At 67.6% G+C, this 230686-nt stretch carries 185 protein-coding genes, 1 pseudogene and 1 riboswitch; of the genes and pseudogenes, 86 read left to right on the top strand and 100 right to left on the bottom strand.

The annotated features are described in order from the left end of the window. The first annotated feature begins 286 nt into the window (after positions 1-286). The 3 genes from ACSVDM_RS18005 to ACSVDM_RS17995 all read left to right on the top strand — a co-directional run bounded on the left by ACSVDM_RS18005 (position 287) and on the right by ACSVDM_RS17995 (position 2486). Positions 287-712, top strand: coding sequence for a hypothetical protein (locus ACSVDM_RS18005; RefSeq protein WP_439266360.1), 426 nt, complete (start codon positions 287-289; stop codon positions 710-712). A gap of 178 nt (positions 713-890) precedes the next feature. Beyond that, the gene (gntA, locus tag ACSVDM_RS18000; RefSeq protein WP_439266358.1) at positions 891-1589 is read left to right on the top strand and encodes a guanitoxin biosynthesis heme-dependent pre-guanitoxin N-hydroxylase GntA; all 699 of its coding nucleotides are present in this window, start codon (positions 891-893) and stop codon (positions 1587-1589) included. Between the two features lie 18 nt (positions 1590-1607). Continuing rightward, positions 1608-2486, top strand: a complete 879-nt coding sequence (locus ACSVDM_RS17995; RefSeq protein ID WP_439266356.1) for an ATP-grasp domain-containing protein — start codon at positions 1608-1610, stop codon at positions 2484-2486. Here the strand turns inward: ACSVDM_RS17995 and ACSVDM_RS17990 are convergent. Further along, positions 2476-3366, bottom strand: coding sequence for an ADP-ribosylglycohydrolase family protein (locus tag ACSVDM_RS17990; RefSeq protein ID WP_439266354.1), 891 nt, complete (start codon positions 3364-3366; stop codon positions 2476-2478). The two genes, ACSVDM_RS17995 and ACSVDM_RS17990, sit on opposite strands and share 11 nt — an antisense overlap. 164 nt (positions 3367-3530) lie before the next feature. On the opposite strand from ACSVDM_RS17990, the gene ACSVDM_RS17985 reads away from it, so the two are divergent. Both ACSVDM_RS17985 and ACSVDM_RS17980 read left to right on the top strand, forming a co-directional pair. After that, positions 3531-4862: a hypothetical protein gene (locus tag ACSVDM_RS17985; protein WP_439266352.1), complete on the top strand. Its 1332-nt coding sequence runs from the start codon at positions 3531-3533 to the stop codon at positions 4860-4862. 41 nt (positions 4863-4903) lie between these two features. Beyond that, on the top strand, positions 4904-5731 hold the full coding sequence (locus tag ACSVDM_RS17980; RefSeq protein WP_439266351.1) for an EamA family transporter: 828 nt from the start codon (positions 4904-4906) through the stop codon (positions 5729-5731). Here ACSVDM_RS17980 and ACSVDM_RS17975 read toward each other — a convergent pair. Beyond that, positions 5688-6392 carry a phosphoribosylanthranilate isomerase gene (locus ACSVDM_RS17975; RefSeq protein WP_439266349.1) on the bottom strand — a complete coding sequence of 235 codons (705 nt, stop codon included), beginning with the start codon at positions 6390-6392 and terminating at the stop codon, positions 5688-5690. The two genes, ACSVDM_RS17980 and ACSVDM_RS17975, sit on opposite strands and share 44 nt — an antisense overlap. A 133-nt stretch (positions 6393-6525) precedes the next feature. After that, on the bottom strand, positions 6526-7110 hold the full coding sequence (locus ACSVDM_RS17970; RefSeq protein ID WP_439266347.1) for a hypothetical protein: 585 nt from the start codon (positions 7108-7110) through the stop codon (positions 6526-6528). 765 nt (positions 7111-7875) lie between these two features. On the opposite strand from ACSVDM_RS17970, the gene ACSVDM_RS17965 reads away from it, so the two are divergent. Further along, entirely contained in the window at positions 7876-12699 is a 4824-nt protein-coding gene (locus ACSVDM_RS17965; protein ID WP_439266345.1) for an AAA domain-containing protein, read from the top strand. A 7-nt stretch (positions 12700-12706) separates the two neighbouring features. Here the strand turns inward: ACSVDM_RS17965 and ACSVDM_RS17960 are convergent, their stop codons facing one another. Continuing rightward, complete coding sequence (locus ACSVDM_RS17960; protein ID WP_439266382.1) at positions 12707-14512, bottom strand: DEAD/DEAH box helicase; 1806 nt, start codon at positions 14510-14512, stop codon at positions 12707-12709. Positions 14513-14694: 182 nt separating this feature from the next. Here ACSVDM_RS17960 and ACSVDM_RS17955 point away from each other — a divergent pair, with 182 nt between their 5' ends. Further along, positions 14695-18078: a hypothetical protein gene (locus ACSVDM_RS17955; RefSeq protein WP_439266343.1), complete on the top strand. Its 3384-nt coding sequence runs from the start codon at positions 14695-14697 to the stop codon at positions 18076-18078. Further along, positions 18075-23009 (top strand): DEAD/DEAH box helicase, encoded by a 4935-nt coding sequence (locus tag ACSVDM_RS17950; RefSeq protein ID WP_439266341.1) that lies wholly within the window; start codon positions 18075-18077, stop codon positions 23007-23009. The genes ACSVDM_RS17955 and ACSVDM_RS17950 overlap by 4 nt, the downstream gene beginning before the upstream one ends. Before the next feature lie 39 nt (positions 23010-23048). Here the strand turns inward: ACSVDM_RS17950 and ACSVDM_RS17945 are convergent, their stop codons facing one another. From ACSVDM_RS17945 to ACSVDM_RS17930, 4 genes are read right to left on the bottom strand one after another with little or no spacing between them, the layout of a single operon-like run. After that, a complete protein-coding gene (locus tag ACSVDM_RS17945) occupies positions 23049-25283 on the bottom strand; it encodes a 3'-5' exonuclease (RefSeq protein ID WP_439266339.1) in 2235 nt (744 codons plus the stop codon). Further along, on the bottom strand, positions 25283-26491 hold the full coding sequence (locus ACSVDM_RS17940; protein WP_439266337.1) for an HIRAN domain-containing protein: 1209 nt from the start codon (positions 26489-26491) through the stop codon (positions 25283-25285). Before ACSVDM_RS17940 ends, ACSVDM_RS17945 begins: the two co-directional genes overlap by 1 nt. A gap of 35 nt (positions 26492-26526) precedes the next feature. Further along, positions 26527-28719: a 3'-5' exonuclease gene (locus ACSVDM_RS17935; protein ID WP_439266336.1), complete on the bottom strand. Its 2193-nt coding sequence runs from the start codon at positions 28717-28719 to the stop codon at positions 26527-26529. Continuing rightward, positions 28719-35048: a DEAD/DEAH box helicase gene (locus ACSVDM_RS17930; protein WP_439266335.1), complete on the bottom strand. Its 6330-nt coding sequence runs from the start codon at positions 35046-35048 to the stop codon at positions 28719-28721. Before ACSVDM_RS17930 ends, ACSVDM_RS17935 begins: the two co-directional genes overlap by 1 nt. Positions 35049-35332: 284 nt before the next feature. On the opposite strand from ACSVDM_RS17930, the gene ACSVDM_RS17925 reads away from it, so the two are divergent. From ACSVDM_RS17925 to ACSVDM_RS17875, 11 genes are all read left to right on the top strand, one after another. Continuing rightward, entirely contained in the window at positions 35333-35845 is a 513-nt protein-coding gene (locus ACSVDM_RS17925; protein WP_439266333.1) for a hypothetical protein, read from the top strand. 176 nt (positions 35846-36021) lie between these two features. Continuing rightward, the gene (locus ACSVDM_RS17920) at positions 36022-36399 is read left to right on the top strand and encodes a hypothetical protein (protein WP_439266331.1); all 378 of its coding nucleotides are present in this window, start codon (positions 36022-36024) and stop codon (positions 36397-36399) included. Beyond that, positions 36396-37079 (top strand): helix-turn-helix domain-containing protein, encoded by a 684-nt coding sequence (locus ACSVDM_RS17915; protein ID WP_439266329.1) that lies wholly within the window; start codon positions 36396-36398, stop codon positions 37077-37079. The genes ACSVDM_RS17920 and ACSVDM_RS17915 overlap by 4 nt, the downstream gene beginning before the upstream one ends. Before the next feature lie 27 nt (positions 37080-37106). Next, complete coding sequence (locus ACSVDM_RS17910; RefSeq protein ID WP_439266327.1) at positions 37107-38606, top strand: TIGR02677 family protein; 1500 nt, start codon at positions 37107-37109, stop codon at positions 38604-38606. Further along, complete coding sequence (locus ACSVDM_RS17905; protein ID WP_439266326.1) at positions 38590-39744, top strand: TIGR02678 family protein; 1155 nt, start codon at positions 38590-38592, stop codon at positions 39742-39744. The genes ACSVDM_RS17910 and ACSVDM_RS17905 overlap by 17 nt, the downstream gene beginning before the upstream one ends. A gap of 9 nt (positions 39745-39753) precedes the next feature. Then, on the top strand, positions 39754-43887 hold the full coding sequence (locus tag ACSVDM_RS17900; protein ID WP_439266325.1) for a TIGR02680 family protein: 4134 nt from the start codon (positions 39754-39756) through the stop codon (positions 43885-43887). Further along, the gene (locus ACSVDM_RS17895) at positions 43836-45104 is read left to right on the top strand and encodes a TIGR02679 domain-containing protein (RefSeq protein WP_439266323.1); all 1269 of its coding nucleotides are present in this window, start codon (positions 43836-43838) and stop codon (positions 45102-45104) included. Before ACSVDM_RS17900 ends, ACSVDM_RS17895 begins: the two co-directional genes overlap by 52 nt. A 72-nt stretch (positions 45105-45176) precedes the next feature. Further along, positions 45177-46682 carry a CBS domain-containing protein gene (locus ACSVDM_RS17890; RefSeq protein ID WP_439266322.1) on the top strand — a complete coding sequence of 502 codons (1506 nt, stop codon included), beginning with the start codon at positions 45177-45179 and terminating at the stop codon, positions 46680-46682. Further along, positions 46679-47002, top strand: a complete 324-nt coding sequence (locus ACSVDM_RS17885; RefSeq protein WP_439266320.1) for a type VII secretion target — start codon at positions 46679-46681, stop codon at positions 47000-47002. The genes ACSVDM_RS17890 and ACSVDM_RS17885 overlap by 4 nt, the downstream gene beginning before the upstream one ends. Position 47003: 1 nt before the next feature. After that, positions 47004-48038: a lysozyme gene (locus ACSVDM_RS17880; protein ID WP_439266319.1), complete on the top strand. Its 1035-nt coding sequence runs from the start codon at positions 47004-47006 to the stop codon at positions 48036-48038. Between the two features lie 74 nt (positions 48039-48112). Then, positions 48113-48646: a DUF4232 domain-containing protein gene (locus ACSVDM_RS17875; RefSeq protein ID WP_439266317.1), complete on the top strand. Its 534-nt coding sequence runs from the start codon at positions 48113-48115 to the stop codon at positions 48644-48646. A 12-nt stretch (positions 48647-48658) separates the two neighbouring features. On the opposite strand, the gene ACSVDM_RS17870 is transcribed toward ACSVDM_RS17875, so the two are convergent. The 5 genes from ACSVDM_RS17870 to ACSVDM_RS17850 form a co-directional block, all read right to left on the bottom strand. After that, a complete protein-coding gene (locus tag ACSVDM_RS17870; RefSeq protein WP_439266315.1) occupies positions 48659-49321 on the bottom strand; it encodes a hypothetical protein in 663 nt (220 codons plus the stop codon). A gap of 43 nt (positions 49322-49364) precedes the next feature. After that, positions 49365-51155, bottom strand: coding sequence for a M91 family zinc metallopeptidase (locus ACSVDM_RS17865; RefSeq protein ID WP_439266314.1), 1791 nt, complete (start codon positions 51153-51155; stop codon positions 49365-49367). A gap of 642 nt (positions 51156-51797) precedes the next feature. After that, positions 51798-53078 (bottom strand): hypothetical protein, encoded by a 1281-nt coding sequence (locus ACSVDM_RS17860; RefSeq protein ID WP_439266312.1) that lies wholly within the window; start codon positions 53076-53078, stop codon positions 51798-51800. A 73-nt stretch (positions 53079-53151) separates the two neighbouring features. Next, the gene (locus ACSVDM_RS17855) at positions 53152-57741 is read right to left on the bottom strand and encodes an Eco57I restriction-modification methylase domain-containing protein (protein WP_439266310.1); all 4590 of its coding nucleotides are present in this window, start codon (positions 57739-57741) and stop codon (positions 53152-53154) included. Positions 57742-57743: 2 nt separating this feature from the next. Beyond that, positions 57744-60605, bottom strand: coding sequence for a helicase-related protein (locus ACSVDM_RS17850; protein ID WP_439266308.1), 2862 nt, complete (start codon positions 60603-60605; stop codon positions 57744-57746). 260 nt (positions 60606-60865) lie between these two features. Between ACSVDM_RS17850 and ACSVDM_RS17845 the strand changes: the two genes are divergently transcribed. Further along, positions 60866-61531, top strand: a complete 666-nt coding sequence (locus ACSVDM_RS17845) for a hypothetical protein (RefSeq protein WP_439266306.1) — start codon at positions 60866-60868, stop codon at positions 61529-61531. After that, entirely contained in the window at positions 61528-62934 is a 1407-nt protein-coding gene (locus tag ACSVDM_RS17840; RefSeq protein WP_439266305.1) for a protein kinase domain-containing protein, read from the top strand. Before ACSVDM_RS17845 ends, ACSVDM_RS17840 begins: the two co-directional genes overlap by 4 nt. A gap of 9 nt (positions 62935-62943) precedes the next feature. On the opposite strand, the gene ACSVDM_RS17835 is transcribed toward ACSVDM_RS17840, so the two are convergent. From ACSVDM_RS17835 to ACSVDM_RS17805, 7 genes are all read right to left on the bottom strand, one after another. After that, positions 62944-64584 (bottom strand): 3'-5' exonuclease, encoded by a 1641-nt coding sequence (locus ACSVDM_RS17835; protein WP_439266303.1) that lies wholly within the window; start codon positions 64582-64584, stop codon positions 62944-62946. A gap of 551 nt (positions 64585-65135) precedes the next feature. Beyond that, positions 65136-66638 carry an ATP-dependent nuclease gene (locus tag ACSVDM_RS17830; RefSeq protein WP_439266301.1) on the bottom strand — a complete coding sequence of 501 codons (1503 nt, stop codon included), beginning with the start codon at positions 66636-66638 and terminating at the stop codon, positions 65136-65138. Positions 66639-66778: 140 nt separating this feature from the next. Next, complete coding sequence (locus tag ACSVDM_RS17825; RefSeq protein ID WP_439266299.1) at positions 66779-68614, bottom strand: UvrD-helicase domain-containing protein; 1836 nt, start codon at positions 68612-68614, stop codon at positions 66779-66781. A 228-nt stretch (positions 68615-68842) separates the two neighbouring features. Then, positions 68843-69223, bottom strand: coding sequence for a hypothetical protein (locus ACSVDM_RS17820; RefSeq protein ID WP_181699370.1), 381 nt, complete (start codon positions 69221-69223; stop codon positions 68843-68845). Between the two features lie 159 nt (positions 69224-69382). Then, complete coding sequence (locus tag ACSVDM_RS17815; RefSeq protein WP_439266298.1) at positions 69383-71101, bottom strand: hypothetical protein; 1719 nt, start codon at positions 71099-71101, stop codon at positions 69383-69385. Positions 71102-71258: 157 nt separating this feature from the next. After that, positions 71259-72767 carry a hypothetical protein gene (locus tag ACSVDM_RS17810; RefSeq protein ID WP_439266296.1) on the bottom strand — a complete coding sequence of 503 codons (1509 nt, stop codon included), beginning with the start codon at positions 72765-72767 and terminating at the stop codon, positions 71259-71261. After that, positions 72764-72979 carry a hypothetical protein gene (locus tag ACSVDM_RS17805; RefSeq protein ID WP_439266294.1) on the bottom strand — a complete coding sequence of 72 codons (216 nt, stop codon included), beginning with the start codon at positions 72977-72979 and terminating at the stop codon, positions 72764-72766. The genes ACSVDM_RS17810 and ACSVDM_RS17805 overlap by 4 nt, the downstream gene beginning before the upstream one ends. 535 nt (positions 72980-73514) lie before the next feature. Between ACSVDM_RS17805 and ACSVDM_RS17800 the strand changes: the two genes are divergently transcribed. From ACSVDM_RS17800 to ACSVDM_RS17775, 6 genes are all read left to right on the top strand, one after another. After that, complete coding sequence (locus tag ACSVDM_RS17800) at positions 73515-74051, top strand: hypothetical protein (RefSeq protein ID WP_357152152.1); 537 nt, start codon at positions 73515-73517, stop codon at positions 74049-74051. A gap of 104 nt (positions 74052-74155) precedes the next feature. Next, the gene (locus ACSVDM_RS17795; RefSeq protein ID WP_439266292.1) at positions 74156-74689 is read left to right on the top strand and encodes a hypothetical protein; all 534 of its coding nucleotides are present in this window, start codon (positions 74156-74158) and stop codon (positions 74687-74689) included. A 62-nt stretch (positions 74690-74751) separates the two neighbouring features. Next, positions 74752-75480 carry an SDR family oxidoreductase gene (locus ACSVDM_RS17790; protein WP_439266290.1) on the top strand — a complete coding sequence of 243 codons (729 nt, stop codon included), beginning with the start codon at positions 74752-74754 and terminating at the stop codon, positions 75478-75480. 284 nt (positions 75481-75764) lie between these two features. Continuing rightward, entirely contained in the window at positions 75765-76040 is a 276-nt protein-coding gene (locus tag ACSVDM_RS17785) for a hypothetical protein (protein WP_439266288.1), read from the top strand. A 203-nt stretch (positions 76041-76243) separates the two neighbouring features. Further along, positions 76244-78370: an N-6 DNA methylase gene (locus tag ACSVDM_RS17780; protein ID WP_439266287.1), complete on the top strand. Its 2127-nt coding sequence runs from the start codon at positions 76244-76246 to the stop codon at positions 78368-78370. A 33-nt stretch (positions 78371-78403) separates the two neighbouring features. Further along, positions 78404-78850, top strand: coding sequence for a hypothetical protein (locus ACSVDM_RS17775; RefSeq protein ID WP_439266285.1), 447 nt, complete (start codon positions 78404-78406; stop codon positions 78848-78850). A 35-nt stretch (positions 78851-78885) separates the two neighbouring features. Here ACSVDM_RS17775 and ACSVDM_RS17770 read toward each other — a convergent pair whose 3' ends face one another. The 7 genes and pseudogenes from ACSVDM_RS17770 to ACSVDM_RS17740 form a co-directional block, all read right to left on the bottom strand. Further along, the gene (locus ACSVDM_RS17770) at positions 78886-79197 is read right to left on the bottom strand and encodes a pyrimidine/purine nucleoside phosphorylase (RefSeq protein ID WP_067496065.1); all 312 of its coding nucleotides are present in this window, start codon (positions 79195-79197) and stop codon (positions 78886-78888) included. Positions 79198-79352: 155 nt separating this feature from the next. Beyond that, positions 79353-79514, bottom strand: a pseudogene (locus ACSVDM_RS17765) (HepT-like ribonuclease domain-containing protein); the annotation flags it as partial. Between the two features lie 84 nt (positions 79515-79598). Then, positions 79599-79898 (bottom strand): nucleotidyltransferase family protein, encoded by a 300-nt coding sequence (locus tag ACSVDM_RS17760; RefSeq protein WP_439266283.1) that lies wholly within the window; start codon positions 79896-79898, stop codon positions 79599-79601. Between the two features lie 64 nt (positions 79899-79962). Continuing rightward, positions 79963-80985, bottom strand: a complete 1023-nt coding sequence (lipA, locus tag ACSVDM_RS17755) for a lipoyl synthase (protein WP_181699387.1) — start codon at positions 80983-80985, stop codon at positions 79963-79965. Beyond that, on the bottom strand, positions 80982-81731 hold the full coding sequence (gene lipB / locus ACSVDM_RS17750; protein ID WP_067643319.1) for a lipoyl(octanoyl) transferase LipB: 750 nt from the start codon (positions 81729-81731) through the stop codon (positions 80982-80984). The genes lipA and lipB overlap by 4 nt, the downstream gene beginning before the upstream one ends. Positions 81732-81814: 83 nt before the next feature. Then, positions 81815-83185 carry a cryptochrome/photolyase family protein gene (locus ACSVDM_RS17745; RefSeq protein WP_439266280.1) on the bottom strand — a complete coding sequence of 457 codons (1371 nt, stop codon included), beginning with the start codon at positions 83183-83185 and terminating at the stop codon, positions 81815-81817. Further along, complete coding sequence (locus tag ACSVDM_RS17740) at positions 83182-83778, bottom strand: lipocalin family protein (protein ID WP_439266279.1); 597 nt, start codon at positions 83776-83778, stop codon at positions 83182-83184. Before ACSVDM_RS17740 ends, ACSVDM_RS17745 begins: the two co-directional genes overlap by 4 nt. A 245-nt stretch (positions 83779-84023) precedes the next feature. Here ACSVDM_RS17740 and ACSVDM_RS17735 point away from each other — a divergent pair, with 245 nt between their 5' ends. Next, on the top strand, positions 84024-84917 hold the full coding sequence (locus ACSVDM_RS17735; protein ID WP_439266277.1) for a MerR family transcriptional regulator: 894 nt from the start codon (positions 84024-84026) through the stop codon (positions 84915-84917). A 15-nt stretch (positions 84918-84932) separates the two neighbouring features. Here ACSVDM_RS17735 and ACSVDM_RS17730 read toward each other — a convergent pair whose 3' ends face one another. The 5 genes from ACSVDM_RS17730 to sucB all read right to left on the bottom strand — a co-directional run bounded on the left by ACSVDM_RS17730 (position 84933) and on the right by sucB (position 89728). Continuing rightward, positions 84933-85097, bottom strand: a complete 165-nt coding sequence (locus ACSVDM_RS17730; protein ID WP_439266275.1) for a hypothetical protein — start codon at positions 85095-85097, stop codon at positions 84933-84935. Between the two features lie 29 nt (positions 85098-85126). Further along, positions 85127-86470 carry a TIGR01777 family oxidoreductase gene (locus tag ACSVDM_RS17725; protein ID WP_439266274.1) on the bottom strand — a complete coding sequence of 448 codons (1344 nt, stop codon included), beginning with the start codon at positions 86468-86470 and terminating at the stop codon, positions 85127-85129. A gap of 106 nt (positions 86471-86576) precedes the next feature. After that, the gene (locus ACSVDM_RS17720; protein ID WP_439266272.1) at positions 86577-87083 is read right to left on the bottom strand and encodes a GNAT family N-acetyltransferase; all 507 of its coding nucleotides are present in this window, start codon (positions 87081-87083) and stop codon (positions 86577-86579) included. An 8-nt stretch (positions 87084-87091) separates the two neighbouring features. Then, complete coding sequence (locus ACSVDM_RS17715; protein ID WP_439266270.1) at positions 87092-87988, bottom strand: TIGR01777 family oxidoreductase; 897 nt, start codon at positions 87986-87988, stop codon at positions 87092-87094. Positions 87989-88000: 12 nt separating this feature from the next. After that, the gene (gene sucB, locus ACSVDM_RS17710; protein WP_439266268.1) at positions 88001-89728 is read right to left on the bottom strand and encodes a 2-oxoglutarate dehydrogenase, E2 component, dihydrolipoamide succinyltransferase; all 1728 of its coding nucleotides are present in this window, start codon (positions 89726-89728) and stop codon (positions 88001-88003) included. Positions 89729-89985: 257 nt separating this feature from the next. On the opposite strand from sucB, the gene ACSVDM_RS17705 reads away from it, so the two are divergent. Then, the gene (locus ACSVDM_RS17705) at positions 89986-90336 is read left to right on the top strand and encodes an oxidoreductase (protein ID WP_439266266.1); all 351 of its coding nucleotides are present in this window, start codon (positions 89986-89988) and stop codon (positions 90334-90336) included. Here ACSVDM_RS17705 and ACSVDM_RS17700 read toward each other — a convergent pair whose 3' ends face one another. From ACSVDM_RS17700 to ACSVDM_RS17690, 3 genes are all read right to left on the bottom strand, one after another. After that, complete coding sequence (locus ACSVDM_RS17700) at positions 90337-91848, bottom strand: leucyl aminopeptidase (RefSeq protein WP_439266264.1); 1512 nt, start codon at positions 91846-91848, stop codon at positions 90337-90339. It abuts the gene before it with no gap. Positions 91849-91886: 38 nt separating this feature from the next. Beyond that, the gene (locus tag ACSVDM_RS17695; RefSeq protein WP_439266262.1) at positions 91887-93842 is read right to left on the bottom strand and encodes a GMC family oxidoreductase N-terminal domain-containing protein; all 1956 of its coding nucleotides are present in this window, start codon (positions 93840-93842) and stop codon (positions 91887-91889) included. Between the two features lie 103 nt (positions 93843-93945). Continuing rightward, positions 93946-94362 carry a hypothetical protein gene (locus tag ACSVDM_RS17690; protein WP_439266260.1) on the bottom strand — a complete coding sequence of 139 codons (417 nt, stop codon included), beginning with the start codon at positions 94360-94362 and terminating at the stop codon, positions 93946-93948. Positions 94363-94562: 200 nt separating this feature from the next. Between ACSVDM_RS17690 and msrA the strand changes: the two genes are divergently transcribed. Together msrA and ACSVDM_RS17680 are read left to right on the top strand one after the other, a co-directional pair. Further along, on the top strand, positions 94563-95075 hold the full coding sequence (msrA, locus tag ACSVDM_RS17685; protein WP_067496036.1) for a peptide-methionine (S)-S-oxide reductase MsrA: 513 nt from the start codon (positions 94563-94565) through the stop codon (positions 95073-95075). Positions 95076-95192: 117 nt separating this feature from the next. Further along, on the top strand, positions 95193-96269 hold the full coding sequence (locus tag ACSVDM_RS17680) for a hypothetical protein (RefSeq protein WP_439266258.1): 1077 nt from the start codon (positions 95193-95195) through the stop codon (positions 96267-96269). A gap of 51 nt (positions 96270-96320) precedes the next feature. Here the strand turns inward: ACSVDM_RS17680 and ACSVDM_RS17675 are convergent, their stop codons facing one another. Beyond that, positions 96321-96572, bottom strand: a complete 252-nt coding sequence (locus ACSVDM_RS17675) for a hypothetical protein (RefSeq protein WP_439266256.1) — start codon at positions 96570-96572, stop codon at positions 96321-96323. A 119-nt stretch (positions 96573-96691) separates the two neighbouring features. Between ACSVDM_RS17675 and ACSVDM_RS17670 the strand changes: the two genes are divergently transcribed. After that, on the top strand, positions 96692-97723 hold the full coding sequence (locus ACSVDM_RS17670; protein WP_439266255.1) for a hypothetical protein: 1032 nt from the start codon (positions 96692-96694) through the stop codon (positions 97721-97723). Here the strand turns inward: ACSVDM_RS17670 and ACSVDM_RS17665 are convergent. The 3 genes from ACSVDM_RS17665 to ACSVDM_RS17655 all read right to left on the bottom strand — a co-directional run bounded on the left by ACSVDM_RS17665 (position 97713) and on the right by ACSVDM_RS17655 (position 100271). Next, positions 97713-98357: a nucleotidyltransferase domain-containing protein gene (locus ACSVDM_RS17665; protein WP_439266253.1), complete on the bottom strand. Its 645-nt coding sequence runs from the start codon at positions 98355-98357 to the stop codon at positions 97713-97715. The genes ACSVDM_RS17670 and ACSVDM_RS17665 overlap by 11 nt on opposite strands. 89 nt (positions 98358-98446) lie before the next feature. After that, on the bottom strand, positions 98447-99997 hold the full coding sequence (locus ACSVDM_RS17660; RefSeq protein ID WP_225282211.1) for a bifunctional phosphatase PAP2/diacylglycerol kinase family protein: 1551 nt from the start codon (positions 99995-99997) through the stop codon (positions 98447-98449). Between the two features lie 94 nt (positions 99998-100091). After that, a complete protein-coding gene (locus ACSVDM_RS17655) occupies positions 100092-100271 on the bottom strand; it encodes a hypothetical protein (RefSeq protein ID WP_133734234.1) in 180 nt (59 codons plus the stop codon). Positions 100272-100372: 101 nt separating this feature from the next. Here ACSVDM_RS17655 and gcvT point away from each other — a divergent pair, with 101 nt between their 5' ends. Together gcvT and ACSVDM_RS17645 are read left to right on the top strand one after the other, a co-directional pair. Then, the gene (gene gcvT / locus ACSVDM_RS17650) at positions 100373-101473 is read left to right on the top strand and encodes a glycine cleavage system aminomethyltransferase GcvT (protein ID WP_439266250.1); all 1101 of its coding nucleotides are present in this window, start codon (positions 100373-100375) and stop codon (positions 101471-101473) included. Between the two features lie 26 nt (positions 101474-101499). Beyond that, complete coding sequence (locus ACSVDM_RS17645) at positions 101500-102597, top strand: branched-chain amino acid aminotransferase (RefSeq protein WP_356986108.1); 1098 nt, start codon at positions 101500-101502, stop codon at positions 102595-102597. A 49-nt stretch (positions 102598-102646) separates the two neighbouring features. On the opposite strand, the gene ACSVDM_RS17640 is transcribed toward ACSVDM_RS17645, so the two are convergent. The 5 genes from ACSVDM_RS17640 to ACSVDM_RS17620 all read right to left on the bottom strand — a co-directional run bounded on the left by ACSVDM_RS17640 (position 102647) and on the right by ACSVDM_RS17620 (position 107015). After that, positions 102647-103360: an MBL fold metallo-hydrolase gene (locus ACSVDM_RS17640; protein WP_067643314.1), complete on the bottom strand. Its 714-nt coding sequence runs from the start codon at positions 103358-103360 to the stop codon at positions 102647-102649. Between the two features lie 135 nt (positions 103361-103495). After that, a complete protein-coding gene (locus ACSVDM_RS17635; protein ID WP_439266248.1) occupies positions 103496-104245 on the bottom strand; it encodes an adenosylcobinamide-GDP ribazoletransferase in 750 nt (249 codons plus the stop codon). Positions 104246-104381: 136 nt separating this feature from the next. Beyond that, complete coding sequence (cobT, locus tag ACSVDM_RS17630) at positions 104382-105449, bottom strand: nicotinate-nucleotide--dimethylbenzimidazole phosphoribosyltransferase (RefSeq protein WP_439266246.1); 1068 nt, start codon at positions 105447-105449, stop codon at positions 104382-104384. Positions 105450-105522: 73 nt separating this feature from the next. After that, positions 105523-106053 (bottom strand): bifunctional adenosylcobinamide kinase/adenosylcobinamide-phosphate guanylyltransferase, encoded by a 531-nt coding sequence (locus ACSVDM_RS17625; RefSeq protein ID WP_439266244.1) that lies wholly within the window; start codon positions 106051-106053, stop codon positions 105523-105525. 38 nt (positions 106054-106091) lie between these two features. Next, entirely contained in the window at positions 106092-107015 is a 924-nt protein-coding gene (locus ACSVDM_RS17620) for an alpha/beta hydrolase (RefSeq protein WP_439266242.1), read from the bottom strand. Positions 107016-107233: 218 nt separating this feature from the next. On the opposite strand from ACSVDM_RS17620, the gene ACSVDM_RS17615 reads away from it, so the two are divergent. Next, a complete protein-coding gene (locus ACSVDM_RS17615; protein ID WP_439266241.1) occupies positions 107234-107668 on the top strand; it encodes a MarR family winged helix-turn-helix transcriptional regulator in 435 nt (144 codons plus the stop codon). Between the two features lie 20 nt (positions 107669-107688). Further along, a complete protein-coding gene (locus ACSVDM_RS17610) occupies positions 107689-108138 on the top strand; it encodes a hypothetical protein (protein WP_439266239.1) in 450 nt (149 codons plus the stop codon). Positions 108139-108142: 4 nt separating this feature from the next. Here the strand turns inward: ACSVDM_RS17610 and ACSVDM_RS17605 are convergent, their stop codons facing one another. Then, positions 108143-109105: a helix-turn-helix domain-containing protein gene (locus tag ACSVDM_RS17605; protein WP_439266237.1), complete on the bottom strand. Its 963-nt coding sequence runs from the start codon at positions 109103-109105 to the stop codon at positions 108143-108145. Positions 109106-109190: 85 nt separating this feature from the next. Between ACSVDM_RS17605 and ACSVDM_RS17600 the strand changes: the two genes are divergently transcribed. Further along, a complete protein-coding gene (locus ACSVDM_RS17600; protein ID WP_157104682.1) occupies positions 109191-109358 on the top strand; it encodes a hypothetical protein in 168 nt (55 codons plus the stop codon). A gap of 57 nt (positions 109359-109415) precedes the next feature. Here ACSVDM_RS17600 and ACSVDM_RS17595 read toward each other — a convergent pair whose 3' ends face one another. Next, a complete protein-coding gene (locus tag ACSVDM_RS17595) occupies positions 109416-110075 on the bottom strand; it encodes a DUF3043 domain-containing protein (protein WP_067643304.1) in 660 nt (219 codons plus the stop codon). A gap of 257 nt (positions 110076-110332) precedes the next feature. On the opposite strand from ACSVDM_RS17595, the gene erpA reads away from it, so the two are divergent. Both erpA and ACSVDM_RS17585 read left to right on the top strand, forming a co-directional pair. After that, a complete protein-coding gene (gene erpA, locus ACSVDM_RS17590; protein ID WP_067496006.1) occupies positions 110333-110689 on the top strand; it encodes an iron-sulfur cluster insertion protein ErpA in 357 nt (118 codons plus the stop codon). Between the two features lie 217 nt (positions 110690-110906). Beyond that, entirely contained in the window at positions 110907-111833 is a 927-nt protein-coding gene (locus ACSVDM_RS17585) for a carbohydrate kinase family protein (protein ID WP_210740862.1), read from the top strand. 117 nt (positions 111834-111950) lie between these two features. On the opposite strand, the gene asnB is transcribed toward ACSVDM_RS17585, so the two are convergent. Then, positions 111951-113894 carry an asparagine synthase (glutamine-hydrolyzing) gene (gene asnB, locus ACSVDM_RS17580; RefSeq protein ID WP_439266234.1) on the bottom strand — a complete coding sequence of 648 codons (1944 nt, stop codon included), beginning with the start codon at positions 113892-113894 and terminating at the stop codon, positions 111951-111953. 539 nt (positions 113895-114433) lie between these two features. Here asnB and ctaC point away from each other — a divergent pair. Beyond that, the gene (ctaC, locus tag ACSVDM_RS17575; RefSeq protein ID WP_439266233.1) at positions 114434-115432 is read left to right on the top strand and encodes an aa3-type cytochrome oxidase subunit II; all 999 of its coding nucleotides are present in this window, start codon (positions 114434-114436) and stop codon (positions 115430-115432) included. Between the two features lie 10 nt (positions 115433-115442). Further along, complete coding sequence (locus ACSVDM_RS17570) at positions 115443-115859, top strand: cytochrome c oxidase subunit 4 (RefSeq protein WP_067495990.1); 417 nt, start codon at positions 115443-115445, stop codon at positions 115857-115859. Positions 115860-115927: 68 nt separating this feature from the next. On the opposite strand, the gene ACSVDM_RS17565 is transcribed toward ACSVDM_RS17570, so the two are convergent. The 7 genes from ACSVDM_RS17565 to ACSVDM_RS17535 all read right to left on the bottom strand — a co-directional run bounded on the left by ACSVDM_RS17565 (position 115928) and on the right by ACSVDM_RS17535 (position 127372). Continuing rightward, on the bottom strand, positions 115928-116074 hold the full coding sequence (locus ACSVDM_RS17565; protein ID WP_439266231.1) for a hypothetical protein: 147 nt from the start codon (positions 116072-116074) through the stop codon (positions 115928-115930). A gap of 905 nt (positions 116075-116979) precedes the next feature. Continuing rightward, entirely contained in the window at positions 116980-117732 is a 753-nt protein-coding gene (locus ACSVDM_RS17560; protein ID WP_439266230.1) for a hypothetical protein, read from the bottom strand. A gap of 3 nt (positions 117733-117735) precedes the next feature. After that, the gene (locus ACSVDM_RS17555; protein ID WP_439266228.1) at positions 117736-118947 is read right to left on the bottom strand and encodes a cytochrome P450; all 1212 of its coding nucleotides are present in this window, start codon (positions 118945-118947) and stop codon (positions 117736-117738) included. Then, positions 118944-120401, bottom strand: a complete 1458-nt coding sequence (locus tag ACSVDM_RS17550; protein WP_439266226.1) for an acyl-CoA reductase — start codon at positions 120399-120401, stop codon at positions 118944-118946. The genes ACSVDM_RS17555 and ACSVDM_RS17550 overlap by 4 nt, the downstream gene beginning before the upstream one ends. After that, complete coding sequence (locus ACSVDM_RS17545; protein WP_439266224.1) at positions 120401-121801, bottom strand: hypothetical protein; 1401 nt, start codon at positions 121799-121801, stop codon at positions 120401-120403. The genes ACSVDM_RS17550 and ACSVDM_RS17545 overlap by 1 nt, the downstream gene beginning before the upstream one ends. After that, positions 121798-126735: a type I polyketide synthase gene (locus ACSVDM_RS17540; RefSeq protein ID WP_439266222.1), complete on the bottom strand. Its 4938-nt coding sequence runs from the start codon at positions 126733-126735 to the stop codon at positions 121798-121800. The genes ACSVDM_RS17545 and ACSVDM_RS17540 overlap by 4 nt, the downstream gene beginning before the upstream one ends. 70 nt (positions 126736-126805) lie before the next feature. Beyond that, the gene (locus ACSVDM_RS17535) at positions 126806-127372 is read right to left on the bottom strand and encodes an EF-hand domain-containing protein (RefSeq protein WP_439266220.1); all 567 of its coding nucleotides are present in this window, start codon (positions 127370-127372) and stop codon (positions 126806-126808) included. Between the two features lie 538 nt (positions 127373-127910). On the opposite strand from ACSVDM_RS17535, the gene ACSVDM_RS17530 reads away from it, so the two are divergent. Further along, positions 127911-128948 (top strand): helix-turn-helix transcriptional regulator, encoded by a 1038-nt coding sequence (locus ACSVDM_RS17530; RefSeq protein WP_439266218.1) that lies wholly within the window; start codon positions 127911-127913, stop codon positions 128946-128948. 20 nt (positions 128949-128968) lie between these two features. On the opposite strand, the gene ACSVDM_RS17525 is transcribed toward ACSVDM_RS17530, so the two are convergent. The 14 genes from ACSVDM_RS17525 to ACSVDM_RS17460 form a co-directional block, all read right to left on the bottom strand. Next, positions 128969-130243 carry an FAD-binding protein gene (locus ACSVDM_RS17525; protein WP_067495966.1) on the bottom strand — a complete coding sequence of 425 codons (1275 nt, stop codon included), beginning with the start codon at positions 130241-130243 and terminating at the stop codon, positions 128969-128971. Positions 130244-130294: 51 nt separating this feature from the next. Further along, complete coding sequence (locus tag ACSVDM_RS17520) at positions 130295-131839, bottom strand: alkaline phosphatase D family protein (RefSeq protein ID WP_439266216.1); 1545 nt, start codon at positions 131837-131839, stop codon at positions 130295-130297. Positions 131840-131954: 115 nt separating this feature from the next. After that, the gene (locus ACSVDM_RS17515) at positions 131955-133358 is read right to left on the bottom strand and encodes an ABC1 kinase family protein (protein WP_439266214.1); all 1404 of its coding nucleotides are present in this window, start codon (positions 133356-133358) and stop codon (positions 131955-131957) included. A 379-nt stretch (positions 133359-133737) separates the two neighbouring features. Continuing rightward, positions 133738-134511, bottom strand: coding sequence for a sporulation protein (locus ACSVDM_RS17510; protein ID WP_439266212.1), 774 nt, complete (start codon positions 134509-134511; stop codon positions 133738-133740). A gap of 81 nt (positions 134512-134592) precedes the next feature. Beyond that, positions 134593-135321, bottom strand: a complete 729-nt coding sequence (locus ACSVDM_RS17505) for a lysophospholipid acyltransferase family protein (RefSeq protein ID WP_067495956.1) — start codon at positions 135319-135321, stop codon at positions 134593-134595. Positions 135322-135439: 118 nt separating this feature from the next. Then, complete coding sequence (locus tag ACSVDM_RS17500) at positions 135440-136429, bottom strand: ROK family protein (protein WP_067495953.1); 990 nt, start codon at positions 136427-136429, stop codon at positions 135440-135442. Continuing rightward, positions 136426-137172 (bottom strand): hypothetical protein, encoded by a 747-nt coding sequence (locus tag ACSVDM_RS17495; RefSeq protein ID WP_439266210.1) that lies wholly within the window; start codon positions 137170-137172, stop codon positions 136426-136428. The genes ACSVDM_RS17500 and ACSVDM_RS17495 overlap by 4 nt, the downstream gene beginning before the upstream one ends. Continuing rightward, the gene (locus ACSVDM_RS17490; protein WP_357152205.1) at positions 137169-138413 is read right to left on the bottom strand and encodes an ArsA family ATPase; all 1245 of its coding nucleotides are present in this window, start codon (positions 138411-138413) and stop codon (positions 137169-137171) included. Before ACSVDM_RS17490 ends, ACSVDM_RS17495 begins: the two co-directional genes overlap by 4 nt. Before the next feature lie 26 nt (positions 138414-138439). Further along, positions 138440-138880, bottom strand: a complete 441-nt coding sequence (locus tag ACSVDM_RS17485; RefSeq protein ID WP_067642982.1) for an SRPBCC family protein — start codon at positions 138878-138880, stop codon at positions 138440-138442. 12 nt (positions 138881-138892) lie between these two features. Continuing rightward, on the bottom strand, positions 138893-139282 hold the full coding sequence (locus tag ACSVDM_RS17480) for a polyketide cyclase / dehydrase and lipid transport (RefSeq protein WP_439266208.1): 390 nt from the start codon (positions 139280-139282) through the stop codon (positions 138893-138895). Between the two features lie 43 nt (positions 139283-139325). Beyond that, on the bottom strand, positions 139326-140453 hold the full coding sequence (locus tag ACSVDM_RS17475; protein WP_439266206.1) for a glycosyltransferase family 4 protein: 1128 nt from the start codon (positions 140451-140453) through the stop codon (positions 139326-139328). Positions 140454-140516: 63 nt separating this feature from the next. Then, positions 140517-141506 carry a peptidase MA family metallohydrolase gene (locus ACSVDM_RS17470; RefSeq protein ID WP_439266204.1) on the bottom strand — a complete coding sequence of 330 codons (990 nt, stop codon included), beginning with the start codon at positions 141504-141506 and terminating at the stop codon, positions 140517-140519. 4 nt (positions 141507-141510) lie between these two features. Next, positions 141511-142536: an NlpC/P60 family protein gene (locus tag ACSVDM_RS17465; protein WP_439266203.1), complete on the bottom strand. Its 1026-nt coding sequence runs from the start codon at positions 142534-142536 to the stop codon at positions 141511-141513. 219 nt (positions 142537-142755) lie between these two features. Next, positions 142756-143325: a C40 family peptidase gene (locus ACSVDM_RS17460; protein WP_067497378.1), complete on the bottom strand. Its 570-nt coding sequence runs from the start codon at positions 143323-143325 to the stop codon at positions 142756-142758. Positions 143326-143986: 661 nt separating this feature from the next. Between ACSVDM_RS17460 and ACSVDM_RS17455 the strand changes: the two genes are divergently transcribed. From ACSVDM_RS17455 to ACSVDM_RS17435, 5 genes are all read left to right on the top strand, one after another. Next, positions 143987-145216 (top strand): ATP-binding protein, encoded by a 1230-nt coding sequence (locus ACSVDM_RS17455; protein WP_439266201.1) that lies wholly within the window; start codon positions 143987-143989, stop codon positions 145214-145216. Positions 145217-145226: 10 nt separating this feature from the next. Next, positions 145227-146237: a hypothetical protein gene (locus tag ACSVDM_RS17450; RefSeq protein WP_439266199.1), complete on the top strand. Its 1011-nt coding sequence runs from the start codon at positions 145227-145229 to the stop codon at positions 146235-146237. Between the two features lie 119 nt (positions 146238-146356). Further along, on the top strand, positions 146357-148222 hold the full coding sequence (locus ACSVDM_RS17445) for a DEDD exonuclease domain-containing protein (RefSeq protein WP_439266381.1): 1866 nt from the start codon (positions 146357-146359) through the stop codon (positions 148220-148222). A 184-nt stretch (positions 148223-148406) separates the two neighbouring features. Then, on the top strand, positions 148407-148937 hold the full coding sequence (locus ACSVDM_RS17440; RefSeq protein ID WP_439266197.1) for a hypothetical protein: 531 nt from the start codon (positions 148407-148409) through the stop codon (positions 148935-148937). 4 nt (positions 148938-148941) lie between these two features. Further along, entirely contained in the window at positions 148942-149217 is a 276-nt protein-coding gene (locus ACSVDM_RS17435) for an Lrp/AsnC family transcriptional regulator (RefSeq protein ID WP_067497390.1), read from the top strand. A gap of 5 nt (positions 149218-149222) precedes the next feature. Here the strand turns inward: ACSVDM_RS17435 and trpD are convergent, their stop codons facing one another. Continuing rightward, positions 149223-150332 carry an anthranilate phosphoribosyltransferase gene (trpD, locus tag ACSVDM_RS17430; RefSeq protein WP_439266195.1) on the bottom strand — a complete coding sequence of 370 codons (1110 nt, stop codon included), beginning with the start codon at positions 150330-150332 and terminating at the stop codon, positions 149223-149225. Between the two features lie 77 nt (positions 150333-150409). Then, on the bottom strand, positions 150410-150829 hold the full coding sequence (locus ACSVDM_RS17425; RefSeq protein ID WP_181699190.1) for a hypothetical protein: 420 nt from the start codon (positions 150827-150829) through the stop codon (positions 150410-150412). A 180-nt stretch (positions 150830-151009) separates the two neighbouring features. On the opposite strand from ACSVDM_RS17425, the gene ctaE reads away from it, so the two are divergent. The 4 genes from ctaE (at position 151010) to qcrB (ending at position 155423) form a co-directional block, all read left to right on the top strand. Next, on the top strand, positions 151010-151621 hold the full coding sequence (ctaE, locus tag ACSVDM_RS17420; protein WP_439266192.1) for an aa3-type cytochrome oxidase subunit III: 612 nt from the start codon (positions 151010-151012) through the stop codon (positions 151619-151621). A 58-nt stretch (positions 151622-151679) separates the two neighbouring features. Beyond that, on the top strand, positions 151680-152537 hold the full coding sequence (gene qcrC, locus ACSVDM_RS17415) for a cytochrome bc1 complex diheme cytochrome c subunit (protein ID WP_084457473.1): 858 nt from the start codon (positions 151680-151682) through the stop codon (positions 152535-152537). Between the two features lie 118 nt (positions 152538-152655). Beyond that, positions 152656-153795: a cytochrome bc1 complex Rieske iron-sulfur subunit gene (qcrA, locus tag ACSVDM_RS17410; RefSeq protein ID WP_067497406.1), complete on the top strand. Its 1140-nt coding sequence runs from the start codon at positions 152656-152658 to the stop codon at positions 153793-153795. Further along, complete coding sequence (qcrB, locus tag ACSVDM_RS17405) at positions 153792-155423, top strand: cytochrome bc1 complex cytochrome b subunit (RefSeq protein WP_439266190.1); 1632 nt, start codon at positions 153792-153794, stop codon at positions 155421-155423. The genes qcrA and qcrB overlap by 4 nt, the downstream gene beginning before the upstream one ends. 54 nt (positions 155424-155477) lie before the next feature. Here the strand turns inward: qcrB and ACSVDM_RS17400 are convergent, their stop codons facing one another. After that, positions 155478-155975, bottom strand: a complete 498-nt coding sequence (locus tag ACSVDM_RS17400; RefSeq protein ID WP_067642942.1) for a polyadenylate-specific 3'-exoribonuclease AS — start codon at positions 155973-155975, stop codon at positions 155478-155480. A gap of 194 nt (positions 155976-156169) precedes the next feature. Here ACSVDM_RS17400 and ACSVDM_RS17395 point away from each other — a divergent pair, with 194 nt between their 5' ends. Then, positions 156170-157555, top strand: coding sequence for a class II 3-deoxy-7-phosphoheptulonate synthase (locus ACSVDM_RS17395; protein WP_067497414.1), 1386 nt, complete (start codon positions 156170-156172; stop codon positions 157553-157555). A 101-nt stretch (positions 157556-157656) separates the two neighbouring features. On the opposite strand, the gene pknB is transcribed toward ACSVDM_RS17395, so the two are convergent. Continuing rightward, a complete protein-coding gene (gene pknB, locus ACSVDM_RS17390) occupies positions 157657-159576 on the bottom strand; it encodes a Stk1 family PASTA domain-containing Ser/Thr kinase (protein WP_439266379.1) in 1920 nt (639 codons plus the stop codon). Positions 159577-159703: 127 nt separating this feature from the next. On the opposite strand from pknB, the gene ACSVDM_RS17385 reads away from it, so the two are divergent. Then, complete coding sequence (locus ACSVDM_RS17385) at positions 159704-160072, top strand: Rv2175c family DNA-binding protein (RefSeq protein WP_067497548.1); 369 nt, start codon at positions 159704-159706, stop codon at positions 160070-160072. Between the two features lie 83 nt (positions 160073-160155). Here the strand turns inward: ACSVDM_RS17385 and ACSVDM_RS17380 are convergent, their stop codons facing one another. The 4 genes from ACSVDM_RS17380 to ACSVDM_RS17365 form a co-directional block, all read right to left on the bottom strand. Further along, positions 160156-161202 (bottom strand): phytoene/squalene synthase family protein, encoded by a 1047-nt coding sequence (locus ACSVDM_RS17380; RefSeq protein WP_439266188.1) that lies wholly within the window; start codon positions 161200-161202, stop codon positions 160156-160158. Beyond that, positions 161199-162860, bottom strand: a complete 1662-nt coding sequence (locus tag ACSVDM_RS17375) for an alpha-(1->6)-mannopyranosyltransferase A (RefSeq protein ID WP_067642936.1) — start codon at positions 162858-162860, stop codon at positions 161199-161201. The genes ACSVDM_RS17380 and ACSVDM_RS17375 overlap by 4 nt, the downstream gene beginning before the upstream one ends. 101 nt (positions 162861-162961) lie before the next feature. Then, the gene (crtI, locus tag ACSVDM_RS17370; protein WP_439266186.1) at positions 162962-164548 is read right to left on the bottom strand and encodes a phytoene desaturase family protein; all 1587 of its coding nucleotides are present in this window, start codon (positions 164546-164548) and stop codon (positions 162962-162964) included. A gap of 7 nt (positions 164549-164555) precedes the next feature. Then, complete coding sequence (locus ACSVDM_RS17365) at positions 164556-165710, bottom strand: polyprenyl synthetase family protein (protein ID WP_439266184.1); 1155 nt, start codon at positions 165708-165710, stop codon at positions 164556-164558. Between the two features lie 314 nt (positions 165711-166024). On the opposite strand from ACSVDM_RS17365, the gene ACSVDM_RS17360 reads away from it, so the two are divergent. Next, positions 166025-167026 carry a methylenetetrahydrofolate reductase gene (locus ACSVDM_RS17360; protein WP_370465836.1) on the top strand — a complete coding sequence of 334 codons (1002 nt, stop codon included), beginning with the start codon at positions 166025-166027 and terminating at the stop codon, positions 167024-167026. A gap of 33 nt (positions 167027-167059) precedes the next feature. Here ACSVDM_RS17360 and ACSVDM_RS17355 read toward each other — a convergent pair whose 3' ends face one another. The 10 genes from ACSVDM_RS17355 to ACSVDM_RS17310 form a co-directional block, all read right to left on the bottom strand. Beyond that, positions 167060-167644: a DUF2867 domain-containing protein gene (locus tag ACSVDM_RS17355; RefSeq protein ID WP_439266182.1), complete on the bottom strand. Its 585-nt coding sequence runs from the start codon at positions 167642-167644 to the stop codon at positions 167060-167062. Between the two features lie 98 nt (positions 167645-167742). Further along, positions 167743-168894 carry an LLM class flavin-dependent oxidoreductase gene (locus ACSVDM_RS17350; RefSeq protein ID WP_439266180.1) on the bottom strand — a complete coding sequence of 384 codons (1152 nt, stop codon included), beginning with the start codon at positions 168892-168894 and terminating at the stop codon, positions 167743-167745. Continuing rightward, positions 168891-169700, bottom strand: coding sequence for a DUF1684 domain-containing protein (locus tag ACSVDM_RS17345; protein WP_439266178.1), 810 nt, complete (start codon positions 169698-169700; stop codon positions 168891-168893). The genes ACSVDM_RS17350 and ACSVDM_RS17345 overlap by 4 nt, the downstream gene beginning before the upstream one ends. After that, positions 169697-171064 (bottom strand): NtaA/DmoA family FMN-dependent monooxygenase, encoded by a 1368-nt coding sequence (locus ACSVDM_RS17340; protein WP_439266176.1) that lies wholly within the window; start codon positions 171062-171064, stop codon positions 169697-169699. The genes ACSVDM_RS17345 and ACSVDM_RS17340 overlap by 4 nt, the downstream gene beginning before the upstream one ends. Further along, on the bottom strand, positions 171061-172242 hold the full coding sequence (locus ACSVDM_RS17335) for an LLM class flavin-dependent oxidoreductase (protein ID WP_439266174.1): 1182 nt from the start codon (positions 172240-172242) through the stop codon (positions 171061-171063). The genes ACSVDM_RS17340 and ACSVDM_RS17335 overlap by 4 nt, the downstream gene beginning before the upstream one ends. Continuing rightward, positions 172239-173918: a dipeptide ABC transporter ATP-binding protein gene (locus tag ACSVDM_RS17330; RefSeq protein WP_439266172.1), complete on the bottom strand. Its 1680-nt coding sequence runs from the start codon at positions 173916-173918 to the stop codon at positions 172239-172241. The genes ACSVDM_RS17335 and ACSVDM_RS17330 overlap by 4 nt, the downstream gene beginning before the upstream one ends. Beyond that, a complete protein-coding gene (locus ACSVDM_RS17325) occupies positions 173915-174745 on the bottom strand; it encodes an ABC transporter permease (RefSeq protein WP_439266377.1) in 831 nt (276 codons plus the stop codon). Before ACSVDM_RS17325 ends, ACSVDM_RS17330 begins: the two co-directional genes overlap by 4 nt. Before the next feature lie 360 nt (positions 174746-175105). Further along, the gene (locus tag ACSVDM_RS17320; protein WP_439266376.1) at positions 175106-176149 is read right to left on the bottom strand and encodes an ABC transporter permease; all 1044 of its coding nucleotides are present in this window, start codon (positions 176147-176149) and stop codon (positions 175106-175108) included. 16 nt (positions 176150-176165) lie between these two features. After that, complete coding sequence (locus ACSVDM_RS17315; protein WP_439266171.1) at positions 176166-177788, bottom strand: ABC transporter substrate-binding protein; 1623 nt, start codon at positions 177786-177788, stop codon at positions 176166-176168. Then, positions 177785-178855 carry an LLM class flavin-dependent oxidoreductase gene (locus ACSVDM_RS17310; RefSeq protein WP_439266169.1) on the bottom strand — a complete coding sequence of 357 codons (1071 nt, stop codon included), beginning with the start codon at positions 178853-178855 and terminating at the stop codon, positions 177785-177787. Before ACSVDM_RS17310 ends, ACSVDM_RS17315 begins: the two co-directional genes overlap by 4 nt. A gap of 6 nt (positions 178856-178861) precedes the next feature. After that, positions 178862-178958, bottom strand: a riboswitch (SAM riboswitch). A 259-nt stretch (positions 178959-179217) separates the two neighbouring features. On the opposite strand from ACSVDM_RS17310, the gene ACSVDM_RS17305 reads away from it, so the two are divergent. Next, the gene (locus tag ACSVDM_RS17305; RefSeq protein WP_439266168.1) at positions 179218-179925 is read left to right on the top strand and encodes a hypothetical protein; all 708 of its coding nucleotides are present in this window, start codon (positions 179218-179220) and stop codon (positions 179923-179925) included. Between the two features lie 76 nt (positions 179926-180001). On the opposite strand, the gene ACSVDM_RS17300 is transcribed toward ACSVDM_RS17305, so the two are convergent. The 5 genes from ACSVDM_RS17300 to ACSVDM_RS17280 form a co-directional block, all read right to left on the bottom strand. After that, on the bottom strand, positions 180002-181174 hold the full coding sequence (locus ACSVDM_RS17300; protein ID WP_439266166.1) for a glycosyltransferase: 1173 nt from the start codon (positions 181172-181174) through the stop codon (positions 180002-180004). Position 181175: 1 nt separating this feature from the next. Further along, positions 181176-181919 (bottom strand): LppM family (lipo)protein, encoded by a 744-nt coding sequence (locus ACSVDM_RS17295; protein ID WP_067497557.1) that lies wholly within the window; start codon positions 181917-181919, stop codon positions 181176-181178. A gap of 97 nt (positions 181920-182016) precedes the next feature. Further along, the gene (locus ACSVDM_RS17290) at positions 182017-182841 is read right to left on the bottom strand and encodes a carotenoid biosynthesis protein (RefSeq protein ID WP_439266164.1); all 825 of its coding nucleotides are present in this window, start codon (positions 182839-182841) and stop codon (positions 182017-182019) included. A gap of 163 nt (positions 182842-183004) precedes the next feature. Next, positions 183005-184582, bottom strand: a complete 1578-nt coding sequence (locus ACSVDM_RS17285; protein WP_439266163.1) for a phytoene desaturase family protein — start codon at positions 184580-184582, stop codon at positions 183005-183007. Further along, the gene (locus tag ACSVDM_RS17280) at positions 184579-185214 is read right to left on the bottom strand and encodes a GNAT family N-acetyltransferase (protein ID WP_067642897.1); all 636 of its coding nucleotides are present in this window, start codon (positions 185212-185214) and stop codon (positions 184579-184581) included. Before ACSVDM_RS17280 ends, ACSVDM_RS17285 begins: the two co-directional genes overlap by 4 nt. A gap of 100 nt (positions 185215-185314) precedes the next feature. Here ACSVDM_RS17280 and ACSVDM_RS17275 point away from each other — a divergent pair, with 100 nt between their 5' ends. The 22 genes from ACSVDM_RS17275 to ileS all read left to right on the top strand — a co-directional run bounded on the left by ACSVDM_RS17275 (position 185315) and on the right by ileS (position 210727). Then, positions 185315-185764, top strand: a complete 450-nt coding sequence (locus tag ACSVDM_RS17275) for an SAV_6107 family HEPN domain-containing protein (protein ID WP_067497449.1) — start codon at positions 185315-185317, stop codon at positions 185762-185764. A gap of 125 nt (positions 185765-185889) precedes the next feature. Continuing rightward, a complete protein-coding gene (locus tag ACSVDM_RS17270) occupies positions 185890-186312 on the top strand; it encodes a DUF3040 domain-containing protein (RefSeq protein ID WP_067497452.1) in 423 nt (140 codons plus the stop codon). Positions 186313-186741: 429 nt separating this feature from the next. Further along, entirely contained in the window at positions 186742-187173 is a 432-nt protein-coding gene (gene mraZ, locus ACSVDM_RS17265) for a division/cell wall cluster transcriptional repressor MraZ (protein ID WP_067497455.1), read from the top strand. Positions 187174-187365: 192 nt separating this feature from the next. Continuing rightward, positions 187366-188364 (top strand): 16S rRNA (cytosine(1402)-N(4))-methyltransferase RsmH, encoded by a 999-nt coding sequence (gene rsmH / locus ACSVDM_RS17260; RefSeq protein WP_439266159.1) that lies wholly within the window; start codon positions 187366-187368, stop codon positions 188362-188364. After that, a complete protein-coding gene (locus ACSVDM_RS17255; protein WP_439266157.1) occupies positions 188361-189290 on the top strand; it encodes a hypothetical protein in 930 nt (309 codons plus the stop codon). The genes rsmH and ACSVDM_RS17255 overlap by 4 nt, the downstream gene beginning before the upstream one ends. Continuing rightward, on the top strand, positions 189287-191170 hold the full coding sequence (locus ACSVDM_RS17250) for a peptidoglycan D,D-transpeptidase FtsI family protein (protein WP_439266156.1): 1884 nt from the start codon (positions 189287-189289) through the stop codon (positions 191168-191170). The genes ACSVDM_RS17255 and ACSVDM_RS17250 overlap by 4 nt, the downstream gene beginning before the upstream one ends. Positions 191171-191227: 57 nt before the next feature. Beyond that, complete coding sequence (locus ACSVDM_RS17245; RefSeq protein WP_439266154.1) at positions 191228-192952, top strand: UDP-N-acetylmuramoyl-L-alanyl-D-glutamate--2,6-diaminopimelate ligase; 1725 nt, start codon at positions 191228-191230, stop codon at positions 192950-192952. Next, positions 192949-194448, top strand: a complete 1500-nt coding sequence (locus ACSVDM_RS17240) for a UDP-N-acetylmuramoyl-tripeptide--D-alanyl-D-alanine ligase (protein WP_439266152.1) — start codon at positions 192949-192951, stop codon at positions 194446-194448. The genes ACSVDM_RS17245 and ACSVDM_RS17240 overlap by 4 nt, the downstream gene beginning before the upstream one ends. Then, positions 194445-195521 (top strand): phospho-N-acetylmuramoyl-pentapeptide-transferase, encoded by a 1077-nt coding sequence (gene mraY / locus ACSVDM_RS17235; protein WP_067497468.1) that lies wholly within the window; start codon positions 194445-194447, stop codon positions 195519-195521. Before ACSVDM_RS17240 ends, mraY begins: the two co-directional genes overlap by 4 nt. Positions 195522-195571: 50 nt before the next feature. Next, positions 195572-197008, top strand: coding sequence for a UDP-N-acetylmuramoyl-L-alanine--D-glutamate ligase (gene murD / locus ACSVDM_RS17230; RefSeq protein WP_067642884.1), 1437 nt, complete (start codon positions 195572-195574; stop codon positions 197006-197008). Continuing rightward, positions 197005-198453, top strand: coding sequence for a putative lipid II flippase FtsW (gene ftsW, locus ACSVDM_RS17225; protein WP_439266150.1), 1449 nt, complete (start codon positions 197005-197007; stop codon positions 198451-198453). The genes murD and ftsW overlap by 4 nt, the downstream gene beginning before the upstream one ends. Next, the gene (gene murG, locus ACSVDM_RS17220) at positions 198450-199559 is read left to right on the top strand and encodes an undecaprenyldiphospho-muramoylpentapeptide beta-N-acetylglucosaminyltransferase (protein ID WP_225282263.1); all 1110 of its coding nucleotides are present in this window, start codon (positions 198450-198452) and stop codon (positions 199557-199559) included. Before ftsW ends, murG begins: the two co-directional genes overlap by 4 nt. Positions 199560-199684: 125 nt before the next feature. Beyond that, positions 199685-201127: a UDP-N-acetylmuramate--L-alanine ligase gene (gene murC, locus ACSVDM_RS17215; protein ID WP_439266373.1), complete on the top strand. Its 1443-nt coding sequence runs from the start codon at positions 199685-199687 to the stop codon at positions 201125-201127. A gap of 8 nt (positions 201128-201135) precedes the next feature. Next, positions 201136-201813 (top strand): cell division protein FtsQ/DivIB, encoded by a 678-nt coding sequence (locus ACSVDM_RS17210; protein WP_439266371.1) that lies wholly within the window; start codon positions 201136-201138, stop codon positions 201811-201813. 131 nt (positions 201814-201944) lie between these two features. Continuing rightward, positions 201945-203204, top strand: coding sequence for a cell division protein FtsZ (gene ftsZ / locus ACSVDM_RS17205; RefSeq protein ID WP_067497477.1), 1260 nt, complete (start codon positions 201945-201947; stop codon positions 203202-203204). Between the two features lie 149 nt (positions 203205-203353). Continuing rightward, on the top strand, positions 203354-204085 hold the full coding sequence (gene pgeF / locus ACSVDM_RS17200) for a peptidoglycan editing factor PgeF (protein ID WP_067642878.1): 732 nt from the start codon (positions 203354-203356) through the stop codon (positions 204083-204085). A gap of 34 nt (positions 204086-204119) precedes the next feature. Then, entirely contained in the window at positions 204120-204857 is a 738-nt protein-coding gene (locus tag ACSVDM_RS17195) for a YggS family pyridoxal phosphate-dependent enzyme (RefSeq protein WP_067497483.1), read from the top strand. Positions 204858-204964: 107 nt separating this feature from the next. After that, positions 204965-205720 carry a cell division protein SepF gene (locus tag ACSVDM_RS17190; protein ID WP_067642872.1) on the top strand — a complete coding sequence of 252 codons (756 nt, stop codon included), beginning with the start codon at positions 204965-204967 and terminating at the stop codon, positions 205718-205720. 89 nt (positions 205721-205809) lie between these two features. Next, complete coding sequence (locus ACSVDM_RS17185; RefSeq protein ID WP_067497489.1) at positions 205810-206112, top strand: YggT family protein; 303 nt, start codon at positions 205810-205812, stop codon at positions 206110-206112. Positions 206113-206172: 60 nt separating this feature from the next. Continuing rightward, positions 206173-207036, top strand: coding sequence for a DivIVA-like cell division protein Wag31 (gene wag31, locus ACSVDM_RS17180; RefSeq protein WP_181699249.1), 864 nt, complete (start codon positions 206173-206175; stop codon positions 207034-207036). An 86-nt stretch (positions 207037-207122) separates the two neighbouring features. Next, positions 207123-207323: a hypothetical protein gene (locus ACSVDM_RS17175; RefSeq protein ID WP_439266146.1), complete on the top strand. Its 201-nt coding sequence runs from the start codon at positions 207123-207125 to the stop codon at positions 207321-207323. A 269-nt stretch (positions 207324-207592) separates the two neighbouring features. Continuing rightward, complete coding sequence (ileS, locus tag ACSVDM_RS17170) at positions 207593-210727, top strand: isoleucine--tRNA ligase (protein ID WP_439266144.1); 3135 nt, start codon at positions 207593-207595, stop codon at positions 210725-210727. A gap of 460 nt (positions 210728-211187) precedes the next feature. Here ileS and ACSVDM_RS17165 read toward each other — a convergent pair whose 3' ends face one another. Continuing rightward, positions 211188-212063, bottom strand: a complete 876-nt coding sequence (locus ACSVDM_RS17165; protein WP_067497501.1) for a UTP--glucose-1-phosphate uridylyltransferase — start codon at positions 212061-212063, stop codon at positions 211188-211190. A 169-nt stretch (positions 212064-212232) separates the two neighbouring features. Here ACSVDM_RS17165 and ACSVDM_RS17160 point away from each other — a divergent pair, with 169 nt between their 5' ends. The 3 genes from ACSVDM_RS17160 to ACSVDM_RS17150 all read left to right on the top strand — a co-directional run bounded on the left by ACSVDM_RS17160 (position 212233) and on the right by ACSVDM_RS17150 (position 217379). Beyond that, the gene (locus ACSVDM_RS17160) at positions 212233-213534 is read left to right on the top strand and encodes a DNA polymerase IV (RefSeq protein WP_439266369.1); all 1302 of its coding nucleotides are present in this window, start codon (positions 212233-212235) and stop codon (positions 213532-213534) included. 46 nt (positions 213535-213580) lie between these two features. Beyond that, complete coding sequence (locus ACSVDM_RS17155) at positions 213581-214075, top strand: hypothetical protein (RefSeq protein WP_067642857.1); 495 nt, start codon at positions 213581-213583, stop codon at positions 214073-214075. A gap of 73 nt (positions 214076-214148) precedes the next feature. Continuing rightward, positions 214149-217379 carry an arabinosyltransferase domain-containing protein gene (locus tag ACSVDM_RS17150; RefSeq protein ID WP_439266142.1) on the top strand — a complete coding sequence of 1077 codons (3231 nt, stop codon included), beginning with the start codon at positions 214149-214151 and terminating at the stop codon, positions 217377-217379. Positions 217380-217859: 480 nt separating this feature from the next. Here ACSVDM_RS17150 and ACSVDM_RS17145 read toward each other — a convergent pair whose 3' ends face one another. Then, positions 217860-218792 carry an ADP-ribosylglycohydrolase family protein gene (locus tag ACSVDM_RS17145; RefSeq protein ID WP_439266367.1) on the bottom strand — a complete coding sequence of 311 codons (933 nt, stop codon included), beginning with the start codon at positions 218790-218792 and terminating at the stop codon, positions 217860-217862. Positions 218793-219018: 226 nt separating this feature from the next. Further along, the gene (rarD, locus tag ACSVDM_RS17140; protein ID WP_439266140.1) at positions 219019-219933 is read right to left on the bottom strand and encodes an EamA family transporter RarD; all 915 of its coding nucleotides are present in this window, start codon (positions 219931-219933) and stop codon (positions 219019-219021) included. A 35-nt stretch (positions 219934-219968) separates the two neighbouring features. Here rarD and ACSVDM_RS17135 point away from each other — a divergent pair, with 35 nt between their 5' ends. Both ACSVDM_RS17135 and ACSVDM_RS17130 read left to right on the top strand, forming a co-directional pair. After that, positions 219969-222389: a cation-translocating P-type ATPase gene (locus tag ACSVDM_RS17135; protein WP_439266138.1), complete on the top strand. Its 2421-nt coding sequence runs from the start codon at positions 219969-219971 to the stop codon at positions 222387-222389. A gap of 70 nt (positions 222390-222459) precedes the next feature. Continuing rightward, positions 222460-223278: a PhzF family phenazine biosynthesis protein gene (locus ACSVDM_RS17130; protein WP_439266136.1), complete on the top strand. Its 819-nt coding sequence runs from the start codon at positions 222460-222462 to the stop codon at positions 223276-223278. 106 nt (positions 223279-223384) lie between these two features. Here the strand turns inward: ACSVDM_RS17130 and ACSVDM_RS17125 are convergent, their stop codons facing one another. From ACSVDM_RS17125 to lspA, 3 genes are read right to left on the bottom strand one after another with little or no spacing between them, the layout of a single operon-like run. Then, positions 223385-224158, bottom strand: a complete 774-nt coding sequence (locus ACSVDM_RS17125) for a hypothetical protein (protein ID WP_439266135.1) — start codon at positions 224156-224158, stop codon at positions 223385-223387. Beyond that, complete coding sequence (locus tag ACSVDM_RS17120) at positions 224151-225077, bottom strand: RluA family pseudouridine synthase (RefSeq protein WP_357152229.1); 927 nt, start codon at positions 225075-225077, stop codon at positions 224151-224153. The genes ACSVDM_RS17125 and ACSVDM_RS17120 overlap by 8 nt, the downstream gene beginning before the upstream one ends. Then, positions 225074-225679: a signal peptidase II gene (gene lspA / locus ACSVDM_RS17115; protein WP_084457467.1), complete on the bottom strand. Its 606-nt coding sequence runs from the start codon at positions 225677-225679 to the stop codon at positions 225074-225076. Before lspA ends, ACSVDM_RS17120 begins: the two co-directional genes overlap by 4 nt. 92 nt (positions 225680-225771) lie before the next feature. Between lspA and ACSVDM_RS17110 the strand changes: the two genes are divergently transcribed. Next, complete coding sequence (locus ACSVDM_RS17110; RefSeq protein WP_439266133.1) at positions 225772-226719, top strand: hypothetical protein; 948 nt, start codon at positions 225772-225774, stop codon at positions 226717-226719. Next, positions 226716-227426 carry a hypothetical protein gene (locus tag ACSVDM_RS17105; RefSeq protein ID WP_439266132.1) on the top strand — a complete coding sequence of 237 codons (711 nt, stop codon included), beginning with the start codon at positions 226716-226718 and terminating at the stop codon, positions 227424-227426. Before ACSVDM_RS17110 ends, ACSVDM_RS17105 begins: the two co-directional genes overlap by 4 nt. A 243-nt stretch (positions 227427-227669) precedes the next feature. Here ACSVDM_RS17105 and ACSVDM_RS17100 read toward each other — a convergent pair whose 3' ends face one another. Then, on the bottom strand, positions 227670-228518 hold the full coding sequence (locus ACSVDM_RS17100) for a TIGR03619 family F420-dependent LLM class oxidoreductase (protein ID WP_439266130.1): 849 nt from the start codon (positions 228516-228518) through the stop codon (positions 227670-227672). Between the two features lie 116 nt (positions 228519-228634). Here ACSVDM_RS17100 and ACSVDM_RS17095 point away from each other — a divergent pair, with 116 nt between their 5' ends. Then, positions 228635-229102, top strand: coding sequence for a VOC family protein (locus tag ACSVDM_RS17095; RefSeq protein WP_439266129.1), 468 nt, complete (start codon positions 228635-228637; stop codon positions 229100-229102). Between the two features lie 40 nt (positions 229103-229142). On the opposite strand, the gene ACSVDM_RS17090 is transcribed toward ACSVDM_RS17095, so the two are convergent. After that, positions 229143-229550 carry a ubiquinol-cytochrome c reductase iron-sulfur subunit gene (locus tag ACSVDM_RS17090; RefSeq protein ID WP_439266128.1) on the bottom strand — a complete coding sequence of 136 codons (408 nt, stop codon included), beginning with the start codon at positions 229548-229550 and terminating at the stop codon, positions 229143-229145. A 93-nt stretch (positions 229551-229643) separates the two neighbouring features. On the opposite strand from ACSVDM_RS17090, the gene ACSVDM_RS17085 reads away from it, so the two are divergent. Continuing rightward, positions 229644-229802, top strand: coding sequence for a hypothetical protein (locus ACSVDM_RS17085; protein WP_439266126.1), 159 nt, complete (start codon positions 229644-229646; stop codon positions 229800-229802). 12 nt (positions 229803-229814) lie between these two features. Here the strand turns inward: ACSVDM_RS17085 and ACSVDM_RS17080 are convergent, their stop codons facing one another. Continuing rightward, positions 229815-230435, bottom strand: coding sequence for an LON peptidase substrate-binding domain-containing protein (locus ACSVDM_RS17080; protein ID WP_439266365.1), 621 nt, complete (start codon positions 230433-230435; stop codon positions 229815-229817). Positions 230436-230686 lie beyond the last annotated feature (251 nt).

Here is a 230686-nt window from a genome sequence, read left to right as displayed (position 1 = left end):
CGTGTCGATCGCCAACGCCTTCACATCGGCAACCGGAAACTGCGGCGGCGACACCTCCCAGGTCTTGCGCCCGTCCCGGCTCCGTGCCAGAAACAGTCCCTTACGAGTCCCTATCCCGAGCAACACGTCCATCGCAGACCTCCAGTGGTAACCGCAACGCCGACGCTCGTCACGCTACTCCGGACCACCGACAATCGGAATGTCATTCGGGTGGAAACGGGGGATGGCGAGGCTCGGCATAATATCTCCGGGTCCCGATCTCGACTCAGCGGAGGGGAGTATGAGAATGCGCGAGTTCGTCTATGCCGCAGGGTTATTCGTGGTGGCGACAATGCTGGGATGTGGGCGCTCGATCGAGGGAACTGCGACAGCAACAGACCCCGACGCCACAAATGCAAAGGCTCTCGAGGGCACATGGACCGGTTCTTACACCTGCGCGCAGGGCGCCACCGGCCTCACCTTGACCGTACGATCGCCTGACCGCGCGGAGTTCGAGTTCTATCCGCTGCCGGAAAACCCCACGGTCCCGAACGGCCGCTTCGCCATGCAGTGGCACATCGAGCCGACCCGTTTCGTCTTCCGCCAAACGTCGTGGATCGACAGACCGGGTTCCTACCGGATGGTCGACCGCACGGACAGCACCACAATCCTCACCGGAACAGTGACCGGTGAGGGCTGCACGACCTTCTGGCTGAGCCGCGACCTGACCTGAGCGAACAACGCACCGAGCTCACGGCACCGAGCGGCCGGGTGTGATTTCGAACATGGACATTTCATGGATCCGGCCTTCGAGCGGGGAAAACCGGCATCGGTGACAATTCCCCCGATTCGCGCACCGCGCTGGTCACCTGACAGGATCACGCGCGTACGCACGGAAAGGAACACAGGGGTTGACGACGGACGCGCGAGCTGAGCTGGCGAATTTCCTGCTCGGCGACCGATTCGCCTGTCTGGCGGGTCGCTCCGCCTGGCGTCAGGGCGGAATCACCCATTGCCACTACGACGTGCTCGGCGGCGCCGAAGCAGCTCGGCTGATGGCCGCTGATCTGGCGGAGTTCGTCAGCGCCGCCGACTGGAGCTCACGCAAGTTCACGAGCTTCATCGCCACCTTCGAACAGCCCCGCGGTGTGGACGAGCTCCGCTTCGAAGAGCTCCTGTGGCAGCACCTACAGCTCCTCCACGAGGCCGACTCGGACCGCTTCGCCTGGGCGGAAGGTTGTTCCTCCGATCCCCAGTCCGAAGAATTCAAATACAGCGTCGCCGGCCACAAGTTCTTCGTGATCGGCCTCCACGAAACCCACCGCCGCCTCGGCCGCCGCCCACCCTTCCCCATGCTCGCCTTCAACTCCCACGACCAGTTCGCCCGCATCAAAGCCGACGGCATGTGGGACCGTCTCGCCGACAAGATCCGCAAACAGGACATCATGCTCCAAGGCGACATCAACCCGAACCTGATGGAGTACGAAACGCTTTCCGAGGCCCGCCGCTACTCCGGCCGCCCCAAGCCCCTCGACTGGCAGTGCCCGTTCAGCGCCCGTCCTGCGGCGGAAGAATCCGGCCCGGCCGAGGTCCAGCGCGCCTATATCTGACGGAATAATGTGGCGAGAGTGCCCACCACTCTGCTGTTCTGCTGTGACCCACTGAGCCCGCGAAAGGTCGACGACCCTTTCGCCGAACAAGCGGCCATCGCACGAGCCATCGGTGCGATCGTCGCGCTGCTGGACCATGATGCGCTGCTGGCCGGGCACACCGCCGCAGCCGTCAGCCGCGTGGCCCGCGACAGCGGAGAGCTGTGGTACCGGGGCTGGATGATTCCGTCGCAGCGATATCGTGAGCTGGCCCAAGCGCTTTCATCGCGCGGCTGCAGCCTGGCGGTCGCGCCGGACCAGTACGCCTCAGCTCACGAATTGCCTGGCTGGTATCCCTCATTCGAGGAATTGACGCCGCGAACTGTGTGGTCGCCGTCAGGGCCTGGCGAGATCCCCGATGAATCGGCGCTCGCACAGTTGGTCACGCCACTCGGTGACGGTCCGGGAATCGTCAAGGACTACGTGAAATCCCGAAAACACGAGTGGGACACCGCCTGCTACATCCCCGATCTGCGCGATACCGCCAACCTGAGACGGGTGGTCGAGAATTTCGTCGAACTACAGGGCGAGTTCTTGGCAGGTGGTCTCGTGCTGCGGCAATTCGAAGACTTCACCGATACGGCAGACACCCCCGCATCGGAGGCCCGAGTCTGGTGGCTCGACGGCGAACCCATCCTCATCGGCCCACATCCCGACAACCCGGCAGCCCACGTCGAACCGGACCTGACCGCGATAGCGCCGGCGGTCTCCCGCCTCGGTTGCCGCTTCATCACCACCGACGTCGCTCGTCGCGTCGACGGGGTATGGCGGGTGATCGAAGTCGGCGACGCCCAGGTCAGCGACCTGCCCTCAACCGTCGACCCCACCGCGCTGATCGGCCCGCTCGTCAAACCCTGATCGAGGTGAGCCAGGACGGCAGCGGTTCGCGGGCGTCGAGCCAAGCCTGGGGTACTCCGTTCGCCGTGCCGATTCCGGTATACGCGGCGACGATCCCTCCGGTGATCGCGCAGGTGGTGTCGATGTCGCCGTTCGCTTCGATGCACGCGGCGACAGCAGCCGGGTAGTCGTCCAAATATGTTGCGGCGGACCACAAGGCGAAGGGCACGGTGTCCTGTGCCATCACTCGCGATCCGTTGCCCAGTTCGTGTGCGGCTTCGGCAACAGTGGCGCCGAGCAGCTCACGCGCCCGGTAGATGCCATGCGTCGTCTCGCCCGGCTCGAGACATTCCAGGACGGTGGTGAGGAATCCTGTGGCGGTGGGCTGAGCTTGGATGCGGCGGGCATAAGCGGCCTGCCCGGCCGCGACGGCCACGGCGACCGCCCCCAGCACGCCGTCAGGGTGCATGTGCGTCACCTGGGCCGACCGTACTGCTTCGGTAACAGCTCGTTGCGGATCGTCCCAGTAGTAGGCGCCGAGGGGCGCGATCCGCATAGCCGCACCGTTGCCGCAGGAACCACGTCCTTCGAAGGTGGCTGCGGACGTCTCGCGCCAGGGCGCTCCGTTGCGGATCCGACGAAGCGTCGTGACCGTCGCGTGCTCGTAGTCGCGTTCCGGGGAGAACCGGCGCGCGAACTCCGCAGCCAGTCGATCCTGGTCGACGTGCTGGTGACGCCGCAGTTCGGCGACCAGCACGCACGCCATCTCGGTGTCGTCGGTCCAGTCCCACGCAGCCTGTGGCGGCCTACCCGACCGAAGGTCCGGAAGCGACCTGCCAATGATGAAGAACTGGGCCCCCAGCGCATCGCCGACCGAGAGCCCGTCGAGCGAAGCGAGCATAAGTCCAACACGATCATCGGAAGTACTCGACCGCCATCTCCATCGCATCACCGGATCATCGTGTCAGGAGCCTCGTCCGATCCGGAAGCGGTCTGTTTTGCATCTGTATAAGTGAAAGGACCTGGGGCGAAGCGGCTTCGGTGCAGATCGGTAAGGGGAAAGACATGTCCAATCTCGATGAACGGATGAGGCTGGCGGTCGAATGGTTCGAGCGTTACCAATTCTCCGATGGGGCAGGTGGGGCCGGGTGGGGCTGGATTCACGACGTGCCACCGAATCCGCAGAACACGGCCGAAGTGGTGTGCGCATTGGCTGCGGCGGGGATCCCGGTGCCGCGGGCCGACGAAGTGCTGCACCTGGTGCGCAGGCAACGCATCGTGCCGCCCACGGCAGGCGCGGGTGAATTCACCGGGCCGATCGACATCGCATGGCAGTTGCGAGCGATGCATTGTCTCGGAGTGCCGGACACGGATCCCGATGTGGCCGAATGTATTCGGCGGCTCATCGAGGAACAGGACGCGGAGTCGGGCGGATACCGGATGTCGGGGTCGATCGGTCCGGTGTCGCTCACCGCGACGTCCGCCGTGATGCACGCCCTCGCGCCCTATGCGGCGGCGAACGAAGAGGTCGCCAGGGTCACGCTGCGTGGTGTCACGTTTCTGGCGTTGACGATGCTGTCCGACGACGTCCGCGCCGAACCGCTGTATACCGCTGCGCACATCGTGTTCGTCCTGGCCCGCTCGGAATTCGCGTCGGTCGGCGGCAAACGGGCGAGGCGAGCATCGGAACTGGCGATCGAACGGATCCTCGACTCCCTGGCCGACGGCGTGAATTGCAATGGGGACGAATACTTTCTGCGCGGCGACATCGCACATACATGGCGTCATCTCGGCCTGCACTCGGCGGTAGGTGCCCTGCTCGGCGCGGACGGCAAGTTGATCTTTCATCCGGCGGTTCGTGCCGCACTGACTTCACTGTTCGAATTGCAGGAGATGTCGGTGCGGCTCCCGAGCCGTGGTGGGTTCAGGACGTCGAGCGAGGGTTTCGTCACCGCCTACTCGACGACCTCGGCATTCGAGGCGATGGTGCACGCCCGGGCCGCTGTCGGCGAAACAGCCAATCCCGGAAAGATTTTCGACCTGATCTGCCGAGCGGACGGCGCGCATCACAGCGACGGGCAGGTGCTGGCGAAATGGGGACGGCAGCGGTTGATCATGAACAGCTTTGCCGGCTTCGCGGTCTTCCTTTTGGCCATGACAGCAGGACTGACCATTGTGGCCCATGGTGCGGAGCTGAATGCAAGGTACGAAAACCCGGATTGGCCGGTAAAATTGGCAGCAAGGGCGCTCGTGATCTGGGGGACGACGGTGATCGCGTTCGGCACGCTCACCTGGCTCACCAGCCGTTTTCCCGCGTCGTCGTCGCGGGTGGTTGCGGCGGCCGTCTTCGGCGGGTTCACTGCTGTGGTGCTGCCCATCGTGACCTATGCGATTTGACCGTAGCCCGGTCCTCCTACACTCGAGCGTCGCCGTGGATCATGCTCGCAGCGACGTTGGTGTGGGGTGCCTCGAGCGCCGCGTTGGCAGCCGTTGAAGGTGCCCTGACCTCCTCGGCGCTGGTTGCCGCGGGCGGTGGCGCGACGTTGCTGCTCATCGCGGGAGTTCGTCGTCAAGGTCCGCTGCGAATCCTGATGGAATCGCCGGCTCTCTACCTGCGGCTCGGCGCACTCGAAGCGGCCAACCTCATGCTCTTCGTCGCCGCTCTGAAATGCGGCCCGCTGCCCGTTGTCGTTGCGCTGCATCTGATTGCGCCGTTGCTTTTACTCGCCACCGAGATCGTGCGGGGGAGACGCCTGCTCACGCCACTGGTAGCGCTCGAGTTTCTATTGGTCGGTGCTGCGGTGGCGGTTGCAGTGCCGAGTAGTTCGGCTGAAATCCGGATGGACAGAGCGCTCTTGGGTTGCGTGTTGGCGGTCGGCAGCGCCGTGTGCGTCGCGATGCTCGTCAGCCTCATCGCCCGCGAATCGGCGCAACGGCCAACGATCGCATCAGCGGGTTGGCAACTGGTCGTAGCCGGGTTCCTCGGTGCCGCACTGATATTCACCGATCCGCCCGACCCGCGCACAGCCGGCTCGCTCGTACTCGTCGGCTCGCTGCTGCTAGCCCCGGGATTTGTGCTGTATTGGCGGGGTCTGCGCGGACTAGACGCGACGAAGGCCAGTATCATCGGTCTCAACGAAGCAGTCTTCGCCGCAGTGGTGAGCGCGATCTTCACCAATACACCGATCACTCTCGGCGCGGTGGTCGGCGGCGTGCTCGTCCTCAGTGCTGTTGTGCTGGACGATAAATCGAGGCAGCTTCCCTAGCGGCCTCGACGAACGCGACGCAGGCAGCCTCGGATTTGTCGCCTTCGGCGTCGTCGACTCCGGAGTTGACGTCGACACCGAAAGGTTTGACCGCGTCGATCGCCGCACGAACATTGTCCGGATCGAGCCCACCGGCCAGGACTACCCGCTTGCCCCGATCCTTTTGCGACTCGACGATTTTGTTGCTGATGCGCCAATCATGGGTTTGTCCTGTGCCGCCGAGGCGGTCCGGTGTCCGCGAATCGAGCAGGATCACGTCGCAGTAATCCGCGACTGCCTCCACATCGGCAAACGCGCCTTCATCGAGAACATGCACCGCCCGAATGATCTCGCGGCGTCCGTCGGTGCGCGCATACACCTTTCGCAGATTGTCCGTGCTCACCAAACCGTGAACCTGAATCGCGTCGACGCCTATGCGGTCGGCGAGAGCGAGGATGTCATCGGCGTCCTCGAGATGAGTCACCAGCGCGCGCTTCACCGGCACCGCGAGCTCGGCCACCAGCGCGGACAGCTCCCCAGCCTCCTCCGCGCTGACCTCGTCCTCGCTGAAGGCGGTAACCCCGCAGATGAAGCCCACGGCATCAGGCTTGGCGCGTAGAGCCCGGCGCAGATCGCCTGCTGACCTGATGCCACAGATCTTCACCTGAACGGACTCTGTCATGCCGCCCAGCCTAGTGACGTCGCAGGCTATCCAGCCACCTGGGAGGGCTGAATCTCGGATGCTGTTCGACACTGTCCGTCGATGCTGATTCGACCGCGGCTCGTTGATGAACCAGTGCGGCTGTCAGTGTCGTTCACTGGGCTGTTGGGACCGCGATCCCCGCGAGTAGAAGGGCACGGACAATGGCAGGCCGGTCCGGCGGTTCGTCGCCCGGAGTCTCCGGGCGCAGCACGTCGACCAGCCGATCAGGGGTCAGGGACCGTGTCTCAGCATCGGACAGAATGCCTTCCGCGTCGAGCCTGCCCGCCGACTCCAGCAGACGCGCAGACAGCGCGTCGAGCACTTGCTCCCTCTCGATGAACATGCTCATCCCGCAGCTCAGACCGTCGTCTCGGAGATCCTCGGGATAGGGCGCACGGGCCCAGGCACCATCCTCGAACCAGTAGACGCAACCCAACTCGTACCCGGCGGCCTGCTCGCGCAGTTCATCGAACGGAAGCCAGTCCGGCCCACCCGCCAGCATGTCGATCGGCGGCTTGTGCCACTTCACCCCGCTCGATTCGTCCTCTCCATAGAGCACGAACCGCCCTTCGCCGACCCGCGACATGGCCCACCAGGTGCAACCACCGTCTTCGTAGTGAAGGCCATCGTGATCGACCCACATGCCAGTGCGATAGGTGCTTGCCTCGGCCTCGGTGGTTGCGTCGATCGCGGCCAATAATGCCCACCGAGCCCACAACACATCAGCTGGCGGAATGTTCCCGGGCAGGCCCGGAGTGTGGATTGGCATCATGCACCTTGCAATAGGGTGAAATTCGACGGGCCGCATATTCGACGGCGGCCTTTCGTCAGACGGGCAGCCGGTAACTCGTGAATGCCTCACCGGTCTCCATCGTCGTACCGACAGTCCCGCCCAGCGTCAGCGTAATGAAGCGCAGTAGCTGGCACCGAACAATCCTTGCACGACGGGTGGGTTCGATGACCGCAGGACAGCCGCGGTCCCGCCCTCAATGCTCCCGACCTTCGGATCGCCCATGACCTGCCGAAATCGCCACCGGCTCAGCCTGTCGATTTGTAGCGCCGAGGACCTTCCAGACGATAGCGTTTCAAGGGCTGATGGTCAGGGCGAGGAGTGGCGGTGCGGGGCGTGGTGGACGATGCGGATCTCGTAGATCGCGCGGCGCGGTTGTTCAGGTTCCTCGCTCGAGTGCAGGGCGTGGGGGTGACGAGGGTCCAAGATGCTGCCGACCTCGGCGTGATCGAGTGGCTCGGTGCAATACCGGACCATCCCTCTGTCCGGTTCACGCCGAACAACGCCGACGCCCCATTTCTCTTGCTGGACAAGGTGCGTCGAACTCCGGCTGTCGGCGCACCTGAGGTAGCAGTCCGGGCTTGGTTGGCACCTGGCCGATTGGATGACCCCGATGACGAGCCGTCCTTGCTTCAGCGTCGACTGGACGGTACAGGTACTCGGACGTTGCTGTTGAGCGACCATCCGAACGTTGTGGAGGAGTTCGACGCCTGGCTTGCTCGATGGCGGGAATGGGCGGCTGGGGCGCGCATCGAGGAAGCCGCGCTGCGCCTGTACCGCGCCGTCTACCAGATGTATTCGGACGTGAATGCCTCGGCGGAATCCAAGGAAGCGGTGCTCGCGCTCGGCTGCCTGGTCTGGCGCAGGCCAGGATGGGGAACTGCCCGCCGTCATGTGCTGACCTTGCCGGTCAAGCTGGATTTCGACACCGATTCGGGTCGGTTGACGGTACGGGTGGACCGTGATGGCGGCCGGGCCGCGGTGGAACTCTCCGATTTCCTGGATCCGTCCGAGATCGCTGATCCGGGTCTGCTCCGAACGGCCGAACGTGAGCTCGTCGACGAAGGACTCGAACCGTTCGATCGAGCGACGATCGCCGGACTGATGCGGCGCCTGCTACACAGCCTCGGTCCTTCGTCGAGCTATCGAGACGAGGACGTGCCCGCCACGGCCACTGACGAGCCGGTCGGCTTCTATGCCCCCGCGCTGATCATGCGGTCGCGCGGCAAGCGGGGCCTGACCAGGGTTCTGGATTCGATTTCCGACCGGATCCAGGACCAGCGGGAGGTGCCGAGTGGGATTCGAAATCTGGTCGACCCCGCCTATGCGCCGACCATGGTCAGGTCCGAGGAGAGCGGCGCGATCGTTCGTGACGGGGACGATTGCTTCTTGCCGCTGCCGTTGAACAGCGTGCAGCTCCAGATCCTCGAGCACGTCGATTCGCATGCGCACACGATTGTGCAGGGACCGCCCGGCACGGGCAAGACCCACACCGCCGCCGCGCTGATCACCCACCTGCTCGCCCAGGGCAAACGCGTGCTTGTCACCGCCCACACCGATCGTGCGCTGGAAGAAGTTCGCGGCAAGTTGCGTGAAGAGATGCGTGGGCTGTGCGTCTCGGTGGCCGGTGCGTCACGCGACAATTTCGACGACCTGAAACGTGCCATGGAGCGCATCGCGCAGGAAGCCGACCGCCACAACCCGCATCGTGCCCAGACAACGGTGAAAGCCGCGCAGGCCCGCGTTGCCGACCTGCGCGCTGAGCGGGCGGATATCCGGAAACAACTGCTGCGGCTACGCGAAGTCGAGGTTGTGCAGCACCAGTGCGGTAGATATCGGGGGACGCTCACCGAACTGGTGACGCGCCATCGCGACGAAGCCTCGCGGTTCGACTGGATCAGCGCTCTGGATCCAGTCGAACCCGGCACCGCGCTGCCGGTGTCGGCGGCCGACGTCGCGCAGTGGCGGTCGTTGCTCCTGGATTCCGCGCTCGATGACCCCGAAGCGCGGGCACCGGACCTGATTACCACTCATGATGTCCCGCCGGTCGATCAGATTGCGCTGTGGTCCGAACGACTGCTGCAGGCCGAGGCGCGCGTCAGGTCCTGCTCGGAACAGGGTGCGCCACAGTGGACAGAGCGCATTGCCGCGTTGAATCCGCCGACGCGTGCGGAATTGCTGGCGATGGTACGGCGGCTGGACCGGGAGTTGGGTGACCTCGCGGCGAGTCGAGACGCCTGGGTTCGAGAAGCCTTGGCCGACATCAGTCTTGGGCGCGCCGCCCTGTGGCAGGACCGGGCGATGCGCCTGGCCGGTCTCACCCAGCCGGCGCAGCAGTTGGTCGCACAGGTCGGAATATCGCAAGTGCGCGTGAACGGTGGCGATACCGCTGCCCTGGTGTCGCTCGCCGAAGCTGTTCGCGCGCATATCGAGACGGCTGGTCCGCTCAAGGTCGGTGCGGACGGAATGCCGAAGGCCGGTTTCGCGTTCGGTAAGAGCCGGGTGCTCAAGGATGCGGCGCCGTTGTTCGAGCACGTCCGGGTCGACGGGCGGATCCCGACCACGGCCGAGCAACTCGATGTATTCCTGCGTTTCGAGGAGATCGAACGACTGCTCGGGCAGCTCGACGAGGTGTGGGTGGGAACTCCGGCCATGCCTGTCACCGGGAGTCCGACGATCCGGCTGACATGGCATCGCGAACATGCCGAACAGCTGAGGCGGTTGCTGAGCTGTGGCGCCGAGCTGGCCGAGGCAGGCAGGCAACTGCGCACCTTCGGCCTTCCTGAACCGGACTGGGCCGACGCGAACGCGCGCAAGCCGATCTTCGCGTCGTTCGAGGCCGTCACCGCGATCGACGAAAGACGAGCAGTACAACATCTTTTCGATACGGTGTCGGTCAAGCTGAATGCTGTGCGATTCCAGCCGCACGCGACGGCGAATCTGCAAGAGCTGCATGCCGCGATAGAACGCGGCGATGTCGAAGCCTACCGTCGCGCCTATCAGCGCCTCGGTGAACTGAACACGGTGCGGCGCAGGTTCGTTCATCGGCACGAGCTCGGGGCACGAATGGCATCGTTGCCGCGCCTGCGGGACGCGATCGCGGCAACGGCTTCCGATCCCGCGTGGGACAACCGCCTCGTCGAGATCGAAAATGCCTGGGAATGGGCAGGTTTGGGCCGATGGCTCGCGGCACACGAAGACGATACCGTCAACGAGCTGTTCGGCCGGCTCGACGACATCGAGGCGTCCTTGCGCAACGAGGCATCCGAGCTCGCGGTGACCAAGGCCTGGGACTACGCGGTCGGACCCGAGCGGCTCACCGCGAACACCAGGGTGGATCTGCGTCAGTACGCCCAGCTGGTCCGGCGCCTCGGCAAGGGCACCGGCGCGCACGCGGATCGCCGTCGTGCCGAGATCCGGGAGACCCTGGCTCGTTGCCGCTCCGCGGTACCGGTATGGATCATGCCGATCTACCGGGTGGTCGAGCAGCTCGACATCGAACAGGACATGTTCGACGTCGTTGTTGTCGACGAGGCCTCACAGGCGGGTGTGGAGGCGGTGTTTCTGCAGTACCTCGCACCACGGATCGTGGTGATCGGCGACAACCGTCAGGTTTCGCCGTCCGGTGTGGGCGTGAAGATCGACACCGTGAACGGGCTCGGCGAGCAATTTCTGGCCGACAACCTGCACCGGGCCACGTGGACCGACCCCAAGCGGAGCCTGTTCGACGAGGCCGCGATGCGCTTTCCGTCGCGGCTCACCCTGCTCGAACACCGCCGCTGTGTGCCCGAGATCATCGGCTTCTCGAACAAGATCGCCTACGAAAAAGACGATGTGCGTTTGGTGCCCGTGCGGTTGTACGGTGTCGATCGGTTACCGCCGATCCGGACCGAATACGTCCCCGACGGCGTCAGCACGCCGGGCAATGTGAACGAGATCGAAGCCGATCGGATCGTCGCCCGCATCCTGGAGTGCTTGGCCGATTCGCGATACGACGGGAAGACCTTCGGGGTGATCTCCCTGCTCGGCACCGCGCAGGCGGAAGTCATCTGGAAGAAGATGCTGGTCAAGGTGTCTCCGGAGGAGATCGACCGGCGGCGGCTGCGCTGTGGCGACGCGGCCGACTTCCAGGGCGCCGAACGGGATGTGATGTTCCTGTCGATGGTGAAGTCGGCCGGACCAGAGACCAGGCTGGTGGCCCGAGCCGACGAATCGGCGACCCAGCGGTACAACGTCGCGGTGTCGCGTGCGGCCGATCAGCTGTGGTTGTTCCACTCGGTCACCGCCGAGCAACTGAAGAATCCGGCCGACCTGCGCTACCAACTGCTCGACTACTGCCGAACGATCGAGACCGCGCCGCCGGAGATCACCACCGGGGTTTCGGAGCCAGTCCCCGAGAACAGGCCGGTGGCACCTTTCCGTGCGTTGTTCGAGCAATGCGTTTTCAACCGGATCGTCGGTCGCGGCTACCGGGTGGTCGCACAGTACGACGTCGGCGGACACGCGCTCGACATGGTGATTGTCGGAGGCCATATCCGGGTCGCTGTGCAGTGTGACGGCGACAGGTGGGCGGGGCCGATCGAATACCAGCGGTCGATGGCGTGGCAGCGTGATCTGCAACGGTGTGGTTGGCCCTTCTTCCGAATTCGGCAGTCGCGCTTCGTGTCCGATCCGGAGTCGAGCCTCGAGCCACTGTGGCAACTGCTCGACGAGGTCGGGCTGACGCCGGTGTCGGCCGAGGACTTGGTGCAAGCCGATGCGGCACCGATCGCGTCGGCGGCGAGTGTCGGAACCGCTGAGCCGGTGATACAGCAGCCTGTCGTGGATCCGCTGGACGACTTCGATTGGCGCAAACCGGAACCCGATACCGGGGCTGGCGAAAGCGAGCAGGTCTGTCCAGTCGAGGAGAACGTCGACATCGACGTCCCGATCGAGCCTCCGAACGCCGCCCCCGCACCTTCTGTTGTCACGGAAGAAGCTGGTGAGCAAGAATATTCGGCGTTCAATGGATTGGTGTCACCGCTGTCTGCCGCGTCGCCGATCGAGACGGTCGTGAGTGATCTGCTGCGCGTTGTCGAGGTGGAGGGCCCCGTGACCGCCGGTCGTCTGCGTTCGGTGTTCTTTCGCAACGTGGCGGACGACGACGAGCGAGGTGGCAGGGCAGCGTTGGACCGTGCACTGTCGGTGGCTGTCGAGCGTGGCGAGCTGATCGTGGACGACTTTCTGGAACTACCTCAGCCGCAATGGTTCACCTACCGATCACCGAGCCAACCGGAGGTGCGACGGCGGACGCTGGGAGCCCGTTCCATCGAGGAGGTGCCGCCGCGCGAACTCGCCCGAATCCTGGCCGATGCTGCTGAGACGACCGGTTGGGGCGACCGGCGTGGACTGATGCAGACAGCCGCGAGCGACCTGGGTCAGGCGCAGTTGACCGATCGGGCCATCTCGATGTTCGCCCTGGTGCTTTCGAGCGCGCGTACGGTGCCCGCCGGATGAGGTGAGATCAGAGCAGGCCCGAGGGTGTTCGCCCGCGGAGGAACGCGGCGATCTGGATGAGCCGGTGCGGCGGCACGGTGAGCGTACCGACCCGCGACATCACTGACCGCAATTCGCCCACCGGATCATCGGATCCGGCCGCCCATTGTGCGATCGCCGCTGCGGCCTGCTCACGTGTCGCCCTCGTGCCGCCCACGGCTGCCGACACGAGCAGCAGGTCCTCAGTGGGTTCGCCGAGTGAGCGGTAGGTCAGCAGCCCGGCGTCGGCCGCGGCTTGGACTTCGTCGAGCAGCTCACGAGGATCGGTGACCCCGATCAGGTCGCCTACTTCGTCTCCGGTGGCAACGAATTCGAGTTTGGTCAACTGGTCCAGCAGGTCGGCGTACTCGGGCACCACCTCGGCCATGTCCTCGACAGAGTCATCGTCGTCGGGATCGTGCGTGTCGGCACCTTCGCTGTCTGCGTCGTCGTGCGCCACCAGATGAACCCCGGATGGCGCGGCCGCTCCGACCGCATGGTCTTCTGCCGCGAGGGCAGCTGCCTGACCGGCCCATTCGGTCAGGAACTGCGTCAATCCGACGACATCCGTGCGCACAGTGTTGTCTGCCAGTCGATGGGCAACCGACAGGAAGGAACCATCGACGCCGGCGGCCGGATCTTCGATGGATCCGACCACGTAGGCGATGACGATGACGCGGGGCCGGCCAGCATGGGCAGAAGTCACGACGCGACCCAGCCGCCGGATCATCTCGGTGCGGTCGTGGCTGCGGGCGAGGAACAACCCGAGTTCGGCGTGCGGCACGAGCACCGTTTCGTCGGGCACGCGTTGTTCGACGAGCACCCGCACCGACCGTTCACGCAGGCCGGCCGACAGCGCCGATCGCTGCTGGGGCCGCAGCGCGGGGCCCGAGATGGCGGCGGTAACTCCGGCGGAACTCAGAATCTGTACCACTGTCCCCGCCGCCACCGCTCGGCCGGCGAAAACCACGGTCTGGGTATCGCGGAGTACGTCGATCGGCAGCGAGCGGACGAGGTCCATCTTCGCCCGGCATTCCGCCAGCAATGTCGCCCGGTCGCCGAGCGCTTGCACATAGCGGTTGGCATGGTGGGCCCCGGAGCCACGGCCTTGCCGGAGCTGTTCGACGAAAACGTGGAATTCCTCGGAGCGATCCGGTGCGCCGTAGCTGCCGGTCAATGTGTCGATCTCGCGCTCGACCAGTGATTGTGCCTGATTGAGGCGGGCACGTTCTTTGGGCGTCAGCTCGACACCGACCTGCACGACCGTGACCGGCGCGAGATGGCCGTCCGCGCGGGCACGCGGGTAATCACAGCCGGCGATCACGGAGCCGAAATAGGGGAGAAGCACCGAGTCGACGTTGCGATCCCCGGGCGGGAGGGCATCGGTGAAGCCGAGCCGGTGTGGGAAGCGCTCCGTCAATGCCGTCGGCCAAAAACCCGCGCCGTATCGATGCAGGTCATCGACGATCAGCAGGGCCCTGTGGTGATCGAGGTCGGCGGTGCGCAGGCGCGCCACTGTGTTGGCGGTGAGCACCGCTACGTGCCAGGTTCGGCTCGGCATAGCGAGGCTGCCGATCCGGCACGACGGCATCGTCTCTTCCATCGTTGCGAGCCAGCGTTCACGGGCGGCGTCGTCGGGGACTACGGCAACGACCGGGCTGCCCGCCTCGACCGCTTCCGCCGCGGCTCGCACACCGAGCACGGTCTTGCCCGTACCCGCCACGGCCTCGACGATGCCTCTGCGGCCCTTACGGTTCCACTCGTCGTAGGCAGCCTGTTGCCACGGGCGCAGCACCCTCACACCCTCCTCGCCAGGCCCGAACGGGGCCTCCGCTGACGAGGGTAGCGGCTCGAAATCAGCAGCTTCGGTCTGTGCCCGGAAACTTCCGATCGGTGAGATGATGAGAATCGGTTGATGGAGGTTTGCCAGGCGCCCGAAATGGGTAGCAGGCGCGGTGTGGAGGGGGTGTGGCACGAATGGCCGAGTCGTTCGTGTGGGTCCAGGCCGGCGACGAAGAATTCGCTCGCGCCAGGCAGTTGGAGCGGGTGTCACTGTTCGTCGAGCTCAACTTGGACCACGACGAAATCGTCCGGACCCGCGACCTGTTCGGCCAGCTCATCCGGGATCACCGACGCACCCACGGTCTTGCCCGGTTGATCGACCGGTTTCCCGCGCTCACCCTGACCACCCTGATCGGGCATGCGGGTCTGTCCTATGAGCAGGGGAAATACTGGGAGAGTTTCTGGGCGGAACTGGCGATGGAGCGCGAGCAGGAGTTCGAGAACCTGCTGCGGACCAAGCTCACCTCGCTGCTGCGCAAGTTCAAGCTGCGCGAATTCCCGGAGATCAGCAACCAGCAGTACGTGCAGACCATGGCGGTGCATGCCGGAGTCCCGGTGCACTGCCTCAACGACCTGGTCGACGTCATCGAACAGCACATTTCGCTCGGACGTGAACCGAGTGGTGCTGCCGTGTTCGAGTGGCTCACCCAGCCCGGTCTCGAGTACCGGATGAACCACCTCGATGTTCCCGTCCGCAACTTCCTGCAGTTCGGTGGTGAGGCCGCTGTCGACATCGTCGACCGGATCATCGAGTTCGCCGAATACGCCCGCGAACATCCGGAGGTCGCCAACGACCTCGATCTCGATACCTCGACCACCGGGCTGCCGAGTGTCATGCTCGAAGCGTTGATCGACCGGTTCGAGGAGCGGCCGTTCGGGTCGAGCACTGCCGAGTCCGGTCGGGTCGGTCGATCACGCCGACCGGTGATCGCCTATTCGCGATCCGATGACCAGGTCGTCGTCGAGGTTCCGTTTCCGGACCGGGGCTCCGAATTTCCGTGGTTGGTTTCTTTCGACGGCGACAGCACCGAGGTGTACGCCGAACGAGGTTGGGGCCTGAGTGAAGGCGAGGTGCACCCGCCGACTCGGGTTCGGGTCCCACATCGAGTCCGCGAAGTGGTCCTGCGCCATGACGCCTCCGAGGCGCATCATCGGATTTCCTTGGTGGACAAGGACAATCCGCTCTTGCTGTTCGATCACAACGGCAAACCGATCTCCCGGCATCTCGCCCTGCCGCGTGGCGAGGTGATCGGTGTCCATCCGGCGACCGCGTCGCTGGTCGACGGGCACAGTGGGGCGCCGGTGTCGTTCACAGCCGAAGCTGTCCCCGCGGGCTGGCGCGACTGGCGAGCACGGGTCTACGACCTGGCGGCGGTCGACTCGGTGCGGTTGCGTCGGGATCACCTTCTCGGCCCGGTGCAGCAGGTTCGCCGGGTCGGTGCCGCCCGACTCGATCTAGCCGACCCGGTCGAAGGGGTCTTCACCAGATCGGGCTTGCCGGTGTACAGCGAACGGCCCGCCGTAACGCTGCCCGTCGCAGGCGCCGAGCCGGTTGCCTGGCGCGTGCGGGTGCGCCGGTCGGGGACCACCGACTGGCTGGCCGACGACGAATGGGAATCGGATACCGAACTCACCGAGCTCGACCCGTTCGACGGTCTCGCGCCGGGCCTGCTCGGCATGTTCGACATCGTCATCAGTGGGCCACTGGGGCAAGACATCCGACACAGCATGTTCATGGTGGAAGGGCTCTCGGTCGAGCACGACAGCATCTTCCGCATACCGACCCCGGACGGATTGTCCTCGGCGGCGACCGCGCTCGAGATCGCGCCGCCGTTGGCCCTCGACCGTGCGTTCGTCGAGTTTCCCAGTGCGCAGCGTGATTCGGAGTTTCGGGTATCAGCGGGGCAGACGGTCGAACGCCTGGTCCTTCGTCCGCCACATATCGAGTTCCGGGTCGACGACATCGGCGCCGCCGCCCGCTGGCGCACGGTCGCGCCGGTGCTGACCGTCGACGATCTCACCGAGCACCTGATCGTGGCGGTTCGAGTCCCCGGCGATGTCGAAGTCGACATCGCACTGTCGGATTCGGTGGGCCGGATTCGGCAGACCGAGGAGCCACAGGTCAACCGCGACAATCTCTTCCAGGTGTCGAGCCGGACCTTTGCCGACACCGCGCGCTCGCTGCGCACCGCGACACTGCTGGCCCGGATAGATACCCCGGACGGTCGGACCACTCAGGTCACCGTGGCCCGTGTGCAGCCGCGCCTGCTGTGCTCAGGAATCCGGTTGGACGGCGGTGTGCTGGTGTTCGAGGGCACCGACAGCGACGACCTCGCCGCGTTCGTCTGGCCGGAGACCGCGCCGTGGCGGCCACCGACACAGGTCGAGATCGTCGAGGGAAAGGCGCGCCTGCCCGCCGAATTCGTCGATGCTGGACCGCTGACCGTGCAGGTTTTCGTCGATGATCCATGGGCGGTGATCACCGCCCCGAGCCGCCCTGACGATACGGCGTACCACGTTCCGCAGCACGGCTGGCTGCAGGATTCGGACCCGGCACGCACAGAGCTGGCGAAATTCCTGGCCGGGGCGGGGGATCCGCCCGTCTCGGGCAGTGCGCTCGCCGAGGTGTGGTCCGCTTACGCGAACTGTTACTCCGACAGCTCGCTCAGCCCGCTGGTTCGCGGTGGACTGCTGCGAGTTCTCGCGGCCGATCCTCGAAGCTCACTCGAGGCGTTGGAACGCAGCGCTCTTCCGCAGGCCCAGCTTCCAGCACTGCTGATCCGTACCGGGCTGGTGGACAAGGATTTCAGTTCGTACTTCCGCCTGGGTAAGCACGCCAATCCATGGCTCGGCTGTCTGATCGATATCGCCGACCTTCCGAATGTCGTGTTGCAGTCGGCCGAGGAGAGTGCCGAAGCGCTTGGTGCCGACCTGGCCACGCAGGGCGGTCCAGCCCTGGTCGAGCTGCTGTCGGGGAAATTGCGGGAGGTCTACACCGGCTACTTCGAGCGAAACACCATCGGGATGCACCGCATGGCGCCGGAGCAGATCGCCGCGCTCAGGGACGCGTGTGAGATCGTGCCCGGGGCGTTGCTTGATCCGGATACCCGAAGGGCTGCGATGTTCGAGGCGTTCGCCCGGCGGCTCGACTGGCAGTCCGATCCGGCCTCGCATGCCATGACCACCCACTCGGCTGCGTTGACGACCCCCTTGCGACGGGCCTCGCCGTGGGTATACGACGTGGTCAAAGCGCGCAGTGATGCGCTGACAGGGGTAGACACCAGCGAATTCCCCTGGATGCTGATGTCGATGCAGTCGCTGCTGTTCGCTGTCGTCGCCCGGTTGCGGGCTCGCTCGCTGATGTCGCATCCGGTGTTCACCGCGCCCATGCGGCAGTGCTGGGCCAGGCTGGCCGAATTATGTCCAGGACTGGTCGCTGCCGACCTGCTGATCGCCGATGCGCTCGCGTCCTACGTTTTACACCACGATGTCATCAACAAGATCGGAGACCATCGGTGACCGACAGGCTGGATCCCCTTGCCGCCAGTGCCGACATCGAAGCAGGCTACAAACGCTATCTGAAAACGTTGCTGGCGCCGCGTGATCCGGCGCTGGCGAGCGCGTTCGACCAGGCGGTGGACGAGACCTCGCTGCTCACGAAGGGGCCGATGCTCGAGCTGACGCCCCCGTACGCACCGGGTGCGTCGCTGCGGTCACTGATCTCCGAGGGCGTATTGCACCCCGGCTTCGCAGAGTTCGGCGCAACCATCGAGCTGGACCGGGCGCTGTATGCGCACCAGGAGACAGCCGTTCGCAAGGTGGCGAGTGGCCGCAACCTGGTCGTGAGCACCGGCACTGGTTCGGGTAAGACGGAGAGCTTCCTGCTTCCGATCCTGAACTCTCTCATCGCCGAGAAGTATGCGGGCACACTCGGGCCAGGTGTTCGCGCCTTGCTGCTGTATCCAATGAACGCGCTGGCCAATGACCAGCTCAAACGCTTGCGGGGACTGCTCGCAGCAACCCCGGAGATCACTTTCGGACGCTATACGGGCGAAACCAAACGGCACCGCGCCGCCGCCGAGGCCGGCTACCACGCGATGTTTTCCGGTGCCGAGCGGCTGCCGAACGAGTTGCTCAGCCGAGAGGAGATGCGCGACAGCCCGCCACACATCCTGCTCACCAATTACGCGATGCTGGAGTATCTGCTGCTGCGCCCGCGTGACTTGGAGCTTTTCGATGGAAAGCACCAGGACACTTGGCGATTCATAGCGCTCGACGAGGCTCACGTCTACGACGGCGCGCAGGGATGTGAAGTCGCGCTACTGCTGCGCAGACTCCGGGATCGGGTTGCCGGCGGGCGGTCGCTACAGTGCATCGCCACGTCGGCGTCGTTGTCCGGAACCACGCCCGAAGCCCAGGGGATCGAGGCGACGGCGTTTGCGCAGAAGTTGTTCGACGTCCCGTTCGAGTTCGTGGCCGACGACCCGAGTCGTCAGGATCTGGTGACCGCCACCCGGATGCCCAGCCGTCCACCGGCAACCTGGAAGATCGACGACGACAAGCTGCTGACCCTGGCCGCGCCGGGTGCCGACCTGACCTGGATCGGTACGAAGGTGCCCTCCGGTGACATCGTGGACGCACTGCACAGCGAACGCCGGATGGCCGACCTCGAAAGTTACGCGGCGGCCGGACCCCAAAGCGTCCGTGAGCTCGCCGCGAAGTTGTGGCCGGACGACGCCGAGGCCCCACAGAAGCTCGAAGCCCTCGTCGCACTGGGTTCGAAAATTACCGACGAGACGAAGAAGCCGGTGTTGTCTGCGCGCTACCACCTGTTCGTCCGGGCGACGGAGGGCGCCTTCGTCAGTTTCGACGACAACGGCCCCACTGTCTTGCTCGGCCGTCACGAGGTTGATCCGAATACCGGACGCGCGGTTTTCGAATTCGGTACCTGTCAGCGGTGCGGTGCTGTGCATCTCGCCGGGCAGCGGGAGCTGGTCGACGGCCGCGAGTACTTCCGCCCAGCCAAGGGGGAGAGCAAGGTGAGCTGGTTGGTGGTGACCGACAGCGACACCGGCGACCTCATCGACGAGGATGACGAAACTCTCGACGAGCAGCAGAGCAGCGCCGCAGGCACCGGCACCGGCACGCTGTGCACGGGATGTGGTGCGCGCGGGAGTTGCGCGCCGAAGTGCCCAGGCGGCCGGGTATTGCGGGTCCGGGAGCATCGTGCCGCCGCACGGGTGATGAGCAAGTGCACCGAGTGCGGTGCGCGGTCACGGCAGGTGATCCGGCGGCTGCGGACCGACACGAATGCCGCGCCTGCGGTCATCACGACCGCGCTCTACCAGCATCTTCCGGAAGCTGCGGACGGTACGGCGGATTTCGTCGGCGGCGGGCGGAAACTGTTGATGTTCTCCGACTCGAGGCAGGCAGCGGCCTTCGCCGCTCCCTATCTCGAGCAGACTTATGGCCGGATGCTGGAACGGCGCTACCTCACCGAGGCGCTTGGCCAACCGAAGAATGCCGGTGAGGCCCTGTCACCTGATGACTTGGCTGCTGATGCGAAAGCCATGGCGGTGCGCGCGCAGCACTTCGAGGAACGCGCCACCCGCGCCACGATCATGCGCGCGGTCAACCCCTGGGTGATGGCAGAGCTGATGGCGATGGACCAGCGTCAGTCGCTGGAAGGCCTCGGGCTCATGGCGGTTTCATTGTTCCGGTCCCGAAATGCCGAGATCCCGAAGGGATTCCGCAACCTGGGGCTCAGCGATGACGAAGTATGGGCCTTGCTGAACGAGCTCGTGAAGTCCATCCGGCTGCAGGGCGCGATGAGTCTGCTTCCCGAAGTCGACATCACACTGCCGATCTTCGAGCCTCGTGCCAGCCGGATCCGAATCCGTTCCCGGGATTCGGATCGGGATCGTCGTATCATCAGCTGGCTTCCTGGCGGCAGGCCGGGCACTGCGAACAACCGTATCTTGTTCCTGCGCAAGGTCCTTGCCGAATTGGGCAGGTCGGAACCGGCCGAAAAGGTGCTCGACGCATGCTGGAACTTTCTACTGCAGAACAAGTATCTTCTCGAAGAGAGCGACCGCGTTGCCGGTGTGCTGTACCAGCTGGACCAAGACCAGCTGCGGATCCGTCGTGGTGCCGACTGTGAATGGTTCCAGTGCGGGGCATGCCGCCGGATCACCGTCCACAATGTGCGCGGTCTGTGCCCCCAGGGCAATTGTGACGGGCGGCTCGCGCCCCACGCGATTCCGGACCGCGACGAGGACATCAATCACTATCGGACCGCGTACCGGTCGTTGGCCATGTTGCCGCTGTCGGCGCGTGAGCACACCGCGCAATGGGAGGCCACCGCGGCCGCCGACATCCAACGACGATTCATCTCCGGCGAAGTGAATGTCCTGTCGTGCTCCACGACATTCGAGCTCGGGGTCGATGTCGGCGATCTGCAATCGGTGATGTTGCGCAACATGCCGCCGAAAACGGCGAACTACGTGCAGCGGGCAGGTCGGGCCGGGCGTCGCGCCACGTCGGCCGCACTCGTGGTCACCTACGCCAAGCGCAGTTCACACGATCTGTCGAAGTTCCAGAAGCCGGAGTCGATGATCGCCGGAAAGATGCGAATTCCGTGGATTCCCATCGACAACGACCGAATCGGCCGTAGGCACGCCCATTCTGTCGCGTTGGCCGCCTATTTTCGTGACTGCTATGACAAGGAGGGCCGCGAGTGGGCCACGGCCGGTGAGTTCTTCACGCCGGAGAATGATGAGACCGAGTCGGCGGCCGCTCGAGTACGCCATTTTCTGACTCCTGTCCCCGATGCTGTTCGAAGCTCCCTACGGGCTGCATTGCCTGCCCACGTGCAGCGTGAGATCGGGGTGGAATCCGACGCCTGGGTCGAACATCTGTGTGCCCAACTCGCCGATGCGGAACACGACATCCGCACGGACATCGCGACTTTCGAAGACCTGATCCAACAGGCCATCGACGCGAAGAACCTGGCGCTCGGCAGTCGTCTGCAGAAGACCCTGCACACTGTCCAAGGTCGCCAGCTGCTCGGTTATCTCGCCAACAAGAACGTCCTGCCGAAGTACGGATTTCCCGTCGACACCGTGGAACTGCGCACTACCCATTGCGAAGGTACCGTCGGCGCCAAGCTCGAACTCGCCCGTGACCTCGGGCAGGCGATCTACGACTACGCACCGGGTAACCAGGTGGTCGCGGGCGGCAAGTTGTGGACTTCGCGCGGTCTGCACAAACTGCCGAAACGGGAGCTGGAAACGCTGCAGTACCGCGTATGCAAGGAATGCAATCACTTCGAGTCAGGGCATGTGCTCGACCCGTTGTCGACCTGTCCGAACTGCCGGGCAGAATTCGACGCGACGAAAACCTGTGTTCTGCCGGAGTTCGGCTTCGTCGCCGATCGAAAGCCCGAGGATGTGAAAGCTGAAGCGCCCCAACGAGCATGGTCGGGCGCCAGCTTTGTGGAGACGGTCGGCGAGGGTTCGGAACCGGTTGTCTGGCCATCGAAAGACGATATGCAAGTGTGGGCGCGGTCGGGTACGCGCGCCAAACTCGCTGTGATCGGCGAAGGAGCGGGCAATGGATTCCGGCTGTGTGCTTGGTGCGGCTGGGCCGAGCCGATCAGGTTCGATCGCGCGCCGAGCAAAACACATGAGCGTCCGGCGACCGGTAGTCCGTGTGGTGGACCGCTCGATCAGGTCAACCTGGCCCATCGTTACGAAACCGACGTCGCGGAGTTCACTTTTGCGGACTTCCATTACACAGAGTCGGAAGACAAGTGGTTGTCGGTGCTGTACGCCCTGCTCGAAGGTGCTTCGGAGGCGTTGGAGATCAGCCGCGACGACATCGACGGAACGCTGTCCTGGAGTGCCGACCACCGTCGAAGCATCGTGTTGTTCGACACCGTGCCTGCCGGCGCGGGGGCGTCGAAACAGATTGCCGCGGAACTAGATCGAGTGTTGCGGGTCGCCGCGCAACGGGTCGCCACGTGTGACTGCGGTATCGAGACCTCGTGCTATGGCTGCCTGCGGTCCTACCGCAACGCCAGGTTCCATGATCAGCTGACCAGAGCGGGCGCGCTGGAAGTGTTCCACCAGCTCGGACTGGCACCCGAAGTCACCGATCTGTCGGTCGACAAGGCTCCGGAATCCTGGGACGAGGACCCGCTGTATTCCTCTCAGGCCGTCCGGGACCTCCTCGCGGAGCTGCAGCAGGCCGGTGTTCCCAAGCCCGAGGTCGGGATCGAGGCCGGGCGGGCCTACTGGATGGTCGACATCGTCTGGCCGACGGAGAAGGTGGTTGTCGTCGAGGGCGTGGACGAAGACCGCGATTCCGGCTTGGCGGCCGACGGTTTCCGGGTCGTGCGGGTGGAAGAAGCCGATGTCGACGAGCTGGCGACAATCCTGGTCGGCACGTGAACGCCACGGGGGCAGCGGTTTACGCTGCCCCCGGACCGGCTAGCGATTGAGCAGTTCCGATTGCTGTCCGCTCCAGGTGACGACCAGCTCGTCACGCGCACGACTGGCCGCCACATACAGCAGCGAACGTTCCCGCTGCTGTGCCTCGGCCTGTTCCTCCTCGGGGATTCCGCGCAGCTGTGCCTGTGACGGCACGTGCTCACGATCGACCCCCGCGAGAATGACGCAACGAAATTCCATGCCCTTGGAACGGTGCATCGTGAGTACCTGAACGTGCTCGCCCCCGGCGGGCTCGGCATCGAGCACGGTGGCGTCGACGCCGCGCTCGACCAGTGCACGCACGATCAGGTTCCGTTCGCTCTGACCGCGGGCGAGGACCGCGATGCTTGACGGCGGTACATCGTCGGCGATCCAGTGTTTGATCCGGTCCGCGATCGTCTGCAACTCCTCCATCAACGAACCGCACTCGATCAGCTCCGGGTTCGGGCCGAGCCGTGCACTGGTGTATCCGGCGGTCGACTCCTGGCCTTCTTCGAGATCGCGGTAGTCGGCTCCGGCGAGAATGCTCACCGCGAAATGCAGGTTCTGCGCGGTGGTTCGATAATTGAGCGTGAGCTTGCTCGACCGACCACCGCGGATATTGATGCCGAGCCGGTTCAGCACCACCGGCTGCCCGTAGATGCGCTGATGAGAATCCTCGGCGATGAACAGGTCGTTGGGCCCTTCGGCGACCAGCGCACGCAGCAGCGCCCAATGTGTTGCATGGAGATCCTGTGCTTCGTCGACGATGACGTGGTCGGCCAACGTTTCACCGGTTGTCTGTGCGCGCCACTGCAAATAGGCGGCGGCGACGGCGAGGATCTCAGGGAAGCTGATCCGCCCGCTCGCCCTACCCTGTTTCCTGAACTGTTCGACGATTTTCCACACCGCGACGCGCTGCGGTCGAGTCAATCGCACACCGCGACCGGCGCGGGGAACCTTGAGGTACTCCTCGAGCGCGGTCACTCGATTGCCGAGCACCACACTGATGTATTCGGTGGATAGAAAGCCCGCGTGCAGCAGCCGGGGATCCAGCGAACTGCCCGCGACGGCATCGGACCAACCGATATCCGGGTTGGCACGCACCCCGATCCGGGTTGGAGTTCCAGGACCGAATACTGCGGCGAATGCCGCGTCGAGGTCTTTGCGACGGCTGAGGATCGCCGACGCAAGACTGTCGATGCCTGCCACGTAGACGCCCGGATCTCCTGGCTTCGCCGCGATGGTGATATTCGGGTCCAGGGCCAGCAGGTCGTCCTGCATGGCCTTGGCCAGTGTCTTGTTGTAGGTGGTGACAATGATCCGGGCAGCGGGATTCTGGGCCGCGAAATGCCGCGCACGATGCAGCGCGACCACCGTTTTCCCAGTACCGGCCCCGCCCGAGAGCCGGAACGCACCGCGGTGGTCCTTCTCGACGAACCGGCGCTGATTGGGATGCAGGAAGGTACGCCAAGCCTTGAAATCGCCCTCTTCGATGACACGGCGCAGTTCGTCGTTGTCGTCGACGAGAGTGAATTGCATCTTGGTCGCGGGATGTTCCAGCGCGGCGAGGATCTGCTCGTTCTCGTCGAGAGAGTGGTCGACCGGCTGCTCGGTGAAACCGAGGGCGTCACGGATGTCGTCGACGGCCCGGCCCACAGCCAATTCGAGCACGGCGTTCTGCTGCCAGGCTACGTCGGTGGTCTGCGCGACCGCGAAGACCGTGTCCTGATCCGGGGCGGCAAGCACCTGGGCGGCGAGTTCGGCATCCAGGCCGAGGCGGTCGGTGAGTTCGGTGAGGGTGTAGCCGGCGTTGGCGAGGTATCCAGCCGTTGGTTCGGCCGCGAGCGCTGCCGCCAGCACCCCGCCCGGGTCGGGGATCACAGTCCGCTTCTTACGGTCGGCGTTACCGTCGAGCTGACCGACGATCCCCTCGAGAACGCCGTTGATCGGATTCACCCGCAGTGTGGACTTCTCGGCGAGCTTGTTCGCGACGTCGTGTTTCCACGTGCCGAGGTAGATGTAGGTCGCCTCACCGAACCGGTCGTCGATGCGGAACATGATGGCGCGGTAGTTGAGGTCGACCCGTCCGGTGCGTACCCGCGGGTCGACCGCGCCCTTCAACGGCTCGATGTGCAGGCCGGGTGCGGTGTCGTCCGCGCAGACCTTTTTGAAGTAGTCGTAGACCTTGGCCTTGATCGATCCGTCGAGCTTCGGCATCGACTTCGTGTTCTGAGCCAGCACAACATTGGCCATTACAGCGCCCCTTCGGTCAGCTGGTTGAACTCCTGAGCCGCACCGAAATCGGAGTCGTCGATGCCTATGAGCGCGTCGACGAATTCCTGCCCGATGGCCAGCGGCGCCGATGCTGCGAACGTCTGGTTGGTCAAGGTGACCGGCGGAGCGGTGAGCTGCTCGCGCGCGAGTAGCTGCTGAGCAGTCGCCTGAACCTTTTGCGCGACTTTGGATTGCCAGGCGGTGAGGGGCCTGGCGAATTCGATGGTGACGGTGATCAGCGATTCGGTGCCCGACTCACGCACGGTGATCTTGCTGCCGTTGCCGGTGACACCGGACTGCACTTCGACCGCCGACGCCGACCGCGTGCTCGGAGCAACCGGCCCTGACACTCCACGTGGCGGCACGACGGCTGGTGGCCCGGTGAGCGCATCGCCGGAGAGTTCATGAGCCTTTTGCGCGCGCAAGGACAGCGTGGCCGAAACAGCCGACGCAGTGAGCATCGCCCGGGCGGCGGTGACCCATCCGCGTGCGCCGAAATGGTCGATCGCGGGGAGGTACTTCTCGCTCATGGCAGGGGAGAGCTGCCCGACACGGTCACCGTCGATGCGCACCTCGACCACCCGTTTCGTCGAACGCGCGCTCGCCTGATCCACGGCGACCAGGCTGACGATGACAGGCCGTTCGCCACCATCGGTGTGGAAGCGGGTCAGGACATCGGTGTGCTCGCCGGTCCTGAGTACCTGTACCGCGCTGCCCTCGGGCAGCATTGTGTACGGCACGACCGGTGGGTCGTTGAGCGGAAACATCGTTTCCGGGCTCGCTACGTAGAGATGGACATCGGTGCTGAGCCGTCGTTGCTCGCGCCCGTGATCGTCCCACTCGGAGTACTCACGTGCCCATATCCGGCCCTGCGCGACGGGGATGTACCCGCGGTTCATCAACTCGAGCAACGGACGGTGGTAGCGGATGGCGTCCTCGCGCGGGAGGTAGCCGATCGTCTGGTTCGCGAAGCGAACCGCGACAGCGTTGCGGTCGTACGGGTTGTCCGGTTCCGGTACGAGCTCGACCGTGCGGCGGGTTTCGGTTCCGCGCGGATCGAAGTCGTCGCCGAGCATTCCGAGGAAGTTCGGCAGATACGACTGGATGCCGACGACGTCCTGCGCGGCCCAGCCACGACTGGTCGTCCACAGTGAGTAGGGCTGGCGAGGTGCCGCTGGGGGATTCATCTGTTGCTCCGGGTGTGCAGGTGGTATTCGACGATTCAGGTGTTCGCCAGCAGTTCCGAACGGCGTCCGTTCCATGTCACCACCAGCTGGTCGCGCGCGCGGCTAGCCGCCACATACAGCAGGGACCGCTCCCGTAGCTCGGCCTCGCCCCGTTCCTCTTCCGGTGCTTCGTTCAGCACAGATTTCGCGGGCACGTGCGCGTCGTCGACTCCGGCCAGGATCACCTTGGCGAACTCCATACCCTTCGACCGGTGCATGGTCAGCACCTGCACATGCCCAGGTCCGGCGGGGTTGTCGTCGAGCACCCGGGCTTCGATGCCGCGTTCCCCGAGGGCGCGCACGAACTGGCTCCGGTCGTTCTTTCCCCGGGTGAGCACAGCGATGTTCGAGGGCTCCTCGCCCCCGTCGAGCCACTGCCGAACCCGCCCGGCGACCTGCTCGAGCTCAGCTGCCAGCGAATCACAGGCCAGCAGGATCGGTTCGGGCCCGGTTCGAGCACTGCGATATCCGTGCGTGGACTCCTCGGCCTCTTCGAGGTCGTGATACTCGCCGCCGGAGAGGATGTCGATGGCGAACCGCAAATTCTGTGCCGTCGTACGGTAATTCAACGTGAGCCGCCGTGAGCGGCCGACAATTTTCACCCCGAGCCGACCGAGCACCACCGGTTGCCCGAAGATCCGCTGATGGGAGTCCTCGGCGATGAAAAGGTCGTCCGGCCCCTCCGCGACAAGGGCGCGCAGCATCGCCCAGTGGGTGGCGTGCAGGTCTTGGGCTTCGTCGATGATGACGTGGTCGGCAATGAATTCACCTGCGGCGCTGCGCTGCCGCAGGTATTCGGCCGCCAACGCGAGCACTTCGGGAAAGCTGACGGTTCCATCCATCCGGCTGCGGCGGCGGAACGCCTCCATCAGTTTCCAGACGGCGATGCGCTGCGCACGGTTGAGCCGTACACCACGCCCGGCGCGCGCGACCTTCGCGTACTCGGCGACGGTGGTCACTTTGTTGGCGAGCACCACCGCGGTGTACTCGCTCTCCAGAAAACCGGGCGTTACCAGGCGTGAATTTAGATCTGTCTCAACAGTTCTGGTGATCTCGCGCCAGACCTTGCCGGTATCGGTGCGACGAGGCGGCAGCGACGTCGCGTTCCCGAGAACCGTCGCGGAGATCGGGGCGAGATCGCCTGCCCGTGCCAGTACATCGCTGGCCAGCTTGTCGACACCATCGATGTAGATGCCGACCTCGCCGGGCTTGCTCGCGATCCGCGCGCCCGGATCCAGTGCCTCGAGATCGGCCTGTAGCTGGCGCGCGAGCGTCCGGTTGAAGGTGGTGAGGATGACGCGGGCATTCGGGTTGCGCCGCCAGAGATTGCGCGCGCGGTGCAACGCCACCACGGTCTTGCCGGTTCCCGCGCCACCCGACAGCCGGAATGCGCCGTTGTACCGCTTTTCCGCGTACGCACGTTGTTCGGGATGCAGGAAGGTGCGCCATGCGGCGAAACTGCCGCCCTCGATCACGCGACGCAGTTCCTCGGTGTTGTCACCGATGTAGGCGAACCGGATCTTCGACGCCGGGTGCTCGAGCGCCTGCAGGATCTGCTCGTCCTCGCCGAGGGTCGGGTCGACCGGATTCTCCGTGAGTCGGAGCTTGGCGCGAATCTCGTCGATGCTTGTGCCACAGGCCAATTCGAGGACCGCGTCCCCCTGCCACCCATCGATCTCCGCGGCGATCTCGTTGATCACATGGTCGTCGGAAGCCGCAAGCACTCGTTCGGCGAGTTTCGCGTCCAAGCCGAGGTCGTCGGTGAGCTGGGTGGTGGTGAAGCCGACGTCGGCGAGGTACCCGGGCTTCACGGCCGGTTTCGGCTGCTGGGTCGGCGCAGGTTCTTCGGTGTCGGCGATGATGAGCTCGAGGACGCCGTTGACCGGGTTCACCTTCAGTCCCGCCCGGGGTGCGAGCTCGGCGGCGGTAGCGTCCGGCCACGCACCCATGTAGACGTAGGATCCCTCCCCACCCGCGGGCGCTACGTAGAACAGAATCGCACTGTGCCCCAGGCCGATTCGTCCGAGCCGCACGCGCTCGTCCGTGGCTCCGGGAACTTCCTCGATGAGTGTGGACGCGGCAGGTTCGTCGTCCTGCACGCTGTAGAGGAAATCGTGCGCGCGCCGTTTGATCGCACCTTCGAGCTCGTCCGCGGACCCGCTGGTCTTGGTCATGATGACGTGCGCCATCACATCACCCCGTTCGTTTGCAGTGCTCGGACGAGTTCCGCCGGATCGGCTGGGCAGATCGTCCAGCCTTGTTCGGTCATCGTATTGGCCGCCTCGGGCTCCGCGAGGAGAACTCCGAGGCGGACGTCGGGCCAGCCCATGTCGATCACGTCACCACGGTCGGTCTCCACACCGAGCACCGGCACCGGGACGCCTGCCGCGGCCAGAGCGAGGACGAGTTCGCGTTCGGCATCGGAAACGGTGTCGTCGTAGAGCACCTGCCAGTCGGGCGTGAGCTCGGCGCTGCCTGCGTCCGGTCCCCGCTCCGGGATGGTGGAGTTCGCCTGGAGCAGGGTTCGGGTGGTGATCACGTGGTCGGCAAGTCCGAACCAGTTGGCCAAGCGCAACCACTCCTTCCACGCGCGACCGCCGTCGAGTTCGAGCTTCTCGTCCCGGTCATCGAGCGCGAGCACCGCGTCCAGCGTCTTCATGCCCTTGTTCGTGGCGGCGGTGATGGTCAACGGGCCGTCGCTGTAGGACCAGCAGTTGTACTCGCCGTCCGCCGGAGTCGAAGCGGTCCCGTCGATGAGGTCGAGCGCCCAGCTCGCGATGGCGTCGGCGTCGCCCTGGTGGCGGCCGTTGAGGAGGAACATCAGCGGAAGCCATCGCCCCACTGCTTCCCATGGCTCGCGTTCAGGCTCGAGCATGTACTCGATCAGCTGGGTGACCGGGTCGGCATGCAGCAACTTGAACAGTTTCGGCTTCAAGTTGCCGTGTTTGCGGGTCGGGCCTTCCAGCTTTTCGGTGAACCAGGTCGGCTTTTCCGTCCGCGCGGCTCGAAAGCGCTCGAGATCATCGTGGGAGAACGACCAGACCACCACGCCGCCGGAGCGCAGGATCTCACGTTTGTGGGCGTCGTCGGCCACTCGGTTGTGCTCGGGTGTCGCGTGGTAGCGGCGACCGTCGGCGAACACGGCGATGAGCGGGATATCGGGATCGCTGGTGCGCAGCTGGAAGTCGGGTTGGCTGTTGCCCATCAGCACTTGTGGCTCGAGCTGCCAGGTCCGGATATTGGTGCCGGGCAGTTTGATCGTTGCGGTCGGGCCGTAGGTGCCCGGTTTTTCGGTGACCGTGGCGCCCATGGTGGTGAGCCGCTCGGTGAACGCGCGGTAGAACTCGCGTTCCAACGGCGACTCGGCGCTGCCTTTCGGTACCGGGGTTTCTTCGGTGACCGAGTCCAGCCAGCTTTTCGCGTCCGGCTCGCCGTCGCGGCATGCGAGCAGATCATCGAGCACCTTGGCTGCCGTGATCCGGGAAACCTTGTCGAGTTCCCGTGGCGGTGCGAACGGCAGCAGGCATTTGTGGCAGGCGAGCCGGTCGGTGCAGTCGCAGTTCTTGACCACTGTGCGTGCCGCCGCAAGTACCTCCCACACTTGACGTGGGTTGGCGAAGTCGGCCAGATAGCCGGTGCCACCGGGCACGGTGTCGTGGATGAGCAGGGCCCGCTGGTTCGGGTTGTGGAGGGCGTCGGTGATCGCGGCGACATCGAGATGTTCCGGGGAGCCACCGATCACCTGTCGCAGGCCGAGCAGGATCGCAGCGCTGAGGCTCGGATGGGCGAACGAGTCGTATTCGAGCCAGCTCGGCAGGTGCAGCAGCACAGCCTGGGTGCGTAGTGTCCGAGCCAGCGCGATCTCGCGAACGTGCTTCTCGTCATCGGCTTTGCGATACCGGCACCAGCTGCGGTGCTCATGTGGCTCGTTCCTGCCCGCTACCTTGTCGAGCTGCCCGCAACCGGAACACACGCGGAACAGCGAACCCGTGGTCGTGTTGCCCGCAATGGTTCGCTTGCCGCCCTGCGAGTTTCGCCTGCCCATGTTCAGCCAGCGAATGTCCATGCGCCGCAAGTACTCCGCGCCGAAGTCCTGCTCGGCGACGAACCACCGTTTGGTGACATTGTCGGGGTCGATATCGGCTGCGGCCAAGACCGTGAACGATTCCTTGCGCCGTTCGTCACGGATGTCGTTGATCGCCGCCTCGTCGCGTCGCACCTCGGCGGACACCTTGGCCATCTCTACCACTTGAAGCTGTTGGCTGACGTCCGCGATTGCGCTGGTGTGGCATCGAGGGCACTGATTCGGTGGGGGTGTCGGGTCTGCGGTGTGGGTGATGCCTGCCCAGCCGCAGGACGGGCACAGCCGCCAGATCTGAATCGCGGATTCGCCCGCGCCGAGATCGATCGCGTCGATTTCCACGGCCAGCCCCTGCGCGTAGAAGGTCGCGCCAGGAGCCAGCTCGGTGAGTGCGACCCGAGAGCCGCGCTGGTAACTCGCTGTGTCCTCGGCGTATTGATTGGTGTCGGGATCGATCCAGGTGATGCCGACATCCAGCAGCACCGCGTCGTCGAGCAGCGTGTAGTTGGGCAGCACGCCATAGCGTTCGAGAACGCCGACCCAATGTTCGGTTGTCAGCGCGCTGATCGACTTCGACAACAGACGCAACGTGCCTCGGGCCGTGCGCAAATCACGCTTGTCGTCGTCGGTGGCGGCAGGGGAGTTGGCACGCTGTTCGAAGTCGGGAATGGCCGCGTCCACTGCCGTTCGCCGGTGCCGCAACTCGTTCACATCTCGATTCCAGCGATGCACGGCGTCGCGCAGCAATGCACCGAGTCCGCTGTGCTCGCCGAGCCCGGGCGGGGTCGCCCAGTCGCGGAGGTTCGCTGCGGTTTCCGTCCGGAGCAGATCGCCGAACTGCCCGAGGAATTCGTCGACCAACAGGTCGGCGTCGTCGTCAGCGGTCTCGATGAGGGTGCCCATCCAGGTACCGGAGTCGAAACTCGACAGCACGTTGGTCGCGTTGCCGGGATCTTCGGCTCCCGCACGCCGCGCGAGCCGGTCGATGATGTGCGCGATGTACTGGCGCTGCAGGATTTCCTCCGCGGTGAGGAAGGTTGCCGGGGGACGCACCTCCCCTTGGATCACCGACGTCGGGTCACCGAGTTTCGGCAGGTGCTCGCCGCGTCCGCGGACGAAGGCGAGCGCGAGTGAGTTACCCGTGAGGCGTCCTGCGCGGCCGACTCGCTGGAGATACGACGACACCGTTCGCGGCATGGAGCCCAGCATCACCGTCGACAGGTCGCCGATGTCGATACCCATCTCCAAAGTCGGCGTCGCGACCAGCACGTTCGGTGCGGTGGGATCGCTGGCCGTGGCCTTGAATTTGTTCTCGTACTCGAGCCGTGTCGCAGTGGGAAGCAAGGAGGTGTGTTCACGCGCGACCACCCGCTTCATCTCCGAGTTGTCGTAGAGGTCGCGGTAGAAGTTGTTGTGTTTGGCGGCCCGCGCCAGCCTGCCCGGGCATCGGGTCAACAGGCAGGGAGCACCGTCGAGCTGGTCGACGACGGCCGCGCTGCCCGGCGTGGGCGTCTGGCAGACATCGCAGACGAGCAGGTACCGCATTCCGGTGAGCCCGGCCGGGTCGGGGATACCCACCAGGACCGAGTCGTGCGTCAAAAGATAAGCAGTCAGCGACTTCTCGGTGTTCTCGGTGATCACCACGCGTTCTTCGGCGAACACTTCGAACAGCGCGCGTGCCAGTGATCCACCCTCGATGGGCGAGACGTTCAGGCAGCGCGAAGCCCAGCGGGCGTACCACGAGGCGGAGACGGTGATCGGGTCGAAGCCGTCAGGGATGGTCCGGCCGCCGAGCGCCGGGAAGGCCGGTGCGGGGCGTCCCTTGGGGAACGCGGGCATGCCCTGGCCCTTGGGGCGGCCACCCCACACCCAGCGTCGGTTCGCGTCGCGCTGAACGTATTTCGTCAACCAATCGTGGGCGATCGCGCCACGGGTGCGCATGCGTTCGGCGACACCACGAACCCACTGGGTCACCGCGGCCTCGTCGGGCTCGGAAAAGGCGAGCTGATGTTCTGTTCGCTTCAGCGCGTCGGCGCCCAGCTGCGCAACGCGCCGGGGAGAACCGAGATCCACCTCCGACACCACACTGCCGGTGAGCTCGAGCGTACGACCGAGGCGAGACTGCAGGCCGAACTCGAGGTCGATATCGAATTGCAGGCGCCGGGCAACAGTCCTGGCCGCCTTCCGTCGAGCCTGGGCGGTGCTGTCGGGGTCCCAGAACGGAGCGAACTCGTCACGCTCGACGATGTCGGGCGCGAGGAGGTGATAGCGCCGTCGCGCGTCTTCACCTGCCCGGTCGAGTACCGCATCGCAGAGCTCGGCGAGGGTGAGCATCTGCTCGCCACTCACCTTGTCGCCCAGGGCATTCCGCAGAGTCGAGCGGAGGCTGAGGGTGTGCGACCTGGCCTGGACGAAACCGGCACGGTGGGCGGCGTCTTGGACGCTGTCGGTGAAGACGAGGGCCTTCTTTTCGCCGTCGGCCAGTTTCGCGTCACCGAACAGGTTCGACAGCGCCACCGACAACTGGGTGGCGATCGCGCTGCCGAGGAAGCGGATGCCGTCGTCGGCACCACACGCCGGGCACACGTCCCTACGCGAATTCTCGTCCGCCTCAGGGCCGCTCAGGAACAAGACCGGCAGCACCCGCCCGTCGAGTACCTCATCGCTGTCGGCATCGGGTCGTTCGTCGACGATCTCCCGGTCGTCGACGCGGAACCAGCGCAATCCCTCGACCGGAGTGTCGATTTCGGCCTCGGCGGGCGCGGAGATCAGCGCTCGGAACCGTGGACCACCGGTCGCGTGGTAGCTGCGCACGTCTTCGTCACCGGCATCCAAGGTGTGGCCGGTCGGTCCCAGCCGAACACCCCAGCCCGACCGACCGCAATGCCGGCAGTAGAGCGAGGGATAGTAGTCGACGGTGGTTCCGTCGAGTTTTCCGTCGTCCGGCCAGCGGAACTGCGGGGTCACCGCGGCCGCACGATCGATCCGGGACAGCTCCCGAAGCCACAGGTGCACATCGACATTCAGTGCCGACCGGCCGACCTCGGCGCGCACGTGCGAGAGCGCGGCGAGGAGGTAGCCGACGTAGCGCTCGCGGTTCGCGAGGCCACGGGTGAGGTCGCGTTCGCCGGTCTGGGCGGGCAGAACGGTGGCGGCCAATTTCGCGGTCGAGATGGCGTCGACCGCACTACGCAGGACCCGCGCGAAGGTTCCGTGCCGTTTGATCAGATCGAGCATCTCGGATTCGTCGAGCTTGTGCAGGCTCGCGGTGATCCGCTCGTGGGTGTCGTCGATGTCGGAGGTGTGCCGGAACAGCGTGGCGAGTACCGCCGCCGTGAGTCGCTTGTTCGTCACGGTTTGTGCTGTGGTGCGGTCGAGTTCGGCAAGGGCCTGATCGATCACCGGCTCGACTGGTGAGAATGTGCGATCCAGGTCGCGACGGCGCTGCGCGAGCCAGTCCTCGGTATCGAGCCGCGTTTCGCCGATCAGGGTCTCGGGTGTGAACGTCTCGCCAAAAACGGTTTTCGCGAAGTCGAGCATCGACGTCGGCGAACCTTTGGACCCCAACGTCGCAGACGTGGCCACCGGGGTGATCTTCCCGAGTGGGCGCGCTCGATCCGCGTCCGTTACGGGCGAACCGGCGGTCCAGTGAGATTTGACGGTCAGCCCGAGTCGCCGCAGCAGCATCGCCACATCTGTGCCCTGCGCGCCGTCGTAGGTGTGGAACTCGTCGAGCACCACGTACTGCAGCGAGTCCGCCGACTGGCGCCACATCGCCGCACGATCCGGTCGCAGCAGCATGTGGTCGAGCATCTTGTAGTTGGTGAGCAGGATGTCGGGCGGCGAATCGTGCATGAGGCGGCGATCGGTGATCAAGCCTGCCTCCGACACCATCGTCCGACCGCCGGAGGATTGCTCGCCCGTGTAGAGGCCGGCCGTGATCCCCGACAGCTCGGGATGCTCGGTGATCATCTTCGCCAGCCGCTGCTCCTGGTCGTTGGCCAGGGCATTCATCGGATAGATGATCAGTGCCTTCATTCCCACCACGCCGGCCTTCTTGGCGCGAAGCACGTGGTCGAGGATGGGGATGAGGAACGACTCGGTCTTACCGGACCCGGTGCCGGTGGTGACGAGGGTCGGCAACGGCCGGCGCTGAAACTTCGTCGACAACCGCTCGAAGGTCGCGGCCTGATGCCCGTACGGTTCGAAATACTTCGGCCACCAGTCCAGATGCATGCCCCAGTTGCCGCGAGCTTGCGCGAAGGGCAGCCGCAAACGGACATACGGGCCCTTGAAGAGCCCGTCCTTCGGGTCACCGATGAAGTCGGTCAGCGCGCCCTGAGTGTCCGGATCGGTCAAGGCGAAGGTTGTCGTCAGATAGTCGGTCAACCCTTCCCTCAGCCGTTCGGCCTGCAGAGTCGGAAGCAGGGCCCCCACGTGTTTGCTCCTCATTGTGCGCGACCGGCGTGCGGTTCAGTCGGGTGTCGACCTGTGTTCATCTGGAACTATCGGTTTCGGATGCTAGTTGATTACGGGATCCGGGATTCTCGGATCGCAACCGGCCAGCTGGCTGTCGGTAGTGGACAGCCTCAGCGCCGGCAATCAATCGTAACGTACACCAGCATATGATGTGTTGACAATGTTTTCTGGAAGAATTAGCTTGGTTGCATACCAACTGCAGGTGCCGAACGGGGCCTCTGTGCCTCGAAGGGATCTACTGAATGTCGTTCGACTACAACGATTTCGCCCCACCCCCGCCCGCCGTCTTCGGTCGACAGCAGCTCATCGAATCGTACTTGGACGTGATCCTCGACCTGCGCCGCAGAGGCCTCCCTGGCAAGGATGACCGCCGGGCCCATTTCGAGGGGCTGCAGCGGTTGTTCGAGGTAGACCTCCCTCTCCAGCGCCCAGCTTTTGGTACCCGAAACATGGTGCACCACATGCTGTTCAGGGCTGCGGATTCCTACCATGCAATCACCACGCCGTGGAGTGGGATCCTCGAAGGCGGCCTCATCATCGAGCAGTTCGACAGGGCCGGGATCACCGAGGAAGTCATGTCCGTCAGTCGCGAGATCAGTCGGCTCGCCCAGAACTCGGAGCGCGAACACCACAACCTGATCGCAGTCCTGCTACGTGGGCTCTACGGCGAAAACATCGACCGAACATTCACCCTCGATGAACTTCGTGCCGCCGACATTCCCATCCCGGTCCCTATCCGCTATCTCCCGGACTGACAGCATCTTTCGTGTGTTCGATGCCTGCGTAGCCGACTGCTGGCCCGGTGGGGCTCCTTCGGCTACGGTATCGATCCGGCGGCGGGCTGAAGCGGGGTTCTGCGCCCAGTCACATCTTTGCGTCAAAGTTCACGCGTTATCGGATCGGGGCAGTACACTGCCAAGGAAGTGAAGTTATGTCTTCATTTGAGCTGGAGGTCATATATGAGGGACGCGCGCTGACGGTCTATGGCGTGGTGGTGCACGACCGCGGATGCCTCGCCTCGGCTTGGCTGGCAGGGTTGCCACTGAAGCCGCAGGTTCAATTCCGCGCACGGCTGGACAGGCTGACGGAGGTCGGTTTCCTCCGAAGTCCCGAGGAGATGCGCCAACTGCAATGTGATGGCGAGCCACCAGTCCACGAAATCAAGACGAGATCCGGGCATCGGCTCTATGTGATCCGGTCGAGGCGAGATTGGGTCGCAACTCACGGTGCGGTCAAACCATCGGACCGCGGCGTCTGCGCGCAAGCCGAACGGGCACGGGGGATCTGGAAGGAGGCGCAAGAACAATGACAACGTGGTATCGGCGGACGCCGGAGAGCGAGACGCTGTTCGCGGAGGAGCGTCTGCTGCTCTCGGCTACCGAGATGGTGCACGCGGCACTAGATGTTCGCGGTGTGACCAAGAAGAAGCTGGCAGAAATGCTCGATGTGACACCGACCGAAGTAAGCCAGCGACTGAGCGGTCGGCGCAATCTGACCCTGCGCAGCCTTGCGCGCATGATGCACGTGCTCGGGTACCGCGTTGGGCTCGATTCCGAAACGCTCAGCGAGGAACTCGGGCCCCACGCCCCCGGAACGCGCATCACCCGGCATCTCATGGACCGAGGCGATGCGCCGGAACGAGCATGGTCGCTGTGCTTTCGGGCAGCGATCGGTGCTGAGGGAATCAAAGATCCCACCGATTTCGCTGACCATATCAGCGCACTGTGGTCCAATCTGCAAACGCTCGACCACATCTCATCCGCCCGGTTGGACCATCGCGAAGATCAGATCATGGTCGAACTACAGGTGCGCGCCGACGACCTGCTGCAGGCCTGCACTCGGGGTACAGCGGCCGTACGAACCGCGATCCACAGCGCAGGCGGAGGGACTCCAGGATGGGAGAAGGAGATGGAGCGATTGGTCCGCCAGCTCCGGTTGGATGTCTCCTCCGAGCCCGAATGCATCGATGAAAAGTACGGTCAGAGCTAGTTCGTTCTCATCTGAACAAGGTTCCCCATGACGGACCCAGGTGCCGCCTCGGCACACCTCGACCTCTTCCGCTACCTCGCCGCAGACGAGCGGATGGACTACATCGCCATCATGTCGCGTTTCACGGCGTCGCTTCTGGCAGACATGTCGGCGGCGACTGTGGTCGAACAGCTTGAACACGAAGGCTTCTCGTTGAGCCAGGACACCATCGAGGCGAGGTGTAAGCAGCTCGTGCGATGGGGGAACCTAGTCCCATCGTTGCGAGATGCGCGCGTGAGCACAGTGCAGGATTACCTGCGCGCTCGGTCTCGATACCAGGTGTCGAGTTTGGGTGGACGGGTGCATCGTGGCGCGATCGAGATCATAGAGGCGGCTGACGGTGCACGTGAGGTCGCCCGGGAACTGCTCGGGGAGATCGCTGACTCGTTGTCCGAGGTTGTGCGCCTCCTCGACGTGCCGCGATCAGCGGATCGCGCCGACAAGCTCGCCGGTGTGGTCACGACCATTTTCAACAACCAGCGGCTCTTCACCGCGAGTGTTACGGACTTCTACGCGTACATAGCCGGGGTACTCAGTCGCTTCGACCTACACGGCGACGAGTACGCACAGTTCAAGGGATTGCTCCTTGATTACGTAGACTTGATCACCGCAGATGTGAACCGTCATGCTCCGTTGATAGCGGAACGGCTCGCCACCGTGTCGCGGAGGTTGGACGATTTGCTGTCGGTGCTCGATTCGGTTGCCCGGCTCGAGCTGGGTGATCTCGGGACTGTCGAACGGTCTGGCGGCCGAGACCGTTTGGACTGGGACCAACTGCTCCAGTGGTACACCGGTTCCGGACAGGATTCCGGGCCCGCGCAGCTTCGTGCGGCGGCAGGCCAGGCGCTGGGGCAGCTGCTCGCCAACGCAAAACGCATGCTCCATTCGACCTCGACCGGTTACTCCCGGCGTGCCGATCTGCTGCGGTTGGCGGCTTGGTTCCAGCATGCCGACGACGTGGAAGCGCATCAGCTGTTCGCCGCGACGTTCGGCATGTGGTCGACCAGGCATCTGTCGCTAGGACCCGAGGAACCGGACGCGCGCGTAGGGCCGATGACGTCCTGGCTCGTTGCCGACCCGATTGATGTCCCGGTTTCGTTGCGGGAAAGAGGTTCTCGCGCAGCAAAGGGGCGGTCGGCAAGGGTTCCCGACATCAGTCGCGATCGTGCGATGGTCGAAGCTTCAGTGCGTCAGGAAGCAGAGCGTAACGCGATGGTTGCCGCCGAACTGTCCGCCGCGGGCTACCTGGATGGCGCTCAGTTGTCGCCACAGGCACGGGCGACGCTCCTGGACGAGTTGGCTCGCCTGCTGGCGGCCGACACTGACTCGGTGACAAATCATGACCTCGGAGTGGTTCTGCACGCTGTACCCGGAGGTTCGACGACGATCATCTCGCCCGACGGCTCGCTGTTCGTCGACGGATACCAGCTCAGCTGCCGCCCGGTGGCATCGACATGGGGGGAAGAACTCGATGGTGAGGTCGGATAACTCGCTTGCCACACATCGGCAGGAAGCAGCCGAAGTGCGCGAGGCTGCGCGAATTCTGCTGCGGACACCCATTGTGACCGCGACGCGGGCTCCAGATGCGATGACGTTGATCCGCAAGCACTCCAGCGCATTGCGAAAGCTTTTCGCCGTCAATGTCGGGTATCACCTCGTCGTGGAATCGGGATTCGCCCGGTTGGCGAAGTTGCCGTCCGAACCGCACGCGGCCGAGCGGGTCCTGTCTCGCCGTAACGGGACACCATTCGGTGCTCGCGGCTACTCCCTCATCGCGCTGGCCGCCGGGGCACTGCTCGCCCCTGGTGTGGGGGAGCAGATTCTGCTGTCGACGTTGGTGATTCAGATCCGCACGGACGCGGCACAGCAGTCGATCCCATTGACAGACAGCATCGGAGATCGCCGACAACTGGTAGCGGCTTTGGCTGTCCTACTCGAATGGGGTGTGTTGACCGAGGTGGACGGAACACTGGCGCAGTGGGGCGAATCAGGCGACGAGGCTCTCCTGACGATCTGTCGACCGCTCCTGCCCCACCTGCTCGTGAAATCCATCGGCCCGGGAGCTGTGTACACCGATCTGCTTGCGCCCCACGCCGACGCGCCTCGTCGGTTGCTGCGCCGACGTCTTGTGGAGGAGCCTGTTGTCTTGCGATCCGATCTCGGGCCCGAAGAGCTCGATGTGCTTTCTCGTGAACGGTCCGAACTCACGCGGATGCTCGGCGATGCGTTCGGCCTGGTCTTGGAAGTCCGGGCGGAGGGCGCACTCGCTTATGACGCGAGTGGTTCATTGTCGGATATCGAGTTTCCCGGATCGGGCACTGTCAAGCAGGTTGCGCTGCTGCTGATCGGCGCGTTGCTGGATACTGTCGGCGACGACCAGGTTGTCGAGATGGAGTTCGCGTGGCCGGTGGTCGATTCCATGGTGGGGGATTTACTCCGAGCACACGGGAAGGCGTGGAAGCGTGAGTACGCGGAGGCGCCGAGGACATTGCGCGATGATGTTGTCGCGCTGCTCAAATCGTTGCGGCTGGCCGACACCACGCAGGAGGCTCTGGTTCTGAGTGCCGCTGCCGCGCGCTACCGGCCGCAGCCCAACGCGTCCGGCACCCAGCTGGAATTCGAATGAGGAGGTGCCATGAGCGCAGTGGCGATCAAGCAGTTCGATGACCGGTGGCGGCTCTCGCGGGCCGGGATGGTGAATGTCTGGCATTACATCGACACCGAATTCGTGATGTCGGGCGGGCGGTTGATTCTGCGCGGCAGCAACGGTTCCGGGAAGTCCAGGGCACTGGAGATGCTGTTGCCGTTCCTGCTCGACGCCGACCGTCGGCGGATGGACGCGACCGGGTCACAGAAGGTGAGCCTGGACGAACTTATGCACATCGGCATCGGTTCGCAGACCAACCGGGTCGGCTATCTGTGGTTGGAGCTGTCGCGCCAAGACGAATATCTGACGCTCGGTGCGCATATCAGGTACAGCGCGTCGACTCGACGAAGTGAAGTCCGTTTCTTCACGACGGAACTCCGCGTGGGGCACGATCTGATGCTCATCGGCGCGGACCGTCATCCGTTGCCGAAGGACAAGCTCACCGAGCTCGTCGGGGCACATCGGATCGGTGACGCGGAACATCACCGAGAGTCCGTCCGCACCAGAGTTTTCGGTCTCCGCGGTGACACCGGACGCGACCGCTTCACCGGTCTGATGCAGTTGCTCCACACTCTTCGATCGCCCGATGTCGGCAATCGCATCGACGAGGGAAAACTTCCGCAGATCCTGTCGGACGCGTTACCTCCGCTGAGCGAGCAGATGCTGGACGCGGCAGGCGAACGGCTCGATGATCTGTCCGAAACTCGGCAGGCACAACAGCGGTTGTCGGAAACACTCGAGCATGTGCGTGCCTTCCATCAGGTGTATCAGCGCTACGCGGCGACCACGCTAGGTGCGGGGGCGGTCGTGGTGGAGTCGTCTTTGGCCGCAGTGGAGGCGGCGCAGGGACGATACGCGAAGGCGCAGACTACAGTCAGCGAATTGACTTCGAGCACCAGCAGCGTCGCCGAGTTGATCCGCGAGTACGGCGAAGAGCTGGAAACCCTCGCCGGGGCGATCGAGGTGTTGCGAGAACGGCCGGAATTTGCCGATGCGGAGAAGCTGCAACTACGAGACGAGCGCCTCGCGTTGCTGCGATTCACCGCTGAAACGGCCCTCGGTGCCGCCGAATCTGCCCGCCGGACGGAACAGCAGCTGGCAGACACCGTGGCAGGGCGCATCCGCAAGGTCGGCGCGGCTGTGAGTACGGCCGCCATGCTGCTCGGCACGGTCAAAGACCGGCTGAGCGCGTCGAGACTCGGGCACGGCGACCTGCCGGAAACAATCAGCCATGAGGTCGAGAGCCGACCCGCTGACACCGCGACCATTCAGAACTCGATGGACGGGCCGCCGGTCTCGGTAACCAGGCCGGCGCTCCTCGAAGTCAGGGTGACTCCAGCCGACCTCACCGCGGTGGCCGACGCGACGATGCGGTGCGGGGAGGCGGCGTATCAGCGCGCTCAGGTTGTGGAACGCAGGACGTCTGAAGCACATCGGCTCGATCGGGAACAAATTCGGGTGCTCGACCAAGAGGACCGGGCCGAACAACTGACCGGACTCGCCGAAGAGCGTCGGGCCACGGCGACCGCGGACGCGATTGCACGTGACGACATGGCGATCGACCTGCATGCACGATGGTGTGAGTGGGTCGCGGACGCAGAGACGACGCGCCTGATGCCTGACGTCGAATGGCCGCCGACACTCGCCGCGGTACTCGCTGCCGATGACGAGGCTCTGTGCGGCGAGGCGACCGAGGACGACTCTGTGCTGTCGGATCTCGACGCTGCAGCAGGATTGGCCGCTGGACCAGTGAAGGAAGCGCTCGCTCTGCGCCGCCAGGCGCTGATCAACGAGCAACGAGCCGATGACACTCGACGAGCCGAACTCGTCGACCGCCGAAACGAGCTCGAAGCCGAACGCGATCCAGAACCGTCGTTCGCGCCATGGCATCGTGTCCATTCCGGAACTCCCTTCTGGGCGGCCGTGGATTTCCAGCCACAGGTGACAACGGCCGAACGGGCCGGAATCGAGGCCGCACTGCTGGCATCGGGGTTGCTCACCGGGACAGTCACCGCCGACTCTTCGATTCGCGCCGCCGACGGCGAAATCCTGCTGACGCCGTCCGCGCCGACATCTGGCTCGCCGCTGTCTGCTGTCCTGCGTCCAGATCCCGCGGCTGCCGCGGACGCGAGGTTGATCGACGCGATCCTCGCCCGCATCGGCTGGAACGACCCTGACAGCACAGCGTCTATCAGCCCCGACGGCACCTGGCGAAACGGTGCGCTGACCGGTCGGCACAGCCCGTCGGCAGCCCGGCATATCGGTGCGGCGGCACGAGCAGCCGCACGTGCGGCCGAACTCGAGGCGATCGCCGAACAGCTCGAGATGCTGGAAGCCGCAGCGAGGGATCGCGCCGACTCGATTACTGAGATCAACGATGATCGAACTGCTCTCGCCGCGCACCTGACCACGGCTCCGCGCTCGCGCGCATTGGAGTTGAAGCGCCAGGCCGCCCGCACCTCTGCTGGAGAAGCGACCGATGCCGAGACCGCTGCCGCAAGTCAGCGACAAGCGGCCGCGGCGCTACGTCACGCCTGGAGCGCGGAGTTTCAGAGCCACTGCCGACTGTGCGACAGCGCCGATCTGCCGGTTGCGGCCGAGGCGCTCGCGACGATCAGGCAGCGCTGCGTGGAGGCATTGGAGGCCTGCCGAGATCTGGAACGTGCGATCAAGGATGTTCGCAACGTGAGCGATGAGGTGGGTGATCCTTCGGCGGAGTTCGGCGTCGCCGTACAGATGCGGACCGCTGCCGAGAACGCTGCCGAACAACACCGTCGTGAATGGGTGGCCGAGGCCGCCGAGGTCGCGGCCCGGCATGCCGCACTCGACCTGACTGTCCAAGAGCTGACGGCGGAGCTGGAGCGCAGCACCGCAGCGCACCTACGGACCGAAAGGAAGATGAGCGACCTACGCGCTCGTGAAAAAGACATCGCCACGAAAAAGGCCGTCGCAGAACACGAACGCGACGACGCTTCCGGGGCGGTTGCCCGCTGTCGGGACGACTTGCGCACAGCAGCAGCGGTATTCGATACGCGACTACGACTTCCCGGCCTGGCAGATGCGGCGTCGACCGAACGCGTAGAGCGCATCGGCGACAGTGCGGATTTGGAGCGGGTCCGCCGGGTGGTTCAGGCTGCCCGCGCGACATGGCGGGTGTCGAAACCAGCCGATGTCAACGCGCTGCTCGCCGCGTTGAAGCGGTTCGAAACTGCGGTCAGTGGTCAGCTCGATGTAGCCACGTCGGTGGAGTCGGACGCCTACCTCGTCCAAATCGAGGGTGCTGAAGAGCATCACGACTGCACAGCAGTCCTCGAATACCTCATCGAACGCGATCGGCAAGGTCGAGCTGCACTGTCCGAGCGCGAGCGTCAGGTGTTCACAGAATTCGTTCTCGGTGGTGTCGCCGCCGAGCTCGAGCACCGTGTCGACCAGGCAGACAAGCTGATGAAGGCCATGGATGTCAGCCTGTCGGGGGCGCGGACCAGTTACGGAATCGGTGTTTCGATCGCCTGGTCTCTCGATACCGCCGACCCGGAACTGCAGCGCATCATGAAACTCATCCGCATCGCCGACGACCTGCGAAACCCTGACGACGACAATGAATTGGTCGAGTTGATCCGGCGCCGGGTCGACCTGCTGCACGCCGCGGACTCTTCGGCCGGCTACGCCGCACACCTGCGCACCGCGTTGGACTACCGTGCGTGGCACACCGTGCAGGTGACCATCATCGGACCCGAACAGGGTCAGCGTCGTCAAATATCACGTCGAGCCAAGATCTCACAGGGCGAAACCCGTTTCGTTTCCTATGTTGCCCTCTTCGCTGCCGCCGACGGTTTCCTCTCCGGCTTGCCCGAAAGCGATCGGGCGCTTCGCCTGGTCTTGCTCGACGATGCTTTCGCCAAAGTCGACGAACGCGCGATCGGCGAGTTGATGGGGCTATTGGTTCGCCTCGACATCGATTTCGTGATGACCGGCCACGCGCTGTGGGGCACGGTGCCGCAGGTGCCCGCTCTCGACATCTACGAAATCCGCCGAATCGGGAGTAGTGCGGTGATCCCGACGTGGATCCGATGGAACGGCCAGAACAAGACCTATATGCAGATGGTGCCGTCGAGATCATGATGCCCGCAAGAGCCCGGGAGTACCTGGCCGACCCGGTATTGACCCAGATGTGGCTGAAAATCCGAAAGCGCTTGGAAAGCAACGGGCATCAGGCCGGCGGCACAGTGGCTGTCGAACTCGACGAGGCCGCGGCACGGCATCTGTCCCGTCTCCTCGGAGCACCTGTCCGAGCAGGCAACAGACGATTGCGGCTTGCCGACCTCGACGCTTCTCTGCGCAACAGTGCTGCCGGAAGGGGGCTTGTCCCCGTTGTCGCCGAACTCACCGGTGGGCCGCTTCGGGATCGGCCTTCGGAGCGCATCGAACGGGCCGAAGCGGTGCGCAAACTGTGGGACGACGTAGAAAGGTGCGTCTCGGACAATGGCTTCGGTGCCGCGGAGTGGGCACGGTCCTGGATCGCGTGGTTGCATCGCTCGACCCTGCTCGTTCGAGGTGGCCCGCGTGCCGTCAAGGAGTTCGAGATCGCCGCGCGCGCGCTCTCGATCGTGCTGGTAGACCCCGGGACGAGTCGGATGCTCGGCGAGTTGGCGACCACCGTCGGCGGGTCTTCCCACTCCCTCGATGCCGATCAGGTCGCCGGTCGAATCGCGTTGCGCGGGCTCGGCTTTGCTCTCGGTATCGAGGACCCGCAAACACCGCGCGGCCGGATCGACCTCTGGGAGCAGGTCGGGGTCTCCGCAGACCGAGTCTCCGGCACCGTCCTTGTCTGGGGGTTTCACCCGCCCGGCCGTGATACCTGGTCGCAGATGATGCGGATGCGTGCGGACCTGGGCTTGGTAAGCCATCTGACCTTGGCCGAACTGGCTGTGGCGCCGACGGCGTTGGTTCCCGACGGGGAGATTGTGAGTGGGTGCGAGAATCCGCAGGTCCTCCAACGTATCGCCGAAACCGGAATCAGCCGCCCGGTGGTCTGTTTCAGTGGGAATCCCTCGTCCGCCGGGCGGTTACTCGCGGAGCGCGTCCGGCTCCGCTACCACGGTGACTTCGATTGGGCTGGTGTAGCCATCGCGGGCCGCATGATCGCCGCCGGTGCGGAGCCATGGCGAATGGGTCCGGCGGACTATCTAGCGGCGATCGCCGCGGGAATACCGCGCATACCGTTGAATGGCCGGCCGGTCGCGACACCGTGGCAGCCTGAACTGAGGACGGTGATGGAGCGTACCGAGCAGGCGGTCCACGAGGAATCGGTCTTGGAGGCTCTGATCGCCGACCTGTGAATTCGACAGGTCGGCGGGGCAGTGGTGTGATGGGATGTCGCAGTACGGCGGGCGGACTGGAGGGGAAATACATTGCGGGCGTGGACAGTTCGTGGGGGATGGGACGGACATCGCGAGGAAACGGCCCTGGAGACCGGGGCAGCCATCGCAGGGTGGGCCGAAGTCCGTCACGACTTTTCGGAGCAGAGCACATTCGATGACCTTTGCGCGCTGCTGGATGAGTGCTACCCAGCGGAAAGCCCACGGACGCGGAAGAACTGGGCACACCAGATCTGGCGCTTCCTGCACGAGATCTCGGTGGGGGACTACGTCGTGATGCCCAGGAAGTATCGGGATGTGGTGGCTATCGGCCAGGTGACCGGTGACTACGAGTATCAAGCCGACCAACCTCCGGGATACCGGCACATCCGTCCCGTGAAGTGGCTGAGAACAGTCGAGAGAGCGGCGATTTCAGGAGACCTCCGCGACAGCATGGGCACCTTGCTCACCGTCAGTGAACTGAGCAGGCGCGATGCGGCGGAGCGTGTCAAGATGCTCGCCGAGAACGGCACCGACCCCGGGTACTCCGGGGCGATCGCGGCTCCCGACGATATCGATGCCCTCATTGCGGACGTGGATGCCGCGGGCTCGCGTCAGCTCTCGGTGCGAGACCTTCTCGGGCTCTGGGGATTCGGCCGACGAACAAGCGAAGCTCTCGAAGAAGTGGGTTCCACGTTGCAGCGGCACGGGCTCACTGTTCGGCCCGACTTCACGACCGTGCAGCTCGACAGCATCGTCACCGTGGTCGCGAGCGATCCCGAAGACACCGAGGCAACTTCGCCTGCGAGCGGAAGTGAAGCCGTCGAAGCGACCCCGCAGGACCTCACATGGCGGGTCGGAAACGTGCGCCAGCAGATGGACGTGGTGTCCGTGAAGCGCAGCGATTCGTTGCACCGGGCAATCGAGCTGATGGTGACAAAACGGCTGTCGCAGTTGCCGATTGTCGACGACCACCATCGGTTGCTCGGAGTCATTACCTGGGAAAGTATTGCCCACCGGTCCATCACTGGTGCAGGGGTCGAACTGTGGGACGCGCGGGCAGCTCAATTCCCGCCTGCGGCGCACAGCGAGCAAGAGTTGTTCAGCCGGATGGAGGACATCCGCAAGTTCGGCTTCGTCATCGTCGTCGACTCCGAGAACGTGGTCACCGGCATCGTGACCGCCGCCGACCTCGCCGACGAACTCGAAGCGAGGGTCACTCCGTTCATGGTGCTCGAGGAACTGGAACGCAGACTGCGGCACGCAATATATGGCATGTCACCGGATCTGCTGAAGTCGGTCGGCAAGAAGAAGGCCGAGAAACCCGAAGATCTCACCCTCGGCAACTACTCGTACCTGTTCGAGAATCCCGCCGTATGGAAGTGGCTGGGTTGGCCGTTCGAACAGGCAGGCATCGTCGAACGCCTCCGTGCGGTGGCCAGGTACCGGAACGAAATCGCCCACTGGAACATCGACGCTCCGGAGAACGAGCCGCAGAAGCTGGCTGACGCGAGAGAGCTGCTCGATCTCCTGAAGCTGGTTACCCCGGTGACCCGATGAAGATTACGCCGGACTCTCTCAAAGACGCCGCTCGGGAAATCAACAAGATAGCGGATGAATTCCAGGACTCGACCAAATTTCCTCCGTTGCGGACTGAAGAGCTGCAGAACGCAATGCGCTTCTCGCCGCTGGTGGACGCCGTGAACGGGGCGGACGCGGGCAGCAACACCGCGCAGACTACGCTCCGAAAAAGATATGTTTGGATGAGTCACCTTTTATTTACCACTGCGCGCACGTTCAACGACGTCGATACTGATTTGGCGAATAGTCTCAACAACATGGGAAGCATCAACGTATTCGGTCCCATGGATGGACAGTGACATGGCCGACGTGATATCGGTGACCCCGGCCGAAGTGATGTCGTGGACCATCTCGGAAATAGCAAGCTATAGTCAGCGTGCCGAGGCGGTCGAAAATTCCTTGAACGACATGGCTGATCGTGTACGGCGGAAGATCTACGATCTGGACTGGTCCGGTGCGGCTCGCGAGGCTGCGGCAGCTAGTGCCGACCGGGACTATACGCAGACAAAAAATGTCGCATATGCGTATGGCCGCCTGGCGGACGAGTGCAGCGGGCTACACAAGGATATCGAATATCCGGTCGGACAAGTTTCGACACTTGTGATGGCCTTGATGACCGACGGCTACGCAGTGTCCGAGCAGTGGACAGTTCGAACCAGCAGCGGCAACGAGGACGACCGGAGCCGCAATGATGAACTGACACTCCAGTCGCACGCTAGGAGCATATCGGCTGCTTTCGACACCCGGATTCCAAAAATCAAAGATGCCGCGAGTGATATCGGAATGCTGGCCCCCGCTTTGGCTTCATTGAATATGGAAGTGTCGGACGAGGAGCGGAAGGATATTGCTTCGTCCAAACCTGGTGCTGCAGAAGAGAAACCGTCGCACAACGATGCTTCGGAGTACAGCGTCAGTCCGACCGGCATTTCCTTGGTGAAAAGTCATGAGGGTGTAGAGCTCGAGGCGTATCAGGATACCGGTGGCGTCTGGACCATCGGGTACGGCCATACGGCCGGTGTGCAGCCTGGCGACCAGATCACGCAGGAGCAGGCCGAAAAGTATCTTCAGCAGGACCTGGCGTCGTCCGAAGCTGCGGTGCGAAATCTCGTGAAGGTGCCGATAACTCAAAATCAGTTCGATGCACTCGTGAGTTTTACATACAATGTGGGGCCGGGCGGGCTTGAAAATTCGGACGTGCTGGCGAGACTCAATGCTGGGGATACCGCTGGGGCGCAAGAAGCATTCTCGAAATTCACCTACGACTCACAAGGGAATCAGCAAAACGGGCTGGTGAGACGGCGTCAGGATGAAGCGAATCTCTTCGGCAAGCCGTAGTGTTCCCTCGATCCGGCGATGACATAGGGAGACAGATGCGAGCAGGGACTCTCCGGGCCGTTCGTTCGGTGGTAATGGTTGTGGCTGTCGGAATAGGCAGTGCATGCAGTGCTGCTGATGAAACCGGCGGCGCGCCGACTCACACGCCGACGGTCGCAGCCCCGTCGAATCAGAGCTGTACCAACAGCGCCCTGCACGCACATCTCGCGCCACCACCCGAGAAGGCCAGTCGGCAGGCGACGCAACAGATTCTGCTGACGAATGTTTCTACCGGCCATTGCCTGCTGACTGGTTTCCCCGACGTCAGCCTGATCGGGACGGCCCATCACCCTGATAGGGGCACAACGACCGAGCAGTATCGCTGGCCGCTGCAGCACGTGGCCGGCGAGGCGCCAACTGTGCCAGTGCCACCGAACGGTGAAGTCCGCGTTCCGATCGTGTACCTGGCCCCGCGCGAGGGTTCGGCGAGCCTTACGACGACAACCATCGAATTGACCCTTCCGGGTGCGGCGACACCGGTCGTCATTCCATGGGCGTCGAACGTCTCCCTCCAGGACGCGGCAACGCGCCCTGGTACCTACAGCGGAGCTTTCGAGGGCGTTCGCTGAGGTCAGTCCGCGTCAGGGCAAGCGCCTGGGAGAACTGCACACCACAGTTTCCGGAGTCAGCAGCAATCCGTCGTGCAACATCTCACCGTCGATATCGACCGTGTCGGCTGCGGCGGTGGGGGAAATGCCCAAGCAGAACGATACTGCGTAAGGCGGTCCCGACAGCGCGGCCAAATGCTCTGAAGCAGAAGGACCCTCGGGATGCTGGATGCTCAGCGGCAACGTGACATGGACAGTGTCGCGAAGTGTGGCTCCGGGCGCGATAGACGTCCCGAGCGGGGGAGGCAATGGGACAGATCTGGGGACAACGCAATTCGGCGATCTGTAGACGAAGGCACGCTGACTGATTTCCACGGCACCATCAGTACGGGGGATGACGTAATGTCGCTCGCGGGGCGAGCCGGAACCTATATCCTGTTGAATCCTGTTGACCGCGAAGACAGTGGTTGGGCGCTGATTGACCAGGGAGTAGCGGATCGTCAGCTCGGTGCGCGTGGCCTCGAGATCGACGGTGAACTCGAGTTGGTCGTCCCCCCGCGCAGGCGCAGGCTCGCACCAGTGCGCTTCGGATTCCTTCGTGGACGTCGCCTCGTGCGGTGGTGCCGACGGAATCGAAGTATGGCGTACCACTGAGTCAACCGGACTGTCGGCGCATCCTCCGATGGTCAGCGTCATCGCCCACGCAAGAGCCCCGCACCGACCCATGCGAACCGTCCGGCTACTTCGGCGGCGCATAGTGATCACGGCGCGCGATACCCAGCTCCTCTCGTAGCGCGTTCTCGGTCAACGCGTAGGGATGCTCGTCTTCGTCGGCCAGCTGTTCCGGCGTATCGGGGTTGTTGTCATGGTCGATTGTCAGACCGACCGCAATGCGTTCGCGCTCGAACATGCCTTTTCCGGTCGGTGAGTTCGCGTTCGGACGTTCGCGATCCACGGCGTCGTCTCCGGTATAGACCTCGGTGATCGGCCGCATCGTGCCGTGCGTTTCGTCGTAGGCGTGGGCCGCTTCATGGTAGAGCGTGGTAATCGGCGGATGGTGATCGAACGCAGCGCCTGCGTACTCGGACGAGACCTCGGAAAAGGTAGTTCCGCGCGGGTTGTAAACGATCGTCGAGGCAGAACCGGCCCCGGGCTTGCCATCGGCGCCCAGATCCGCGGCGCGAGGGTCTGTTGCCACGGCCGAGTCCTTTCCCGTTGCGCCTTCGACAATGTTGACGTTGTGCGGTGTTTCGCCGAGACCGGCGAGCATCTGCTGCCCTGTCGGAGACGAACGCATGAACTCCAGGTCTGCTCGAACCCGATCCTGGAATTCAGGAGATCCGGTCACGGTGACGTTGTCCGGGATGTCGGTGAGTACCACATTGACGACCTTGTTGTTGCCACCCTGCCCGGCATCGGACACCGAGTCCTCGCTGACCTGCGCGTAGATGGTGTCGTTGCCGCCTTCGTTGCCGACGGAATCGCCCCCGCCACCGGTGTAGACCTTGTCGTCGCCACCTCCCGACTGCAGCCGGTCGTTGCCGAGACCGCCCGACACCGTGTCGTTTCCGAATCCACCGAAGACAGTGTCATCGCCTGCGGAGCCTTCGAGGTAGTCGTTGCCGTTGCCACCGAACATCGTGTCGTTTCCGTCGCCGCCGTAGACGACGTCGTCGCCGGTGCCGCCGCCCAGTATGTCGTCGCCCCCGGCTCCGTTGATGTAGTCCTTTCCGCCGCCACCTTGGATCTTGTCGTTCCCCGCTCCACCCTCGAGCTTCAATCCGACCTGGGTGCCCGGGTCGACATTGATGGTGTCATTTCCACCCTCAGTGAAGATCGTGATGTTCTGCGCCTGCTGGCCTTCGTATTCGTACTTCTGTCCGTTGACGGTGACGGTGACGACGTGGGTCTGAGGGTCTTCGTGAACCTCGACCTTGTCGTCGCCTTCGCCTGTCTTGATCACCACGGCTTTGTCTGTCGTCACGACGTCGGGTTGTCCTGCAGGAGCGAGGCCACCGCCCAGTTCTGTTGCCGCAGTCTGAAGGGCGCTGGCCGTCAGCTGGTCGCCGGCCTGCGCTTCGGAGACGATGGTCGCCACCGAGGTGACGATTTCCGCTCGCACGGTGGTGCGTCGCGCGCGTTCGGCATCGGTCAGGTCGGTGTCGCGCCCATCGCGCTGCCAGATGTCGCTCACGGAGCCATCCGCGGCGACCTCGAAACCTTCTGTGGCGGCCCAGGTTTCGGCATCGCGTGCGCAGGTTCGCAGTCGATCCATCGTGTCGGCGCGGTCGATCGCCACCTGTCTGAGGGGCTCGACGATTCCGGCGATTCGACTGAGCTCTGTCTTCGATTTCAGCAGACTCTGCTGCGCCGCTTCTTTCGCCGCACCCGTCCAGCCGGCCAGCGCGGACGACCTCGAGATATAGCCTTCGAGATCACGCACCGACGTACAGCGGTGCGACAGTGCGCGCGCCGCACCGACGAGCTTCTCGGAATCCCACGAAACCACGTCCGACCAGCTCAGAGCCATTACGCCTCCCGCTGGCTCGTGAGGGCCGCGGCAGTCGCTCCATCGACGGACTCAGCGCCTCGACAGTCTTGGTGACAGCGTCGGCACAGTCGCTCAATGCGGTCAGCACCGCGGTGCCGACCTTGTCGAATGTAGCCTTGCGATCGTTACCCGAATGCGCAGTTGGCACATTGTTCGTCATCGCTCGAAGAGCGAGCCCCTCGCTCGGATCCCGAGTTGTTGGATTGAAGCAACTTCGATCGAGAAGTTCAGGCCTTCAGCTACCCGGAGGGTCGTTGCTGGCGCGTAGGCCGTTGAGCGTTTGATCTGCTGTGAACATGATCATCGGTAATCGTTGGAGATGAGGTTGGGCCTCTACACCGCCCCGGCGCATGTGATCGAGTAGGCGGACGGAGAGGTACGGCAGGAGTTCGCCGTGACGTACCTCGGGCGGCTTGTCGGTGGCGAAATTGCCGTGAGTAGCGAATCCACCGAAGTTCGGTTTGTCAGCGCAAATGAACTAGTCAGCCTGTCGATGAACCAGAGCGTCCGGCTGAGGATCGAACATTTCAAGGAACGCCGAGCAGAACCGTACCTGGGTTGACAATACCGAGGGCCGTCAGGTGATGATGGCGCAAATGCGGTCAATTTTCTGGTCGGCTGTTAGAGGATAGTCGAGCTAGAGACAATGATTTGCTCGGCGAGTAGGCGCATTAAGGCAACCTCTTGTATCAACTGTTTGTCATGGGAAAATGGAATGAAGCGTGCCTTGGCGCCATCCTTGCTATGCACTAGAGCGTTGCGTGTCTTGTATATTCGCTTTGATAAGGCTAGATAAACAGACGCGCGGTCTGCATGGCTGAGATCGACGATATCTCCGTCGCAGAATCCCACTTTTTCCTGCCGGAAGAAGTTTACAAGCCCTGGCTCGAAGGCTTCCAGGTCGTCAGCAAGGGACTCGATATCGACGTGCCGCTCAAGTGTCAACCTCAGTGCTACTAGCTCGCTAATGACATGCTCGTCATTCCTAACTTGGATGGCACGTGTAACTGTGCGGATGACTTTCTCTACGTCCTTTGTTCGCTTGAAGGAAAATCCAGGGCTAGTTATTTGCTTCTGTAGTTTAGCTACCAGATCTTCATGATACACTGACTCAAACCAGTGCTCCGCTACATGGTAATAGGATAAGTATTCTAGCATCGGGCTTTCGGCGGAGACGCCTAACTGATAGTGATGTACGAGATCTGGAATGTACTCACGTCGTGGGGCATCCATATCTTCGGGATCGGAACGTCGTAGACGGGAGATGCGGGCTGGTCTAACCAGTTCTTCGATATAGCGCTCTTGTGTAATGGCTACATCAAGATTGTAGCCAACGCTAAATAGGAACGCATCGACAAGTCGCTGCCATTTGTCAGCCGGTACGATCGTTTGGGATTCTATACGTAAAGTGCGCAGATTCAGGTATCTCACGAGAACTTCTACGGCGTCGCCGATGGGTTCATCGGGCCGGGACATGCGCTCAATATAGTAGCCAATCGGCACGGCCCCACGTAATCTGCGGAGATCTGTACCTGGTGGTATGTTCAGTAACAGAAATAAAGCGTACGAGGAGGTTGCAGCCCCTATCGTATAGGATCGTCCCCCTTGGGGGTCGGAAACGCACATCCCTCTCCCGTTGCGCAGCACAGCGCGGTTCGCAAATCCTGAATCTCTCCTCAGGAGGACTTCAAAACTTCTGCCTAGTGCCACGGACGTCTCTTCGATGATTCTATAGCCGTTTACGTCTTCTAGGATTTCCGCCAGCTTTTCATGAGTTAGAGAAAGGGTAATCTCGCGACTCGATAATAGAAACTTGTACCCTTCCTCATCTACTTCTACTTTCGACCGAAGCAGTGTAGAGATCAGTGTGACTGCAGTGTCGATGTCAGCGGTGGCTCGCACTAGAATTCCTTAACACGATTGTGAACTGGTTTCATGATCATCTTGTGAGTCGCGCCGTTGGGGTTCAGGAGTCTCAGGAGTCGTGGGTGCGGGCGAGGCGGGTGAAATGTTCGTGGGCGAGGAGCATGTCGCGCTCGCGGTCTACGCCGGCGAACGGCTCGACGTAGGTGATGCCGTCGACTGTCAGGTCTGACGAGGGGAGGGAACCCTTCTTGCGGTATTCGGAGGCTAGTTTGGTGGGGAGTTGGCGGCCGTTGGCGTCGTAGAGGGCTTCGCGTTCGTATTTTTGGAGGACGGGGAATTGCGAGCGGTAGATGGTTAGGAGTTCTACGGCGGTGATGTTGAGCATTACGGCGACGATGGCGTCGATTTCGATTAGGGCTTGGCGGCGGTCCGCTGCGGTCCGATACGGGATGTGGCGGTCCCACTCCGAAGGCAAGATACCGACATTTGGGTCCCTCGGGTAGCCTGGATCTATATCTGGAACCCATGAGTTGGATTGCCATGTGGAACTGTGCAGCTCGTTCCACAAAGGCTGATAAGCGTCAGTGACGCAGTTCAATCTTAGTGCTCTGAGGATGAGGTTTGTCTCAAGGATGTGCCCTCGTATGTGTGGAATCCGAGCCAGAGTTGATGCGTTGATATGGCCATTGGTTGCCACTTTTATCAGGAAATCGCTGACAATTGATGCTGAGATCCCTGCGGCCACGGCGAGGTCATCAGTGGCCATCTTTGCCGAGTATACTGTTAGCACGTGCTGCGGGCCGGGGGGAATGATTGCAGAATGCAGGGTCCGGACCGTTGCGGTATCCGCCATCTCTCGCCATGCCAGCCGGAAATTGACAGTACTTGGCTCGCCGTCCCATTGTGAATAATTGGCCAAGTATTCCTTAATCGGTATCGCGCGTTGATAGTTTGTGCGCGGAATGAAGTTGGAAGAAATCGCTGTGAGATCGATGTCGCTGTAGTCCTGCTGATTCATTGCCCGAGCGTTTACCTGCTTAAACAGTGGATTTGCAACACTTATGTGCGGTCCCTGGTAGATAACATCTTGCCAGTTTGTTGGAGTGCTGGGCCGTGACTCGAAGTATCCATTTTTGCGGTCATTAGTTTCATTCCACCCCGGAGTCCAGCTGAAGTTGGTCGATGCGAGTCGAGGTGCCGCGGCGAGTTTGTCGAGTACGGCCGCGCATGCCTCGTTTACTGGATAGAGCATCCGTGACTCTATTTGCGGCGTTCCGGGCTCATCTATCAACGCTGACCACCGAGACAGGACTGTGTCGTCTACGCGAACGATGCGCTTCGAGTGGGGTCGGGTATCCCAATTGTCATTATTGTCGCGCACGCCAGGTTGGTCGCCCAGCCCGTCGTGAACAAGCGATCTTTCAATGACGCTTGGATGGTATAGCCAACTAGCCTGTAGGAAATTTACGCGCCTTTGCGGTTGGCCATACACATGCACACCGAAGTCGCGCTTGTCGCTGATCTCGCGAAAAATATACATATTATTCTTGAAGGCCCAGTGTCTGCGAAGCATACGGTAGGTGCTGGTGCGCAATGTTCGCGCCTTTACTTCGGTAAAATGACTGTCTGGATGGATTAGGGAAATTATTCCGTGTGGAGACAACGCGCGCGAAGTTTGATCAATGAAGCAGCGGTACAGGTCAGGACGTAGCCCCGTCAGGACGGGGTGAAGTGTGTCAGAGGTGAGAGCTGCGGTTAGGCCTGACTGCGCCGCTCGTTCAACTAGCAGGTTCGATCGGACTTCCATATCGGAAAGCGCCATCTCGAGTCTCTCCCGACGAACCGTCTCAGATAGGGCTCGTTGATCGAGCATCCACCACGGGTCGAACTCGGCAAGGATGCTTGATTCGTCCCAATCCGGTCGCACCCATGGCGGATTACCCACCTGCAAGTCAAATCCGCCGCGTGCGAAGACAGGAGCGAAGTCGATTTCCCAGTGATGGAACCCTTGCGCACGGGCGATCCTGGAAGCGATGTTCAGCCAAGGGAATTCAGCGGCCGCAGTTTCGGCGGACTGGGCTTGGGCGAAGACCCGGTCGTTGTCTTCCGCGATGTCGAGTTCGGACCAGTCTAGGTCGGAAGCGAAGCTGGTTTGGCCGTACTTTTCGAACTTGCCTGCCTTGGCGGCGGTGCCGAGGATCGCTTCGAGGCCACCGACCCATTGGTCCCAGTCCGGTGCCGTGATGTGTCCGGTGACTGGCCACGACCACAGAGAACACCAGGCGTCCATTACGCGGCGCAAGCGCTGGTACGAGCCGTTCTCGTCGTTGAGTACCGCTTCGATCTGTTCGCGGGTGACCGCTGGGACATGGTCGGTGGGCTCACTGCGCCACAGGCGCAGGTCACGGCGGACTTCGGACTCGGCGATGGTAAGGCGGCGGAGGGTGAAGTCCCACAGGGTTTCCACGCGTTGGGCGAGGGAGACCAGGCGTTTGGTGATGTCTTTGGAGGGGGACTTGCGGATTTCGTTGCGCCATAGGCGGAGTTGTTCGCGCTTCTCGGGGGCGTAGGTCTTGGCTTCGGCGGTGTCGACGACGGCGCCCCAGCCTTCGGCGGGGAGGAGGAAGTGGTGGATTCCCGCGCCGATTTCGGTGCCGAGGGGGACGTCCTTCGGGACTGTTTTGAGCCAGGCCTTCTTAGCGAGGTCGCTGGGGGCGTAGACGGCTCGGCGGGCGCCGATCAGGGAGTTTCCTCGGCGGAGGTGGAGGCCGAACCAGGGGGCTTGGAGGCCGGCGACCATGGTGTCGAGCCAGAGGGAGATTTCGGCTAGTTCTACGGCGGTGGCGTTGAGGTCGACGCCGTAGACCTGGTGGAGGGCGATGTGGGCCTTCACCTTTTGGAGTTCGAAGGTGTATTGGTCGGCGTCGATGAGTTCGCCGAGGTCTTCTTGTTTGCGCTTGAGGTATTCGGCGGCGAGTTGGCGGACTGCTTCGATGGCGAAGGCGCCGGAGCCGAGGGCGGGTTCGCAGATGGTGAGGGAGAGGATTTCTTCGGGGGTGGTGCGGTGGTCGTCTTGGTCGAGGAGTTCCTCTAGGGCCTGGGAGACGACGAATTTCGTCAGGACTTCGGGGGTGTAGTACGAGGCTGACTGTTGGCGTTCGCGGCCGGCGAGGCGGAAGACGAAGGTGCCCTTGGGGTGGAGTACGGGCTTGAGTTCGCCGGTGATGGGGTCTTCGGTGCGGACGAAGTCGGATTCGGAGAGGTGGTCGGCGCGGTGAACCGGGACGACCCAGGAGCCCTTTTCGGGGTTGCCGTCCTTGGCTACTTCGTAGAGGTCTTCCTCGGCGAAGAAGCCGGTGTAGGACATCAGGCCTTCGTAAACCGCGCCGAGCTGGTTGATGCCGAGTTCGGCGTAGCTGATGAAGCCGCGGTCACCGCCCTTGCGGGTCTTGCTCTCCTTGGTGAGGAGGAGGTGGGCCAAGACCTGCTGGGTCGCTTCGTTGCCGAGGCCGACTTCGTCGATGAGGGCGGTTGCCTTGGGGGAGAACAGGTCTGCGCGCAGCGGGTTGAACTCGAGACCGGGAGCCGGGTCGTCGGTGACGTTCTCCCGAACGGCAGGCTTGTGGCCCTGGTCGACGAGGTCGAAGAGCTTCTTCAGCGAGTCGTACAGATGTGTGCCGGTGCGGGCGTGGTGGGAGACCAACTCGGTGAGGGTGAGTTCGCGGAGGCGGTCCAGGCCGTAACCCTCCTCGTACTCGGCGGCGCCGGTGGGCAGCACCTGCATCTCCGGCGACGCCTCGGCGTAGAGCAGGAACAGGATTCGGTACAGGAAGCGCAGGGAGTGTTTGGCGAGGTCGTTGCCGTCGATGCCGTCCATCGTGAGGCCCTTGTTGCGGCGGCGGCGCACGACCTCGTTGGCGATGATTTCGATGGACAGGCGGATGCCTTCGCGCAGGTCCTTGGAGACGCCGACGGTGTGTTTCACCGAGTCTTCGAGGACGCTGGTCCACCAGATGTTGCCGTCGGCGTCGGGGCGGAGGGATTGGTGGCCGAAGATGGCTGCGGCGCGGTCGATTTCGCCGCCGCGGGCGTCGTGACGGCGTTCGGCGACGACCAGCAGGTCCATGGCGAGGTAGCGGCCTTCGGCCCAGCGTTCGGCTTCGGCGAGCAGGAGCCAGCGGCCGGCCTGGACGACGATGAAGGCGGGTGGGGTGTTGGAGCGGAAGGCGGCCGACACTGTCTTGGAGGCCGATTCGAGGGGTTTTCCGTCTTCGGTAGCGGTGGTGATCAGGGTGCCGGTGCCGAGGAAGTCTTCGATCGATTCGACGGGGTTTGCTTGCAGGAACAGCACATTGGGGGTGCCTGCGAGTTGGGCGTCGGGAATCAGCAGTTCCGATCCGGCGCGTTCGGCGGTGAAGGGGGTGAGTTCGCCGTCGAAGCCGAAGGCGGCGCGCACCTGGGCGTGCGCCTTCGGGGCGGCTTCGGGGTTCTCTGCCAGAGCGCCCAGGGCGGTGTGCAGTTCACCGGCGCTGGACAGCAGGGAGCTGCGGACTGTTTTGCGGCCCTCTTTGGCCTCGGCGTCCCAGCCTTTGCGCAGCTCCATCACCTTGCCGTGGAACGACTCCTTCACCGAATCGGTGGTGAAGTAGTGCTCGCTGATCCAGTCCTCGCCGACGACGATGGAATCGAAAGAGGCCATGATTACTGGTCCTTGTCTGCGACGATCACCAGCAGCGGACGCACCAGCTGCTGGGTGGGGGCAAGGGATTCGGCGAGGCGTTGTTCCTCGGCGATGCGGCGGGCGTAGGTGTCGACCTTCTTCTTCTGGGTGCCGAACAGTTCGAGTTGTTCGGCGCCGGAATACCAGCGGTCGGCGCGCTGCCGCCACTGCGCGAGGCGCTCGTTGGCGGAGCGTTCCTGGTGGTCGAGGACGAGCTTCATCGACTGAGTGGCCTTGTCGACCGCGATGGGGATCAGCTGCTGGAAACGATCCGGATCGGGGATCGGACCGGGGTTGGCGGTGTTCGGCTTCAAACCGGTCTCGGTGAGGAGGAAATCGAGGCTCTCCAGCGGGCTGGGGATCGCGAAGTTCGGGCGTTCGGGGTCAGGGAACTCGACGGTGGAGAACACTCGGGACACGAGCTGGCCGCGGCGGTTCATCAGGGTGCCCATCAGCACTACGGTGACGGCATCGACCTTGCCGCGGATGGCGAAGATCTGATTGCGGCCGAGCGCCGATAGGGCGCGGTCGCTGGCCCAGTCGAGGATCGGGTGCAGCGGGCCGAGGTAGTGGGCCTCGGGCCAGGTCGTGCCGTTGATGCCTTTGCCCTGGCGGGCGGCGCGCAGCTGGGCATCGCCGACCTGGGTGGAGGTGGCGAGCTTTAGGCGCTTGTCGATCTGGCCCTTGTCGCGATAGTTCTGTGGGAGCTGGGACAGGCGTTGACGCAGGTCCTTGGGCGGGATCAGTTCGGCGATCCCGTGATTGGCGTGCACGGACCAGCCGACCCCACCCTTGGCGGGCTCCGCGTGGGGAACATCCTCGAAGGCGGCGCGCAGTGCCTCGTCGAGGTAGCTCACGTCGTCGGGGTAGAGGCTCTGACGGGGGAGTTCGGGGAACGCCGGGGTGAAGTCGGTGTCGAGCTGGGCGAAGAAGGAATCGAAATCGTCGCCGTCGAGGACATCGTCAATGGTGCGGACCTCGGCGTCGAGTTCGGCCTTGCCCGCGAGCACATCACGGATTGCCGATTCTTCTTCGGTCACACTGTGTTTGCCCATCAGGGACGCCACATCGCCGAGCGTGGTGTGGGCCTGGTTTTCGCGTTCCAGCAGGCGTGACAGGACGCGCAGGTCGCCGGAGAATTCGGGATCGGAGGGCTCGAGGATCAGGGAGGAGATGACCGGCGGGTACTTCTGGCCGTATCGGTCGACGCGGCCGTTGCGCTGTTCGATGCGGATCAGCGACCACGGGATGTCGTAGTGGATCAGGTGGTGGCACTGGGCATGCAGGTTCACGCCCTCCGATGCGACGTCGCCGGTGACGAGAACCCGGATCGGGGAGGTCTCCAGTTTGAAGCTCTCCACGATCTCCTGCTGCTCCACATCCGAGAGACCGCCGTGCAGCATCGCGATACTCTCCCGCTTCAAACCCAGTGCAGCGGGCAGGGATTCGGTCAACCACTTCAAGGTGGCGACCCGTTCGGCGAACACGACGGCGCGCATCGACGACTTCGGCCCGACGCCGATTTCACGCAGACGATCCACCAAAGCGGCTTGCTTGCCGGCGGATTCGGTGAACGCCTTGTCATTGAGGTCTGCGAGGTTGTCCAGCGCGGCCAGCTCGACGCGCTGCTCCGGGGTGCCGTCGCGTAGTTTGTCGCGGCGCTGGTTGATCGACTCGCGCAACGCGGCCGGCGAGGACAGGAAGGCTTTGGCCAGTGTCCAGGGGAACAGGCCTTTGGTCTCGCCGGAGTACGGGCTGCCGTTTTCGGGATGCAACCAGACCTGCGAAAGTTCACGGGCGACAGCGTCTTCGGCGGGTGACGGACTGACGAGCTTGTGTACCGGCTCGGCGCGTTCGGCCCAGTCGCTGCCGACCTCCGCGGCAACCTCGTCGTGGTGACGATGGCGGCGGATCAGCAGGTTCTGCACGTCCTCTTTGGTAAACGAACCGTCGGCGGCGACCGCGGTGGGATCGAGCAGCCGCAACAACTCGGCGAAGGACTCTTCGCGACCGTTGTGCGGGGTCGCCGATGCGAGGATCAGGGCCTCGGTGTTGGGGGCGAGGACACGGGCCAGCTCGTTGTTCTGGGTGCCGACATTGGTGAGGTTGTGCGACTCATCGATGACCACCGCATCCCAATGCTGGCGAGCCAGATGGGCCTTGTAGCGCGGGCTCTTGAGGGTATCGATCGAGATGATCGCCCGCTTGTAATAAGTGAACGGGTTGCGGGTCGCGGGCAGCTTCTGGCGGACCTTCTGGATACCGGTCGAGTCCAACCGCACGAACGGCAGGGCGAAACGGCACCACAGTTCGTGCTGCATCTGCTCGAGCACGTGCTTGGGGGTGACGATCAGGATGCGCTCCCCGCGCCCACGTCGAACTAGCTCGGACAGGATCATGCCGATCTCGAGGGTCTTGCCGAGACCGACCGCGTCGGCGAGCAGGATGCGCGGCCGGATGTGCTGGGGGTCAAGGGCTTTGGCGACCGCTGCGCGCTGGTAGCCGAGGGAATCGGCGAGCATGCGGGTGGAGACGGTGAGGGTTTGGTCGCCGTAGGGGAACGGGGTTTTGCGCAGCAGGGCCTCGAGCCAGAGGCGGGAATCGCGGTAGCCGGACGAGCCGTCGGCGATCACACGCGCTTTCGCCGGATCCAGGACCTCGATGTCGTCGAGACTGTCGTAGAACGTGGCCGTGGTGTCGGCTACGAGCTCCGACAGGCCGCGCACGCGCAGCAGCCAACCGTCGGAGCCCTGCTCGGCGGAGGTCACCAACCACTCCTCGTCGCGCACCACGACGATCGAACCGGGGGCGACGTTGAGCGGGCGAGGCTCGACGGTGGTCATCAGGGGTACTCCTGGTGGGTCGACGGTAGAACGGTCCAATTTAGTACCCATTTGGGAGCAATTCGCCGTTCTGCATGTTTAGGGTCGAGGCTTCTGGGATCTCGCTGGTCACAGCGGTGGTGTTACTTACGGTAGGTGGAAGTGAAAACAATGTCAACCGATAATTCGGTTATCATTCGTGCATTCATCCGGGTGGTGACGCTATCTGCTGCCGTGCCCGGCGCTGCTACCGTTGTGCAACCAGAGGAGGGGAGCGATCGGTGGTAGAAGACTCGGCCAGCGCGCCGACCGAGCCGGGCGACGACTCCTATGTCGTGCTCCGCGCCGATGTCGTTGCATTCTCGGCGCCCCGGATTCCTGTACTCGAGGCCGAGGACCGGGCGCTGCCGACCGTGACCATCGGGGAACTCGTCGGAGCCGGCACGGTGGAAGTACTCGAATCGCCACCCACACTCCTCCCCCTCGGCACCGGGGCTCCGATGCTGAGCGCCAAGGATATTCGGATCGATAGGTCCCCGTCCAAGTCGGCGGACGCCGCAGTTCCCGGCGCGGTGACGACGCGGCCGGGCGACGTGGTCGTGGTGAGCGGTGGCGGTCCGACTGTGGTGCGGGTGTGCACGGTGTCCGCACTGCTCGCACCACGCGTGGTGCTCATCCGTGCGAACTGTGCGGTGGTCGACAGCTGGTTCCTGGCCGGAGTGCTGCAGGCCGCGATCGACAGCGTCACCGGAAAGGTCCCGGATCTGTTCGCCGTGGAGTTTCCGCGGATGCCCCTTGCCGAGCAGCGGCGGGCAGGTGAGGCGGTCGGCCAGCTGATGGAGCTCGAAAACATCTGGCGCCGGCAACGCGCTGCCGTCGAGCAATTGGTTCGGCAGGGCATCGCAGGACTTTCCAGCGGCCGGTTGTCGCCGGGGCCGGTGGCATGACACCACATATCGTCGCCGGGCGGTACGAGCTGATCGAAATCATCGGTCGCGGCGGCATGGGGCAGGTGTACCGAGGTTTCGACCGGCAGCTCAAGCGGCGGATCGCGGTGAAGTTCATCCATCCCGGACTCGCCGAGAGCGAGGAATGGGAACGGCGGTTCGTCCGGGAAGCCGAGCTGATGGCCCAGATGAGTCATCCCGGGATGCCCGCTGTATTCGACGCAGGCATCGACCCCGGGCCGCCGGAGCGGCCGTTCCTGATCATGGAATACATCGACGGGGTCACGCTCGACCACATCCTGGCGTCCCGAGGTCGGCTTTCGGTGGGCGCGGTGGCATCCATCGCCGCACAGACCGCTGCTGTCTTAGCAGAAGCGCACGGGCACAGCATCTTTCATCGGGACCTCAAGCCGTCGAACCTTATGCTCTGCCCCGACGGCACGGTCAAAGTGCTCGACTTCGGTATCGCTATCGCACTCGGCAGCGATCAGCCGAGGCTGACGCGCACCGGATCGGGGATCGGCACTCCCGAGTACATGGCGCCGGAGCAGGTTCGCAACAAAGCTGTTGTGCCACAAACAGATCTATATGCACTCGGCCTGGTGATGTACGAACTGCTCACCGGGCAGCGGGCGATGCTCGGATCCTCGGAAATCGACACGATGATCAATCAGATCAATGCGGAACCGCCTGTGGTGAGCCAGGTTCGTGCTGACGTACCCGAGGAGCTGAGTGTGCTGATCACGAGCATGCTCGCGAAAGACCACACCCACCGTCCGCCGGATGCGACCACGGTGTACACGGTGGTGATGCGGTACGTGGGTGCCGTGGACGGGCTGCACGACAATCCGCAGCCGAACAGCCCGACCCGGTTGTACGCCACCGCGGTCGGGGCATCCGCCTCGACGAGAACGGCAGTGACGCAACATCATCCGTCTTCACGCGTCCCAGTCGCGGCAGACTTCACTCGCGGCGACCTCGAGCGCGCGGTTCGGCAGGCTCGCGATCTCGCCGACGAATCACGCTATGTGCCGGCTATCGGTCAACTGAACACCGTGCTCGGAGTCGCGGTGCCACAGCTGGGCGCAAGAGACGCCGATGTCGTCGATGCTCGGGTTCGGCTGGCCGACTTGTGCATGGAGGCAGCGGATTACAAGCAGGCCATCGCGCACTACAGCGAGTTGATCGACGACCTCACCGCCGAACGGGGGCCGTACGACGACCAGGTGATGTTCTGTCAGCGGCAGATGGCCAATTGTCAGGTACACAATGGGCAGGTGCGCGCAGCACTAACTCGTCTGCGGCGGTTGCACGAACAGCTGGCCGCCTGGCACGGGGACGACGATCCGAGAGTCGGCCAATTGGCTGAGATGATCGCTCAGATTCGCGCGGGTTCTCGGTAATCCGGGACCTCACCCCAGGCGATCACGGTTCGTTCGGTCCCAGATTATGACGAGCTGGTCCCTGGCCCGGGTCGCCGCAACATACAGCAGCGCCTGCTCACGCCGTCGCTCGTCAGCTGAAACCGCCTCGGCCGCAGTGCTTGTCGATGCGGAGCCCAGAGGATTCTCCGGATCGATGCCGACCAGGATCACATGGGTGAATTCGTGGCCCTTCGCACCGTGCATCGTCAACACCGACACAGACGGTTTCGCACCAGAAGGCTCGGCCACCTCGTCGACCGCGATGCCGTGCGAGTGCAGATGTGAGCGGATCCGCTTACCGGCGCCATGCTTTCTGGTGAGCACTGCGACCGATATCGCCGATGTGCTTGTGGACAGCCAGCTTTCGACAGTCGAGGCGACGCGGCCCAATACCGATTCGACGCCTTCTTCGGGCAGGAGCTCGGGTTGCGGGCCGAGCCGCGATGATCGGTATCCCGCGTCCGCTTCCACCGCGCCTTCCAAGTCGTGGAAGGTGGCCTCGGCGAGGAAACGCAGGGCGAAGTCGAGGTTCTGGGCCGTAGTTCGATAGTTCAGCGTGAGGCGACGCGACCGGCCCTTGATCGTCACATTGTGATGGGCGAGTGTAATGCCCTCGCTGTAGACGCGCTGGTGGGGATCTTCGGCGATGAACAGGTCATTCGGGCCTTCGTCCGCCAGGCAACGGAGGAACCGCCAATGAACCGCGTGCAGGTCCTGACCTTCATCGACCAGAACGTGGTCGGCTACGGCCGGAACCTGCGCTTCCGCGTCGCATTGCAAGACCTCGGTGGCTACCGCAGCGACCTCCGGGAACGTGTAACGACCGAGGTTCATGCAGAAATCGCGATGCTCGGCGAAGACCTTCCACAGGTCCTTCTTGTCCCTGCGGCTCAACCGAACGCCCCGGCCGCGCCGGTCGACCGTGGCATAGTCCTCGAACCTGCGCAGCCGCCGTGCCAGAACGACGTTGACGTATTCGCTCTCGAGAAACGACTCGGCCGTCAGATGTTCCGGAAGGCCGTGCGACACCCGGGCGAGAGTGCGCCGCCACACCTCGGTGCCCTTCCATCGTGGCCTGTCGGTTCGGAATCGACTGTGCCCGAGGACATTTTCCGATGCCGTCTGCAGCATGCCCGAGTTCTCGACGACCGCAACGGCCAGACTGTCCACGCTTGCGACATGAATTCCCGGCTCACCCAGCCGCTCCGCGATAGTGATTCCGGGGGCGAGTGTCTCGAGGTTGCTGCGGAGCACGCGGGCCAGCACGCTGTTGAACGTGGTAAGCAGAATCCGCGCGCCGGGGTGACGGTTGGCGAGATTTCTCGCTCGATGCACCAGGATCACCGACTTCCCCGTGCCCGACCCGCCGGTGACCCGAAACGAACCACGAAGGTCCTGTTCGGCGTAACGACGCTGTTCGGGGTGCAGGAACGTGCGCCACGCGGCGATGTCTCCGGTTTCGATCACCCGTTGGAGTTCGGCCGAGTCCTCCGCATAGGTGAATCGCAGCTTCGACGCCGGGTGGGCGAGCGCCGCGATTATCCGGCGGTCTTCGTCGCCCTCCTGCTCGGAGGGGGCGGCGCCGAGCCGGTAGTTCTCCCGAATCCGATCGAGGTCGACGCCGACCATCAGGTCGAGTAGCGCGTTACCCTGCCAGCCGATGGTCGCTGAGATCTGTTCGGCGAACCGGATGAACTCGTCGCGGTCGGTGATGCGATAGGCCTGCTCTGCCACATCGCGATCGATTCCGAGGCGCTCGGCGAGCTCTGACGGACCGACGCCAGGCACCGCGAGCACCGGCCGCCGCGGTCGGACCGAGCCGACCGGTGGTTCGTTCTCGACTGCTGAACGTCCGATGATGCCCTCGAGGACACCGGAGACCGGATTGATACGCAGTACGGCCTGTTCGGCGAACGCGACTGCTTCGGCCGTGCGCCACGTGCCCATGTAGATGTAAGTGGTCTCGCCACGGTCGGGAATCACCTGGAACAGAACGGCGCGGTGCCGCCGGTCGACATAGCCAGTTCGGATGCGGGTGTCCACCGCGCCCGGCACCGTCTGCACCGCCGCACGACCCTGGCCGTCGTCCTGCAGCAGCGCGAGCAGGTCGAACACTCGCCGCCGGATCTGCGGTTCCAGGCGGGGCCGGACAGCTGTCGACGCGAGGACGAGCTGGGCCATTACGCGTGGACCTGCCACGGCAGGACGTCGCTGATCGTGTCGATCAGGGCAGCGATCTGATCGGGGAACTCCTCCGCCCACACCGCCAGGAATGCCTGCGCCACATCGTGTCCCGACAGGAAGTCGAGATCATCCCCGATCTGCTGCCAGATGAGGTGAATGTCGTGGTTGGTCAGGCTGCGCTGCCGGATCACCGAGGTGACGCGCTTCTGGTCGGCCAGCGGCAGGCGCAACGACCTGGTCAGCTTCGCCGCCAGCGCGTCGAGGCGGCCGAAGACATCCATGAAAATCGTGGCTTCCGGGTCGGACGAGCCCGGCAGGATGTGGATGCGCCGCTCGGGATCGGCGTCGTCCGACCTGTCACCGTCGAGGAAGCACACCGCGGGCTGCCGTGTAGTCGGCACCGAATTATGGTGCAGCGTGGTTTGTTTCGCGGTGCCCGCCCCGTTCATCGCATGGATCTGGATCGTGGATATCTCGATGCCGCCGTGCATACGCAGAGCCATGGCGACAAGGCTCACCGCGAACTCGTCCTCGACGAAGATCACCAGACGCGCGTCGACCTGCCCCGTGATCGCACGCAGCGCGCGTACGTCGAGTTTGCCCTGAATAACCGTGTCGCCGAGGGCCGCCCAGATCGCCTCCGGGGGTAGCGGTGCGAGTGCGTCGTTGGAGTGCGTGGTGAAAACCACCTGACACTTCTTACGGCCCGCCACCCCGATCAAGTATTCGACCATTCGCTGGGTCGCGACGGGGTGCAGGCCGTTCTCGATCTCCTCGATGAGAATCAAACTCTGCTCATCGGCAGCTTCGACTTCGGCGATGATACGGATGACGCTGGCCTCCCCCGCACCGAAGTGGAACTCGGAGTATCCGTCGCCACGGGCCGTGACCCCGGAGAACATGCTGAGTTTGTCGGTGGCGTCGAGATAGAGCTGCCGGAATCCGGACAGCGGTTTGCCGAGTACCTTCTCGGCCTCGGCGGCCACCTGCTGAGGAAGCTGGATCTCGCGAAAGGCCTCGTAGGTGCCGCTGATGGCGCGGCGAAGATTCTGCCGTTCGTTGGCGGGCACGGTTCGCTCGACACCGAAGATGAGGACAGCTCGGTCTACTGCCGAACGATTCCACTTCAGCCGCTTGAAGCTAGCGGTCCGAAGGATGGGCGCGCGTTTGTTCAGCGCCCGCTCGATCAGCTGGTATTCGATCGACCAATTTTGCATGCTGTCGTCGTACGTGCCGCTCTTGGCGAAGAACCGGCCCGGCGGTACAGAGCTGTAGGGCAGTGCCGCCGCGCCCAGTACGGTCGACTTGCCGCCGCCGTTCGGACCGACCACGGCGGTCACCGGGAAGTCGAAACTCACCTCGACGTCGACGAAACCGCGCACCCTGGTGAGGGTCAATCGACGCAGATACTGGCGGTAGTTCTCCTTGACCACCTTGGCAGCGAGATCCCGGATCTCTCCGGCTCGGATCTCGCTGCGATATCCGGTGGACGTGTTCATCCCCATGACCCACCCCGATTTCGTATCTCGGCTGAATCCCGCCCGAACCCCATCAAGATCGTATCGTAGCGTACAGAGAAGCGAGAATCGCTCTGCTGCAGAGCTTTTCAGGGAACTTCGACATAGGGGAAATGCGGCGCTCAGTCGGTGAGGTACGCAACCCAGAGGTAGTCACGTGGTCGGCTGACGGCTACCAGCATCTGTCTCGCCAGGAGCTCCGCTCGATCGCGCGCTCCGCCGGTCAGTTGGGTGATATCGCTCGCAGGCTCGTCGGTGATGTGGAATACCGCTGCGAAATCCATGCCCTTCGCGCGATGCACCGTACCCACTTTGACCGGGTCTACCTGGGTCCCGTCGTAACGCTCCAATGAGATCGTCTCGAAACCGGCATTGCGCAACACGCGCTGGGAGCGGTCGACATCGCGGTGTGAGTTGACGATGACGGCGATATCGGAATGCGGTGGCAATCCGGCGTTTCGGATCGCCTCGGGAAGTGCAGTGTTGATGTCTCGTTGCGAGAGCCGCTTCTCGACGACACAACCGTCGGGGAGCGTCGCGTCACTGTCGCGGAGAACGAAGCCGGGGCCGCCGTCGAGGTCGTCGACAGTGTTCCCGGCCTCGACACGCTTCGAATAGCGCAGGATCGCTTCACGGTTGCGATAGTTGGTCCGCAACACACGACCACGACCGCCTGGCAGCGGAATCCCCGCTTCGGACAGTTTCCAACCGCCGGAATACACCTGCTGCTGACCGTCGCCGACCAGCAGCAGCTGAGCATCGGGGCCGCCGCCGAGGATCTGGTGCACCAGCCGCAGCTCCAGCAGCGTGAAGTCTTGAACTTCGTCGACCACTACCAGCGCGTAGTTCTCGGTGTCGTCGAGCGGACGCTCCCGCAGCTCCTGGATGGCGAGTCCGATGACGTCGTTGAAATCATGGACTCCTCGCCCGTCCAGGCCTGCCTGATATGGGAGAAACCAGTTCTCCCACACATATTTACGGCGGCCGCCGTGCAGGCTGATTCCTTCACGTCCGGAACGTTTGATGCCGAGGTATGTCGCCAATTCGGTGATACCGCGACCCTTGATCACCCGGTTCGTTTCGTCCGCCCAGTAACCGAAATCGGTGCCCTCGACCTTCGCGAGGACTGCGCGAGCGTGCTGCCAAGCCTGCGCAAACGACGTGTTCACGGCGCGGTCGTCGAGGTTGAACTCGACCTCTCGACGACGGAGAAAGGCTCTGGCCCAGGCATGTAGACCGATGAACTGCGCGCGATCGGCCGCTTGCGGCGCCAACCGGGTGAAGCCCGACTGGTGGTACGCCGGCAATGTCTTGACGAAGCTGGTGAACAGCAGTCGCCCCGGGTTTCGCTTGGCAAAATGCGCCATGCGGTGCAGTGCCACCACAGACTTGCCGGTACCCGCCGGACCGCTGAATCGGGCAGGACCCGTGAAATTTGTGTGCACCAGACTGAGCTGGTCGGGATCGAGGAAGGTCATCCAGTCGCGGAACGGCCTGGCCAACGCATTGTCGCGGGTATCCGAGTGCAGGTCTGTCTCGTCGAACAGGCCGCCTGTAGTCACCCTCTCCGGCTCGGGGGCGTCGTTCGAGCTGATCCATTTGTGCCAGGTGAGCCGCTCCGCGGCGCTGGTGGCTACCTGGGTGACACGCCGTGGCGACAGTCGTTGTTCAGCTCTGGTGAGAGTTGCCAGAATCGAAGATTCGTCGACGACGAGGGCGGTATCCGGGGCTGGAAACGCCGAAGCTTGCGGCACAAGCAGCACGAGTTCGACGGTGTGCGGTACGAATTGGGCGCTGTCGAAACGTATTCCGGCGAACGCTTCCTCCGCGTGTTTGCGGATTTCTTGTAGGCGTCCGGGCTCGGGCGCGACGTCGGTGAACACCAGGGCGTAGACACCCGTCCGTCCGATCGCGTAAGCCGCAGCACGACTTTCGCGCGGTGCCTCGCGCTCGACCATCAGGTGCCATCCACGCACCGTGAGCAGACCCGAGAGGAACCGGCGCTGCGACGACGTCAGGTGTGGTAGGTCCGCGAGAGTGTGCTCCACCCAGTGGACAAGGCGTTCCCGGCTGATGTTCGGCATGACCCCCCGATCACTTCAATGCGTTGCCCTTCAACATAATTGACTGCTGCCGGCTTCGTGTGGTGAATCGCCGCACATCGGCCGGTGTGATGGTCGCCGGGGTCAGGGGCGGTCGACGTCGGGGAGAATGACCTCGGGCTTGAAGATCACCTTGTAGTGGTAGCGGTCTACCTCGGCGGGCTCGAGCTGTTCTACGAAGTAGCTGACGTTGTCGGACAGGCCGAGGAAGTGCTTTTTGTACTGATCGTCACCGGTCTTGCAGGTGACTTCGAGTTGCTTGTTTTCGTCCTTGATCGAGCACTTGCCCTCTACCGACAGCAGGTACTTGTCGGTGATTCCGTTGAAGAAGACCACGCGGCGGTTGATCTTGAACTGGTCGGATTCCTTGGACAGGTTCTCCGAGACCACGTCGGCATCCGACGAGCAGCCGGTGAGTGTGATGGCGGACAGTGCTGCGATGGCGACGATGAGCGTGGTTTTCATTCCCTACCCCTACCTCGGTGTATCCCCCGGAGAATGACTCCTGGATGACCGATTTTAGCTGGGGGCGGTTGGATTACCAGGCGATATTTGCTGGGGCACAAAGGCGTTGACTCGCCCATCGGCCAGAGAGTGAGGCGCTACCGATCGGCGGGTGAGGGTTCAGCGGTAGCCGATGATGTCGAGGGTGGCGTCGCCGATTTCCTCGTTGTTCTGGCAAACGACCAAGATCGATGCGGGGACAGAGAGGAGTGTCGGCTGAGTCGCTTTGGGGCGGCAGGTGGCCTCGATAGGGACGGCGGTGGGGGAAGCCGGATTTCGGCGGGGCCAGCGCGAAAGCCGTAGTGAGGTGTCGTATTCCAGCGCGATGACCTCCTCGGCGAGGACATGGACAGCACCGCTGTTCGGGCTACTCGGCGACATCTCGGGAACTCGGGTGCGCGAGGTGCCGTCGTAGGTGGTCAGGTCGACATGGCTCTGGCGGGTCGTCGGGTCGAAGAGCCCGACGAGAAGGTCCGATCCGTCGGCGGCTGCGGCGAAGGGTGAACCCGAGGTCCGGAGTGGGGAGGTGGCGAGCTGGTCCGGTTTTTCGACGAGCATGTATGCGGGGTTGTCGGGAGTCCAGAAGTCGATGAGCGTCATGTTCTGTAGCAGCGTCAATGTGGGCTTGTTCGAGGGCGAGGCGGGGTAGTCGCGGTGGCCGATCACACCTCCCGTTGCGGTGTCGATCGCGATAACGCGCCATATCGAGCCGCCGCAGCGGAGCACTCGATAGACGGCATCGGCGGTGACGCGGGTACCGACATCGCTGGAGCGGCAACCGGATTCGGCTACGGGTGTCACCCATCGGCGGGCTGCGGTGCGGGCGTCGTATCCCTTGACAGCTGTGTCGGTTTCCACGATCAAGGTGTCCGACGCGGGGGCCTCGAGGAGGCGCGCTGGGCTGTCGTGGTCGTCCGAGGTGAAATCCGTGTGGTCGTCCGAGGTCCACAGGATCTGGCCCGTGACGGCGTCGAAAGTGATGCGTCGGGTGCCGCTTCGACCCGTCCAGCGGGTCGTAACGATGGCACCGTCGGCGGCCGTGATGGCCGATCCGCGGTCGTATATCAATGTGCGGGTTCCGGATTGGGGTCTGCGCAGGTAGTGCCAGCGTGGTTCGCCGGTTGCGCCGTCGAAGGCCCGGAGGCCGTCGACGCCGATGACGAGGAAACCGGTGCCCGCCGCGATGACTTCACGTCCGGTCGCCTCGGGCCGGTTGTTCAGTGGCGGAAGCTGCAGTCGAAATGCTTCGGTGCCGAATCTGTCGGCTGCCGCCGGCACCGGGGTGGGGGCGGCGGTGCTGTGGTCGACGTTGAGCCTGTCGTCGCCGGCACGCACGGCGACCACGCTCACCGCAGCGGCGATCGCCAGCCCCATCGCCATGGCCGCCGTCGAGGTGCCCCGGCGAAGTGTTCTTGCTACACCCATGTGAAAGGCGAGAGGCAGCACCAGGATCGACCCGATCGCGACCAGTGCGAGCGCGCCGACCGAGGTGGTGAGTTGCTCGAAATACGGCATCTCGGTTCGCAGGGTGGTGTAGCTGCTCGGTAGGTGCTCGTTCCAGGACATCACGCCAAGGAAGCCGAGTACCAGTGCGACGGTTGCGGTGGCGCCGAGTTCCCATCGGTGATGAGTGCTCCACAAGTCGGCCTGTCGTGAGCGGCCGGCGAACCATGCCGCGACGGCGATGGCCAGTACCAGCCCACCGGCCACGGCGGCGGCTCCTGCGACGTGGCCGGCTTGCGCGTACGTGTCCCTCACCGCGACCGGCGCCGTGCCGAATCGGCTGAAGAGGCCGAGAGCAGTTCCGCCGGTCAGGAGGCCGGCACCGACAGCTCCCACCAGCGCTTTGTACCGTGCCGAGCGTCCTAGGTCGCGCGTAAGAGTCGGCAACGACGGGGACGGCCCCGTGCTCACTGCTGTTTCCGTGTCCCCCACGAAACCCCTCCTGACCGGCGCACTGGTGGCAGCTCGGCCTCGTTCAGCATATTCGGCGCGTCTATTGCCCGCCCGACAGCAGGTCGGCGAACTCGTTCTGCCCGCATTCTTTCGCCTGCACCGCGAGCAGCTGCCGCAACCGGACCGGAAGCTCGGTTCGTATCTCGCACAAGCCTTTCCACACCGACGAGTCCGTCGGCGTGAACGTGGCGACGAGGGCTTCGATGTCGCCGAACTCGTCGAGGAGGGTGAGGGACCGTGAGCGGGACGCGACGTCTTGGCGCAGGGCGATCTTCACCAAGGTTGTGGTGCAGTCGGCGGCCGGGGCGGCGGCCATCGCGGCGACGAAGCTGTCGTCGGGAAGGGTGCTGATCGCCGTGGCGAGAGTGTCGTGGGTGGATTCCGGGAGGATGTCGAGCAGCGGAAGGGCTTCGGGCCACAGGTTGTGGGTGGCGGCGGTCGCGACGGCGGTGGTGAGGGTGTCGGGCTGGTGCACGACAGGCAGCGACGCGAAGCGTTGGCGGGCCTCGGGCTCGAGGGCGAGGGCTACGGGGAAGAGGGTTTCCCAGTGGTCGCGGGCCTGTTCGATGAGGGTGGTGAGGACATCGTCGGGTTCGGTGGAGATCCGGGCGGCGACGGGCTGGAGTTGCGTGGGGGCGAGGTGTTCGGCGAGGGGGAGGAGGTCGAGCCAGAGGTTGTGGGTGAGGGCCAGGTCGGCGATCTTCGTGAGGACGGTGGGGTCCTGCATCAGCGGACGGGCGGCCAGTCGTTGCAGGCCGGCGGTTTTCATTCCTGCGGCGACAGGGAGCAGGGTGTCCCACGCGTCGAGGGCGGTGACGGCATTGAGGAGGCCGTCGAGGATTTCGACGTCCTGGGCGGCGACTTCGTCGGCCAGGTGCGAGCGTTGGGTGGGGCCGAGGGTGTCGAGCAGGGCGATGGCCTCGGGCCAGTGGCCCTCGGCGTTGGTGGCGTGGATGAGGCCGGGGAGGCGGTCGGTGATGAGCGACAGGAGGCGGTCGGCGGCGCTGGGGTCTTCGAGGTGGTAGCCGACGTGCAGGAGGTCGATGTCGGCGGCGTGGGGCAGGGCTACGCGCAGGACGTCGTCGGGGACCGAGGTGGCCAGGCGGCCCATGGTGAGATAGTCACGGCGGCTGAGCAGTTCGCGGGCGACGTCGGCGGCCATGCGGTCGGGGATCTCGGCGATCACCTCGGCGGCGCGGCGAGGGTCGAGCGTGACGGCGACGTCGGCGAGGAATGCGGGCGACAGGGCGCTGGCGATGGCGACGGCGCGGGCCGGGTCGACGGAACCGGCGATGGCGGCGGCGAGGACCGGGCCGAACGCGGCTTCGGTGATCTTGGCGGCGAGGGTCGGCGGCACCAATTTGGCTGCGGCGGCGGTCTTTTGCATGCGACGGGCCTCGCGGGCCGAGACCTGGTCACTGATCTGTTCGCGGAAGGCGCGCAGGGCGGACGGGGGGAGCGCGGCGAGGAACTCGAGATCGGCGGCGGGGCGGTCGAGTGCGGCGGACAGGCGGGCGATCTCGGCGGCGGTGTGGTGGGAGGCGGTCATAGTCCGAGCACCTTCTTCACGGCGGGGCGGGCCAGGCGGGGGATGAGGCGCATGCCGGAGTCGAGTGCGTCGTCGAGGGCGGTTTTGCGCTGGTCGAGGGCGGCCTGGACATAGGTGTTCAGGGTGGCGAGCTCGTCGGGCGTGAGGGTGGCGAATTCGGGTGGGGGCGGGGTGCCGAGCGTGGTCGTGAGCTGGTGCAGGGCGTCCGGCACAGGCCGTCTCCATTCGATGCGGTACGGATGTCGGTGCGGGTGACGATACTGGGCAGCGGAACAGATCGGCATTTGTGAAAGATTCGAAAATGATTCGCGCAGTGTGAAATTCGATCGACCATGGCTGGAAGAGGCGGACGGCTCCGGCGGAATGAAAGGCCTGTTGCGCCGGGCGCAAAGGGTGCGGGTCGAGCTGATGCGGACCCAGGCGGTCGGCAAGGCTGGGCGGGGATTGGCCGGGGTCTCCTGATTTCGTCGCGGCACGAAAGAGGTGCAACGGTGAGGTGCCGACAAAGTCCTCCGATCGAGATCACAGCGTGCTGGTTGCGCGATCGTCCGGCATGCGGGATGCTTTTCCGACCGCACGTCATACGTGCGGCGTGACATTTCCGCGACCATTTCGTAATGTAGCGGTGACCTTGTCCTCTACGAGTAGCTGGTGATCGACATCGTGCGTGGTCAACATCGCAAACCGGCGCCGCCGCGTGGGCGCGCTCAGCTTGCCGTGTGGAGTGTCGCTGCGACAGTCCCGGCCATGCTGTGGATGACGATCCGGCCGGGACCTGCGGTCCAGGAGGCTGCCGCGGTCGAACCGCAGACCACCTCGACAGTCGACCCCGATCCGATCGCCGCCGCGGCCGCGTTCGTGGAACCCGAGCCGGCGCCGGTTTCCGCCCTCGACGAGTCGGCGACGCTGTCGCTGATGCATGCCACCACCCCGTGTGACACCGAGTGGAAGGGCGTACAGCCGCACGTGGCGCAGGTGAGCCACCTGCTGCAGAAGATGTTCGGCATCAGCGATATCGGCGGGGCACACGGCCGCTACGACGGTGACCACGGCGCCGGGCTCGCGCTCGACGTGATGACCAGCGGCGGCGTCGGCGACGCGATCGCCGAATTCGTGCTGGCCAACAAGGAGCGCTTCGGCGTCACCTACGTGATCTGGAAGCAGCGCTACAACGACGGCGGCGGTTGGTCGTTCATGGAAGACCGTGGCAGCCCCACCCAGAATCACTATGACCACGTGCACATCTCGTTCGAATCTTCGGGTGCCACGAATATTTCCTGCTGAAATCGGTTGCTACCAGCCGTTTCGCGGATTCCCGTCGCCGTGGAATCGTGCCGTATCGGCCGAACCGGGCGACACGGGCGTGCTGAATCGACCATGATCGATGGATGGCCCCCAACAGCGCGAAATTCTTGTTCAGCAACGGCACCGACGACCGGGTGTCGCTTTTCGACGACGGGCGTGTGAAGGTCTGGTCGACCACTCATCTCTGGTCCGAAATGGGCCGCGAACGGCACAACGCGTTGGGCGAGACGGTACTGCTCGGGATCGGGCGCACACTCGACGTACCTGGACCGGGGGACCGGCGCCAGGCTTGCGATGCCGAATTCGCCCTGACACCCGAGCTCGGGCACACGGTCGCCGCGACCGTGGCGGCCGACAACGGGACGTTCGTACAGTTCTTTCACGACGGGACCATCGCGGTCGGCAACGACGGGCGCGATGTGGCGACGGTGTTCAACGCGGGCCGTGAAGCGACCTCCGAGCGAGGCGTGAACGGGGTCGGCGGGTCGGTGATGGTGACCTTCGGCGGCAGCTACCGGCCGAAGACGGTGCGCCAGAGCGACTACCAGGTCGAGCTCAGCGAAGCGACGGCGCCCCGGCCGAACCGGCTGTACAAGGACGAGTTCCTCGTGAAATAGCCCCGAATCGCCCCTGCGCTCGTACGGTGTAAACGGCAGGGGCAGGCAGAAGGATTCGTGGCATGGGACGGTTGACAGGCAAGGTCGCGGTGATCAGCGGCGGTGCGCGGGGCATGGGTGCCGCGCATGCGCGCCGATTCGTCGACGAAGGCGCGTCGGTGGTGATCGGCGATGTGCTCGACGACGAAGGTGCCGCTCTCGCAGGCGAACTCGGTGTGCGGTATCAGCACCTCGATGTCCGCGAGCCCGAGCAGTGGCAGGCGGTGGTGCGCACGGCGGTCGAGGAGTTCGGCGGGCTGCATGTGCTGGTGAACAACGCCGGGATCGTCAACGGCAACCTGCTCGTCGACTTCGCGCTCGAGGAATGGCAGCGCATCATCGACATCAACCTCACCGGCACCTTCCTCGGGATGCAGGCGGCGGTCCCCGCCATGACCAGCGGTGGGTCGATCGTCAACATCTCCTCGGTGGAGGGGATGCGGGGAAGCCCTGGGCTGCACGGGTACACGGCGACGAAGTTCGCTGTCCGCGGGCTCACCAAGTCGGCGGCGCTGGAACTGGCGTCGCAGGGGATCCGCGTCAACTCGGTTCACCCCGGGCTCATCAGTACCCCGATGACCGAGGGAATCCCGGCCGACTTCCTGCAGATTCCGCTGGCTCGCGCGGCCCAGCCCGACGAGGTGTCGGCGCTGGTCGCCTTCCTGGCCTCCGACGAGTCCTCGTATTCGACAGGCGCGGAGTTCGTGGTCGACGGCGGACTCACCGTCGGCGTGCCGCACAAAAGCTTCTGACGTCGGTGCCGTCGAAGGACGGCTTCAGTCATCTTCTCTCTGGACTTCCCGTGCTCAGTGGGCGCAAAGATGTAGTGGCACTACACACATGACACTACCGTTGCTAGGTGCCCTGCAGAGAACCCGCGAATACCGCCTGGAACTTGGTATATGCTTCGAATTGTGTCCCATCGAGCGCGACAGATGGGTCGAACATCTGACAGGTGACAGATTGTAAGGGCGTTCACGACGGACGTACGGTTGCCCGGTCAGCTCAGTCCGAGACCGAAGCGCAGTGAGGGAACATGCCCACCGATCGCGACCCGTCCACCACAGGCAACCGCCGGCTCGCCGCCACGCGAAGAAGCAATCCGGGACATACGGGGCGCAGACGCCGCAGCGCAGGAGCACAGCCCGTCGGCTCGGTGACAGTACTCAGCATTGTCGATCGGATTGTTGCCGGGGTCGTGGACGGCAGCATGGACTGGCCCAAAACAATGCGGCTGCTCGTGATCGTCGGCGTGGTGTGGGCGCCGGTCACGACCAGCGCCGAACACGTTCTGCGGTTGGTTCTCCGGTGACGACGTTGGCGGCGCGCACCGGGGACGCCGAAGGGCTCGAGCACATCACCATCCGTGAACTCGCCGAGGCGATCGGCGTCCACAGTGCGTCCATCAGCAAGTGGCGAAGTCGGCACGACGACTTTCCGGAGTCCTCGGTAATGGGCAGCGACGGTGAGGTTTTCGCCATCGCGGAGCTGCAGTTCTGGCTCGACAGGCGGATCGTGCCACGCATCGTGCGGCGACCCGGCGAGTCCGCTACGTCCACCTATGGGGACCGGTTTCGCACGTATCTCGAGACTCCCGTCAAGGGGAACGAGAAGAACGATGTGGAGGCGCTGCGCCCTTCGGCCATGCGTGATCTGGAAGCGCTGTGGTACAGCGACTTCCGGTCGCTCGGCGTCACGTTCGTGCAGTATCTCGACGCCGCCCTGCTCTTGACGGCAACCTGGGTCGTCGACCGGGCGACGTGGGATGAGGTCGAAAAGTGCGCCGGGATGGTGCGTTCGATCGAAACCCGGGTCGGGCCCCTCCTGCGTGGATTCGGTATCGGGTTCGTTGCCGAAACATTGCTGCGCCCGCTGCACGGTGTACCCGCAGGCAATACGCAGCGGCTCGTCAAGATGTGTGCGCTCCTCGGCATCCGCGGGTTCGAGAGGATCTTGTCGTCCTTCGCCAATCGGTTCGGCCCTGACAGCGGCAGTTACCACACCCCCGAGGAAATCGCCGCGCTGATGGGCGCCTGCGCAGCGCCAGCACAGCACAGCGGCCTGACCATTGGTGATCCGTACTGTCGTGCGGCAGAGCTGGTACTAGCGGTGCCCACAGCTCCGGACTCCGTTCGGCCGGTGGTACACGCGGTGGGAGCTGATACGGCGGCGGCGCACCGGAGCCAATTGCGGCTGCTCGTGCATGACCTCGCTGGCACTGTGGTTGCGGCGGCGCGGCCACCCTGGCGCCGAGCCGACGGACCGCGATTCGATGCTGTGCTCACGAACCCGCCGTTCGGCTCCGAGTTACCGGACGCTGACCGTCTCGAATGGATTTTCGGTGCGCCGCCGAATCATCGCGCCGATCTCGGATGGCTGCAGGCTGCGCTGGCGCAGACCTCCGACGACGGGACCGCGGTGGTATTGATGCCCGCATCGGCCGCCGAGCCGCGCGACAAGAAGTCGTCCGTGATCCTCCGGAAGGCAGTCTCCTCGGGTGCGTTGCGAGCGGTTATCCGATTGCCGCGCTCACTGTTTCCGGTGACTTCGGTGGACGTCACGGTGTGGGTATTACGTCCGCCGGGATGTCGTGAGGAAGCAGACGGCCGGGTGGTGTTCGTGGACGCGACCGGATTGACGAGGAAAGCGCACGACAGGGACAAACCACGTCTTGTCGGCATCTCCCAGATTGTCGACTACGTGCGTAGGCGGGTTGTGCTGGGTGACAATGATGTTCGGGAACTAATCGTGCAGGGGCCTCGGAATGTCGCACGCGGATCAGTCGTCGCGGTGCCGAAGGCGGATATCGAGAAGCACGGTTTCCAGCTCACTCCTGACACCTATCTCGGTAAGGCAACCGAGATAGGTGTAGGCGAGGAGCACGCCCCGGCGACCGAATCGGTGCTTCGGAAGGTTGGGGAACTGGCGGATCCTCCTGCGCCGGTGCGTCGTGCCACCTCGGCGCTGCACGATCCGCAGAGCGGATGGAAGCGCAAGCAGCTCGGCGAATTGTGCGAGATCAGAACGGGCCGGTCGCCGCTGCGCGGTGCCGAGATCGATCGAGATGCGAAGACCGGGCTCAAGATGTTGCGGCCGCGCGATATCAGTCCACGCCGCATCGATCTGCGGAAGGCAGGGCGGGTAGGTACGGCCCCTGCGGAGCTCACCGTCGTCGCGGGGGATCTGCTATTCGTGCGGGCAGGGCAGGTCGGTGAGGTCGCCCTCGTCGGCGCTGCCGAGTCCGGGGCGGCCTTCGACTCCAACCTCATGCGGTTGCGGCCCGACCCGTCGCACGTAGACCCACACTTCTTGCTCGAGCACCTGCTCAGCTCTGCCACACGGGCATATCTCCGCTCCGTGGCAACGGTCAATACGGTCCCGTCGATCAGCGGGCGTCGGTTGCGCGAACTCGTCATCGATCTCCCACCGTTGGACGAGCAGCGAGAGATCGTGGAAACGCTTGTCGCACACGAGAGGCGGATCGCCGCAGTACGTTTCGCGCTCGAGGGGATGATCGAATCCCGTGAGCGGGTGGCCGGCGGGTTGATGAACGGAACTCTCGAAGTCCGCCGGGCCGACCCGGACAGGAATTGCGCAGCCGCTAGCCGCGAGAACACCGCGCGGGGTCGAAGTCTCGGCTAGGTTGTGCTGCATTGAGAGACGGAAAGCGTAGGGGTGGTTGTCTTGTCGGGTGAGCAGCAGTCGGCCGGTGGTGGGCCGACACACCTGTGGACGATCGTCGGCAGTGTCGCGGGGGTGCTCGGGGTGGTGGCTACGGTGCTCGTCGGGGTGGCGCAGTGTTCGACGGATTCCGGGGAGGGTGGAACGGGGCCGGTGTCGACGGTGACGGTGCAGGCTTCGACTGCGGCACCGACGACGGTCGCGACTACCACTGTTCAGGCCACCACGAGCGTGCCGTCATCGGGTACGTCCGCGAACCCCGGTGCGCTGCCGTCGGAATCGCCGAGCAAGACGACGCTGCATTTCGGGCCGTACGGCAATGAGCGCGTGTGTCAGAGCGAACTGGACAAGGTGATGCTCGGGTCGGCGAATTTCATCACGCGCGGTTGCCATGAGGGCAACTACGAGCGCGGGTCCGGGTGGTATTTCGACTACAACTGATGGGGTGCCGTCGGTGGTGACGGCACCCCGGGGGATCAGCCGTAGTGGCAGATGTAGTGCATGGTGTCGACGACCTCGATGTCGAACGAGCTGTCGCCGGGGACCTTGAACGACTCGCCCGCGCGGTAGGTGATCGGGGTGGAGTCACCGGCCAGGGTCACCTTCGCCTCGCCCGCGACCAGTTCCATGATCTCCGGGGCGCTGGTGGTGAAGGTCAGGCTGGACGGCTGGATGACACCCACCGACTTCGAGGTGCCGTCGGGCAGCTCGAGGCTGTAGCTGACACATTTGCCGTCGAAGTAGACATTGGCCTTCTTGCTGACGGAGACGTTCTCGAACTTCGACATGGGTCCTTCCAGAAACTTAGGGGAGGCTCAGTCTAGCCAAGAGGGTTTGTGCGCCAGGACGCGCGCGGCCTCGGTGGGATCGCGTTGTGCCAACAGCGCCAGAATGCGAGCGGCCAGCTCCGGCACACTTTTCGTGGCGGCATTGAAGACGATGATCAGATCGGCATAAAATCACGGTGCACCAGCATGTTTCGCATGCCTCGCACCAACTTCCAAGGGATCTCCGGTTGTGCATCCCGGGTCTCCTGCGTCAATGAGGAGGCCGCTTCGCCGATAATCGACAGCTGCCGGATCACGCCGTCTTGGCGGAGGTCGTCTTTCTGAAACCCGAGAAGTCGAGGCCCTCGAGGTAGGACGCGATTCTGTAGTGGGCAGTGACGATGTCGGCAAGATACAGATCTTCACGCCGCGAGATGCAGGTCCTTCGCCTCAGCCAAGACGGCATCACGAATGAACCAGTGCAGGTACTTCTTCGGAACGACATCGACCCTTCGACCGAGAAGCTTCTCCAGCTCTTCTTGGAATCCGAAGAATTCCAGCCCGATATCGGTGTCCGGCTTCAGGGAGTAGAGCAGGTCGATGTCGCTGTCCGGTCTGTCGGATCCGCGGGCTACAGACCCGAAGACCGACAGCTCGACCACGTCGTACTTCTCGCACAGCGCCCGCAGCTGCGGCATGAGTGCCTCGAAATCGATCGCCATCTCGTCTCCTCCGGGGACACAAGGTCAGGCTGCTGATTCCAGCTTAACGGGACGTGCCGCGGTGTCAGCTGCCGTAGCGGGCCAGGACCGAGCTGGCTTCCTGGGAGGCGGTGCCTTCCTGGGCCAGGTGGGTCATGGCTTCGGGGATTTCGCGGCCGTGGTGGGTCATGGCCTGGGCGTAGAGGCGGCCGGCTCGGTAGGAGGAGCGGACGAGGGGGCCTGCCATGACGCCTGCGAAGCCGAGTTGTTCGGCGACCTTGGAATGTTCGACGAATTCCTCGGGCTTCACCCAGCGGTCCACGGGGTGGTGGCGCGGCGACGGGCGTAGGTACTGGGTGATGGTGAGGATGTCGCAGCCGGCTTCGTGCAGGTCGCGCATCGCTTCGGTGACCTCTTCGGGGGTTTCGCCCATGCCGAGGATGAGGTTGGACTTGGTGACCAGGCCTGCCTCGCGGGCCGCGGTGATCACCGCGAGGGAACGCTCGTAGCGGAACGCGGGGCGGATGCGCTTGAAGATGCGCGGCACCGTTTCCAGGTTGTGGGCGAGCACCTCGGGGCGGGTGGAGAACACCTCGGCGAGCTGGTCGGGGTCGGCGTTGAAGTCGGGGATGAGCAGCTCGACACCGGTGCCGGGGTTGAGGGCCTTGATGGCGCGCACGGTTTCGGCGTAGAGCCAGGCGCCGCCGTCGTCGAGGTCGTCGCGGGCCACACCGGTGATGGTGGAGTAGCGCAGACCCATGGCCTGCACGCTTTCGGCGACGCGGCGGGGTTCGTCGCGGTCGAGGGCGGCGGGCTTGCCGGTGTCGATCTGGCAGAAGTCGCAGCGGCGGGTGCACTGTTCGCCGCCGATGAGGAAGGTGGCCTCACGGTCTTCCCAGCATTCGAAGATGTTGGGGCAGCCCGCTTCCTCGCAGACGGTATGCAGGCCTTCGCGTTTCACCAGGCCCTTGAGCTCGCTGTACTCGGGGCCCATGGTGGCGCGGGTGCGAATCCACTTGGGTTTGCGTTCGATCGGCGTTTCCGCGTTGCGCGCCTCGATGCGCAGCAGCTTGCGTCCGGCGGGGGCAGAGGCGTCTACGGAGCTCACTGGACCGACTCTACGCTCGGGGCCCGCTCGGGCGCGGGGCCGGTGGTGCGATCGATGTCATGCGGGCGGACGGGAATTTCTCCGTCGAGCGCGGCAACAATCGCGGTGGCGACGAGCGGCTTGATTTCGGCGACGGTGACCTCGCGGCCCAGCTCGCGGGTCAGGGTGGTGACACCGGCGTCCTTGATGCCGCAGGGCACGATGGCCTGGAAACCGTCGAGGGCGGAGTTGCAGTTGAGCGAGATGCCGTGCAGGGCGACGCCGCGTTGCACGCGCACCCCGATCGCGGCGATCTTGCGTTCGGCGAAGTAGTCGGTGGCGGGCAACCACACTCCCGATCGGCCCTCGACCCGTCCGCAGGTGATGCCGAGACCCGAGATCACGTCGATCAGCGCTTCCTCGAGACGACGCACGTACTGCACCACATCGACCGGTTCGGCCAGCCGGATGATCGGGTAGCCGACGAGCTGCCCCGGCCCGTGCCAGGTGATCTTGCCGCCACGGTCGACCTGCACCACCGGGCTGCCGTCGATGGGCAGATCGTCGGCCTCGGTGCGGCGGCCCGCGGTGTAGACCGACGGGTGCTCCAGCAGTAGCAGCCGGTCGGTGCCCTCGCCTGCGGCGCGTTCGTCGGCGATCTGCCGTTGCAGCTCCCAGGCGGCGTGGTAGTCGATGAGTCCGAGATCCTCGACCACGATCGGGGTCGTATCGAATCGGGCGGACGCGGAGGGGCGCGTGTCGTTCACGATCCTGACGTTACGCCCGGCGACCGACGACGCCAACGGATGGTGGGGCCGCCGTGTCGCACGGTTGCCGAGAGGACGCGGGGTCACATGCCCGCGACGTCGACCAGCGGGGCGGGATAGTCGGAGCCGGGCAGGTCCGCGCGCCACGGCCGGTGGACGGCGCCGCCCGGCAGGTGGGCGAGTTCGGGGAGGTGGCGGCGGACGTAGGTGCCGTCGGGGTCGTGACGGTCGGCCTGGCGGAGGGGGTTGAGGACGCGGTTGGGGCGCGTGTCGGTTCCGGTGCCCGCGGCCCACTGCCAGTTGAGCTGGTTGTTGGCCAGATCGGCGTCGACGAGCCAGTGCAGGAAATGGGCGGCGCCGATCCGCCAGTCCAGGCGCAGGGTCTTCGTGAAGAACGACGCGGTGATGAGGCGGGCGCGGCCGGGCATCCAGCCGTCGGTGACGAGCTGACGCATCGCCGCGTCGATGATCGGGTAACCGGTGCGGCCCTCCTTCCACGCGGTGACGGCCTGGGGATCTCGGCGCACCGGGAACGGGCCGGGGCGCAGGCTGGTGGACGCGGTGTCGGGACGGGCGGCGAGCATCTGATGGTGGAAGTCGCGCCATGCGAGCTGGCGGGCGAAGGCATGACCGCCGTCGGTGGACAGGTCGGTGCGGTGCACGACCTCGACCGGGGACAGGCAGCCGAAGTGCAGGTACGGCGACAGGTGCGAGGTGGCATCGGCGGCGAGGTCGTCATTGCGGTCGGCGTAGTCGTCGATCGGGCCGGCCAGCCACTTGTTCAGGAGCGCGCGGGCGGTGATCTCGCCGCCGGTCGGGCAGTTCGGGGAGGGTTGCCCGGGCGACAGCTCGGCGACGGAAGGTATTGCCGCACTGGGGATGTCGGGTACGGCGAGCGCACGGGGGCTGTCCAGTGGACGGCGTCGATGGGTGTCTACCCAGCGGCGGAAGTACGGGGTGAACACGGCGTAGTAATCGCGGCCGGTGGCTGGTGCCAGGGCTGATGGGTCGACTGCGGTGATCACGGCCGAGTGTGGGTGAACGGTGCAGTCCGGACGTCTGGCAGTCGTCACCACGCGCGTGGTTCGCGGTGGGGGAGCATCGGTCGACAGTGCTGCGCGCAGGGCGTCCTCACGTCGGTTGGCGAAGGCGCTGACGTCCTGTGCGACGTGTACCGACTGCGCCCCGGTTTCCGCGACCACCCGCGCGACCTCGGTGGCGACGTGACCACGACGCACGACGAGGCGCCCGCCTATGTCACGCAAACCCGCGTCGAGTTCGGTCAGGGCGCTCGCGAGGAAAGCCGCCCGGTTGGGTGGGCAGCGGTCGGGCACGATTTCGTCGTCGACGACGAACAGCGGCACGACCGTGTCGGCGGACCGGCGGGCGGCGTCGAGGACGGGATTGTCGGCCAGGCGCAGGTCGCGCGTGAACAGGGCGATCGAGACGGTCATCGGGCGCAGAGCGGGGCGATGTCGGTGCGCCCGCCGGTGGTCGGCGTGGTCAGGTACAGGCAGGTGTTCTGGCCTGCCGTTTCGATCGCGGTGTGGATGTCGTCCCACGCGGCGGCGTCGAGGGTGGGTGTGCGGGACAGGACGAAACCGGACAGGCGGCTCGGCGAAGTGACCAGCGCCCACGAGTACTCCGGGCCGAGCGCGGTGACGATGTAGTTGGTTTCTCCGTCCTGACCGGGTACGCCGGGGAAGGAGACGTTCAGCTGGGCGTTCGTGGCGGGGTCGGTGACGGTGGCGGTGCCACGGATTTCGTCGATGCCGCCCGACCAGGTATGGCAGCGGTTGTGCACGGCGACATCGCCTCGCTCGTCGAGCGAGTAGGTGGCGGTGGTGTCGCGCGCGCACGCGAGGTTGAACGGTTGGGGTACCGCCGCCAGCTGGTGCCAGACGCCGAGGTACCGGTCCAGATCGAGGGACGGAACGGGAGCCGGGGGCGCCGCGGCTGCTGTGGCCGAGGACAAAGCGGTGATCGCAAGGGCGACGAGGGCGGTCGCCGCCGAACGGCGGAACGCGGATGGTAGGGCGATACGCACAAAGGCTCCTCGAAATTGTCGGTAGCGATAGCGTACCAAGAAACGATGCATAAATGATTCATCGAGCGAGAGGGTGCGTCGACGGTCGGACGACTTCGGCCGTATCGGCGATGCCGCTTCTGGGTGCGTGGGAGAGATCTGCCGGCAGTGAAGAGGGCGCGCGTTCGGTGAGCGAGCGGTTCGCAGGACGGCGTCGAGCCACGTCGGTAAGGCGGGATGATCGGGTTATCGGCAAGAATGGAGCGATGTCCGCCGGTTCAGCCCCTGTCTCCGATGCGGCCGGTTACACGGTGCGCGCCGTGGCGGACCGGCTCGGGATTCCGACTGCCACTCTGCGTAGCTGGAACCGGCGCTACGACATCGGTCCCGCGCAGGATCGCCCGGGCAAGCACCGCCTCTACACCGAGGCCGACATCGCCGCGCTCGAACGCATGCTCGCGCTGATTCGTGACGGCGCGAGCCCGGCCGGTGCCGCCGCCACCGTGCGCGGCATCGCCGTGCTGCCCGGCGATCGCTTGCCGCTGCTCGAGGCCGCTTTCGCCCTCGACTCGGGGCGGGTGCTCGCTCAGCTCGAGGCAAACGTGCGCGCGGTCGGCGTCGTGGAAACCTGGGACGGATTGTGCAGACCCGCCTTCGCCGATGTCGTGGCGCGTCAGAGCAGTGGCGAGGGCTGTATCGACGTCGAACACCTGCTGTCGTGGTGCATCACATCGGTCATGCAGCGCACTCATACCCCGCACTCCCGCCCCGACCACACCATCCTGCTGGCCTGCACGGGTGGCGAAACCCATTCGCTACCTCTCGAAGTGCTGCGCGCCGCCCTGGCGGAGCAGGGCGTAGGCGCGCGCATGCTCGGCGCGGATGTGCCGACCGTCGCCCTCGCCGACGCACTGGCCCGGCCGAGCGGACCGACCTCGGTCCTGCTCTGGTCACAACGCGAATCCACCGCGTTGACCTCAGCGGTGGTCGCCGGCCTGGCCGCCGGGGCGCAGGTGTTCGTCGGCGGCCCGGGCTGGCAGGAGGTGCTGCTGCCCACCGAGGTGCAGCGCGTCGACGGACTGGCCGAAGCGGTCGCCCTGCTCGGCCCCGACTCCTCTCGGCTCGCCGACACCGAAGCCGCTGCGAATCAACGACAGTGACGCCCGGTCGGCTATCTACAGACCACGCGCATAACGGACGGACGCGGCCGCTGCCTCCATGTCGACGACCAGGCCGGGTTCCCGTTCCATGGCTTCACGGAATTCGAGCATCGCGTCATCGACCGTGCTGCGTCGCGCCAGCGCGATCAGCTCTCGACGCGCGTAATCGCTCAGCGGCATCCCCGCTGCGACCGCACGGCTGGTCTGGGTCAGCGGCCGAGGAGGTGGCGGAGGGTTTGTTCGAGGTCAGGGGTTCGGAAGGGGTGGGCGGAGGCGGTGAGGCGGGTGGGGGTGACTCGTTGGCCGGCTTCGGCGAGTTCGCGGGCGCCCTGGCGGCCGAGGAGTAGGGCGGGGCCGAAGGAGGGGACGGGTAGCAGGGCGGGGCGATGCAATACGTGGGCCAGGGTTTGGGTGTAGTCGGTATTGCGGACGGGGTTGGGGGCGACGGCGTTGACCGGTCCGACGAGTGCGGTGTCCCAGAGTGCGCGGTGGTAGATGTCGAGGAGGTCGTCGATGCCGATCCAGGACTGCCACTGGGTTCCGGGGCCGATGCGGCCGCCGAGGCCGGCGGTGAAGAGGGGGCGCAGCAGGCGCAGGGTGCCGCCTGCGGGGGATTGGACGATGCCGGTGCGGATGCGGACCACGCGGACGCCCGCGTGCGCGGCGGGTTCGGTTGCCGCCTCCCAGGCCGCGACCACGTCGGCGAGGAAACCGTCTCCGCGCGTGGAGTTCTCGGTGAGGACCTCGTCGCCGCGGTCGTAGCCGTAGTAGCCGATGGCGGAGGCGGAGACGAAGGTGGGGACACCGCAGCGGGCGGCGGTTTCGGCGAGGGCGCGGGTGGGGCCGATACGGCTGTCGGCGATCGCGTGGCGGTGTTCGTCGGTGAAGCGGCCTGCGATTCCGGCGCCCGCCAAGTGGACGACGGCGTCGACGTCCTTCAGCAGCTCCGGTGCGGGATCGTCAGGGTTCCAGTGGCGTTCGGCGGGGTCGTTGGTCGGGCGGCGGACCAGGCGGATCACCCGGTGCCCACCCGTGGACAGGAACGCGCACAAGGCGGTGCCGACCAGCCCGGACGCCCCGGTCACCGCGATGGTCCGGGCGGCGAAACCTGTTGCGGCGGCATGCTGGTGAGCCGCGAGATCACCGGCGAGCTGGCGATAGCGATAGTCGAACATCGGCTGCAGCAGGCGGGTGGGAATCGGGGTGTCGACGCGGTCGATCACCGCGGTGTGCTCGGGGTCGACCTCGGCGAACTCGTGGGTATGCCGCCACGGCAGCAGACGGCCGAGGGGCGCTGAGGCAAGTCCGTCGACGGCGACCTCGTCGGCGAAAGACGCGGGCGGATCGTAGGCCGCGGGGTCGTGCCGGGCGATCCAGCGCAGGCCGCCGGGAAGACCGAGAACCGCGGCGCCACGGGCCAGGTCGGAGGATTCCGCGAGCAACCGCACCGGCTGCCACGGCGGCGCCAATCGGGTGAACGCGCCGGGCCGCTCGAACCAGCGGAACACCTCGGCGCGGGGTGCTGTGACAACGCTCGAACAGTCGATGCCCATAACCCGACTGTAGCCTTCCCCGGACGGACGATGAAGCGTTCAAGCATCGTTTCGCGACTACGGGCCTGCCAGAATTCGGGGCCCGCCGGTGAAAGGCTGCGGAATGTCAGCGCGGTTCGAGAGGGAACAACCTCTGCATGAGCGTGAGATCCATCCAGCGACCGAATTTATGACCCACCTCGGGCAATTCGCCGACGACCCGGAACCCGAACCGTTCGTGGAGGACGATCGATGCGGCGTTGCCGGACTCGATGGCGGCGATCATCGCGTGCACGCGTCCGGAATCGGTTGCGCGAGCGATCAATTCGGTGAGCAGGGCGGTAGCGACACCGCGACGCTGGAAACGCTCACCGACATAGACGGAGTTCTCGACGGAATACCGGTAGCCGGTTTTGGGCCGCCACTGCCCGTAGGACGCGTAACCGGCCACCTCACCGTCGATCTCGGCGATCAGCACCGGCATCCCCGCCGCGGTGCGGTCGGCGAACCAGGTGAGCCGGTCGTCGAGATCTACCTGATCGGTGTCCCAGATCGCGGTCGACTCGGCGATGTTGGCGTTGTGGATCTCCAGCACGGTCGGCAGGTCGGCTTTGTCGGCGTCGCGAATCAGCATGGGCGCCTTCATGATCGGCCGACGGTCGCGGCGAGCGCCGCGCCGATGGTCGGATGCTGGAAGGTGTAACCCGCCTTTTCCAGTGCGGCGGGAATGGCCCGTGGGCCGGTGAGCAGCGCCTCGTCCGCGAGCTCGCCGACCGCCGTCCGCAACGCGAACGCCGGCACGATGAGAGGGGCGGGGCGATGCAGGGCGCGACCGAGCGCGCGGGTGAATTCGGCATTGGTGACCGGAGCCGGGCCGACGGCATTGATCGGCCCGGACAGGTCGGGATGGGTGAGCGCGAAGACGATCGCGCCCACCTCGTCGTCCAGGGAGATCCACGGCGTGTACTGGCGCCCGCTGCCCAAACGACCACCGAGCCCGAGCCAGTACAGCGGGTGCAACATGCTCAGCATCCCGCCGTTGCGGGCGAGCACCACCCCACTGCGCACCAGTACCGTGCGCACTCCCGCATCGGTGGCGGGCGCGGTGGCCGCTTCCCAGTCGCGACACAGGGTCGCGAGGAAACCTGTTCCGCTGGAAGCGGTTTCCTCGACGATCGAGTCGCCGGTCGTGCCGCCGTAGTACTGCGCGCCGCTGGCGTTCACCAGCGTCGGCACGCCCGCGGCGGCGACTGCCGTGGCGAGGACATCGGTGGGGGTGATCCGGCTGTCACGCAGCAATTGCTTGTAGCTGCCGTTCCAGCGGCGCGCACCGATACTCGCGCCGCACAGATTCACCACCGCGTCGGCCCCGCGCAACGCCCGCTCGTCGAGCTGGGCGCGCGCGGGATCCCACGCGAATTCGTCCGGTGCCGCGGGGGCGCGGCGCACCAGCCGGGACACCTCGTGCTCGTCGCGGCGCAGAGCCGCGACGAGCGCCGTCCCGATCAGCCCGGACGAACCGGCGATGACCACCTTCATCGAAATGACCTGCTACAGCCCGAGATCGGCCTCGAACGCCGCCTCTTCCAACCGGTGCTTGATGGTGGTGAGGAAGCGGCCCGCGTCGGCGCCGTCGATGAGTCGGTGATCGTAGGTGAGCGGCAGGTACACCATCGAACGCACACCGATGGACTCGCCACCGGTCTCGTCGGTGACGACCACCGGACGCTTCACGATCGCGCCGGTACCGAGCATGCCCGCCTGCGGCGGAACCAGGATCGGGGTGTCGAACAGCGCGCCCTCGGAGCCGATGTTGGTGATGGTGAAGGTGCCACCGGACAGCTCGTCGGGCTTGAGACCACCGTTGCGGGCGCGGTTGGCGATGTCGGCGATCGCGCGGGCCAGCCCGGCCAGCGACAGGTCGCTGGCGTTGTGGATGACCGGCGAGAGCAGACCCTGCTCGGTGTCGACCGCGATACCCAGGTGCACCGACGCGTGGTAGGTGATCTCCTTGGTTTCCTCGTTGTAGGAGGCGTTCACGTTCGGGTGCACACCGAGGGCCTCGACGACGGCCTTGGCGAAGAACGGCAGGTACGTCAGGTTGACGCCCTCGCGGTTCTTGAACGAGGCCTTCGCGAGCTGCCGCAGATGCGCGATCTTGGTGACATCGGCCTCGTGGACCTGGGTCAGCTGCGCGGTGGTCTGCAGCGATTCGCGCGTCTTGGTCGCGGTGATCTGCCGGATGCGGCTCGCCTTCTGGGTGGAACCCACGAGACCGGCCAGCTTCGGAGCCGCCGTCTGCTTGGCCGGGGCCGCGGCGGGGGCCGGGGCGGCGGCGGGCGCGGGCTCCGGTGCCTTCTTGGCTTCGGCGGCGGCGAGCACGTCCTGCTTGCGGATGCGTCCGCCCACACCGGAACCGGTGAGGCTCGACAGGTCGACGCCGTTTTCCTCGGCCAGCTTGCGCACCAGCGGAGTCACGTACGGGGTGCTGCCGTTACCTGCCGACGCGGCCTGCGCGGGCGCGGGCTTGGCGGCGGGTGCGGGCTTCGGCGCGGGGGCGGGCTCAGGCTTCGGAGCCGGTGCCGCTTCCTGCTTCGGCTCGGGCTTCGGTGCCGGCGCGGGGGTGGGCTTCGGCTTCGGCTCCGGCGCGGGGGCGGCGGCGGGCTTGCCGCTGCCGATCACACCGAGCTGACCGCCGACGGCGACGACGTCGTCCTCCTGCGCCGAGATCTCGAGCAGCGTGCCCGCGACCGGCGAGGGGATCTCGGTGTCGACCTTGTCGGTGGAGACCTCGAGCAGCGGCTCGTCGACGGCGACCTCGTCACCGACGGCCTTGAGCCAGCGGGTGACGGTGCCCTCGGTGACGGACTCGCCCAGCTCGGGCATCTTCACGGGGGTACCGGACGACGCGTCGGCCTGAGCGGGCGCGGCGGCGGGCTCGGGGGCCGGTGCCTGCGCGGCAGGCTCGGGCTCGGGTTCCGGCTCGGGTTCCGCGGCCACGGATTCCTCGGCGGGCGCGGGGGCGGAAGCGGGGGCTTCGCCGGCGTCGCTGATCACGCCGAGCTCACCGCCGACCTCGACGACATCGTCTTCCTGGGCGACGATCTTCGACAGCACACCGGCGGTGGGCGACGGGATCTCGGTGTCGACTTTGTCGGTGGAGACTTCGAGCAGCGGTTCGTCGACCTCGACCGTGTCTCCTTCCTGCTTCAGCCACCTGGTCACCGTTCCCTCAGTGACGCTCTCACCAAGAGCCGGCATCTGGACGGAGAAGGCCATGTCCTCTGACTCCTCTGACTGTTCGACGGGTAATACAACAGTGCTTCGACCCCGGTGGGCATTACGTCGCGGGTCGCGGCGTGTGTCCACCCCGACCGTGTGGCGGGACTCCCGGGAATCGTTGGTTCTTGTTCCGGCAACCATCCTTGCACTCGCCCGCCGCGTCTGTGGCGCTGGGCGGCAATCCGTGCGGAGCTGGCACCATGGAATGTACGGCGGTGAGCAGAATTCCGTCGGAAAGCAGAAGGGCTGAGCCGGTGGGTTTGCTGGATCGTTTCCGCGGGGTGCGGGGCCGGAGCAGGTCAGTCGCGCGTGAGAACGCCTCGGAGGTGCGCGCGCTCGCGCAGTGGGCGCGAACGCGGCACGGAGTCGAGGCGTTCGTCGAGCCCAAGACTACTGTGACCGATGTCACAGCGGTCCTGGTGGCGGCGGACGGCGAATGGACGCGCCGGATCGTCGGCGAGCACGGCGCGCGCCGCCTGGCCGACACCTTGCGCGTGCCGGTGTACGACGTGACCAAGACGGGTTATCCCCAGCGGATGCGCGACTTCGACGCCCGCCGCCGCATCGAGCAGCGGCGGGCCAGGGAAGCCGAGCTGGATGAGTGACTACTCCGCGCCGATCTGTTCGATCACCGCGATGAGCGTGCGCACCGGGACACCGGTGCCGCCCTTGCCGATATAGCCGAACGGTCCGCCGGTGTTGTAGGCCGGACCGGCTACGTCCAGGTGGGCCCACTGCACGCCCTCGGGCACGAATTCCTTGAGGAACAGCGCTGCCGCGAGCATGCCGCCCCACCGGTGCGGCGTGACATTGGCCAGGTCGGCGACCTTGGAGTTCAGGTCCGCGCGCAGTTCGTTCGGCAGCGGCATGGCCCAGCCGTTCTCGCCGACCGCGCGCGAGATCTCGGCGACGCGATCGCGGAACTCGTCGGTGCCCATCACGCCCGGGGTGCGGGTGCCGAGCGCGACCATCTGCGCGCCGGTGAGGGTGGCGACGTCGATGAGGTAGTCGGGTTCGTCCTCGATGGCACGCACGATGGCGTCGGCGAGGATGAGTCTGCCCTCGGCATCGGTGTTGATGACTTCGACCGTGGTGCCGCCGTATTGGGTGAGCACGTCGCCGGGGCGCTGCGCGGTGGCCGACGGCATGTTCTCGGCCATCGGCACGGTGGCGGTGACGGTGACCGGAAGACCGAGGCGCGCGGCGAGCAGCACGGTCGCGATGACCGCCGCCGCACCGGCCATGTCGGAGGTCATGTTCTCCATGTTCGCGGCGGGCTTGATCGAGATACCGCCGGTGTCGAAGGTGATGCCCTTGCCGACCAGCGCGACCTTCTTCGGCCCGCCGGCATAGGTGATGCGCACCAGCCGCGGCGGGCGGGAGGAACCCTGGCCGACGCCGATGATGCCGCCGTAACCGGCTGCCGCCAACGCGTTCTCGTCGAGCACCTCCACCTCGAGCCCGGCGGCTTCGGCGAGCACACGGGCCCGGTCGGCGAATTCGGCCGGGTACAGCGCACTCGGCGGGGTGTTCACGAAATCGCGTGCGGTGGCGACGGCTTCGGCGACCAGCTGGGCGCGCAGCAGTTCCAGCACCCCGAATTCCGGTTCCGGAACCAGCAGTTCGACGCGGACCACCGGCTGTTCGTCGGGCTTGGGCGCGCTCTTGGCCGACTTGAACGCGGAGAAGGTGTAGGCGCCCAGGTAGAAGCCCTCGGCGGCGGCGCCGAGGTCGATGCCGGACAGGGTGGTGGCGACGAGTTCGGTGCCCGAGAGCGCGCGGGCCGCGACGCCGGCGCTGCGGCGGACCTGCTCGGCGTCGACCTTCTCGGCCGCGCCGAGACCCACGGCGAGCACGCTGGTGACGTTGTCCAGCGCCGCGGGCGCGGGCACCCGGGTGAGTTCCTCGGGCTTGCCCTTGGCACCGACCGCGCCGAGTGCGTCGAGCAGCTCCGCGCGGACCTCGGGGGTGAGCACGTCGCCGAACAGGTCGGCCGGGGCGATGGCCGGTCCGTTCTCCGAGGAGGTCAAGCCGATCACCAGCACATCGGTATCCGCGGTGAGGGATTCGATGCGTGCCAGTTCCGGTCCGAGTGAACGATCTGCAACAGCGGTCATCGACCCAGATTATGTGGTCGGCGCTCGAGGGCGCACAGCTAGGTGAGCTCGGCCGCGAGCCGCGTCGCGTTCATGTACCCGATCGCCTCGATGGTCACCATCGGGTTCACACCGGGTGCGGTGGGGAAGCAGGAGCCGTCGGCGACGACGATGTTGCCGACGTCCCAGGTGGCGCCGTCCGGGTCGGTGGCGGACTGCTCGGCCGTGCCGCCCATCCGGGCCGAGCCCATGATGTGCAGCGCCCCCATCGAGCAGCGTCCCGGGCCGTACCCGGCCCGTTCGCAGGCGGCTTCGAACTGTGCGAGCGAGCCGTCGGCGCCCGGTGTGAAGGAGATGCTCGCCTGATGACCGGAGTAGATGCGTTGCGCGCCCGCGGCTTCGAGCATGGTCGCCGCACCGACGATGCCCGTGTGCAGGTGTCCGGCGTCGTAGTCGGAGAGCCGGTATCTCACCACCGGTTCGCCGCTGCGATCCACCGTCACGGTCCCCGAATCCCGGTCGCGAGTGATGACGCCGATGGAGGTGGTGCGGGCGAATTCGAGCATGGCGTCGCGATGCTGCCGTGCGCCGCGCCAGTTCATGAACCCGGTGGCCAGGCCCGGGTGCACCGGGCCGGTCTCGTAGATGACGCCGAAGCCGTTGCCGTCCAGGTCGGCGTGGTGCCTGCTGATCCGCGCCTGCAGCGCGCCCTCCCAGGGCCGGATCTCGTCCTCGAACACCCCGAACACGGCGGCGGCGGGATGTAGACGCAGGTGGCGGCCGATATTCGGGTTGCGCAGACCCGACCGGCGCAGCAGCGCGGGCGTCTGCACGGCGCCCGCGGCGACGACGACCGCGCGGGCGCGCACCGTGATCTCGACGCCGTCGGAGGTGCGAGCCGATACCGACTCCGCCCGACCGGCTTTCACCGTGATGGTGCGCACGTCGGCGTCGACGACCAGCCGGGCGCCGTGCTCGGCGGCGTCGCGCAACCAGGTCTTGGTCGCCGACTGCTTGGCGCCGAGGCGGCAGCCGTAGCCGCAGCGACCGCATTCGATCGCCGCGTCGCAGGCGTCGCCGACATTGCGCGGCAGGGTGTCGACGTCCCAGCCGAGCGCTCGCGCGCCGCGTTCGAGAATGCCGTCGCGGGCCGAGATCGGCGATTTGGCGCGGGTGACGCCGATCCGCTCACTCACCACATCGAGCGCTGTGCCGAACTCGTCACCGGCGAACTGGGGGACGCCGAGGTCGGCCCATTCCGCGCGCACGCGGTCGGGCACCGGCAGCGAGGTACTCCAGTTGACGACGGTTCCGCCGCCGAGGCAGCTCCCCGCGACCAGCGTGAGCTGGCCCTCCGCCGTGGTTGCGGGACCGGCCGCGTAGAGGGTGGTCAGCGCGGCGAGTTCGCCGTCGCCGAAGTCCTTGTCGTCGTAGTAGTTTCCGCGCTCGAGCACGACCACATCGAGCCCGGCCCGCGCGAGCACGGCGGCCGCGGTGCCACCACCGGCGCCGGATCCGACGACGACCACATCGCAGTCGAGCGTGGTCGGCCGGGTGAACCGCTGCGGCTTCAGCTCCGGTGTGGCGGCGTCGGGTGCGGGGCCGGTCGGTGCCGGGTAGCCGATCCGCTCCCACAGCGGATTCGTGCCGGTCGGGCCGGGGGTGACGTTGTACGCCAGCAGAGAGGCCTGTTTCAGGGCTTGGAAGACCGCGCGGAGCGGGGCGAGCCGGGAATCCGCGAGCCGCAGCAGAGCCGCCTCGCGCTGCGCCTGCGACAGGGTGGAGAACCGCCGGAAACCGGTACCGGTGAGCGCGCCGAACGCGCGGGTGTCCCACAGGTCGAGCAGGGTGGCGAACTGCTTGCGGTCGGCCTCGCGCGGGTTACGGCCGAGGATCGTGAGAATGGTTTCCACCGCGCCGAGGTCGGCGGCACTGGGTAGTCCGGTCTCGTCACCCGGTATGAACGTGTTGCAGATCGCGGCGAGCGTCGCGCGCTGTGCGGCCGTCGGTTCCATGAGGAAACCACCCCTTTTCCACTTCGGGTGATGTCTATCACGGACGGGGTGAACGCGCTGGGCGTCAACGGTTTCGGGCCGGACGGATGCCCGGCCCGAACCGTCAGCCAGCGACGAAGCGGACCGTCTTGGTGCTCGGGGTGTCGAGAGCGACCTCGGTGGAGGTGATCGGCTGTACGGCGGAGTCGCTGGTGTAGGCGGTGAGCTGGTAGCGGCCGGGCTGTAGGCCGCGGAAACTGGCCTGGCCGGAATTGCCGGTGAACAGGTGGCGGTGGATCGAATCGCCACAGGCGTCGACGCCGATCAGTACCACCTTGCCGCCCGCGATCGGCGCGCGCGTGTCCGCCGCGACAAGCACGGCGTCGATCTGGCCGACCGCCGCGCGGGTGTACCGGTCGTCGTACAGCGTTTCACCGCCCTGCTCGCAGCTGGTCGTGGTCTGGCCGATGGTGTCGTCGGGACCGCCCGGATGGGCGAGGGCACCGCCCGCCGTTCCCGTGAGAAGAGCTGTCGCGATCACTGCGATCGCCGAACACTGTGAAACCCCGAACCGTGGCATTGCGCCGTATTCCTCCTCGAATGTGGGTAACACTGGGGTTGGTGTTGCGTGAACTCTCGGGGCGAGACTGTACTGAGCGGAATTCCGGGGATGAATCCGGCGTTCTACTCCCACGGTTGTGCGCTACACGTGCGACCACGAGCTCTCATCGAGGAGGATCTGTGAGCGAGACCCGCAAGGCGATTCTGGCCGGTGGCTGCTTCTGGGGTATGCAGGACCTGATCCGCCGTCAACCGGGCGTTCTGTCGACTCGCGTCGGTTACACCGGTGGCGAGAACGAGCACCCGACCTACCGCAACCACCCCGGTCACGCGGAGGCCGTCGAGATCGTCTACGACCCCGAGCGGACCGATTACCGCGCGTTGCTCGAATTCCTCTTCCAGATCCACGACCCGACCACCAAGGACCGGCAGGGCAACGACATCGGCTCGAGCTACCGATCGGCGATCTTCTATCTCGACGACGAGCAGCGGCGCATCGCGCTGGACACCATCGCCGACGTGGACGCCTCCGGACTGTGGCCGGGCAAGGTGGTCACCGAGGTCACCCCGGCGGGGGAATTCTGGGAGGCCGAGCCCGAGCATCAGGACTATCTGGAGCGGTATCCCGACGGCTACACCTGCCATTTCCCGCGTCCGGGATGGAAATTGCCCAAACGCGAGAATGTGAGCTGATAGCGACGCCGACATATGCCATGATCGGCGATGTCGGCGTGAGCGCGATGACGCCGGATCGGTATGACTCATGACGGCGGCCGCGGTCGCCGCAGACGATGAGGAGATGCGGTTCGGATGACGTATGGACAGCAGCAACCCGGATATCCTCCGGCGAGACCGGATCTCAGCGTAGGCGCCGCTCTCGGGTACGCCTGGGAGAAATACAAGAACAACGTCGTCGTCTGGATCGGTATCGTCCTGATCTTCGCCGTGATCCAGGTGGCGCTCAACTTCATCTTCGGGCTCGGTAATTCCGCCGACACCGATTACAGCGGCAACTTCAGCATCGGATTCGGTGTCTGGCAGTTCATCGGCAGTGTGGTGAGCACCGTCGTCGGCTATCTGATCTCCGCGGCGATGGTGCGTGGCGCACTGGACGAAACCGACGGGCGCAAACCGGGATTCGGTGAATTCTTCAAGTTCACCAATGTCGGCGCGGTCATCGTGGCCTCGCTGCTCGTCGGTATCGCCACCGGTATCGGCTTCGTGCTCTGCATCCTGCCCGGCATCGTGATCGCCTTCTTCACCTGGTTCACGCTCTACTTCGTGCTCGACCGGAACCAGGACGCGATCACCGCGATCAAGTCGAGTTTTTCCGCGATCTCCGCCAATGCGGGGCCGCTGCTGTTGCTGGCACTCGCGCTGTTCGGCATCAATATCGTCGGCGCGTTGCTGTGTGGCCTCGGTCTGTTGGTGTCGATTCCGCTGTCGGTGCTGGCGACGGCCTACGCCTACCGGGTGATCACCGGTGGGCCGGTTGTCGGGGGCCAGAGCGTCGCCGACCCGGGTTACCCGCCGCACGGCGGTCCCGCAGGTGGATTCGGTGAGCAGCCGGGATACCGCGCTCCGGGCGCGGCTGGTTACGGCGAGCCCGGCTTCGGTGGACAGCAGCCCGGTGGGCCCGGCTATGGCCAGCCCGGTTTCGGTGGACAGCAGCCCGGTGGGCCCGGATACGGTGGTCAGCAACCTGGCGGGCCCGGTTATGGCGGCCCAGGTTCCGGTGGGCAACAGCCCGGATACGGCGGGCCGGGTTCCCCTGATCAGGGTTACGGCGGCCCGGGGACGGGTGGCGGCGGCTACGGCGGCCCAGGCTCGGGGCCGGATCTCGGCAAGCCCGACGACGAGGGCTGGGGTAGGCCCGAGAACCGCTGATCTACGCCGAGGGGCGTGCGATGATCCGTCATCGCACGCCCCTCGTGCTATCTACTCGCAGCCGTATCCGTCGCCGTCGCGATCGAGGCCGTAGTCGTCGGGACCGATGACCTTCACCTTGCCGGTGTAGACGGGTCCGTTGCCGCTGCCACCCTCGCAGTCGACGTCGCTGACGATGGGTAGGCAGGGGGAGTACGAGCCGTGGCAGCCCGAGGACTGCTGGGCGCTGGCCACGGCCGGGGTAGCGATCGCGAAGGCGAAGGCCGCGACGGCGGCGGACCCGAGGGTGACGGCGAATTTCATGTGGTGCTCCGTTCAGTTGTACAGCGGCGCACAGTGTTTCACGCGTGGGCGATTTGCCGGAAATTTCCCTGTCGGTACCTGCCGGTAGTATCGGGACGTCGTCGATCGGGGGAGGGACAATGCGGGGGAAGTGGCGGGCGTGGTCGTGGTGGATGCGTGGCCTCGTCGTCGGGCTCGCGCTGGTGGCGGTGGTATCGGTGCCGGTCGCGGGCATACTCACCGCGCTGCTGGTGTACAACGTCGGTGAGCAATCCGAGCAGGCGCGCAGCCGGGGTAAGGACGCGTTCTGGCTCGGCCACGCCTGGGTCGACGGGCGTCGCACCGATGCCGATATCGACGGGCTCGCGAAGTTGCTGGCGGGCACCGGCATTCGTGATCTGTACGTCCACACGGGTCCGCTGGAGCACGACGGGTCGTTGCGCGACGACCTGGCACCCAGAGCGCGCTGGTTCGTCGACGCGGTGCACACGAAGTTGCCCGGTATCCGGGTGCAGTCGTGGCTCGGCGACATCGTGCAGCCCGAATTCGACGGTCTCGACGTGGAATCGGCGGCGTCGCGGGAGCGGGTGGTCACCTCGGCGCGGCGAGTGCTCGACTACGGGTTCGACGGCGTGCACTACGACCTGGAACCCATCCGATCGGGGTCGCCGGGATACCTGACCCTGCTCGAGCAGACCCGCGTGACGACCGCGGCCGCCGGGGTGACCTTGTCGGTGTCGGCGCCGGTGATCGATCCGCTGCCCGGATTGCACTCGGTGGGGATCGCGGTGGCCGACCACGGGAAGTGGTGGAGCCAGGCGTATTTCGCGGAGGTGGCGCGGCGGGTCGACCAGGTGGCGGTGATGTCCTACGACACCGCGATGCCGACGCGCGCGCTCTACAGCGGCTACGTCGCGCAGCAGACGGAGCTGGCGCTGGAGGTGACGCCGGCGGAGGTCGATCTGCTGATGGGCGCACCGGCGTTCTGGGCCGACGATCCCGGCCATCACGGGGCGGCGGAGACCGTGGCGGCGGCGGTGCGTGGGATCCGATTAGGGCAGACGCGCACCGATGTGGGTCGCGCGAACTTCGGGGTGGCGTTGTATGTGGATTTCGCTGCCACGCCCCAGGATTGGGCCGATTACCGGCAGGGATGGTGCGTCACTGCGTAGCCGAAGGGGCCGGTAGTTCGGCGAGCCAGCGGTGGCCGGGGTGGACTCGGGTCAGCCAGTTGTGCAGCCGGTTCGATCGTTCCGGGGTGAGCAGTGGCAGTACGTGGTGGAAATCCGCGGAATCCTTGGCGCGATCGGCCTTCGCCTTGAACAGCAGGACCGCCTCGGGGATCAGATAGGGGATACCGGTGGGGGTGGTGCGGATCAGGTCGCGGTAGGGGAGCGTGATGGTGGGGTCGCGTCGGCAGATCCAGGTGTCGCCGTCGTGCGGTTCGCGGAACACGTCCAGGTGGTAGGCGCCGGTGAACGGATCACGTAACCAGGTCTGGTGCAGGTCGACGTTCTCGGCGGCGGCCGCGAACGACCACAGCGTGCCGTCACCGACGACATCCCACTCGTACTCGGGAAAAGCCGCCGCGATCGTCGGGAAAGCCGCTCGCGGAACAGCGATTTCGATGTCGGCGTGGGCCCGGGAGATGGTCCCGGCGAACAGATCGAGCGCCCACCCGCCTGCCACCGCCCACGGCGTCGTGCAGTCGGCGAGACGGGCGGCGACCACGCTCGGAGTCCAGGGGTCCCAGCGGCGGTCTGCTTCGAACGCGGTGATCGGACGTCCACCGTCCGGAAAGCTCATGATCCATCATGTGCACAGCCCGGCGCGGTGGCGCAAGGTTGTTGTGGGCGATGGTGATCGAGGTGAGACGGGTTCGTGAGAAACCCGGCTCAGCGGCGCCGGTCGGTGAGCCAGGCCAGCGGGCGACGGTGATGCGGGCGGGCCCGGTTCTCCCAGCGCGGGTTCTCCTCGTCGCGGCGGTACACCGTCACCCGGCCCGCCACCGAGAACCGCAGGGTGCTCGCCGTGCCGACCACCTCACCGTCGGCGGCCACCGCGATCGGGGACTTCGAGGTGATGGTGAGTTCGTGGGTCTGGCGTTCGCCGTACACCCGGCTGTGCCCGATCGCGGCCAGCATCAACGCGATCACCGCGCGGGTCCGGGAGAACCGCACGTCGGCGCGCAGCCAGCGCACATCGAGCAGCCCCTCGTCGAGGCGGGACCGGAACGCGGGCACCGCGCCGTGCGGGTGATAGGGGCCGTTGCCGATGAACAGGAACCACATGTCGTGCCAGCGGTCGTCGATGCGGATGTGGATCGGTTCGGCCCGGCGCAGGGTGACGACGAGGGCCGCGGCGAACGCGGGCCACTTGCCCCACCGGTCCTCCCACTTCTCCCGCAACCGGACCAGCTCCGGGTAGGCGCCGACACTGGCGGTGTTGATGAGGTGATGGGTGTGCGGTCCCTCTGGGGTGTCGAATTCGACTGCGGCGATGTCGACTTCGACGGCCTCACCCGCGCCGGTGGCGTCGGCCACCTCGCGCAGGTCGTAGACGCCGAGGTCGCGCGCGAAGTGGTTGAGGGTGCCCGCGGGGACGACGACCAGCGGCAGGTCGTTGCGGATCGCGACGGCGGCGGCCGCGGCGATGGTGCCGTCGCCACCGGCGGCGCCGACCGCGAGCACCGACGGGTCGATCGCCTCCTGCAGTACCTCGGCGGCGTCGCGACCGGGCACGGTGTGCAGCAGTTTCGCGGCGGGCAGGGCCTCGGCGATATCCGGGGTCGGGTCGTAGGTGGAGTCACCGGAGCGCGGATTGATCAGCAGCGCAAGGCCTTTGCCGTCGGCCAGGATCGGCGCGTCCTGCACGGCGTGTGCCTCGGCCTCGTCGGATTCGCGGATCGGCCACCAGCGACGGGTGGTGAGCGCGACGGCGGTGCCGACGCTCGCGCCGACCAGCACGTCGGAGGGCCAGTGCGCGCCGGTGTGGATGCGCGAGTAGGCGACGGCGGCGGCGACGGGAGCCACGGCGAGCGCGGTGCGCGGGCTCTCCAGCGCGACGGCCGTGGCGAACGCGGCGGCGTTGGCGCTGTGCCCGGACGGGAACGACGACGACACCGGCGCGTCGACGAGTCTGCGCCCGTGCGGCATCAGCTCGGCCGGTGGCCTGCGCCGGGGGATCAGCGTCTTGAGTACGAGATTCACCGCGATGCTCGTGCCCGCCAGGGCGATCACACCGCGCAGCGCGGCCCGGCGCGGCGGACCGGGTTTGGCCGCCAGCACCGCCGCCGTGGCCAGCCACAGCCCGCCCGTGTTCGCCGAGCGGGTCAGTCGCAGCATGCCGCGATCGATGGCGGTTTCGGGAATGCGGGACACAGCCCGGCTCATGGTCTCGTCCATCCGGGCGACATGACCGAACCGGGCGCGGGGCAGATCACTCACACCGAGAACACTACCGCCGTTGCCCGTCTTCATCTTTCGCTCGCGACCGTCGCGACCCGCGCACCCCTCGAAGCCGGGTCACGACGGTTCCCGATCAGGGGACCGGGATCGGGGACGGGTTGCAGTCGGCGGTCGGGCTCTCGCCGGACAGCGACTGCAGGATGCAGCCCACATTGATCTGGCTGCTGCCGGTCTCGGCGTGCGCGACCGGCTGGGTCAGCAGCACCGACGCGCCGGCGAGCATCAGGACGGAGATGGGTCTACGGAGATTCATGGCGTGATCCTCGCATGCTCCGGCGTGCCGAGATGCCTGGTGAGAGCCCCCAAATGCAGGGGCACGCCGCGATGTCGGGACCGCCGGATAAGCTCGCTGCCATGACCGACAACGTCCTGCTCGAAGGCCCCATCCATGCCGTTCATGTCGAACTGGGGGCAACCTTCGCCCCGTTCGGTGGCTGGGAGATGCCGGTGCAGTACGCGGGAACCGTCGGCGAGCACACCGCGGTGCGGACGACGGTCGGCCTGTTCGATGTGAGTCACCTGGGCAAGGCGACGGTGGCGGGGCCCGGCGCCGCGCAGTTCGTGAACTCGGCGCTGACCAACGATCTCGGCCGCATCCGCCCGGGCAAGGCGCAGTACACGCTGTGCTGCGCGCAGGACGGCGGCGTGATCGACGACCTGATCGCCTATTACGTCGGCGACGACGAGGTGTTCCTCGTCCCGAACGCCGCGAACACGGCCGCGGTCGTCGCCGAACTGCGCAAGACCGCACCCGAGGGCATCACCGTCACCGACGAACACCGTGAGTACGCGGTGTTCGCGGTGCAGGGACCCAAGTCCACGGAGGTGCTCGCCGCGCTCGGCCTGCCCACCGATATGGAGTACATGGCCTACGCCGACGCCGAATGGGACGGTCGGCCCGTGCGCGTGTGCCGCACCGGCTACACCGGCGAACACGGCTACGAGCTGCTGCCGAAATGGGGCGACGCCGAACCGGTGTTCCGCGCTCTGGTCGAACAGGTCCGCGCCGCGGGCGGTCAGCCCGCCGGACTCGGCGCCCGCGACACCCTGCGCACCGAGATGGGCTACCCGCTGCACGGCCATGAACTCTCCCTCGACATCACCCCGAACCAGGCCCGCACCGGGTGGGCCGTCGGCTGGCAGAAGCCGCAGTTCTGGGGCAAGGACGCGCTGACGAAGGAGAAGGCCGACGGACCGCGCCGCACTCTGCTCGGTCTCAAAGCGCTCGACCGAGGTGTGCTGCGTCAGGGCCAGACCGTTCTGCGCGACGGCGAACCGGTCGGCGAGACCACCTCGGGCACGTTCTCGCCCTCGCTGAAGGTCGGCATCGCACTTGCCCTGCTCGACACCGACGCGAAACTCGCGCCCGGCGACGAGGTGGAGGTCGACGTGCGTGGGCGCAGGCTGCGCTGCGAGGTGGTCAAGCCGCCGTTCGTCGACACCAAGACCAAGTAACAGTTACCGCCCGATAGGATCGCATCATGACAGTCGCTGCACAGTTCACCCGTATTCCGCACCCCGCGCCCATCTCGGCGCAGCAGCGGGAACAGGTACTGGCGGCGCCCGGTTTCGGGCGGTACTTCACCGATCACATGGTGTCGATCGACTACACCGACGGTCAGTGGGGCAACGCGCGGGTCGAGCCGTACGGTCCGTTGTCGATGGACCCGGCCACCATGGTCTTCCACTACGGACAGGCGATTTTCGAGGGCCTCAAGGCCTACCGTCAGCCCGACGGCAGCATCGCCACCTTCCGCATCGACGCCAACGCGGCGCGGTTCCGTCGGTCGGCGGCCCGCATGGCGATGGCGGAGCTGCCCGAGGAGCTGTTCATCGAGTCGGTGCGCCAGCTGCTCGAGGTGGACGCCGACTGGGTGCCCGCCGCCGGTGGTGAGGACTCGCTGTACCTGCGTCCGTTCATGTTCTCGACCGAGGCCGGTCTCGGCGTGAAGCCGGCCGCCGCCTACAAGTACCTGCTGCTCGCCTCGCCCGCGGGCGCGTACTTCCCGCGCGGTGTGAAGCCGGTGCGGGTGTGGTTGTCCACCGAATACGTGCGCGCCGCACCCGGCGGTACCGGTGAGGCGAAGGTGGCGGGCAACTACGCCGCCTCCCTGCTCGCCCAGGCCCAAGCCACCGAGAAGGGTTGCGACCAGGTGGTGTGGCTGGACGCCTGCGAGCGTCGCTACGTCGAGGAGATGGGCACCAACAACCTGTTCTTCGTGTTCGGCACCGGGTCGCAGGCGCGGCTGGTGACCCCGGAGCTGTCGGGTTCGCTGCTGCCCGGCATCACCCGCGACTCGCTGCTCACCCTGGCCGCCGACTCCGGCTACCCGGTGGAGGAGCGCAAGGTCTCGGTGGAGGAATGGCGCAAGGGCGCCGAATCCGGTGAGATCAGTGAGGTTTTCGCCTGCGGAACCGCCGCCGTGATCACCCCCGTCGGCTGGGTGCGTTCCCACGACGGTGAATTCGCGATCGGCGGCGGCGAGCCCGGCGAGGTGACGATGGCGCTGCGCGACACGCTCACCGGTATCCAGCGCGGCACGTTCGCCGACACCCACGGGTGGCTGCGCAAGCTGTAGTCGGCGAAAAAAGAGCGGGCCCTCGAGTGTGGGCCCGCTCTTTCGTTTGTCAGCCCGGCATCAGGGCTTGCCACTGCTGCAGGGACTGGGGACGCAGCACGTAGTTGTTGTCGCGGACCGAGGACAGCTCGGCGCTCGGCGCCTCGGAGTACCAGTGGCCCGGGTACACGACGGGATTGCCGTTCAGCCCGGCCAGGTGACGCAGGCTGCGGAACATCTCGTCGGAGTCGCCGCCGGGGAAGTCGGTGCGGCCGCAGCCGTCGACGAACAGGGTGTCGCCGGAGATGAGGCGGCCGTCGAACAGGAAGCACTGGCTGCCGGGGGTGTGGCCGGGGGTGTGGAGCAGTTCGATGTCGAAGGCGCCGACCGAGACGGTGTCGCCGTTGTCGTGGCCGGTGAGCTCGCTCGGGGCGATGCCGGTGGTCTTGGCGACCCAGTCCAGTTCGTGCTTGTTCACGTGCACGGGCACGCTGGTCTTCTCGAGTAATTCGCGCACACCGCCGAGGGTGAAGCCGAGCATGGTTCCGCCGACATGGTCGGGATGGTGGTGGGTGGCCAGCACGCCGCTCACGCGCATGCCGTCGGCGGCGGCCACCTCGACGAGGTCGGCGGCCTGGTAGGCGGGGTCGACGAGAAGGGTCTCGCCGGTCTCCCGATCGCCGATGAGATACGCGAAATTGCGCATCTGTGTCGCGATCGGATCGCCGACGGCGTAATCCCGGCCCGACAGCAGCTGACGGAAGTAGAGGCGCTCGGAAGACATGTCTTCCACTGTATTGCCACCGGTGTGCTGGCGATGCACCCGAGTACCGATGACCGGGCGGTCTGTGGGAGCGCACAACCGGTGAGCACCCCATTTGTGAACAGTGCTGGTTTCACATAGCGCTTGGATGGGGAGTCAGAGAGTCGACGAGAAGCCAAGAGCCGCAAGGGAACTCGTGATCTCGACGGTGGCGCCGAGGACGTCGCCCGAGAGGCCACCGAAGCGGCGCACGCAGTGACGGACGATCAGCACCGATCCGGCCAGGGCCGCGACAACGACGACGGGGCCGAGCCAGAAGTTGCCGGGGACGACGAACACCGAGCAGCCGAGCGCGAGGACCGACCAGAAGATCACCGAGGCGACCGGCTGGGTGCCTGCGACCAGGGTGCCGAAACCCGACTCCGGTGCGGCCGGAACACCACGTCGGCAGGCGATCACGACCGCGACCCGGCCGAGTACGACAGCGAGCACGATCGCGGCCCACCGCCTCTCGTCCACGAGCGCGGCGAAGGCGAACGCCTGAATCCCGATCGCGAAGATCAACGCCGCCACCCCGAACGGCCCCGCCGACCCCGACTTCATGATCTGCCGAGCCCGCTCGGGCGGCCCATAACTACCGAGCCCGTCGGCGGTGTCGGCGAGCCCGTCGAGGTGCATACCGCGCGTGCACAGGGCGAGCAGTCCGACGGCGAGCAGCCCGGCGAGCGCACTGGTGAGCCCGGCCCGCTCGAACATCCACAGCGCGCCGGCCACCCCACCGCCCAGCAATAGCCCGACCAGTGGTGCGAGTGTGATCGCCCGCCCGGAGATCTGCCGGTCCACCTGCGCCGGGCCGCCGACGGGGACAACGGTGAGCCAGGAAATCGCCAAGCGCACCGCGTTCACGACATCCACCTTCTGCCCAGCGGCGGTGTGGCTCCGTCGGCATCGCGTGGCTGCCCGAATTGGCGCAGTCGGCAGCGCTCGTGCAGTCGGCGGTGACTCGGCTCGAACAGGCTGGGGTGCAGCCTAATTCGTGTCGTCACTTGACCAGGTCGACGGTGGCTTCGTCGGCGGTGCTCACGCCCGCGTCGGCGAAGGTCGACATCTCCGAGAGGGTGGCGACGGCGGCGCGGAGGAGGGGGAGGGCGGTGAGGGCGCCGGAACCTTCGCCGAGGCGCATGTTCAGGTCCAGAAGTGGTTGCAGGCGGAGGTGTTTCAGGGCCAGGTCGTGGGCGGGCTCGGTGGAGCGGTGGGCGGGGAGCCACCATGCTTTCGCGCCCGCGGCGAGGTCCTCGGCGACCAGGGCGGCGGCGGTGACGACGACACCGTCGAGCAGGACGGGGGTGCGGCGGGTGGCGGCCTGGGCGAGGAAACCGACCATGGCGGCGAAATCGGCGCCCGCCGCCACGCGCAGCAGTTCGACGGGATCGGCGGCGACCGGGCGGGCCCGGCGCATGCCGTCGCGGATGGCGGCGACCTTGCGGATCCAGCCCGCGTCGTCGATACCGGTGCCGCGTCCGACGGCGGCGACCGGTTCGGTGTTGGTGAGGGTGGCGACGAGGACGGTGGCGGGGGTGGTGTTGCCGATACCCATGTCCCCGGCGACGAGCAGATCGGCGCCCGCGTCGACCTCCTCGTCGGCGATCGCGCGGCCGGCCGCGAGCGCGGCGGCCACCTCTTCCTGAGTGAGCGCGTCCTCACGGTCGATGGAGCCCGAGCTGCGGCGCACTTTGTGCTGGGAGACCGTCGGGTCGGTGTCGCCGTCGACGGAGATGTCGGCGACGCGCACGGTCGCGCCCGCGACGGCGGCCAGCGCGTTCACCGCCGCCCCACCGGCCAGGAAGTTCGCGACCATTTGCGCGGTGACCTCGCTCGGATACGCGGAGACGCCGTGCTCGGCGACACCGTGGTCCCCGGCGAACACCACCACACGGGCACGTTCGAACTGCTTCGGCGGACACACACCTTGGCAGGCGGCGATCCAGTTGCCGAGTTCCTCGAGCCGTCCCAGCGATCCGGCCGGTTTCGTCAGCTGCGTCTGGCGCTGCTCGGCCGCGGCACGCACCTGCGCGTCGGGGGCCGCGACCGGGCCGAATCCGTGTGTCACTGGCAAGCCTTTCGACAAAGTGGTTCTTCGCTGCTCATCTTGCCCGGACCACGGTGTGCCGGGCGACCCCGGCTCATTTCAACCGGACCGGCAGCCCGGCCACGATCAGGAACGCCTCGTCGCACACCTGGGCCAGCCGTTGATTCAGGGTGCCGATCTCGTCCCGGAACAGCCGACCCGACCGCGTCGCCGGAATGACGCCCATCCCCACCTCGGGCGACACGATCACCAGCCGCTGCCGATAGGCCGCGACGGCCGCGACGAGTTCGTCGCAGTCCGGGCTGACGGTGCCACGCGGTGCTTCCCAGGCGGCGCGGGCGTCGAGGCGGGCGGTGAGCCAGGTGCCGATGTCGTCGAGCAGGGTCGCGGGTGCTTCGGTGGTGAGAACCGTTGCGGGCTCGGTGTTCTCGACGGTCGACCAGTGCGCCGGGCGCCGGTCGCGATGGACGGCGACGCGCTCGGCGAAGTCGTTGTCGGTGGGGTCGAGGACGGCGGTGGCCAGATAGCGCACCTCGGTCGCCTCGGCCAGCAGTCCCTCGGCGAACGCGGACTTGCCCGACCGGGCGCCGCCTAGAACGAGGGTGCGTGAGGCAGTGGCCGACATGGCAGCACGGTAGCAATCGGCGCCGCTCGCCGGGAACCTCAGGCTTCGCCGAGTGCCTGCAGGATCATCGGCCGGGCGTTGGCCAGCGACTGCTGCCAGTACGGCCAGGTGTGGGTGCCCGCGGTGATGTCGACGCGGGCGGGGATGCCGAGGGCGGTGGTTCGTTCCCGGAAGATGCTGGCCGCGATCACGGCCAGCGATTCGATGCCCATCGCGTTGACGGTGTTGCCCACCGCGGAGCTCGCGTCGAGGGGACCGGGTACGCCGTTGCCCGAGGTGATGTAGAGCGGCAGGCCGCGCAGCAGTTCGGCTTGGACGGTCGCGTCGTTGCGCCGCCAGGCGGGATCACCGACCGGGCCCCACATGTCGTCGAGATTGAAACGTCCCTCGTCGAGCATGGCGGCGCGCATCGTCAGATCCCAGCCAGGGAAGGTCGGGTTGAGGAAACCGGAGAACGCGCCCGCGAACCGGAACTGGTCACGGTGGTGCGCGGCCAGCGCCAGCGCGGCGTTGCCACCCATCGAGGCGCCGACCACCGCGTTGTTCGTGCGTGAGACACCGTATCCGGCAAGGAAGTCCGGTAGTTCGCGGGTGAGGAACGTTTCCCATCGGTAGGTCGTGGCCTGGCCGTTGGTGCTGCTCGGGCGGTACCAGTCGGTGTAGAAGCTCGAATGCCCGCCGACGGGGAACACCAGAGTGACGTTGTCACCGGCGAATCGGTTCAGCACATCGGTATCGGTCGTCCACTGACTGTGGTCGGCCGGTGCACGCAAACCGTCGAGCAGATACAGCGCGGCCGAACCGCCCCGCGCCGCCCACCGTACCTGCACCTTGATCGGCCCCATGCTCGACGGAACGAACAGTTCCTCGAAACCACCTGCGGGCGTGCGCAACACGGGCGCGGCAGGCACGGCCGCGGCCGTTACCGAACCGGCCGACGACACCACCACAGCCGCAGTCACGGCCGCCAGAACCGTCCTCAACCGCGCGAAACTTCCCCACCCGCTACGAACCACCGTTCCAGCTGACCAGGTTCTCCATCGCAGGTCAAGTAACTCCACCTTCTCGATGAACCGACGTGTTCACAAATTATGAACCGTCACAGGCGAATCGGTGGCGAACGAGCGAATGCATGGCTTGCCATGTATTATCGGGGCAGACGACGGAAGGTGGGCTCGCGATGGACCGCGGTGACTCGCTCGGATACGTGATCAACCACCTCGCGCGCCTCATGGAACAGGCGCTGCGCGACCGCATCGCCCGCCACGGCGTGGTGCCGGGCCAATTCGCGCAACTGCTCGCGCTGTACGAGCAGGAGGGGGTCTCGCAGCAGGAGCTCTGCGAGAAGGTTCGTATCGACCAGTCGACGATGGCGCACACGCTCAAACGGATGGAGCGCGACGGCCTCGTCGAACGCACACCCGACCCGGCGGACGGCCGGCGGACACTGATCCACCTCACCGACCGGTCCCGCCGGCTCCGCCCCGCATTGGAAGCGGCGGCCCGAGAGGTGAACGCCCTTGCGACAACGGGATTCTCCGACGCCCAGCGGGAAGAACTGCTGCGCCTGGCCGCCCAGGCGATCGGCAACCTCGAAGCCGATCGCGGCACCTGACGACCGAACAGAGGCATCCCATGCTCACTCGAATCCACCCCATCGCGGGCGTGATCGGCCTGCTCACCATTCTCACGTTCTGGGTGTCCACGGTGCTCAGCGAGCTCAGCGGCTCGAAAGACGCCGTCGTCGCGGTGAAGCAGACCATCCCCTGGGCGCTGCCGGTGCTGGTCCTCGCGCTCGCCGCGACCGGCGGCACCGGGTTGCGGCTGGCGGGAGGATCGACGCTGCCCGTCGTCGTCGCGAAGCAGCGGCGGATGCCGATCATCGCGGCCAACGGGCTGTGCGTATTGATCCCGTCGGCGATCGTGCTCGCGGTTCTCGCTCGGCACGACCGGTTCGGGCCGCTGTTCTACGGAGTGCAGGCGCTCGAACTCGTCGCGGGCGCCGTCAATATCGTCCTCATGTCGCTGAACGCGCGCGACGGTCTGCGCCTCACCGGGCGGTTCCGAAACCCGGAAAAGGTGTAGTCGTTCAGTTTCCGGAGCCGAAGCGCCTGCGGTACTCGGTGGGGGCGAGGCCGACCTGGCGCTGGAAATGGTGGCGCAGCAGGGCACCGGATCCGAAACCGCACTGGTCGGCGACGCGTTCCAGTGGCAGCTCGGTGGCTTCGAGCAGGTGTTTGGCGAACAGCACGCGCTGCGTGGTGAGCCATTTGACCGGGGTGGTTCCGGTTTCGGCGGCGAAGCGGCGGGCGAAGGTTCGGGTGGACATGCTGGCGCGGGCGGCGAGTTCGTCGACGGTGTGCGGATGCGCCAGGTTCTCGCTGAGCCAGGCGAGGATGTCGGACAGGCCCGCCGCGTGGCATTCGGGGATGGGCTGCTCGATGAACTGGCGCTGACCACCGTCGCGCTGGGGTGGCACCACCATGCGGCGGGCGATGCCGTTGGCGGCGGCCGTGCCGATCTCTCGGCGGACCAGGTGCAGGCAGGCGTCGATGCCCGCCGCGGTGCCCGCACTGGTGATGAGGTTGCCTTCGTCCACGAACAGCACGTCGGGGTCGACGGTGGCCTCGGGGTACTTGGCGGCGAGGGTGTCGACGTAGCGCCAATGGGTTGTGCATTTGCGCCCGTCCAGCAGGCCCGCCTCGCCTGCCAGGAACGCCCCGGAACAGACGGTGAGCACGGTGGCGCCCGCGTCGGAGGCCGCGCGCACCGCCTCGACGACGCCGGGCTGGTAGGCGTGTTCGGTGGTGAAGGGGAACGCCGGAATCGCGACGAGATCGGCGTGCAGGAGCTCGTCGAGACCGTATTCGGGTGTCACGGTGACGCCGGGAGTCGTCGAGCGCAGCGGCTTACCCGGCTCCGCCCCGCACACCCGGAACTCGAAACCGGGCAAACCGTCGGCGGTGCGGTCGAGCCCGAAAACCTCGCAGACGACACCGAACTCGAACATCGCGAGCTTCTCGTTGAGCACGACCGCAACCCTGGACAGCATCACCCCATCGTACTGGCCGGATTTTTACGCACAATGACAGAACAGCCACTTTCGGCCGAAAACTAACGGGCGCAAAATTACTGCCATGCTTACTTTTCTGATCGTCCTCGCCGCCATCACCGCACTCGCCGTCCTCGCCGGACGTGGCACCGCGGGCGCCACCGGGGTCATCGACCGCGACGCCCAGCGCATCGATGCCGAACTCCGCGCGATCGCCGGCTACTCGACCGAGATCCGTCCGGGCCACTTCTGAAACAACGAATGCCGTCCCATCCGGGTGGATGGAACGGCATTCGCGCAGATGGGGAAGCTATACCGCGTCGCCGGGGCCGACCCGGGGCTTCGGAGCACGCATCTTGCGGATCTGGGACGCGCGGACGAAGGCGTACCAGCCCAGCTTGAAACCGGTATCGGTGGTCTCGGGGAACCGCTCGATCACCCGGTTGTTCACGATCTTGCCGAGCACGAAACCCTCGATGATCATGAACAGCATCATCACCAGCATGGCCAGGGTGACGATGCTCTGCAGCTGCGGCGCCACGAACATCGACAGGATGAGCACCAGCGCCATCGGCATGAACAAACCGACCAGGTTGCGTCGCGCGTCGACCAGATCGCGCACATACGCGCGGACCGGGCCCTGATCGCGGGGCAGCAGGTACTTGTCCTCGCCCGCCAGCATCCTGGCGCGCCGCTCCTGCACAGCGGCGCGACGATCCGCGGCCGCCGCCTTGCGGTCGGCGCGGTTGCCCTTGGCCGCCTTGCGGCGGGCCCGCGCCTCCTTGGCCGTCATCGGGGCGGGCGCCACCGGGCCGCGTCGTTTGCCTTCGGCGTCACGCCTTTTCGGGGTCGGACGACCCTTACCGGGCGTGGTCGATGCGGGTGCGGCGGCGGTCTTCTCGACGTCGGGCACCGAGGGGTCGACGGACTCGTCGATGGTGCTGGACTCGTCGCGACGGAACAATTTCACGTTCACCAGGCTATTCGATCGGGTCGAGCAGGGGGAAACTCGGTCTCCCCGGCGGTGCCGGTGGTCTCACCGCCGAACCGATGCGAGCTGGATCACACCCGATAGGCGAGTAGTGTGGGCACGAGCACCCGGGGCGGGTCCACACGCGCCGGCATGGGTGGCAAAATGGAATAACGCAGCCGGTGCGATGTGTTGATTTCAGTCGTGCGCTGTGCACCTGAGGTCCGTTGACGGGCTGAGCCGAACTAGGAGTGTCCATGACTGTGCAGAACGAGACCGCCACCGAAACCCACGGTGCGACGCTGACCGACGCTGCCGCCGCCAAGGCGAAGGCGCTGCTCGACCAGGAAGGTCGCGACGACCTCGCCCTGCGGATCGCCGTGCAGCCGGGTGGCTGTGCCGGCCTGCGGTACCAGCTGTTCTTCGACGACCGCGTCCTCGACGGTGACATCGTCGTGGAGTTCTCCGGTGTGAAGCTGGCGGTCGACCGCATGAGCGCTCCCTACATCCAGGGCGCCTCGATCGACTTCGTCGACACCATCGAGAAGCAGGGCTTCACCATCGACAACCCGAACGCCACCGGTTCCTGCGCCTGCGGCGATTCGTTCAACTGAGGTCGGCTGCCGCGGGTTTGCGGGCTCCGTGAACCCGCGCTCACATGCGGCGCGACGACGTGGCGAGGTGACCAAGAGGTGAACTACCGGCGGTCACGCTTGCTACGGTTGAGGTCCGGGATCGGGTGATCCCGGGCTTCTTTGTTTCCGTCTAGCGCCGAAGGGGCTTCGCCTCGTGTCTGTAGCCGTGTCCGCGTCCATCGCCACCGACCACCTCATGCGTTTCCCCGGCAAATTCGCCGATGCGCTGCTCGCCGATCAGCTCGACCATGTGTCGCTCAGTTTCCTCGTCGACGATCTGCAGATCCGCCGCGGCGGCGTCGCGGGCAATATCGCCTACGCGATGGGGCTGCTGAAGCAGCGTCCGCTGCTCGTCGGTGCGGTCGGCGCCGACTTCGCCGAGTACCGGAAGTGGTTGGAGGACAACGGGGTCGACTGCTCGGCCGTGCATGTGTCGACCAAGTCCCACACCGCCCGTTTCGTGTGCACCACCGACGAGACGATGGCCCAGATCGCGTCGTTCTACCCCGGTGCCATGAGCGAGGCGCGCGAGATCGACATCGCCGCGATCGCCGCCGAGCACGCGGTGGATCTGGTGCTGGTCGGCGCCAACGACCCCGAGGCGATGATCGCCCACACCCGCCAGGCCAAGGCGCAGGGCATTCCGTACGCGGCCGACCCCTCACAGCAGCTGGCCCGCCTCGACGGCGAGCAGGCCGCCGAACTCGTCGACGGCGCCGCCTACCTGTTCACCAACAAGTACGAGTGGGCGCTGCTGCAGTCCAAGACGGGCTCGAGCGAAGCCGAGATCACCGCGAAGGTCGGCATCCGGGTCACCACCCTCGGCGCCGAGGGCGTGCTCGTGGTCGACACCGACGGCACCGAGGTCCGCGTCGGCGTGGTTCCCGAGCTGAGCAAGGTCGACCCGACCGGCGTGGGCGACGGTTTCCGGGCGGGCTTCCTCACCGCCCACCGCGCGGGCCTGAGCCTGGAGCGCGCCGCCCAACTCGGCTCCCTCATCGCCGTCCTCATCCTGGAGACCACCGGCACCCAGGAATGGACCCTCAACACCGAGGACGCCCTGGAACGCCTCACCAAGGCCTACGGCCCCGAAGCCGCCGACGACCTGGCCGTCCTCCTCTAGCCGTACACTCGATCACCACGCTCTGGTGGCGGCATCGCCCCAGAAACTTCCGCCACCAGAGCGTGGTGATCTTGAAAAGACGAACGCCCCCGAGATTTCCCGGGGGCGTTCGTGTTGTCAGAGGGAGACGGGGTAGGTCGGTTCCTGGATCTCCGGCTTGATGCGGTCTTCGACGAAGATGCCGTGCCAGACCATGAAGACCAGCAGGGTCCACAGGCGGCGGCTGTGGTCGGAGACGCCCGCCTTGTGGTCACGCAGCATCTGCAGGACGGCCTGCTTGTTCAGCAGGTGATCGGTCTGGGACTCGGCGATCTGGGACTCGGCCCAGTCGTAGAGTTCGGTGCCGCGCAGCCAGTGGCGCAGGGGAACCGGGAAGCCGAGCTTGGCGCGGTTGAGGACGTGGTCGGGGACGATGCCGTCCAGGGCCTGACGCAGCGCGTACTTCGAGGTTTCCTTGGTGATCTTCTGGTCGTAGGGCAGACCCTGGGCGACCCGCATCACCTCGTTGTCCAGGAACGGCACGCGCAGTTCCAGGGAGTTGGCCATGGTCATCTTGTCGGCCTTGACCAGGATGTCGCCGCGCAGCCAGGTGAAGAGATCCAGATGCTGCATGCGGGCGACCGGGTCCCAGCCCTGGGACTGGGCGTAGATCGGGGCGGTGACGTCCTGATGGGTCCATTCGGGGCGGAACTCGCGCAGCACCGAACGCAGTTGGGCGTCGTTGAAGCTGCGGGCATTGCCGTAGTAGCGGTCCTCGAGGGTGAGCGAACCGCGCTGCAGCAGCGACTTGCCGCGCTTGCCGTCGGGGATGCGGTCGCCGAGCTTGCCGACGAGCTTGCGTACTCCGGCGGGCAGGTATTCGAAAGGCTTGAGCGACAACGGTTCCCGGTAGATGGTGTAGCCGCCGAACAGCTCGTCGGCGCCCTCACCGGACAGCACGACCTTGACGTGCTTACGGGCTTCCTTGGCCACGAAGTACAGCGGAACGAGCGCCGGGTCGGCGACCGGGTCGTCGAGGTACCAGACGATCTCGGGGATGGCGGCGGCGAACTCGGCGGGGGAGACCACCTTCACGATGTGGCGGGCGCCGATCAGCTCGGCGCTCTCGGCGGCCACGTCGACCTCGGAATAGCCCTCGCGTTCGAACCCGGTGGTGAAGGTGATGAGCTTCGGGTTGTGGCGCATGGCCAGCGCGGCGATGGCGGTGGAGTCGATGCCGCCGGACAGGAACGAACCGACCGTGACATCGGCGCGCATGTGCTTGGCGACCGAGTCCTCGAGCGCGGCGGCGATCTCCGCGTAGCGGCCCTGTGCGGCGCCCTCGGCGAACGGGCGCACCCGGAAGTCGGGGCGGAAGTAGCGGGTGGCCGACGGCTGCGCGCCCACCCGGACCGTGGCGTAGGTGCCGGATTCGAGGCGGCGGATGTTCTTGTGCAGCGACTCGGGCTCCGGCACGTACTGCAGCACCGTGTAGTGCTCGAGGGCGCGCGGGTCGAGCTCGTCGGAGAGGCCGAGCGGGCTCAGCAGTTCGAGCACGCTCTTCTTCTCGCTGGCGAACGCGGTGCCGCCGGGGCCGGTGGCGTAGAACAGCGGCTTGATGCCGAAGGGGTCGCGGGCCAGGAACAGCTCCTGCTTCTCGGTGTCCCAGATCGCGAACGCGAACATGCCGCGCAGCTTGCGCACGGCCTCGGGGCCCCAGAAGTGGAAGGCGGCGACGATCGACTCGCCGTCGCCGTCGGTGGCGAAGATCTTGCCCTCGGGGAATTCGGCGCCGTGCTCGGCGGCCAGCTGCTCGCGCAGTTCGAGGTAGTTGTAGATCTCGCCGTTGAAGGTCATCGCGTAGCGCTGCGGGTTGTCCGCGGGGCCCCAGCGCAGCGGCTGGTGCGAGTGCTCGATATCGATGATGGAGAGGCGGTTGAAGCCGAAGATCATGTGATCGTCGTGCCAGGTGCCCTTCTCGTCCGGGCCGCGGTGGCGCTGGCAGTGCAGGGCGTCGTAGACCTGATCGACCACCTCGGTCGTCGCCGCATCAGCTGTCAGGAATCCGAGCAGTCCGCACACGTGTCGGCAACCTTCTCTCGTTCGATGTGCGCATGAGCGACCCTGGCGGGCTCGGCGCGTGGACGTCCGGCGCGACGGGGTCGACCGGGGTTGCACTGAACTCTACCGACTCCACCCGCCCGGTACCCAGGCGAGCGGGCATGTGCGCGGCGAAACCCGGTGCGGCGGTTCGCGCGTCCGCGCGAATCACCGGGTCGCGCGGACAGAACCGCAGGTCGTGCGGTCGCGTCCGATCAAGGCGGAGTGTCGAATCCGACCCCGCGACAAGACAGCACCCGCTTTGGTCTACGCTGCGTAGTACTCAGGTCCTTCTCAGGTGAACCGGCGTCACAGCCGCGATACTCGGGACGGACCGAAACGTGCTGGAAAACGTGTCGGACGGGCGGATCGCGGCCCCGAAGACGCAAAGTGTCGGAATGTGTAGCGACCAGGAAGGCGTGAGCGTGGCGCACAAGGCGAGCGAAGAGATCGGGGCTCGACCCGTTCGGGGTCGGCAGGGCCGTATCCTTCGGCGGGCCGGGCTGGCGGTGTCCTTGGGGATGACTGCTCTCCTGGTCTCGGGCTGCTCGATCGACAATGTTTGGCTGCGGTTCGGCTGGCCCTCGGGCATCACGCCGCAGGCGACCCGGATGCGGGAGCTGTGGACCTGGTCGGTCCTGGCCGCGCTCGCCATGGGCGTGCTGGTGTGGGGTCTGACCTTCTGGACCGTCATCATGCACCGCAAGCGCAAGGACTCCCCGGAGTTCCCGCGCCAGACGGGCTACAACGTGTCGCTGGAGCTGACCTACACCGCGATCCCGTTCGTGATCATCGCGGTGCTGTTCTACTTCACCGTCGTCGTGCAGAACTACGTGCACGAGAAGACCGACAACCCGGACGTCACCGTCGACGTGACCGCCTTCCAGTGGAACTGGAAGTTCGGCTACCGCGATGTGGCCAACGTGGGCGGCCTCACCTGGAACGGCATCGACACCGAGCGGGAGCAGGCCAACGAGGAGCAGCTGCGCGGTTACGAGGAGCGCGAGGACGAGCACGGCCTCAAGCAGCCGGGCCCCGTGCACGGCAAGCCGGCCAACGACATCCTCTCGTACCTGCACTACGACAAGGTCGAGACCGTCGGTTCCAGCACCGAGATCCCGATCCTGGTGCTGCCCACCGGCAAGCGCATCGAGTTCCAGCTCGCCGCCGCCGACGTGATCCACGCCTTCTGGGTGCCGGAGTTCATGTTCAAGCGCGACGTGATGCCGAACCCGAAGGAAAACCAGTCCGACAACGTCTTCCAGATCTCCGAGATCGAGAAGGAAGGCGCGTTCGTCGGGCGCTGCGCCGAGATGTGCGGCACCTACCACTCGATGATGAACTTCGAGGTCCGCGCGGTCTCGCCGGAGAAGTTCGCCCAGTACCTGCAGGCGCGCATCGACGGCAAGACCAACGGTCAGGCCCTCGAGGCGATCGGCGAGTCCCCGGTGGCCACCTCCACGTACCCCTTCAACACCAAGCGCGATATCAAGAGCGCTTCGGTGAACGAGAGCAAGTGAGGATTCTGATATGAGGATCGAAGCACGGATCTTCGAACTGCTCACGGCGTTCTTCATCCTGGTGGGCATCGTCTACGGCTTCTTCACCGCGCAGTCGCGCACCGGCATCGAGTGGGCCGGTACCACCGCGATCGTGCTGACCGCCGGCCTGTCGCTGATCATCGGCACCTACTTCCGGTTCGTCGCCCGCCGCATCGACCTGCGGCCCGAGGACTTCGAAGATGCCGAGATCGTCGACGGTGCAGGCGACCTGGGCTTCTTCTCGCCCGGCAGCTTCTGGCCCATCACCCTGGCCGCCGCCGGTTCGGTGACGGCGCTCGGCCTGGCGTTCTTCCAGTTCTGGTTGATCGGCCTCGGCGTGGTGATGGTTCTCGCTGCTGCCGCCGGCCTGGTCTTCGAGTACTACCTGGGCGTCGAGAAGCACTGACGCGCTACGCACAATCGCCGCAATCCTGAACAGGATTGCGGCGATTGTCGTTTCGGGACCTTCCGGGATCAGGAGCGGCGCGTCGCGGCTCTGGCCGCGCCCGCGCTGCCGATCACGAGCAGCAGGATCGCCAGCGCCCACCGTCGTTGCTCCTCGACGACCGGGCGCGCGTCGACGACCTCGGGTTCCCGTTCATGCGAGGCCGGGATCCGCACCGGTGGCCTCGGCGGGACCGTCGAAGGAACCGCGGGCGGGCTGGTCGGTGTGCTGGGTCGGGGTTGTTCGGTGCGAGCCGGTGGTGTGGGGAGTGCGGGAGCCTGCTGGGGTGGAGCGGGCGCCGGCGGCTCGGGCACGACCGGTGGTTGCGGGGGTATCGGGGCGGGAGCGACCGGCGGCGGGTCCGGGTTGGGCAGCGCCGGGGCCGGGATGTCGAACGGAGCGGGAGCCGGTGGGGGTATGTCGAACGGGGCGGGAGCCGGTGGGGGGACGGCGGGCGGGACGGGTGCCGCTGGCGGTGGGACGTCGGGCGGGGGCACAGGAACGGGGGCCAAGGGCATTCCGGGCTCGGGGTGAGGTGGCTCGGGTGGCACCGGGATTCCAGGCAGGTCGCCATGGCCCGGTGGGTCGAGTGGCGCGAGCAGGGGCGGCTCCGGCGCGGGGCCGGGCGGGTTCGGCTCGGGGACAGCGGGGTGAGGCGTTGTGCTCGGCGTCTCGGGGACCGGCGCGGGCGCGGGAGGGGGCGACGGCGGTTCAGGAGGCGCGTCACGCCGGGGTGCGGGGCCGGGGATGATGATCTGGGCGTAGGGGGCTTTCGGGCCGGGCTGGTTTTGCGAGTCACGGTCGGGTTCCGGGGCGGATACCTTCGGCGCGGCTGGTGTGTTCGGCATCTGCGGACGTGACGGGGCCGCGGGCCGCCCGTCGATCGGGGTCGGTGGCGGCGGGTAATGGTCGACGGGTCGGTCCGGTCGGATCCCACCGCCCGGGATCCCGTTGGCGGGGATTCCGCCGCCCGGATCGGCGCCGGGGACGAACGGAAATCCGGGTGCGGCGTCGACCGCACCCGGCAACCACAGGCCGGCACCTATCGCTATCGCGCAGAATCCCGTGCGCATCGGTGTTCTCACGTGAGCTGAGCCAGAATCGTGGTGAAGGCGTCGGGCCCGATTTTCGCGGCCCGCCCGTACGGGTTCTGGAGCTGGTAGATCGTGTAGATCATGAAGGTGACCACGGCGGCGAAGCTGGCCACCACCACCACGTGGACACGGGCGCTGGTGCCGGCGAACATCAGCGACAGGCCGATCGACAGCAGCGCGCCGAGCATCAGCGCCACCCACATCATCGGCGACAGCGTGCTGCCCGCGGCCTCCACCCGGGTCTGACGTGCCTCGTAGACCTCCCACAGCCGGTCCGCCGCCGCGATCTGGCGGGAACGCTGCCATTCGTCGGCCGCCGGTGTGGCGGCGATGGCGGTGCGCACCTCACTGAGCTCGGTCCAGGCGGTGTCGTCGACCTCCTTGGCGGCCTTCATGGCAGGCCATTCCACCTCGATCACCTCGCCGGTGTAGCGCCGCACCGAGGCGGAGATGGTGCTGCGGGCGGGTTCCGGCAGTGAATCGCCGGCCCACTGCAGGGCGAGCAGCCGGTCGGCCTCGTCCGAGACCGCTTTCTCGGCGGCGGAGTTGGTATCGAGTACGCCGATGAGCAGGAACGAGGCGAGCACCACCTGCAAACCGGCGACGAGGGTGAACACCTGGCCCACCGACTCGTTGACCGATTCGCCCTCATGGCCTTTCCCGCGCCTGCGCAGGTAGTACGCGCACGTACCGGCCAGGCCGGCGATCAACACGACCCACAGCAGGGCTTCCCACAGCATGTCTCAGACATCCTTCGTCGGGTGATCGAATATGACCGGAAGTGAATCCAGGCAGATGTGTCTGCCGTTCTCGAAGTAGCGGGTCGGTGTGCCCGCCAGGTGGTAATTCGGATACCTGGCGAGTTCGGCTAGGACCAAGGCGAATTCCTGCCGCGCGACGTGCGCGCCGAGGCAGAAGTGGATGCCGTGGCCGAAGGTGAGGTGCCGGATCGGACCGCGATCGAGCCGGAAGGTGTCGGGGTCGTCGAACCGGCGTGGGTCGCGGTTGGCGGCCCCGGTGAGCAGCACCACCCGCGCACCCTCGGGAATCACGGTGTCGCCGACGACCACCTCGGTGGTTGTGCACCGGGTGCCGTGGTCGACCGGCGCCCACAGCCGCAGCGTTTCCTCCACCGCGGCCGGGATGAGGGTGGGATCGGCCCGCAACCGGTCCTGCAGATCGGGTCGCCGGGCCAGCTGCCAGAGCAGGTGCGCGAGGGTGTTCATCGACGTTTCGTGGCCTGCGATGGCGAACGCCACCAGCATCACATGCAGTTCGTCGTCGGTGACGGGCCTGCCGTCGAACTCCGCACGGACCAGAGTGGAGAGGTAGTCGTCACCGGGTTCGTCTCTGGCCCTGGCGATTTCCTGCCGGAAGAGTTCGGCGAACGGCGGCCAGAACCCGTCGGCGTTGGGGTCGGCTGCCATCCGGTCCCAGGTGTTGGCGGTGAGATCGCGGATGCGCCGCTGAGCGTCGGGGGAGAAGCCGACGGCCATGCCGACCACTGCCAGCGGCAGCGGCACCGCCAGTTCACTCACCAGGTCGGCGGACCCGCGCCGGGCCGTCGGCCCGATCAGTTCGGCCACCGCGACCTCGATGCGTGGCCGCAATTTCTGTGCGGCCGCGAGCAGGAACGGTGGGCGCATCAGTGACCGGTAGTTGCCGTGCTCCGGCGGGTCGTACTCCAGCGGCGCGAAGCGTGGCGTGCCTTCGGCTTTCGGGAAGAAGACCCCCGCGGCCGAGCTGTAGGTCTCGTGGTCGGTGAGGGCCGCGGCCACGTCGTCGTAGCGGGCGAGCAACCACATTCCGCCGTAGGCGGGGGAGTAGGTGACCCGGCTCTGTTCGCGGATCGTCCGATGCACTTCGATCGCCACATCGGGAGTGAAGGCTGGATCGTGATGATCGAATCGCTGGGCCAGACGGGCGAATTCGGCCTCGGGAAGCAGTGTGGTCATCGCAGCACCGCTTCCACGGCCGGGGCGAGCTGGGCGAAGGGGTGGATGCGGTGCGGGTCGTAGGTCTCGTCGACGACCCATTTGACCAGTCGGCGCATCGGTTCGATCCCGTCCTGCGGGGTGTCGGAGCGGAAGTGCGTGGCGAAGCCGAGTGAGACCAACCGTTGCGCGCCCGCGTGTGGCGCCAGGTCACGCAGGGTGTGTTTGAGCGATTCCGGCCATACCCCGACGGTCTGGGTGTAGGCGTTCATCGCGTCCAGTGCTCGTTCCGGGTGATCTATCGGGACGACATTGGCGACCCGACCGCTGAGCGAGGCGTGGAAATCGACCGGTTCGTCGGACAGCGAGACCAGCACCGCGCCTTCGTCGTTCGTTCCGCCGAAGACGCGGAAGAAGGCCGGGCTGGTGCGCAGGGCGGCGATATCGCGGCGCAGTCCGGGGTCGAATCGGGTACCGGCCGTACTGACCGCCGGAGGCAGTGCCTGGATCTGTTCGTGGAGCAGTTCGCCCCACCGCACCGCTTGTTCGATGCCCGCCGTGTCCGTGCCGGTGCAGACGTAGACGACCCGGGCGTTGAAGCACGCATCCTGATTGAGCAGGCCGACATCGGCGGCGGCGAGTGCCGCGGTCTCGTGCAGGGCGTCGTCGTCGGTGAACGCCTCGGGCCCGATGACCGTGGCGCTGAGCTTCGGATCGAGGGTGACCAGTTCCAGTCCGGGTTGTTGATAGCGGGTGAGGTGCCGGACGGCGGCGAATCCGCCCCAGGCGACAAGCTTTTCGACATGAGCCGGCCGGTAGAGCGCGCTCTCGAACCGCTCGTCCCCGCCGCGCCAATAGGCGACGGCGAGATGCCGTACCAGCGGATGCGTCGGATCGACCTCGGCCATCGTCCGCGCGAGCGCGACGGCGGTGTAGGGGTCGTTGGCGGGCAGTTTCACCACCGCGTCACCCCGGGTGAGGGCGTTGCGCACCAGGGTGATCGCGGCGATGATCGGGTTGTTGCCCGCGATGACATGCACGGTCCTCGCCCCGAAGGCCCGCACCCTCGCCGAGCCCCATTCGGCCCAACCGTCGAGATACCGGACGCCGATGGTGTTCTGGGCCAGGTCGAGGGTGGTCTCGCGGGCGAACAGTCCGGCCAGCTGACCGTAGGTGGAGCGCAGCACGGGCTCGGTGAGTCCGGAGCATCCGACGAGTTTGCCGAGGGCTTCCCGCAGGTAGGGGTTGTCGTCGGGGTGTAGTCGCTGTCCGACCTCGTCGAGAAAGTCGATGATGTCGGTGGTCGGGAGTTCGTGGATGTCGCGCATGCTCGTCGGTCCGGGGCAGACCAGGCCGGGGAACAGGCGGTGTGCGTCGGGTGCCCGGAAGGCGGCGTTCCCGGCGCCGAATTCGGGGCCGTCGTCGTGCACGGTTCGCCCGCGCACGAACGCGGGAGCCAGCGGTGTCCCCGTCATCAGAGCTCACCGTTGAGGAAGGCCAGCGCCTCGTCGAGCGCTTCCGCGGTGGCGGCGCAGGTGATCTTGTCGTCCCCACCGGGACCGGCGAAGCGGCTGATGGCCGCGCCGATCCGCGGGGTGGTCCGGCCGCAGACGCACGGTTCCCAGTCCACTGTCACCAGGTCGCCGGTGACGATGCCGCCCCAGTTCAGGTCGGCGGTCAGGTCGTAGAGGGCGACGCGGCCGGTCCTGGTTCCGGTGCGCGGCAGGACCGCCCCTGTCTCCGGGTCGAGCAGGCACAGCACCAGCCACGGTTCGAGGTGATAGCCACCGGCACCGCACTGCAGGTTCAGCGACATCACCTCGACCATGGCGTACACGAATCGCAGGGCGGGCACGCCCGCGAATCGGGCGGTGCGTTCGGCCCAATCATCCGGCAGTGCGCCGGCTTTGGAGCCGCCTCCGGCGAAGATCACCGAGTCCGGTGCGAAGACACCGGTGAGTCCCTGTTCGGTCGCGCTGTCGGCCATACCGGACAGCACATCCCAGGTGGACAGGGCCGCCACCAGGGAACCGGCCAGCTCGTCGGCGAGGCGCCGCACGAACGCGGTCATTCCCGGTCCGGTGGCGCGCAGGGCCTCGGTGAACTCGGCCCGTCGCAGCGCGAGCGCGGGCGGCACTTCCACGCGGCCCGCTTCGCCGCGGGCGGCGGCTGCCCGGAGCCTGCCCGCCAGGAACATGACATCGGCGGAGAGCAGTCCGGGGTGCAGGCAGTGCATGCGGTCGGGTGTCAGCGCGATCTGCTCGGCCATGGCGGTCGCGTGCCGCGCGATGCCGCTGCGGCCGGTCCGGAAGCTCGGCCACACCACGTCGACGCCGGTGTGGTCGTCGTCGGGGAGCACGTCCATGCGCACGATGCGGTACAGCCGGTCGTACTGGATCTGGGAGTGCGGGATGAACGACATGGTGCCGGTGGTGCCCGACGAATGCGCCAGGCGCAGTTCGGTTCGCTCGTCCACCGTGGCGAGCCAGTCGTCGATCGAGGTGCAGCCCGAGACGTCGAGGCCGGTCAGGTCGACGGTGGTGAGACGCGACATCCACGTGTTCATCCGGTCGAAGCGGTTCTCGACGAGCAGTCGTGTCGGGTACGCCTTGTAGACCGTGTGGGGGAACAGCAGGGGCGCCGCGTCGTCGATGGTGTCGATACCGTCGATGTGCTGTTCGGTGGCGAGTGCGTCGAGAACCGGTATGCGTGGCCGCAACTCGTCGAAGCGCAGGCGTAGTGCGTCCAGTTGGAGTGCGGTCAGCTCGGTGGGATCCATGGTGTGCATGGCGATGCGTGACCGGTCGAAGTAGGTGGCGGCGTCCTCGGCGAAGGTGCGCAGGTCGGCGGTGGTGGTGACGGGAGTTGCGGTCATCGATGGCTCCTCGAGAGCAGGTCGGCGAGCGCCCCGGCGGCGGCGTCGATCGTGGGGTGATGCCACAGCAGCGTGGCCGGAATCTGTCGTCCGAGTAGCACGGTCAGTTCGCGACGCAGGATCGCGGAGAGCAGCGAGTCGAAACCCAGCTCGGTCAGGGCGATTCCGAGCGGAACCTCCGCGGGGGACACGCCGAGCAAGGTCGCCACGGACGATCGCAGCAGGGTGACGAGCGCGGCAGGCAGATCGGCTGGGTCGAGCGCTGTCCACCCGGCACCAGGACCGAGGGCGGTGGCCGGGGCGAGGTCTGCCAGCAGCGGTGGGTGGGCCGGGTGCGAGACCACGCGCAGCACAGCGACATTCGCGCCGCCTGCCGTGATCGGTCCGTCGAGGGCGCGCAACGCCTGCTCCGTCGAGATGTCGGCTGTGCCGTGGGCGGCGAGTTCGGCGGTGATCGCCGTCGAGGACGTCGACATGCCGAGCCCACGCCAGCTGGTCCAGGCGATGGCCTGGCAACCGCTGTCGCCGAGGGCGCGGCGGTGGCGAGCGAAGCCGTCGACGAAGGCGTTGGCCGCGCTGTAGACCGGTTGACCCGGCAGGTGCAGCAGCTGGCCCGCCGAGGAGAACAGGATCAGGAAGTCGAGATCGCCGGGCGCGAACATCGCACCGAGAGCGAGGGTTCCGGCCACCTTGGCGGCCAATCCCTGCTCGACGAGGTCGGGCCGCAGGTCCGCGACCGGCACGTTCGCCACGGTGCCTGCCGCATGGACGACGCCGCGCAGCGGAGGCAGACCGTGGGCGTCGGTGTCGAGGGCGGCGGCGAGCGCGGGCCGGTCGGCCAGGTCGGCGGCCACGGTTCGCACGGTGACCCCCTGAGCTTCCAGCGAGCGTTGCAAGCGGTTCGCCCGCCGTGGCGCCGCCCGCCTGCTCACGAGAATCAGCCGGCGGGCGCCGCGCTGGACCAACCACTGGGCGGTGATCGCACCCAGGGCACCCGAGGCCCCGAGGACCGCGTAGGACGCCGCCGGATCGCAGCGCACACCCGATGTGCCGGAGTTCGACGGAACCGGCACCGCACGCAGGTGGTGCACGTGGCCATCGATGACGGCGGCGACGTCTTCGCCGGAACCCGGCGGTGTGCGCAGGTGTCCGCGCAGCGCGGCCAGGTCGTCGGCGGTCGCGCGGGTGGGGATGTCGACGACCCCGGCGAAACTGTCCGGGTATTCGGCGAGCAGAGCCCGGCCCGCGCCCCACAGCGCGGTCTGCGCCAAATCGGCGGGAGTGATGGCTGTGGTTGCCCCGCGCGTTACGCACCACCACGGTCCGCGCCGGGTCCGTGCGGTCTCGAACAGTTCGGTGACCATTCGCCGCACCGACTCCTCGACGGATTCATGTGCTCGCGACCTCGGGGCGCAAACCATGATCTCGTCACCATCGCGGGCTGAAAAGGCTTGTCTCAACAGCGGATCGCCCCCGCGGACTGTGACGCCGGGTGCCGCGGTGGTGTCGGGATCCGGCTCGGAGATCTGCCAGCACAGATCAAGAGTGGCGGCAGGCGACTCGGCGACGGTATCCGGCTCGGCGTAGCGAACACCCGTGAGGCAGGCAAGCGATCTGCCGTCGGGGTCGGACAGGTCGGCGTCGACCCGCAGTCCCGCCCGGACGGTGACGGTGAGCACCACTTCCGCCGGTGGCGGGCCCGAGGGGAAGCGGCACTCGGTGATGTGAGCGGGCATACGGAGCACAGGTGACCCGGGGAAGACCACCGACGCCGCGGACAGGGCCGCATCCAGAAATGTGGCCCACGAATCAGGCGCGGCCGCAGTGCTTTTCACGCGGGCGGACAAGCCCTGGTCGTTGCGCTCGGCCTCGATGATCTGCCAGTGCAGTCCCATCGAGGTCACGCCGAGCGCGGCGAGCCGGTCGATGACGAAGTCGGCGGGCAGGTTCTCGCCGCGGTACCACAGCACGGGAGATCGGCGGGTTCGGCCCGTCGCGCGCCGGTAGTTGGCCGTGGTGTGGGTTTGCCACCCTCCGTCGGTCCGGGAGGACAGGGTGAGTCTGCCCGCCGAAGCGGTGACCTGGATGTGTCGTGCCGGTTCCACGGTGACCGGGACCCGAAGGGCGATGTCGTAGAGGCGCCGGCCGGGCACCGCCGCGGCGAAGGTGTGCAGCAGGATCGCGGCGGGCACGATCTCGCTGCCGCACACCGGGTGGTCACCCGGATAAGGCCGGACGGTGCGGTCCAGGTAGGTGTGCCAGACGCGGACCGGCGGTGTGGTGTTGACGACAGTGGGTTCGCCGCCGAGCAGGGTCGCGGAGGACGGGTCGTGGCCGACGATCGCGGTGGCCACCTCGTTCGTGCGCCGCCAGAAGTGCCGGTGTTGCCAGCGGGTGGTCGGCAGGTCGACCAGCACGCCTTCGGGATACAGAGCCGCCCAGTCGATCCGGGCGCCGAGGCGATACAGCTCACCGACCGCGGCGTGGAAGGCGGCAAGTTGGGGACGTTGTCTGCGCAGGGTCGGAACGACCCGGAAGGTCTCGTCGATCTCGGCGAGGGAATGGGCGACGACCGGGTGGGCCGAGATCTCGAGGAAGGTGCGGTGCCCGTCGGCCCCGGCAGCGGCGACGGCGTCGGCGAAGCGCACCGGTGCGGCCAGATTCGTCGCCCAATACGCGGCGTCGCGAGGCCGTGGATCGCGTGGATCGGTGAGGGCTGTTGTGTACAGCGGTATCCGGGCCGGGCGAGGCTCGAGATCGGTGAGTTCGTGAGCGAGCCGCTGGGCGATCGGGGTCAGCCAAGGGCTGTGGAAGGCAAGGTCGGAATCGACGCGGCGGATCGGGATTCCGCGTGCGACCCATTCGTCGGCCAGCGCGTCGACCGCGCGGCGGGTGCCGGAGACCACCGTGCTGCCGAACGACGACCGAACGGCCGCACCCACATCGTCGTAGCCCGCCAGTTCGGCTGCCACTTCGTCGAAAGAGCGCGCCACCATGATCATGGCGCCCCGGCCGGTGGCAGGTTCGAGCAACCGGGACCGCACGCAGATCAGGCGCGCACCGGCCGCCGGATCGAGCACGCCCGCGACGACGGCCGCCGTGATCTCCCCGACCGAATGACCGAGGATCGCCGCCGGTCGCACCCCGTGCGCCCGCCACATCGCCGCAAGTCCCAGCTGGGTCAGGAAGATCGCGCACTGTGCGGTCGGGGTGTGGGCGAGGTCGCCGTGACGGAGCAGATCTTCGGCGCTGCAGCCCCATTCGCTACGGAACACCGGTGACACCTCGGCTACGGCGGCCGCGAAAGCCGGGTCCGCGTCGATCAGTTCGGCACCCATTCCCGTCCACTGCGATCCGTGCCCGGAGAACACCCACACCGGATCGTGCGGTGGTGCCGAGCGGTGGTGCTCGGCGGTGACGGCTGCGTCGAGGCCTGCGAGGAGTTCGGCGGTATCTCCGGCGTGCACGGCCACCCGGTACGGGAGATGACTGCGATGCCGGGCCCGTGTGAAGCACATGTCGGCCGCATCGATATCGGGATGCGATCGCACGGCGGCGGTAAGCGCCCGCAGTTCATCGCGCAGCCCGTCGGCCGAGGCCGCGCTGACAGCACAGAGGTGTTCGGCGCGAGGAGAAGTCGTCGCCGGCGATACAGATGGCGCGGCATCGACGATGAGGTGACACAGCGTGCCGCCGTAGCCGTAACTCGCCACACCCGCGCGTGCCGTGTGCTCGGTCGACGGCCAGTCGAGGGTGGCGGTGGCCAGGGCGATACCGTTGCGGTGCCAGTCGATGTCGGATCGCGGTCCGCTCGTGGTCCGCGTGGGCGGGATCGTCCGATGATGCAGTGCGAGAACGACTTTGGCCAGCCCGGCGATGCCCGCGGCGGCCTCGAGGTGGCCGATGTTCGGTTTGACGGAACCGATGAGGCACGGTTTCCCCGACGGACGCCCGGTGCCGAATACCTCGGCCAGCGCGGCCGCCTCGGCCGGATCGCCGGCCCTGGTTCCCGTCCCGTGCGCCTCGACATAGTCGACCGAGTCCGGTGACACTCCGGCGTCCGCACAGGCGGCCCCGGCCAGATGTCGCTGGGCCGGACCGCTCGGCGTCATGATGCCGCTGGTTCGCCCGTCCTGACGGATCGCGCCGCCGCGCAGTACCGCGAGCACGCGGCGCCCGGCGGCGAGCGCGTCGTCGAGCCGCTCCAGGACGACGAAGGCACACCCCTCACCGCGACCGTATCCGTCCGCGGCGTCGTCGAACGACTTGGACACCCCGTCGTCCGCGAGCACACCGGCCTCGGCAAGCGTGACCGACAGCGCGGCGTCGCCCATCAGCATCACCCCACCGGCGAGCGCGAGCGGAACGGAACCGTCGCGCAGCGCCGACATCGCCTGATGTACCGCGACCAGCGACGACGAACATGCGGTATCCACGGCCACGCTCGGGCCGCGCAGGTCGAGCGCGTGCGAGATCCGGTTCGCCGCACCGCACAGCGCGGAGCCGATACCGGTCCAGGCGGTGACGGTCGACGGGTCGCCGAGCAGTCTGCGGCCGTAGTCGTCGGAACCGATTCCGGCATACACCGCGGTGTCTGTCCCCGTCAACGCGGTCGGGTCGATTCCACTGTGCTGCAAGGCTTCCCAAGCGACCTCGAGTGCCAGTCGGTGCTGAGGGTCCATGTGCTCGGCCTCGGCCGCCGGAATACCGAAGAAGGCAGCGTCGAATCCCGCGATATCGTCGAAATAGGCGCCGGGCCGCAGCGCCCGCCGAACTGCGGGCACGTCACGATTGTCCGGCAGACGTCCCGGTGGCTGCTCGCCGACGACGGTGCCGCCGCCGGTGATGAGCCGCCAATACGCCGACGGGGAGTCGATGCCCCCGGCGAAGCGGCAACCGATGCCGATCACCGCCACCGGTGTGTGTCGTGTCATGCGTCCTCCCGAGCCGGGCGCCGACCGGGAGGTGTCCCGGCCGGCGCGAAAGAGCCTGTGCCGCTGAAGATCAGGCCAACGGACCGATGTCGCCGTAGAGCCAGTTGCCGGGCGCCTGCGGATCGGGGCTGGTGTAGTACTCGTGCCAGGCATCGAGCAGCTCCTCGACCGACAGCGAACCGCTGCCGTCGCGGTCGAGCCGCTCGAAGGCCAGCCGGCTGTTCTCGGGCGAGGTACCGAAGGCACGCTGGTACTGGAAGAACTCCTCGGGGGAGACCTTGCCGTTGCCGTCGGCGTCGCACAGCGCGAACAGGGCCTCGGCGAGCGGACGGAAGCCTTCGCGGTACATGTCGCCACTGGCGGCGAACTTGCGCAGGCCTTCGCGCCATTCGGTCTTGCTGATCAGACCGTCGCCGTTGGTATCGAACTCGGTCGACACGTTCTCCCAGAAGTTCTGGAAGGCGACCAGCAGCGCCTGGGCCTTGGGGGAGTCGAACGGCGCGTCGAGATAGGCGATGATGCGAGCCGCCAGGGCGATCACGTCCGCCCGTTCCATCACCCCGTCGCCGTTCTGGTCGCCGTGGCCGAAGCACACGTCGAACTTGCGGTCGAGCATGTCGGATACCACTGAAGTCATTGCTGACACCACCTCGTTAATAAGGGGAGGGACACGAACTGTGGAATCCCGCGGCGAAATCGCAAGGGATGCGGGAGATCTCGAAGTTAGACCGCGGCGATCAGTCGGTGCAATGGTCCAGTTAACGCCTCGGATGCCGGTGGCGACGTGCTCGTGACACCTAATCGCCAGGCCGCAGCGGGGTTGCCGAACTCGCGACGGCGCTGCCGGGCGATCGGGTTTGGCACGGTTTTCTGGTGAAGATGGCACGGAAAATTGGGCTCGGCCGCTCGCGGTCCGAATGCGCGGAAAGCGGTCGGGAAGAGACGAGTTCCCCTGTTATGCTTGTGTTTTCGCAGCTTGGGAGTTGTCGGCACGGTCGAGCTATCGGGGACAGGCGCGGAGGTGGGGTATGCGGATCTATGCGGGTGTGCGCGAAACCGATGAGCGGCAACACGGTGGGCGAGATGCACCCGGTGGACGCCGGGCGGGCCATTCGTCCGGTCGAACCGGTGATGCGGAGACTGTTCCGTCTGGTTTGCCTGATTCGGGGCAATCGATGGGCGAACCCCCGCATCGGGAATTCGCGTGCCTGCTCGACACGGCAGGCCGAGGCGGCGGCGGGGGGATCGCCCTGCGCGGGCCGCGGGACCTGAACCGTCTGGCCTTCGGGTGCCGGGTGCGCGCCGACGAGGATTTCACGGCCACCCTCTGGACCCTGAGCACGGGCTCGGTGCTGGTCGCCCGGCTGCGCACCTCGGGTATCACCGCCGAGCGCGACGGCGGCGCCGCTCGTGATCATTACGGCCAGTACCTGCAGTTGAGCTTGGTGATCGATGGCCGGGTCGCCCTCGAACAAGGGGGCGCCCGCTCCGTCGCGGCGTCGGGGCAGGCGTTCGCGGTCTGTCTCGACTCGCCGTTCCGATCGGTGCTGTCGCGGGGTGAGGCGTGCGCCGTCGACGTGCTGCACCTGTACGTGTCGATGGGTGCGCTGACCGCCTGGGGTCTGGAACCCGCCGCGGCGGGCGGTCAGGTGTGGGCGCTGTCCGGTGCCGCGGTGTCGGCGCTCCTGTTCGCGCGCGATCTCGCCTGTGGCGCAACGAGTCCCGCGCATCTCGGCATCGCCGCCCGGATCGACGAGATCGTCTTCCGGTCGGCCGTGGTCGCGCTGCTGGAACGCGACCTGGCCGGGGCCGCGATCGAGATATCGACCGAGGACATGCTGCGTCGCCGCGCGATCGACGTCATCGACCGCGGTTTCACCGACCCGGCCATGAACCCCGACGAGGTGGCGCGACGACTGCACGTGAGCAGAAGGACACTGTTCCGCGCCTTCGAGTTGCAGGGCTTGTCCGTCGCCGGCCTCATCCGTACCCGCAGACTGGTCGCCGCCGCGACCGCGCTCAGCGAAAGCTCACGCAGTATCCGCGAGATAGCCGAGACCTGCGGATTCCGCACGGCCGACCAGCTCTCCCGCGCATTCCGGGCCGAATACGGCGTGTCACCCGCCGCGTACCGCACCGCACGCCGCGCCGACACGCTCACCGCCCGGTGTGCGCGCCAACCCTTCGTGCACACCACCAGAACCGCGTTCTGATGCGGGAATGCGTGCAGATGTCAGACGCTGTAGCGCAGCGCCTGCTCCGAACGGCAGATGTCGTCGATACCCGCGACGATCTCCCGCAGCTGCTCCGAGGGCAGGGCCGACGGACGCAGCCGGCAGGTGAAGGTGATGAGGCCGTAGTCGGCGGGGGTCAGGCCGCGGGCGGCGGCCTCGGCCCGCAGGTACGGCGAACGCACACCGTAGGTCATCGCGGAGATGACGGTGAAGCAGCCGGAGCGTTCGCGGTGCTCGGAGAACAGGTCGTGCAGGCCGTAGAAGACCGAGCCGTAGTTGGCCAGCGGTGCGAACACGCCCACACGGTAAGCGGGGCCGCGCTCGGAGGAGTTGATGACGGTGTCGGCCAGGTACTCGGCATCACGCATGGTGAGCACCTTCGGCGCGAACATCAGCGCGCCGGCCGCCGCGTTGCGCACCGGCATACCGGCGCGTCCGCCCGCCGCGGAAGCGATGGCGCCCAACGACTTACGGGTACGGGTGCCGACCTCGCGCCGCGCCCGCAGACCACGGGTGGGGGCGGTGGGGTAAAGGCTCGACCACTGCCCGAACCGGACCGCACCGAGGGTGACCTGTCCGGTGCCGACCGGACGGGTGACCTTCAGCGGCGCGGTGTCGACCCAGCGTCCCACCTGCAGCGCCGCGCTGCCGGGGTTGGTGATCTCGGCGGTCGCGTGCTCGACGAAGGAATCGAAGTCGAGGAAGCGGTCGGCGTCGGTGGTGAGCCAGGTGTGGTCCTTGTCGACCTCGACCACATCGAGGGTGAGGGCGGTGATGATGCCCGCGCGCCCGCCCGCGCCGAGGATGCGCTGGAACCGTTCGGTGTGGTGGCCACGCCCGCAGGTGCCGATCCGGCCGTCGGGGTCGACGTACTCGAGGTCGACGATCTGATCGATGAACATGCCGTAGCGGTGCGAGGCGGTGCTCACGCCACCGACGGAGGCGAACCCACCCGCGGTGATGTCGCGGTGGTCGCCGACCACGGGCAGGCCGAGGCCGTGCGCGCCGAGGCGCCGGTCGATCTCCGACAGCTTCGCGCCGGCCTGCACCCGCACCGTGCGGCGGCCCAGATTGATGTCGAGGACCGAGTTCATCTTGCGCAACGACAGCACGCCGCGCTGATCGGCAAGCCCGAACGAGGACTCTTCGGTCGGTTCGCCGCCACGTACCGTCAGACGTTCGGCTCGATCACGCGAATCACGCACGGTGCGAACGACATCCGCAGTGTCGGTGGGGAGATATTCTTCGGAGGTGACGGTATGCGGCGTGCCCATGACCGCATAGCTAACCACAGCGCGGCGATTCTGGCGACGGGTAGTTCCCACCTATTTCCGCGAGGGCGGAAGTTGCTTGCTGAACAGGACTTTTCCGGTCGCGTCACACAGGTCGACCGTCAATTCCCCGGTGCCGCCGTCGATGCGGACCTCGCCGAAATGCTGGTACTCGAGATCGAGCGGCGAGGTGTTCGGCGCCGGGGGCGCGTGCACGAAAACGGCCTCGGGTCCGAAGGTCGGGTCGAGCGGGTTGGGACCGAAGGCGCCCGCGTTGAGCGGCCCGGAGACGAACTCCCAGAACTCGTCGAAGTCGGTGAAGTTCGCGCGTGCGGGCGAGTAGTGGTGTGCGGCGGTGTAGTGCACGTCGGCGGTGAGCCAGACGACGTCGCGCACCTTGTTCGCCTTGATCGCCGACAGCACCCGGGCGATCTCGGATTCGCGGCCCGACGGCGCGCCCGGCGCGGCATTGGCGACGCCTTCGAACGCGGTCTTGCCGTCGGGGACCACCACGCCGATCGGCAGGTCGGCGGCGACAATCTTCCAGGTGGCCGTGGACTGCTTCAAACCATCGATGAGCCATGCCGTCTGGGCCGCACCGAGCACCTGGCCCTGGGGGCCGGTGTTGGCGGTGTTGGCGTCTTTGTAGGCGCGCATGTCGAGGACGAACACGTCGAGCAGCGGGCCGTAGGAGATCCTGCGGTAGAGCCGTCCGTCGACGGCCTCGCGCGGCTCGAGCGGCATCCACTCGTGGAACGCCTGCCAGGACCGGGTGGCGAGGGTGTCCATGTTGCGCTCGGTGTAGCCCTTGTCGGCGGCGACCGTGCCGCCGGGCGACCAGTTGTTGGTGGTCTCGTGGTCGTCCCACTGCACGATCTGGGCGACCGAGGCGTTGAAGCGGCGGTAGTTCTCGTCGGTGAGGTTGTAGGCGTAGTTGCCGCGGAACTGGTCGAGGGTCTCGGCGGGCTGGTTCTTGGCGTCGGCGGTGATATTGCGCCACACCCGGCCGTCGGGCAGCGCCACCGATTCCTTCAGCGCGTTGTCGGCGTAGATGACGTCACCGGAATGCAGGAACAGGTGCGGGTCGCGAGCGGCCATGGTCGCGAAGACCTTCATGCCGCCGACGTCGGGATTGATGCCGAAACCCTGGCCCGCCACGTCGCCGGACCACACCAGCGAGATGTCGGCGGGCGCGGTGGGGGCGGTGCGGAACACGCCGCTCAGCGTTTCCGAGGCGGCGCCGTCCTCACCTTCGAGCCGTACCCGGTAGTGCACGAGTTGACCGGCGGGCAGGCCGTTCACCCGCACGCGGCCGGTGCCGTCGGAGGCGGGAGTGAGCAGCGGGCCGGTGAAACGTCGTACGTCGCTGAACTTCTCGGTGGCCGCCGTTTCGACGACCAGTGTGGCGGGACGGTCCGAGCGGGCCCAGATCAGCGCGCCGTCGCTACGCGGGTCGCCGACCGCGATGCCGTGGGTGAGGGAGGGCCTGGCCCGTACCAATCCCGGGCCGTCACCACAGGCGGCCAGCGCGGGGCCGGTGAGTAGACCGAGAGCGGAGGCGCGCAGCAGCGTGCGCCGGGACATCGCGAAGTCGACCATGTCCTGCACCGTGCCCGGACGAGTCGAACGGGCGGTCGTGTGTACGGCAACAGCCGGTGAACGCTGCCGGACGGAAAGACTCACGTCCACCTGGGTGTAAGGAACTGTTCAGAGGTCAAAGACCCACGGCGGCAGCCGTTTCGGGGTACCAGCGGGTGCATTCCGCGCGGAGCGGGACTGCCGTCTGGAGTTGGCACAGGATGGCGACTCCGCCGAGGAACGAACGCAGCAGGGGAGTGTCGGCCGGTGGCATGGTGAGCTGGCGCAGGATGTTCGACAGACTCAGGTCGGTGGCCAGGCGGACCTGCTCGCGCAACCAGTCCGCCGACAGCGGGTAGGTCGGGGACATGAGTGCTTCGCGAACAGGGCGGAGACGCTCGGCGACGGTGGCGATGTCGAGGTCGCCGCCGGGGGCGACATAACCGTGGCGGCGCAGCGCGGCTTCGAGGTCGGCCACGGATTCGGCGACGACGGCGGCGCCCACGTCACCGGCGACGGTGAGGAACGCGGGCGTCCAGGGTGTGCACGCTCCGAAGTCGACCACCCCGAGCCGCCCGTCGGGCATGCGCAGGAAGTTGCCGGGGTGCGGGTCGCCGTAGATGAGGGAGGCGCGCGCGGGCGCGGAGAACAGGAAGCGCAGGATGAGTACGCCCAGCCGGTCGAGTTCGGCCGGTTCGGCACGAGCAAGCAAGCGCGACAGCGGGATTCCATCGAGCCACTCGGTGACCAGCACGTCACCGCGCTGCGCGATCACCCGGCCGACCACCACATCCGAATCGTGGCGCAGGGCGGTGCGGAAGTGCTCGAGATTGGCGGCTTCGCGGGCGTAGTCGAGTTCGGCGCCGATCTCGTCACACAGTGCCTCGATCACCGGACGGGTCTCGGCGCCCGGCAGCAAGGCGGTGAACAGGGGAGTGGCGCGGCGCAGGACGCTCAGATCCGCCAGCACCGCTTGCCGCGCACCGGGGTACATGACTTTCACCGCCACCGGTGTGCCGTCGTGCCAGCGGGCCCGGTGCACCTGACCCACCGATGCGGCCGCCGCGGCGCGGTCGTCGAACTCGAGGAACAGCGAACGCCAGCGAGGGCCCAGATGGGTGGCGAGTTCAGTGTGGACGGCGGCGGGCAGCATGGCGGGGGCCGAGTCGTGCAGGCGGGCAAGGGCTCGGCTGTACGGTTCGGCGAGATCGGGGGCGAGCCCGAGTTCGAGCAGGCCGAGCAACTGGCCGAGTTTGGCGACGCAGCCTTTGAGTTCGCCGAGCACCTGGAAGAGGTGTTCGGCGGTGCGGTGGCGGATCTCGCGCTCCACAGTGGCCGCGTCGCGTCCGGCCGCCCGTCGGCCGATCCCCGCTACGCGTCTGCCCATATAGGCGACGGGCACCGCGGCCAGCCTGGTGCCCCGGGCGACCCGGCCGGTGGGCGGCGCCCCGTCGGGCTTGCGGCGGGGAAAACGCACGACACGACCCGCGTCGAATTCATCTGCGGCCATGTCCACCTCGCCCTCCCCGTCGACGGCCACGCGACCCACATCCTCGGCCTGCGTGTGCGGCACACGTTACCAACCGGTCGTGGTGGCGTCCGCACATCTGGACCTGTCGACCAGGCGACTGCCCGAGCAGACACGCCTGCGTGATCCGCTGCCAGGTGCCCGCGGGCTCAGCCGATCACGCTGCAGGCTGGACGCTGCCGAACCTGAGCGGCGGGCCAGGCTCAGCCAAATCGAGCGGCGGGGCCGGGCGCTGCCGAATCGAGCGGCGGGGCCGGGCGATGCCGAACTGGGCGGCGGGGCCGGGCGATGCCGAACTGGGCGGCGGGGCCGGGCGCTGCCGAACCGGGCGGCGGGCGGGCGCGGCCGAACCGGACCGCAGGCGGAACTGAGCCGAACATTGCGAGGCGGCTCAGCCGAGGGCGCCGAGCCGGTGCAGGCTCTGGTGGATCTCCCGGGTCCAATCCTGGTGTGCCAGCTGGGCGTAATCGACCCAGAACATCCCGATCCCATCGCGGGTTCCACGGAGCAGGCTGCCCTGGATATCGGCTTCCAGGACCACCGCCATGCCCGTTTCGGTAGCGATGAAGGTGACCTCGAGCTGGTTCACCCGGGGAAAATGCGGGGAGCGGCCGAATTCGAGTTCCTGGTAGAACGGCAGCCGCTGTGGTGTGCGGTTGATCCGGCCCGCTTCCACGTCGGTGCGCAGCAGCGGAAAACCCATGCGCCGCACCGCGTCGAGCACCACGTGCTGAGCGGGCAGCGCGCCGATGCCGATCGGGTCGGTATCGGTGGAATCGACCGCACCGTGCAGATCGACCACGGTGCGCAGGGCGACCGCCGCGCCGGGCAGGTGGTGGCCGTCGAAGAAGGTGATCGGGGTTTCCAGCGGAACAGGTGCGGCGAAACGGAATTCGGTGATGCGGCCGGCACCGAGCGTGAACGGCCCGGTGACGGCGACGCGGCCGAACGCCTGATCGGCGACGCGCTCCTCACCGTCGGAGTATTCGCGCTCGACGCGGGTGATGAACTCGACGGCCACCTGCCCGACCGCCTGATCGACACGCCCGCCGCGCAACCGGATGACACCCTCGACGAGACCACCCGGTTGCACACCGGGAGTGAACAATTCGGTGTCGACCTCGGCGCCGCCGACACCGGCCGCGGCCAGCATTTGCTTGAACATGTGACCAGTCTGGCCGACGGCCCTTACGAGATGCTTATCAGGCGCGGTGGCGGACCGGCCTGCGGCACAGGGGGATCGGCGTCAGCTGGCGGCGCGGTCGGGGATGCGGGTGGCCTCGATCTGGTGATCGGTGGGCTTCACACCCTTCTTGAGGCTGTGGGCGTACACGTCGACGTATTCCTGACCGGTGAGGCGCATCAGCTCGTACATCACCTCGTCGGTGACGGCGCGCTCGACGAAACGGTTGCCGCTCATGCCCTCGTAACGCGAGAAGTCCAGCGGGGCACCGAACTTCAGCGTGACCCGGTGGCGGCGCCACTTGAACGGTCCGGGCGGGGACACCTTGTCGGTGCCGATCACCGCGACCGGGATCACCGGGACACCGGTCTCGAGCGCGAGCCGGGCCATGCCGGTCTTGCCCTTGTAGAGGCGACCGTCGGGGGAGCGGGTGCCCTCCGGGTACAGGCCGACCAGGCGGCCTTCGTCGAGCAGCTTCTTGGCCGCGTTGAGCGCGTCCTCGGCGGCGGTGGCGCCGCTGCGGTCGATCGGGTACTGGCCGGTGCCCGAGAAGAAGAACTTCTGCAGACGGCCCTTGAAACCGGGGGTGGTGAAGTACTCCGCCTTGGCCAGGTAGTTGATGCGGCGCGGGCTGAGCAGCGGCGCGAACAACCAGTCGGCGAAGGAGAGGTGGTTACCCGCCATGATGGCCGGCCCGTCGGTCGGGATGTTCTCCACACCTTCCACAACGGGTCGGTTGTACAGGTGCATGAACGGTCCCACGAGTACGAACTTGAGCAGCCAGTAGAACATGGCGTCCTTTCCCCGGGGACCGGGATGGTCGTGTGCAGCGTCGTTCGGAAAACGACTTTACCGCTGGTCGCAGGTCACAACCAACCAGGACGGTAGCCGACGGGCATGGGTGTGACCCTCATCTCCCGGTAGTACCCGCCAGCGGCGTTCCAATCGCCGCCCGGGCCAATTCGGCGGCCCCGATCATGCCCGCCGCCTCGCCGAGCTGGGTCGTGCGCAACCGGACGAGGGGGCGATGACCCGAGCCGGTGACCGCACTCGCGTAGTGCTCGCGGGCCTCGTCGAGGAACAGCGGCGCCGAACTGCTCACCCCACCGGCGATCACCACGAGATCGGGGTCGAAGATGTCGCTGACGAAGGCGAGGCCGAGCCCGAGCCAGCGCGCGAAGTCCGACATCACCCGCACCGCGAGCGGGTCGCCGTCCTGGGCGGCACCGGCCACCCGTCGGCCGGTGAGCGAGCCGGGATCGCGGATCACATCGCGCGCGAGCACCGAACGCACGGGGTCGGTGGCGAGCATTTCGATCGCGGTGTCGGCCAGCGCGGTTCCGCTGCAATAGCGCTCCCAGCAGCCGCGTTTGCCGCACGCGCAGGCACGGCCGTCCGGGACCACCTGCAGGTGGCCGAGTTCGGGTGCGACGCCGTGGCTGCCGCGGTAGAGCCGGCCGTCGATGAGCAGGGCCGCGCCGATGCCGGTGCCGATCGCCACGAGGACGACGGTGTGCCCGCCTGCCGCCGCGCCGAAGCGGTACTCGGCCCAGCCCGCCGCGTTGGCGTCGTGCTCGAGGATCACCGGCAGTTCCAGGCGGGTGGTGAGCCGCTGGGCCACGGGCGCGTCCTGCCAGGGCAGGTGCGGGGCGAACCGGACGGTGGTGCGGTCGGCGGAGATGAACCCGGCCACCGCGAGCCCGACCGCCGCGATGGGATGCCTGCGGGCCAGTTCGCGCACGGACCGGTCGATGGCGGCTTCGAGCGCGCGGGCCGAATGCGGGGTCGGCGCCTGCACGGTGTCGAGCACCTCACCGTCGGCGTCGACGACGGAGGCGCGGATATTCGTGCCGCCCACGTCGACTCCGACGGTCAGTGGGTGGGTACTCGCCTGGCTCATCCCCGGATCGTGACCGGAATATCGACATAACGCGAGCGTGGCGCGCGGGCGCCCGCGGGCCGCTCCTCGCCGTGGGCCGGACGTGTGCCTGCACCTGCGGTGAACTGCCCTGTGCCCGACGCGGTTTCGTCCGGCGGTTCCGGGGTGATGTGCGGGGTGCGTGCGCTGAATTCGTCGACCCGGCGTGGGCGGGGGGTCTGCTGTTCACCGAGACCGGTGGCCCGAGCGGAATCCTTGGGCGTAGCGGACCCGTCCGGCCGCGGCGAGGCGGGTCGATCACCACGCGGGCCGCTCGGCGCGTGCGGGTGCCGCTGATCGCCGTGCATGCCGCCGGCACCGTTCGTCGGATGCGCCCCGGGCGCTTCGTCGGTCGGCTGGTATCGCTGTGCCCCCGCGGCATTCTCGCGCGCGTGCCCGGGGTGGCCCGCGGCGTGATCGGCCCATTCCGGGGGCAGGACCGGCTCCACGGGGACGCCGGCGAGGGCTTCGCGCAGGACCGTCACCATCGAGGTGCCGTGTTCGGCGAGGGCGGCGACGACGTCGTGGTGGTCGCCGCGGACCAGGGCCGCGGCCGCGCACACCGGGCACCAGGCGCAGCCGCCGAGGTCGGCCGCGCCGTCGGCGGCGGTGCGGCGCAGCACCGGTTCGACGCGCGCGAGCAGCACCTCGGCGAGCAGGCGCAGCTCCTCGGCGAACTCGGCGAAACCGTCGTGGTGGCGATCGGACTGCCTGTCACTGCTCATGTGCGCCTGGCCTTCGTGTAGTTCGGATCGGCGGGCCACACCTGCGGATCGGGCCGGAACCGGACAACGAGATGACCGTCGTCGAGCTCGGCGCCTGCCACCGTGCAGCGGCGAAGCACCGGCGCGAGGCGCACCCTGGTGCGCACCCCGTCAGCTCCCACGATCAGATCGTCCTCCACTCGGCCCAGCCGCAAGGTGCCGGGATCGACCACCGGCAGCCGCATCCGCATCGCGTACACGGAGTCGACGCCGGAGCCCGACTCCCATCGAACCATCGGTTCCCCCGATTCCGCAGCCCCGAGCGACGGGCGGGGCAGCGTGTCGACCGAATAGGAGAACGCGGACAGCGCGCTCAGCCCCACCGGTTCGGCCCCGGCGTGCTTGGCGACGACGATCGGGACATCGGTGAGCTGCTCGTGCAACCGCGCGACCACCTCGAGCTGCTCGGCGCGCCGATTCAGATACCAGTGCACCGCCGGGTGCGCGTTCTCACCGGGCGGCGGGACGGGAGCGAGCACCTTGTTCACCACCACCGCGTCCAACCGCAAGCCGAGCAGTGCCGCGGCCGACCGCACCCGCCGCGCCTCGGCCACCGCGACCTGCTCCGGTCCGGTGACCAGGCGGGCACTGGTGCGGGCGCGGTCGGCGAGCAGGTCACGCACCTGGGTCACCGCGTTCACCACCCGCTCCACGGCCGCGGCGAGTACCGCTTTGCGCAGGTCGGTGCCGATCGCGCTCATCGTGCGAGCGTGCTTGGGCCAGAGCCGTTCCAGGTAGTTGAGCAGGGTGTCGGGGGCGGTGACGATTCGCAGCATGTCGGCCGAGGGCGGACAGTCGACCACGATGACGTCCCAGTCGTTCTCCTCGGCGAACTGCCCGATCTCCACCAGCATCAGCAGTTCCTGCACCCCGGGCAGCCCGGTGAGCTCGGCGGGATCGAGTGCGGCCAGGTCGATGCCGTGATCGTGGCCGCTGCCCTTGTCCAGCATCCGCACCACATCGCGGAACCGGTCCTCGAGCAGGGCGAGGGAGTCGATCTCGATCACCTCGAGACCCGGCGCCACCCGGGCGACCCCGGCCACCGTGCCCGGGTCGTGCGGGAAACGGAAACCCAGCGCGTCGCCGAGGGAATGCGCCTGGTCGAGCGAGGCGATGAGCACCCGCTCACCGGCGCGCGCGTAGGACATGCCCGTCGCGCAGGCCAGCGTCGTCTTCCCGACCCCGCCCTTGCCGACGAACAGTTCGACGCGGGTGATGCCCGGGGCGCTCAGCCCTCGACCCGCTTCTTCAGTTCGTTCAGCGCCGTATCGGTGATCACCTTCTCGGCCTTGCGCTTGAACATGCCGATCATCGGGATGTTCAAGTCGACGGTGAGCTCATAGGTCACCTCGGTACTGCCGTCGGGACGGTCGAGCAGTTCGTAGCTGCCGTCCTGGGCTTTCTGCAGGTCCCCCTCGAGCAGGTGCCAGCTCACCGCCTTGCCGTCGGCACGCCAGCTGTAGCTGAGGGTGTAGGCGTCCTTGACGACGCCCGCGTCGAGCACGAAGCGCGCGGTCGCGGCCCGGCCCGCCGCGTCGGTGCCCAGCACCTCGACCGATTTCGCCGCGGCCACCCATTCCGGGTAGGACTCCAGATCGGCGATAACGGCCATCACCTGCTGCGACGGCGCCTCGATGACGATCGATCTCTTGGTCCGGTCGGGGGCCATGGATTCCTTTCGTTACAGCGCCGAGGCGGGGGCGACGCCCGCGGGGCGGCCCGCTTCCAGCCGTGACTTCAGTTCGAACGACATGTCCTTGCCCGCGACCCGCCGCGCGCGGTTGGCGGCGGCCAGCGCCCGCGGCGTGAGCGGCTTGCTCGCGGTGGGCTCGGCGTGCAGGAAGTAGTGCAGGATCGCGCCGTCGGCGACGGCCTCGAGCCACACCTCCATGGTGCCGGTCAGCGGGCCCGCGACCGTCCAGCGGATGCCCTTGTCGCCCCGGTCCTCCCGCACGTCGAGGTGCAGGTCGGGCCACCAGCGGCGCCAATTGTTCGGTGCGCCGAGCACCTCGGCGATCGCGGCGGGCGGCGCGGCGAGAAAGGTCTGATCGGCGACCTGGATACTGCTCACCTCGCTGAGAGTAATGGACGCGCCACCGCGACAGTCCGGGGTGTCATCCGAGCAGTTGCCGCAGACGGGCTCCCTGACGATCCCAATGCCAGTTCCGCTGCACCCATTCGCGGCCCGCGGCACCCATGCGCGCGGCGTTGTCGCGGTCGGTGAGCAGCTCGACGATGGCATCGCTGATCTGCGGCAGCGAACGACCGTGCACCACCAGACCGGTCTCGCCCTCGCGCACCGTCTCCGGCGCCCCGCCGGAATCGCCCGCCACCACCGGCACCCCGGTCGCGGATGCCTCGAGGAACACGATGCCGAGGCCCTCCACGTCCAGACCCGCGCCACGGGTGCGGCACGGCATGGCGAACACATCGGCGATGGTGTGGTGGGCGGCGAGCTCACCGGAGGGGACGCGGCCGGTGAACACCACGCTGTCACCGAGGTCGAGGGCCTCGGCCAGGCCGCGCAACCGGTTCTCGTACGGTCCGCCGCCCGCGATGACCAGCACCGCGCCGTCGACCCGTTCCCTGATCTCGTTCATCGCGACGATGAGCATGTCCTGGCCCTTGCGTGGCACCAGCCGCGACAGACACAGGACGGTCGGCCGGTCGCCGAGGCCGTAGCGGGCGCGCAGCTCGGCGCGGGCGCCCGGGTCGGGGCGGAATTCGGACGGATCGACGCCCGGGGGCAGATGTTCCAGCGCCGCGCGCGGACCGAACGCCGAGGCGAACCGGCCTCGGGTGTACTTGCTGACGTAGGTGACCACGTCGGTGTTCTCGCCGATCGTGCGCAGCACCTGGCGCGAACCGGGCAGCATCGACCAGCCGACCTCGTGCCCGTGGGTGCTGGCCAGGATGCGTTCGGCGCCTGCTCGCCGCAGTGCGGGCGCCATCGCGGCCAGTGGCGCGGCGGCACCGAACCAGACTGTGTCGCAATCGTTTTCGCGCAGCAGTGCACTTGCTCGCTTGATCACGGCTGGTGTGGGAAGCATGAGTGTGGTCGGGTGGCGGACCACGCGGAACTTCTGGGTGGCGTCGAACTTCTCGTGGCTGTCACCGCGCCAGCGGGGGGCGTAGACGACGAGGTCTTCGGGGGGCAGTTGCTGGGTCAGTGCCTGCAGATAGGACTGGATGCCACCCGGCCGAGGTGGGAAATCGTTGGTAACCAGGAGAGTTCGGGCCATAGTGAACAACCTAATGTGTCGGTGCCTCGACGAGGGGCGGCGGTCGGGCGAGGTGGCCGGTGGTCAGACAGCGTGGGCGCGCAGCCAGGAGCGCCAGCCGTCGAGCAGCTGGGAGCGGGAGGCACCGAGCACGGTGGTGAACGCCGCGTCCTGTGCTGCGGTCGACTGCGGGCCCTGCGCGAGCTGCCGGTACAGCTGGGTGAGCGCGGCCGGACCGTGCTGGTCGGCGATGTAGGCGCACGCGCTCCACGCCGATTCGTAGGCGATGGCGGCGTCGGTGCCGGTGAACTCGGCGTCGGTGACCAGGTCGGCAGGCAGCGTGCCCGCCCGTAATCGGGTGGTGAGTGTCGGGGCGATCTGCGAGAAGGTCTGACCGCTCGCGCGCTGGGCGACGTACTCGGCGAACCCTTCGAGCAGCCACTGCGGCGCACCGTCGACGGTGACCGCACGGGTGGCGACGTGGGTGAGTTCGTGGCGCAACAGGGTGGCCATGCCCTCGTCACCGACGCGGCGACGGGCATCGGGGTTGAACACGATGCGCTGCTCGGTGGGTTCGGTACCGGGAACGTAGGAGCCGGTCAACGACACCGCGGCCACATCGGCGGTGGTCGACGCCCCCGCCCGGCGGGTCAACGCGGTGAACTCGGCGCTGTTGCTCGCGACCACGATGACCGGTGCTCGGTTCCACTCGGTGCCCCACACGGCGCTGACGTCGGCGATCGCGGGCGCGAGCTGGGCTTCGAGCACCTCGAGATCGGCTTCGTGGCCCGGATGGGCGACCACCAGCGCTGTGTCGGCGCCACCGGCCTCGACCTGACGCACCAGGATCGGGCCGAACGGCTGCACCTCGCGGCGCACCGGGGCCAGGCGCGGATCGTCGATGCCGACGGTCGTGCCGAGCACCTCGGCCTGATCGGTGGCCAGCTGCAGCGGTCCGGCGTTGCGCGGCACCAGGATCAGGGCGACGCACGCCCCGGTCAGCAGGGTGACCGAGGCGAGCGTGAGACAGAATTCGAGTCGGCCACGCGCCGACAGCCAGGTGCGCACGTTCACGGCTTCAGTATCGCCGGGCCGAGTGATAGGGGGTGGTGTCGATGGGTGCGACGGCGACCGGCACTCCGAAGGTGGAGGCGTGCACCATCATTCCGTTGCCCGCGTAGATCCCGACGTGCGAGATCTCCGGATAGAACAGCACCACGTCACCGGGTTGCAGATCTTCCTTGGCGACGGGCGTGCCGTACCCGGCCTGCGCGGAACTGGTGCGCGGCACGTTCTTGCCGACCTGCTTGAACGCCCACTGCACGAGACCGGAGCAGTCGAACTGGTCGGGGCCGGTGGCGCCCCACACGTACGGGTCGCCGACCCGGGTGAGGGCGGCGGCCAGCGCGCTCGTTCCGCTGCCGGGTACGAGGCCGGCGAGCAGGCTGTCGCGATCGAAGCCGGGCGGGAAGGGGGAGCCGGCGAGCGTTGACTTGTCGCGGGCCGACAGCGCGCCCCACGCCTCGACGACCTGGGTGGTCGCGGCCGCCAGGTCGGCACGTTTGCGGTCGACATCGGCGCGCACGGCCTCGGCGGCGGCGGTCGCGGCGCGGGCGGCATCGGCGGCGGTGCGTGCGGTGGTCTCGGCGGCGGTCGCCGCGTCGGCGGCCTTCTTGAATTCGCGGACCGAGTCGGCGGTCTGCTGGGACAGCACGTCGAGGGTCGACATCTTGTCCAGCAGTTGCTGGGGGGAGTTGCTCGACAGCACGGCGAACATGCGGTCGGTGCGCGCGCCGGTGTAAGCGGCCACGGCGGCGCGGTCGATCATCGGCTGGAACTTGCGCACCTCGGCGCGGGCGGCGTCGGCTACGGCCGTCGCGGCGGCGAGCGCGGCGTCGACATCGCGCTGGACGGCCAGTTTCGCGTCGAGTTCGCTTTGCGCGGTGAGGGATTCCTGGTTGACCACTTCGGCCTGCCGGGACAGGTCGACCATGCGGGCGATCGCGTCACCGGCGGTGGTGGGGAGAGCGACCGGGTCGGCCGAGGAGGGGCCGGCCACGGCGGCGGTGCATACCAGGACGGTCGCGGACAGGGCTCCGGCCAATCCACGCGCTGCGTGAAATCTCCGGTGTTGTGATCTCACAGTGCCCCGTGCCCCGTTCTCTCGATATCCGACGATGCAAGCGCCTTACCTGAACCCGGACTTCCTCGTCCGCCACGAAGGTCTCGATCAGATTACGGAACGGCGAGGGTTCGTGTCCAGTGGGGCACGAAAGGGTCACGGTGCGCCCTTCCCCGAGAACGACGCACCGTGCCGGCTGGATCAGAAGCGGCGCGCACCCGCGAACGGCATCGAGTCGAGCGAGGCGACGTGCACCGGCGAACCCGAGGTGGCGGCGTGGACGACATTGCCGTCACCGGCGTAGAGGCCCGAGTGGCCGCCGCCGTAGAACGACACCAGGTCGCCGGGGCGCAGGTCGCCGAGCGCGACCGGGGTGCCGGCGCCGAGCTGGGCGCCGCTGGTGCGGGGCAGCTCGACGCCCGCCTGGCGGTAGGCCCACTGGACCAGACCCGAGCAGTCGAAGGCGTCCGGGCCCGCGGCACCGTAGACGTAGGGGGAGCCGACCTTGCTCAGCGCGGCATCGAGGGCGATGTCGGCGGCGGTGGCGGTGGGCGCGGTGAACACGTGCGGCGCTGCCGGGGCCTCGATGCCGGGGATGCCCGCCGGGATCGGGATCTCGTTGGGCACCTCGAAGGTGCCGATGCCGGGCACGGTGACGGGCGTCGCCGACGCGGGAGCGGCCGGCAGGAGGAACGCGCCGATGGTGGCAGCGCCGACGGCTCCGGCGGCAACGGCACGCTGCGCCTGACGCTTGACGGTGTTGGTCGCCATGATGCGGTACTTCCAATCTGCCCCACGACGTCCCGTCCGTATGACGGGGCGGACTCCTCGCGCCGAGCCGTTGCGGCCTGGCGGACTCCGTGAGGTCTCGAAAAGGTTACGAACCAATCACGGTGGTTTGTAAAGTCGGACATGCGTCCTGGAAGGGAATTCGTCGATTCGACCGGAACGAACGTGCGACGTGAGTCACACCGAATCACGAAAAGATAACGCCAGGTCGAATTTCTCGAGCGGGCCAACCGCTGCCCGGCGCGGCGTCGGGTCGGTGTGTCTGTGCGACACGCCGAGAATTCTCAGTGAAGTCCCAGGTTGGGCGAGCGTGGCGCCAAAGCGACCCGCCCGTTGACGTCCAGCCAACACGCCGGGCGCGCCGCCCTCTGTCGCGGTCGGAATCTGGAAACGTCACTTATCCGATCGTTTCGGCGGCAGTAATGCATAACTGCGATATATGTGATGCCGGTCTCAATTGGGTTTGCTCGCGGTCATTTTGTTCGCATCGGTGCGAAATCTTCGCGGCGAATGATCGGCATCGGGTCGGGCACCGGGCTCGCGGACCTGGTCCCGGTGGGTGGGACCGATCTTCGGCCGATTCAGCGAAACCCGTTGGGGCGGTTACGGTACGGTCGAATGTTCGCGGTTCGAAGGGGGAGCGGTGGCCGACGACCAGGTACTCACCGACATGCTGACGATGCTCGACCGCAGTCCGGGGGTGCTCGCGCTGCGCGTGTGCGTCATCGAGCTGCTGATCGAGCGGCAACGGTATGCCGACGCGCTGGCTCATTGTGGTGTCGCACTCGGGAACGATCCCGGAAACGCGCAGGTCCTGGCCTTGATGACACGGTGCAGTACCGCGTTGAGTGGTGGCTCGCCGCAACCGGCGCCCGCCGCCCCGCCCGCTGCCGTACCGACCGGCTACGACTGGGCGGCCGCCGAGAGCCAGGTCGGTGACATCATCGCCCCGGCGTTCGTCGATGCCCCCGCCGAGTTCGTCATCGACGACGACGCGGCCACTCTCGAACGCCCTCGCTTCGGCTTGGCCGATGTGGGTGGCATGGACGAGGTGAAGCGGCAACTCGACCTCACCCTGCTCGGTCCGCTGCGCAATCCCGAGCTCGCCAAGGCGTTCGGCACCTCCGCCCGCGGCGGCCTGCTGCTCTACGGCCCGCCCGGCTGCGGCAAGACCTTCATCGCCTCGGCGGTGGCGGGGGAACTCGGCGCCAACTTCTACCCGATCGAGATCGCCGACATCCTCGACATCTACACCGGGTCGAGTGAGCGCAATGTGCACAGCGTCTTCGAGATGGCCCGCCGTAACGCCCCGTGCGTGCTGTTCCTCGACGAGGTGGACGCGCTCGGACACAAGCGCAGCCAGATGCACGGCTCCTCGGCGATGCGCACGGTGGTGAACCAGCTGCTCACCGAGATGGATTCGGCGACCCACAGCAACGAGGGCGTGTTCGTGCTCGGCGCGACGAACCACCCGTGGGACGTGGATGTGGCGCTGCGCAGGCCGGGCCGGTTCGACCGGATGATCTTCGTCGGTCTACCGGACGCGGCCGCGCGCCGGTCGATCCTGCACTACCACTTGCGCGACCGCCCGATCGCCGGCATCGACCTCACTGCCCTCGCCACGCACACCGAGGGCCTGTCCGGCGCCGACCTCGCCCACATCTGCACCTCGGCCACCCAGCTGGCGATGGCGGACTCGATGCGCACGGGTGAGGTGCGTCCCGTCGGCATGCCCGATGTGCGGGCCGCGCTCGCCCAGGTGCGGCCGAGTACCGGTGCCTGGTTCGAATCCGCCCGCAATGTGGTCGAATTCGCCAACGGCGACGGGAGCTATGACGATCTCGCCCGGTACCTGAAGCGCGTCAAGCGCTGAATCGACACCCATGAGCGAACCGCGACTCGACCGGGCCGTCGTACTGGTCGAGTTGGACCGACTCGAGGCGGCCCGCGCCGAGCTGGCCGCCCTCCTGGCCGTCGAGCCGGACAACGCCGATGCCCACGCACACGTCGCGCACACGTGGCTGAGGTCCGCGGATTTCGCCACCGCGAGCGCGGCGGCACGCACGGCGCTGCGCCACGACCCCGAGCACCTGTTCGCGTGGGTCCTGCTCGCGCTCAGCGAACACGGATTGTTCGACCGGCTGACCGACACCGATCGGGTCGCGGCGCTCGTCCATCAGGACGAGGCGGTGCGCGCGGCGTACACCTGCGTGGACCTGAACCCCTGGTCGGCCGAGTGTCACCGGGTACTCGCGGTCGTGCTGGCACCCCGGGACCGCGAGGCGGCGCTGGCCGCCGTCGATGTCGGCATCGAACTCGACCCGCAGGAACCACTCCTCTACATCACGCGTGCCCGCGTGCTGTGGCACGGCGCCGAGGCCGACGCCCCGCGCGCCGCGGCGTTCCGTGCGGCACTCGAGCAGGCGTTGCGGCTGGAACCCGACAATGCCGAGGCCATGTATCTGCTCGGCGCGGACGCCGCGCGGTCGGGCAGGCGGGCGAATGCCGAGCGGTGGCTGTTGCGGGCCGCCGAACTCGAACCGGCCCACGGGCCCGCGGCGCGGGAACTGCTGCGGCAGGTACCCGATCCTTCCGGGTCGTTGCGAGACCCGGCGGTGCGCCGCGAGTACCTCGGCGGTCCGAGCGCCGGCGGTGCCCGACGATCGAGCACAGGCGTGATCGCCGTACTCGTCTTCTTGTTCGTCGTCGGACTGGCCCGCGCTGTGTCGGGAGTCGACACCGACAACCCCTCGACCCGCCCCACCACGACCCTGCGCCCACCGCTCACCTACTACAAGCCGCAGCCGCTGCCCACCTTCCCCGAGTGGAGCCGCTACTTGACGGCCCGTCCCACCCCACCCCTCCCCGCCTGGCCACAGCACGTGCCCCGCTGAACCCGCCACCAACCTCCTGGCACGGCGGAGGGATCGCCGCGCCGCGTCGGGACCGCAGGGGCCGCCGACTCGAGCGCGCCGGCGCTCCAACAATCCTGTCGGACCCTTTCCTTACTCTGCTGTCCGTGCCCGACCCTGTACTCCCGGCCGCGCGGCAGCTGGCCTTCGACGAGCTCGATACGCCGTTGTATGCCACCACTTTCGTCGTCGTCGACCTGGAGACCACCGGGACCAGCCCCGACGGTGATGCGATCACCGAGATCGGGGCGGTGAAGGTGCGTGGGGGAGAGGTGTTGGGGGAGTTCGCGACCCTGGTGAATCCGGGGTACGAGATTCCGCCCGCGATCGTGCAGATCACCGGGATCACCACGGCCATGGTGTATGCCGCGCCGCGGATCGAGGCGGTGTTGCCGGGGTTTCTCGAGTTCGCGGCGGGGGCGGTGCTGGTGGCGCACAATGCCCGGTTCGACACGGCTTTCCTGAAAGCCGCTGCCGCGCGCCAGGACATTCCGTGGCCGAATCCCCAGGTGCTGTGCACGGTGAAGCTGGCGCGGCGGGTGCTCACTCGCGACGAAGCGCCGTCGGCGCGACTGGGGGTGCTGGCACAGATCCTCGGTGCGTCGACCACGCCGACGCACCGCGCTCTCGACGATGCCCGCGCCACCGTCGACGTGTTGCACGCGTTGATCGCCCGCGTCGGTAACCAGGGTGTGCAGAGCCTGACGGAGCTGCTCGACTATCTGCCCGGTGTCACCGGAACACAGCGCGCCAAAAGGACATTCGCCAACGATCTCCCTGCCGCGCCGGGTGTGTATCTGTTCCGCGGCCCGTCCGACGAAGTCCTCTATATAGGGACGGCGGTGAATCTGCGCCGCCGCGTGCGCAACTACTTCACCGGTTCGGAGACGCGCGGCCGCATGAAAGAGATGGTGGCGCTGGCACAACGGGTCGACCACGTGGTCTGCGCGCACGGACTCGAAGCCGGTGTTCGCGAACTGCGACTGCTCGCCGCCCACGTCCCGCCTTACAACCGCCGTTCGAAGTTCCCCAAGCGTGGCTGGTGGCTCACTCTCACCGACGAACCCTTCCCGCGTCTGGTCGCCGTTCGCACGCCGACCCGAACTGCTCTCGGCCCGTTCAACTCTCGTGCCGACGCCGTAGATGTCGGCCTGACCATCGCCGAATTCGCGGGTCTGCGTACCTGTGCCACCCGGCTCACCCGCGCCGCGAAACACCTGTGCCAACCAGCGATCGTCGGCGGATGCCCGGCCGCCAGCGCCGACGGCTCGGACGCCGACGCCTACGCACCCGCCGCCCATTCGGTCCGCGATCTGCTCACGGGTCGCTCCGACACGCTCCTGCGAGCCATGCTCGATCGCATCGAAACCTATTCCACGGCAGAGCATTTCGAGGCAGCGGCCCGCTTGCGTGATCGCACCGCCGCCGTGGTCACCAAACTGGCTCGCACCCAACGGCTCGCCGCACTGGCCCGCCTCGCCGAACTGATCATCGCCCTTCCCGACGGCGCGGGCGGCTGGGAATTCTCCGTCATCCGCCACGGCCGCCTCGCCGCCGCGGGCGTCGCCCGCCGCGGCACCCCACCCATGGCTGTCGTCGATCAAATCGTGGCGGCCGCGGAAACGGTCGTGCCCGACCTCGGCGACGCGGCCACGAGCAACGGTCGCGCACCGCAACGACAAGCGATGCCGATCCCCGGGATTCCCGACGCCGCGATGACAACCGTGGACAGCGCGGATCGGCCGCCCATGTTCTCCGACGACGTACCTCCACTTCTCGGTGCGCCGCCGGAGGAGGTCGGGGTGATCGCGCGCTGGCTCGCCAAACCCGGCGCCCGGATCGTCCGGACCAGCGACGCGTACTGCGAACCCTTGCACGGCGCCGCCCGCTGGGTCGCCTGGGCGCAGCTGGCCCGGGAGGCGGCGGAAGTGCGGTCCGAGCAGGAGCAGTATCTGGCGGAGCGGTGATCGCCCGCCGGGTCGAGGGGAAACCGCAGCAGGCGCGTGTTCTCCGCCGAACAGCAGGGGAGGGGCTGAGGTAAACGGTGGTGTTCGGCCGACCTGTCCGAGACGCACCTGTCCCGTCCTGGATCATGGTTGGTGGTGTTGTCGGTGGAAAGGACTGGTGGCGGTGTTCGTGAAGGTGTGTGGGTTGACCACCGAGGAACAGATCGACTGGGCGGTCGAGCTGGGCTATTCGGCGATCGGTGTCATGGTCACGCCCAAGAGCAAGCGGTACCGCACGCCCGAGCAGGCCCGTGCCCTCGCCGACTACGCACGCGGTCGCATCACCACCTTCGCGGTCGCGCTGGAACACGCCGAAGTCGCCGAGGTGGCCGACGCCTTCGACGTCGTCCAGCTCTACCGGTGGGCCGACCTGCCGAACCTGGCCTTCTGCTCCTCGACCCCGCCCGCACCCGAGCAGACCAGCGAATACTTCTTCTACGACGCCAGCGCGGGCAGCGGCGTCTTCGAGGAGTTCCCCGACTGGGTGCGCGCCCAGCCGAGACGGGTGGTGCTGGCCGGTGGCCTCGACCCGGACAATGTCGCCGACGTCATCGCCCGCCACCGTCCCTACGGCGTCGACGTGTCGAGTTCGCTGGAAACGGCACCGGGTGTGAAGAGCTACGACCTCATGCGACGGTTCAAAGCGGCCACCGAGCGGCCCGAAGTTCTAGGCTGATCCCATGATTACCGCGATCGTGCTGATCCAGGCCGAGAACTCTCGCATCCCCGAGACCGCACAGGCGCTCGCCGATACCGCAGGAGTCGCCGAGGTGTACTCCTGCGCCGGCGATGTGGACCTGATCGCGATCGTGCGGGTACGCGATCACGAGCGCATCGCCGAGGTCGTCACCGAAGGCATCGACAAGGTCGACGGGGTGGTCCGCACCACCACCCACATCGCCTTCAAGTCCTATTCCAGCGCCGACGTGGAGGCCGGATTCTCCTTGGGGGAGTAGGGCTTTCAGTTGTCGTCGAGGACCTGGGTGAGTTCGGCCCAGGTCTGCAGCAACTTCGCGGACGCGCCGCTGTCCACCGCGGCGGCGGCGCGTTCCATCGCGGCCGAGAGCGCGGCGTCCAAGTCGAGATCGACATCGCCCACGCCACGTGACAGGTCGTAGGCGACGATCGCCGCGGCCGAATTCAGCAGCACCGCGTCCCGCACCGGCCCCGGTGTCCCGGCGAAGACCTCCCGCGCGATCCGCGCGTTCTCGGCCGCGTCGCCGCCACGCAACTCGTCGAGATCGACGCGGGGGATGCCGAGCGCGGTCGGGTCGAGCACCGTCTGCGCGACGCGCCCACCGCTGACCACCCACACATCGGTCAGATCCGAGGTGGTGATCTCGTCGAGCCCGTCGCGCCCGCGCACCACCAGCGCACTGGCGCTGTACTCGGCGGGGGTCCCCGCGACACCCGGTACCGCGTCGGCGAAGCGGCGTCGCGCGAACACACCCGCGATCACCGGCGCCAGGTCCTCGAACGCGCAGCCGATCAGCCCGGCGCGCGGCTGCGCCGGATTCGTCAGCGGGCCGAGGACATTGAACACGGTCGGGATGCCGATCTCCTTGCGCGCCGCACCGGCGAAACGCAGCCCCGAATGGAACAGCGGTGCGAAACAGAACCCGATCCCGGCCTCGCGCACCGACCGCGCCACCGACTGCGGGCCGAGGGCCAGCTTCACACCGAGCGCCTCGAGCACATCGGCGCCACCGGCCTTCGACGACGCGGCCCGGTTGCCGTGCTTGACCACCGGCACCCCCGCCGACGCGACGACCACCGAGGACATGGTGGAAATGTTCACCGACCCGGAACGGTCACCGCCGGTGCCGACGATGTCGACCGCGTCCCCGTCGACGTGCACCAGCCGCGCGTGCCCGAGCATCCCCGACACCATGCCCGCCAGCTCGGTGGGGGTGGGGCCCTTGATCTTCATGGCGACGCCGAAGGCCGCGATCTGGGCAGGGGTGGCGTTGTCGGTGAAGATCTCGTCGATCACCCACGCGGTGTCGTCGGAGCCGAGGTCACCTCCGTCGGCGAGTGTCCCGAGCACCTGGGGCCAGCTGCGCACGCTCATCTGCTCTGCATCTCCGTTTCGACGACGGGCGCAACGAGGTTGCGCTTGCGCAACCACTGTGCGCTCGATCGGCAAGTTTAGGCGGCCGGACGTGGCGGCTGCAGCGCGTCCCACCCGTCGGCGACCCCGTCGTGGCGTTGCGCCAGGCCCGCCATCCGCGAACGTTCCTGCGAGATCGTCAGCGGGTCGAGCAGCTGTACCCGCTGCAGCAGCACGGGCACGAGATCGTCGGAGACCCCGCGCACCGCCTCCGCGCGCTCGTATCCGTCGTATCCGGCGATCTCGCACGCCTCGTCGATGCGATCGGCCGGCAGCCGCAGATGGTGCCGCAACACCGCCTGCGCGCCGCGATCGAGATCGACGGCCCGGTCGAGCGCCACCGAGGACGCCTCGGCGTCGTCGAAACTCGACGCGACGACGACCAGATCCTCACGCGTGGGATCGAGCCCACCGGGTTGCCCACCGAAGAGCCGCCGCCACATCCGCACTACGACCATCGTCGCCTCCTCGTCTCAGCCTATCCACATCCAACGCTGTCACAATGAGTTGTCACGCGACGAGTCGCCAACACGCCGACGGTTGCATCGGACCCCCTCTGTACGTGGGTTTTCCGGTCCGCGCGACAAACTTTCGTACCCGGGTACAGCTGTCGTACTACGAAGAGTCATACTTACCCCGTGACGACCGCAGTAGGCACCCCAGGATCGGCCATTACTCAGCGTGTGCATTCGCTGAACCGGCCCAACATGGTCAGCGTCGGAACCATCATCTGGCTGTCGAGCGAGCTGATGTTCTTCGCCGGCCTCTTCGCCATGTACTTCGTTGCGCGCGCGCAAGCGCACGGCGACTGGCCCCCGGAGCCCACCGAGCTGAACCTCGCGTTGGCTGTTCCGGTGACGGCCGTGCTGATCGCATCGTCGTTCACCTGCCAGATGGGCGTGTTCGCCGCGGAGAAGGGCGACGTGTTCGGCCTGCGCCGCTGGTACACGATCACCCTGCTGATGGGTGCCTTCTTCGTCGCCGGTCAGGCGTACGAGTACTACCACCTGGCGCACGAGGGCACGACCATCGCGGGCAGCTCCTACGGCTCGGTCTTCTACATCACCACCGGCTTCCACGGTCTGCACGTGATCGGCGGTCTGATCGCGTTCGTGTTCCTGCTCATCCGCACCACGCTGAGCAAGTTCACCCCCGCTCAGGCCACCGCCGCCATCGTGGTGTCCTACTACTGGCATTTCGTCGACATCGTCTGGATCGGGCTGTTCGCCACGATCTACTTCGTCAGCTAGCCCGCGGGCACACAAGCTTTTGCACAAGTCGGTTCCGTCTACTCCAAAGGGACTACAGATGAGTTCATCTCCCCCGTCGGCCCCCGAGCCCGCAGGCGCCGGTCAGGCTGCCAAGACGCGCAAGCAGCGTCGCGCCCGCCGTCGTATCGCGGGTGCGCTCGCGCTGATGGTCGGCCTCGTCGGAGCCGGCTTCCTGGCGAGCGCGCTCACCCCCGAGCCGCAGATCGCCACCGCGAACGAGGACCAGTCCGCGCTGATCCGTGAGGGCAAGCAGCTCTACGAGACCTCGTGCATCACCTGCCACGGTGCGAACCTGCAGGGTGTGCCCGATCGCGGTCCGAGCCTGATCGGTGTCGGTGAGGCCGCGGTCTACTTCCAGGTCTCCTCCGGCCGTATGCCGATGGTGCGCAACGAGGCCCAGGCCATGCGCAAGCCGGAGAAGTTCGACGCGCATCAGACCGACGCGCTCGGCGCCTACGTCGCCGCCAACGGCGGTGGCCCCTCGGTGATCCGCGACGCCAACGGCGAGATCGCCCAGGAATCGCTGCGCGGCGACGACATCGGCCGCGGTTCGGAACTGTTCCGCATGAACTGCGCGTCCTGCCACAACTTCACCGGTCGCGGTGGCGCGCTGTCGGGCGGTAAGTTCGCGCCGCCGCTCGAGCCGGCCAACGAGCAGCAGATCTACGACGCGATGCTCACCGGCCCGCAGAACATGCCCAAGTTCTCCGACCGGCAGCTGACGCCGGAAGAGAAGCGCGACATCGTCGCCTACGTCAAGAACTCCGCCGAGGAGAAGTCGCCCGGCGGCTGGGATCTCGGCGGTTTCGGTCCGGCGACCGAAGGTCTCGCCATCTGGGTCATCGGCATCACCGCTGTGGTCGGCGCCGCTATGTGGATCGGTTCCCGGACATGATCGGTCAGCGTGCGGAGGCGGTAGCGCAGCGTAACCACGCAGCGCGCCCGAGCATGTCCAATCGGGCACAGCACGTGATCGGGCAGGTCGCGCTCGGCGCGTCGGATAGGACACAGTCATGAGTGGACAGGAGCGAAGCGACATGGGTCGCGAACCCACCGAAGACGAACTGGACGCGATGTCGCGTGACGAGCTCGTCGAACTCGGTACCGCGCGAGACGACGTCGAGGTCGTGTACCGCAGCGAGCGCTGGCCGGTGCCAGGCACCCGGGCCGAGAAGCGTGCCGAGCGTGCCGTCACGTTCTGGTTCGCCATCTCCGGTCTCGCGGCCGCCGCGCTGATCGGTGTCTTCCTGTTCTGGCCGTGGGAGTGGAAGGGCAAGGGCGACGAGGGCCACGAGGCCTACTCGCTGTTCACCCCGCTCATCGGTCTGACCTTCGGCATCTCGGTGCTGGTCATCGGTATCGCCGTGGTGCTGATCCGCAAGCGGTTCATCCCCGCCGAGATCTCCATCCAGCAGCGCCACGACGGCCCGTCCGACGAGGTCGAGCGCCGTACCCTGGCCGCCGAGCTGCAGGACGCGCTCGAGACCTCCACCCTCGGTCGCCGCAAGATGATGCTCGGCACCGCCGGTGCCGGTGTCGGTGTGCTCGGCCTCGGTGCCGCGATGGTGTTCATCGGCGGCATGATCAAGAACCCGTGGGCGAAGAAGGACAAGTCGCCGCTGTGGGTGTCGGGCTGGACCCCGGACTACCCGGGCGAGACCGTCTACATCCGCCGCGACACCGGCCGTCCCGACGACATCGTCCTGGTGCGCCCGGAGGATCTCGACGCGGGCGCGATGGAAACCGTCTTCCCCTGGAAAGAGAAGTGGCGCGGCGATTCGCACGCCACCCTGCAGTCGCTGCGCGGCATCCGTAACTCCGTCATGCTGATCCGTCTGCGCACCGAGGACGCCGAGAAGGCGATCAAGCGCAAGGGCCAGGAGAGCTTCAACTACGGCGACTACTTCGCCTACTCGAAGATCTGCACCCACCTGGGCTGCCCGACCTCGCTGTTCGAGCAGCAGACCAACCGGATCCTGTGCCCGTGCCACCAGTCGCAGTTCTCGGCGACCGAGTGGGGTAAGCCGGTCTTCGGTCCGGCCGCCCGCGCGCTGCCTCAGCTGCCGATCACCGTCAACTCCGAGGGCTTCCTGGTCGCCGCGGGCGACTTCATCGAGCCGCTCGGCCCGGCCTTCTGGGAGCGTCGTTCATGAGTGCTGGAGATATGGCCGCTAACCAGGCCAATGAAATGGACGAGCGGTATCGTGCCGCCGCGTTCGTGAAGCGGTCGATCAACAAGGTCTTCCCGACCCACTGGTCGTTCCTGCTCGGTGAGATCGCGCTGTACGCGTTCATCATCCTGCTGCTGTCGGGTATCTACCTGACGCTGTACTTCGACCCGTCGATGGCGCACGTCGTGTACGACGGTGCCTACCAGCCGCTGCGCGGTGTCGGCATGTCGCGGGCCTACGAGACGACGCTGAACATCTCCTTCGAGGTGCGCGGTGGTCTGTTCGTCCGCCAGATCCACCACTGGGCGGCACTGCTGTTCGCGGCGTCGATCATCATCCACCTGTTCCGCATCTTCTTCACCGGCGCGTTCCGCAAGCCGCGTGAGGCGAACTGGGTGATCGGTTCGCTGCTGCTGATCCTGGCGATGTTCGAGGGCTTCTTCGGTTACTCGCTGCCCGACGACCTGCTCTCGGGCACCGGTCTTCGTGCCGCGTTCTCCGGCATCACCATCGGTGTCCCGGTGGTCGGTACCTGGCTGCACTGGCTGATGTTCGGCGGCGACTTCCCCGGCGACATCATCATCCCGCGCCTCTACATCGCGCACGTGCTGCTGCTGCCCGGCATCATCCTGGCGCTGATCGGTGCCCACGTGGCGCTGGTCTGGTACCAGAAGCACACCCAGTTCCCCGGCCCGGCCCGCACGGAGACGAACGTGGTCGGTGCTCGCATCGTCCCGGTGTTCGCCGCCGACCAGGGCGCGTTCTTCGCCTTCACCCTCGGCATCGTCGGCATCATGGGCGGTGTCCTGCAGATCAACCCGGTGTGGAACCTCGGTCCGTACAACCCGTCGCAGGTGTCGGCGGGTTCACAGCCCGACTTCTACATGATGTGGACCGACGGTATGGCGCGTCTGATGCCTGCCTGGGAGCTCTACCTCGGCCGGTACACGATTCCGGCGGCGTTCTGGGTCGCGCTGGTCATGGGCCTGGTGTTCACGCTGCTGATCGCCTACCCGTGGATCGAGAAGCGCCTCACCAACGACCACACCGCGCATCACAACCTGCTGCAGCGTCCGCGCGACGTGCCGGTGCGCACGGCGATCGGTGCGATGGCCATCGCGTTCTACGTGGTGCTCACGCTGTCGTGCGTCAACGACATCATCGCGCTGAAGTTCGACATCTCGCTGAACGCGACCACCTGGATCGGTCGTATCGGCCTGCTGCTGCTGCCGCCGCTGGCGTACTTCATCACCTACCGGTTCTGCATCGGCCTGCAGCGCAGCGACCGCGCGGTGCTCGAGCACGGCATCGAGACCGGTGTGATCAAGCGTCTGCCGCACGGTGAGTACATCGAGGTGCACCAGCCGCTGGGTGGGGTCGACGCACACGGCCACGCCATCCCGCTGGAGTACCAGGGTGCCCCGGTGCCCAAGAAGATGAACCGCCTCGGTTCGGCGGGCAAGCCGGGTACGGGCAGCTTCCTTCGCCCCGACCCGCGCGCCGAGGGCCAGGCCTGGGCCGAGATCGAGGAGGCCGAGGAGCACAAGATGCTCGGCGCCCTCGCCGAGCACCAGGCTCGCACCGGCAACGGTGACCACAGCGGTCACTGATTCCGCGAACAACGAAGGCCCCGAGTCGTTTTCGACTCGGGGCCTTCGTCGTATTCAGAGGCGGGGCGTGCGGCGGTGGGATTCGATGGCCTCGAACTTGGCCAGGTTGTGGCGGGCGTCGGCCAGCGCGTCGTGCGCGTCGTCGGGGATGGGCGGCAGTTCGGGGCTGCCGTGGGCCACCCAGTGCTGGCGCAGTTCGTTGGTGTAGCGGGGCATGTTCTTGGGCAGCGCGGTCATGTCACCCCACAGCTGGCACAGCGCCACGTGGTCGTAGGCGCCGACCCAGGCCCACAGCTCCGGATACACACCGGGGCGGGGCAGGAAGAACTTGAACAGGTCGTCGCGGATCTGGGCCCGGGTGCGATACAGCGGCGAACCGGCCGGTGGCAGCTTCGGCAGCACATTGCGGCGCACCCACGGCCCGGCCCGTCCGGCGTCGAATTCGGTGGAGACGGCGTAGTACTCGCGTCCGTCCTCGCAGACGACACCGATCGAGATCAGATCGATCGTCACGCCGTCCTCGACGAATTCCGAATCGTAGAAATATCGCAGGGAGATCGCCTCTTCGTGCCGGTGGGCGCCCGTCCCGTCCGGCGCGACGAGGCAGGCGGACCCACGATGAATTGAGTGAAACCCTATGCGGGCACTTCGCGCGTGGTGCGCAGGGGTCGCTGCCGGGGGTCCCGTCGGCCCGTCGCAGGTACGCCGGATATTCGCCCGCTTCGGTGAGTCCGTATTCTGATCTGGTGACCTGGACCGTCGACGTACCGATTGACCGCCTGCCGGAACTGCCGCCGCTGCCTGACGATCTGCGCAGGCGACTGGACGCCGCTCTGGCTCGCCCCGCCCTGCAGCAGCCGTCCTGGGACGCCGACGAGGCCACCACGATGCGCACCGTGCTCGAGAGCGTGCCGCCGATCTGCCTGCCCGCCGAGGTCGAGGACCTCAAGGCGCAGCTGGCGCAGGTGGCGCGCGGCGAGGCCTTCCTGATGCAGGGCGGTGACTGCGCGGAAACCTTCGCCGACAACACCGAACCCCACATCAGGGGCAATATCCGCACCCTGCTGCAGATGGCTGTCGTGCTCACCTACGGCGCGAGCATGCCGGTGGTGAAGGTGGCCCGCATCGCCGGTCAGTACGCCAAGCCGCGCTCGGCCGACATCGATGCGCTCGGCCTGAAGTCCTACCGGGGCGACATGGTCAACTCCCTGGTCGCCGACGAGCAGCTGCGCCGCCACGACCCGTCACGCCTGGTCCGGGCCTACGCCAACGCGAGCGCCGCGATGAACCTGGTGCGTGCCCTCACCAGCGCGGGCACCGCCGACCTGCACCGCCTGCACGACTGGAACCGTGACTTCGTCGCCCAGTCGCCCGCGGGTGCGCGCTACGAGACCCTGGCCGAGGAGATCGACAAGGGTCTGCGGTTCATGGCTGCCTGTCAGGTCAACGACCCGAGCCTCAAGACCGCCCGCATCTACGCCTCGCACGAGGCGCTCGTCCTCGACTACGAGCGCGCGATGCTGCGCCTCAGCGAGAGCGAGACGGGCGAACCACTGCTCTACGACCTGTCGGCGCACTTCCTGTGGATCGGTGAGCGCACCCGTCAGCTCGACGGTGCCCACATCGCCTTCGCCGAGTTGCTGGCCAACCCCATCGGCCTCAAGATCGGCCCGACCACCACCCCCGACCAGGCGGTGGAATACGTCGAGCGGCTCGACCCGAACAACGAGCCCGGCCGGCTCACCCTGGTGGCGCGCATGGGCAACGGCAAGGTGCGCGATGTGCTGCCGCCGATCATCGAGAAGGTGCAGGCCACCGGCCACCAGGTGATCTGGCAGTGCGACCCGATGCACGGCAACACCCACGAGTCGTCCACCGGGTTCAAGACCCGTCACTTCGATCGCATCGTCGACGAGGTGCAGGGGTTCTTCGAGGTCCACCACGCGCTCGGCACCCATCCTGGCGGCATGCATATCGAGCTGACCGGTGAGAACGTCACCGAATGCCTCGGTGGTGCGCAGGACATCTCCGATCTGGATCTCGGTGGGCGGTACGAGACTGCCTGCGATCCTCGGCTCAACACTCAGCAGTCGCTGGAACTGTCGTTCCTGGTGGCGGAGATGCTGCGCTGAGCTGGTTCGGTAGAGCCCGGTCAGCGGTTACCGCCGCGGCCGGGCTTTTCCTTGTCGTCGTCCTTGTCGGGCTTGTCGTCCTTTTCCGGGGCGCGGTCTCTTCAAGGTAGGGCGGTGAGCGATACGACGCTGCCCGCCTCCACGTTCGTGTTGATGCCGGGGACCTGGCCGATGACCAGGGAGCTGTCGGAGTCGGTGAGGGATTTGACCTCTACCCGCAGGCCTAGTTGCTGGAGTTTGGCGCGGGCGTTGCCGACGTTCTGACCCATCACGTTGGGGACCTTGATCGCGTTGGAGACGAGCAGGGTGACGCTGTCGCCGGACTGCAGGGTGGTGCCGACGGCGGGGTCGGTGCCGATGGCCTTGTCGGCCTCGATGCTCTTGTCGAACTGCACCTTCACCTCGCGGACGGTGAGTCCGGCCTTGGTGAGCGCCTGGGTGGCTTCCTCGGTGGTCTTGCCGCGCACATCGGGCACGTTCACGGGCTGGGAGCCCTTGCTGCGGTACACCTTCACCTGCGCGCCCATCGGCAGCACGGTGCCGGGGGCGGGCTCGACCCTGGCCAGTGAGCCCTTCGGGGCGGTGCTGGCCGCTTCGCCGCTGTCGATGGGTTGCAGGCCCATGTCGCGGATGGCGGCGTTCACGGCACTGATCTGGTCGCCGGGCTTGATGTCCTCGGGGACGCGCGGCTTGCCGTTGGAGATCAGCACGGCGATGGTTGAGCTCTTGGTGACCCGTGAGCCCGCCGACGGGTCGGTGCCGACCACGCCGCCCACCGGGATCGTGTCGGACGCCTTCTGCCGCAGTACCGTCTCGAATCCGGCCTGCTCCAGCACGGCGACGGCCCGCTCGCTGTCCATGCCCGCAATCGGCGGCACGGCCGTGTAGCGGCCGACGCCGAGCCACCAGCCACCGATGCCGACCAGCAGCGTCAGCGCGGTGACGATACCCACCCACACCAGGCCGGTGCGGCGGGTATGGGTCTCGGCCGGGACGAACGGATTGTGCAGGGGCGCGGGCGGATCGGCGTGCTCGTCGAGTCGGGGCCGTTGGGCGGTGACCACCCGGGTGTGCTGCGGCTGGGCGACCGGACGCGGCGGTGCGGGTTCATGCGGGACACCAACGGGATTCGCCGCGGCCACGGGTGCGCGAAAGGCCTCGCTGAGATGTTCGGCCGAATCACGGGGTGCCGGAACGCGATACGGCGGCAGGTTCAAGGTCATCGCGACGGCCTGCAGGTTGGCCGCCATCTGATTGGCGTCGGCGAAGCGCTTCGCGGGGTCGCGGGAGGTGGCCTCGGCGACGAGGGCGTCGAATTCGGCGGGCACACCGTCGATGAACTGACTCGGCGCCGGTACGTCGTTCTCCACCCGCTGATACGCCACCGACAGCGAATTGTCGCCGGTGAACGGCACGCGGCCGGTGAGCAGTTCGAAGATCAGGATGCCGAAGGAGTACACGTCCGAGCGCGCGTCGGCGGTGCCGGTGGTGACCTGCTCCGGCGACAGGTAGGCGGCGGTGCCGAGGATCACGCTGGCGGAGGTGGTGTTGGCGGCGGCCACGGCGCGGACCAGGCCGAAGTCGGCGATCTTCACCTCGCCCGCATCGGAGATCAGCACGTTCTCCGGCTTGATGTCGCGGTGCACCAAGCCGGCGTCGTGCGCGGTGCCGATGGCGCGCAGCACCGGTTCGGCGACGGCCCGCACGGCGTGCGGCGGCATCGGGCCGCGTTCGCGCAGCAGCTCACGCAGGGTGCCGCCCTCGACCAATTCCATGATGAGGAAGGGATATTCGCCGTCGACACCCTGGTCGTACACCGCGACGAGCGACGGGTGCTTGAGTTTGGCCACCGCGCGCGCCTCGAACTCGAAGCGGCTCAGGAACTGTGGGTCGCTCGCGAACTTGGGGTCCATCACCTTGATGGCGACGGGACGGTCGAGCCGGGTGTCGGTTCCGCGGAACACCATCGACATTCCGCCGCGCGCGATCGGCGCGTCGATGCGATAGCGCCCTTCCAGCATCTGGCCGATCACAGGTTCCTCCGGCGTACGACAAACTGGCCACGGTGGTGCGGCCCCCACGATCGTAACCGGGTGCGACGGCATGCCCGCCGATGGATGCGCCGCGTCACGTACTACCGTTGTGCGGGTGAGTGCCTTTCCCTGCAGCGACGACGTGCTGCCCGACACCGAAACCCTCGTCTCCCTGCCCGAGGCCGCCGACATACTCGGCGTCCCGGTGACCGCGGTGCACCAGATGCTGCGCGATCACCAGCTCATCGCGGTGCGCCGGGGCGGTGTCGTCGGCATTCCGTCCCGCTTCTTCGACGACAACGACGAGATCGTCCGCATGCTGCCCGGCCTGATCACGGTGATGCGCGACGGCAAGTACAGCGACGAGGACATCCTCCGCTGGATCTACACCGAAGACGACTCCCTGCCCGGCCGCCCGGTCGACGCCCTGCACGGCCCGCTGGCCCGCGAGGTCGTCCGCCGCGCCGCCGCCGAACCCTTCTGAGGACCTGCCGAACAGGCTGAGCCGACGCGTCCGGCGGACCGGATGGCCGGTGCGCCCTTGCCGGGCGTCGGCTTCGGGGTGGGTTACCTCTCGCGGGAGTCGAGCCCCGGCCGGTCGCGGCGCTGAGTGGCGAAACCCTTGGCGGCGACCAAAATTCGGCGGTGGTTGGGAACCGTCGCGCGGGTGGCGAAGACCTGGTAGTCGGCTGCTTCGATCTGGTCGAGGATCTCGGCGTAGAGCACGGCGGCGGTTCGGATCGCCGGACGGACCCGGGGAGCCAGCAGGTCGATGCCGGGGACCGCGCGGCGGTAGATGTCGCGGTTGACGGCGATCAGATGGGCCAGAGCGCGTCGCGTCGGCTGATCGGTTCGCCCCGCCGCCCGGCACGCGTTCAGTCGGCCCTCGTCGACGCCGAACGCGGCCAGTTCGTCGGTGGGCAGGTAGATGCGGTCGCGATCGAGGTCTTCGGCCACATCACGCAGGAAGTTCGTGACCTGGAACGCCTCGCCCAACGCGGCGGCAGCGGGTTCGGCGTCGGCCACCGGGACCACCGTGCCGAGCACCGGCAGCAACTGCAGACCGATGGCGGCGGCCGACCCACGCATGTACTCGGCCAACTCGGCCATGCTCGCGTAGCGCCTGCGGTGAACGGTCGCGCCGGGGACGTCCATGCGCATGGCATCGAGGAACGTCCAGATGTGGTCGTGCGCGATGCCGTAGCGGGCGATGGTGTCGGCCGTCGCGGTGATGATCTGGCGGCGCCGCAGGTCGGCGGTATCGAGGTCGCCCTGCTCGATGGCCAGCCGGAGCTGCTTCTCGACCAGATCGAGGTGCTGAGCGGGGGAGATGCCGTCGCTGTCGTGGGCGAGGCGGCGATCAGGACCGTGTGCGCCCGGGGCGACGCTCGACAGGAGGGCTCGCGGCCGGTCGGCCGGGTCAAGGATCCACGCGGGGTCGTCGGCGTGGTCGACGATGTCGTCCACCATCCGCGCGAACGCGTACAGCGCGTGCACGGCCCGGCGCCGCTCCGGGCTCAGTAACGCCGTGGCGAGGAAATAGGTGCGTCCGTGCTCGGCGGCGATGCGGCGACAGGTCGCGTAGGCGTCGTCCAGCGCGGTGGGAACACTCATGCCGCGACGGGCGGTGCGTGTTCCTTGGCTATCGCGCGGGAACTCGCCGAACGCAGGTGCAGCGGGTCGACGTGGCGCAGCGACACGGCGGCCACCACGGCGGCGAACGTCGCCAGCGCCACGTGCCAGAAGTTGTAGAGGCCGATCGAGCCGTCCGGCTGGAACACCAGCATCAGCCAGGTGCAGATACCGACCAGCCACTGCAGGGTCACCGTCGACATCGCGAAACCGGCGGCCAGCGCAAGCGGCCACGAGTAGTACCAGGGCAGGGCGGCGGGGGAGAGCAGCACGATCGCCACGAACGCGACGATGATGCCCATCACGGCCTCGCGCTCGCTGTGGCGGAACCGCCACCAGGTCGCCACGAGCAGGACCACCAGCGCGACCTTGCACAGTTCGCGGGTGACGGACAGGACCGAATCCAGCGACCACGGCGTCACCCAGGTGACCATGTGGGCGAGGATCGTCGGCAGCGACAGCCAGTTGATGATCTTGTTCGAGCCCTGCAACGCGGTCACCCAGCCGAAGCCGACCCCGGCGATCACCGATGCCGCACCGAAGACCAGTGCGAAGACGCCGATGCCGATGCCGGCGATCTTGGTGAACACGAGCAGTGGGTGCGGCATGTCGGCCGATGGCCGGGCCGCGTCGGGATGCTTCAGTTCCTCGGCGAGACCGGCGTCGGAGTCGGCGCGGGCCCGGCGTTCGGCCGCCCGCCGTTCCTTCTCGTGCAGGATCCAGATCCACACCAGGAACGGCAACGCCACGCCTGCCGTCGCCTTGATCGCGACGCCGATGGCCACCACGACGATGCCCGCCACATGATGACGCTCGAGCACGAGCGCGATACCCGCGCACATCAGCCCGACCATCAGCATCTCGTTGTGCACGCCGCCGATGAGGTGCACGAGCACCAGTGGATTGAGTACCGCCAGCCACAGCGCCACGGTCGGTTTGCCGCCGAGGTGCTTGGTCAGATAGGGCACCGCCCACACCATCAGCGCCAGGCCGGGCAGCATGACGAAGCGCAGCGCGATGGTCCCGGCGATCACATTGTCACCGGTGAGCGTGGTGATCGCGCGGCCCATCAGCAGGAACACCGGCCCGTACGGCGCGGTGGTTGTGGTCCACACGGGGCTCACATTGTCCAGCAGCACACCGGGATTGGCGACGGGACCCACCTGGTAGGGGTCGAAACCGTCGCGCAGGAGCGCACCCTGGGCGAGATAGGAGTAGGCGTCGCGGCTGAACATCGGGGCCGCGAAAAGCAGTGGGGTGATCCAGATTCCGACGATCACCCGCAGCTCGTTGAGCGTGACCTTCGGTTCACCGTTGCCGATGAGCGTGCGGCCAAGGCGCACCCACGCGGTGATCATCAGCAGCACACCGGCCCAGATGACGATCATCGACAGGGCGTAGCCGTGGCCGAATCGCAGCCACGACAGGTGCAGCGCCTCGAGCAGCGGATCGCGTTTGCGGACGGCGCCCGCACCGAAACCGCCGAAGGTGATCATGATGGCGCCGAAGAATCCCATGAAGGCCGCGTGACCTTCGGGGCTCCGGGCGAAATCGCCGACAGTGCGCAGCCGCGACCGGACGCCGGGATCGGTCCCGGCGGGCAGATGGCGCTGCGGTTCGAGGGTGCGCGTGGTGTCCATGGGGCCTACGGTCGTCTCGGGGGGCGGCATCTTCGGTCGGTCCCCCCGAATGGTCGGCGGTCGCAACCGCGAGCTGATAAGTCGGCCGTCAGTTTACGGCTTCAGTTCCGAACACTAACCCGGTGGTCGCTACCGGTGTGCGCCCGGCTGCCGGTGATTCGCGCCGCCGCCAGTTCGCCCGACAGCAGCGTGGTGGGCACACCGACCCCCGGAGTAGTACCGCAACCTGCGAGAACGACATTGTCTACGCCCCTTGGCAGGTTGCGTGGACGCAGCGGTCCGGTCTGCCGGAAAAGGTGCGCCACCGAGAACGGTGTGCCCGCGATCATGCCCTGGGCCGCCCAGGTCGCCGGTGTGTCGAGGTGATCGACGCGGAAGTACTCACCGATGCCGGTGTAACCGCGCTGCTCGAGCGTCGCGAGCAGTTCGCGCAGGTAGGCCGGGCCGATGCGGTCCCAATCCAGCGGCGCCGAGGTCAGGTTGGGGCACGGCGCGAGCAGCGAGAGCGGCTCCCAGCGGCCGTCGGCGCGGTCGACGAACTGGCCCGCGTCGGTGAGCGCGGGGCGGGTGAGCAGCAGCGACGGGTCGCTCATCAGTTTGCCCCGGCCCTTGCCCGCGGCGATCTCGCGGAAGGTCTGCTCCCAGGCGGCCCCGAACTCGATCGTGTGATGGGCCTGCACCGGCCACCGCGCGGCAACCTCGGCGGGCACGGTGCCGTGCGCGACGACGGCCGACGGCGAGGCCCGCAGCCCACGCCGGTTGCGCAGCCCGAAGCGGCGGATCGAGCCCAGGTCGGCGGTGATGACCACCGCGTCGCAGGCGACGTTTCGCCCGTCGACCGTGCGGACGGCCTCGGCGTGGCGGGCACCGGGTGACGCGGTGCCCTTGCGGGTCGCGTACTCGATGCCGGTGACCTCGGTGCCGAGCTCGAGGCGCCCGCCGGCAGCGGTGAAGGCTTCGGCCAGCGCGGTGGTGACGGCCCGCATTCCGCCCTCGGGGAAGTACACCCCGAGGCAGGTGTCCATGTTCGGGATGGCGCCGTAGACGGCGAGGGCCTGGTCCGGTGCCGTCCCCGCGTAGAGCGCCTGGAAGGTGAAAAGCCTGGTCAGCCGCTCGTCGCGGAGGTACGAGCGCACCCGCGGCCCGAGTTTGCCGAGCCCGCCGAGGCGCACCACCCGGGCCAGCGCCGACCGGGCGGCCGGTGTGCGGACCATGTCGAGAGGCGAATCGAAATCGGCGTTCATGAATTCGTCGAACTCGGCCTCGTACATCCGGCCGAGCCAATCGCGCAGCCGCCGATAGCCACGTGCCTCGCGGGGACCGCACGCACGGGTGACCTCGGCCGCCATCTGCTCGGCGTCGTCGAAGACCCGGATGTCGCTGCCGTCGGCGAAGCGGGCGTGATACGCCGGAGCCAGGCGATGGATGCGCAGCCCGACGTCCTCCCGGGTCTGCCCGACCGCCGCGAGGGCGTCGTCGATCGTCTCGGGCAGCGTGAGCACCGTTGCGCCGCTGTCGATCTCGTAGTCGGCGAAGCGGTAGCGGCCCACCCGCCCGCCGGGGTGATCGGCGCGCTCGAGCACGGTCACCTCGAGCCCGGCGCCCCGCAGGTGCAGCGCGGCGCCGAGCCCGGCCAGCCCGGCTCCCACGACGACGACATGATTCGCTTGTCCCACAACAGTTTTCACAACGTCCTCAGGCGGTACGGCGAGTGGCGGCCAACGCCATATCGTGCAACAGATGCTTGGCGGCGGGGGTGGCGGCGCTGTGCGCGATCGCGGCCAGACCCGTTTCGGTGAGCTCGGTGATGCGGCGCTCCACGTCGTCGACGGCGCCCAGGTCGATCAGTATCGCGCGCAACCGGTCGACGGCCTCGTCGTCGAGGTCGGTGCCGAGCCCGGTGCGGATCAGCGCGGCCGACTCCGGGTCGGCCCGGCGCAGCGCCTCGGCGATGAGCACGGTGCGCTTGCCCTCGCGCAGATCGTCGCCCGACGGTTTGCCGGTGACGGCCGGATCGCCGAACACCCCGAGCAGGTCGTCGCGCAACTGGAACGCGATACCCACATCGGTTCCATAGGTGCGCAGGGCCGCGACCAGCGCGTCGTCGGCGCCGGCCAGTGCGGCACCCAGGTGCAGCGGCCGTTCGATGGTGTAGGCGGCGGTCTTGTAGCGGTTGATGCGCAGCGCGGCCTCGACCGACTCGTCGCCACCGGCCTCGCCGTTGATGTCGAGCAGTTGCCCGCCGAGCACTTCGGTGCGCATGCGCGCCCATACCGGGGCGAACCGGGCGAAGGACGCGGTGTCGAGTCCGGCCGCGTTCACCAGGTCGTCGGCCCAGGCCAGGGCCAGATCGCCGATCAGAATGGCGACCGCCGACCCGTATGCCTCGCCGTCACCGGACCAACCGGCCGTGCGGTGCCGAGCGGTGAAGTCGATGTGCACCGTCGGGAAGCCACGCCGCGTGCGGGAGGAGTCGATGATGTCGTCGTGCACCAGCGCGCAGGCCTGCACCAGTTCCAGTGCGGCACACGCGGTGAGTACCGAGGCCGCCTCGGGGGCGGACGGGTCGCCACCGGCGCCGAGCCAGCCGGTCCAGGCGAAGCCCGGCCTCGTGCGTTTACCGCCGCGCACCACGAATTGTTCCAGCGCCTCGGCCGCGTCGACGAACACCGGACCGAGAGGTTCGACGATCTCGCGGCGGCTCGCGAAGAACTCCGTGAGCACCTGCTCGACCGCCGCGACGAAGGCCGGTGTGCCGGGGGTGAGCGCGACTAGGTCGACCGAGGTCAGCACGTCGGCGGCGGACCGGGAGAGCGGGGTACCGATTCCGGCGGACAGGGCGGCCTCCAAATGGCGAGCGTCAGGATCCGATGACGCACCCTCGCGGTGCGTGCACAGCGTCGTCTCGACGATACGCGGGCCGCGCGGAGCGTCGGCGGGCGCACAGGGCCGCTGCGACCGATCCCACACCCGGCGTTTCCTCGGGTCCGGGGCTCCTCGGTCCATGTGTCCATCCGGCTTGACATTCTCCGCTCCGAACAGGGGATTTCCTCTCGGCGGGTGCCGCGGCCTGCGGGGTTGTGCCCGGCGGGGACGTGCCGTGACCGGTATCGGAGTTCCCCGGTCGGCGCCGTAGGCCTGGAACGTCCCACTAGACTGAGCCGGTGACTTTCGACAGTGGACGGGGACGTTCGACCCCCGATCGGCCCGCCAAGCAGCAGTCGATCGTCTCGAACACGCCCTCGGTGGTGCAGAGTCTGCGCACCCATTCGGGCACGGGCGTGCCGTTTTCGGTCGAGTTCAACCCGCCCCGCGACGCGGCCGGTGAGGCCAGGCTGTGGCGCGCGGTGCGCGAGTTCGAACGCATGCACCCCGCCTTCGTGTCGATGACCTACGGCGCGGGCGGCTCCACCCGCGACCGCACGGTCCGCATCACCGGCGCCCTGGCGCAGGAGACCACCCTGCTGCCGGTCGCCCACCTGACCGCCGTCGGCCACAGCATCGCCGAACTGCGCTCGCTGGTCGGTTCCTACGCCGACTCCGGCATCTGCAATGTCCTCGTGCTGCGCGGCGACCCGCCCGGCGACCCGCTGGGTGAGTGGCGCAAGCACCCCGAGGGGGTCGAGTACGCCGAGGAACTCGTGCGCATCGTCCGCGATCTCGGCGACTTCCATGTGGGTGTCGCATCGTTCCCGCAGGGCCACCACCGCTCACCCGACCTGGACCACGACACCCGTCACCTGTGCGCGAAACTGCGTGCGGGTGCGGAGTATTCGATCACCCAGATGTTCTTCGACGTCGAGCACTACCTGCGCCTGCGCGACCGTGTGATCGCCATGGACCCCGTCGAGGGTGCCAAGCCGATCGTCCCCGAGCTGATGCCCATCACCTCGCTGCGCACCGTCGCGCGCGCCGAGGAGTTGTCCGGCCGCCCGGTGCCCGCCGACATCGTCGCCCGCCTCACCCGCGCCGCGGGCACGGGCCCCGAGGAGGACCGCGCCGCCGTGCGCGCCGAAGGCATCCAGATCGCCACCGAGATGGCCCAGCGCCTCATCGATGAAGACGCGCCCTGCCTGCACTTCATCACCCTCAACTTCGCCAAGGCCACCAGCGAGGTCCTCACCAACCTCGGCTACGGCGTCACCGCCGCCCCTCTCAGCGCCTGACCAGCAGCTGGACGAGCGGCTTTCGGCGCGTTGTCACCGCCTCGCAGCGGCGAGGGTCTGCCAGGTTCGTTCCCAGTTGCGGGTCATGGCCGGGTAGACGATGAGGTAGCGGAACGGCTTGATGAGGGCCATGTAGAGGCGCCCGAGGCGGCCGTTCGGTTTGACCAGAACGGCCATCTGCAGGTGGTAGCCGGTGTCGTCGGGCACCCAGCCGAGATGCATGACGCCGTGCATGGTGCCGTTGGCGATTTCGGCCGCGTACTCGTTGTCGAGGGCGTAGAGGCTGGTCAGCGGGCTGTCGCTGTCGTCGGGAGTCGGGGTGTCGCGCAGGTCGGCGGGGAGCCGGTCGCGCAGGGAGCCGACGCGGGTGCCGGTGCCCGCCGATTCGTCGTCCCAGCCGAAGATCTCGCCCAGTTTCCAGCGGATCTTGAACAGCACGCCGCTGATGCCCGAGCTTTCGGACGCCTTCTCCGCCTGGAGTGCCGCGAGGAAGGCGGGGAAATCGTCGGGGCCCGCGCCGGGAGTGCGGAACTGCCAGACGTCTTCGGTGTCGAAGTCGCGCGCGATCTCGTGGATGCGCCACGGCCGGGCGGTGTGTGCGGAGGTGGGAAGTCGCATGGGATGACCTCGATCTGTACGGGGGCGTATAGCGATTGAGATTACCGCTGTTGTACGCCCGCGTATGGATCTGCTCGCCGTGCCGTCGCACACTCCGGCTACGCGGCCAGTGATCCCCGTAAACCCCACGCCCCGGCCAGCAACCGATGTGATTCGAGCCGGTCGGCGTGCGCGTGGGTGATGGTGGTGACCAGCAGTTCGTCGGCGTCGCTCACCCGGCGCAGCGCGTCGAGCCGTTCGACCACGGTGGCGGGTGAGCCGACGATCTGTGCGGCCAACCGGTCTTCGACCAGGCGGAACTGGTCGTCGGTGAGCGGTGCGGCGGTGGCCGGATCGAGGTACTCACCCGCGCCCGCTCCGCTGCGCACACTGTGCACCCAGTGCCCGTAGGTGCTCGCGTGCCTGCGGGCGGTGTCGTCGTCGGCGGCCACGACCACGTCGGCCGACACGATGACGTAGGGCGCGGCGAGCACCCGCGACGGCCGGAACGCCGCCCGGTACGCCGCTACCGCGTCCAGCGCGGTCCCCGGTGCCACGTGGTAGGCCGCCGCGAACGGCAACCCGAGCCGGCCTGCCAGTTCCGCGCTCTCCCCGGCGGAACTGCCGAAGATCCACAGCTCGGTATCGATGCCCTCACCCGGAACCGCGTGCAGCGCGACACCGTCGGAGGTGGTGTAGGTGCCGTCGAGCAGGGCGCTGATCTCGGCGACCTGGTCCGCGAAGTCCAGTGATCGCGCGCCGGGCTGCTGCAGTGCCTCGAGGGAGGCGAGGAATTTCGACCGATCGAGGACCCGTCGCGGATCGAACGGTGGTGGCACGACCACCCCGTCGCGCACCTGGGTGCGCCCGACGACCGCGTCGAGCACCGGTCGACCGCCCTTCGCGGTGGTGGTCGCGGCGCCGTACTGGGTGCGCCGATGTCCGGACCGGCCGAGGCCGAGATCCAGCCGGCCCGGGTGCAGCGCGTCGACGGTGCCGAACGCCTCGACGATCGAGGCCGAGGTGTGCTGACCCACCTGCACCGCGCCCGTGCCGACCCTGATCCGGTCGGTGGCCGCCGCGACCAGACCGAGCAGCGTGAGCGAGGCGGAACTGGCCACCGACGCGAAATGGTGCTCCGCCAACCAGAACCGGTGATAACCCCACTGCTCGGCGTGCCTGGCCAGATCGATGCTGTTGCGCACCGCCTGTGCGGCACTCGACCCTTCGCTGATCGGTGCCAGATCGAGGATCGAGAGCGGCACACTCATGATCTCGGATCCTGTTCTCCCGCTTCCACCGCCACCCGCAGTCGGTTCTCCTGCGGCGCCACCGGGCAGGTCGCGTAATCGGTGAATGCGCAGGGCAGATTCACCGCCCGGTTGAAGTCGAGGGTGACGGTGCCGTCGGCGGCCACCGCGCCGATCGCGAGCGAGCGTGCCGCCGGGTAGGTGGTGATCCCGCTGGTGGCGTCGGTGAACAGCACCTTCAGATCGTCCGGGGTGCCGAAGGCCAGCAACGCCTCATGGCTGTCGCCGAGGCGGAACTCGATGACGCCCGCCGCCGGGTGGTGGTGTTCGAGTCCTTCGACCACCGCGCCGGTGGTGACGGTGCGTGGCTGCTCGAACGGGGTGAAGCGGCCGGTCACCACCCAGCGCGGGTCCGCCGGGTAGGCGGGCACGCCGGTGAACGCGAGCAGGGTCGGTGCGGCCGGATCGTGCACACGGACCGCGAATTGCCCGGAGCGCCGGATCACTTCGAGGACGCGCTCCTCGTTGAACACGCTCACCCCGGGCGCGCCCTCGCCGGGTTCGAGGATGCGGACTCCGGCGATCCGGTCGCCCTCCACATCGAGCCGGTCGGCGGGCTGGGCGGTGACGAACACCTTCTCGTCGGTGACCCACCAGGTGCCGGGCACGCCGTCGAGGCGTTCGGGACGATCGGTGAGCCAGTGCAGTCCGGCGAGGCTGAGCCAGCCGAGCGGGTCGCGCAGCCCGTCCTCGCGGGCGTGGTGCCAGCGGGCCCAGTCGTCGGCGAAAGTGGTTGTGGTGTCGAGGTTGTCGATGGTGACGGTCATGACGCGCGGGCTCCTTCGGTGACGGTGCGGTGACGGGGATGGCGCAGACCGAGGTGGTCGCGCAGGGTCGTGCCGGTGTAGGAGGTGCGGAAACTGCCTCTGTTCTGCAGTTCCGGCACCACGGAGTCGACGAACTCGTCGAGTCCGCCGGGGGTCAGGTGGGGGACGAGGATGAATCCGTCGGCCGCGTCGGACTGCACGTAGTGGTCGATCTGCTCGGCCACCTGGGTGGCGGTGCCGACGAACTGCTGACGGGCGGTGACCTCGATGACGAGCTCGCGGATGCTGAGGTTGTCCGCCTCGGCACGTTCGCGCCAGGCTTTCACCACGGCCAGCGGATCTTTCGCGTGCCTGACCCGGCCACGGGTGATCTCGGTGGCGGGGTCGGGTTCCACGTCGGGCAACGGACCGTCCGGGTCGTATCCGGAAAGCTCTCGGCCCCAGACCTGTTCGAGGAAGGCGATGGCGGTGGCCGGGCTCACCTGCTGGTAGCGGATGTGGCGGGCCCGCTCGTGCGCGTCGTCGGCGGTGTCGCCGAGGACGAAGGTCGCGGCGGGGAAGACCAGCAGCTCATCGGGTGTGCGCCCGTATTTCGCGAGGCGCCCCTTGATGTCGGCGTAGAACCGCTGACCCGCCTCGAGGGTGCCGTGCGCGGTGAAGATGGCATCGGCGGTCTTCGCACCGAACTCACGTCCTTCGTCGGAATCGCCCGCTTGCAGCAACACCGGGTGACCCTGCGGTGCGGGCGGGACGACGAACGGCGCACGGATGTCGAATTGCGAGCTGCGGTACGAGGTTTCGGGGATCTCGCGAGCGAACACACCGCGCTCACGGTCGACCACCAGGGTGTCGGCGGGCCAGCTGTCCCACAGCGCCCTGGTCGCCTCGACCACTTCGGCGGCGCGCTGATACCGGGCGCCGTGCTCGAGATACCCACCGCGCCGGAAGTTCTCGCCGGTGAACGCGTCGGAGGAGGTGACCACATTCCAGGCCGCCCGGCCGCCGGACAGGTGATCCAGGGCGGCGAACTGCTTGGCCAGCTCGAACGGTTCGTTGTAGGTGCTGTTGATGGTGCCTGCCAGCCCGAGCCGTTCGGTGACCGCGGCCACCGCGTTGAGCACGGTGAACGTGTCGGGGCGGCCGACCACGTCCAGGTCGTGGATCCGGCCGCGATGCTCACGCAGCCGCAGCCCCTCGGCCAGGAAGAAGAAGTCGAACAGGCCGCGCTCGGCGGTGCGGGCCAGATGCTCGAACGAGGCGAACTCGACCTGCGATTTCGAGGCCGGGTCGGCCCAGACGGTGGTGTTGTTCACGCCGGGAAAGTGCGCGGCGAGGTGGATCTGCTTGCGCGGTTTCGAGGTCACAGCGCTGCTCCTGCGGCGTATCGGCTGACGGGTCGGGGGAGACCGAGGCGGTCACGGAGGGTGCGTGGGTGCTGCGCCGCGGCGGTGGGGGTGCGTTGGGCGGTCAAAGCCGCCAAGGCGGCATGCAGGGCCAGCGGTCGCAGCACCACGCCGTCGATCCCCGACCGCGCGATCTCGGCGAGGAGGTCGTCGAGCGCGGCGACGGTGCCCACATGACGCAGGCCTACCTCCGGCGCGCCCGGGAGATCCGGACCAGAGGACTCCTGCTGATCGCCTGCGGCCGACGGACCCGGGCGCTGTGGCGACTCGGCCCAGCGATCGAGTTCGGCCACGTCGGCGCGGGCATTCTCGGCCGAATCCGCCAGGTGCACAGGCATGTCGAGCAGAATCTGCACCGCGTCCGGGTCACGCCCGGCCCCCGCGATCGCGGCGCGCAGGGCGCGCCGGTGCGCGGCGGCGGTGGCGAGGTCGGGTGCGGTGATGCGGATGAGGTCGGCGCGGTGGACGGCGATCGCGGTCGAGGACGGGTCGTCGGCGCGCACCGTGACGATCGGCTGACCCTGGGGTGAGCGCGGGGTGATCGCCGGGCCCTTCACCGAGAAGTTGTCACCCTCGAAGTCGATGTAGTGCAGGCGGTCGCGGTCGATGAACCGGCCGGTGGGCACATCGCGGATCTCGGCGTCGTCCTCCCAGCTGTCCCACAGCCGCGTCACCACCTCCACCGCTTCGTCGGCCTCGTGCCAGAGCGAGGCCGTATCCTGAATCGTCTTGCGGCCGAACGCGGCCGCCTCCGTCTCCCCGGTGGACACGGTGACTTCCCAGCCCGCGCGACCGAGACTCGCGAAGTCGAGCGCGGCGATCGCCTTGGACACGTGGAAGGGCTCGGTGTGGGTCACCGGCACCTGCGGGACCAGGCCGATGCGGCGGGCCAGCGGGGCGGTGTGGGCGGCGACGGCCACCGCGTCGAGCCTGCCGCGGGTCACGGCAGGTCCGCCTTCCTGCAGGGCGAACGAGTCCGGCAGGAACACGGCGTCGAACCCGAGCGTCTCTGCTGAGGTGATCACCTCGGTCCAGTAGTCGGCCGTGAACAGGTCTTCGGCGCGGGAATCGGGACGCCGCCAGGACGCGGGGTGGGCTCCGGTGCCCGGTGTCTCGATGCCGAGGAACAGCGCGCTCATCGGGTCTCCTTTCCGTCGATGTCGAAGGCCGGTGCGGGGATGGCCGCGAGCAGTTCCCTCGTGTAGGGGTGCTGCGGGGCGGTGAACAGCGACGCGGTCGGGCCGGTTTCGACGATGCGCCCGTGCCGCATCACCGCCACCCGGTCGCTGATGCGCCGCACCACGGCCAGGTCGTGGGAGATGAACAGGTAGCCGAGGTCGAGTTCGGATTGCAGGCCGTCGAGCAGGTCGAGGATCTGGGCCTGCACCGAGGCGTCGAGTGCGGACACCGGTTCGTCGAGAACGAGCAGGTCGGGTCGCAGGGCCAGCGCGCGGGCGATCGCGACCCGTTGCCGTTGTCCGCCGGACAGTTCGGCCGGTTTGCGCCGGGTGAAATCGCTGGGCAGCGCCACCTGGTCGAGCAACTCGCGCACCCGCTGGGGGCGGTCGCCGATGCCGAAGGCGCGCAACGGCTCGGCGATGATGTCGCCCACCTCCCAGCGCGGGTCGAGCGAGGAATACGGGTTCTGGTACACCACCTGGAACCGTCTGCGCAACGCGCGCAAGCGTTTCCGGCGAGCGCCGGTGAGATCGTGACCGTCGAAGGTCACCGTTCCGCTGTCGGCGTCGGTGAGCCGCAGGGCGATGCGCGCGGTGGTCGACTTGCCGGAACCGGATTCCCCGACCAGGGCGAGGGTTTCGCCTCGGTCGAGGGAGAACTCGACGTTGTCGACCGCGGTGATACCCGCCTCGTGAAAGCGTTTGTGCAGCGCGTGTACCGACAGCAACGGTGTGGCCGCCCTGGCACGGGCCGGCCGGAAAGGGGTGGGGGCCAGCGCGGGTGAGGCCGCGAGCAGACGCCGGGTGTAGGGGTGCGTCGGGTGGGCGAGAACCTGGGAGATCGGCCCCGACTCGACTACCTCACCACCTTCCAGCACCACCAGCCGGTCGGCCCGTTCGGCGGCCACGGCCAGATCGTGGGTGATGAGCAGCACCGCGGTCCCACGTGCGGCGATTCGTTCCGCCAACCGGTCGAGGACCTGGCGGGCCACGGTGGCGTCCAGTGCGCTGGTCGGTTCGTCGGCGATGATCAGGTCCGGACCGCAGGCCAGCGCGATCGCGATCAGCACGCGCTGTCGCTGCCCGCCGGACAGTTCGTGCGGGTACTGGCGCGCTCGTTGTTCGGGCCGGTCCAGCCCCACTTCCTCGAGCAGGTCCAGGGTCCGTAGCCGCGCGGTGCGCTTGTCGGCGAGGTGGTGCACGAGCAGGGCCTCCGCCACCTGGTCGCCTACGCGCAGAACGGGATTCAGGGACAAGCCGGGATCCTGCGGAACGAAGCCCACACGTCGCCCGCGCAACCGCCGCAGCGACTTCTCGTCAGCGGGATCCACGTGCTCGCCCGCGAATTCGATACGACCGGAATCGATGCGGGCGCTGTCACCGAGCAGGCCGATCACCGCATGGGCCAATGTCGACTTCCCCGAACCGGATTCGCCGACGAGCGCGACGACTTCACCCGCACCCACCTCGATGGACGCACCGCGCAGTGCGGCCACGGGACCTGCTCCCGAGCGGTAGGAGACGCGCAGGTCGTCGACCCGCAGCAGCGTCACCCCGTCGTCCGAGATGGGCACTGTCGACGGCGAGATGTCCGCCGCCGAACCCGACGTAGTGGGAGTCACGGCCGACTCGTTCATCGCTGATCGCTCCTTCCGGCGAATCGGCCAACCCGCTGGGCGGCCAGCACCACGGCGACGATGACGAGGCCGGGCAGGGTGGTGAGCCACCAGGCGGCGGCGAGGAAGTTGCGGCCCTCGGAGATCAGCGAACCCCATTCGGGCGTAGGCGGTTTCGTGCCGTAACCGAGGAAACTCAGCGACGAGACCGCGAGCACCGCCATCCCGAATTCGACGGCGGCCAAGGCCAGCACCGGCTGGAACGAGTTGGGCAGCACATGTCGTAGCAGGACCGCGTACCAGCGCACCCCCGAGGCGTGCGCCGACTCGACGTAGGGCGCGTGCCGTACCCGCAGCACCTCCGAACGCATCACCCTGGCGAAGTTCGCGATCAGCGAGATACCCACGGCGAGAGCGACATTGCGTGTGCCGAAGCCCAGCGCGGTCACCAGCGCCAAGGCCATCAGCAGCGACGGAATCGACAGCAGCACGTCGACCACCCGCATGATCGCGGTATCGACGATCCCGCCCGCCGCCCCCGACAGCAGCCCGAGCAGCGAGCCGACCACCAGCGCGATCCCGACCGCGGTGAGGGTGGCGGTGAGGGACAACCCCGCACCGTGCACCATTCGCGTGTACAGGTCGCGCCCGAGATTGTCGGTGCCGAACCAGTGCGCCGCGCTCGGCGCCTGAAACTTCTCACCGGGCACCCCGGTCAACGGATCACCTGGCGCGAACACCGACGGCACCACAGCCCACCCGACCGCGATCACCAGCACGACAGCGGAGAGCACGAGTCCGAGGTGCCCGCGAATCCAGACGCCGATCTGCGCGCCGCGACGGCCGATCCGCGCGCCAGGGCGGTCGGCCTGCACGCCAAGGGAGTCGGGCTGCGTGCCACTGGGGTCGGTTTGCGTGCCAGGGCGGGCGGTCTCGGCGCCACTGGGGTCGGTTTGCGTGCCACGGCGGACGTCGCCGTCCCCATCGCGGGCGATGCCGACATTCCCCGCGGGCGGCCGGGTGGCCGGCTGTGCCGATGGACCGGCGGGTGGCCCGTCGCCCTGTCGATCGGCGCGCTGCAGTATCGCCATCGTCACTCCCTTCGCCCGCCGTGCGGGACAGATCGCGGCGAACCGCTCGAGCTTTCAACTGCCGGTACGAGGCCGCAAGTTGGCCGCGCGGCACCGTGACGACCGTGTCCGGGGAGGTCAGACATCGCGCGCCACCTTCGTGGCGGTGACGTTCGGAAGGGCGCGAGCGGCAGGCGCGGATACCGGCTCATCGACGGGTGGCGCGTCCACCGCCTTCGCGACCCGACCGGCGCCGGTGATCCGGGGATCGAGCAGCGGGTACAGCAGGTCGACGGCCAGGTTCACGACGACGAAGATCAGCGCCGACAACAGCACCACCCCCTGCACGACGGGGATGTCCTGGTTGAGCACCGAGGTCTGGGTGAGCCGCCCGACGCCCGCCCGGGCGAACACCGACTCCACCACCACCGAACCGGCCAGCATGGTGCCCACCAGCACTCCGGCGATGGTGAGGGCGGGCACGCTCGCCAACCGCGCCACGTGCCTGCGCTGCACCCACCAGCGTGAAGCGCCCTTGGCCAGCGCCACCTCGGTGAACGGCTGGCGCCACGTCTGGGTGAGCCCGGCGGCGAGCACCTGCGCGATCACCGCACCGATCGGAAGGGCGAGGGTCAGCGCGGGCAGGATCGTGCCGCGTAACCCCGTGCCGCCGAAGGCCGGGAACCAGCGCAGCTGGAACGAGAACAGCTGCAACAGCAACAGCCCGGTCCAGAAGGTCGGCACCGAAACACCCAGCGGCGGAAGCGCACTCAAGGTGTTGCGCAACCACGGCCGACGCGTGTAGGTGGCGGCGAACGCCACGGCCGTTCCACCGAGCACGGCGAAAAACAATGCGAGCGAAGCCAATCCGAGCGTGGCGGGCAGTGCGTCACCGAGCGCCTCGGTGACCGGCTGTCCGGTGTTGACCGAACGGCCGAGATCACCGGTGAGGGCATTGCCGAGCGCGGTGACGTACTGCTCCCACAGCGGCTTGTCCAGCCCGTAGCGCGCCTGCAGCTCGGCGATCGCCGCCTTGTCGACGGGGGTGCCGGAACCGGAACTGTCGGCTGCCATCGAGACCGGGTCGGCGGGCAGCAGGTACAGCACGACGAACGACACCGTGAACGCCGCCCACAGCACCCAGATCGCCTGCAGTACTCGCGAACCCACGTATCGCACGATGGGTCGCCGGATCAGCTCAGTCATCGCCGTGACCGCTCAGCCAGGTGTCGAAGAACTGCAGTCGCGCCGAGGCCTCGAACTTCAGGTCCTTGGTGTGGGCGGCGGCACCGATCGCCTGCGACAACTCGATCGTTGGCACGTAGAGCCCGTTGTCGAGGATCTCCCGCTGAGCGGTCGCGATGAGTGCTGCCCGCGCCGCCGGATCATTGGTGGCCAGCTGCTGATCGAGGGCGGTGTCGAGAGCCGGAACCGGCCCGCGCACCGACAGATTGCGGCCGGTGAGGGCGAACGAGGTGCGCAGGATGTCACCGTCGGCACGGGTGGAGTTGCCGTAGACGGCGTCGTAGTCCTTGCTGTTCTGCCGGGCCGTCTGCTCCGAGAACGACACCAGGTCGAGCCGCAGATCCACCCCGACCTGCCGCAATTGCTGCTGCACCAGTTCCAGAATCGCCTGGTTGGCCGCGAACACCTGACTGAAGGTGACCCCGAAGCTCAGGCGCTCACCGCCCTTCACCCGGATACCGTCGGCGCCGGGCAGCCAGCCCGCCTGATCCAGGATCGTCTTCGCCTTGGCCGGGTCGTAGCCGAGCCGGGCCGAGAGGTCGGTATAGGCCGGGGTCGACGCGGCCAGCACCGAGGTGGCGGGTTTGAACTGGGGGCTCAGTACCGTGTCGATCAGCTGACGCCGATCCAGCGCGGGCAGCAATGCCTGCCGCACCGCCGGATCACGCAGCGGCCCCCGCGTCACATTGGGGTGGAAACCGAAGACCAGGCCCGGGTTCGACGTCGAGAGCACCCGCCCGCCGACCGCCTCGATCTGCGGCGCGTCCTGCGGCAGGGCATCGCTGATCGCGTCGAGCTGACCGGAAGCCAGACTGCCCGTGCGCACCCCCGACTCGGGCACGACGGTGAACTCGATCCGGTCGAGGTAGGCCTCGCCCTCGTGGGCGAAAACCTCCGAACCCCAGTGGTATCCGGCGCGCTTGGCCAACGTCACCGAGACGTCCTGCTTGTACTCGGCATAGGTGAACGGTCCGCTGCCGATGTTGTCGCCCGCGCAGCGCGCCTCCGCCGGCTTCGCGTTGGTCGACGGGGCGAGGATGCCCAGCTGCGAGGTCGAGGACGCCTGCAGGAACTGCGCGTTCGGCGCGCTGAATTCGACCCGGGCCGTGAGCTTGTCGACCACGGTGGTGCCGACGTAGTTCGCCAGATAGCTCACGCCGAGCGGCGCTTTGGCCCCACCGAGCCGGACCACGGCGTCGAAGGTGTCGCGCACCGATTCGGCGGTGAGCGGCGTGCCGTCGCTGAAGGTGACCCCGTCGGTGAGGGTGAAGGTGAAGACCTTCGCATCAGGGCTGACCTCCCAGCTGCGTGCCAGCCACGGGGTGATCGCCCCGGTCGCCGGATCCTGATCGGTGAGCGAGTCCACGATCTGCCGGGTCACGTAGATGGTCTGATTGCTCCCGGCCTGGGCGGGATCCGAGCACGACGGTGCCTGCGAGAGCCCGTAGCGCAGGGTGCCGCCGGGTTGTGGGGGACCGGCTTGTCCGCCGCTCAGGGTGTCGCCGCCGCCGCAGGCGACCACCGTCGCGGTGGCGGCGAGAACACCGGCGAACGCGGCGATGCGATGTCGAATCACGAAACAACTCCAGCGAATTCACGGCCTGCGGCCAGGGGACGGCTCGGGATGCGGCGGCGCAACTCCGGCGCCACCTCGGCCTGGAACAGTTCGAGACTGTCCAGGTAGTCGGACTCGGCTCGGCCCTCACGATCGGCGGACAGGTGGATCACCTCGTGCCCGAACTGCTCGTGGTAGCGGCCGACCTTGTCGATCACCTGCTCCGGACTGCCGACCAGGGCGGAGGAACGGGCGAGAAAATCCTCGAGGGTCTCGAAGACCACCGGGTTGCCCACCTGCCGCTGCAACGCGGTGCGTGCCTCGTAGAGCGGGCGATACACCTCGACGGCCTCCTGGGAGGTCCGCGCCACGTGCAGACCGGCCGTGCCCGCACCGACCAGAGCGTCGGCGGGGTCGCGCCCGTAGTCCACCCAGCGCTGCCGGTAATGGCGGATCAGCTCGGCGTACGGCTCGATCGGGTGCGTGACGTTCGCCGAGAACACCGGATCACCGTGGCGCGCGGCCAGTTCCACCGATTCCCGGCTGGTCGCGCTGCCGTGCCAGATCCGCAGCTTCGGCTGCAACGGGCGCGGCAGTGCCCGTGCGTCGGTGAGCGGTGGGCGAAACCGGCCCGACCACGTCACCTCGTCGCGGTCCCACAGCGCGCGCAGCAGTTCGTATCCTTCGCGGTTACGGTCCCACTGATCCTCGGTCGTCACGTGGTAGAGCTGCGCCTGGGCGGTGCCGTTGCCCTTGCCGATGATCAGCTCGAGCCGCCCGTCGGACAGGTTGTCGAGCGTGGCGTAGTCCTCGAAGGCGCGCACCGGGTCGAGCAGGCTCAAGGTGGTGACCGCGGTGAACAGGGTGATCCGCGAGGTGACCGCCGCCAAATGGCTGAGCACCACCGGGGGAGCGGCGGACAGGAACGGGTCTTCGTGCCGTTCGCCGACCGCGAACCCGTCGAAGCCCAATTCCTCGGCACGCCTGGCCTGTTCGACAACCTCACGGAAACGGTCACGGGTGCTCGGCACGACACCGGTCACCGGATCGGGAACCCGGGTGATCAGCGTCATGAGCAGGAATTTCATCGATCTCCTCCATCGAACCCGGCAGAAGCACCCACACCCGGACAGACCGGGCGGGTTGCTGCGACGTCGTAGAGCCAGGTCTCTCAGTCGCTCTGGATGGTGCGCCCGCTGCCGAAGCGTCGAGCCGGATCAGCATGTGGCACAGCTGTGATGGCGCACAACGGTAGAAATCAGCGTGAGCGCAGCGGTTGGAATCGGGTGCTGGTGCGGGCACAATCGCCGACGTCGGGGCCCGGTCGACCCACCCCGGGCCCCCGCTGTGGCGGTACGCGACGCGCCGAATACTCGGTCACTTCACCTGCGGTGATTCGCCGGGTTCCGGGAGTAATCTCGGCCTTCTCAGCGTCGATGAGGAGTTCGCCGTGACTGTTGCGCGTCGTCTGACCACACTGACCTCGCTGACGGCCTGCGCCGCCGCCGTGCTGCTTGCCGCCCCCGTCGCCGCCGATCCACCGGTGCGGCCCGCCGTCACCCGCGACGCCCCGGCCACACCCACCGCGGGCCCCGGCGATCTCCTCGCCGCCTATCAGACGGTCGTCGAAACCCTCGAGGCCCTCGGCATCCAGCCCTTCCTGTACCCGACGGTCGCCGCGAACTGTTCCGGTGACGGTCTCGGCCTGGTCCCGGCCGTCGCGGGTGCGGTTCCCGGCCCCTGGCCGACGAACACCCTCCCGATCCCGGGACTCGATCTCACCGCCGTGAAATCAGGCCAGACGCTGTTCACCTTCCTCCCGTACGGCCTGGAACCGGACACGGCCGCCACCAAGACTTCCGGTATGCAGGTGGCCTGGCTCAACATCAGCACCGGTCGGGGCGGGATGGCCTCGATGGGCACGATCGCCGACATCGTCCGGGCGATGGTGCCGCCCGAGGTTCCCGCCGAACTCCGGCCGCTGGCCGAGAACGTCATCCGCGATTTCCTGCGCACCGCGATCCCGGTCGGCGGTGTGCGCGCGGTACCGGTCGACACCGGGAAGGGCACCGTCCTCGCCGCCGTCTTCGGTACCACCGACAACGCGGGTCGCTCGTGCTTCTTCTTCCCGACCGTCGGCATCACCGAGGTCGCCTGATCCGGGTTCCGCGAGGGCGGACAGTCGACAGCGCACGTCTTCCCGTGGAGCGGCGTGGAATACCTGTCCGCGCGAGTCAGCCGTGACGAGCGAGCGGCGCTTCCGGTGCGACGAGGGGACGCTGCTTCCAGCGCAGCCGCCCGGTGCGATGCAGACGGTGCGAGCGGGCCCACAGGGTGAGGTAGTAGCCGACGGACACCGGATGGGCCAGTGCCGAGCCGAGGTCGGCGCCGGTGGGTGGGCGCCGGGTTTCGACGGCTCGGGCCGTGAGCCGACCGGTGACGGCGGCGAGGTAGCCGAGCAGACCCGCCCGGCGCACCCGGCCACGACCGACGAGAACCGCCAGCGGCGGAATCCAATAGGCAAGGGCGGCAAGGACACCGATGGCCGCACCGGTGTCGACCCGGCCGCCGTAGGCCGACCACAACCAGCGGGTATAGCCGCCGGCGAGGTCGTCGGCGCCGGTGTACATGCGGGTGCGGGCGGCGGGCCCGGCGGTGACGAGCGCGGTCCGATGACCCGCCCGGCGCAGCGCCCGCGCCAGATCGAGATCCTCGGTGGCACTGGCCGCCACACCGGCGTGACCCCCACCCGCCCGGTACGCCGCGGCGTCGACGGCGAGGAACTGCCCGCACGCCACCGCCGTCGACGGCCGCAAGCTGTGATTGGCCGGACCCACCGGGAGCGTCGACGCCCACGACCAGGCCAACAGCGGCTGAACCAGCTGCTCGGCGACCGAACCCGAATCCTGCGTCGGCCACGCCGACACCAGACCCGCGCCGCGCTTGCGTAATTCGGTCACCGCGGCGGCGATCGCCTGTGGTTGCAGGCGCACATCGGCGTCGACGAAGACCAGTGCCGCCGCATCGGTCCTGGCGGCCAGCCGCGCACAGGCGGCGGCCTTCCCGGTCCATCCCGGCGCCGGGTGGGCGGCCGAGCGGAGCACGGTGAATCGTTCGTCGCCGCCGATCGCGGCGAGCGCGGCCTCGTAGGTGCCGTCGGTGGAGGCGTCGTCGAGGATCAGCACTCGCAGCCGCGGCACCCCGGTCTGGGCGCGCAGGTCGGCGATGAGGTCGGGCAGCCGCAGGGCTTCGTCACGGGCGGGCACGCACACGGTGACCGGTTCGATCACCCCCGACACCTGCCGGGGCAGGGTGCGCAGGGTGGCGAGATTGTAGGCGGCGGTGCCGGCGCCGATCGCGGCGAGACCGGTGCCCGCCCAGGTCAGGTAGCGTCCCGCCGCGCCCATGTCAGCGGCCTAGCCTGCGCTGGGTGATCTCGCGCCACATCTCCGACGGCGAGAAGTTGGGGCGCGGCGCGTTCGGCGGGCGCGGGTTGCGATCGCGGTAGGCGAGACCGGCGATCATCGCGGCCACGGCCAGGGTGATGCCGCCCATGATGCCCGCCCAGCCCGCGAACGAACGGGTGTTGGGGTCGGCGTATTTGACCTCGGCACGCAGGGTCGAGGACTCACCGGCGGGCAGCTTCCACGACACGGTGTTGTCGCCCTCGCGGGTGCCGTTGGTCTTGGCGACACGCGACGGGAACGCGATGGAGAACTGCACGTCCGACCCGTGCGGCGGCACCGACTCGAGGTCGACGCGGCCGGTGAGGCTCACCAGGTCGCCGTTGCGCTTGAACTCGAGGGTGAACATGCCCTGGGTCTGATCCGACAGGCTGCCGAGCTGGCTGACCTCACCGAAGGTCAGGTCGTCGAAGAACACCTGCGTGCCGACGTAACCGTCCTGGTTGTACGGGTCGACGCGCACCTTCGCGGCCAGCGATTCGGGCGCCTTCAGCTGCGGGCCCTTGTCGTCGGGGCCCTGCGGGGCCACGGCGGCGACGATCCGTCCCGATACCCGGTCGTTGGACGACACCCCCATCGACACCTGCACCCGCAGGCATCCGGTCAGCGCGGGCACCAGCAGGGCCAGCAGAACGGCGACCGCCGCGACGCGGCGGGCGGGCCCGGAACGGCGCGAGGGGGAAGGCATGTCGGCGACGAGACTCGGCTGCACGGTTGACATCGTGCCAGGCTCGGGCCGCAGAACCCACACGACGGGCCCAACCACCTCCCGCCACCCGCCGCGATCAGGGGTTTCGCCACCGTGCGGCAGCCTGGCGAGCCAACGGGATTCCGAGCAGTCCCATCCCGGCGAAACCCCAGGCCGCCGATGCGGGAAGGCCGAGGAACACCGCGTGCGCGAGGGCCGAGCCGAGCCAGGTCCACGCGAACACCGCGACCGGCACGGCCACCGACGGATCGTGGGCGCGGGGGAGCAACCGGTCGAGTGCGGTGAGCAGCACCGCCATCAGCGACGCGACGAGCATCCAGCCCAGATAGTTGGTGTAGGGAATCTGCGCCAGCCCCGGCAGACCGGCGTCGGTGACCGACCAGGTCCACTGCCCGTCGGCGACCATCTGCGGATCGAGAAACAGGTCCCATCCCACCGCCCCGACAACGAGCAGTGCGGCACGTATGACGCCGGCCCGCCCGCCGACCCTGTTCACCCCGGCGGCGCCTCCCGTGCCGTGGCCACCGGTTCTTGCCGCATCGGTCCCCACGAGCAGTCCCGCGACGACCCAGATCGGATACAGCCCACCGGTCCACGCCAGCGGCACCACCAGCGGCACATCGGCAAGTGCGGGCCCGAGCCGATCCGTCGCATAGACATACGCGCCGTAGGGCACCCCGGTCGCCGTACCCACGATCTCGGAGGCGAGCCCGATCCCGGAGACGATGACGAAAAACCCTGCCGCCCACCGCCACCCACGAGTAGTTACCGCATGCAGCAGCGCGGTCGACACCGACAACACCACCACGGCCACCGTGACCCGATCCCGCGCCGCGCCCACACTCAACGGATAGGCGATCTGTACGAGCACCAGCGCCACCGCCGCGAACGCTGGGATCATCCGCTGACGACGGACACCAACCCATTTCTGGGCAGTGGCTGCGATTCGGCCGAGCGTGCGGCTGGTAGTCACGACCTCTGCCGATCGGTCTCGGTGTCACACGGCGGCGATTCGGGGGCGTCCCGGGGACGGCTGCTCCACGGGGCACGCGGATCGGGCGCTGTCATCGCCTGCGCGACAAGGGGAATCGGCGGGTGCGTCGGTCGCCGAGCACCAGGCGGGCGGCACTGCGTCCGCTGGCTCCTGACACCCCGCCACCCGGGTGGGTGGACGCGCCCGTGAGGTACAGGCCTGGCGCACCGGGCACCCGCTGACCCGACAGCTCCGGCAACGGCCGCCACAGCATCATCTGGTCCAGCGACATCTCCACGTGCATCACATTGCCACCGCGCAGGCCCATCTCCCGTTCCAGGTCGACCGGGGTCTGCACGAAACGACGCAACACCGAATCGGCGAAGCCCGGTGCGTACCGGTCGACTTCGGCGATGATCCGGTCGGCTTCCTGCTCGGCGTGCGCCGACCAATCGCTGCCGTCGGCGAGTTCGTAGGGGTGCCACTGCGCCCACAGCGACAGTTGGTGTTCACCGGGTGGGGCGATGGTCGGGTCGAGCGCGCTGAAACTCATCGCCAGCACCACCGGCCGTGGCGGCAGTTCACCGGCCGAGGCCGCGCCGTGCGCGGCCCGCAACTGCCTGCGATCCGATACGAGGAACTGCAGACCGTATGCGGACTCCGCCGCCGATGCACCGGGGTAGGACGGCAGCCGGTCGGTGGCCAGGCGCACCACCATGCCGATGCCGGGACCGACCCGGATGCGGCGCTGCCAGTCGTCGAGCACTGTCTCGTCGAAACCGCCCGCGCGCAACAGGTCGAGGGTGGCGAGGATGTGCGAGCCCGCGATCACGGTGTCGGCGCGCAGCTCACGCCCCGATTCCGTGCGCACCTGCCACCCGCGCCCCGACCGCCGTAGCTCCGTGACGGCATCACCGGTGTGGACCTCACCGCCGTCGGCGCGCAGCCGCGCGATCAGCGCCGCGCTGAGCGCCCCACTTCCCCCCACGGCCCGCCCCGGCGGCAAGGTGTGCATGAGTGCGGCGAAGCCGGCCATCGGCGCGGTCCCCGGTTCCGACATCGGCGGACCCGACTGCGCACCGAACCACGCCAGCGACGCCTTGAGTCGTTCGTCGTCGAACCAGTAGTCCAGCAGCGCGTCGCCGGTCTGCAGAAATTCCCGCGACAGCGCCGACCCGCCGTCGCGCGCGTCCAGCCCCCAGAACGCGCGAACCAGCCTCCCCGGCGTCGGCGGACCACCGAACGCCCGCATCACCCGCGCGCTTCGCTCACCCCACACCGCGACGAAACGCCGGTAGGCCTCGGCGTCTTTCGTCCCGCACGCCGCCGCGATCGACGCGCAGGTGGCGTCGAGATCGCGGTGGAACACGATCGGTGGGCGCACACCGTCGGACGGCGTGAATCCCCACGGATCACAGTCGAGATAGCGCAACCCGAACCGCTCGAGCTCGAGTTCCTCGATGATCCCGGTGTGCCGGACCATGATGTGCGCCGAGGAACCGCGATCCACAAGATGGCCGGGGAACCGTTCGACCGTCGACACCGCCCCGCCGGGCACCGTGTCTCGTTCGAGTACCTGGACCCGCTGCCCGGCCCGCGCCAGATAGCAGGCGGCGACCAGCGCGTTGTGCCCCGATCCGACGACGACCGTTGTCTCGCTCCGGCTCACGCCCGTTCGCCCGCCGGTGGCATCGGCAGCCTGCGGCCGAGGATCGCGAACGGCCGGGTATCACCCGCGAAGACGAAATTGCGGATCACATCGGTGAATCCCGCGCGCCGGTACAACCGCCAGGCCCGGTTGTCCTCCTCGGGAACCTCCGGCGTCGACAGCAGCACCGCCGCCTCGGGGCGGTCGGCGAGCAACCGCTCGAGCAGCGTCGCCCCGATCCCGCGACCCTGTGCGGCCGGGTGCACGTGCAGCTCGGTGAGCTCGAAGTAGTCGGCGAGCAGCTCGCGCGCGGCCGCCTCCGGCCAGCCGCACCGGCGCATCCCGGTGTGTACCTGCTGATGCCACCACTGCCGCGGCGCGCCGCTGTATCCGTAGGCGATGGCGAGCAGTGGGGCGGTGCGCAGGTCGACCCCGCCCGCGTCGTCGGGCAGCACGGCGGCCACCGCCCGCCAGCCCGCCCGGGTGGTGTGCTCGTTCCACATCGGGGCACGGTGATGTTCGGTGCCGCGCGGATAGTCCATCGCGGCCACATACACCGAGAGGGCGTCGTGCAGGCGGGCCCGCAGGGCGGCGACGCTCAGGTCGACGACCACAGGTGCTGGAGTGTGGTGATTGGGCTTGACGGCTGTCATCGCTCTCGTCGGAACTTGTCGGTGGGTGTCCCTATATTCAATCTCAATTCAAACGTTCGAATGGTTGTTCGATCTGTGCGAGGGGCGAAAGGGGCAGCAGATGCCTGGTCACAACGATGGTCGAGCGCACGCGGGCCACGACGGCCGCGCCGGCGGGCTGCTACGACAGGCCGATGCGCTGCTCACCGACTCGGCCTGGGAGCACGAGCCGGGGGAGCGGTTCCGCACCGCCTATCTGGCCGCGCTGCGTGGCGCGGGTGCGATGATCGCGCTCACCGGCGCCGATCGCGCGCCGCGGGCTCGTTCGCGCAGCGCCTGGGTGTTACTGAGACGCGCCACGCCGGAGTTCGCGATGTGGGCCGACTACTTCGAGGCGCACTCGCCGCTGCGGGCCGCCCTGGAGGCCGGATTGGACCGCACGATCACCGACACACAAGCCGACGAGTTCTGTTCGCGGGTGGGCGCGTTCCTCTACGACGTCGACGATGCGCTGGTCGCCGCCGCCAAGACACGCCCGCAGCCGAGTCGCGACCGGGACATGACCGCTTAGTTATCACCGAGTAGGTGGTACGGCCTCGATCGAACTCGTATCATGGGGAGCAGATAGCCGCCAAGGTCGGCTACCCGTCGCCTACCCGGAGGCGACCAGCCACGCCTAGTGCCGGGGGAGGTACCGTGCCACTCTCCGAGCACGAGCAGCGCATGCTCGAACAGATCGAGAGCGCTCTCTATGCTGAGGACCCGAAGTTCGCCTCGTCCGTCCGCGGCGGACGACTTCGCTCCACGTCGAGTCGACGCAGGCTCCAAGCTGCGGCGTTGTTCGCCGTCGGCCTGTTCCTGCTCGTCGCCGGCATCGCCGCCCCGTTCAAGCCGGGCGGGTTCCCGATCATCAGTCTCGTGGGCTTCATCGCCATGTTCGGCGCCGGTGTCCTCCTGATGATCGGCAGCTCGCGTCGGCCGGGTGCGGCGGACGCCCCCGGTGAACCGCCGGCGGGCGCCGGCCCGTCGGGCGGGCGCGGTGGCCAGCGGCCGCGCAAGTCGGGCGGCTTCTCGGAGCGGATGGAAGACCGATTCCGCCGCAGATTCGAGCAGGAGTAGCCCTGCTCCGACCGTGAGGTCGAGCACAACGGCATAGCAAGCGGTGTCGCACCCGGTCGCGGGTGCGGCACCGCTTTCGCATGCCCTCGTCCGGGTCGGCCCGGATCGCACTCGCAGGGCGGTTCCCCCACCTTCCCCACCATCCCCCACCAGGGCAGTCTCGTACGCCGTCGAACGACAGGTCCGCCGGTGGCACCTGGGAAGTTTGCTGAACGTTGTCGGAACCGGGCATTGCCGACCCGCGCGGGTTGTCCTAACACGCGATAATCCCGAATCTCATTGATAGCTGACATGACCTGCGGAATTGTGTTGGCGGGGAGCAGGATCACCCAGGGTTTCGATTGAAAGTGGGGGAAAGTGGGGTAATGTGGGTCGCGCACTACAGGAGAGGCCGTACGGCCAGGTGATCCAGTAGGGAGGTGGCCGGGAATGTTTCTCGGTACCTACACCCCCCGATTGGACGACAAAGGGCGACTGACGTTGCCTGCGAAGTTCCGAGACGATCTGGCGGGAGGGTTGATGGTCACGAAGGGTCAAGACCACAGCCTTGCCGTGTATCCGAAAGAAGAGTTCACCGCGCTCGCCCGGCGGGCCGCGGCGGCGTCTCGAAGCAACCCGCAGGCAAGGGCTTTCGTCCGGGCACTTGCGGCCGGAACCGACGAGCAGCGTCCGGACGCACAGGGCCGGATCACGTTGTCGCCGGACCACAAACGCTATGCCGGACTCACCCGGGATTGCGTGGTGATCGGTTCGGTCGACTTCCTCGAGATATGGGACAAGCAGGCGTGGGAGTCCTACCTCGCCGAGCACGAGGAGGACTACGCGCAAGCCAGAGACGAGTCGCTGGGCGGGATCTTCTGACCCCGCAGCACGCGAGTGCTGCGAGGCCTCTGCCCGGGCGTGGACCCTGACGTACTTCCCCGACGCCAGGTGCCGCGCCCCGGTCAGAGACCTCGACGCATTCGCACTCATCCGAGTAAGCAACTCATTCCAAAAGCACTGTGTGGCAAGGCGACCCGTCTGCGACGCGAGGCAGTATCCCGGGAGGTCGAGGTGAACCATGACACCGAGAACCCCCGTCATGTGCCGGTGCTGCTCGAGCGTGCCGACGACCTGCTCGGTCCGGCACTCGACGAGCCGGGCGCGGTCTACCTCGACGCGACCCTCGGCCTCGGCGGGCACGCCGAACACTTCCTGCGCACCTACCCGAACGCGCGGCTGGTCGGACTCGACCGCGACACCAACGCGCTGAAACTGGCCGGCGAGCGCCTTGCGCCCTACGCCGACCGGATCACGTTGGTGCACACCCGCTACGACGGCATCCCCGAGGCGCTCGCCGAGGCGGGACTGGCCGAAACCGGTTCGGTGTCAGCGATTCTCATGGATCTCGGCGTGTCATCGATGCAGCTGGACGAGGCCGACCGCGGCTTCGCCTACTCCGTCGACGCGCCGCTGGACATGCGGATGGACCCCACCACCGGCATCACCGCCGCCGACGTGCTCAACACCTACAGCCACGGCGACCTGGCCCGGGTGCTGAAAACCTATGGCGACGAACGGTTCGCGGGCAAGATCGCCTCGGAGGTGTTGCGCCGCCGCGCCGTCAAGCCGTTCAGCACCAGCGCCGAATTGGTCGAGGTGCTGTACGCCACCATCCCGGCCGCCGCGCGCCGCACCGGTGGGCATCCCGCCAAGCGCACGTTCCAGGCGCTGCGGGTGGAGGTCAACGGAGAACTCGACTCGCTGCGGGCCGCGCTGCCCGCGGCGCTCGACGCGCTGCGCGTGGGCGGGCGGATCTGCGTGATGTCGTACCAGTCGCTCGAAGACCGGCTGGTGAAGCAGGAATTCGCGCCACGGATCGTGTCCCGGTCCCCGATGGACCTGCCGGTCGAACTGCCCGGCATGGGACCGGAGTTCAGGATGCTCACCCGCGGCGCGGAAAAGGCGACCGAGTCCGAGATCGAGGCCAACCCGAGGTCCGCTCCGGTGCGGATGCGTGCGGCCGAACGGATCACGGAGAGGTCAGGGAGGACACAGGAGGGGACACGATGAGCGTGCGGACGAGCACCGTTGCCGTGCCGGGGCGTACCGCCCGGCGCGTGCAGGCGGCCGAACGAGTGAAGTCCGGTGCCGCGCAGCGGGCCTACGCGCGCAAACGCACCCGCCAGCAGCTGCTCGACGGGATATCGCTGCCCGATCGGTCCTCGACCATGGCCGGGCGCATCCCGTTCGTCACCGCGATCATCGGTCTGCTCGGTTGCGGTCTCGCGCTCACCCTGCTGCTCACCACCCGTGCCGCCGAGGACAGCTACCTGCTCGGCGACATGCGCGCGGACAACCGAACACTCGCCGACGAGCGGGCCGCACTGCAGCGCGAGGTCGCGGCCGCCGACTCGGCTCCCGAACTGGCCGCGCGCGCACGGGAACTCGGCATGATCCCGGCCAAGGATCCGGCGCGTCTGGTGATCGGTCCCGGCGGGGAAGTGACCGTGATCGGCACACCGACGCCCGCCCAAGGGGCACCCGCGCCGCCGTTGAACGGGCCGCCGACGACCACACAGAACCCGGCGCCGGGTCAGCAGGCGCAGGGCGAGCGGGTGGTTCCGGTGCAGCCGGGCACCCCGGCCACCGACCCCGCCGCTCCGAACAACACTCCGCCCGCCGTGCTCGCGGCACCGGGTGGCCAGGCCGGAGCGGCGAACGCGCCCGTGGTGGATCCGTCGCAGGCCCAGCCCGAATCGCCGCAGGGCGTACCGGGTTCGCCGCAGGCACAGGTCCCGCCCGCGGGCGAGGGCGCTCCCGTTGCACCGTCGGAGTCGCCGGTACAGGCACCGGCACCCCAACTGGTCCCCGATCGGGTGGAGGTGGCCGCGGCCCCGGCCGACACGCCGCCCCCGGCACCGGATGTCGCGCCGTTACCGGACGCGGGCCCGCCGAGCGAGACGCCGCAGATCGTCGCTCCCGAGGCGGGCCGATGAGGCAGAGCGGGCCCGCGTCGCGACAGCGACGCGGGCCGGTCTCGTCGAGGGCCCGGCGCAGCGGGTCGCTCTCGCCGGACCGGCCGATCCGGCTGCGCCTCGGCGTCGGCCGGGTCACCATGCTGGCCACCCTCGCCGTGGTCGCGCTGCAACTGCTCTACATCCAGAGCATCGCCGCACCGGGACTCTCCGCGCAGGCCGCCTCGCAGCGCACCACCAAGGAGACCGAGGCCGCCGTGCGCGGCCCGATCACCGACCGCTACGGCAACCCGCTGGCCTTCACCATCACCGCGAAAGCGCTGACGTTCCAACCGGTCCGGGTGCGCCAGCAGCTCGCCGACGCGAAGAAGACCAAGGAGAACGCGCCCGACCCCGAGCAGCGCCTGAAGGACATCGCGAAGTTCGTGCACGACAAGCTCGGCGCGAGCGGCCCGAAAGAGGAGGAGCTGCTCGACAAGCTGCGCAGCGACAAGCCCTTCCACTATCTGGCCCGCAATGTCGATCCCCGGATCGCCACCGAGATCACCACCAAGTTCCCTGAAGTCGGTTCCGAACGCCAGGACCTGCGCGAATATCCCGGCGGGGCGCTGGCGGCCAATGTGGTCGGTGCGACCGGCTGGGACGGGCACGGCCAGATCGGCCTCGAATCGGCACTCGACTCGGTCCTCGCCGGCACCGACGGTTCCCGCACCTACGATCGTGGCTCCGACGGCGCGGTGATCCCCGGCAGCTACCGCGACCAGCAGCCCGCGGTGAACGGGCACGGCGTGGAGCTCACCCTCGACGAGGACATGCAGTACTTCGTGCAGCAGCAGGTGCAGCAGGCCAAACAGCTCTCCGGCGCGGCCTCGGCCTCGGCGGTCGTGCTCGACGCCAAGACCGGCCAGGTGCTGGCCATGGCCAACGACAACACCTTCAATCCCGCACTGGGACCCCAGCACTGGGCCTCGGCGAACATGAGCAACCCGTCGGTGTCGGAGCCCTTCGAACCCGGCTCGGTGAACAAGATCATCACCGCCGCCGCCGCGCTCGAGTACGGACTGACCGACCCCGACGAAGTGCTGCAGGTGCCGGGTTCGATCAGGATGTCGGGCGTCACCGTCAACGACGCCTGGCAACACGACGTGGCGCCCTACACCACCACGGGCATCTTCGGTAAGTCGTCCAATGTCGGCACCCTCATGCTCGCGCAACGGGTGGGGGAGGACCGCTTCGCCGACATGATCGACCGCTTCGGTCTCGGCAAGCGCACCGGCATCGGCCTGCCCGGCGAGAGCCCGGGGCAGGTGCCCGCCCGCGACCAGTGGTCCGGCGGCACCTTCGCCAATCTGCCCATCGGCCAGGGCCTTTCGATGACGACATTGCAGATGACCGGCATGTACCAGGCCATCGCCAACGACGGCCTGCGCATCCCACCGCGCATCGTGAAGGCCAGAATCGCCCCCGACAACACCCGTACCGAGGAACTGCAGCCCGAGCCCGTGCGAGTGGTCAGCCCGCAGACCGCCGCCACGTTGCGCACGGTTTTCCAGGCGACCGTGCAGAAGGACCCGATGGGTGTGCAGATGGGCACCGGGCCGCAGGCCGCCGTGGAGGGCTACCAGGTGGCGGGCAAGACCGGCACCGCGCAGAAGGTCGACCCGGCGTGCCGCTGCTATTCGACCTCGTCGTTCTACATCACCTTCGCCGGGATGGCGCCCGCCGACAACCCGCGCTACGTGATCGGCATGATGCTCGACGCGCCGGTACGCAGCTCCGACGGCTCCGGTGGCGGGTCGGCCGCGCCGCTGTTCCACACCATCGCCTCCTGGGCGTTGCAGCGCGACCGGGTGCCGCCGTCGCCGGAGGCTAGGCCGCTGGTGCTGGAGGCCGGGCTCTGACGGTAACCTGACTCGTCGTCTTGCCCACGCGCTCGATCACTCTCAGAGAGGAGCCTTGTGCCCGCGCAGTCCAGCCCGCACGCGCTCCGGCCGAACACCCCGCCGTCGACGCCGCTGCAGGCCCTGCTGGAGCTCACCGGCGCCACCACACTCACCCCGGTACCGGCCGAGGTGACCGTCACCGGCATCGAGCAACGATCCAACGCCGTCCGCCCCGGTGACCTGTTCGCCGGCCTGCCCGGCGCCACCTCGCACGGCGCCCGTTTCGCCGCCGACGCCGTCGCGCGCGGCGCGGTCGCGGTGTTCACCGACGCGACGGGTGCCGAACTGATCGGCGAGGTGGCGGTGCCCGTGCTGGTGCGTGATGACCCGCGTGCCGTGCTCGGCGAGCTGTCCGCCGAGATCTACGGTCACCCCAGCGATCGCCTGCGCATCGTCGGCATCACCGGCACCTCCGGCAAGACCACCACGTCGTACCTGGTGGAGGCGGGTCTGGTCGCGGCGGGCCTGTCGACCGGCCTGATCGGCACCATCGAAACCCGCATCGGCGGGCAGCGGGTGCCGAGCGCGCTCACCACTCCCGAGGCGCCGCAGCTGCACGCGATGTTCGCGGCCATGGTCGAGCAGGGTGTGCAGGCGGTGGTCATGGAGGTGTCGAGCCACGCGCTGGCCCTCGGCCGGGTCGACGGTGTGCGCTTCGCCGTCGGCGCGTTCACCAACCTCTCCCAGGACCACCTCGACTTCCACAAGGACTTCGAGGACTACTTCGCCGCGAAACGCCGCCTGTTCGAACCGGACTCGCCCATCGCCGCGCGCACCTCGGTGATCTGTGTGGACGACGAGTGGGGCAGGCGCCTTGCCGCGGACCTCGCGGCCCCGATCACGGTCTCGACCGGCGACCCCGCGAACACCTCCCGGAGCCGCACGGTCGGCAGCTCTGATCGCGCGGCGCGCACCGACTCCGAGCAGCCCGGGCGCACCGGCGCATCCGGGGAGTCAGGTGCGGGGGCACCCGCCCACGCCGCGTCGACCGGTGCGGACTGGCAGGTTGTCGGTGAGGTGAAAACCACCGGCGGCGAACAGGAGTTCACCGCGGTCGGCCCGAGCGGCGAGCTGACCGTCCGTTTGCGCCTGCCGGGCCGCTACAACGTCGCCAACGCCCTGCTCGCCGTCGCCACCTGCGCGGCCGCCGGGGTCGATCCGGCGATCGCCGCGCCCGCGCTGGCCACCGTCGACGTGCCAGGCCGCATGCAGCGCGTCGAACGCGGACAGGACTTTCTCGCCGTCGTCGACTACGCGCACAAGCCCGCCGCGATCGAATCGGTGGTCGCCACCCTGCGCGCGCACCTCGCCGACGCGGGCCGCGGCAGGCTCGCGGTGGTCGTCGGCGCGGGCGGCGACCGGGACGCGGCCAAGCGCCCGCTCATGGGCGCGGCGGCGGCACGCGGTGCCGACCTGGTGATCGTCACCGACGACAATCCACGCACCGAGGACCCGGCGGCCATCCGCGCCGCCGTGGTCGCCGGTGCGCACGAACTCCCGGCCACCGACCGCGGCGAGATCCGCGAGATCGGTGACCGCGCGGCGGCCATCGCCGCCGCACTCGCCTGGGCGCGTTCCGGCGACGTGGTGCTCATCGCGGGCAAGGGCCACGAGGCGGGTCAGGAGATCCAGGGCGTCAAGCATCCCTTCGACGACCGTGAGGTCCTCGCCGCGGAGCTGGATTCTCTACTGGCACAACACAGTCCGCACACGGACTCGGAGGACTTGACGGTTTCATGATCGAGATGACACTGCGGGAGATCGCGGACGTCGTCGGCGGCGAGCTGCACGACGTACCCGACCCCCAGGCACTGGTGACCGGGTCGGTCGAATTCGATTCGCGCCGAATCGGTCCCGGTGATCTGTTCCTCGCACTACCCGGCGCCAACTCCGACGGACACGACTACGCGGCGAACGCGGTCGAGGCCGGAGCTGTCGCCGTGCTGGCGGCACGCCCGGTCGGCGTGCCCGCCATCGTCGTCGCGCCGGACGCGGGCACCGTGCCCGCCACCTCGGTGGCCCTGAGCCACGACGGCGACGGCTCCGGTGCCGCCGTGCTCGCGGCCCTGGCCGAACTGGCACGCGTGAGCACCGAGCGGCTGGCCGAGCGCACCGGTCTCACCGTCGTCGGTGTCACCGGGTCGTCGGGCAAGACCTCGACCAAGGACCTGCTGGCCGCCGTGCTCGCACCGCTGGGTCCTGTGGTCGCCCCGCCCGGATCGTTCAACAACGAACTCGGCCACCCGTGGACGGCCCTGCGCGCCGACGCCGACACCAAGTTCCTCGCCCTCGAGATGTCGGCGCGCGGCGTCGGCCACATCGCCGCTCTGGCCCGCATCGCGCCGCCGCGCATCGGTGTGGTGCTCAATGTCGGCACCGCCCACCTCGGTGAGTTCGGCAGCCGCGAGGCCATCGCGCAGGCCAAGGGTGAACTGGTCGAAGCACTCCCGGCCGAGGGCCTGGCCGTGCTCAACGCCGACGACCCGAACGTCGCCGCCATGGCCTCGCGCACGAAAGCGCGCGTGGTGACGGTCGGCCTGTCCGGCGACGCCGACATCCGTGCCACCGACGTGACCACCGACGACCAGGCCCGCGCCCGCTTCACCCTGCACGCGGGTGGCGAATCGGTGCCGGTGCAGCTGGCCGTGCACGGTGAGCACCAGGTTGGCAACGCGCTCTCGGCCGCCGCCGTCGCCCTGGAATGCGGCGCCGACCTGGCGACCGTGGCCCAGGCACTGTCCGGGGCGACGGCCGCGTCGGTGCGCCGGATGGACGTGCGGACCACGCCCGACGGCATCACCGTCATCAACGACTCCTACAACGCCAACCCCGACTCGGTGCGGGCCGCGCTCAAGGCGCTGGTCACCCTCGCCAAGTCGGGCCCCGAACCGCGCCGCAGCTGGGCCGTGCTCGGGGAGATGGGCGAACTCGGCGACACCTCGGTCATCGAACACGACGCGATCGGACGGCTCGCCGTGCGACTCGACGTCGACCGATTGATCGTGGTCGGCACCGGACGACCCTCCCGGGGAATGCACCAGGGAGCGGTGATGGAAGGCTCATGGGGCGAGGAGTCGATCCTCGTACCCGATATCTCGGCGGCCATCGCGCTGCTCGACGACGAAATCGCCGCCGGCGATGTGGTACTGGTCAAGGCGTCGAAAGCGGTCGGTCTGTGGGCCGTCGCCGAACACCTGACCAGGGCAGGGGAAGGTAGCTCGGAGGCAGCTCGATGAGGCAGATTTTGTTCGCGGCGGGGATCGCGCTCGCGGTGTCGATCCTGTTGACGCCGTTCCTGATCCGGGTCTTCGCCAAACAGGGCTTCGGCCAGGAGATCCGGGTCGACGGCCCGGCCAGCCATCAGGCCAAACGCGGCACCCCGACGATGGGTGGTGTCGCCATCCTGATCGGTATGTGGGCCGGATACCTCGGTTCGCACCTGATCGGCCTCGGCTACGACGCCGAGGGTCCGACGGCCTCGGGCCTGCTCGTACTCGGGCTGACCACCGCACTCGGTGTGGTCGGCTTCCTCGACGACTTCATCAAGCTGCGCAAACAGCGCAATCTCGGGTTGTCGGCGGCCGGTAAGTACATCGGCCAGATCAGTGCCGCGGTGATCTTCGCGGTGCTGGTGCTGCAGTTCCGGGCCGACAACGGGCTCACCCCCGGCAGCAAGCACATCTCGTACGTGCGTGACTGGTCGACGGTGTCGATGGGCGCGCTGGTGTTCGTGATCATGGTGTGTCTGCTGGTCGTGGCCTGGTCCAACGCGGTCAACCTGACCGACGGTCTCGACGGTCTCGCCGCCGGATCGATGAGCCTGGTGCTCGGCGCCTACGTCATCATCACCTTCTGGCAGTACCGCAACGCCTGCGCCACCAGCCCCGGACCCGGGTGCTACAACGTGCGCGACCCCCTCGACCTCGCGCTGGTCTGCGCGGCGGCCGCCGCCGCCTGCATCGGCTTCCTGTGGTGGAACGCCGCGCCCGCCAAGATCTTCATGGGCGACACCGGATCGCTCGCCCTCGGCGGCATGCTGGCCGGTCTGTCCATCACCACCCGCACCGAGCTGCTGATGGTCGTCATCGGCGCGCTGTTCGTCGCCGAGGCGGCGTCGGTGGTGCTGCAGGTGGCGGTGTACCGCACCACCCGCAACCGATTGTTCAAGATGGCGCCGTTCCACCACCACTTCGAATTGAGCAAGTGGGCGGAGACTACGGTGATCATCCGGTTCTGGATCCTGGCAGGCATCGCGGCCGCCGTGGGTCTCGGACTGTTCTACAGCGAATACCTGTCCCAGGTCGGGTGAGAGCGGAAATGGTAGAACACTCGCCCCGTGCCCTGCGTTCCCCGGGCCCCATGCTCGAATTCCTGCGTGGCCGTGACGTTCTCGTCGCCGGCTGGGGCGTCTCCGGACGCTCCCTGATCGAACCGCTGCGCGATATCGGCGCGCACCCCGTCGTCACCGACGGCGGCGCCAAAGCCCTGGCCGAGGCCGCCGAACTCGGGCTCGAGATCGCCACCACGGTGGAACTCGAGCACGCCGATCTCACGCGGTTCGCCCTCGTCATCACCAGCCCCGGCTGGCGGCCTGATTCGCCGGTGCTCGTCTCGGCGGTCACCGAGGGCATCCCGGTCTGGGGTGACGTCGAATTCGCCTGGTGGGTCGATCAGGCCCGCATCTACGGCCCGGTCCGTAAGTGGCTGGTGGTCACCGGAACCAACGGCAAGACCACGACCACCCAGATGACGCACTCGATCCTGCGCGCCGCGGGCATCGCCAGTGTGGCCTGCGGCAATATCGGCCTGCCCATCCTCGACGCCCTGCGCCGCAATCCCGGTCCGCAGGTGCTCGCGGTCGAGTTGTCGTCGTTCCAGCTGCACTGGGCGCCGTCGGTGCGGCCCGAGGCCGGTGTGGTGCTCAATGTCGCCGAGGACCACCTCGACTGGCACGGCGGGCTCGACGCCTACGCCGCCGCCAAGGCGCGTGCCCTCACCGGCCGCATCGGCGTGGTCGGCCTCGACGATCCGGTCGCCGGTGCGCTGGCGCGCAAGTCCAAGGCGCGGCGCACGGTCGGGTTCCGCGTGGGCGTGCCCGCCGACGGCGAACTCGGCGTGGTCGACGGCAAACTCCTCGACCGCGCCTTCACCAAGGCCGCGATCCTCGCCGAGACCTCCGACATCAGCCCGCAGGGGCCGGCGGGTATCGCCGACGCGCTCGCCGCCTCGGCGCTGACCAGGGCCATCGACGTGGCACCCCAGTTCGTGAAAGAGGGCCTGGCCGAACACAAGGTCGGCCCGCACCGCACCGCGTTCGTGCGGGAACTGGGCGGCGTCGACTTCATCGACGACTCCAAGGCGACCAACCCGCACGCCGCGCGCGCATCGATCCTCGCGCACCCGCACGTGGTGTGGGTCGCGGGCGGCCTGCTCAAGGGCGCTACCATCGACGACCTCATCGAGGAGGTCGCCGACCGGCTCGTGGGCGCGGTCCTGTTCGGGGCCGACGCGCCGGTGATCGCCGCCGCATTGGCGCGACACGCGCCCGAAGTCCCGGTCATCGCACTGGACGCGGGAGACGATGCAGACATGGAGTCGTCGAGATCGCAGCGTGCCGAAGCGGTGATGGGCCGCGCCGTGCGCGCCGCGGCGGGCATGGCCCGGGCGGGAGACACCGTGCTGCTGGCACCCGCGGCCGCGTCCCTGGACATGTACGACGACTACACCCACCGCGGACGCTGCTTCGTCGACGCGGTCACGGCACTGGAAGACGGTGACATCGGGCGGGCGCTATGACATCGACGGGCCAGACCACCCGGACCGGGGGGCGCCGGAAACGGATCGCCCCGCAGCCGGGATGGGCGGGGGAGCGTTTCGGCGCATGGCTGGCCCGTCCGCTCGCCTCGTTCCACCTCGTCGTCACCATCGCGACCCTGCTGACGGTGCTCGGCCTGGTGATGGTGCTCTCGGCGTCGAGCGTCGAGGCCTATGCCGGTGGTGGATCGGCGTATTCGCTGTTCATCCAGCAGGCCATGTTCGCCGGGCTGGGCGCCGTCGCGTTCTACATCGCGTTGCGGTTGCCGCTGCGGGTCCTGCGGCAGTGGTCGTTCCCGGCGTTCAGCATCTCGGTGATCGCGCTGGTGCTGGTGCTCATTCCGGGCATCGGCGCGGTGCACGGCGGCGCACGGCGGTGGTTCGACATCGGGCCCATCTCGATCCAGCCGTCCGAGGTCGTCAAGGTAACCCTGGTGGTATGGGGCGCGCACCTGCTCGCGTCGCGTCGCGGGGCACACCTCAAGGACATCCTGGTGCCGCTGGTGCCCGCCGGCCTGCTGGTGTGTCTGCTCGTGGTGCTCGAGCCGAACCTGTCGACCACGATCGCGCTCGGCATCGTGCTGATGGCGCTGCTGTGGTTCGGTGGGTTGCCGGTGCGGTTGTTCGTCGGGATCATGGTCAGCGGCTTGGTCGTCGCGTCGGTGCTGGCGCTGTCGGCCGGGTACCGGTCCGACCGGGTGCGCGCGTTCTTCAATCCCGGTGACGATCCCCAGGGCGCCAATTATCAGGCACGCCAGGCCAAGTACTCGCTGGCCGACGGCGGCATCCTCGGTCGCGGGCTCGGGCAGAGCCGCGCCAAGTGGAGCTACCTGCCCAACTCGCACAACGACTTCATCTTCGCCATCATCGGCGAGGAACTCGGCTTCCTCGGCTGCATGGCGGTGCTCGCCCTGCTGGCGATGTTCGTCTACACCGGCATCCGCATCGCGCTGCGCTCGGTGGACCCGTTCCTTCGCCTGCTCACCGCCACCGCGACCACCTGGATCACCGCGCAGGCCCTGATCAATATCGGCTACGTCGTCGGTCTGCTGCCGGTGACCGGTCTGCAGCTGCCGCTGGTGTCGGCCGGTGGTTCGTCGCTGGCGATCACGCTGTTCATGTTCGGCATCATCGCCAGCGCGGCCAGGCACGAGCCCGAGGCGGTCTCGGCGCTCAAAGCGGGCCAGGACGGCAGGCTCAGCAGGCTGTTGCGGCTTCCCGTGCCCGAGGTGTACACCCCGGCGCCGCGCAAGCCCGCGCCACGGGCGAAAACCGAACGCCCACGTCAGGCCCCACGCCGCCAACCCGATGCCCCGCGCAGGCGACGCGCGCCGGAAAGCCGCGGCACCAGTTCGCTACGGTCGACCAGAGCATGGGAACCGACCTATCCGATGCCACACGCTAGAGAACGAGGTAGATCCAAGTGAGTAGCCCGCGATCCGGGTTGTCGGTGATCGTCGCAGGCGGGGGAACCGCAGGCCACATCGAACCCGCGCTGGCGGTGGCCGACGCCTTGCGCAGACTCGACGATTCGATCCGGGTGACAGCACTCGGCACCGAGCGCGGACTCGAGACGAAACTGGTGCCCGACCGTGGGTACCCGCTCGAGCTGATCCCGCCGGTTCCGTTGCCCCGCAAGCCGTCGGCCGACCTGCTTCGCCTGCCCGGACGGGTGTTCTCCTCGGTGCGCGCCACCCGCGCGGTGATCGACCGGGTGCAGGCCGATGTCGTCATCGGCTTCGGCGGCTACGTCGCCCTGCCCGCCTACCTCGCCGCGCGCGGTATCGGCAGGCAGCGCCGGATTCCGGTCGTCGTGCACGAGGCCAACGCCAAGGCGGGCATCGCCAACAAGGTCGGCGCCAAGCTGGCCACCAAAGTGCTTGCCGCCGTTCCCGACTCCGGCCTGGCCGGGGCCGAGGTCGTCGGCATCCCGGTGCGCGCCGCCATCACCGAACTCGACCGTCCCGCGCTGCGCGCGCAGGCCCGCGAGCACTTCGGTCTGCCCGCCGAGGGCCCGGTTCTGCTGGTGTTCGGCGGCTCACAGGGCGCGCGCAGCCTCAACGAGGCGATCTCCGGCGCCGCACCGCAATTGGCCGCCGCCGGGATCTCGGTGCTGCACGCGCACGGCCCCAAGAACAGCGTCGAGGTGAGTACCGCCGACGCGCCCGCACCGTACGTGGCGGTGCCGTACCTGTCGCGGATGGATCTGGCCTACGCCGCCGCCGACGCGGTGGTCTGCCGCTCCGGCGCCATGACCGTCGCCGAGGTGTCGGCGGTGGGGCTGCCCGCGTTCTACGTGCCGCTGCCGCACGGCAACGGCGAGCAGGAGTTCAACGCGCGCCCCGTGGTGACCAAGGGGGGTGGCAGAATTGTCCCCGACGCCGAGCTGACCCCGAAATTCGTGATGGACGAGGTGATTCCGCTGCTGCTCGACCCCGCCCGACTCGCCGAGATGAGCCGCGCCGCCGCAGGCGCCGGTCACCGCGACGCCGCCGACACCGTGGCACGCATCGTCGCCGGGCTCGCCCGATGAGCGGTCAGCGGCCGGAGGCGGAAGCCGAGCGTGACCAGCCGGACCGTCCGAGCACGGGTACCGCGGTGAATGCCGCGGGTGAGCCCGTGGGTTCGGCGTTGCCCGCCGAACTCGCGCGGGTGCACATGGTCGGGATCGGCGGTGCGGGCATGTCCGGTATCGCGCGAATCCTGTTGGCGCGCGGCGGTGCGGTGTCGGGATCCGATGCCAGAGAGAGCCGTGGCGTGCTGTCGCTGCGGGCCCGCGGCGCGCAGGTGCGCATCGGGCACGACGCCGACGCGCTCGACCTGCTGCCCGGTGGCCCGACCGTCGTCGTCACCACCTACGCCGCCATTCCGAAGACCAACCCCGAACTGGTCGAAGCCAATCGGCGCAGCATTCCCGTGCTGATGCGTCCCACCGTGCTCGCCGCCCTGATGCGCGGGCACAAGACCCTGCTCGTCTCGGGCACCCACGGCAAGACCTCGACCACCTCGATGTTGATCGTGTCGCTGCAGCACTGCGGCGCCGACCCCTCGTTCGCGGTCGGTGGCGAACTCAACGAGGCGGGCACCAACGCCCACCACGGCAGCGGTGACATCTTCGTCGCCGAGGCCGACGAATCCGACGGTTCGCTGCTGCAATACGACCCCGACGTCGCCGTGGTCACCAATATCGAATCCGACCACCTCGACTACTTCGGCACCGACGAGGCCTACATCCAGGTCTTCGACGACTTCGCCGACCGGCTCGCCCCCGGCGGCCTGCTGGTGGTCTGCCTCGACGATCCCGGCTCGCTCGCTCTGGCCGAACGGGTCGCGCCCCGGCTCACCGAACGCGGTGTGCAGGTGCTCGGCTACGGGTCCGGCGACCTGACGAACGCGCCCGTGCCCGTCGGTGCCCGGCTGCTCGACTGGCAGCCGCGCGATATCGGCGGCATCGTGGAATTCCAGCTGGGCGGCGAGACGACGCCGCGCACGGTCCGCCTGTCGGTGCCCGGCAGGCACATGGCCCTCAACGCGCTCGCCGCGCTGCTCGCGGCCCGGGCGACCGGTGCCGACATCGACGAGATCGTGCAGGGCCTGGAGGGTTTCGGTGGCGTGCACCGCCGGTTCCAGTTCACCGGTCGCGAGAACGGCGTGCGCGTCTTCGACGACTACGCCCACCATCCCACCGAGGTGCGGGCCGTGCTCGAGGCCGCCGCGCAGCTCGTCGCGCAGGAGGCGCGCGACGGAGCGCGCATCGAACGCGGCCGGGTGATCGTGGTCTTCCAGCCGCATCTCTACAGCCGCACCGCCACTTTCGCGACCGAGTTCGGCACCGCGCTGAGCCTGGCCGACGAGGTGGTCGTGCTCGACGTCTACGGCGCGCGTGAGGAACCGCTGCCCGGCGTGAACGGTGCGCTGGTGGCCCAGTCGGTGACCAAACCCGTGCACTACCAGCCCGATATGTCGAAGGTCGGCCGTCAGGTCGCGGCGCTCGCGCAGCCCGGTGATGTCGTGATCACCATGGGCGCCGGCGATGTCACCATGCTCGGCAACCAGATCCTCGACGGCTTGCGGGCCCGCCCGCAGCAGGGCGGCCGGTGAGATTGCCGATGCCCGCGGCGCGCGGGTGGCACGGCTACCGGCTCTGGACGGCGGTAGGGCTGGTCGTCGTCACCGTGCTGGCGGTGCTCGCGTGGTTCACCCCGGCATTGTCGGTACGGACCGTGCGGATCGACGGCCTGACGGCCGTGCCCGAGGAACAGGTGCGCGAGCGGCTCGAAATCCCGGACGGGCGTTCGATGTTGCGCATCGACACCACCGCGATCGCCCGCCGCGTGGCCGCGATCCCCACGGTGCGCTCGGTCCGGGTGCAGCGGAAGTTCCCGTCGACGGTGCTGGTGACGGTCGTGGAGCGAACTCCGGTGGTGTACCTCGACGCTCCCGACGGCGCCCACCTGATCGACGCCGAGAGTGTGGAATTCGCGATCGAGCCGGCACCGCCGATCGGTGTGCCGAAATTGGTCACCGAGGGCTCGATGCCGGGGCCGGACGCGGCCCGCGCCGCCGTCGCCGTGCTGGTCACGTTGCCGCCCGCGTTGTCGGTGCAGGTGGGTGAGGTTGTCGCACGGTCGGTTTCGGATGTCTCGCTCAACCTGCGCGACGGAAGAAAGGTAGTGTGGGGCGGCACGGGCGACGGGGAGCGCAAAGCTGCCGTCGTAATGCCGCTGCTCACCCGGGAAGGCACCGTGTTCGACGTTTCGAGTCCGAATCTGGTCACGGTAAAGTGAGCGAAACTTCGGCGCGCCTGCGCCGGGATCGCGGTGGCTGCGAATAGCGTTCCGCAGCAGTCGGATACTTGACATAACGCCAACCCTATGGTTGAGGTTGAGGGTTTTAGATCGAAGGAAGGCGAGAGCCCATGACGCCCCCGCACAACTACCTTGCCGTGATCAAGGTCGTCGGTATCGGCGGCGGCGGCGTGAACGCCGTCAACCGGATGATCGAACAGGGACTCAAGGGAGTCGAGTTCATCGCGGTCAATACCGACGCACAGGCCCTGCTGATGAGCGACGCCGATGTGAAGCTCGATGTCGGCCGTGAACTCACCCGAGGACTGGGCGCCGGAGCCGATCCGGAAGTCGGTCGCAAAGCGGCCGAAGACCACAAGGACGAGATCGAAGAGGTGCTCAAGGGCGCCGACATGGTCTTCGTCACCGCAGGCGAAGGCGGTGGTACCGGAACCGGTGGCGCCCCTGTCGTCGCCAGCATCGCCCGCAAGCTGGGCGCGCTGACTATAGGTGTCGTGACCCGGCCGTTCTCCTTCGAGGGAAAACGGCGTGGGAACCAGGCCGAAGTGGGCATCAACCTGCTTCGCGAGTCGTGCGACACCCTCATCGTCATTCCGAACGACCGGCTGCTGCAGCTGGGCGACGCGGCGGTGAGTCTGATGGATGCCTTCCGGTCGGCAGACGAAGTTCTGCTCAACGGTGTTCAGGGTATTACCGACCTGATCACCACCCCCGGCCTGATCAACGTCGACTTCGCCGACGTGAAGAGCGTGATGTCGGGTGCCGGTTCGGCGCTCATGGGCATCGGCTCGGCGCGCGGTGAGGGCCGGTCGGTGAAAGCGGCCGAGACGGCGATCAATTCGCCACTGCTCGAGGCATCGATGGACGGTGCGCACGGCGTGCTGCTCTCGATCGCGGGTGGTTCCGATCTCGGTCTGTTCGAGATCAACGAGGCCGCCTCGCTGGTGCAGGAGGCCGCCCACATCGAGGCCAACATCATCTTCGGTACGGTCATCGACGATTCGCTCGGCGACGAAGTGCGCGTCACCGTGATCGCCGCCGGTTTCGACGGCGGCGGCCCCTCGCGGCGCGCGGTCGAGAACACCATGCAGACCGGCCGGTCCTCGTCCAACCCGATCGGCTCCGGTCGTGCGGGCGAGGTGGGACAGAGCCGCAGCACGGAGGCCCCGGCCCGGCCCACCGAGCCCGCCACCGCGGGGATGTCGAGCGGACGGGCGGCGGCGCCCAACTACCGCGACACCGAGCGGTATCGGGAGTCGGAGCGGCAGCGGGTCACCGAACAGGCGCTCAACCGCGTCAACAACCCCGAACCGCGCGACGACGGCGACGATGACGACGACATCGAGGTGCCGATCTTCATGCGCCGCTAGGCACGGACAACAGCGCCCGAACTCCCCGGTGAGTTCGGGCGCTTTCGCGTCTCCGGCTCAGCCCGGGGCCGCCGCGGCCAGCGGCCGGGTTGACCGATGTCACCCCGCACGCGCACCGATCGACCCGCCGACCGCACTACCCTCGAACCATGACTTCCGCACCCCCCACCGTGACCGTTCGCCGGGTGACCACCACCCGCGCCGGTGGCTTCTCCGTCGCCCCGTACGACTCGTTCAACCTGGGCGATCACGTCGGTGACGATCCGGAGGCCGTGCGCCGCAACAGGATCCGCCTGGCCGAGGGCATTGGGCTCACCCCGGACCGGCTGGTGTGGATGGAGCAGGTACACGGCCGCAATGTCGAGATCGTCGACGGGCCGCGCGCCGAACCGGTCCCGGTGACCGACGCATTGGTCACCACCGTGCCCGGCCTCGCCCTGGTCGTCCTCACCGCCGACTGCGTGCCGATCCTGCTGTCCGACGACGAGGCAGGCGTGATCGCGGCGGTGCACGCGGGCCGCATCGGCGCCCGAATCGGCATCGTGCCTCGGGTACTCGAGGCGATGGTCTCGGTCGGCGCCCGGGTGGAGCGCATCGGCGCCTTCCTCGGGCCCGCCGCGTCGGGTCGTCAGTACGAGGTGCCCGCCGCCATGCGTGCCGACGTGGAGGCTCACCTGCCCGGCAGCGCAACCACCACGGTCCGCAAGACCCCCGGCCTCGACCTGCGCGCGGGCATCAGCAGGCAGCTCACCGAGGCGGGCGTCGGCGGCATCGCCCTCGACCCGCGCTGCACCATCGAGGACAAAACCCTGTTCAGCCACCGGCGCGGCGCCCCGACCGGCCGCATCGCCGGTGTGATCTGGATGGACCCGACCGCATGAGCCCGCAGCACACCACCCGGCGAGGGGAGGCCGCATGACCCAGGAGACCTCGACCGGCACCGATCGCGCGAGCGAACTCTCGACCCGCCTGGACGGGCTGCTCACGCGGCTCGACGCCGCCGTGGCCGCCGCGGGCCGCCCCGCGGGCTCCGTCCGACTGCTGCCGGTGACCAAATTCTTCCCGGCCGCCGATGTCGACATCCTCTACCGCCTCGGCAGGCGCGAGTTCGGCGAGTCACGCGAACAGGAGGCCTCGGCCAAGGTCGCCGAACTGGCCTACGACGACGTCGAGTGGCACATGATCGGCCGCTTGCAGCGCAACAAGGCCCGCGCCGTGGCCCGATGGGCACACACCGTGCACTCGGTCGACAGCGAACGGCTGGCAAACGCGCTGGACCGGGCGGTGACCGACGCACAGGCAGCCGGCGAGCGTACCGCGCCCCTGCGGGTGCTGCTGCAGGTGAGCCTGGACGCCGACCCCGGACGCGGGGGTGTCGAACCGGCCGATCTACCCGCCCTGGCCGACCTGGTAGCGAAGGCCCCCGGACTGCATCTGGCCGGTCTGATGGCGATTCCACCCCTTGACGCCGACATTCATGCGTCCTTTGCGAAGCTTGCGACTTTGCACACTTCGCTGCTCGCGCAACACGCCGATGCCACCGAACTTTCTGCAGGTATGTCGGGTGATTTGGAGATCGCGGTCGAACACGGTTCGACGTGTGTGCGTGTCGGTACCGCCTTGATGGGCGCCCGACCGATAACCTCGGCGTAGCAAAGAAACCTCATCAGTCACATTCGACACATACGATTGGCCGACGAGGCGCTGAGCAAGAACTTCAACACCCGGCCGCCACCGGGGCCGAAGGAAGGTCGTCCAGGATGAGCACGCTGCACAAGTTCAAGGCGTACTTCGGCATGGTTCCGCTCGATGAGTACGAAGACGACTACGTCGACGATCACGCCTCGCGCGGCCCCGAGGAGCGCGCCGGCCGTACTCGCCCGCGCAGCTACGACCGCTACGCCGAAGATCGTTACGGCTCCGAACGTTTCGGCGACGAAGCCGACGACTTCCCCCAGCCTGCCTACAAGCCGGCTTACCAGGCGCGTCGCGACGACTACGTCGACGACGCCTACGCCGAGGATCGCTACGATCCGCCGCGGCGCCCGACCAGGATCGAGACGGCGCCCTCGTCGGGCCGTGCGTTCCGGGCGGGCGGGGTCGCGCCGGGGATGCGCGGCTCGACCCGTGGCGCGCTCGCGGTCGATCCCGACGCCGAGGAGCGCAGGTTGGAGGAGCGCTTGCGCCCCGAGCCCGCGCCCGTGCGGCGGCCCGGGATCTTCGAGGACGGAGGTCCCTTGTCCAAGATCACCACGCTGCGTCCGCGCGATTACAGCGAGGCCAGGATCATCGGTGAGCGTTTCCGCGAGGGAAACCCGGTCATCATGGACCTGGTCGACCTGAGCAACGCCGATGCCAAGCGGCTGGTCGATTTCGCGGCCGGGCTGGCGTTCGCGCTGCGTGGCTCGTTCGACAAGGTGGCCACGAAGGTGTTCCTGCTCTCACCGGCCGATGTCGACGTATCGGCCGAAGAGCGTCGTCGGATCGCCGAAAACGGCTTCTACAACCAGAAATAGTGACAATTCACGAACTGCCATGATGGCCGCCCGCGCACTGCGCGGCGCGGCCATTTTGCACGTCGCCGATTTTGCGGCAGAGTGAACCCGTGGCCCTGTTCGCGGTTCTGTACCTCGTGCTTTTCATCTTCTGGCTGTTGTTGATCAGCCGGGTGATCGTGGAGTTCATCCGCAGTTTCGCGCGTGACTGGCGCCCGACCGGCGTGGTGGTGATCGTGTTGGAGTTCATCTTCACCGTCACCGATCCGCCGGTGAAACTGTTGAGACGCTTGATACCTCCCGTGAATCTGGGCGGTATTCGGCTCGATCTGTCGATTATGGTTCTGCTCTTCGTCGTGTTCATCCTGATGTCCATCGTGGGTAGGCTCGGGCAGCCCGTGACCTCCGTGTGACACAATGAGTCGAGAAGACCGCTTGCTAGTTCTCCAAAGACCGCGTGAAGGGATCCTTCGATGCCGCTGACTCCCGCCGATGTGCACAACGTCGCGTTCAGCAAACCGCCGATCGGTAAGCGCGGCTACAACGAGGACGAGGTCGACGCCTTCCTGGATCTCGTCGAGCAGGAGCTTTCGCGCCTGATCGAGGAGAACGCCGACCTGCGTCAGCGGGTCGCCGAGCTCGACACCGAGCTAGCCGACGCCAAGAAGAATCGCGGGTCGGCCCCGGTCGCCGCCGTGAAGGCCCCGGTCCAACAGGCACCGCCGCCCGCACCAGAACCTATTCCGGCGCCGGTCCCGGCGGCGCCGCCCGCGCCGATGCCGGTGGCCGCGCCCGTCCGCGACAACTCGGGCCCCGACGCCAACATGCAGGCCGCGAAGGTCCTCACCCTGGCGCAGGAGATGGCCGACCGCCTCACCACCGACGCCAAGACCGAGGCCGAGAGCCTGCTGTCGAACGCGCGGGCAAACTCCGAGCGTCTGGTGGGCGACGCCCGCACCCGCTCCGAGGCGATGATCGCCGACGCGCGGCAGAAGTCCGACGCGATGCTGGCCGACGCGCAGAACCGCTCCGAGACCCAGATCCGCCAGGCCAAGGACAAGGCCGAGGCCCTCACCGCCGACGCCGAGCGTCAGCACGCCGAGATCATGGCGACCATCACCCAGCAGCGCACGGTGCTGGAAAGCCGGATCGAGCAGCTCAAGACCTTCGAGCGCGAGTACCGCGTGCGCCTGAAGTCCTACCTGGAGTCGCAGCTCGAGGAACTGGAGAACCGTGGCTCGGCCGTTCCGGTCGACGGCGGCGAGTTCGCGGGCGACACCAACGGATCGTCCAACAGTTTGGCTCCGGCCTCCTCCTTCGCCAAGGGCGCCAAGTAAACTGGAACCCGGGTCGCGCGGCGCAGCGCGTCGCGTGATTCGGGAACGCCCAGTTCGTCGGGCTGCTCGGTTGCTTGGGAGTCAGCATGCTCGTCTTGACGCTCGTTCTGGCCGCGATCGGATTCGCACTGCTCGTGGCGGCACTCGCCACCGGCTCGGTGGCGTGGGCGTGGGGCTGCATCCTGATCTGCATTATCGGCGCCGGCACCCTCCTGGTGAGCGCGCTCGCCGGTGGGCGACCCGAGAACGACCCGGTCCCGCCGGGACGGCATGCCCGCAAGGACTGACCGCGCGGAAATAGGCTGGACGAGCCCGGTTAGAATCGATTCACACACGGCGTTGATCCGGCCATCACCGGGGAGTCTTCGGAAGAACGGCGCACTCGCGCTCAGTAGAACCGAACGGGTGAGCCCGTCACAGCTCGCAACGAGAGGCTCGCGTGCTTTCCCGGCGCGGGCAAACGGGGTGGTACCGCGGTTTCGGCGCACCTGCGCCGGCATCGTCCCCGTGCCACGGATCCGCGCCGGCGGCGCGGCGGCACGAGGAGCATTCCGCAATGGCGGACGAGACAACCACCGGTGGCGCGTACCCCCGGGTCGATTTCGGTGCCGGTTCCGGCGCGACGTTCCCGGAACTGGAAACCACGGTGCTCGACTACTGGGCCCGCGACGACACCTTCCGCGCCAGCATCGACAACCGCGACGGCAACAGTGAGTTCGTCTTCTACGACGGCCCGCCCTTCGCCAACGGCCTGCCCCACTACGGCCACCTGCTCACCGGCTACGTCAAGGACCTGATCCCGCGCTTCCAGACCATGCGCGGCAAGAAGGTCGACCGGCGCTTCGGCTGGGACACCCACGGCCTGCCGGCCGAGATCGAGGCCGAGAAGCAGCTCGGCATCACCGACAAGTCGCAGATCGACGCGATGGGGCTGGCCGAGTTCAACGCCGCCTGCAAGTCCTCGGTGCTGCGCTACACCAACGAGTGGCGCGAGTACGTCACCCGCCAGGCGCGCTGGGTCGACTTCGACAACGACTACAAGACCCTCGATCTCGACTTCATGGAGTCGGTGATGTGGGCGTTCAAGTCCCTCTACGACAAGGGGCTCATCTACCAGGGCTTCCGGGTGCTGCCCTACAGCTGGTACGAGCAGACGCCGCTGTCGAACCAGGAGACGCGCCTCGACGACGCGTACAAGATGCGCCAGGACCCCGCGGTCACGGTCGACATGGTGCTGTCGGTCCCCACCGAGCACCCCCTGGCCGCGCTCGACGGCGCCAACGCGCTGATCTGGACGACCACCCCCTGGACCCTGCCGTCCAACCTCGCGATCGCCGTGCACCCCGACGTGCGCTACGTCCACCTCCAGGCCGTCGACGGCAAGCGCTATCTGCTTGCCGCCGAACGGGTTTCGCACTACGCCCGCGAATTCGGCGAGGAACCGGCCGTGCTCGGCGAGTACGACGGCGCCGCCCTGGCCGGGCTGTCCTACCAGCCGCCGTTCGATTTCTTCCTCGGACATCCGAACGCACACCGGGTACTCACCGCCGACTACGTCACCACCGACTCCGGCACCGGAATCGTCCACCTCGCACCGGCTTTCGGTGAGGAGGACATGGACGTTGCCTCGGCCAACGGCATCGAGATCGTGCAACCGCTCGACCCGGCGGGCAAGTTCACCTCGATGGTGCCGCCGTACGAGGGCCTGATGGTCTTCGACGCCAACCCGGTCATCATCAAGGACCTCAAGGCCGCCGGAAAACTGCTGCGCCACGAGACGATCGAGCACTCCTACCCGCACAGCTGGCGTTCGGGTCAGCCGCTGATCTACATGGCGGTGCCGTCCTGGTTTGTCGCGGTCACCAAGTTCCGCGACCGGATGGTCGAGCTGAACAAGCACATCACCTGGGTGCCCGAACACATCCGCGACGGACAGTTCGGCAAGTGGCTCGAGGGCGCGCGCGACTGGAACATCAGCCGTAATCGCTACTGGGGCAGCCCGATCCCGGTGTGGGTGTCCGACGACCCGGCCCACCCGCGCGTGGACGTCTACGGTTCGCTCGACGAACTCGAGCGCGACTTCGGCGTGCGCCTGGAAGACCTGCACCGTCCCGGCATCGACGACCTCACCCGGCCCAACCCCGACGACCCGACCGGGAAGTCGACCATGCGCCGGGTCCCCGAGGTGCTCGACTGCTGGTTCGAGTCGGGTTCGATGCCCTTCGCCCAGGTGCACTACCCGTTCGAGAACAAGGAGTGGTTCGACAGCCACTTCCCCGGCGATTTCATCGTCGAATACAACGGGCAGACCCGCGGCTGGTTCTACACCCTGCACGTGCTCTCGACCGCGCTGTTCGACTCGCCGTCGTTCAAAACCGTTGCCGCGCACGGCATCGTGCTCGGTGACGACGGCCTGAAGATGTCGAAGTCCAAGGGCAACTACCCCGACGTCAACGAGGTCTTCGACCGCGACGGTTCCGACGCGATGCGCTGGTTCCTGATGAGCTCGCCGATCCTGCGCGGCGGCAACCTCATCGTCACCGAGCGCGGCATCCGCGAAGGCGTCAGCCACGCGCTGCGCCCGCTGTGGAACGCGTGGACCTTCCTGCAGCTCTACGCCTCGAAGCCCGGTGTGTGGCGCACGGATTCGCCGAACGTGCTCGACCGCTACATCCTGGCCAAGCTCGCGGTGACCCGCGACGTGATGACCGAGGCGCTGGAGACCTACGACATCGCCGGTGCCTGCGACGAACTGCGCTCGTTCGCCGACGCGCTCACCAATTGGTATGTGCGCCGGTCACGTTCGCGCTTCTGGTCCGAGGACCGCGACGCCGTGGACACCCTGCACACCGTGCTCGAGGTGGCCACCCGGCTGGCCGCGCCGCTGCTGCCGCTGATCAGCGAGGTGATCTGGCGTGGGCTCACCGGCGAACGCTCGGTGCACCTGGCCGACTGGCCCGCCGAGTCCGAACTGCCGCACGATCCGGAGCTGGTCGCGGCCATGGACGAGGTGCGCACCGTGTGTTCCACGGTGCTGAGCCTGCGCAAGGCCAAGAACCTGCGGGTGCGCTTGCCGCTGGCCGAGGTGACCATCGCGGCGGCCGACGCCGAACGACTCGCCCCGTTCACCGCGCTGATCGCCGACGAGGTCAACGTCAAGAAGGTCGACCTGACCACCGATGTCGCCGCGCACGGCCGTTTCGAGCTGGCGGTCAACGCCCGCGCGGCCGGTCCGCGCCTGGGCAAGCAGGTGCAGACGGTGATCAAGGCCGTGAAGGCGGGGGAGTGGTCGGAATCGGCCGACGGTGTCGTCACCGCCGCCGGGATCACGTTGCTGCCCGAGGAATACACCCAGCGCCTGGTCGCCGCCGAACCCGAATCCACCGCCGCCCTGCCCGGCAATGCCGGTCTGGTCGTGCTGAATTCGGTGGTCACCGAGGAACTGGAAGCCGAGGGGTGGGCCCGCGACCTCATCCGCGACTTGCAGGAAACCCGGAAGTCGCAGGGTCTCGACGTGTCGGACCGCATCAGCGTGGTGCTCGAGGTTCCCGCCGAGCGGGCCGAGTGGGCCGAAACCCACCGCGACCTGATCGCAGGCGAAATCCTCGCGACCACACTCACATTCGGTGCGGTCGACGCGGACGCCCCGGAAATCACCGGTGGTGTGAAGGTGGCCCTCAGCAAGGCCTGAATCGCCCGTCCGGGGTCGGCCTCGCCCGGCCCCGGACACTATTTCCGACCGAAAATCGCAGGCTGACGGGATAGTTCGCGGGAAGGTTGCTGAAATGGCGACTTTCTCGGGCCACTTCGGGCACAATGGGTCGAGTTGCTGCACATGCGCATGGAACACGCTGAGGTGACAGCGACGGTTCGTGATGAGTGTCCTGTGGAAACGGGGCCGCGGCGGAAGTGAGCGCACCTCCGTCGCGGCACCGGATCGACGGGCGGCGTGCCGCGATCGGTGAGATGCCGCCCGGTAACCGACCAGTCGGCGACCCGTCGCCGGGACGAGGGGAGTCCACCTGTGCGGCGAAAAGTTCTGCGGCGCCTGCTGTTCGGATTCGTGGCGACGATCGCGACGAACCTCGTTCTCGCGGACAAACGGTGTTGACCGCTCGCCTGCGCCGCGCGGGAGCGGCGCAGGCGAACCGCTAGTCCACCAGCTGACGCAGCAGCGGCCCGTACTCGGGATGGGCCAGCGCCGAGGCAAATTGGGCGACCAGGTAGTCGGCCGGGTTGCCCGTGTCATACCAGCGGCCCTGGATCACCTGCCCGTACACCGCGTGTTCGGCGGCGTACTTGTTGATCGCGTCGGTCAGGTACACCTCGCCGGTGCGGTGGGTGTACCAGTTGTCGGTCTGCAGCTGCAGTTCGTCGATGATGCCCGGCGTCACCACGTACCCGCCGATGGCCGCGTACGCCGAGGGGGCGTCCTCGGGCTTCGGCTTCTCCATCAGCCCGGAGATGCGCAGCAAACCGTCGTCGAGGTCCTCGCGCACCACCGGCACGCCGTAGCGCTGCGACTCGCCCGGTTCCATCGGCATCAGGGCGAGCACCGGGCAGCCGGTGGACTCGTAGGCCTTGATGAGCTGCTGGGCGCGCGGTACCTCGGCGACGAACACGTCGTCGGGCCAGAGCACCAGCATCGGTTCGTCGCCCAGGTGGCGGGCGGCGTTGAGCACCGGGGTGCCGTTGCCGTACGGGCCGTGCTGGTCGAGGTAGGTGATGTGGCCCTCGCGCGATAGCTCACCCACCTCCTCCACGGCGTCGGCGTAGGCGGACTTGCCGTCGGCGCGCAATTGGGCGACCAGCGCCGGGTTCGGCCGGAAATGGTCCTGGATCAGCGACTTGCCACTGGTCACCACGATGGTGATGTCGGTGATACCGGAGGCGACCAACTCACGCACCGTGTGCTCGATGACGGGTTTGTCGCCGACCGGCAGCATCTCCTTCGGCGTCGCCTTGGTCAGGGGCAGCAGCCGGGAGCCGATTCCCGCGGCCGGGATAACAGCCTTACGGATCTTCATCACCCGATCATCACACATTTCGAGGTGTCTGTGCGGTGCCTCGGTGGCGGCCGGGTGTCGAGGATCTGTCGGTGGGGCCGCGTACATTGCGCTCGTGAGTACCCACGTCCCGGTCGCGGCCAGGCCCGATGCTGCGGTCACCGCACGTCGGTGGGTGCTGCACATCGATATGGACGCCTTCTTCGCCTCGGCCGAACAGCTCACCCGGCCGACCCTGCGCGGTAGGCCGGTCCTGGTGGGCGGGGTGGGTCAGCGCGGGGTGGTGGCAGGCGCGAGCTATGAGGCGCGGGTGTTCGGTGCGCGGTCGGCCATGCCCATGCACCAGGCGCGGCGGCTGGTCGGTGTCTCGGCGGTGGTCGTGCCGCCGCGCGGGGCCGTGTACTCGGTGCTGAGCGGACGGGTGTTCGACGCGCTGCGCAGCCGGGTGCCGGTGCTCGAGACGTTGTCGTTCGACGAGGCGTTCGCCGAGCCTGCCGAGCTCGCCGGGGCGAGCGTCGCCGAGGTCGAGGAGTACTGCGCGATGCTGCGCGCGCTGGTCCGTGCGCGGACAGGTCTCACCGCCTCCATCGGGGCGGGCACCGGGAAACAGCTGGCCAAGATCGGCTCCGGACTGGCGAAACCCGATGGGATGCGGGTGATTTCGCCATCCGAACAGGGCGCGCTGCTGGCCGGGTTGCCGGTGCGCAAACTGTGGGGCATCGGTCCGGTCGCCGAATCGCGCTTACGCGGCCTCGGTATCGAGACCGTCGGCGCGTTCGCGGCGTTGCCGGAAGTCGAGGCCGCCTCGATCCTCGGCGGCAGTGTCGGTGCCGCGCTGCACCGGCTGGCGCGCGGAATCGACGACCGGCCGGTCAGTGAGCGGGCGGAGGCCAAGCAGATCAGCGCCGAGAACACCTACGAACGCGACATCGTCACCCTCGCCGACCTGCGCACCGCGATCACCGCCATGGCCGCCTCGGCGCACCGCCGACTCGAACGCGACGGTCGCGCCGCCCGCACCGTGGTCCTCAAACTCAAGAAGTCCGACATGAGCATCGTGACCCGCTCGTTCACGCTGCCGTATGCCACCACCGAACTGGGCACGCTGGCCGCGGCCGCGCAACGCTCGGCCATCGACCCCGCCGAACTCGGGCCGATCCGGCTGGTCGGGGTCGGTTACGGCGGGCTCACCATGGTTCGCCAGGAATCGCTGTTCCCCGAACTCGACCAGGCGCTGCCCGCCGATATCGACACCGACTCCGTCGAGGCGCCCGAGCCGGTGGCCGAACCAGCGGAACTGCCGGTGGGGCAATGGCTTCCGGGTATGGACGTGCGGCATCCGGAGTTCGGGCACGGGTGGGTGCAGGGTGCGGGCTACGGCGTGGTGACAGTGCGTTTCGAGACCAGTTCGACAGGCCCCGGCCCGGCGCGTACCTTTCCTGCCGACGAATCGGGACTGTCGCCCGCCGACCCGCTCGCCAGCCTCGACTGAGCGGCCACGCCCGGCAACCCCGCCCCTCGAACCGAAGGACGAGCAGTTGACCCACCGCAGGATCGGCCGTGTCGCGATCGCAGGTTTGGCCGTGATCACCGCACTCGGGCTGAGCGCGTGCACCGAAGACAAGCCCGCCGCCAAGACCACCACCAGTGCCAAGGCGACCACGACGACCGCCACCGACGACGCGCTGCCACCGGTGCCGTCGGTGGAGGAGCTCAACGCTCAGCTCAACACCGCGCTGGACCCCTCGGTGCCCAACGAGCAGAAGCTGGACTTCGTGCAGGGTGGCGAGGCCGATCCCGAGCTGCCGAACCGCCTGGCCGTCGCCGCCCGCGACGCCGGTGTCCAGGTGCAGGTCACCGAGGTGACCTCTTTCGGTGACAGCGTGAACGCCAAGGCGAACTTCACGGTGAACGGGCAGACGAATGTGGTGGACGTGCCCTTCGTCGCCGACGCCGGTAAGTGGAAGGTGCAGAAGGCGTGGGCCTGCACCATGCTGACGAATCTGGGTCAGCAGTCGGCCGCGTGCGTCTGACATTCCGCTGCGCCGACGGCTCCACGACGGGGCGGCTGGGGCGCCGGCGGGGGCGCGGTTAGGATCAGGCCCCGTGGTTGAGACGATCGTGCGGCAGGGGCATCCGCCCAAGGGTGCTTCGGAGCCGGTGCGACCGGGTTCGCCCGGCTGGGCGCGGGTCGTGGCGATCGTCGCCGGGCTGATCGCGGTGCTCAGCGCCGCAGCCATCCCCTTCCTTCCGGTCCGCGTCGACGCCGCGAGCGTGTCCTGGCCGCAGCAGGGCTTGCCCGCGTCGGTCGAGGCGCCGCTCGTGGCCTACGCCCCGGCCGCGCTGACGGCGACGGTGCCGTGCGCGGCATTGAGTTCGGTCGCGGCGACCGGTGGGGTGGTCGTGTCCACCGTGCCGCGGCAATCGGCCGACATGGAGAAATACGGCTTCGTCGTCAAGGTCGTCGCCGATACCCCCGAGCGCCCCGGCCGGGTCGACGTGGTGTCGCGCTCGACGCTGGTGTGGACGGCGCCGCTGGCCGAGGTGCTCGACCGGACGTGCGCGCTCACCGTCACCCTGTCGCCGACCGGATCGACGGTCACCACAACAGGACTCGGCGAGGGCGCCACCCTCGCCGGTGATCTCCGCCCGCAGGTGGTCGGAGTGTTCAGCGAGCTCACCGGCGCCGCACCCGCTGACCTCGCGGTGCGCGTCGATGTCGATTCGCGCTACATCACCTCACCCACCTGGCCCAAGCTCGCGGTGATCGCGCTGTGCGTGCTCGCGACGCTGGTCGCCCTGTTCGCGCTGCACCGGCTCGACGCCGCCGACGGCCGGTCGGCGCGCCGGTTCCTGCCGCAGCGCTGGTGGCGGCTGCGCCCGGTCGACTGGCTGGTGTTCGCGGTGCTCGGCGTCTGGCACTTCATCGGCGCCAACACCTCCGACGACGGCTACATCCTCGGGATGGCAAGGGGCGCACGCAGTTCGGGCAACATGTCGAACTACTACCGCTGGTTCAGCGTCGACGAGGGCCCGTTCTACACCCCCTACACCGACATCATCGGCTGGCTCACCCACATCTCCACCGTCAGCCCGCTCGTCCGCCTGCCCGCGCTGCTCGCCGGTGTGCTCACCTGGTGGCTGATCAGCCGTGAAGTGCTGCCGCGCCTGGGTATCGCGTTGCGGCACAGCAAGCTCGTCACCTGGACCGCGGCGCTGGTGTTCCTCGCGTTCTGGCTGCCCTACAACAACGGCTTGCGCGCGGAATTCGTTGTCGCCCTCGGTGTTCTGGTCACCTGGGTATCCGTGGAGCGGGCCATCGCCACGCGACGGTTGCTGCCCTACGCGGTGGCGGTGATCGTGGCCGCGTTCACCCTCACCGGTGCGCCGTCGGGGCTGATCTGCCTCGGCGCGCTGGTGGCCGGTGCGCGCACCATGACGGCGGTGATCGTGCGCCGGGCCAAAACGGTCGGCTACCTGTCGCAGCTGCTGCCGATCCTCGCGGCGGGCGTTGTCGTGCTCACCGTCGTCTTCGCCGACCGCACCCTGGCCGGTGTGCGCGAGATGTTCGCGGTACACGAGAAGATCGGGCCGGGGGAGTCCTGGTTCTTCGAGTTCCTGCGCTACCAGTTCCTGTTGCAGATCAACGCCGACGGCTGGCTCACCCGCCGCTTCGGGGTGTTCGTCATGCTGCTCGGCCTCGTCGTGTGCGCGGCGACCATGCTGCGGCGCGGCGGTCACATCCCCGGCACCGCCGTCGGCCCCACCCGGCGCCTGCTCGGCATCACCCTCGCCGCCATGGTGCTGATGATGTTCTCGCCGACCAAGTGGACGCACCAGTTCGGTGTGTTCGCCGGCCTCGCCACCTGCGTCGCCGCCGTCACCGCGGTCGCCGTGAGCCCGAACGTGCTGCGGCCCTTGCGCAACCGGGCGCTGTTCGCCGCCGCGGTGTTCTTCGCGCTCGCGGTGACCTTCGTCGGCGCCAACGGCTACTGGTACGTGTCGGCGTGGGGTGTGCCGTGGTGGGACAAGCCGCCGTCGGTCGCCGGATTCGGCGTGTCCACGGTGTTCGCCGGGCTCACCGGGCTCGCGCTGCTGATCGCCGCCTGGTTCCATATCCATCCGAATCCGTCGGCCAAGCCGACGCGGCTGAGCGGTGTGCCCGTGCTCGCGGTAGCCGCCGCGATGATGGTGCTGTTCGAGGTGGCGTCCTTCGCGAAGGCCGCCGTCGCCCAGTACCCGGCGTACTCGGTGGCGAGCTCGAACCTGAACGCGGCGTTCGGCGGTGGCTGCGGGATGGCCGACGAGGTGCTCGTCGAAACCGACGCCAACGCCTCGATGCTCGCCCCGCTCGCCGGTGACATGACCACGACCATGACGGGCGAATCGACCGGTTTCCGCCCCGACGGCGTTGCGCCCGTGCTCACCTCCGACGAGGTGGAATCCACCACCGGCCAAGCGAATTCGGTCTCCGACGACCCCGACGAGCTGCGCGACGCGACCACGTCGGCTGGTTCGGAATCACGCCAGGGTTCGCTGCAGCTCCCGTTCGGCCTCGACCCGGCCACCACCCCGGTACTCGGCAGCTACCGGGCGGGCACGCAGGAACCCGCCGCCCTGACCACCGGCTGGTTCCGCCTGCCGGAGGGCCCGCGCGGCCCGCTGCTCGCGGTGTCGGTGGCCGGCCGGATCCGTTCGGTCGACGCCGACGGCATCGTGCACCCCGGCCAGGACCTGACGGTCGAATACGGCACCGCCGCCCCCGACGGCACGGTGCAGGTCACCGGTCAGGTCATGCCGATCGACATCGGCCCCGCGCCCATCTGGCGCAACCTGCGCGTCCCGCTCGACCAGCTCCCCGCCGACGCCACGGCGGTCCGCCTGGTCGCCGCCGACAAGGATCTCGGCCCCGACCAGTGGCTCGCCGTGACCCCGCCGCGCATGCCGCAGACGACCACGCTGAACGCCTTGCTCGGCCGCGACACCCCCGTGCTGCTGGATTGGGCTGTGGGCCTGCACTTCCCGTGCCAGAACCACCTGCCCACCCACAACGGCGTCGCCACCCACCCCGAATACCGCATCCTCCCCGACCGCAACGGCGCCACCATCACGAACCTCTGGCAGGGCCACGACGGCGGCGGCCCACTCGGCTGGACCCAGCTCCTCTTCACCGCCCGCACCCTCCCCACGTACCTGAACAACGACTGGGACAAGGACTGGGGCTCCCTCGAGCAATACCTTCCCCGAGACACCACAGCCACCCCCGCCGAGGTCTCGGTGAACCCCCGCACCGAGTGGGGCACCTGGACTCCCGGCCCGGTCATCACCGCCTGGTAACCCTGGACACTTGATCACCACGCTCAGGTGGCTGGATTTCACCCCGAAATCCAGCCACTAGGGCGTGGTGATTGCTTGTCCTGTCGGCTGAGGCCTGTGTGCTGCCTGGGCAGTTGATCCCCACGCTGTAGTGGATCGATCCGGATCGGGGCCGCTCATTAGGGCGTGGTGATTGCTTGTGCTGTCGGCTGAGGCCCGTGTGCGGCTTGGACGGTTGATCCCCACGCTGTAGTGGGTTGATTCGGATCGAGGCCGGCCATCAGGGCATGGTGATTGCTTGTCCAGTCGGCTGAGTCCCGTGTGCCGCCTGGACAGTTGCTCACCACGCTGTGGTGGATGGATTCGGGGCTGGAGCCCGCCATCACGGCGTGGTGATCGGTTGTCCAGCGGCAGCGGTGGCCTCGATGTGCGTGGTTGCCGCCGACGTCGAGGGCAACTGTGCGAACCTGCGTGACTGGGCGGGGTTACGTCTGCGCGATGTCAGGTGGTGGTGATGCGGTGGGCGAGGGTGGGGAGGTCGGGGGCGGTGAGGCCGGGGTAGCCGTGGAGGATGTCGCGCCAGCGGGTGGGGACGGCGGAGGCGCCCCAGCGGGCGCCGAGGAGGCCGCCTGCGATGGCGGCGGTGGTGTCGGTGTCGTTGCCCGCGCGGACGCATGCCTCGAGGGCGAGGGCGAGATGGGTCGGCGACGAGCTGTCGGTGGTGGTGATGGCCCACCAGGCGGTCTGCAGGGCGTGGACGACCCAGCCGTTGTTGGGGAAGTCGGTGGGGGTGCCGTGTTCGGCCTCGTCGAGGCGGGCGGTCCAGTATTCGGAATACCCTGAGCCGCGGACGTATTCGCGCACGCCGTCGAAGTTCGCGTGCAGGACGGCGTGCCGGATGGCGTATGTCCAGATCTTGCAGGCTTCGATCGCCTGCTCGTCGTAATGGGTGAGCATGCCGACGCGCCCGGCCGCCGCCACGCATTCGGCCGCGTCGTCGAGGTAGGCGAGCGCCACCGGCGCCGTGCGCATCAGCGACCCGTTCCCGCCCGTCCGCCCGGTGAGCGACATCGCCGCCGCCTGCATGTCCAGCGCCGAGCTCGGCTTCATCGACAGCACCGCCCTGGTCTGATTGCCGATATCCGGCGGATCGGTGTCATACCAGCGAACGAACCCCTCGGCCACCGCGTCCAGGTCGATCCCGGGCCCCTGCGACGCGGCCTGAGCGACCACCAACGCCATCGACGTGTCGTCGGTCCACTCACCCGGCGCCCAGTTGAACGGCCCACCGCCGATCATGTCGATCACCACATCGGCCCCGGGCTTGGTGAACTCGTACCCCGCCCCCAGCGCGTCCCCCGCAGCCGTCCCCACCAGCACTCCGGCCACCCGATCCGCAAAGCCCGAATCCCGCACAGCATCCACCCCTTTCATCACAACCAGTCGACCCGACCGTACCGCCACACTCCGCTCGGTCGGCTCTGATAATCCAACACCGCTGCCGCTGCCGCTGCCGCTGCCGCTGCCGCTGCCGCTGCTGCCGCTGCCGCTGCCGCTGCCGCTGCCGCTGCCGCTGCCGCCGCTGCCGCTGCCGCTGCCGCCGCTGCCGCTGCCGCCGCAGCCGACATCGGGCTGAAATCGCGCCACAAAAGTGTGGTGGTCAGGCATCCAGGCTTTCGGCGGGCTGGGGAGTGGGGTGGCGGTTGCGGTGGGCTCGGCGGAGGGCGTCGGTGGTGAAGACGGCCAGCGCGGTCCAGATGAGGGCGAAGCCGATCCAGCGGGAGGGCGGCATCGGTTCGTGCATCACCGCGACGCCCCAGGCCATCTGGAGGGCGGGGGTTAGGTACTGGAGGATGCCCATGGTCGACAGGGGCACCCGCTGGGCGGCGACGGCGAACAGCAGCAGCGGGATCAGGGTGACCGGCCCGGTGGCCATCATCAGCCCGAAATGGGCGGGGCTGGAGGTGAACTCGCTGCGCCCGGTGGCCAGCAAGACGATCACGAACGCCAGTGCGAACGGGGCGGCGACCATCCCCTCGGCGGCGATCCCGCGCAGCGCGTCGAGCCGGATCACCTTCTTCACCAGGCCATAGGTGGCGAACGAACACGCGAGCACCAGGGCGATCACCGGTGGTCGGCCGTAGTCGACGGTGAGCACGACCACCGCCAGCGCACCGAGCGAGAGCGCGGCCCACTGCGCCCGGGAGAGCCGTTCCCGGAAGAACACCACCCCGAACGCCACCGTCACCAGCGGATTGATGAAGTACCCGAGCGCGCACTCCACCACGTTCCCGGAGATCACCCCGAACACGTAGACGCCCCAGTTGATCGAGATCGCCGCCGACGCGACCGCCGCCAGCCGCCAGGTCCGCGCGTCGATTGCCCGCATCTCCCGCAGTCGCCCGCTGAGCAGCAACACCAGCACCACCACGACCAAGGTCCAGATGATCCGCTGCGCCACCACCTCCACGGCCGACGCGAACGCGAGCAGCCCGAAGAACGCCGGAAACAGACCCCAGATCAGATAAGCCCCCGTCCCGAAGACGACACCGGGCGGGGACGTTCTTGGCTGCATTCATCCCATGTTACGACTGACGTAGCCTGTCGGGCATGTCCATATCCGTGCGGGAGCCCGCCACCGGGCTCAGCGCAACAGAGGTCGAACAGCGGCGCCGTGACGGTCAGACCAACGACGTGCCCGCGCGGGCGAGCCGGTCGGTCGGCGAGATCGTTCGCGCGAACGTGTTCACCCGCATCAACGCCATCCTCGGTGTGCTCTTCCTGCTCGTGCTGTCGACCGGTTCGATCATCGACGGCATGTTCGGGCTGCTCATCGTGGCCAACAGCGCGATCGGCATCATCCAGGAGGTGCGCGCCAAACGCACCCTCGACCAGCTGGCCATCGTCGGCCAGGCCATGCCGACCGTGCGTCGCGACGGTATCGCGAAGGAGATCGCCCCGGGTGAGGTGGTGCTCGACGATCTGATCGAGCTCGGCCCCGGCGATCAGATCGTGGTCGACGGTGAGGTGACCGAGGCCGCCGCCCTCGAGGTGGACGAGTCGCTGCTCACCGGCGAGGCCGATCCGATCGACAAGGGGGTCGGTGCCCCCGTGATGTCGGGCAGTTTCGTGGTGTCGGGCTCGGGCGCCTACCGCGCGACGAAGGTCGGCAAGGACGCCTACGCCGCCAAGCTGGCCGAAGAGGCCAGCAAGTTCACCCTGGTGCACTCGGAACTGCGCTCGGGTATCGACAAGATCCTGAAATTCATCACCTACCTGCTGATTCCGGCCGGCCTGCTCAGCATCTACAACCAGCTCGTCTCCAGCGGCGAGTCGTGGCGCCCGGCGGTGACCGGCATGGTCGCGGCCCTGGTGCCGATGGTTCCCGAGGGCCTGGTGCTGATGACCTCCATCGCCTTCGCGGTCGGTGTGGTCCGGCTCGGCAAACGCAACTGCCTGGTGCAGGAACTGCCAGCCATCGAGGGCCTGGCCCGCGTCGACGTGGTGTGCGCGGACAAGACCGGCACGCTCACCGAGAACGGGATGCGCCTGGCCCGCGTCGAACCACTCGGTTCCTTCGACGAGGCGAGCGTGCGTCAGGTACTCGCCGCGCTGGCGGCGGACGATCCACGTCCCAATGCCAGTGTGCAGGCCATCGGCGAGGCGCTGCCCGACCGCCCGGACTGGACCGGGACGGCCGTCGCCCCGTTCTCCTCGGCCAAGAAGTGGAGCGGCATTTCCTATGGCGCCCATGGTGATTGGCTCCTCGGCGCACCCGACGTGCTGCTCGACCCCACCTCCGGGACCGCCGCGCACGCCGAGCAGGTCGGTTCGCAGGGCCTGCGGGTGCTGTTGCTCGCGCGTGGTGACCGCCCGGTCGATGCCCCCGATGCGCCGGGCCGGGTGGAGCCCGCCGCCCTCGTCGTGCTCGAACAGAAGGTGCGTCCCGACGCCAAGGACACCCTCGAATACTTCGCGAGCCAGCATGTCTGCATCAAGGTGATCTCCGGCGACAACGCCGTCTCGGTCGGCGCGGTCGCCGCCTCGCTCGACCTGCCCGGTGGATCCGATCCCGTCGACGCGCGCACCCTGCCCGAGGACCGTGACGAACTCGCCGACGTACTCGACGGGAAATCCACCTTCGGCCGCGTGCGCCCCGACCAGAAACGGGCCATGGTCGGCGCCCTGCAGTCGCGCGGCCACACCGTCGCCATGACCGGTGACGGTGTCAACGACGTGCTCGCCCTCAAGGACGCCGACATCGGCGTCGCCATGGGCGCGGGCAGCCCGGCCACCCGCGCGGTGGCCCAGATCGTGTTGCTGGACAACAAGTTCGCGACCCTGCCGTACGTGGTGGGGGAGGGCCGGCGCGTCATCGGCAATATCGAGCGGGTATCGAATCTGTTCCTCACCAAGACCGTGTACTCGGTGCTGCTGGCGTTCCTGGTGGGCCTGGCGGGTGTGGGTTCGCAGATCTTCGGCTACGACCCCATCGGTTATCCGTTCCTGCCGCGCCACGTGACCATCGCGGCCTGGTTCACCATCGGCATTCCGGCGTTCGTGCTGTCGCTCGCGCCCAACAACGAGCGGGCCCGCACCGGGTTCGTCGGCCGGGTGATGCGGCTGGCGGTGCCCTCGGGTGTGGTGATCGGCGTCGCGACGTTCGTGGCCTACCTGATCGCGTACGCGGGCCCCGAGGCCTCGGAGACGCAGCGGGTGCAGGCCGGGACCACCGCGCTGATCACGCTCATCATGATCGCGGTGTGGGTGCTCGCGCTGGTCGCGCGCCCGTACGTGTGGTGGAAGGTGGTGCTGATCGCGGTGTCGGTGCTGGCCTATGTCGCGCTGTTCACGATTCCGTTCACCCGCGAGTTCTTCAAGCTCGACCCGTCGAATCCGAGGCTCACCCTGGCCGCGGTGGTGTGCGGTGTGATCGGCATCGTGCTGGTGGAACTGGCCTGGTGGGTGCAGGCGCGACTGGCAGGCAACGCGGGCAAGCTCGTCCCGCCGGTCGGCGCGCAGGGAGCCTGACCGGGGCCGGGCTCGCCTCGAGAACCCTTGTGCCGGGCGAAGTTTCGGTGTTGGAGTACCTTTGCCGGTTATGGAGGTATTGCTGCACCAGATCGACGCTTTCGCCGACGCGCCGTTCTCGGGCAACCCGGCCGCGGTCATGCCGTTGCCCACCTGGCTGCCGGACGCATTGCTGCAACAGCTCGCCGAGGAGAACAACCTCGCCGAGACGGCGTTCTATACCTCCCAATTACCCCCGGAGGCCGGCGGTCCGCCCGGTGAGTGGCCCGCGTTCCACCTGCGCTGGTTCACCCCGGCGGTCGAGGTGGACATGTGCGGGCACGCGACTCTCGCCTCGGCCGCTCAGATCATCTCCGACATCCACCCCGAACACGACCGCGTCAGCTTCTACACCCGTTCCGGCTGGTTGCACGTCGACCGCACCGACGACGACGAATACGTCCTGAACCTGCCCGCCCTCGCCTCGGTCCAGGTCGACCCCGATCCCGCCCTGGTCGCCGCGCTCGGCGTCACCCCGGTGCGCGCCTACACGGGCCAGGACGAGATCGTCGTCGTCGCCGATGAAGACGAAGTGCGTTCGGCCACACCTGATTTCGGTGCCTTCCCGCAGCTCTCACGCGGCGCGGTCCTCACCGCTCCCGGTCGCTCGAGCGACTTCGTCTCCCGCTTCTTCGGCCCCGGCGTCGGCGTTCCGGAAGACCCGGTCACCGGCTCGGCCCACGCACAGCTGGTTCCCCTGTGGGCCCGCGAACTCGGGCGCTCCACCCTCACCGCCCGCCAGCTGTCCCGCCGCGGCGGCACCTTGCGCGGCGAACTGGCCGACAACCGGGTCCTGCTCCTGGGGCGGTGCAGACGGTATCTCGACGGAGTCGTCACCCTGCCGGACTGAGGCCGAGCACAAGCTACCGGCCCGTCGGCGATCGCGGGCCTGTCGGGAGGGGCGACTCTGCGCCGGTCTGGTCGGTGACGTGCTGAGCGGGCACACTGCGTGCGCCCTACTCGGCGGGAACGGGACCGTCGTCGGGGGTAGGGGTGATCGTCCCGGTGTTCTCCGGCAGCAGCGGGCTCACCGCGAAGCGCCCGGCGACGGCGTCGGCCGGAAGTGCTTGCACCGCACGTACTCCCGGTGCGGCGGCGAGATCGCGGAGTTGGGGCAGAGTCCCACGGACGACGATCCCGGCCGTGCACGCGCAACCGCCGCGCAGCCGGGAAGCACTCACGCGCACCACCTCGGCGCTACGGCCGTCCCGCACTTGCTGCGATTCGAGCAGTCCAGCCGCCGCTTCGCCCGAACGTACGGCGGGTTCGTCGCCCGCGGGCGTAGCGACGGTGACGACCGGGGTCTGCACCCGATCGATCGGCACGTGCTGGATCACCCCGGAGATCCGCAACCCGTCGGCAATACCCGGAAGCTGTTGCGGCGTCTGGTATTCCGTGAACGACACCAGCGCCCAGCGCGGATCGGCATCGGTGCCGTCGAGGGAGGCTCGAGCGTCGGCGAGGTAGTCGTCGACCTGCTCGCCCTGCGCGGGACCCAGGCGATCGGTCGCCACGTGACCCGCCGCGTGCGGACGGGTGAACGCCACGAGCAGCAGCACCACGGCCAGCGCCGCCGCCGCACCGAGCACCACCTTCGACCGTCCCGACAGACCGGTCGAATCGTCCACGCCCGCCACTTCTTCGGGCGGGACAGTCGGCGCGACGAGATCCCCGCGGTCGTCCGGCGCCGTCGTCGACGCCGGTTCGGACGACCGCGGGTCGTCAGGCATTGCGTAATACGTCCAGGGCGCCCGCCAGGTCGGCGGGATACTCGCTGGTGATCTCGAGCCAGCGCCCGTCGGCCGGGTGATGGAAACCCAGCTGACGCGCGTGCAGCCACTGCCGTTCCAGCCCGAGCCGCTTGGCCAGCGTCGGATCGGCGCCGTAGGTGAGGTCGCCGGCGCAGGGGTGACGGATCGCGGAGAAATGCACGCGGATCTGATGGGTGCGCCCGGTCTCGAGGTGTACGTCGAGCAGGCTCGCCGCCTGGAACGCCTCGATGGTGTCGTAGTGGGTGATGCTCGGCCTGCCGTCGCCGGTGACGGCGAACTTCCAGTCGTTGCCGCGCGCACGCCCGATCGGCGCGTCGATGGTGCCGCTGCTCGGATCGGGGTGTCCCTGCACGAGAGCATGGTATTGCTTGTCGACCGTGCGTTCCTTGAAGGCGCGCTTGAGCATCGTGTAGGCGTGTTCGGATTGAGCAACGACCATCACGCCGGAGGTGCCCACATCGAGGCGGTGCACGATGCCCTGCCGTTCGTGCGCGCCGGAGGTCGAGATGCGGTACCCCATCGCGGCCAGTCCGCCGACCACGGTCGGGCCCGTCCAGCCGACACCCGAGTGCGCGGCGACGCCGATCGGCTTGTCCACCGCGACGATGTCGTCGTCGGCGTAGAGGATCTTCATCCCCTCCACCGGGGCCGCTTCCACGGTCAGTTCACGTTTGGGTTCGGGGAAGATCACTTCCAGCCAGGCGCCGGCGGTGAGCCGGTCGGACTTGCCCGCGGCGATACCGTCGAGCTGCACCGACCCTTCCTCGGCGAGCGCGGCGACCGCCGTGCGCGAGAGGCCGAGCAGCCGGGACAAGCCCGCGTCCACTCGCATCCCGTCGAGCCCGTCGGGTACGGGCATGGTTCGTGTTTCTCTCACGCGGTCTCCTCCGTGTGTTTGCGACCGCTGCGGGTGCCGTCCGGTTCGAAACCGAAGATCGTCAGCGCGACGAGCAGAATCGCCCCGCACACGATGGCCGAGTCGGCCACGTTGAACACCGGCCACCAGCCGATCGCGACGAAGTCGACGACATGGCCCTGCAGCGGGCCGGGGGAGCGGAAGATCCGGTCCACCAGGTTGCCCATCGCCCCGCCGAGCACCATGCCCAGGCCGATCGCCCACCACAGCGACCGCAAGGTGCGCCCGATGCGGATGACGCCGACCACCACGGCGGCCGCGATCAAGGTGAGCAGCCAGGTCATGCCGGTCGCCATCGAGAACGCCGCGCCCGGATTGCGCACGAGGTCCAGGCGCGCGAAGTCGCCGATGATCGGCACCGGGTCGTCGGGATCGATGTAGGCGACCGCGAGGCACTTGGTCAGCAGGTCGAGTCCGAACAGCACGGCGGCGATGATCAGCAGCGTTGTCAACCGGCGGCGACCTGGGGTTTCGGTCTCGGTCACCGCGATGGTTTCCGGTGCGTCGGCGGCGTCGCCGGTCGCGGGGACTGCGGCGTTGTCGGTTGACCGGTCTTCACTCACGTGTCCATCATTCCTTAGTCGTTCGCGGACCCGCGTCGCGGACCGGCCGGAGTCCCAGCAGTTCCTCAGGAAGCGGTCGTACCCTGATCGCTGTGACGGTGTTGTCTAGTTCTCGCTTACCCCGCATCGCGCGCCCCGGGGTGTTTCTGGTGGCGCTCGTGCTCGGGTTCGCGACCTTCGGTGCCGGGTGCGCCGATCGGTCGCCGTCGACCGCCGATGCCGAGGGCCTCGAGCCGCTCGGCATCGGCAAGGAAGTGACCGTGCCGATCACCGCCGCGGTCGCCACCGTCGTCTCCCCGGGCGACGAGCCCCGCAGCAGGCTGCGTCCCCTCTACAGCGTCGGCGCCACCCAGGAGGTGACGTTGCGCACCGACTACCGCATCCAGCAGCAGGTCAACGATCAACCGGTGCGCGACTTCTCGCCCGCCGCGCTCACCATCCCGATGACCGCGCGCGCCGATGTCGACGGCGTGGATCTGACGGTCGGCACCGTCACCACCCCCGACCCGGCGCTGAACAAGGCGTTCACCAACGCCGACGGTTCCCAGGCCGGGCTCGCGATGAGCGACCTCGGTGCCATCACCGAACTGCGGATGGCGCCCTCACCCGAGACGCCCAATTCGGCGCGGGCCGCGCTCGAGCAGGCGTTCTACCAGGCGGTGTACCAGTCCGTTGCGTTCCCCGACGAGCCCGTCGGAGTCGGCGCGGTGTGGACCGTGCATCAGCAGATCACCGGCGGCGTCACCCTCGATCAGGTCACCACCGCGACCCTGGTGAGCCGCGACGGCGACCGGCTCACCATCGACCTGCAGGTGAACCAGACCCCCACCGGAAACGTGTGGACGCTGCCCAACAACGCGGGCGCCTTGGACATCCAGAACTACGTGATGCAGGGCGCGGGCACGATCACCGTCGATCTCGGTCTGCCGCTGCCCGTTTCGGGTGCCATCGAGGTGGGCGGTCAGCAGACCTATCACGATCCGCGCAGCGTCAGCACGCTCGTGCAGACCCAATCGACCCGCATATCCTGGACCGAATGATGCGGTCGGCCCTGGCCCGCGCGGGCGCGGTCGCTTCGGCCTGCGCCGCGCTGGCAGCGTGCTCGTCGACGTCCGACGACTGCGGTGCGTCCTGTGCGACGACCTGGCCCTCGCCCGCCGCGGTGGCTCCCGGATCCGGACCCGTCGTGCGCGATCAGGCACAGCTGACCGCGGGCCTGCTCGCGGCCACCGACCTGCCCGGCGACTTCACGGCGGTCCCACCGCGCCGCGCGGGCGACGACACCGCGGTGCCCGCCGACGCGCCGACCGACCCCGCCGACTGCGGCAGGCTGCTCACACCGATCGCCCAGCAGTGGCCCGGCTCTGCCGCCGCCGCCTCGGTCCAATTCGCCGGACCGAGCTTCGCCACCATCGACATCGACGCCGCGAGCTACCCCGACACCGCCCTCGCCGCCGCGTTCGACTCGCTGCAATCCAGACCACGCCGCTGCACCGGCTACACCGGTGACGACGCGGGCGTGCGCATCGACTACCGGACCGCCCCGCTGGATCAGCCGCCGGTCGGCGACGCGGGTTCGGCGTTCACCCTGACCGCCACGAGCGAGGGCCTGACCCTGACTTCGGCCACCTCACTCGTTCAGGTGGGCAACACTCTGGTCCAGGTGGTCGTGACCGCTCCCGAAGAGGTCGATCCCGGCGTACTGGCCGACCTCACGGCGGCTCAGGTGCGCAAGCTGCGCGGCTGAGCGTCGACCGCCGGTCGGGCCTCCAGGCGCGTCCGAAAGCCGGTCGGCGTCGCACGTGTGACCGGAGCAGTGGTCAGCCGCACAGGTATAACCGGCGGCCGGAGCGGGCCGCACGAGCTACTGGTGCGGCCGGAGCGGGCCGCACGAGCTACTGGTGCGGCCGGAGCGGGCCGGCACGAGCTACTGGCGCGGCCGGAGCGGCGGCAGCAGGTGTGACAGGTGCGGCCAAAGTGGGCCCGCTCGTCAGCCGAGCAGGCCGAGCTTTCCGCCGAGATGTGCGATGTAGCCGGTCACCTCGGCCGCGTCCCGGTCCGGCAGTCCGAAGACAACCTCCGTGACACCGAGATCGGCCCACCGGGCGAGCTGTTCGGCGTTGTGCTTGCCCGCCAGCGCGATCACGCGCGGGCTGCCCTCGCGCTCGGCTTCCTTCCAGACACGCTGCAGCAGTTCGATTTTCGCGCCGAGGTCGTCTTCGGTGGGAGTGGTGATCCAGCCGTCGGCGTTGGCGGCGAGCCACGTGAAGGTCTTCTCCGTGCCACCCGCGCCGAGCAGCACCGGAACTCCCGCGCGCACCGGCTTCGGCCACGACCAGCTCGGCCCGAACTTCACGAAGTCGCCGTCGAACTCGGCCTCCTCGTTCGACCACAGCGTCCGCATGGCGTCGAGATTTTCGCGCAGCACCGTGCGGCGCTTGTTGGCGGGCACGCCGTGGTGGGCCAGCTCGTCGGTGTTCCAGCCGAAGCCGACACCGAGCTCCACCCGGCCGCCGCTGAGGTGATCGAGCGAGGCGATGGATTTGGCCAGGGTGATCGGGTGGTGCTCGGCGGGCAGCGCCACCGCCGTCGACAGCGTGATCCGGCTGGTGACCGCGGCGGCGGTGGCCAGGGCGACCCACGGGTCGAGGGTGCGCAGATAGCGGTCGTCGGGGAGCGAGGAGTCGCCGGTCTGCGGATGCGCCGCGGCCCGGACCACCGGGATATGGGTGTGCTCGGGCACGTAGAAGGCGTCGAATCCCGCCTGCTCGGCGGCCGAGGCCGCGTCGGCGGGCGTAATGCCCCGGTCACTGGTGAACAACACGATCCCGTACCGCACGCCCCGGCCCTCCTGGATAGTCAAAACTGAAACAAGTTCTACCAGGGTTCCGGTGTGGGCGACAGAGGAATAGGCTCGACGGCATCCGAGCAACACCGTCGACCCGGAGGTTTCCGATGTCCGATGTGTCACCCATTCCCGCTGGTTATCCGGCAATCTGTCCCGGTATCGCCTGTGCGGGAGCCGCGGAAGCGCTCGCCTTCTACATTTCCGTCCTCGGCGCCACCGAACGCATGCGCATGCCAGGTCCCGACGGCACGATCGTGCACAGCGAACTGCTGATCGGCGATTCCGTCCTGATGGTCGGCGACCCTGTTCCCGACATCGGCTTCGTCGACCCGAAGTCCATCGGCGGCTCGCCGGTGAACCTGATGGTCTACGTCCCCGACGCCGACGCCGTCTTCGCCGCCGCCCTCGAAGCGGGCGCCTCGCAGATCACCCCGATGGCCGACCAGTTCTACGGTGACCGCACCGGCTCCTTCGAGGACCCGTGGGGTCACCGCTGGACCGTGGCCACCCACATCGAGGACGTGTCGCCGGAGGAAATGGACCGGCGCATGGCCGAAATGATGAACGCGAGCTGAGCGTACCCGCCGGGCTCCGGTCAGGAGCCCGGCGCCACCACTACCTGGAAACGATCGAATCCCCTTCGACCCGAACCGGTTTCGTAGGCAACGGGTTGCGCGCGGGCCCGCCACGCACAGCCCCGTCCAGCTCGAACCGGCTGCCGTGACACGGGCACACGATCACCCCGTCCTTCACCGACGTCACCTTGCACCCCGCATGCGTGCAGGTCGCCGAAAGCCCGACGAATGCCCCCGCCGTCGGCTGCGTGATCACGGTGTCGCCGACGATCACCCCACCCCCAACCGGCACGTCCCCCGTCTTGGCCAACGCCGTCCCCGGCGTGGCAGGCTTCCCCGTCGACCCCGACCCACCCCCGCCCCCACAAGCAGGCACCACCGCCACCGCGGCCAGCGCCCCGGCCCCCACCACCACACTCCGTCGCCCCACCACAACATCACCGCTCATCGCCGCCTCCTCGAACACCGAGCGGCCGATTCCGCTCTTCCCTCAGACAACGGCACGAATGCCCTCCCGGTTCGAACGACACTCGGGCCATGCTTGGTCGAGGCGGGCGTCCTCGGTCAGCTCACGGTCGGGCGCCGCAATCGCGCCTTCGAGGCACCCGAGGTGTTCGAGGTCTTCGGTGCGCTCGAGCGGTGCCTGGCGAATCCCGAGGGGTCGACCCGTTCGCCGTATCGCCCGGTGCCGCGCACCTGAGTCCGCGCCCCGCTACTGGAGGCGGAACTCGACCATGGCGATGGCGTCGTCGAGGGCTGTCGACAGGTGGGTGAGGCGGGTGTGGGGGTCGGGGGCGGTGAGGGCGGATTGGCGGTCGGTGAGGGAGATGGGGAGGGCGGCGGCGAGGGTGTAGGAGCGGGTGGTGGGGTCGGTGGGGAGCTGGTCGAGGGTGGCCGACGGCGGTGGGTGGCGGATGCCGCTGCGCAGGGCGAGGCGGGTGGTGAGGTCGTGGAGGCGGCTGGCGCGCTCGCGCAGGTCCTCCAGCAGGGCGGTGTCGTCGGCGCCGGGTTCGTCCGGCCAGACCGAGGTCTCGGCGCGGGGGTACGGGTCGTCGGGGAGCCATTGCTGAACCCGCAGGCGTTCGGTGCCCAGGCAGCGCAGCCGGAACCGGTCGCCGGGCAGTTCGGTCACATCGGTGATCTGGGCGAGCACACCCACGTCGGTGCGCACGTCGCCACCGCCGACCTCACTGCCACGTTCGATCAGCACCACGCCGAACTCCGGTTCGCGACTGCCGTCGAGGCAGTCGCGAACCAGCGCCACATACCGTGGCTCGAAGATCTGCAGGGACAACGGCTCACCGGGCAGCAGCACGGTACCCAGGGGGAACATCGGAATCTCCACGGTCACAGCATGCCCGTTTCGATCACGTTGTCCGTGTTCGGACTCGCCGGGGAGCCCAGAGCCCTGGTCCCGGGCATTCATGCCTTGGCGATCGCCTCGAAGACGGCGGGGTCGACGAGGGTGGAGGTGTCGCCGAGTTCGCGTCCTTCGGCGATGTCGCGTAGGAGGCGGCGCATGATTTTGCCGCTGCGGGTTTTGGGGAGTTCGGGGACGATGTGGATTTCGCGGGGTTTGGCGAT

Source organism: Nocardia sp. JW2, assembly GCF_051843015.1.
Lineage (GTDB): Bacteria > Actinomycetota > Actinomycetes > Mycobacteriales > Mycobacteriaceae > Nocardia > Nocardia coubleae.
Note: the sequence above shows the minus strand (reverse complement) of the source record. Positions and strands in the feature narration are given on the sequence as shown.

Bases quoted from the DNA above. Each gene is read 5' to 3' on its own strand.
- ftsZ (WP_067497477.1), top strand. From the start codon at position 201,945: ATGACGCCCCCGCACAACTACCTTGCCGTGATCAAGGTCGTCGGTATC.
- ACSVDM_RS17545 (WP_439266224.1), bottom strand. From the start codon at position 121,801: ATGACCGCAACTCCCGTCACCACCACCGCCGACCTGCGCACCTTCGCC.
- erpA (WP_067496006.1), top strand. From the start codon at position 110,333: ATGACTGTGCAGAACGAGACCGCCACCGAAACCCACGGTGCGACGCTG.
- ileS (WP_439266144.1), top strand. From the start codon at position 207,593: ATGGCGGACGAGACAACCACCGGTGGCGCGTACCCCCGGGTCGATTTC.
- ACSVDM_RS17505 (WP_067495956.1), bottom strand. From the start codon at position 135,321: ATGTTCTACTGGCTGCTCAAGTTCGTACTCGTGGGACCGTTCATGCAC.
- ACSVDM_RS17135 (WP_439266138.1), top strand. From the start codon at position 219,969: ATGTCCATATCCGTGCGGGAGCCCGCCACCGGGCTCAGCGCAACAGAG.
- ACSVDM_RS17720 (WP_439266272.1), bottom strand. From the start codon at position 87,083: ATGCTGATTCGCGACGCCGACAAAGCCGACCTGCCGACCGTGCTGGAG.
- ACSVDM_RS17535 (WP_439266220.1), bottom strand. From the start codon at position 127,372: ATGACTTCAGTGGTATCCGACATGCTCGACCGCAAGTTCGACGTGTGC.
- ACSVDM_RS17665 (WP_439266253.1), bottom strand. From the start codon at position 98,357: ATGAGCTTTCCGGACGGTGGACGTCCGATCACCGCGTTCGAAGCAGAC.
- ACSVDM_RS17810 (WP_439266296.1), bottom strand. From the start codon at position 72,767: ATGACCGCCTCCCACCACACCGCCGCCGAGATCGCCCGCCTGTCCGCC.
- ACSVDM_RS17210 (WP_439266371.1), top strand. From the start codon at position 201,136: ATGCCCGCGGCGCGCGGGTGGCACGGCTACCGGCTCTGGACGGCGGTA.
- ftsW (WP_439266150.1), top strand. From the start codon at position 197,005: ATGACATCGACGGGCCAGACCACCCGGACCGGGGGGCGCCGGAAACGG.
- ACSVDM_RS17945 (WP_439266339.1), bottom strand. From the start codon at position 25,283: ATGGCCAATGTTGTGCTGGCTCAGAACACGAAGTCGATGCCGAAGCTC.
- ACSVDM_RS17910 (WP_439266327.1), top strand. From the start codon at position 37,107: ATGACGGACCCAGGTGCCGCCTCGGCACACCTCGACCTCTTCCGCTAC.
- ACSVDM_RS17605 (WP_439266237.1), bottom strand. From the start codon at position 109,105: ATGCTGTCCAGGGTTGCGGTCGTGCTCAACGAGAAGCTCGCGATGTTC.
- ACSVDM_RS17485 (WP_067642982.1), bottom strand. From the start codon at position 138,880: ATGGCCCCCGACCGGACCAAGAGATCGATCGTCATCGAGGCGCCGTCG.
- ACSVDM_RS17335 (WP_439266174.1), bottom strand. From the start codon at position 172,242: ATGAGCGCGCTGTTCCTCGGCATCGAGACACCGGGCACCGGAGCCCAC.
- ACSVDM_RS17090 (WP_439266128.1), bottom strand. From the start codon at position 229,550: ATGAGCGGTGATGTTGTGGTGGGGCGACGGAGTGTGGTGGTGGGGGCC.
- ACSVDM_RS17450 (WP_439266199.1), top strand. From the start codon at position 145,227: ATGAGCGAACCGCGACTCGACCGGGCCGTCGTACTGGTCGAGTTGGAC.
- ACSVDM_RS17500 (WP_067495953.1), bottom strand. From the start codon at position 136,429: ATGAGCCAGGCGAGTACCCACCCACTGACCGTCGGAGTCGACGTGGGC.
- trpD (WP_439266195.1), bottom strand. From the start codon at position 150,332: ATGAGCGTGCGCAGCTGGCCCCAGGTGCTCGGGACACTCGCCGACGGA.
- ACSVDM_RS17985 (WP_439266352.1), top strand. From the start codon at position 3,531: ATGTCCAATCTCGATGAACGGATGAGGCTGGCGGTCGAATGGTTCGAG.
- ACSVDM_RS17680 (WP_439266258.1), top strand. From the start codon at position 95,193: ATGACGTATGGACAGCAGCAACCCGGATATCCTCCGGCGAGACCGGAT.
- murC (WP_439266373.1), top strand. From the start codon at position 199,685: ATGGTCGGGATCGGCGGTGCGGGCATGTCCGGTATCGCGCGAATCCTG.
- ACSVDM_RS17875 (WP_439266317.1), top strand. From the start codon at position 48,113: ATGGTTGTGGCTGTCGGAATAGGCAGTGCATGCAGTGCTGCTGATGAA.
- rarD (WP_439266140.1), bottom strand. From the start codon at position 219,933: ATGCAGCCAAGAACGTCCCCGCCCGGTGTCGTCTTCGGGACGGGGGCT.
- ACSVDM_RS17130 (WP_439266136.1), top strand. From the start codon at position 222,460: ATGGAGGTATTGCTGCACCAGATCGACGCTTTCGCCGACGCGCCGTTC.
- ACSVDM_RS17555 (WP_439266228.1), bottom strand. From the start codon at position 118,947: ATGACCACACTGCTTCCCGAGGCCGAATTCGCCCGTCTGGCCCAGCGA.
- ACSVDM_RS17425 (WP_181699190.1), bottom strand. From the start codon at position 150,829: ATGGTCGTAGTGCGGATGTGGCGGCGGCTCTTCGGTGGGCAACCCGGT.
- ACSVDM_RS17955 (WP_439266343.1), top strand. From the start codon at position 14,695: ATGGCCGAGTCGTTCGTGTGGGTCCAGGCCGGCGACGAAGAATTCGCT.
- ACSVDM_RS17645 (WP_356986108.1), top strand. From the start codon at position 101,500: ATGACAGTCGCTGCACAGTTCACCCGTATTCCGCACCCCGCGCCCATC.
- ACSVDM_RS17905 (WP_439266326.1), top strand. From the start codon at position 38,590: ATGGTGAGGTCGGATAACTCGCTTGCCACACATCGGCAGGAAGCAGCC.
- ACSVDM_RS17300 (WP_439266166.1), bottom strand. From the start codon at position 181,174: ATGGGCGCGGCGGGACGCTACCTGACCTGGGCGGGCACCGGTCTCGCC.
- murD (WP_067642884.1), top strand. From the start codon at position 195,572: ATGCTCGAATTCCTGCGTGGCCGTGACGTTCTCGTCGCCGGCTGGGGC.
- ACSVDM_RS17785 (WP_439266288.1), top strand. From the start codon at position 75,765: ATGCCCACCGATCGCGACCCGTCCACCACAGGCAACCGCCGGCTCGCC.
- sucB (WP_439266268.1), bottom strand. From the start codon at position 89,728: ATGGCCTTCTCCGTCCAGATGCCGGCTCTTGGTGAGAGCGTCACTGAG.
- ACSVDM_RS17790 (WP_439266290.1), top strand. From the start codon at position 74,752: ATGGGACGGTTGACAGGCAAGGTCGCGGTGATCAGCGGCGGTGCGCGG.
- ACSVDM_RS17715 (WP_439266270.1), bottom strand. From the start codon at position 87,988: ATGAAGGTGGTCATCGCCGGTTCGTCCGGGCTGATCGGGACGGCGCTC.
- ACSVDM_RS17925 (WP_439266333.1), top strand. From the start codon at position 35,333: ATGTCGTTCGACTACAACGATTTCGCCCCACCCCCGCCCGCCGTCTTC.
- pknB (WP_439266379.1), bottom strand. From the start codon at position 159,576: ATGCTGGAAGGGCGCTATCGCATCGACGCGCCGATCGCGCGCGGCGGA.
- ACSVDM_RS17980 (WP_439266351.1), top strand. From the start codon at position 4,904: ATGCTCGCAGCGACGTTGGTGTGGGGTGCCTCGAGCGCCGCGTTGGCA.
- ACSVDM_RS17760 (WP_439266283.1), bottom strand. From the start codon at position 79,898: ATGGCGATCGATTTCGAGGCACTCATGCCGCAGCTGCGGGCGCTGTGC.
- ACSVDM_RS17095 (WP_439266129.1), top strand. From the start codon at position 228,635: ATGTCCGATGTGTCACCCATTCCCGCTGGTTATCCGGCAATCTGTCCC.
- ACSVDM_RS17125 (WP_439266135.1), bottom strand. From the start codon at position 224,158: ATGCCTGACGACCCGCGGTCGTCCGAACCGGCGTCGACGACGGCGCCG.
- ACSVDM_RS17525 (WP_067495966.1), bottom strand. From the start codon at position 130,243: ATGGGCACGCCGCATACCGTCACCTCCGAAGAATATCTCCCCACCGAC.
- ACSVDM_RS17920 (WP_439266331.1), top strand. From the start codon at position 36,022: ATGTCTTCATTTGAGCTGGAGGTCATATATGAGGGACGCGCGCTGACG.
- ACSVDM_RS17175 (WP_439266146.1), top strand. From the start codon at position 207,123: ATGCTCGTCTTGACGCTCGTTCTGGCCGCGATCGGATTCGCACTGCTC.
- qcrA (WP_067497406.1), top strand. From the start codon at position 152,656: ATGAGTGGACAGGAGCGAAGCGACATGGGTCGCGAACCCACCGAAGAC.
- ACSVDM_RS17990 (WP_439266354.1), bottom strand. From the start codon at position 3,366: ATGCTCGCTTCGCTCGACGGGCTCTCGGTCGGCGATGCGCTGGGGGCC.
- ACSVDM_RS17255 (WP_439266157.1), top strand. From the start codon at position 188,361: ATGAGCGTGCGGACGAGCACCGTTGCCGTGCCGGGGCGTACCGCCCGG.
- ACSVDM_RS17725 (WP_439266274.1), bottom strand. From the start codon at position 86,470: ATGGGCATCGACTGTTCGAGCGTTGTCACAGCACCCCGCGCCGAGGTG.
- ACSVDM_RS17275 (WP_067497449.1), top strand. From the start codon at position 185,315: ATGCCTGGTCACAACGATGGTCGAGCGCACGCGGGCCACGACGGCCGC.
- ACSVDM_RS17735 (WP_439266277.1), top strand. From the start codon at position 84,024: ATGTCCGCCGGTTCAGCCCCTGTCTCCGATGCGGCCGGTTACACGGTG.
- ACSVDM_RS17540 (WP_439266222.1), bottom strand. From the start codon at position 126,735: ATGACACGACACACACCGGTGGCGGTGATCGGCATCGGTTGCCGCTTC.
- ACSVDM_RS17640 (WP_067643314.1), bottom strand. From the start codon at position 103,360: ATGTCTTCCGAGCGCCTCTACTTCCGTCAGCTGCTGTCGGGCCGGGAT.
- ACSVDM_RS17615 (WP_439266241.1), top strand. From the start codon at position 107,234: ATGGACCGCGGTGACTCGCTCGGATACGTGATCAACCACCTCGCGCGC.
- ACSVDM_RS17345 (WP_439266178.1), bottom strand. From the start codon at position 169,700: ATGACCGTCACCATCGACAACCTCGACACCACAACCACTTTCGCCGAC.
- ACSVDM_RS17935 (WP_439266336.1), bottom strand. From the start codon at position 28,719: ATGGCGCACGTCATCATGACCAAGACCAGCGGGTCCGCGGACGAGCTC.
- ACSVDM_RS17290 (WP_439266164.1), bottom strand. From the start codon at position 182,841: ATGATCCCAGCGTTCGCGGCGGTGGCGCTGGTGCTCGTACAGATCGCC.
- qcrB (WP_439266190.1), top strand. From the start codon at position 153,792: ATGAGTGCTGGAGATATGGCCGCTAACCAGGCCAATGAAATGGACGAG.
- ACSVDM_RS17160 (WP_439266369.1), top strand. From the start codon at position 212,233: ATGGACGCCTTCTTCGCCTCGGCCGAACAGCTCACCCGGCCGACCCTG.
- ACSVDM_RS17850 (WP_439266308.1), bottom strand. From the start codon at position 60,605: ATGACCACCGTCGAGCCTCGCCCGCTCAACGTCGCCCCCGGTTCGATC.
- ACSVDM_RS17610 (WP_439266239.1), top strand. From the start codon at position 107,689: ATGCTCACTCGAATCCACCCCATCGCGGGCGTGATCGGCCTGCTCACC.
- ACSVDM_RS17195 (WP_067497483.1), top strand. From the start codon at position 204,120: ATGACCCAGGAGACCTCGACCGGCACCGATCGCGCGAGCGAACTCTCG.
- ACSVDM_RS17655 (WP_133734234.1), bottom strand. From the start codon at position 100,271: ATGAATCTCCGTAGACCCATCTCCGTCCTGATGCTCGCCGGCGCGTCG.
- ACSVDM_RS17310 (WP_439266169.1), bottom strand. From the start codon at position 178,855: ATGAAATTCCTGCTCATGACGCTGATCACCCGGGTTCCCGATCCGGTG.
- ACSVDM_RS17530 (WP_439266218.1), top strand. From the start codon at position 127,911: ATGGGCGAACCCCCGCATCGGGAATTCGCGTGCCTGCTCGACACGGCA.
- ACSVDM_RS17870 (WP_439266315.1), bottom strand. From the start codon at position 49,321: ATGACGCTGACCATCGGAGGATGCGCCGACAGTCCGGTTGACTCAGTG.
- ctaC (WP_439266233.1), top strand. From the start codon at position 114,434: ATGACTGCTCTCCTGGTCTCGGGCTGCTCGATCGACAATGTTTGGCTG.
- ACSVDM_RS17435 (WP_067497390.1), top strand. From the start codon at position 148,942: ATGATTACCGCGATCGTGCTGATCCAGGCCGAGAACTCTCGCATCCCC.
- ACSVDM_RS17510 (WP_439266212.1), bottom strand. From the start codon at position 134,511: ATGTTCAAGCAAATGCTGGCCGCGGCCGGTGTCGGCGGCGCCGAGGTC.
- ACSVDM_RS17240 (WP_439266152.1), top strand. From the start codon at position 192,949: ATGATCGAGATGACACTGCGGGAGATCGCGGACGTCGTCGGCGGCGAG.
- ACSVDM_RS17730 (WP_439266275.1), bottom strand. From the start codon at position 85,097: ATGCCGCTGAGCGATTACGCGCGTCGAGAGCTGATCGCGCTGGCGCGA.
- ACSVDM_RS17475 (WP_439266206.1), bottom strand. From the start codon at position 140,453: ATGGCCCGAACTCTCCTGGTTACCAACGATTTCCCACCTCGGCCGGGT.
- ACSVDM_RS17795 (WP_439266292.1), top strand. From the start codon at position 74,156: ATGGCCCCCAACAGCGCGAAATTCTTGTTCAGCAACGGCACCGACGAC.
- ACSVDM_RS17550 (WP_439266226.1), bottom strand. From the start codon at position 120,401: ATGACGGGGACACCGCTGGCTCCCGCGTTCGTGCGCGGGCGAACCGTG.
- ACSVDM_RS17895 (WP_439266323.1), top strand. From the start codon at position 43,836: ATGGAACGGCCAGAACAAGACCTATATGCAGATGGTGCCGTCGAGATC.
- qcrC (WP_084457473.1), top strand. From the start codon at position 151,680: ATGAGTTCATCTCCCCCGTCGGCCCCCGAGCCCGCAGGCGCCGGTCAG.
- ACSVDM_RS17560 (WP_439266230.1), bottom strand. From the start codon at position 117,732: ATGCTGTGGGAAGCCCTGCTGTGGGTCGTGTTGATCGCCGGCCTGGCC.
- ACSVDM_RS17625 (WP_439266244.1), bottom strand. From the start codon at position 106,053: ATGTCGGCCACTGCCTCACGCACCCTCGTTCTAGGCGGCGCCCGGTCG.
- ACSVDM_RS17855 (WP_439266310.1), bottom strand. From the start codon at position 57,741: ATGGCCTCTTTCGATTCCATCGTCGTCGGCGAGGACTGGATCAGCGAG.
- ACSVDM_RS17825 (WP_439266299.1), bottom strand. From the start codon at position 68,614: ATGGTCGAGCGCGAGGCACCGCGCGAAAGTCGTGCTGCGGCTTACGCG.
- ACSVDM_RS17250 (WP_439266156.1), top strand. From the start codon at position 189,287: ATGAGGCAGAGCGGGCCCGCGTCGCGACAGCGACGCGGGCCGGTCTCG.
- ACSVDM_RS17885 (WP_439266320.1), top strand. From the start codon at position 46,679: ATGAAGATTACGCCGGACTCTCTCAAAGACGCCGCTCGGGAAATCAAC.
- ACSVDM_RS17280 (WP_067642897.1), bottom strand. From the start codon at position 185,214: ATGACAGCCGTCAAGCCCAATCACCACACTCCAGCACCTGTGGTCGTC.
- wag31 (WP_181699249.1), top strand. From the start codon at position 206,173: ATGCCGCTGACTCCCGCCGATGTGCACAACGTCGCGTTCAGCAAACCG.
- ACSVDM_RS17350 (WP_439266180.1), bottom strand. From the start codon at position 168,894: ATGAGTGTGCCGCTCTCGATCCTCGATCTGGCACCGATCAGCGAAGGG.
- ACSVDM_RS17105 (WP_439266132.1), top strand. From the start codon at position 226,716: ATGATGCGGTCGGCCCTGGCCCGCGCGGGCGCGGTCGCTTCGGCCTGC.
- ACSVDM_RS17670 (WP_439266255.1), top strand. From the start codon at position 96,692: ATGCGGGGGAAGTGGCGGGCGTGGTCGTGGTGGATGCGTGGCCTCGTC.
- ACSVDM_RS17975 (WP_439266349.1), bottom strand. From the start codon at position 6,392: ATGACAGAGTCCGTTCAGGTGAAGATCTGTGGCATCAGGTCAGCAGGC.
- pgeF (WP_067642878.1), top strand. From the start codon at position 203,354: ATGACTTCCGCACCCCCCACCGTGACCGTTCGCCGGGTGACCACCACC.
- mraY (WP_067497468.1), top strand. From the start codon at position 194,445: ATGAGGCAGATTTTGTTCGCGGCGGGGATCGCGCTCGCGGTGTCGATC.
- ACSVDM_RS17520 (WP_439266216.1), bottom strand. From the start codon at position 131,839: ATGGTCGACTTCGCGATGTCCCGGCGCACGCTGCTGCGCGCCTCCGCT.
- ACSVDM_RS17840 (WP_439266305.1), top strand. From the start codon at position 61,528: ATGACACCACATATCGTCGCCGGGCGGTACGAGCTGATCGAAATCATC.
- mraZ (WP_067497455.1), top strand. From the start codon at position 186,742: ATGTTTCTCGGTACCTACACCCCCCGATTGGACGACAAAGGGCGACTG.
- ACSVDM_RS17675 (WP_439266256.1), bottom strand. From the start codon at position 96,572: ATGAAATTCGCCGTCACCCTCGGGTCCGCCGCCGTCGCGGCCTTCGCC.
- ACSVDM_RS17080 (WP_439266365.1), bottom strand. From the start codon at position 230,435: ATGTTCCCCCTGGGTACCGTGCTGCTGCCCGGTGAGCCGTTGTCCCTG.
- ACSVDM_RS17295 (WP_067497557.1), bottom strand. From the start codon at position 181,919: ATGCCTTCCCCCTCGCGCCGTTCCGGGCCCGCCCGCCGCGTCGCGGCG.
- ACSVDM_RS17145 (WP_439266367.1), bottom strand. From the start codon at position 218,792: ATGAAAGGGGTGGATGCTGTGCGGGATTCGGGCTTTGCGGATCGGGTG.
- ACSVDM_RS17495 (WP_439266210.1), bottom strand. From the start codon at position 137,172: ATGAGCAGTGACAGGCAGTCCGATCGCCACCACGACGGTTTCGCCGAG.
- ACSVDM_RS17600 (WP_157104682.1), top strand. From the start codon at position 109,191: ATGCTTACTTTTCTGATCGTCCTCGCCGCCATCACCGCACTCGCCGTC.
- ACSVDM_RS17190 (WP_067642872.1), top strand. From the start codon at position 204,965: ATGAGCACGCTGCACAAGTTCAAGGCGTACTTCGGCATGGTTCCGCTC.
- ACSVDM_RS17820 (WP_181699370.1), bottom strand. From the start codon at position 69,223: ATGAAAACCACGCTCATCGTCGCCATCGCAGCACTGTCCGCCATCACA.
- ACSVDM_RS17800 (WP_357152152.1), top strand. From the start codon at position 73,515: ATGCTGTGGATGACGATCCGGCCGGGACCTGCGGTCCAGGAGGCTGCC.
- ACSVDM_RS17835 (WP_439266303.1), bottom strand. From the start codon at position 64,584: ATGGTCGGCGTCGACCTCGATCGGATTCGGGAGAACTACCGGCTCGGC.
- ACSVDM_RS17830 (WP_439266301.1), bottom strand. From the start codon at position 66,638: ATGAACACGTCCACCGGATATCGCAGCGAGATCCGAGCCGGAGAGATC.
- gcvT (WP_439266250.1), top strand. From the start codon at position 100,373: ATGACCGACAACGTCCTGCTCGAAGGCCCCATCCATGCCGTTCATGTC.
- ACSVDM_RS18005 (WP_439266360.1), top strand. From the start codon at position 287: ATGCGCGAGTTCGTCTATGCCGCAGGGTTATTCGTGGTGGCGACAATG.
- ACSVDM_RS17695 (WP_439266262.1), bottom strand. From the start codon at position 93,842: ATGGAACCGACGGCCGCACAGCGCGCGACGCTCGCCGCGATCTGCAAC.
- ACSVDM_RS17770 (WP_067496065.1), bottom strand. From the start codon at position 79,197: ATGTCGAAGTTCGAGAACGTCTCCGTCAGCAAGAAGGCCAATGTCTAC.
- ACSVDM_RS17355 (WP_439266182.1), bottom strand. From the start codon at position 167,644: ATGCGACTTCCCACCTCCGCACACACCGCCCGGCCGTGGCGCATCCAC.
- ACSVDM_RS17380 (WP_439266188.1), bottom strand. From the start codon at position 161,202: ATGAGTGTTCCCACCGCGCTGGACGACGCCTACGCGACCTGTCGCCGC.
- ACSVDM_RS17745 (WP_439266280.1), bottom strand. From the start codon at position 83,185: ATGACCGTCTCGATCGCCCTGTTCACGCGCGACCTGCGCCTGGCCGAC.
- ACSVDM_RS17915 (WP_439266329.1), top strand. From the start codon at position 36,396: ATGACAACGTGGTATCGGCGGACGCCGGAGAGCGAGACGCTGTTCGCG.
- ACSVDM_RS17165 (WP_067497501.1), bottom strand. From the start codon at position 212,063: ATGAAGATCCGTAAGGCTGTTATCCCGGCCGCGGGAATCGGCTCCCGG.
- ACSVDM_RS17940 (WP_439266337.1), bottom strand. From the start codon at position 26,491: ATGAATCCCCCAGCGGCACCTCGCCAGCCCTACTCACTGTGGACGACC.
- ACSVDM_RS17330 (WP_439266172.1), bottom strand. From the start codon at position 173,918: ATGAACGAGTCGGCCGTGACTCCCACTACGTCGGGTTCGGCGGCGGAC.
- ACSVDM_RS17570 (WP_067495990.1), top strand. From the start codon at position 115,443: ATGAGGATCGAAGCACGGATCTTCGAACTGCTCACGGCGTTCTTCATC.
- ACSVDM_RS17865 (WP_439266314.1), bottom strand. From the start codon at position 51,155: ATGGCTCTGAGCTGGTCGGACGTGGTTTCGTGGGATTCCGAGAAGCTC.
- ACSVDM_RS17700 (WP_439266264.1), bottom strand. From the start codon at position 91,848: ATGACCGCTGTTGCAGATCGTTCACTCGGACCGGAACTGGCACGCATC.
- ACSVDM_RS17900 (WP_439266325.1), top strand. From the start codon at position 39,754: ATGAGCGCAGTGGCGATCAAGCAGTTCGATGACCGGTGGCGGCTCTCG.
- ACSVDM_RS17880 (WP_439266319.1), top strand. From the start codon at position 47,004: ATGGCCGACGTGATATCGGTGACCCCGGCCGAAGTGATGTCGTGGACC.
- ACSVDM_RS17585 (WP_210740862.1), top strand. From the start codon at position 110,907: ATGCGTTTCCCCGGCAAATTCGCCGATGCGCTGCTCGCCGATCAGCTC.
- ACSVDM_RS17375 (WP_067642936.1), bottom strand. From the start codon at position 162,860: ATGGACACCACGCGCACCCTCGAACCGCAGCGCCATCTGCCCGCCGGG.
- ACSVDM_RS17460 (WP_067497378.1), bottom strand. From the start codon at position 143,325: ATGGCGACCAACACCGTCAAGCGTCAGGCGCAGCGTGCCGTTGCCGCC.